The organism is Streptomyces sp. SD31 (assembly GCF_052068475.1).
Classification (GTDB): domain Bacteria; phylum Actinomycetota; class Actinomycetes; order Streptomycetales; family Streptomycetaceae; genus Streptomyces.
The window spans coordinates 57,672-238,808 of sequence record NZ_JBQHCX010000019.1 but is presented as its reverse complement, the minus strand read 5'-3'; the positions used below and the strand labels follow the sequence as shown (position 1 = coordinate 238,808).

144 protein-coding genes and 16 pseudogenes are annotated in these 181,137 nt (G+C 70.3%); 87 read left to right on the top strand and 73 right to left on the bottom strand.

The features are described 5' to 3' along the window. From ACTMVF_RS34840 to ACTMVF_RS34800, 9 genes are all read right to left on the bottom strand, one after another. On the bottom strand, positions 1-806 hold an 806-nt coding region (locus ACTMVF_RS34840), incomplete at its 3' end, for a lyase family protein (protein WP_441275039.1). A gap of 118 nt (positions 807-924) precedes the next feature. Further along, positions 925-1,941, bottom strand: coding sequence for an asparaginase (locus tag ACTMVF_RS34835; protein WP_441275052.1), 1,017 nt, complete (start codon positions 1,939-1,941; stop codon positions 925-927). Positions 1,942-1,991: 50 nt separating this feature from the next. Beyond that, positions 1,992-3,431 carry an amino acid permease gene (locus ACTMVF_RS34830; RefSeq protein ID WP_441275038.1) on the bottom strand — a complete coding sequence of 480 codons (1,440 nt, stop codon included), beginning with the start codon at positions 3,429-3,431 and terminating at the stop codon, positions 1,992-1,994. After that, positions 3,428-4,105 (bottom strand): FadR/GntR family transcriptional regulator, encoded by a 678-nt coding sequence (locus tag ACTMVF_RS34825; RefSeq protein WP_441275037.1) that lies wholly within the window; start codon positions 4,103-4,105, stop codon positions 3,428-3,430. The genes ACTMVF_RS34830 and ACTMVF_RS34825 overlap by 4 nt, the downstream gene beginning before the upstream one ends. A 156-nt stretch (positions 4,106-4,261) precedes the next feature. Then, positions 4,262-5,101 carry an undecaprenyl-diphosphate phosphatase gene (locus ACTMVF_RS34820; RefSeq protein ID WP_441275036.1) on the bottom strand — a complete coding sequence of 280 codons (840 nt, stop codon included), beginning with the start codon at positions 5,099-5,101 and terminating at the stop codon, positions 4,262-4,264. Between the two features lie 96 nt (positions 5,102-5,197). Continuing rightward, complete coding sequence (gene crcB, locus ACTMVF_RS34815; RefSeq protein WP_441275035.1) at positions 5,198-5,572, bottom strand: fluoride efflux transporter CrcB; 375 nt, start codon at positions 5,570-5,572, stop codon at positions 5,198-5,200. Continuing rightward, the gene (locus ACTMVF_RS34810) at positions 5,569-5,949 is read right to left on the bottom strand and encodes a DUF190 domain-containing protein (protein ID WP_441275034.1); all 381 of its coding nucleotides are present in this window, start codon (positions 5,947-5,949) and stop codon (positions 5,569-5,571) included. The genes crcB (ACTMVF_RS34815) and ACTMVF_RS34810 overlap by 4 nt, the downstream gene beginning before the upstream one ends. Then, positions 5,946-6,407 carry a fluoride efflux transporter CrcB gene (crcB, locus tag ACTMVF_RS34805; protein WP_441275033.1) on the bottom strand — a complete coding sequence of 154 codons (462 nt, stop codon included), beginning with the start codon at positions 6,405-6,407 and terminating at the stop codon, positions 5,946-5,948. The genes ACTMVF_RS34810 and crcB (ACTMVF_RS34805) overlap by 4 nt, the downstream gene beginning before the upstream one ends. A gap of 76 nt (positions 6,408-6,483) precedes the next feature. Further along, positions 6,484-7,446 carry an SMP-30/gluconolactonase/LRE family protein gene (locus ACTMVF_RS34800; RefSeq protein ID WP_441275032.1) on the bottom strand — a complete coding sequence of 321 codons (963 nt, stop codon included), beginning with the start codon at positions 7,444-7,446 and terminating at the stop codon, positions 6,484-6,486. A 400-nt stretch (positions 7,447-7,846) separates the two neighbouring features. Between ACTMVF_RS34800 and ACTMVF_RS34795 the strand changes: the two genes are divergently transcribed. After that, positions 7,847-8,623, top strand: coding sequence for a ribonuclease BN (locus ACTMVF_RS34795; protein ID WP_441275051.1), 777 nt, complete (start codon positions 7,847-7,849; stop codon positions 8,621-8,623). A gap of 175 nt (positions 8,624-8,798) precedes the next feature. Here the strand turns inward: ACTMVF_RS34795 and ACTMVF_RS34790 are convergent, their stop codons facing one another. Together ACTMVF_RS34790 and ACTMVF_RS34785 are read right to left on the bottom strand one after the other, a co-directional pair. Next, entirely contained in the window at positions 8,799-10,367 is a 1,569-nt protein-coding gene (locus ACTMVF_RS34790) for a glycoside hydrolase family 53 protein (protein WP_441275031.1), read from the bottom strand. A 112-nt stretch (positions 10,368-10,479) separates the two neighbouring features. Further along, positions 10,480-12,501, bottom strand: a complete 2,022-nt coding sequence (locus ACTMVF_RS34785; RefSeq protein ID WP_441275030.1) for a beta-galactosidase — start codon at positions 12,499-12,501, stop codon at positions 10,480-10,482. Between the two features lie 183 nt (positions 12,502-12,684). On the opposite strand from ACTMVF_RS34785, the gene ACTMVF_RS34780 reads away from it, so the two are divergent. From ACTMVF_RS34780 to ACTMVF_RS34755, 6 genes are all read left to right on the top strand, one after another. Beyond that, positions 12,685-14,016 carry an ABC transporter substrate-binding protein gene (locus ACTMVF_RS34780; protein WP_441275029.1) on the top strand — a complete coding sequence of 444 codons (1,332 nt, stop codon included), beginning with the start codon at positions 12,685-12,687 and terminating at the stop codon, positions 14,014-14,016. Next, positions 14,013-14,936 (top strand): carbohydrate ABC transporter permease, encoded by a 924-nt coding sequence (locus ACTMVF_RS34775; protein ID WP_441275028.1) that lies wholly within the window; start codon positions 14,013-14,015, stop codon positions 14,934-14,936. Before ACTMVF_RS34780 ends, ACTMVF_RS34775 begins: the two co-directional genes overlap by 4 nt. Beyond that, the gene (locus ACTMVF_RS34770; RefSeq protein WP_441275027.1) at positions 14,933-15,841 is read left to right on the top strand and encodes a carbohydrate ABC transporter permease; all 909 of its coding nucleotides are present in this window, start codon (positions 14,933-14,935) and stop codon (positions 15,839-15,841) included. Before ACTMVF_RS34775 ends, ACTMVF_RS34770 begins: the two co-directional genes overlap by 4 nt. After that, complete coding sequence (locus tag ACTMVF_RS34765; RefSeq protein ID WP_441275026.1) at positions 15,838-16,869, top strand: LacI family DNA-binding transcriptional regulator; 1,032 nt, start codon at positions 15,838-15,840, stop codon at positions 16,867-16,869. Before ACTMVF_RS34770 ends, ACTMVF_RS34765 begins: the two co-directional genes overlap by 4 nt. Positions 16,870-17,031: 162 nt before the next feature. Further along, a complete protein-coding gene (locus tag ACTMVF_RS34760; RefSeq protein ID WP_441275025.1) occupies positions 17,032-17,382 on the top strand; it encodes a VOC family protein in 351 nt (116 codons plus the stop codon). Between the two features lie 88 nt (positions 17,383-17,470). Further along, the gene (locus ACTMVF_RS34755; RefSeq protein ID WP_441275024.1) at positions 17,471-17,860 is read left to right on the top strand and encodes a MarR family winged helix-turn-helix transcriptional regulator; all 390 of its coding nucleotides are present in this window, start codon (positions 17,471-17,473) and stop codon (positions 17,858-17,860) included. A 113-nt stretch (positions 17,861-17,973) separates the two neighbouring features. Here ACTMVF_RS34755 and ACTMVF_RS34750 read toward each other — a convergent pair whose 3' ends face one another. After that, positions 17,974-18,372, bottom strand: coding sequence for an SseB family protein (locus ACTMVF_RS34750; protein WP_403326643.1), 399 nt, complete (start codon positions 18,370-18,372; stop codon positions 17,974-17,976). Between the two features lie 128 nt (positions 18,373-18,500). Then, complete coding sequence (locus tag ACTMVF_RS34745; RefSeq protein ID WP_441275023.1) at positions 18,501-19,742, bottom strand: acyl-CoA dehydrogenase family protein; 1,242 nt, start codon at positions 19,740-19,742, stop codon at positions 18,501-18,503. A 184-nt stretch (positions 19,743-19,926) separates the two neighbouring features. Between ACTMVF_RS34745 and ACTMVF_RS34740 the strand changes: the two genes are divergently transcribed. Then, positions 19,927-21,252: a phosphoribosyltransferase family protein gene (locus tag ACTMVF_RS34740; RefSeq protein ID WP_441275022.1), complete on the top strand. Its 1,326-nt coding sequence runs from the start codon at positions 19,927-19,929 to the stop codon at positions 21,250-21,252. Between the two features lie 127 nt (positions 21,253-21,379). Next, positions 21,380-22,300, top strand: coding sequence for a peptidoglycan-binding domain-containing protein (locus tag ACTMVF_RS34735; protein WP_441275021.1), 921 nt, complete (start codon positions 21,380-21,382; stop codon positions 22,298-22,300). Here the strand turns inward: ACTMVF_RS34735 and ACTMVF_RS34730 are convergent. The 4 genes from ACTMVF_RS34730 to ACTMVF_RS34715 form a co-directional block, all read right to left on the bottom strand. Beyond that, positions 22,271-23,014 carry a Type 1 glutamine amidotransferase-like domain-containing protein gene (locus ACTMVF_RS34730; RefSeq protein WP_441275020.1) on the bottom strand — a complete coding sequence of 248 codons (744 nt, stop codon included), beginning with the start codon at positions 23,012-23,014 and terminating at the stop codon, positions 22,271-22,273. The two genes, ACTMVF_RS34735 and ACTMVF_RS34730, sit on opposite strands and share 30 nt — an antisense overlap. Next, on the bottom strand, positions 23,011-23,559 hold the full coding sequence (locus ACTMVF_RS34725) for a cysteine hydrolase family protein (RefSeq protein ID WP_441275019.1): 549 nt from the start codon (positions 23,557-23,559) through the stop codon (positions 23,011-23,013). Before ACTMVF_RS34725 ends, ACTMVF_RS34730 begins: the two co-directional genes overlap by 4 nt. Beyond that, complete coding sequence (locus tag ACTMVF_RS34720) at positions 23,556-25,058, bottom strand: purine-cytosine permease family protein (protein WP_441275018.1); 1,503 nt, start codon at positions 25,056-25,058, stop codon at positions 23,556-23,558. Before ACTMVF_RS34720 ends, ACTMVF_RS34725 begins: the two co-directional genes overlap by 4 nt. A gap of 76 nt (positions 25,059-25,134) precedes the next feature. Beyond that, positions 25,135-25,827, bottom strand: coding sequence for a type 1 glutamine amidotransferase domain-containing protein (locus ACTMVF_RS34715; protein WP_441275017.1), 693 nt, complete (start codon positions 25,825-25,827; stop codon positions 25,135-25,137). Positions 25,828-25,912: 85 nt separating this feature from the next. Here ACTMVF_RS34715 and ACTMVF_RS34710 point away from each other — a divergent pair, with 85 nt between their 5' ends. After that, positions 25,913-26,869 carry a LysR family transcriptional regulator gene (locus ACTMVF_RS34710; RefSeq protein ID WP_441275016.1) on the top strand — a complete coding sequence of 319 codons (957 nt, stop codon included), beginning with the start codon at positions 25,913-25,915 and terminating at the stop codon, positions 26,867-26,869. Positions 26,870-26,979: 110 nt separating this feature from the next. Here ACTMVF_RS34710 and ACTMVF_RS34705 read toward each other — a convergent pair. Continuing rightward, positions 26,980-27,204, bottom strand: a pseudogene (locus ACTMVF_RS34705) (hypothetical protein); the annotation flags it as partial. 44 nt (positions 27,205-27,248) lie between these two features. On the opposite strand from ACTMVF_RS34705, the gene ACTMVF_RS34700 reads away from it, so the two are divergent. Next, complete coding sequence (locus ACTMVF_RS34700) at positions 27,249-27,581, top strand: hypothetical protein (protein ID WP_441275015.1); 333 nt, start codon at positions 27,249-27,251, stop codon at positions 27,579-27,581. Here ACTMVF_RS34700 and ACTMVF_RS34695 read toward each other — a convergent pair. Both ACTMVF_RS34695 and ACTMVF_RS34690 read right to left on the bottom strand, forming a co-directional pair. Then, complete coding sequence (locus tag ACTMVF_RS34695) at positions 27,547-29,517, bottom strand: collagenase (protein ID WP_441275014.1); 1,971 nt, start codon at positions 29,515-29,517, stop codon at positions 27,547-27,549. The genes ACTMVF_RS34700 and ACTMVF_RS34695 overlap by 35 nt on opposite strands. 136 nt (positions 29,518-29,653) lie before the next feature. Then, positions 29,654-30,610: a LysR family transcriptional regulator gene (locus ACTMVF_RS34690; RefSeq protein WP_441275013.1), complete on the bottom strand. Its 957-nt coding sequence runs from the start codon at positions 30,608-30,610 to the stop codon at positions 29,654-29,656. Between the two features lie 136 nt (positions 30,611-30,746). Between ACTMVF_RS34690 and ACTMVF_RS34685 the strand changes: the two genes are divergently transcribed. Next, on the top strand, positions 30,747-32,189 hold the full coding sequence (locus ACTMVF_RS34685) for a glyceraldehyde-3-phosphate dehydrogenase (protein WP_441275012.1): 1,443 nt from the start codon (positions 30,747-30,749) through the stop codon (positions 32,187-32,189). Between the two features lie 70 nt (positions 32,190-32,259). Here ACTMVF_RS34685 and ACTMVF_RS34680 read toward each other — a convergent pair whose 3' ends face one another. Both ACTMVF_RS34680 and ACTMVF_RS34675 read right to left on the bottom strand, forming a co-directional pair. After that, positions 32,260-33,903, bottom strand: a complete 1,644-nt coding sequence (locus ACTMVF_RS34680) for a thiamine pyrophosphate-binding protein (protein ID WP_441275011.1) — start codon at positions 33,901-33,903, stop codon at positions 32,260-32,262. Further along, entirely contained in the window at positions 33,900-34,685 is a 786-nt protein-coding gene (locus tag ACTMVF_RS34675; RefSeq protein ID WP_441275010.1) for a cyclase family protein, read from the bottom strand. Before ACTMVF_RS34675 ends, ACTMVF_RS34680 begins: the two co-directional genes overlap by 4 nt. Positions 34,686-34,816: 131 nt before the next feature. Between ACTMVF_RS34675 and ACTMVF_RS34670 the strand changes: the two genes are divergently transcribed. Together ACTMVF_RS34670 and ACTMVF_RS34665 are read left to right on the top strand one after the other, a co-directional pair. Further along, the gene (locus tag ACTMVF_RS34670; protein ID WP_441275009.1) at positions 34,817-35,923 is read left to right on the top strand and encodes a GDSL-type esterase/lipase family protein; all 1,107 of its coding nucleotides are present in this window, start codon (positions 34,817-34,819) and stop codon (positions 35,921-35,923) included. Between the two features lie 35 nt (positions 35,924-35,958). Beyond that, positions 35,959-37,587 (top strand): cellulase family glycosylhydrolase, encoded by a 1,629-nt coding sequence (locus tag ACTMVF_RS34665; protein ID WP_441275008.1) that lies wholly within the window; start codon positions 35,959-35,961, stop codon positions 37,585-37,587. A 64-nt stretch (positions 37,588-37,651) separates the two neighbouring features. Here the strand turns inward: ACTMVF_RS34665 and ACTMVF_RS34660 are convergent, their stop codons facing one another. Continuing rightward, positions 37,652-38,395: an SDR family oxidoreductase gene (locus ACTMVF_RS34660; RefSeq protein WP_441275007.1), complete on the bottom strand. Its 744-nt coding sequence runs from the start codon at positions 38,393-38,395 to the stop codon at positions 37,652-37,654. A gap of 146 nt (positions 38,396-38,541) precedes the next feature. On the opposite strand from ACTMVF_RS34660, the gene ACTMVF_RS34655 reads away from it, so the two are divergent. The 5 genes from ACTMVF_RS34655 to meaB all read left to right on the top strand — a co-directional run bounded on the left by ACTMVF_RS34655 (position 38,542) and on the right by meaB (position 44,882). Then, a complete protein-coding gene (locus tag ACTMVF_RS34655; RefSeq protein WP_441275006.1) occupies positions 38,542-39,294 on the top strand; it encodes a TetR/AcrR family transcriptional regulator in 753 nt (250 codons plus the stop codon). 157 nt (positions 39,295-39,451) lie between these two features. Further along, entirely contained in the window at positions 39,452-39,706 is a 255-nt protein-coding gene (locus ACTMVF_RS34650) for an EF-hand domain-containing protein (protein WP_441275005.1), read from the top strand. A 207-nt stretch (positions 39,707-39,913) separates the two neighbouring features. Next, positions 39,914-41,716 (top strand): methylmalonyl-CoA mutase family protein, encoded by a 1,803-nt coding sequence (locus tag ACTMVF_RS34645; protein ID WP_441275004.1) that lies wholly within the window; start codon positions 39,914-39,916, stop codon positions 41,714-41,716. Continuing rightward, positions 41,716-43,890 (top strand): methylmalonyl-CoA mutase, encoded by a 2,175-nt coding sequence (gene scpA / locus ACTMVF_RS34640; RefSeq protein WP_441275003.1) that lies wholly within the window; start codon positions 41,716-41,718, stop codon positions 43,888-43,890. The genes ACTMVF_RS34645 and scpA overlap by 1 nt, the downstream gene beginning before the upstream one ends. Further along, entirely contained in the window at positions 43,887-44,882 is a 996-nt protein-coding gene (meaB, locus tag ACTMVF_RS34635; protein WP_441275002.1) for a methylmalonyl Co-A mutase-associated GTPase MeaB, read from the top strand. The genes scpA and meaB overlap by 4 nt, the downstream gene beginning before the upstream one ends. A gap of 168 nt (positions 44,883-45,050) precedes the next feature. On the opposite strand, the gene ACTMVF_RS34630 is transcribed toward meaB, so the two are convergent. Both ACTMVF_RS34630 and ACTMVF_RS34625 read right to left on the bottom strand, forming a co-directional pair. Beyond that, entirely contained in the window at positions 45,051-46,694 is a 1,644-nt protein-coding gene (locus tag ACTMVF_RS34630; RefSeq protein WP_441275001.1) for a sigma-70 family RNA polymerase sigma factor, read from the bottom strand. A gap of 227 nt (positions 46,695-46,921) precedes the next feature. Continuing rightward, on the bottom strand, positions 46,922-47,452 hold the full coding sequence (locus tag ACTMVF_RS34625) for a hypothetical protein (RefSeq protein WP_441275000.1): 531 nt from the start codon (positions 47,450-47,452) through the stop codon (positions 46,922-46,924). A 221-nt stretch (positions 47,453-47,673) separates the two neighbouring features. Between ACTMVF_RS34625 and ACTMVF_RS34620 the strand changes: the two genes are divergently transcribed. From ACTMVF_RS34620 to ACTMVF_RS34605, 4 genes are all read left to right on the top strand, one after another. Further along, positions 47,674-48,924 (top strand): ATP-grasp domain-containing protein, encoded by a 1,251-nt coding sequence (locus tag ACTMVF_RS34620; protein ID WP_441274999.1) that lies wholly within the window; start codon positions 47,674-47,676, stop codon positions 48,922-48,924. 3 nt (positions 48,925-48,927) lie between these two features. Beyond that, positions 48,928-50,235 (top strand): ATP-grasp domain-containing protein, encoded by a 1,308-nt coding sequence (locus ACTMVF_RS34615; protein WP_441274998.1) that lies wholly within the window; start codon positions 48,928-48,930, stop codon positions 50,233-50,235. A gap of 64 nt (positions 50,236-50,299) precedes the next feature. Next, positions 50,300-50,536 (top strand): hypothetical protein, encoded by a 237-nt coding sequence (locus ACTMVF_RS34610; protein WP_441274997.1) that lies wholly within the window; start codon positions 50,300-50,302, stop codon positions 50,534-50,536. Then, on the top strand, positions 50,533-50,784 hold the full coding sequence (locus tag ACTMVF_RS34605; RefSeq protein ID WP_441274996.1) for a hypothetical protein: 252 nt from the start codon (positions 50,533-50,535) through the stop codon (positions 50,782-50,784). Before ACTMVF_RS34610 ends, ACTMVF_RS34605 begins: the two co-directional genes overlap by 4 nt. 15 nt (positions 50,785-50,799) lie before the next feature. Here ACTMVF_RS34605 and ACTMVF_RS34600 read toward each other — a convergent pair whose 3' ends face one another. Further along, positions 50,800-53,991, bottom strand: a complete 3,192-nt coding sequence (locus tag ACTMVF_RS34600) for a glycoside hydrolase (protein WP_441274995.1) — start codon at positions 53,989-53,991, stop codon at positions 50,800-50,802. Between the two features lie 271 nt (positions 53,992-54,262). Between ACTMVF_RS34600 and ACTMVF_RS34595 the strand changes: the two genes are divergently transcribed. Further along, positions 54,263-55,270, top strand: a complete 1,008-nt coding sequence (locus tag ACTMVF_RS34595) for a pectate lyase family protein (protein WP_441274994.1) — start codon at positions 54,263-54,265, stop codon at positions 55,268-55,270. Positions 55,271-55,368: 98 nt separating this feature from the next. Then, positions 55,369-56,028, top strand: coding sequence for a hypothetical protein (locus tag ACTMVF_RS34590; RefSeq protein WP_441274993.1), 660 nt, complete (start codon positions 55,369-55,371; stop codon positions 56,026-56,028). 112 nt (positions 56,029-56,140) lie between these two features. Here the strand turns inward: ACTMVF_RS34590 and ACTMVF_RS34585 are convergent, their stop codons facing one another. After that, positions 56,141-57,040 (bottom strand): PhzF family phenazine biosynthesis protein, encoded by a 900-nt coding sequence (locus tag ACTMVF_RS34585; protein ID WP_441275050.1) that lies wholly within the window; start codon positions 57,038-57,040, stop codon positions 56,141-56,143. A 151-nt stretch (positions 57,041-57,191) separates the two neighbouring features. Between ACTMVF_RS34585 and ACTMVF_RS34580 the strand changes: the two genes are divergently transcribed. After that, entirely contained in the window at positions 57,192-57,542 is a 351-nt protein-coding gene (locus ACTMVF_RS34580; protein ID WP_441274992.1) for a hypothetical protein, read from the top strand. 51 nt (positions 57,543-57,593) lie between these two features. Here the strand turns inward: ACTMVF_RS34580 and ACTMVF_RS34575 are convergent, their stop codons facing one another. The 3 genes from ACTMVF_RS34575 to ACTMVF_RS34565 form a co-directional block, all read right to left on the bottom strand. Then, on the bottom strand, positions 57,594-57,986 hold the full coding sequence (locus tag ACTMVF_RS34575) for a VOC family protein (protein ID WP_441274991.1): 393 nt from the start codon (positions 57,984-57,986) through the stop codon (positions 57,594-57,596). Positions 57,987-58,137: 151 nt separating this feature from the next. Continuing rightward, on the bottom strand, positions 58,138-58,902 hold the full coding sequence (locus ACTMVF_RS34570) for a hypothetical protein (protein WP_441274990.1): 765 nt from the start codon (positions 58,900-58,902) through the stop codon (positions 58,138-58,140). 553 nt (positions 58,903-59,455) lie between these two features. Further along, positions 59,456-60,571 (bottom strand): acyltransferase family protein, encoded by a 1,116-nt coding sequence (locus ACTMVF_RS34565; protein ID WP_441274989.1) that lies wholly within the window; start codon positions 60,569-60,571, stop codon positions 59,456-59,458. A gap of 173 nt (positions 60,572-60,744) precedes the next feature. Between ACTMVF_RS34565 and ACTMVF_RS34560 the strand changes: the two genes are divergently transcribed. Further along, complete coding sequence (locus ACTMVF_RS34560; RefSeq protein WP_441274988.1) at positions 60,745-61,200, top strand: tellurite resistance TerB family protein; 456 nt, start codon at positions 60,745-60,747, stop codon at positions 61,198-61,200. 57 nt (positions 61,201-61,257) lie between these two features. Here ACTMVF_RS34560 and ACTMVF_RS34555 read toward each other — a convergent pair whose 3' ends face one another. From ACTMVF_RS34555 to ACTMVF_RS34535, 5 genes are all read right to left on the bottom strand, one after another. Next, positions 61,258-62,643: an LCP family protein gene (locus ACTMVF_RS34555; protein WP_441274987.1), complete on the bottom strand. Its 1,386-nt coding sequence runs from the start codon at positions 62,641-62,643 to the stop codon at positions 61,258-61,260. 136 nt (positions 62,644-62,779) lie between these two features. Then, positions 62,780-63,712, bottom strand: coding sequence for a M56 family metallopeptidase (locus ACTMVF_RS34550; protein ID WP_441274986.1), 933 nt, complete (start codon positions 63,710-63,712; stop codon positions 62,780-62,782). A gap of 6 nt (positions 63,713-63,718) precedes the next feature. After that, positions 63,719-64,108: a BlaI/MecI/CopY family transcriptional regulator gene (locus ACTMVF_RS34545; protein ID WP_441274985.1), complete on the bottom strand. Its 390-nt coding sequence runs from the start codon at positions 64,106-64,108 to the stop codon at positions 63,719-63,721. Positions 64,109-64,240: 132 nt separating this feature from the next. Next, on the bottom strand, positions 64,241-65,047 hold the full coding sequence (locus ACTMVF_RS34540; RefSeq protein ID WP_441274984.1) for an aminoglycoside adenylyltransferase domain-containing protein: 807 nt from the start codon (positions 65,045-65,047) through the stop codon (positions 64,241-64,243). A 127-nt stretch (positions 65,048-65,174) separates the two neighbouring features. Beyond that, a complete protein-coding gene (locus ACTMVF_RS34535; RefSeq protein WP_441274983.1) occupies positions 65,175-68,549 on the bottom strand; it encodes a pyruvate carboxylase in 3,375 nt (1,124 codons plus the stop codon). A gap of 141 nt (positions 68,550-68,690) precedes the next feature. Between ACTMVF_RS34535 and ACTMVF_RS34530 the strand changes: the two genes are divergently transcribed. The 7 genes from ACTMVF_RS34530 to ACTMVF_RS34500 all read left to right on the top strand — a co-directional run bounded on the left by ACTMVF_RS34530 (position 68,691) and on the right by ACTMVF_RS34500 (position 84,789). Further along, complete coding sequence (locus ACTMVF_RS34530; protein WP_441274982.1) at positions 68,691-70,766, top strand: SpoIIE family protein phosphatase; 2,076 nt, start codon at positions 68,691-68,693, stop codon at positions 70,764-70,766. Positions 70,767-70,971: 205 nt separating this feature from the next. Then, entirely contained in the window at positions 70,972-73,431 is a 2,460-nt protein-coding gene (locus ACTMVF_RS34525) for a SpoIIE family protein phosphatase (RefSeq protein ID WP_441274981.1), read from the top strand. A gap of 157 nt (positions 73,432-73,588) precedes the next feature. After that, a complete protein-coding gene (locus ACTMVF_RS34520) occupies positions 73,589-79,114 on the top strand; it encodes a glutamate synthase-related protein (protein WP_441274980.1) in 5,526 nt (1,841 codons plus the stop codon). A 5-nt stretch (positions 79,115-79,119) separates the two neighbouring features. After that, positions 79,120-80,847, top strand: a complete 1,728-nt coding sequence (locus tag ACTMVF_RS34515) for a diflavin oxidoreductase (protein WP_441275049.1) — start codon at positions 79,120-79,122, stop codon at positions 80,845-80,847. Positions 80,848-80,915: 68 nt separating this feature from the next. After that, positions 80,916-81,758: a hypothetical protein gene (locus tag ACTMVF_RS34510; protein ID WP_441274979.1), complete on the top strand. Its 843-nt coding sequence runs from the start codon at positions 80,916-80,918 to the stop codon at positions 81,756-81,758. Positions 81,759-82,127: 369 nt separating this feature from the next. Further along, on the top strand, positions 82,128-83,519 hold the full coding sequence (locus ACTMVF_RS34505) for a family 2B encapsulin nanocompartment shell protein (protein ID WP_441274978.1): 1,392 nt from the start codon (positions 82,128-82,130) through the stop codon (positions 83,517-83,519). Next, positions 83,506-84,789, top strand: coding sequence for a SufS family cysteine desulfurase (locus ACTMVF_RS34500; protein ID WP_441274977.1), 1,284 nt, complete (start codon positions 83,506-83,508; stop codon positions 84,787-84,789). Before ACTMVF_RS34505 ends, ACTMVF_RS34500 begins: the two co-directional genes overlap by 14 nt. Positions 84,790-84,920: 131 nt before the next feature. On the opposite strand, the gene ACTMVF_RS34495 is transcribed toward ACTMVF_RS34500, so the two are convergent. Then, positions 84,921-85,526, bottom strand: coding sequence for a hypothetical protein (locus ACTMVF_RS34495; RefSeq protein ID WP_441275055.1), 606 nt, complete (start codon positions 85,524-85,526; stop codon positions 84,921-84,923). Here ACTMVF_RS34495 and ACTMVF_RS34490 point away from each other — a divergent pair. The 6 genes and pseudogenes from ACTMVF_RS34490 to ACTMVF_RS34465 all read left to right on the top strand — a co-directional run. Next, a pseudogene (locus ACTMVF_RS34490) lies at positions 85,515-85,638 on the top strand (transcriptional regulator); the annotation flags it as partial. The gene ACTMVF_RS34495 and the pseudogene ACTMVF_RS34490 sit on opposite strands and share 12 nt — an antisense overlap. A 222-nt stretch (positions 85,639-85,860) precedes the next feature. Continuing rightward, a complete protein-coding gene (locus tag ACTMVF_RS34485) occupies positions 85,861-86,154 on the top strand; it encodes a hypothetical protein (RefSeq protein ID WP_441275054.1) in 294 nt (97 codons plus the stop codon). 277 nt (positions 86,155-86,431) lie between these two features. Continuing rightward, positions 86,432-87,571, top strand: a complete 1,140-nt coding sequence (locus ACTMVF_RS34480) for an ABC transporter substrate-binding protein (protein WP_441274976.1) — start codon at positions 86,432-86,434, stop codon at positions 87,569-87,571. A 25-nt stretch (positions 87,572-87,596) separates the two neighbouring features. Then, positions 87,597-87,839: a hypothetical protein gene (locus tag ACTMVF_RS34475; protein WP_441274975.1), complete on the top strand. Its 243-nt coding sequence runs from the start codon at positions 87,597-87,599 to the stop codon at positions 87,837-87,839. Further along, positions 87,836-88,999, top strand: a complete 1,164-nt coding sequence (locus ACTMVF_RS34470) for a hypothetical protein (protein ID WP_441274974.1) — start codon at positions 87,836-87,838, stop codon at positions 88,997-88,999. Before ACTMVF_RS34475 ends, ACTMVF_RS34470 begins: the two co-directional genes overlap by 4 nt. 176 nt (positions 89,000-89,175) lie before the next feature. After that, a complete protein-coding gene (locus ACTMVF_RS34465) occupies positions 89,176-90,084 on the top strand; it encodes a class I SAM-dependent methyltransferase (protein WP_441274973.1) in 909 nt (302 codons plus the stop codon). Between the two features lie 150 nt (positions 90,085-90,234). Here the strand turns inward: ACTMVF_RS34465 and ACTMVF_RS34460 are convergent, their stop codons facing one another. After that, a complete protein-coding gene (locus tag ACTMVF_RS34460; RefSeq protein WP_441274972.1) occupies positions 90,235-91,140 on the bottom strand; it encodes a poly-gamma-glutamate hydrolase family protein in 906 nt (301 codons plus the stop codon). Between the two features lie 698 nt (positions 91,141-91,838). After that, a complete protein-coding gene (locus tag ACTMVF_RS34455; RefSeq protein ID WP_441274971.1) occupies positions 91,839-92,321 on the bottom strand; it encodes a MarR family winged helix-turn-helix transcriptional regulator in 483 nt (160 codons plus the stop codon). Between the two features lie 112 nt (positions 92,322-92,433). Between ACTMVF_RS34455 and ACTMVF_RS34450 the strand changes: the two genes are divergently transcribed. The 3 genes from ACTMVF_RS34450 to katG all read left to right on the top strand — a co-directional run bounded on the left by ACTMVF_RS34450 (position 92,434) and on the right by katG (position 97,053). After that, on the top strand, positions 92,434-93,183 hold the full coding sequence (locus ACTMVF_RS34450) for a dienelactone hydrolase family protein (protein ID WP_441275048.1): 750 nt from the start codon (positions 92,434-92,436) through the stop codon (positions 93,181-93,183). A gap of 387 nt (positions 93,184-93,570) precedes the next feature. Beyond that, on the top strand, positions 93,571-94,452 hold the full coding sequence (locus tag ACTMVF_RS34445; RefSeq protein ID WP_441275047.1) for an endonuclease/exonuclease/phosphatase family protein: 882 nt from the start codon (positions 93,571-93,573) through the stop codon (positions 94,450-94,452). Positions 94,453-94,863: 411 nt separating this feature from the next. Continuing rightward, on the top strand, positions 94,864-97,053 hold the full coding sequence (katG, locus tag ACTMVF_RS34440) for a catalase/peroxidase HPI (RefSeq protein WP_441275046.1): 2,190 nt from the start codon (positions 94,864-94,866) through the stop codon (positions 97,051-97,053). 261 nt (positions 97,054-97,314) lie between these two features. On the opposite strand, the gene ACTMVF_RS34435 is transcribed toward katG, so the two are convergent. Beyond that, positions 97,315-98,913: a hypothetical protein gene (locus ACTMVF_RS34435; RefSeq protein ID WP_441274970.1), complete on the bottom strand. Its 1,599-nt coding sequence runs from the start codon at positions 98,911-98,913 to the stop codon at positions 97,315-97,317. Between the two features lie 658 nt (positions 98,914-99,571). Between ACTMVF_RS34435 and ACTMVF_RS34430 the strand changes: the two are divergent. The 3 genes and pseudogenes from ACTMVF_RS34430 to ACTMVF_RS34420 all read left to right on the top strand — a co-directional run. Next, positions 99,572-99,756: pseudogene (locus ACTMVF_RS34430) on the top strand (YhjD/YihY/BrkB family envelope integrity protein); the annotation flags it as partial. A gap of 107 nt (positions 99,757-99,863) precedes the next feature. Continuing rightward, positions 99,864-100,265, top strand: a complete 402-nt coding sequence (locus ACTMVF_RS34425) for a DUF3662 domain-containing protein (RefSeq protein ID WP_441274969.1) — start codon at positions 99,864-99,866, stop codon at positions 100,263-100,265. Between the two features lie 39 nt (positions 100,266-100,304). Continuing rightward, the gene (locus ACTMVF_RS34420; protein ID WP_441274968.1) at positions 100,305-100,814 is read left to right on the top strand and encodes a phosphatase PAP2 family protein; all 510 of its coding nucleotides are present in this window, start codon (positions 100,305-100,307) and stop codon (positions 100,812-100,814) included. A 330-nt stretch (positions 100,815-101,144) separates the two neighbouring features. Here the strand turns inward: ACTMVF_RS34420 and ACTMVF_RS34415 are convergent, their stop codons facing one another. Beyond that, positions 101,145-101,321: a hypothetical protein gene (locus tag ACTMVF_RS34415; protein WP_441274967.1), complete on the bottom strand. Its 177-nt coding sequence runs from the start codon at positions 101,319-101,321 to the stop codon at positions 101,145-101,147. A gap of 386 nt (positions 101,322-101,707) precedes the next feature. On the opposite strand from ACTMVF_RS34415, the gene ACTMVF_RS34410 reads away from it, so the two are divergent. The 5 genes from ACTMVF_RS34410 (at position 101,708) to ACTMVF_RS34390 (ending at position 105,665) form a co-directional block, all read left to right on the top strand. Next, complete coding sequence (locus ACTMVF_RS34410; RefSeq protein WP_441274966.1) at positions 101,708-102,274, top strand: DM13 domain-containing protein; 567 nt, start codon at positions 101,708-101,710, stop codon at positions 102,272-102,274. 21 nt (positions 102,275-102,295) lie between these two features. Next, positions 102,296-102,790: a hypothetical protein gene (locus ACTMVF_RS34405; RefSeq protein WP_441274965.1), complete on the top strand. Its 495-nt coding sequence runs from the start codon at positions 102,296-102,298 to the stop codon at positions 102,788-102,790. Beyond that, entirely contained in the window at positions 102,753-103,316 is a 564-nt protein-coding gene (locus tag ACTMVF_RS34400; protein WP_441274964.1) for a dihydrofolate reductase family protein, read from the top strand. Before ACTMVF_RS34405 ends, ACTMVF_RS34400 begins: the two co-directional genes overlap by 38 nt. Before the next feature lie 296 nt (positions 103,317-103,612). Further along, positions 103,613-104,593, top strand: a complete 981-nt coding sequence (locus tag ACTMVF_RS34395) for an endonuclease/exonuclease/phosphatase family protein (protein WP_441274963.1) — start codon at positions 103,613-103,615, stop codon at positions 104,591-104,593. Between the two features lie 61 nt (positions 104,594-104,654). Next, positions 104,655-105,665: a DUF2278 family protein gene (locus ACTMVF_RS34390; RefSeq protein ID WP_441274962.1), complete on the top strand. Its 1,011-nt coding sequence runs from the start codon at positions 104,655-104,657 to the stop codon at positions 105,663-105,665. Positions 105,666-105,773: 108 nt separating this feature from the next. Here ACTMVF_RS34390 and ACTMVF_RS34385 read toward each other — a convergent pair. Continuing rightward, positions 105,774-106,010 (bottom strand): annotated as a pseudogene (locus ACTMVF_RS34385) (substrate-binding domain-containing protein); the annotation flags it as partial. Between the two features lie 22 nt (positions 106,011-106,032). Here ACTMVF_RS34385 and ACTMVF_RS34380 point away from each other — a divergent pair. After that, positions 106,033-106,182, top strand: coding sequence for a hypothetical protein (locus ACTMVF_RS34380; protein WP_441274961.1), 150 nt, complete (start codon positions 106,033-106,035; stop codon positions 106,180-106,182). Positions 106,183-106,284: 102 nt separating this feature from the next. Here ACTMVF_RS34380 and ACTMVF_RS34375 read toward each other — a convergent pair whose 3' ends face one another. The 3 genes from ACTMVF_RS34375 to ACTMVF_RS34365 are packed head-to-tail and all read right to left on the bottom strand — an operon-like array spanning position 106,285 to position 108,691. Next, on the bottom strand, positions 106,285-106,758 hold the full coding sequence (locus ACTMVF_RS34375; RefSeq protein ID WP_441274960.1) for a hypothetical protein: 474 nt from the start codon (positions 106,756-106,758) through the stop codon (positions 106,285-106,287). After that, positions 106,755-108,062: a hypothetical protein gene (locus ACTMVF_RS34370; protein ID WP_441274959.1), complete on the bottom strand. Its 1,308-nt coding sequence runs from the start codon at positions 108,060-108,062 to the stop codon at positions 106,755-106,757. The genes ACTMVF_RS34375 and ACTMVF_RS34370 overlap by 4 nt, the downstream gene beginning before the upstream one ends. Next, positions 108,062-108,691, bottom strand: coding sequence for a hypothetical protein (locus ACTMVF_RS34365; protein WP_441274958.1), 630 nt, complete (start codon positions 108,689-108,691; stop codon positions 108,062-108,064). Before ACTMVF_RS34365 ends, ACTMVF_RS34370 begins: the two co-directional genes overlap by 1 nt. Before the next feature lie 328 nt (positions 108,692-109,019). Between ACTMVF_RS34365 and ACTMVF_RS34360 the strand changes: the two genes are divergently transcribed. The 4 genes and pseudogenes from ACTMVF_RS34360 (at position 109,020) to ACTMVF_RS34345 (ending at position 112,933) form a co-directional block, all read left to right on the top strand. After that, on the top strand, positions 109,020-109,742 hold the full coding sequence (locus tag ACTMVF_RS34360) for a dienelactone hydrolase family protein (RefSeq protein WP_441274957.1): 723 nt from the start codon (positions 109,020-109,022) through the stop codon (positions 109,740-109,742). Between the two features lie 156 nt (positions 109,743-109,898). Continuing rightward, positions 109,899-110,161 (top strand): annotated as a pseudogene (locus ACTMVF_RS34355) (substrate-binding domain-containing protein); the annotation flags it as partial. Between the two features lie 136 nt (positions 110,162-110,297). After that, positions 110,298-110,831: an SUKH-4 family immunity protein gene (locus ACTMVF_RS34350; RefSeq protein ID WP_441274956.1), complete on the top strand. Its 534-nt coding sequence runs from the start codon at positions 110,298-110,300 to the stop codon at positions 110,829-110,831. A gap of 134 nt (positions 110,832-110,965) precedes the next feature. Continuing rightward, on the top strand, positions 110,966-112,933 hold the full coding sequence (locus ACTMVF_RS34345; RefSeq protein ID WP_441274955.1) for a nucleic acid/nucleotide deaminase domain-containing protein: 1,968 nt from the start codon (positions 110,966-110,968) through the stop codon (positions 112,931-112,933). Positions 112,934-112,995: 62 nt separating this feature from the next. On the opposite strand, the pseudogene ACTMVF_RS34340 reads toward ACTMVF_RS34345, so the two are convergent. Continuing rightward, positions 112,996-113,232, bottom strand: a pseudogene (locus ACTMVF_RS34340) (GNAT family N-acetyltransferase); the annotation flags it as partial. A 33-nt stretch (positions 113,233-113,265) separates the two neighbouring features. On the opposite strand from ACTMVF_RS34340, the pseudogene ACTMVF_RS34335 reads away from it, so the two are divergent. The 13 genes and pseudogenes from ACTMVF_RS34335 to ACTMVF_RS34275 all read left to right on the top strand — a co-directional run. Then, positions 113,266-113,565 (top strand): annotated as a pseudogene (locus ACTMVF_RS34335) (helix-turn-helix domain-containing protein); the annotation flags it as partial. 125 nt (positions 113,566-113,690) lie between these two features. Then, a complete protein-coding gene (locus ACTMVF_RS34330) occupies positions 113,691-114,068 on the top strand; it encodes a LysR substrate-binding domain-containing protein (protein WP_441274954.1) in 378 nt (125 codons plus the stop codon). Positions 114,069-114,629: 561 nt separating this feature from the next. Further along, positions 114,630-114,983: pseudogene (locus ACTMVF_RS34325) on the top strand (beta-L-arabinofuranosidase domain-containing protein); the annotation flags it as partial. Next, entirely contained in the window at positions 114,932-115,129 is a 198-nt protein-coding gene (locus ACTMVF_RS34320; protein ID WP_441275045.1) for an RICIN domain-containing protein, read from the top strand. The pseudogene ACTMVF_RS34325 and the gene ACTMVF_RS34320, both read left to right, overlap by 52 nt. A gap of 147 nt (positions 115,130-115,276) precedes the next feature. Next, entirely contained in the window at positions 115,277-116,692 is a 1,416-nt protein-coding gene (locus ACTMVF_RS34315) for a non-reducing end alpha-L-arabinofuranosidase family hydrolase (RefSeq protein ID WP_441274953.1), read from the top strand. A 90-nt stretch (positions 116,693-116,782) separates the two neighbouring features. Next, positions 116,783-118,429, top strand: coding sequence for a glycoside hydrolase family 27 protein (locus ACTMVF_RS34310; protein WP_441274952.1), 1,647 nt, complete (start codon positions 116,783-116,785; stop codon positions 118,427-118,429). 159 nt (positions 118,430-118,588) lie between these two features. Then, positions 118,589-119,142, top strand: a pseudogene (locus ACTMVF_RS34305) (beta-galactosidase trimerization domain-containing protein); the annotation flags it as partial. 176 nt (positions 119,143-119,318) lie between these two features. Further along, a complete protein-coding gene (locus ACTMVF_RS34300; protein ID WP_441274951.1) occupies positions 119,319-120,452 on the top strand; it encodes a LacI family DNA-binding transcriptional regulator in 1,134 nt (377 codons plus the stop codon). A 401-nt stretch (positions 120,453-120,853) separates the two neighbouring features. Continuing rightward, positions 120,854-122,242, top strand: a complete 1,389-nt coding sequence (locus tag ACTMVF_RS34295) for an ABC transporter substrate-binding protein (protein ID WP_441274950.1) — start codon at positions 120,854-120,856, stop codon at positions 122,240-122,242. Positions 122,243-122,334: 92 nt separating this feature from the next. Next, entirely contained in the window at positions 122,335-123,273 is a 939-nt protein-coding gene (locus ACTMVF_RS34290; RefSeq protein ID WP_441274949.1) for a carbohydrate ABC transporter permease, read from the top strand. Then, complete coding sequence (locus ACTMVF_RS34285) at positions 123,270-124,220, top strand: carbohydrate ABC transporter permease (RefSeq protein ID WP_441274948.1); 951 nt, start codon at positions 123,270-123,272, stop codon at positions 124,218-124,220. The genes ACTMVF_RS34290 and ACTMVF_RS34285 overlap by 4 nt, the downstream gene beginning before the upstream one ends. 55 nt (positions 124,221-124,275) lie before the next feature. Further along, on the top strand, positions 124,276-126,438 hold the full coding sequence (locus tag ACTMVF_RS34280) for a beta-galactosidase (protein ID WP_441274947.1): 2,163 nt from the start codon (positions 124,276-124,278) through the stop codon (positions 126,436-126,438). 16 nt (positions 126,439-126,454) lie between these two features. Beyond that, positions 126,455-128,260 carry an RICIN domain-containing protein gene (locus tag ACTMVF_RS34275; protein WP_441274946.1) on the top strand — a complete coding sequence of 602 codons (1,806 nt, stop codon included), beginning with the start codon at positions 126,455-126,457 and terminating at the stop codon, positions 128,258-128,260. Positions 128,261-128,587: 327 nt separating this feature from the next. On the opposite strand, the pseudogene ACTMVF_RS34270 reads toward ACTMVF_RS34275, so the two are convergent. After that, positions 128,588-129,030: pseudogene (locus ACTMVF_RS34270) on the bottom strand (S8 family serine peptidase); the annotation flags it as partial. A 359-nt stretch (positions 129,031-129,389) separates the two neighbouring features. Between ACTMVF_RS34270 and ACTMVF_RS34265 the strand changes: the two are divergent. The 4 genes and pseudogenes from ACTMVF_RS34265 to ACTMVF_RS34250 all read left to right on the top strand — a co-directional run bounded on the left by ACTMVF_RS34265 (position 129,390) and on the right by ACTMVF_RS34250 (position 135,442). Next, positions 129,390-133,100, top strand: a complete 3,711-nt coding sequence (locus ACTMVF_RS34265; RefSeq protein WP_441274945.1) for an nSTAND1 domain-containing NTPase — start codon at positions 129,390-129,392, stop codon at positions 133,098-133,100. 131 nt (positions 133,101-133,231) lie between these two features. Further along, positions 133,232-134,674 carry a polysaccharide deacetylase family protein gene (locus tag ACTMVF_RS34260; protein ID WP_441274944.1) on the top strand — a complete coding sequence of 481 codons (1,443 nt, stop codon included), beginning with the start codon at positions 133,232-133,234 and terminating at the stop codon, positions 134,672-134,674. A gap of 187 nt (positions 134,675-134,861) precedes the next feature. Then, a pseudogene (locus ACTMVF_RS34255) lies at positions 134,862-135,080 on the top strand (DUF6247 family protein); the annotation flags it as partial. 53 nt (positions 135,081-135,133) lie between these two features. Next, complete coding sequence (locus tag ACTMVF_RS34250; RefSeq protein ID WP_441274943.1) at positions 135,134-135,442, top strand: transposase; 309 nt, start codon at positions 135,134-135,136, stop codon at positions 135,440-135,442. 80 nt (positions 135,443-135,522) lie between these two features. Here ACTMVF_RS34250 and ACTMVF_RS34245 read toward each other — a convergent pair whose 3' ends face one another. Then, positions 135,523-136,764: an erythromycin esterase family protein gene (locus ACTMVF_RS34245; RefSeq protein WP_441274942.1), complete on the bottom strand. Its 1,242-nt coding sequence runs from the start codon at positions 136,762-136,764 to the stop codon at positions 135,523-135,525. A gap of 138 nt (positions 136,765-136,902) precedes the next feature. Between ACTMVF_RS34245 and ACTMVF_RS34240 the strand changes: the two are divergent. Further along, a pseudogene (locus tag ACTMVF_RS34240) lies at positions 136,903-138,451 on the top strand (ATP-binding SpoIIE family protein phosphatase); the annotation flags it as partial. Between the two features lie 69 nt (positions 138,452-138,520). Here the strand turns inward: ACTMVF_RS34240 and ACTMVF_RS34235 are convergent. Then, positions 138,521-138,850, bottom strand: coding sequence for an RICIN domain-containing protein (locus tag ACTMVF_RS34235; RefSeq protein ID WP_441274941.1), 330 nt, complete (start codon positions 138,848-138,850; stop codon positions 138,521-138,523). 92 nt (positions 138,851-138,942) lie between these two features. Further along, positions 138,943-139,530 carry a TetR/AcrR family transcriptional regulator gene (locus ACTMVF_RS34230; RefSeq protein ID WP_441274940.1) on the bottom strand — a complete coding sequence of 196 codons (588 nt, stop codon included), beginning with the start codon at positions 139,528-139,530 and terminating at the stop codon, positions 138,943-138,945. 192 nt (positions 139,531-139,722) lie between these two features. On the opposite strand from ACTMVF_RS34230, the gene ACTMVF_RS34225 reads away from it, so the two are divergent. From ACTMVF_RS34225 to ACTMVF_RS34205, 5 genes are all read left to right on the top strand, one after another. Next, positions 139,723-142,944: a bifunctional cytochrome P450/NADPH--P450 reductase gene (locus ACTMVF_RS34225; RefSeq protein ID WP_441274939.1), complete on the top strand. Its 3,222-nt coding sequence runs from the start codon at positions 139,723-139,725 to the stop codon at positions 142,942-142,944. A 214-nt stretch (positions 142,945-143,158) separates the two neighbouring features. After that, on the top strand, positions 143,159-144,355 hold the full coding sequence (locus ACTMVF_RS34220; protein ID WP_441274938.1) for an MFS transporter: 1,197 nt from the start codon (positions 143,159-143,161) through the stop codon (positions 144,353-144,355). A gap of 170 nt (positions 144,356-144,525) precedes the next feature. Then, positions 144,526-145,872, top strand: coding sequence for a flavin-containing monooxygenase (locus ACTMVF_RS34215; protein ID WP_441274937.1), 1,347 nt, complete (start codon positions 144,526-144,528; stop codon positions 145,870-145,872). Next, the gene (locus ACTMVF_RS34210; RefSeq protein ID WP_441274936.1) at positions 145,869-146,744 is read left to right on the top strand and encodes an SDR family NAD(P)-dependent oxidoreductase; all 876 of its coding nucleotides are present in this window, start codon (positions 145,869-145,871) and stop codon (positions 146,742-146,744) included. The genes ACTMVF_RS34215 and ACTMVF_RS34210 overlap by 4 nt, the downstream gene beginning before the upstream one ends. A gap of 14 nt (positions 146,745-146,758) precedes the next feature. Next, the gene (locus ACTMVF_RS34205; RefSeq protein ID WP_441275044.1) at positions 146,759-148,171 is read left to right on the top strand and encodes an aldehyde dehydrogenase family protein; all 1,413 of its coding nucleotides are present in this window, start codon (positions 146,759-146,761) and stop codon (positions 148,169-148,171) included. 79 nt (positions 148,172-148,250) lie between these two features. Here the strand turns inward: ACTMVF_RS34205 and ACTMVF_RS34200 are convergent, their stop codons facing one another. Next, positions 148,251-149,312 (bottom strand): AraC family transcriptional regulator, encoded by a 1,062-nt coding sequence (locus tag ACTMVF_RS34200; RefSeq protein ID WP_441274935.1) that lies wholly within the window; start codon positions 149,310-149,312, stop codon positions 148,251-148,253. A gap of 65 nt (positions 149,313-149,377) precedes the next feature. Then, positions 149,378-149,455, bottom strand: a pseudogene (locus ACTMVF_RS34195) (DNA-binding response regulator); the annotation flags it as partial. 195 nt (positions 149,456-149,650) lie between these two features. Between ACTMVF_RS34195 and ACTMVF_RS34190 the strand changes: the two are divergent. Then, positions 149,651-150,547, top strand: a complete 897-nt coding sequence (locus tag ACTMVF_RS34190) for a heparan-alpha-glucosaminide N-acetyltransferase domain-containing protein (RefSeq protein ID WP_441274934.1) — start codon at positions 149,651-149,653, stop codon at positions 150,545-150,547. Here the strand turns inward: ACTMVF_RS34190 and ACTMVF_RS34185 are convergent. Further along, the gene (locus ACTMVF_RS34185) at positions 150,447-152,075 is read right to left on the bottom strand and encodes a multicopper oxidase family protein (RefSeq protein WP_441274933.1); all 1,629 of its coding nucleotides are present in this window, start codon (positions 152,073-152,075) and stop codon (positions 150,447-150,449) included. The genes ACTMVF_RS34190 and ACTMVF_RS34185 overlap by 101 nt on opposite strands. A 264-nt stretch (positions 152,076-152,339) precedes the next feature. Here ACTMVF_RS34185 and ACTMVF_RS34180 point away from each other — a divergent pair, with 264 nt between their 5' ends. After that, the gene (locus ACTMVF_RS34180; protein ID WP_441274932.1) at positions 152,340-152,558 is read left to right on the top strand and encodes a hypothetical protein; all 219 of its coding nucleotides are present in this window, start codon (positions 152,340-152,342) and stop codon (positions 152,556-152,558) included. Between the two features lie 219 nt (positions 152,559-152,777). Here ACTMVF_RS34180 and ACTMVF_RS34175 read toward each other — a convergent pair whose 3' ends face one another. Further along, positions 152,778-153,326, bottom strand: coding sequence for a hypothetical protein (locus ACTMVF_RS34175; RefSeq protein ID WP_441274931.1), 549 nt, complete (start codon positions 153,324-153,326; stop codon positions 152,778-152,780). A 367-nt stretch (positions 153,327-153,693) separates the two neighbouring features. Between ACTMVF_RS34175 and ACTMVF_RS34170 the strand changes: the two genes are divergently transcribed. Beyond that, positions 153,694-154,281: a TetR/AcrR family transcriptional regulator gene (locus tag ACTMVF_RS34170; RefSeq protein WP_441274930.1), complete on the top strand. Its 588-nt coding sequence runs from the start codon at positions 153,694-153,696 to the stop codon at positions 154,279-154,281. 162 nt (positions 154,282-154,443) lie between these two features. Continuing rightward, on the top strand, positions 154,444-155,343 hold the full coding sequence (locus ACTMVF_RS34165) for a DUF5134 domain-containing protein (protein WP_441274929.1): 900 nt from the start codon (positions 154,444-154,446) through the stop codon (positions 155,341-155,343). A 75-nt stretch (positions 155,344-155,418) separates the two neighbouring features. Here ACTMVF_RS34165 and ACTMVF_RS34160 read toward each other — a convergent pair whose 3' ends face one another. The 14 genes and pseudogenes from ACTMVF_RS34160 to ACTMVF_RS34095 form a co-directional block, all read right to left on the bottom strand. After that, positions 155,419-156,282 (bottom strand): F510_1955 family glycosylhydrolase, encoded by an 864-nt coding sequence (locus ACTMVF_RS34160; protein ID WP_441274928.1) that lies wholly within the window; start codon positions 156,280-156,282, stop codon positions 155,419-155,421. Between the two features lie 132 nt (positions 156,283-156,414). After that, positions 156,415-157,095: a DUF305 domain-containing protein gene (locus ACTMVF_RS34155; RefSeq protein ID WP_441274927.1), complete on the bottom strand. Its 681-nt coding sequence runs from the start codon at positions 157,093-157,095 to the stop codon at positions 156,415-156,417. Positions 157,096-157,186: 91 nt separating this feature from the next. Continuing rightward, the gene (locus tag ACTMVF_RS34150) at positions 157,187-157,660 is read right to left on the bottom strand and encodes a DUF6153 family protein (RefSeq protein ID WP_441274926.1); all 474 of its coding nucleotides are present in this window, start codon (positions 157,658-157,660) and stop codon (positions 157,187-157,189) included. Positions 157,661-157,919: 259 nt separating this feature from the next. Next, positions 157,920-159,341: an NADH-quinone oxidoreductase subunit N gene (locus ACTMVF_RS34145; protein ID WP_441275043.1), complete on the bottom strand. Its 1,422-nt coding sequence runs from the start codon at positions 159,339-159,341 to the stop codon at positions 157,920-157,922. Between the two features lie 5 nt (positions 159,342-159,346). After that, positions 159,347-160,855 (bottom strand): complex I subunit 4 family protein, encoded by a 1,509-nt coding sequence (locus tag ACTMVF_RS34140; RefSeq protein WP_441274925.1) that lies wholly within the window; start codon positions 160,853-160,855, stop codon positions 159,347-159,349. Positions 160,856-160,860: 5 nt separating this feature from the next. Further along, entirely contained in the window at positions 160,861-162,711 is a 1,851-nt protein-coding gene (locus ACTMVF_RS34135) for an NADH-quinone oxidoreductase subunit 5 family protein (RefSeq protein WP_441274924.1), read from the bottom strand. Beyond that, positions 162,708-163,013, bottom strand: coding sequence for an NADH-quinone oxidoreductase subunit NuoK (nuoK, locus tag ACTMVF_RS34130; RefSeq protein WP_441274923.1), 306 nt, complete (start codon positions 163,011-163,013; stop codon positions 162,708-162,710). The genes ACTMVF_RS34135 and nuoK overlap by 4 nt, the downstream gene beginning before the upstream one ends. Next, positions 163,010-163,573: an NADH-quinone oxidoreductase subunit J gene (locus ACTMVF_RS34125; RefSeq protein ID WP_441274922.1), complete on the bottom strand. Its 564-nt coding sequence runs from the start codon at positions 163,571-163,573 to the stop codon at positions 163,010-163,012. Before ACTMVF_RS34125 ends, nuoK begins: the two co-directional genes overlap by 4 nt. Before the next feature lie 18 nt (positions 163,574-163,591). Next, the gene (locus ACTMVF_RS34120; RefSeq protein WP_441274921.1) at positions 163,592-164,536 is read right to left on the bottom strand and encodes an NADH-quinone oxidoreductase subunit H; all 945 of its coding nucleotides are present in this window, start codon (positions 164,534-164,536) and stop codon (positions 163,592-163,594) included. Beyond that, the gene (locus ACTMVF_RS34115; RefSeq protein ID WP_441274920.1) at positions 164,529-165,923 is read right to left on the bottom strand and encodes a hypothetical protein; all 1,395 of its coding nucleotides are present in this window, start codon (positions 165,921-165,923) and stop codon (positions 164,529-164,531) included. The genes ACTMVF_RS34120 and ACTMVF_RS34115 overlap by 8 nt, the downstream gene beginning before the upstream one ends. 23 nt (positions 165,924-165,946) lie before the next feature. After that, positions 165,947-166,297, bottom strand: a complete 351-nt coding sequence (locus ACTMVF_RS34110; RefSeq protein ID WP_441274919.1) for an NADH-quinone oxidoreductase subunit A — start codon at positions 166,295-166,297, stop codon at positions 165,947-165,949. A gap of 436 nt (positions 166,298-166,733) precedes the next feature. After that, positions 166,734-168,170 carry an MFS transporter gene (locus ACTMVF_RS34105; RefSeq protein ID WP_441275042.1) on the bottom strand — a complete coding sequence of 479 codons (1,437 nt, stop codon included), beginning with the start codon at positions 168,168-168,170 and terminating at the stop codon, positions 166,734-166,736. After that, positions 168,167-168,904 (bottom strand): MFS transporter, encoded by a 738-nt coding sequence (locus tag ACTMVF_RS34100; protein WP_441275041.1) that lies wholly within the window; start codon positions 168,902-168,904, stop codon positions 168,167-168,169. Before ACTMVF_RS34100 ends, ACTMVF_RS34105 begins: the two co-directional genes overlap by 4 nt. Before the next feature lie 181 nt (positions 168,905-169,085). Beyond that, positions 169,086-169,616, bottom strand: a pseudogene (locus ACTMVF_RS34095) (MFS transporter); the annotation flags it as partial. A 242-nt stretch (positions 169,617-169,858) separates the two neighbouring features. On the opposite strand from ACTMVF_RS34095, the gene ACTMVF_RS34090 reads away from it, so the two are divergent. Further along, positions 169,859-170,506, top strand: a complete 648-nt coding sequence (locus ACTMVF_RS34090) for a TetR/AcrR family transcriptional regulator (protein ID WP_441274918.1) — start codon at positions 169,859-169,861, stop codon at positions 170,504-170,506. A 33-nt stretch (positions 170,507-170,539) separates the two neighbouring features. Here the strand turns inward: ACTMVF_RS34090 and ACTMVF_RS34085 are convergent, their stop codons facing one another. The 5 genes and pseudogenes from ACTMVF_RS34085 to ACTMVF_RS34065 all read right to left on the bottom strand — a co-directional run. After that, on the bottom strand, positions 170,540-171,760 hold the full coding sequence (locus ACTMVF_RS34085) for a DUF1015 family protein (RefSeq protein ID WP_441274917.1): 1,221 nt from the start codon (positions 171,758-171,760) through the stop codon (positions 170,540-170,542). 81 nt (positions 171,761-171,841) lie between these two features. Then, the gene (locus ACTMVF_RS34080; RefSeq protein ID WP_441274916.1) at positions 171,842-173,140 is read right to left on the bottom strand and encodes an MFS transporter; all 1,299 of its coding nucleotides are present in this window, start codon (positions 173,138-173,140) and stop codon (positions 171,842-171,844) included. Continuing rightward, positions 173,140-174,264, bottom strand: a complete 1,125-nt coding sequence (locus ACTMVF_RS34075; RefSeq protein ID WP_441274915.1) for a PLP-dependent cysteine synthase family protein — start codon at positions 174,262-174,264, stop codon at positions 173,140-173,142. Before ACTMVF_RS34075 ends, ACTMVF_RS34080 begins: the two co-directional genes overlap by 1 nt. Before the next feature lie 748 nt (positions 174,265-175,012). Beyond that, complete coding sequence (locus tag ACTMVF_RS34070) at positions 175,013-175,471, bottom strand: hypothetical protein (RefSeq protein WP_441274914.1); 459 nt, start codon at positions 175,469-175,471, stop codon at positions 175,013-175,015. Positions 175,472-175,774: 303 nt separating this feature from the next. Then, positions 175,775-176,361: pseudogene (locus ACTMVF_RS34065) on the bottom strand (hypothetical protein); the annotation flags it as partial. Positions 176,362-176,538: 177 nt separating this feature from the next. On the opposite strand from ACTMVF_RS34065, the gene ACTMVF_RS34060 reads away from it, so the two are divergent. Both ACTMVF_RS34060 and ACTMVF_RS34055 read left to right on the top strand, forming a co-directional pair. Then, positions 176,539-176,811, top strand: coding sequence for a heavy-metal-associated domain-containing protein (locus ACTMVF_RS34060; RefSeq protein ID WP_441274913.1), 273 nt, complete (start codon positions 176,539-176,541; stop codon positions 176,809-176,811). A gap of 87 nt (positions 176,812-176,898) precedes the next feature. After that, positions 176,899-179,199 (top strand): heavy metal translocating P-type ATPase, encoded by a 2,301-nt coding sequence (locus ACTMVF_RS34055; RefSeq protein WP_441274912.1) that lies wholly within the window; start codon positions 176,899-176,901, stop codon positions 179,197-179,199. Positions 179,200-179,319: 120 nt separating this feature from the next. On the opposite strand, the pseudogene ACTMVF_RS34050 reads toward ACTMVF_RS34055, so the two are convergent. Further along, positions 179,320-179,475 (bottom strand): annotated as a pseudogene (locus ACTMVF_RS34050) (metal-sensing transcriptional repressor); the annotation flags it as partial. 348 nt (positions 179,476-179,823) lie between these two features. Between ACTMVF_RS34050 and ACTMVF_RS34045 the strand changes: the two are divergent. Further along, positions 179,824-181,125, top strand: a complete 1,302-nt coding sequence (locus ACTMVF_RS34045; protein WP_441274911.1) for an extracellular catalytic domain type 1 short-chain-length polyhydroxyalkanoate depolymerase — start codon at positions 179,824-179,826, stop codon at positions 181,123-181,125. The last annotated feature ends 12 nt before the right edge of the window (positions 181,126-181,137 follow it).

Sequence of the window (181,137 nt, the reverse complement as noted above, 5' to 3'; positions counted from 1 at the left end):
GCCTCCACCAGGTTGGCGGCGGTGACCAGCGGCAACCCGGTGATCTCGGCCAGGTGGCGGCGGGCGGCCTCGGCGTACCCGGCGGGGGCGTTGAGGCCGGTGCCGATCGCCGTGGCACCCAGGTTGATCTCATGGATCAACTCGACCGCCTCGGCAAGACGGGACCGGTCCTCGTCAATCATGACCGCGTACGCCGAGAACTCCTGCCCGAGCGTCATCGGCACCGCGTCCTGCAACTGCGTACGGCCCATCTTGAGCACATCGCGGAACTCGACGGCCTTGCGGGCGAAGGCGTCCTGCAGGACGAACATCGCCCTGAGCAGGCCCCGCACCGCGAACACCGTCGCGATCTTGACCGCCGTCGGATACACGTCGTTCGTCGACTGGCCGAGATTGACGTCCTCGTTGGGGTGCAGGTACTGGTACTCGCCCTTGGCGTGGCCCAGCAACTCCAATGCCCGGTTGGCGACGACCTCGTTGGCGTTCATGTTGGTCGAGGTGCCGGCGCCGCCCTGGATCACGTCGACGACGAACTGCTCGTGCAGCTTCCCGGACCGGATCTCACGACAGGCGGCAACGATCGCGGCCGCCTTCTCCGGCGCCAGCAGCCCGAGCTCCTCATTGGCCAGGGCGGCGGCCTCCTTGACGGCGGCGAGGGCGTCGATGAGGTGCGGGTAGGCGGAGATCGGCGTCCCGGTGATCGGGAAGTTCTCCGTGGCGCGCAGGGTGTGGACACCCCAGTACGCGTCGGCGGGAACATCACGGTCGCCGAGCAGATCGTGCTCGCTACGGGTGGCGGCGTTCATGAGAGTGAGGGTTCTCTTTCTGAGATGGTGAGGGTGAGCGCCCCTTCAGGGGCGCGGGGAACTGCGCGACCAGCCACATATGGCCCGCAGTCGCCGAACGACATGTCCGGGCACATGCTCAGGCGCAGGCCGGAACCACAACGGGCTCAAGCGAACGAACGGGCCGCACACACCCGACCTCCCGACCGCCCCCAAGAAGCGCCTCACCCTGAAACTCGGTGAGCAGCCCCGGATCCACCCCGGCCCTGGCCAGAGCCGCGGCAGCCACCGGCACCCGCGCCCGATTCGCCCCATCGGCGATCTTCACGGCAACGGCCCGCCCGTCCGGCAGAGCAGCAACCTGCACGCCCTCGAACCCGTCCTTGGCGAGCAGCCCCGGCACGGCCCGCATCAACGCCGCCACATCCCGCCCCGCACCGGAGGCCATCTCGGCATGCTCCCGCATCGCGTCGGCGACCCGAGCCTCGGGCGTACCCGGCGCCGCAGTGGTGATACGAGCCGCCGCCCGGGCAAGACCGTGCAGCGAGACGGAGAACAGCGGCGCCCCGCACCCGTCGACGGTCACCCGCGCGATCCGCTGCCCGGTCAGATCCTCGACGATCTCCGCGATGGCCTGCTGGAGCGGGTGCGCAGGGTCGAGATAGTCGTCCAGGGACCAGCCGTTCAGGGCACAGGTGTACAACATGGCGGCGTGCTTGCCGGAGCAGTTCTGGGCGAGCCGGGAGGGCGCGCGGCCCTCCCGTACCCAGGTGTCCCGGACGACCGGGTCGAACGGCATGTCCGGGACGTTGCGCAGATGGCCCTCGCTGAGCCCGGCGATGTCGAGGATGCGCCGGGTTCCGGCGAGGTGGCGTTCCTCGCCGGAGTGGCTGGCCGCGGTGAGGGAGAGCAGGTCGCCGTCGAGCGGGAGCCCGGCCCGCACCATGGCGACGGCCTGGACGGGCTTGAGCGCCGAGCGCGGGTAGAAGGCGGCCTCGATGTCACCGAGCTGGAACTGGACCTCGCCGTCGGCGCCGAGGACGACGACGGAGCCGTAGTGGATGCCTTCGGTCATTCCGCCGCGTATGAGGTGGGCGACGGGGGCGTGGAGGGGTTCGCGGACAAGGGGTGCGTCCGCTATGGAACTGCTGTACATCACTGCCTGATGGTGGTGGGTCGATGAGGGGTCGTCGGCCGACACGGGTGTCACGCGTCGGCCTTGGGCGCACTGCGCGCGGCCCGGCTTCGGATGCCGTACCAGCCCGCGACCAGCGCGGCGACGATCAGCGGCAGGCACAGCACGGTGGTGCGGCCGGCGCCTCCGTCGGCGTACATGAGGACCAGGACGGAGGCGAGGAAGGCCAGCGTCACGAGTTCGGTCCAGGGGGAGCCCGCCAGTCGGTAGCTCGGGCGGGTGAGCTCGCCCTTCTGGGTCTTCTGCCAGAAGAGCAGGTGACAGAGCATGATCATGCCCCAGGTGGCGAGGATGCCGATCGCCGCGAAGTTCAGCACGATCTCGAACGCCTCGGCGGGGACGACGAAGTTGAGGCCGACGCCGAGGACGCAGAAGCCGCTGGTGAGCAGGATGCCGCCGTAGGGGACCTTGCTGCGGCTCATCACGGAGGTGAACTTCGGGGCGGAGCCGGACATCGCCATGGAGCGCAGGATGCGGCCGGTGGAGTACAGGCCGGAGTTGAGCGAGGACATGGCCGCGGTCAGCACGACCAGGTTCATGATGCCGCCGGCCGCCGGGATGCCGATGTTGGAGAGCACGGTGACGAAGGGGCTCTCGCCCGCCTTGTACGAGGACCAGGGCAGCAGCATCGAGAGCAGGACGACGGAGCCGACGTAGAACAGGCCCACGCGCCACATGATCGAGTTGATCGCCTTCGGCATGATCTTCTCGGGGTTCTCGGTCTCACCGGCGGCGACGCCGACCAGCTCGACGGAGGCGTAGGCGAAGACGACGCCCTGGACGATCAGCAGCATGGGCAGCAGGCCGTTGGGGAAGATGCCGCCGTGGTCGGTGATCAGGGACGGGCCGGGGGTGGTGCCGTCGACCGGGTGCTGTGTGACCAGCAGGAAGATGCCGATGCACATGAAGACGACGAGCGCGCCGACCTTGACGATCGCGAACCAGAACTCCAGTTCGCCGAAGATCTTCACCGAGATCAGATTCACGGTGAGGACGACGGCCAGGGCTATCAGCGCGAGCACCCACTGCGGGATGTCGGAGAACATGCCCCAGTAGTGGGTGTAGGTGGCGACCGCGGTGATGTCGGCGATGCCGGTGGTGGCCCAGTTGAGGAAGTACATCCAACCCGCGGTGTACGCGCCCTTCTCCCCCATGAACTCCCGGGCGTACGACACGAAGGCGCCGGAGGACGGGCGGTACAGGACGAGTTCGCCGAGGGCGCGCACGACGAGGAAGGCGAAGATTCCGCAGACCGCGTAGGCGATGAACAGGGACGGGCCGGCGTCGGCGAGTCGGCCGCCGGCGCCGAGGAACAGGCCGGTGCCGATGGCTCCGCCGATGGCGATCATGTTGACGTGCCGGGACTTGAGGGACTTGCTGTAGCCCTCGTCTCCGGCGTCGACGTGACCGGACGATGGGCGCGTCTCTTCTTTGAGGTGCTGCTCGCTCACGCCTCTGGTCCGCCTTCCGTGGTGCTGTCCGCGCGCGCGGGGCGCACGATGTCGGTGAGGGTCGTCTCGACGCGGTCCAGGTGGTGCGCCATGGCGTCGGTCGCGTCGAGTTCGGAACCGTCGATCAGCGCCTCGACGATCGCCCGGTGCTCGCGGTTGGACTGCTCGCGGCGGCCGCCCAGCTCGTTGAGGAAGGCCGACTGACGCGCCAGTGCGTCGCGGATCTCCTCGATGACCCGGCGGAAGACCGGGTTCTGGGCGGCCTCGGCCACGGCCAGGTGGAAGAGGGTGTCCATCGCGACCCACGCGGTGGTGTCCGTCTCCCGTTCCATACGGTCGAGCAGGTGGGCGAGGTGGTCGAGGTTCTCCGGGGTACGGCGCAGGGCCGCGTACCCGGCGACCGGGATCTCGACGTGCCGGCGCACTTCCAGCAGGTCGCTGGCCGCGTAGTCGCCGAAGGTGGGGTCCTCGACGGCGTTGGCGACGACGAAGGTGCCCTTGCCGGTCTTGGAGACGGTCAGGCCCATGGTCTGCAGGGCCCGCAGGGCCTCGCGCAGGACGGGGCGGCTGATCTCCAGGGTGCGGCAGAGCTCCGCCTCGGAAGGGAGCTTGTCGCCGATGGCGTACTCGCCGCGCTCGATGGCGCTACGGAGGTGCGCCAGTACCGCTTCCATGGCGCTGACGCGCCGCGGAGGCTGTCCGGCTGTCCGGCTGTCTGACAGGTTCACGGGAGAGATACTCCGGGTGAGCCGAGGGTGGTGTCAAGGGAGCCGAAAGAAAAGATTCACCGGGTGTGGAGCCTGAAAGTCGGCTTCACACCCGGATCCGTGTCAACTGTTGAGCACACCCGCGCCCAGCAGCCCGAACAGCAGCACTCCGACGACGATCCGGTAGATGACGAACGCGTTGAACGAGTGCTTGGCGACGAACTTGAGCAGCCAGGCGATGGAGGCGTACGCCACGACGAAGGAGACGGCGGTACCGACGGCCAGCGGCAGCGCACCCGTGCCGGTCGCGCCGAGGGCGTCCTTCAGCTCGTAGATGCCGGCGCCGGTCAGGGCCGGGATGCCGAGGAAGAAGGACAGGCGGGTGGCGGCGACCCGGTCCAGGTCGAGCATCAGCGCCGTGGACATGGTGGCGCCGGAGCGCGAGAAGCCGGGGAAGAGCAGGGCGAGGATCTGGGAGCTGCCGACGAGCATCGCGTCCTTGAAGGAGGTGTCGTCCTCCCCGCGCTTGTGCCGTCCGATCCGGTCGGCCGCCCACATCACGCCGCTGCCGACGATCAGCGACCCCGCGACGACCCACAGCGAGGCCAGCGGCCCCTTGATGAGCGGCTTGGCGGCCAGGCCCACGGCGATGATCGGGATCGTGGCGTAGATCACCCACCAGGCGAACTTGTAGTCGTGGTGGTACCGCTCCTCCTTGTCCCGCAGCCCACGCAGCCACGCGGAGACGATCCGTACGATGTCCTTGAAGAAGTACACGAGCACGGCGGCGATCGCGCCGACCTGGATGACGGCCGAGAACCCGACGACCGCGTCGTCGTCGACGGGGATGCCCATGAGCCCCTCGGCGATCTTCAGATGGCCGGTCGAGGAGACGGGCAGAAACTCGGTCACCCCCTCGACGGCTCCGAGGACGACGGCCTGACCGACACTGATGGCGCTCATGGGATCCAGTTCCGGAGGTTCGGCGGGACAGTGGCGCGCACTGTCCTACCAGGCGCGGGTATGGATCCGTGGCATACGACGCCCCTGGGCCGGTCGCTACGACCACACCGCCTCGGCGATGGAGATCCCCAGGAACGCCGCGCCGAGGCCGGCGGTCACGCTGCCCACGATGTTGGCGAAGGCGTAGAGCCCCGCCCCCGTCTCGGTCAGCCGCAGCGTCTCGTACGAGAAGGTCGAATACGTGGTCAGGGCCCCGCACAGCCCAGTGCCGAGCAGCAGGTGGAGGTGGGAACCTGCGACGCCCGCGGCCGCCGCGCCGGTGAGCAGGCCCAGGATCAGACAGCCGGTGACGTTGACCGCGAAGGTGCCCCAGGGGAACACCGAGTCGTGCCGGGACTGGACCGCGCGGTCGGTGAGGTAGCGCAGGGGGGCACCGACCATGGCACCGCCGATCACCAGGAGCCAGTTCACGACGACTTCTTACCCTTCGTGTCCGATGTGCGCAGAGTGTCGTCCCGGCCGGCGTACCGGATGACCTCGCACTCGTCGAGGGTCAAGAGCCCTTCGGTGACGAGTTCGTCGAGCTGCGGCAGGAAGGCCCGTATGCGCTCCTCGGTGTCGACGATCACGATCGCGACCGGGAGGTCCTCGCTCAGGGACAGCAGCCGCGAGGTGTGGATCATGCTGGACGCGCCGAAGCCCTCGATGCCGCGGAAGACGCTGGCGCCCGCGAGTCCGGCCGCGTGGGCGCGGTGCACGATCTCCGAATAGAGGGGCTTGTGGTGCCAGGTGTCGTTCTCGCCGATGAAGACGGTCACGCGCAGGGCGCGCCCGGTCAGCCTCGTCATGGCTGCCTCCACTTCAGGACACGGCGGGTCGTCACCACCGCGAGCCACACCGCCGTCAATGCTGCGACGAGGGTCGCGGCGAGATAGGCCAGCCCGATACGCGGATGGCCGCTGTCCACCAGCTTCTGGATGTCGACGGCGTACGTCGAGAAGGTGGTGAAGCCGCCGAGCACGCCGGTCCCGAAGAAGGGGCGGACGAGGCGGTGGGCGGCCCACACGTCGGTGATGACCACCATGAAGACGCCGATCACCGCGCAGCCGACGACGTTGGTCCAGAAGGTCGCCCAGGGGAAGCCGCCGGGCTGGGCGGGCCACCACAGGGACCATGCGTAGCGTGCCGTGGCGCCGACGGCTCCGCCGAGCGCGACCACCGCGACGATCGGCGCCTGGGTCCGCCAGGCGTGCCGCCGTGGCGTGGGCGTGGGGGCACGGAGGGCCTCGGTCTCCGGGGCTGTCATGGTCGTACGTCTCCTGCCTGGCCCTCGTCACCGCACCTCGCGTGGTGATCGCGGCCGGTCACAGGGTACGCCCGGTTCATTTCGGGACGGGGGCCTCGCAGACCGCGATGCCCCGCTCCCACATGCTGCCCAGGACCAGGCGGCCGCCGGTTTCGCACACGCTGGTGACCATGCGGAACCGGGAGTTGCGGCGGGCCAGGTGGTGGACGACCCGGCCGGTGTCGTCGACCGCGAGCACGCCGGTCGTGGCCGTGGGGCGGAAGGGGGCGTGCACGGCGACGCGGGCGGCGGTACGGCGTACGGCCGGGGCGGCGCGGTGGAGCAGGTCCAGTGGAGGTACGCGCGGCCCGGCCAGCGCCACCCAGATCGGGCCGTCCGGTGTGCCCCGCCAGAGGTTGTCGGGCATGCCCGGCAGATTCTCGGCGAAGGGTTCGCTGCGGCCGGCGCGGGGTCCGGTGAGCCAGTAGCGGATGAGTCGGCGGGCCCCGGTCTCGGCGACGACCAGGAAGGAGTCGTCGGCGCTCGAAGCGAGCCCGTTGGCGAACCGCAGCCCCTCCAGCAGCACCTCGGGGGTCTTGCTGCCGGGGGCGAGTCGCAGCAGGCGGCCCGTTCCGGTGTGCTCGACCAAGTCGCCGATCCACTGGTGAAGGGGGTAGCGGCGGCTGGAGACGGTGAAGCAGACGCTTCCGTCGGAGAGGGCGACCACGTTGCTGCAGAACCGCAGCCGCTCCCCCGCCGCCGAGTCCGCCAGGACGCGCACGACGCCGTCGTCGAGGTCGACACGCAGCAGCCCGAGCTCGGCATCGCACACCAGCAGGTCTCCGCCCGGGAGGAGTTCGAGGCCGAGCGGGCGGCCGCCGGTCTCGGCGAGCACCTCGACGCGGGCCGCCGAGGGCTCCGTGAGGCCGTCGACGCGCAGGATGCGGCCGTCCTCGAGGCCGGTCAGCACCCGGCCCCGGTCATCGGCGACCACGTCCTCCGGGCCGCGGCCGCCGATCGCCACGTACCGGCACGGGACGAGCTCGGTGGGACGCTCCATGGAAGCCTTCCCCTCGGTGTCGGACGGTCCATCCTGGCAGGCACGCGCCCTGGCAGCCGGTTCTCCGCCCGGGACGGCGGCGAGGTGCGGGCGTCACGACGACGGGCGCCCGGGTACCCGGGCCACGCCGTGTCATCCACCCCGGTCTGCGTCCTGTATGCCACGGTTTACGAGGTACATCCCCTGGCCACTCGGTCAGGCGCGCACAACAGGCGAGAGAGGGTGGTCGCATGTCACGTCCGCCCCGGTGGCGCGTGGAACGCCGCCCCGGTAGAGGGGCCCGTGACCTGCGGCGGTCGCGTTGAACTTCCGGCACTCCTGGTTGCACACGACATGGCACCGGCTGGAGCTCACGGAGCTCTACCGGCGTGGCAAGGAGCTGGAGCTGTTGCACCGCGCCATGGGTTTCGCCGCGCTCGCCCTGGTCACGCTGGCTCCGCTGCTGATCGTGGTGGCGGCCGTGGATCCCCTGGCGCACGGTGGGTTCGCCCTGTGGCTGGTGGACGGCATGGACCTGTCCGGCCGGTCGGCCCGCGCCCTCTCGCAGGTCTTCACTCCGCCTCGCAAGGTGGTCAGCGCGACCAGCGCGCTGAGCGTGGCGCTGCTCGCCGTGTTCGGTGTGTCCTTCGCCGCCAGCGTCCAGAACGGCTACGAGCGGATCTGGCGGCTGCCCGCGGGGCCCTGGCACCGGGTGTGGCGGCAGACCGTCTGGCTGATCATGCTCATGGCATACGTGTACGCGCAGGTGCAGACCCGCACCGTGCTGGAGGGCACGCCCCGCATCCTTCTGAGCATGGCGGTCGGCGTGCTGTTCTTCTGGTGGGGACCGCACTTCCTGCTCAGCGGAGAGGTGCGCTGGCGTGACCTGCTGCCCGGTGCGATCGCCACCATGGCGGGGCTGGTGGGGTTGCGCTTGTTCTCGTACCTGGTGTTCACTCCGCTGCTCGTCACCAACGCGATCAGCTACGGCCCGGTCGGGACCGTCCTGGTGGTGGAGTCCTGGCTGGTCGGTGTGGGGTTCGTGGTCTACGGCGGTGCGCTGGTGGGCCGGTTGCTGTGCGAGCGGTTCGAGGACTTCGACCAGCCGGCCCGCACGGCCCCGAAGCGGCGGCGCCGCCGGCGAGGGTCGACAGCCGACCGTTCCGCGGACCATACGCAACCTGGTGTGCCCGAGTAGGCGTACGGCCCGGTCGGGCGGGACGGGAACCGGGCCCGTCCGGCGCCTGCGGCGCACGGCACGGGCGGCGCTACCAGCCCTTCGTCCAGCCGACGCGAAGGGCCCGGCCGCATGGGTGCGGCCGGGCCCCTTCGCCACGGAGTCGCGGAATCACGGAGTCACGGAGTCACGGAACTCAGCGGTGGCTGAACCACGCCATCGACGACAGCGCCTTGTCGTCGTAGCCGAACAGGGCCTGGTTCTCCCAGCCGTTGCCGGACGCGGCGTCGGTCGGGTCCCAGCCGTTGCCGGAGACGGCGGTCCAGGTCGCCTCCCAGTAGAAGACGCCGAGGCCACGGCCGTTCGGGACGGCCTCCACGATGCTGGCCACGTCGTTCATCCAGCGGCGCTGCCCGGCCGTGTTCGCCGGGTAGCCGGCGACCAGTTCGCCGGTGGTGTTGATGATCTCCTCGTGCGCGTCCTCACTGTCCAGCCGGAACGGGTAGGCCGTCTCGGCGACGAAGACGGGCTTGCCGTAGCGGGAGGCCGCGTCGTCCAGGGTCGTCTGGAAGTCGTACAGCGAGCCGTGCCAGTAGCCGTAGTACGACAGGCCGATGGCGTCGAACTTCACGCCGTTCGCGACGGCGCTGTCGAACCACCAGCGGGTGCCGGACAGGTCACCGCCCTTGGCGAGGTGCAGGGCGACCGTGGTGGACGAGTTGACCGCCTTGACCGCGTCGTAGCCCGAGTTGAGCAGACCGGCGAGCTGCGACCAGTTGCTCGTGGAGCCCTCGTTCCACAGCATGCCGCCGTTGATCTCATTGCCCACCTGGACCATGTCGGCGGTGGTGCCTTGAGCCTTCAACGCGTTCAACACGTCGTACGTGTGGTTGTACACGTCGGTCTTGAGTTGACTGTACGAGTGCCCTGCCCAGGCGGCCGGCTTGCTCTGAGCGCCCGGGTCGGCCCAGATGTCCGAGTAGTGGAAGTCGACGAGCAGCTTCATGCCGGACGCCTTGATCCGCTTGGCCATGGCCAGGACGCGCGTCTTGTTGTTGTAGCCGTCGGCCGGGTTGACCCAGACCTTCAGGCGCGCGTAGTTCATGCCGGCGTTCTTCAGGATGGTGATCGCGTCGCCTGTGGTGCCGGAACTGGTCTTGTAAACGCCGCCCTTGGCCTCGCTCTTGGCGAGCGAGGAGATGTCGGCACCATGGATCGACGTGCCGCCCGTGCCGGACGCGAAGGTCAGGTCGTCAACATTGATCCAGTTGCCCGCGTTCGCATCACTGTTGATGCTGATGGTGCACTGGTTGTTGGTCACATTGACGGGCACGACGATACGGATCCACCCGCTCGCCGAGACCGGCAGGTCGGTGCGCTGCTCCGTGCCGCCGCAGTTCTTCAGCGCTATGTACGCCGAGTTCTGGCCGCCGCCGGAGCGGACCCACGCGGTGAGCTTGTAGTTCCCGTTGGTCAGCCCGGACAGGTACTGGTACGTCTCCACCTTGTACGCCGATGACGACCAGTGGGTCAGGCGGTAACTCGCGCCGTGGCCGCCGGCCTCGGTGAAGGAGGCGGAGTTCTGGCCGGCCGCCGAGTACGTGGACCAGCCGGCCGGGGTGGCCGTGCCGGTGCCGTCGGACTCGAAGCCGCCGTTGGTGAGCGTGCTCGCCGCCGAGGCGGTCTGCGCGGGCAGGGCGGTGAGGGCGAGGCCGGCTGCGAGCGGCAGCAGCAGGCCCCGGAGGGTGCGTCTGGGATGGAACATCTTCGTCCGTCGTCCCTTCGACGTAAGTGGGGTCGGGGGTGTCCCTCACCTGGGTGGTGAGGTGCCCCTCCGCCCGCGGCTCGTGGCACGCGCGGGCGGAGGGGAGTTCGGCTCAGCCGTCGAGTCGTACGACCCGGACGGCTCCCGCGGGGACCGCGAGGCGTCCCGTGGCGCGTTCACCGGTCAGCAGCTCGGTACCGGGTGCCTCCAGCGGCACCTTGGCGTCCGACGTGGTGTGGTTGACGGCGAACAGGTAGCTGCCCGACTCGCCGGCACGGCGCACGACCTCGACATCGCGAGGCAGGTCGACACGCGGGGCGACCTGCGCGTCCTCGATCGCCCAGCCGAGCAGCGCGTCCAGGCCCTCGGCGCCCAGGCGCGTGGAGACATACCAGGCGGTGCCCTCGCCGAGGCGGTTCCGGGTGACGGCCGGGTGGCCGGCGGTCAGGCCGTCGGCGTACGTCCAGACGGTCTCGGCGCCGCGCGGGACGACGAACTCGGTCCACACGTCGCCGCTGAGCTCGGAGCCGTCCGGGCCGGTGATGCGCACCAACTGGTCCTGGAGCAGCGGCGAGAACTCCTCGATCGTCAGGCCGAGGACGTCCCGCAGCGGACCGGGATAGGCGCCCTCGTGCACGGCGTCGTGCTCGTCGACGATGCCGGAGAAGTACGACACGACGAGGGTGCCGCCGTTCTCGACGTAGCGGCGCAGATTGCGGCCGGCCGCCTCCGTCATCAGGTACAGCGCGGGTACGACGACAAGGGGATAGGCCGACAAGTCGGCTTCCGGGTGGGCGAAGTCGACCGTGAGGTGGCGGTCGTAGAGGACCTCGTAGAAGGCGTCGGCACGCTCGCGCGGGTCGTGGTCCTCGCTGGGGCGCCAGTCGAGGTTCTGCGCCCACCAGGAGTGCCAGTCCCACAGCATCGCCACGTCGGCCTGGGTGCGGGTGCCGCGCACGGTGTTCAGCGAGTCGAGGGCGGCGCCGAGTTCGACGACCTCGCGCCACACACGTGTGTCCGTGCCGCCGTGCGGGAGCATCGCCGAGTGGAACTTCTCGGCGCCCCGCCGGGACTGCCGCCACTGGAAGAACATGGCGCCTTCGGAGCCACGTGCCACGTGTGCGAGGGAGTTGCGGGCCATCTGGCCGGGGGCCTTGGCGGGGTTGCGGGGCTGCCAGTTGACGCCCGAGGTGGAGTGCTCCAGGAGGATCCAGGGCGCTCCCCCGGCCACCGACCGGGTGAGGTCGGCGGCCATCGCGAGGTTGACGTGGGTGCGGCGGCCGTCGGTGATCAGGTAGTGGTCGTTGGTGACGATGTCGACCTCACGGCCCCAGGCCCAGTAGTCGACGGAGTCGCACTGACTGAGGGCCGTCATGAAGTTGGTCGTGACCGGGAGGCCCGGCGCGAGGCGGTGCAGGATGTCCCGCTCCCTACGGAAGTTTTCGCGCATGGTGGCGTCGGCGAACCGCTTGTAGTCCAGCGCCTGGGCCGGGTTGACGGCCGTGGGCGTCGCGCGCGGCGGGTTGATCTGCTCGAAATCGGCGTAGCGCTGGCCCCAGAAGGCGGTGCCCCAAGCCTCGTTGACCCCGTCGACCGTCTCGTACGTCGCCGCCAGCCAGCGGCGGAAGTGTGCGGCGCAGGAGTCGCAGTAGCAGGCGGAGACGGGGACGCCGTATTCGTTGTGTACATGCCACATCGCGAGCGCCGGGTGGTCGCCGTAGCGCTCGGCGAGCCGGGTGGTGATGCTCGCTGCCGCCGCGCGATAGTCCGCGTTGCTGTGACAGATGGCCGCGCGGGAACCGAACTCGTAGCGCACGCCCTCCGCCGTCACGGGCAGGGCCTCGGGGTGGGCGCGGTAGAACCACACCGGCGGGCAGACGGTGGGCGTGCCCAGGTCGACGCGGATGCCGTTGTCGTGCAGCAGGTCGAGCAGGCGGTCCAGCCAGCCGAAGTCGTGCACCCCCGGGGCGGGCTCCAGCAGGGCCCAGGAGAAGATCCCGACACTCACCATCGTGACGCCGGCCTCCCGCATCAGCCGGACGTCCTCGTGCCAGACGCTTTCCGGCCACTGCTCGGGGTTGTAGTCCCCACCGAAGGCGAGCCTGGTGAGGCCCCTGGGGGTGGTCTCCGGCATGGATCTCTCCCGTTTTATTGATCATTTGGGAACGTGCACACACTGGATCAGCGATGCGAGCCCAACATAACCGCACAGCATCAACCATTGACAAGTGTCCGGGATGTTTCTCTACTGTGAACGCTCACAGAAGCATGGCAGGCCCCCGCAGCAGGCGGGGGCCCCAGGTCAGGGGAGAGATCCATGCCCATCACGAAGCGCAGGCGGCTCTTTTTCAGAGGTGCAGCCACCACCGTCGCCGTCGCCCTCGGTGCCACCGCACTCGCCGCTTGCGGCTCGTCCGACTCCGACAGCGAGGCCGAGTCGGGCCCCGTCTCGCTGACGTACTGGACCTGGACGCCCGGCATGGACAAGGTCGTCGACCTGTGGAACAAGGGCCCGGGCAAGAAGGACCGGATCACGGTCACGGTGAAGAAGCAGGCGTCCGGCGACACGCTGGTCACCAAGATCCTCACCGCGCACAAGGCGGGCAAGGCCCCGGACCTGGTCCAGGCCGAGTACCAGGCACTGCCGACGCTGGTCAGCAATGACGCGGTCGCGGACATCGCGAGCGAGGTCGGCGACGCGAAGGACAAGTTCGCCGAAGGCGTGTGGCAGCAGACCACGCTGGGCACGGACGCGGCCTACGCGGTGCCGCAGGACATCGGGCCGATGATGTTCTACTACCGCCAGGACCTCTTCAAGAAGTACGGCCTGACGGTCCCGACCACCTGGGAGCAGTTCGCCGAGACCGCCCGCGCGCTGAAGAAGAAGTCCCCCGACACGGACCTCACCACCTTCTCCGCCAACGACTCCGGCCTCTTCGCGGGCCTGGCCCAGCAGGCCGGCGCCAAGTGGTGGACGACCTCCGGCGACAAGTGGAACGTCGGTATCGACGACGCCGCCTCCCAGAAGGTCGCCAAGTTCTGGGGCGACCTCGTCAAGGAGGGCGCCATCGACAACCAGCCCATGTACACGCCGGCCTGGAACAAGGCGCTCAACACCGGCAAGCAGATCGCCTGGGTCAGCGCCGTGTGGGCGCCGGGCACCCTGACCACGGCCGCGCCCGACACCAAGGGCAAGTGGGCCATGGCCCCGCTCCCCCAGTGGTCGCAGTCGGATGACGTCACCGGCAGCTGGGGCGGCTCCTCCACCGCCGTCACCACCGACTCCCAGCACAAGGCGGCCGCCGCGAAGTTCGCCGCCTGGCTGAACACCGACGGCGACGCCCTCAACGCGCTGGCCAAGGAGAGCGGCATCTACCCGGCCTCCACCTCGGCCCAGCTCAGCGGCGCCTTCACCACGCCGCCGGACTACTTCTCCAACCAGCCCGACTTCTACACGAAGGCCGCCGAGATCGCCGAGACGACGGCGCCGTCGGCCTGGGGCCCGAACGTGAACGTCGCCTACACGACCTTCAAGGACGCCTTCGGCAAGGCCGCCAAGAACAAGTCGGACTTCGCCGCCGCCCTGAAGACCATGCAGGACGACACGGTCGCCGACCTCAAGAAGCAGGGCTTCGAGGTCTCCGAGTGACCAGCACAAACCGGAAGGCGTACGGGGTGAAGGGGGCCCCGTACGCCTTCCTCCTCCCCGCGACGATCCTCTTCCTGCTCTTCTTCGCGCTGCCCATCGGCTATGCGATCTGGCTCAGCTTCCGCAAGGTGAAGGTCTCCGGGCTCGGCCTCGGTGCCGGCGCCCGCAAGGAGGTCTGGGCCGGCCTGGAGAACTACACCGACGCCCTCACCGACAGCGAGCTGGCCGACGGCGCGCTGCGCGTGTTCGGCTACGGCTGCATCGTGGTGCCGGTGATGCTGGGCCTCGCCCTGCTGTTCGCGCTGATGCTCGACTCCGACAAGGTGCGGCTCGCACCCTTCACCCGGCTCGCGATCTTCCTGCCGTACGCCATCCCCGGCGTCGTGGCCGCGCTGCTGTGGGGCTTTCTGTACCTGCCGGACGTCAGCCCCTTCTACTACGTGCTCGAGAAGCTGGGGATGCCGCAGCCCGACCTGCTGGACGGCGGCCCGCTGTACCTCGCCCTCTCCAACATCGCGGTCTGGGGCGGCACCGGCTTCAACATGATCGTCATCTACACCTCGCTGCAGGCCATCCCGGCCGAGGTGTACGAGGCGGCCAAGCTGGACGGCGCCACCCCGCTGCAGATCGCGCTGAAGATCAAGATCCCGATGGTGGCGTCCTCGCTGGTGCTGACCTTCTTCTTCTCGATCATCGCCACGCTCCAGGTGTTCACCGAGCCGACCACCCTCAAGCCGCTCACCAACTCCGTGTCCACGACCTGGAGTCCGCTGATGAAGGTGTACCAGGACGCCTTCGGCAAGGGCGACATCCACGCGGCGGCCGCGCAGGCCACGATCATTGCCCTGGCCACGCTGCTGCTGTCCTTCAGCTTCCTGCGGGCCGCGAACCGTCGTCAGAAGCAGGAGGCAGCACGATGAGTTCTCTTGCCGTCAGCAAGACGGGACCGGCCGCCGGCACCACACCCGGCGCGGTCCAGGACCGTCCGCCACTGCGCCGCCGTATCGCGCTCGTCCCCACGATCACGCTGCTGCTCGGCGCGATCTACTGCTTGCTGCCCGTGGCCTGGGTGGTGATCGCGGCGACGAAGTCCGGCAGTGAGCTGTTCTCCACGTTCACCTTCCTGCCGGGCACGGGCTTCGCCGACAACTTCTCGGATCTGAGCGCCTACCGGGACGGCGTGTACTGGCAGTGGATGGGCAATTCCGCTCTGTACGCCGTTCTCGGCGCCCTGCTGTCGACGTGTGTGTCGGCGTTCAGCGGCTACGCGCTGGCGATCTACCGCTTCCGCGGCCGCGAGGCGATGTTCAACGTGCTGCTGGCAGGCGTGCTGATGCCGCCGGTCATCCTCGCCATCCCGCAGTACCTGCTGCTGGCGAAGGTCGACCTGACGGACTCCTACCTGTCGGTGCTGCTCCCGCAGATCCTCTCGCCGTACGGCGTCTACCTCGCGAGGATCTACGCAGCCGCGGCCGTCCCGGCCGACGTGGTCGAGGCCGGGCGCATGGACGGGGCGAGCGAGTGGCGGATCTTCACGCGGGTCGCGCTGCCGATGATGGTGCCCGGCATGGTGACGGTCTTCCTGTTCCAGTTCGTGGCGATCTGGAACAACTTCCTGCTGCCGTACATCATGCTCAGCGACGACGAGCGGTTCCCGATCACGGTCGGTCTGCAGACGCTCCTCGAACAGGGCGCCAACACGCCCGCGCTGTACACGCTGGTGATCACCGGCGCGTTCCTCGCGGTGATCCCGCTGATCGCGCTCTTCCTGGTCGTGCAGCGGTTCTGGAGCCTGGATCTGCTCTCCGGAGCCGTAAAGTCATGACCATGAGCAACACGGGGGGCCGACGCAAGCCGCCGACGATCCACGACGTGGCGCGTGAGGCCGGAGTCTCACGGGGCACGGTTTCGCGGGTGCTCAACGGCGGGCACTACGTCAGCCCGACCGCCCAGGAGGCGGTCAACGCGGCCATCCGCAAGACGGGTTACGTCGTCAACCGGCATGCGCGCTCGCTGATCACTGGGCGTTCGGACTCGATCGGCTTTCTGCTGACCGAGCCGCAGGAGAGGTTCTTCGAGGACCCCAACTTCAACGTCCTGCTCAGCGGCTGCACGCAGGCGCTCGCGGCGCACGACATCCCGCTGCTGCTGATGCTGGCGGGCACGCCGGACGAACGGCGGCGCATCACGCGGTACATCACAGCGGGTCATGTCGACGGGGTGCTGCTGGTGTCCAGCCACTCCGGGGACCCGGTGGCCGACGAACTGCGCGCGGCGGGGGTGCCCCTCGTCCAGTGCGGCAAGCCCATGGGGCTCGGCTCCAAGGTGAGTTACGTGGCGGCGGACGACCGGGACGGCGCCCGTGACATGGTGCGCCACCTGCTGTCGCTGGGCCGCCGCCGGATCGGCGTGGTGAGCGGTCCGCTGGACACCCCGGGCGGTGTCGACCGCCTCGCCGGCTACAAGGAGGTGCTCACCGAGGCGGGCGTCGAGGTCGACGAGCGGCTCATCGTCTCCGGCGACTACAGCCGGGCCAGTGGCGAGGCGGGCACCGAGCGGCTGCTCGCGCAGGCCCCGGACATGGACGCCTTGTTCGTGGCCTCCGACCTGATGGCGCAGGGCGCCCTGACGGCGCTGAACCGGGCGGGCCGCCGGGTGCCCGAGGACGTGTCCGTGGGCGGCTTCGACGACTCCGTCGCGGCGACAGAGGCCACCCCCACCCTCACCACGGTGCGCCAGCCCTACGACCGCATCAGCGCCGAGATGGTGCGGTTGCTGCTCGCGCAGATCGGCGGTGAGGACCCGGCGGCGGTGATCCTGCCGACGGAGCTGGTGAAACGGGAGTCGACGTAACGACATGAGCGGGCCGCGAGGGCGCGCCACACGGCGATCCGGCCGTGGGCGCCCCTCGCCGTGCGACCGGTCAGGAATCGAGAAGCCGCCCACCACTCCCCCGCCCTAGCGTGAAACCACCGCCGAAAACCGTCGGCGCACACGTCACGTCAGGAGGACGCCATGACCGCCGGAGTCAACACGATCATCTACCCCGTCAAGGACCTCGCCGGGACGAAGGCCCTGTTCAAGGCCCTGCTGGGCACGGAACCCTATGCGGACGAGCCCTACTACGTCGGTTTCAAGGACGCCGGACAGGACGTCGGCCTCGACCCCAACGGGCACGCGAAGGGCATGACCGGCCCGGTCCCCTACTGGCACGTCGACGACATCCGGACGACCCTCGCGGCCCTGCTGGAAGCGGGCGCCGAGACGCTCCAGGACGTCCACGACGTCGGCGGCGGCAGGCTGATCGCCTCCGTGAAGGACGCGGACGGCAATCTCGTCGGGCTGCTCCAGGACCCGACCGGCTGAGAGCCCGCCCTCGGCCGAGACCGCCCCCCCTTGCGCGTGCACTAATTGCACAGTCAACGAATGGCTGGTTCGGTGCTACCGTGCCGGTATGGCAGCGAAGACGGCCGACGCAGGGCTCGAGGAACGGTGGCGGGACATCCTGTCGGTGCATGCGCGCACCATGTGCGAGATCGACCGCGCGCTGCACCCGCACGGCCTGGGCGCGAGCGACTTCGAGGTGCTCGACATGCTCGCGTCGGCGACGCCCGAGGAGGGCGACCAGTGCCGGGTGCAGAACCTCGTCGGGCGGGTCCATCTCAGCCAGAGCGCGCTGTCCCGGCTCATCGGCCGACTGGAGAAGGACGGCCTCGTCGAACGTTCCGTCTGCGCGGAGGACCGGCGCGGCGTGTTCGTCGCGCTGACCAGCAAGGGCCGCGACCTGCACGCCCAGGTCCTGCCGGTGCAGCGTGACGTACTGGCCCGGATGCTGGGCGACTGACGCCGGGCGGCGGGATCTTCCCTGCGCCATGACGAACGGGATCTTCCCTGCGCCATGACGAAGGGGATGAGCGGCTTCTGTGCCGCTCATCCCCTTGGCGTCGTCGTCCGGCGCTACGGCCGCGCCAGCAGGGTCCGTACGCCCTCCGACGTCAGCGTCAGAGGGTGTGGGGAGCCGGCGTCTATCGTCAGGGCCAGGTCGTCGGCCGGCCACTGCGAGGCGAGTGCGCCCAGCGGTACCAGGCGGTAGCGGGAGACGAAGGGCAGCAGCTCGGCCATCGCGGGCTCGGAGGTGAACACGGGGACGACCGGTTCGCCGCCCGCCCTCTCGATGACCGGCAGCGCCACGGCGCTGGGGTCGGTGGCGTCCTGCTCGGCGTCGTCCGGGACGGGGACGAGGACGTCGCTGCTCGCGAGCGTGTCCATCGCCGCCCTGTCCTCGGTGTTGTCGGCCAGCGCGTCCAGCGCCCGCCGGGCCGGTGTGGCGGTGTTGTCGTTCGCGGGTGTTTCCATGGCAGATCCCCTGGTAGCGGCGGTCGGGCGGTCCTGCTCGCGTACCCGATCCGGACCGGAGCATTCCTATGGCTGACCAGGGAATCGGCCGGGGGGTCAGGACACCTGTCGCCCAGGGAGATCTCCTCTCAGGGGATCAACGGAATGTGGTCGGACGTGAGCCCCAGGCGATCGCAGCCGACCCGGCGGGCGAGCGGCTCGGCCATGCTGGGGCCGACGTGGGTCCAGTACGTGGCCGCGTCCCGGAAGTAGCGCTGCATCCGCTCTCCGTCGCGCGCGTACCGGGAACCGGCCGTGCGGAAGAGGGTGCCCTGCAGGACGTCCCAGGTCATGCGGCCGGCGTTCAGGAACATGAGCGCGAGGCGGTTGTCCTCGGCAGTGGTGAAGGGGGCGTCGCCGGTGGCGTTGCGTTGGCAGGTCTCCATCCATGCCTCGGCGGTGCGCTGCAGTGCCGCCTCGGCCGTGTGGATCACGCCGAGCGCTTCTCCGAGGTGCCGCTGATAGTCGTGGAGCTCGGCCCGGGTGCGCTCGGGTTCGAGGACGAGGGGGCGGTCGGCGACGGCACAGGCGTACTCGTCGGCGGCGGCGTACGCGGTGCCGATCATGATGGCGGCCAGTTCGCCGTGGAAGAAGCTGGGCGCCCGCCCGGCGTACATGGGGTTGCCGTGCAGCTCGGAGCCGACGCTGCCGCCCTCGACGGGCAGGTCGAGCAGGCTCGCCTCGCAGGTGAGGTACGCGGGGATGCGGGCCTGTTCCATGTGGATACTGTTGGAGCCGCTGCCGCGCAGGCCCAGGACACCGTGCCAGTCGTCGAGCACCGTCCACACCGAACGCGGGGCGACGAACAGCACCGGCGGTCCGGGCGGGGCGCCGGGGCGGTCGGGGGCGCGCAGGGTCTGGCCGACGTAGTGGGTGGAGTAGGGGGCGCCCGAGGAGTACGGCCAGGTGCCGTCGAGGACGACATGGCCGTCGCCGTCGGGCTCGGCGACACCGATGGGCGCGACGGTGGACGCGGCCCGGAAGTCGCCGTCGGCGCCGAAGATCTCGTCCTGGGCCCTCTCCTCGAAGACTGAGGCGACCTGGAGGACATGGGCGGCGGTGAGGGACAGGGCCCAGCCGGTGGAGGGGCAGCCGCGGGCGATCTCGGTGACCACGCGGTAGAAGGTCGGGAGTCCGAACTCGTAGCCGCCGTACCGGCGCGGCTGGAGGATCCGGTAGAAGCCGGCCCGCAGGAAGTCGTCGTGGGTGTCCTTGGGGTAGTGCGTCAGCCGTTCGGTCTCCGGCTGGCGTTCGAGCAGCACGGGCCGCAGGTTCACGGCGCGTTCGACGAGGTCGCGTTCGGTCAGACCGGGCTCGGGAGCGGCGATCACGATGCCTCCTGACGTGTGGGGCCGTCCGTTCGTGCCGTGATGCGTGACGCGATACGAGTGATTGAACACGGCAACCGCCGTGCCGGTACCGACCGGATATCGCCAAGTGCCGGGACCCGGGCGAACAGTCGTAGCCTGAAGAGGTAGGGACAGGCTCCCGCCCTCGTGGGCGCGGGAGGCGGCGATGCGATACGACGACCGCAGGGCGGCCGGCCGGCTGCTGGCCGAGGGGCTTCAGGAGCTGCGCGGCCAGGATGTGGTGGTGCTGGGGCTGCCGCGGGGCGGGGTGCCCGTGGCGGCCGAGGTGGCCCGGCGGCTGGGCGCCCCGCTGGATGTGCTGGTGGTGCGCAAGCTGGGCGTGCCCGGGCAGCCGGAGTGGGGTTTCGGGGCGATCGGTGAGCACGGGGTCCGTGTCCTCAACCGGGATGTGATCGGCGAGGCCGGGCTGGATGCCGCCGCGCAGGAGGCCGTCGAGGCGGCCGAGCGGGCCGAGCTGGAGCGGCGTGTGCGGAGTTACCGCCAGGGGCGGGATGCGCTGCCGGTCGACGGCCGTACGGCCGTCGTGGTGGACGACGGGCTCGCCACCGGGGCCACGGCCGAGGCGGCCTGTCGGGTCGTACGAGGTCAGGGCGCGGCCCGGGTCGTGCTCGCGGTGCCGGTCGGTCCCGACCACAGCGTCGCCCGGCTGCGGGAGGTGGCCGACGACGTCGTCTGCCCGCAGACGCACCGGGTGCTCGGCTCGGTGGGTGCCTGGTACCGGGACTTCGACCAGGTCTCGGACACCGAGGTCACGTCTCTGCTCGCCGAGGCCGCCCGGTCCGTGCCCCGCTCCGCCGCCGCGGCCGCCCCCTGGAATCGTGAGGTGCTGATCCCGGCCGCCGGAGCGCAGCTGGGTGCCCGTCTGGTCGTGCCGGAGGGGGCGCCGGCCGCCGTGGCGTTCGCGCACGGCAGTGGCAGTGGGCGGCACAGCCCGCGCAACCGGTACGTCGCCACCGCCCTCAACCGGGCGGGCCTGGCCACCCTGCTGCTCGACCTGCTCACCGACGACGAGGCGCACGACCGGCACAACGTCTTCGACATCCTCCTGCTCGCCCGGCGCCTGCACGCCGCGTCCGTGTGGCTGCGCCGTGAATCCGGCCTGCCCGTCGCCTACTTCGGGGCCAGCACCGGAGCCGCCGCCGCGCTGGAGGCGGCGGCGCTGTCCGGCTCCGAGATCCGCTCGGTCGTCTCCCGCGGCGGCCGCCCCGACCTGGCGACTCCGGCGGCGTTGGCCCGGCTTCGGGCACCGACCCTGCTCATCGTCGGCAGCCGCGACACCCAGGTGCTCAGCCTCAACCGCCTTGCCGCCGACCGGATGCACTGCGAGCACCGGATCGCCGTGGTCCCGGGCGCCACGCACCTCTTCGAGGAACCCGGCACCCTCACCACCGTCGCCGAACTGGCCCGCGACTGGTTCACGGCCCATCTCGACCGGCCGACCGCGGACACGCCACCGCGCCGGTCGGCGTGAGCGCCGGGCTCCCGCGGCTTGTTCCGGACGGTCCGGAGACCTCGGTTCCACCCAACTCCGGGGCCATGGAGATTATGTGCGGAACATATGCCTAAACTCTGGATCCTGCACGGAGAGGGACCCTTGCGTGAGTGAACCGAACGGCCCCGTCTGCCCGTTGTGCGGTGCGCCCCGGGCATCGGACGGAACTCCGGCCTGCTCCTGCGCCCGGCGTGCCTCCGAGGCCCGTCGCAACGCGCGCACGGCGGAGGCGGCGGCCGCGGAGGACTTCGATCCGGTACGGATACGACCGTTCGTCGAGCTCGGCGACGACACCGGGGCAGCAGGGCCCGTCGGGGCCGAACTCCCGCAGGAGCCAAGGGACTTGGCGGACAGGGACGGCATCCCCACGTCCCCCGCCGGGACAGCGGCGGCGCCCGGCGGAGCGCCACTCCCCGATCCGGCCGGCGCCCAGGAAGGCCCCCGGAGCAGGCGTCGCACGCTCCTCATCACCGGGGCGGGCGCCACCCTGGCCGTCCTGCTGACAGGCGCCTTCCTGGGCGGACTGTTCCTGTACGACAGTCCTTCGCGGGACAGATCCGTGTCCGACGACGTACGGGCGCCCGTCCCGGACGGCTCCGCCGAGCACGGCACCTCCCCCGAGGGGCCGTCCGCCGGCACGGCCTCCGCATCGCCGTCCCGGCGCCCTAGCTCATCGCCGAGCGCGACCCCGAGCAACGCCTCCGCCCCGGCGACCGGCTCCTCCCCCGTCCCGACCGCGGCCCCCTCCAGCGCGGGCGCCACCACCGGCGCCGCCCCCGAACCGAGTGACGCGAAAGGGCAGCCCCCGGTCCTCCGGCTCGGCGACCAGGGAGCGGAGGTCACCGAACTCCAGCTCCGCCTGCGCCGGACCGGCCACTACGGCGGAGACATCGACGGCGACTACGACCGCGAGGTCGAGAGCGCCGTGCGCGCCTACCAGCTCACCCGCGTCATCTTCGGCGACGAGTCCGGCGTCTACGGCACGGCGACCCGGAAGTCACTCGAATCCGAGACCTCTGAGCCGTGATTGCCGAGCCGTGAGGACCCGGCACGCAAGCGCTCGCTCGTCGGCTTCACCGCCCCCGCCCGTCACCCGGTACACGGACGTGCCCGGAGCCCGGGAGACTGCCTCCGTGAGCCGACCGTCCGTGAAGAGGGCGCCGGTGCCGTCATCAAGGGCCCATCCTGCGGGCAGGGCGCCCGTCGCCACGGCCGACCGGTAGAAGGGGCGGCGCCCGGGTTCGCTGTCGTAGTGCGGGCACACCGAACCCGGCAGCAGGCCCAGGCCGTCCGGCAGGACCGTGAGCGGGCCGAAGGAGTCGGTGAGCGAGCTCTCGGCCCAGCAGTTGGCGCCCGCACTGATACCGCAGAGCAGGGTTCCCTGGTCGTAGGCCTCGCGCAGCAGGCGGTCCACGCCGTGCGCGCGCCACACGGCGAGGAGGTTCGCGGTGTTGCCGCCGCCCACATGGACGACGTCCTGAGCGAGCAAGAACCCACGCAGCGCGTCGTCGTCGAGCTCCCTCTCGAACAGCCGCAGGACGGAGGGCTCGCAGTCCGGCCGGTCGCGGAAAGCGGCGAGGAACCTGTCGATGTACGCGGGCGCGTCACCGCTGGCCGTGGGCAGGAAGCAGACCTTGGGGCGAGGCGTCCGCGCATGTCCCAGCACCCAGTCGTCCAACAGGCCGTCCTCGTCGGTGGAGAAACCTCCGCCGAGGAGGGCCAGGCGACGCCGGTGGCTCATGGCGTCCCCTCCAGCAGCTCGGCGACCGTGGTCACCCGGATCAACGGCCGGTACAGGTCCAGCACCTGCAACGCCTTGGCGTGCGAGTCGTCGTCCGCGCCCGCGCAGGCGTCGGCGACGACCAGCACCTCGACGCCCGCGTCGGCGGCCGCCAGCGCCGTCGACAGGACGCAGCAGTCGGTACTGACACCGGCCAGGACCAGGCGGCCCGCCGGGGCGGCGCGGCGGGCCAGCTCCGGGGTCCATTTGCCGAAGGTGGTGGCGTCCAGCACGTGCTGTGCCTGCTCCACGAACTCGTCCGTCAGCTGCCACAGTCGGGCGTCCGGAGGTTGCAGGGCGAAGGGGTGCTGCTCGTAGTACGCCCGCCAGGCCCCTTCCGGTTCGCCGGGTGCCACGAAACGGGTGAACGTGACCCGGTCCCCGAAGGCCGGCAGCAGGCGCCGTACGCCTGCCGCCGCTTCTGCGAAGCGCGGGGAGGCCCAGGGGCTGTCGGCGTCGGCGAAGACGCGCTGCATGTCGATGACGGCGAGCCATCCGGTGGTCATACGGTCGCCTCCTCGTCCGACGCCGGGCTCGGTGTCCGCGCCTCCTGGTCGCGGACGTGTCCGCGTCGCAGCACCAGCGTGCCGAGGAAGCCGAGCGCGAGGGCCGCCAGGACGCCGAGGTTGGCGTACGCCCAGGCGCCGGACCTGCCGCCGAGGCCCAGCGGGCCGAGCAGATAGCCCTGCCAGTCCAGCCAGTTCGCCGTCGAGTTGGTGACCAGGCCCCAGCCGAGGCCGGTCGCCGTGAGCGTCAGGAGCAGGGGGGTCAGCGGTACGGCGCCGTAGCGGCCGGTCGGGCGGTAGAGGTCGGGCTCGTCGTAGTCGCGGCGGCGCAGGGTCAGGTCGGCGAGCATGATGCCGCACCAGGCGGCGATGGGGACGCCGAGGGTGGTGAGGAAGCCCATGAACGGACCGAGGAAGTCGTCGGCGACGAACACGATGTAGATCGAGCCCACGATCATCAGGACGCCGTCGACCAGCGCGGCCAGATAGCGGGGCACGCGCAGGCCCGCCGAGAGCAGGGCCAGGCCGGACGAGTAGATGTCGAGGACCGCGCCGCCGACGAGGCCGAGGACGGCGACGACGGCGAACGGGACCAGGAACCAGGTCGGCAGGATGGTCGTCAGCGCGCCGATGGGGTCCGCGGCGACGGCGGCGCTGAGTCCGCCGGAGGAGCCGGCCAGCAGGAGGCCGAAGACCAGCAGGACGAGGGGGGCCAGCGAAGCGCCGAAAGTGGTCCAGCCGATCACGCCCCGGCTCGACGCGGTGCGCGGCAGATAACGGGAGTAGTCGGCAGCCGCGTTGACCCAGCCGAGGCCGAAGCCGGTCATCATGAAGACGAGCGCGCCGATGAACTCCTGGGCGGAGCCCGCCGGCCGGGCGCTGACGGTGGACCAGTGGATGTGGTCGGCGACGAGGGCGACGTAGACGACGGTGAGCACGCCCGTGACCACGGTGATCACGGTCTGCAGCCGCATGATCAGGTCGAAGCCCATGACGCCGACGACGACGGTCAACGCCCCGACCAGGACGAGGGCGATCACCTTGGTCCCGGTGCCGCCGCCCCAGCCGAGCCGGCCGAACACGGTCGCGGTGGCCATGGTGGCCAGCGCACACAGCACGGTCTCCCAGCCGACGGTGAGGACCCAGGAGATCACCGACGGCAGCCGGTTGCCGCGCACACCGTACGCGGCGCGGCCGAGCACCATCGTCGGCGCGGAGCCGCGCTTTCCGGCGACGGCGACGAACCCGCACAGCAGGAACGAGAAGACGATGCCGACGACTCCGGCGAACAGCGCCTGCCAGAAGGAGATCCCGAAGCCGAGCGCGAAGGCACCGTAACTCAGGCTGAGGATGGACACGTTGGCGCCGAACCAGGGCCAGAACAGGGTCCGCGGCGTGCCCTTGCGTTCGGCGTCCGCGATCACGTCGAGGCCGTGGGTCTCCACCTGGAGCTTTCGGCCCGGAGTGCGGTCGTCACGTTGGTCCGGCGATGTGATCATCCCGGAATCGTCGCACCGCTCCCCCCGCCGGGGAAGACGGACGCCGATCAGCGGCCGAGCCGGTGGGTGCCCGCGCTCAGCCCAGCTTCTTCAGCAGTTCGGCGGCGAGCGGGGCGGAGGAGGCGGGGTTCTGGCCGGTGACCAGGTTGCGGTCGACGACCACGTTCGGGACCCACGGCTCGCCCACCTGGACCTGCACGCCGGCCTCGGTGAGCCGGTCCTGCAGCAGCCACTTGGCCTGGTCGGCGAGGCCGGCCTGGGTCTCCTCGGCGTTGGTGAACGCGGCCACCCGGTAGCCGGCGAAGGCGTTGGCGCCGTCGGCCTCGGCGGCGAGCAGTGCGGCCGGGGCGTGGCAGACGACGCCGAGCGGCTTGCCGGATTCCAGGGCGCGGGTCAGCAGCCTGCCGGAGTCGGCGTCGACCGCCAGGTCCTCCATCGGGCCGTGACCGCCGGGGTAGAACACGGCGGCGTAGTCGTCGAGGTTCACGTCCTCCAGCCGGATCGGCGACCGCAGCTCCGTCATCGCGGCGAGCACGGCGGCGATCCGGTCGGCGTTCTCCTGTCCGCCGTTGGCCTCGGCCGCGAGGCTGCCCTGGTCGACGGGCGGTACGACGCCGCCCGGCGTGGCCACGACGACCTCGTGGCCGGCGGCCTTGAACGCCTCGTACGGGGCTGCCGCCTCCTCGGCCCAGAAGCCGGTGGGGTGCTTGGTGCCGTCGGCCAGCGTCCAGTGGTCGGCGCCGGTCATCACGAAGAGGATCTTCGACATGGGGTGCTCTTTTCGAGAGGGTCCAGTAGGTCGTTGCCTCGACCGTACGTGTGTCCTGCCATTGGAATCCAATAGGCTCATGCATATGAGACATAAGGATTCCAATGGAGAGGGGGAGAGCGTCCAGCCCGGCGGTGCGGCGCAAGTGGACCTGAACCTGTTGCGCACGTTCCTGGCCGTGTACCGCACCGGCTCCTTCACCGCCGCCGCCCGTCTGCTGGGTCTGTCCCAGCCGACGGTCACCACGCAGATCCGTTCGCTGGAGCGGCAGCTGGACCGGGAGCTGTTCCAGCGTCTGGCGCGCGGCGTCAGTCCGGCGCCCTACGCGGACGAGCTCGCCGCCCGGGTCGTCGAGCCGCTGGACGCCCTCGCCGGCGTCACCGGGCAGGGCGGCTCCCCCGACGTCCACCAACCGGAGCCGGTGCATCTCGCCGGTCCGGCCGAACTGCTCACCCACCGCGTCATGCCGGCCCTCGCGCCGCTGGTCGACAGGGGCGTACGGCTGCGCATCACCCCCGGCCTGACCGACCCGCTCCTGGAGGAGCTGCGGTCGGGCCGCTACGACCTGGTGATCTCGACCTACCGGCCGCGCGGCCGCGCCCTGGCTTCGGTGGCTCTGCTGGACGAGGAGTTCGTGCTGGTCACGGCCCCCGCCTGGGCGGAGCGCATCGGCTCGGCGCGGATCGCGGCCGACGGGCCCGCCGCGCTGCACGGCGTGCCGCTGGTGGCGTACGCCGAGGACGTGCCTATCGTGCGCCGCTACTGGCGTCATGTCTTCGGCAAGCGCCTGGTGCGCCACCCGGCGGTCACCATGCCCGACCTGAACGCGGTGAAGGCCGCCGTCGCGGGCGGTACGGGGTTCAGCGTGCTCCCCCGTTACCTGTGCGCGGCCGAGCTGGCCTCGGGCGCGCTGATCCTGCTGCACGACCCGGACGACCCGCCCATCAACACCAGCTTCCTCGTCGAGCGGCCGGGCGCGTCCGGCAACCCGCATGTCGCCCTGGTCCGCGACCACCTGCTGGGGATCCTCCGCGACGGGTGACTCCTTCGGCCACGCGGCACTTCAAATACTCCGCAGCCGTACGTCGTCCTCGGTGTCCACGGTGACGGGCTCTCCGGTGAGGATGAAGGTGTGTTCGGGCACGCTGGCTCCTAGAAGGCGCGGCTGCGACCGTCGGTGGGGGACGCGGGGATCGGCGGGGTGGTGGGCAGCGGCTCGAAGCCGAACGGTTCGCCGTGGTTGAGGGGGAACGTCGTCGGCATGGCGCCCGCGCCGCCGGGGGTGTCCGGTGGTCGGCGGCATCACCACGATCAGCTGCCTTCCAGGAAGTACCCGTCCGCGAAGTGCAGCCCGGAGCTGAGCGTGATCGCGAGCCCGATGTCATCAGGCCCGCCGCGACGCGGGCGGCAATGGGCCGCGCGTGGTCCTCGTCGATGACGCCGACCTGCTGACCCTGCCGGACATCGACCAGGGCCTTCGGGCGCTGGTCGGGTCCGGCAGGGAGCGTGGCATCGGCGTGGCCGCCGCGGCCACGGGCGACACCATGGCGGGTGCGAGGGGCTGGCTGAGCGCCCTCAAACGGCAGCGCAAGGGTGTGTTGCTGGACCCCCAGAGCCTGATGGAGGGTGACGTCCTGGGCGTCCGGCTGACCCGCGCTCAGCTGCGCAACTGCCGCCCCGGGCGGGGCCTGGCCGTCGACCCGCGCTCCGGGGAGCTGATCAGCGTGCAGATACCTCGGACCGATCTCGGCTGACGGCTGCGGGGGTGTTGCAGGCGCCGGCGGCGCACTCCGTCAGCCACTGGTCGAAGTCGGCGTCGTAGCGGGTGCCGATGTCGGTGGCGTAGACGGCGTGACCGCCGGCGTAGTCCCCCACCCGGAAGCGGGCCAGCATGCGGTGGATGTCGCCCGGGTGACGCTCGAACATGTAGCGGACCGCGAGGTAGCCCCACGGGTAGGTGCGGGTCACGTCGCTGTTGGCGTAGGTGTTCTGGAACAGCGTGCTCAGCCGGTACGTGTGCTTGCCCGCCTCCGCGACCGCCTGCTCGTCGGTGATCCCGCGGTAGCCGTAGGAGACGTACTCGGCCAGGCCCTCGATCCACCACACGTCCGGCACCGACGTCTGCTCGGCGAAGTCGCCCTTCATGTTGTACCGGGCGTCCAGGTAGTGCGTGTACTCGTGGTTGAGGTTCCAGATCCTGGCCGCGTGCCCGTCGTCCCGGCTCTTCTGGTACATGACGGCGAAGGGTTCGTTGGCAGGGTCGGCCGGGTCTCCGATCAGGGTCATGCCGCCGTTGTCCGTACTGATCCCGAAGATCGCCCCGGCGTAGGTCCGGTAGTCGGCGCTGCTGGCGAAGACGACGAGGTCGAGGGTCGAAAGGTACTGCCCGGGTATGGGGCCGTCGTCCCGCACGAGAGCGTGGAAGTACCGGTCCTGCCCCAGCACACTGGCGCAGGCCGCGGCGAGATCGGCCGACGTGAGTGCCTGGGCCCGGATGGTGTGCGTGGCGTCGCAGGAGTGGGCGATCGGCAGGGCCGCTCTCGTCAGTTGGCCGGCGAGGTCACAGACGCCGTAGTAGGAGCAGTTGGGGCCGTCGTAGTACTCGGCCTGGGTGGCTACCGCCACCCACAGTCCGGCTGTGGGGCCGGTGATCCGCGAGGCGCCCAGCAGTTCCCTGGCCAGGGGGCGCACCGTGGGTCGCAGCACCGGGTGTTCGACGTAACGAGCCAGGTTCATCCCGGCGTTGGACGCCAGGTACGCCCGGTCGGTGTCGAGCAGGTCGAGGTGGTCGAGCGCGAACCTGCGGAGGGTCCGGACAATGGACGGGTCGGCGGCGACGGCGCTCACGTAGTCCGGGTTCCAATTGCCGCGCCAGAGCGGGGTGTAGACGGCGTTGACGGCGGCCAGCATGCTGCGGATGGCGTCGTAGGAGCTGTCGTATGCGTTCAGCATGCGCCGGTAGGTCTTCAGATAGCGGGCCTGCTGGTCGGCGCTGTCGGTGAGGATGACGACCTCGCCCAGGACGTCGCCGTTGGCCGCGGTGACGTCCCTGGAGTGGGGGCGCGCGAAGAAGGTGTCCAGGCCGCTGGTGGTGTTGCGGGCCAGGGATGTGCCGTACGGGCCGACGTCGTCCGGGTGGTTGAACTGCACGTAGTAGCCGGCACGCAGGAACAGGACGAGCTGCCACACGCGGGCCGAGTTGTCGCCGCGATAGGTCCGCGCCGTACGCGTGAACGCCTGCGCGACGGTGACCATCTGGGGCTCACGGAAGATGTCGCGGGCGTCCGAACCGGTCACCGCGAAGAGGCTGTTGACGCAGTCCGTGGTCGAGGCCTTGACGAAGGCGACGAGTTCGGCGCCGGTCCTGCGGCCGAAGTCGTCCGGGCTGCACGAGGCCGCCTTCGCAGCGGCGTCCGTACGCGGAGGGGTCGGTGCGGACGTCGGTGCCAGGGGCGGGAGTCGGTCCGGGGTGAGTGGCTTCCTGTGTACGGCGGGACGGACGGCCGTGTCGGCCCGCGCGCCGGTCGGCGGTGGGGGTTGCGTCGCCTTCCGGGGCGAGGTCACGGCGGCGGTGGGGCCGGTGTCGGCCGGCGGTGCCGCGAGCGCGGGCGTCGACAGCAGACCGGAGAGCGTGGCGCAGACGACGAGGGCGCCGGCCATGCGTCTGGGCAGCACGAAGCGGTAGCGCATCTGGGTTCCTCCAGGAATGTGATGCGCCTCGATACGGAGGCTGAGGCGTGTGAGGCACTGTCCCAGCGCGGGCCTGCCCCAACAATGGCGTGTGACATAGCACATGGCACCGTCGAGCCATAACCTCCGGCGTCGGCTACGCCTTGGTCACGCTCCATGTGCGCGCCGCCCATGTGCGCAAGTGGGGGGAGCGTGCGACGAGTTCGCGGTAGGCGCTGGTGGCGGACTGCAACAGGGCGTCGACCGCCGGCTCGGTGACGGCGTCACGCCGCCAGGCCAGCACATAGCGGCACCACAACGGCGTACCGATCAGCGGCTTTACGACGACCTGCGGGATCGGCCGTGTCGTCGCCTGGACCACGGCCACACCGAGCCCGTCACCGATCATCCCCTGCAACTGCAGCCGGTCGCCCAGGAATTCGTGCACCGCCTTCGGCGTGAAGCCGGCCGCCGCGCAGGCCGTGTGGAAGACGCCGGGCCAGCCGGCCCCGTCGTCCGGCGTCAGGAACCAGGCCTCCTCGGCCAGATCGGCGAGGGCGATCTGAGGGCGCCGGGCGAGCGGATGCCGGGAGGGCAGGGCCACGAAGTTCGGCTCGGTGACGATCCCGCGGTGGGCCACCGCGTCCGAGTGCTCCAGCTCCTTTCCCGGGTAGTCCGCGGCGATGGCCACGTCCGCCGCACTCTCCTCCAGAAGCTCGACGATGCGCGAGGAGGCGTACACACTGCTCACCGCGAGCGAGACCTCCGGAAGCCGGGCGCGGACCCCGGACACCATGCCCGCCAGCATCGGGGAGTTCGTCGCCGCCACGCGCAGGGTCCGACGGGCCGGCGCCCCGGGGCCGGGACGGCGCCCGATCGCGGCGGCGCGGGCCAGGACGTCACGGGCTTGGGCGACCACCTCGACGCCGTACGGAGTCGGCCGCACGCCCGTCGGGCCGCGCTCGAACAGCGGCTCACCGAAGTGCCCTTCGATGCGCCGGAGTTGGGTGCTCACGGCGGGCTGCGAGTACCCGAGGTCGGCCGCGGCCCGGCCCACGCTCCCCGCGTCGGCGATCGCGCACAGCACCCGCAGATGCCGCAGCTCCAGCTCCACCCGTCACTCCCCGGATCCGCATCCCATACAAACAGCCTCAATATCGATCATCTCGCCCCACGTGTGCCCCCCCTGTGAAGGCCCGTCGCACCGCATGGTTAGCATATGAGCGCCACCTAGCTCGAAAGATAGGCCCGTGACTGTCAACGACGACTCGTTCACCAACTGGAAGAACCGCGAGGAGATCGCGGAGTCGATGATCCCGATCATCGGGAAGCTGCACCGTGAGCGGGACGTCACCGTCCTGCTGCACAGCCGCTCCTTGGTGAACAAGTCGGTGGTCAGCATCCTGAAGACGCACCGGTTCGCCCGGCAGATCGCCGGTGAGGAGCTCTCGGTCACCGAGACGCTGCCCTTCCTCCAGGCTCTGACCACGCTCGACCTCGGTCCGTCCCAGATCGACATCGGCATGCTGGCCGCGACGTACAAGGCCGACGACCGCGGTCTGTCCGTGGCGGCGTTCACCGCCGAGGCCGTCGCCGGTGCCACCGGTGCCAACAAGATCGAACGCGGCGAGGGACGCGACGTCGTCCTCTACGGCTTCGGCCGCATCGGCCGCCTGGTCGCCCGCCTGCTCATCGAGAAGTCCGGCTCGGGCAACGGCCTGCGGCTGCGCGCCATCGTCGTGCGCGGCGGCGAGCAGGACATCGTCAAGCGCGCCTCGCTGCTGCGCCGTGACTCCATCCACGGCCAGTTCCAGGGCACGATCACCGTCGACGAGGCGAGCAGCACGATCTTCGCCAACGGCAACGCGATCAAGGTGATCTACGCCAACGACCCCAGCGAGGTCGACTACACGGCGTACGGCATCAAGAACGCCATCCTCATCGACAACACCGGCAAGTGGCGCGACCGCGAGGGCCTGTCCAACCACCTGCGCCCCGGCATCGACAAGGTCGTCCTGACGGCGCCGGGCAAGGGCGACGTCCCGAACATCGTCCACGGCGTCAACCACGACACCGTCAAGCCGGACGAGCAGATCCTGTCCTGCGCCTCCTGCACCACCAACGCCATAGTCCCGCCGCTGAAGGCGATGGACGACGAGTACGGCGTGCTGCGCGGCCACGTGGAGACCGTCCACTCGTTCACCAACGACCAGAACCTGCTGGACAACTACCACAAGTCCGAGCGCCGCGGCCGCAGTGCGCCGCTCAACATGGTCATCACCGAGACCGGCGCCGCCTCGGCCGTCGCCAAGGCGCTGCCCGACCTCAAGGCGAGGATCACCGGCAGCTCGATCCGCGTCCCGGTGCCGGACGTCTCGATCGCGATCCTCAACCTCCAGCTCGCGCGGGAGACCGACCGCCAGGAGGTCCTCGACTACCTGCGCGACGTGTCGCTGACCTCGCCGCTGCGGCGCCAGATCGACTTCATCACGGCGCCCGACGCGGTCTCCAGCGACTTCATCGGTTCGCGGCACGCCTCGATCGTGGACGCCGGAGCCCTGAAGGTCGAGGGTGACAACGCGATCCTCTACCTCTGGTACGACAACGAGTTCGGCTACTCCTGCCAGGTCATCCGTGTCGTCCAGCACGTCTCCGGGGTGGAGTACCCCACTTACCCGGCTCCGGCGGTCTGATCCCGCCCAGCCGTCACCGACCCGTCTGCCGGCAATGCGGTGCCGACAGGCGGGTCGGCGCTTTGCGCGCTCAGTGGCCGCGGAACGCCTCTTCCAGCCACCAGGACCCGCGCTCGGCGACCACCTTGGCGTCGACGAGCAGCGGCGCGGATCGCGGGCCGGCGACCCAGTCGGCCACGGCCTTCAGGTCGGCCCGTGTCCGGACGGTCACCGCCTCGAAGCCGTAGCCCCGCCCGATGGCGGCGATGTCCGTCGGCGGGAACCGGACGGTGTCGAGCGGGTGCCCGTGGGGACCGAAGTGGTGCACCTCGGCGCCGTAGGCCTCGTCGTCGTACACGACGACCACCATGGGCAGCCCGAGCCGGCGGACGGTGTCCAGCTCCACGGCACTCATCAACGCGCCGCCGTCCCCGAGCGCGGCCACGGGCAGCCGGTCCGGCTGTGCCAGCGCCGCTCCGATCGTGGTCGCCAGCCCCAGGCCTATCGACTGGAAGGCCTGTGTGAAGCAGAAACCCTTCTCGTCCGGCACCGACAGGTACGCGCTCGGGTAGCCCATGAAGTTGCCGGAGTCCACACCGACCACCCGCTCCGCGGGCAGGATGTCGTCGAGCGCGACGCTCAGCGTGCGCGGGTCGATCCGCTCACGTGTGCTCGTGTCCTCGTGCGGCATGTCACGCCGGCGCAGACGTGCCGCGAGGGCCGCACCGACCTCCGGGGTCCGGTAGCCCTCCCGCTGTCCGCCGACGCCCGCCTCGATCACCGCGTGCGCGGTGAGTCGGACGTCGCCGGTGATGCCGAGGTGCACCGGCCGGTGCGCGCCGAGTGCGGACGGCTCGTCGTCGACCTGTACGACGGTCGCGTCGGCGCCGATCAGATGGCCGTGCCGCATCGTCCACATGTTGAGGGCGCAGCCCCAGCCGACGAGCAGGTCCGCGCCTCGGATCAGCTCGGCGGCCAAGGGTGAGGCGAAACCGCCGGAGACGTCCAGCGACCAGGGGTTGCCGTGGAAGAGCCCGCGGGCGACGGCCGAGGTCGCCGGCAGTGCGCCGTAGTGCTCGGCGAGCTTCTCCAGGGCCTCCCGGCTGCCGGGTCCCCGCGCGCCCCGGCCGGCCACGAAGACCGGCCGTCGGGACCGGTCGAGCAGTTCGGCCAAGGCCGTCACGTCGGCCGCGTGCGGCTTCACCGGGACCCGTTGCGGCGGTGGCGCCGCCCGCGCCAGAGCGCCTTCGGGCACCTCCAGGCCCTGCACCGGCAGGGGGAGGTTGAGCAGGGCGGTACGCCGCTCCCGCACCGCCAGCCCGACCGCCGCGCACGCCTGCTCGACCGCTTCCTCCGCCGACGTGACCCGAACCGTGGCCGCGCCCACCGCGCGCGCCAACGCCTCTTGGTCGACATGGAAGTTGGACCTTGGCTCGGTCACCTCGGCCGCGAGCACGACGAGCGGCGTACGGCTCTTGGCCGCCTCCGCGATTCCGGTCATCGCGTTCGTCAGTCCCGGCCCCTGATGCACGCTCACCACCGCGACGGTGCCGCTGGTCCGGGCGTACGCGTCGGCCATCGTCGCCGCGCCGCCCTCATGGCGTGCGGCGACGAACCGCGCCCCCGCGGCGACCATCGCGTTCGTCACGTGGAAGTTGCCCGATCCGACCACCCCGAAGACCTGGTCGACCCCGGCCGCGCACAGCGCCCGGCCGACCGCTTCCGCGACGTTCATGAGCGCTCCACCAGGGCGAGGACCCGTGCGGGAGCCCCGGATCCCGTGACGATGGGCAGCGGTCCCGCGATCACGACGGAGCCCGTCGGCGGCAGCGAGGCGAGATTCCGCAGCTGGGTCAGGCCGTACTTGTCGCCGCCCATGAGGTAGGAGTGGCAGGGAAAGGCGGGGTCGAACGAGAAGGCGCGCCCCGCATCCGTACCCACCGTCTCCACGCCGAGGCCGATCACCGGCGCCTCCTCGGCGACCCAGCGGGCGCACTCCACCGACAGGCCGGGGGTGTGCGGGCCGTTCTCGTCGGCGTTGAGGAACGCCTCCTGCGTATGCGAGCGCGCGTCCCAGCCCGTGCGCAGCAACAGCCAACCGCCTTCGGGCAAGGGGCCGTTCTCGGCTTCCCACGCGTTGACGTGATCGATCTCGACCAGGAAGTCGGGATTCTTGGCGACCTCTTCGGTGAAGTCCAGTACGGCCGCGGGGGCGATGAGCCGGTGGGCCGGGACCGAGGCGACGTCGGCGAGGTCCTTGCCCGTGACCCAGTGGTTCGGGGCGTCGAAGTGAGTGCCGGTGTGCTCGCCGCTGCGGAAGTTGTTCCAGTACCAGGCGGGGCCCCGGTCGTCGTACCTGCTGATCTCCTCCAGTTCGAAGACGGCCGTTTGCCCGAACTCGGGCGGCAGTTGGATCACGGGTGTCGACGACGACAGCGGTGAGGTGAGGTCGACGACTTCGATCGATCCACCTCGCAGAGCGGACACCAGCGCGGCAAGGACGGAGGGCTCGGGCATGGGTGGCTCCTCGGTCGGGGCTCTGAACGAACAGCATCGCAGCCGTACTTCCCACCCCTTGACGCGTCAATGACAACAATGGCTTCATGTCAGGTGGGAGCGCTCCCACCTCATCCAGGGAAGGGAACAGCATGCGCGACACCCGCCGATCACGCTTACAACTCCTGCCGCTCTTCGGCCTGTTGGCCGCCCTGCTCCTGCCCCTCGGCGTGACCCTCGCACCCCCGGCCGCGGCCGCCCGGGCGGCGGAGCCCGTGCGCATCATGCCGCTGGGCGACTCCATCACCGGCTCGCCCGGCTGCTGGCGGGCGCGGTTGTGGAACCAGTTGCAGAGCGCCGGATACACGGACATCGACTTCGTCGGCACCCTCGGCCCGCAGGGCTGCGGACAGCCGCACGACGGCGACAACGAGGGCCACGGCGGCGAGTTGGTCACCAACGTGGCCGACCAGAACCTGCTGCCGGGCCGGCTGGCTGCCACCCTGCCGGACATCGTTGTCATGCACTTCGGCACGAACGACGTGTGGAGCGCCATCGCCCCCGACCGCATCCTCGCCGCCTACACCAGGCTGGTGGCGCAGATGCGGGCCTCCAACCCGGACATGAGGATCCTGGTCGCGCAGATCATTCCGATGAACCCGAGCAGTTGCACGGGCTGCGCGCAACGCGTCGTCGACTTCAACGCGCGGATCCCCGAGTGGGCCCGGACGACGACCACCAGCCGCTCCCCCGTCTCAGTGGTCGACCAGTGGACGGGGTTCGACACGGCCACCGACACCTATGACGGCGTGCACCCCAGCGCCACCGGCGACGAGAAGATCGCCGCCCGCTGGTATCCAGCCCTGGCGGCGCTCCTCGACGCGGGCGCCGACGATCCAGGAGACCCCGGTGACCCTGGCGATCCCGGCGACCCGCCCGCCTGCACCGGGGCCTTCCGCGCCGTCTCCTCCTGGCAGGGCGGCTACCAGGGCGAGGTGACGGTGACCAACGCGTCCGCCTCGGCCCTCACGGCCTGGACCGCGACGGTCGTACCGGCGGCCGGCGCCCGCCTCACCCAGGTCTGGCACGGCACCCTCGGCACGGCCGCCGACGGCACCGCGACCGTCACCAACGCCTCGTGGAACGGCACGTTGGCGCCCGGCGCGAGCGCGAGCTTCGGCTTCATCGCCAGTGCCCCGGCAACGGTCGGCACTCCGTCGGCGACTGTCACGTGCACGGCGCGCACCGCGTCATCCTGACGCACCGTCACTCCATCTCACCCTTCGGAGCCGCCATGAGACCCCGCACCAGCATCACCCCACGAGTGGCCGCCGTCCTGGCCGCCCTCCTGGGCCTGCTCGCCCCCCTGCTCTCCTTCGCCCCGCCTGCCCAGGCGGCGGCCACCGGCCTCCACATCCAGAACGGCCGGCTGCTGGAGGCGTCCGGCAACGACTTCGTGATGCGTGGCGTCAACCACGCCCACACCTGGTACCCGGGCGAGACGCAGTCGCTGGCCGACGTCAAGGCGCTGGGTGCCAACTCCGTCCGCGTCGTGCTCTCCGACGGTCACCGCTGGACCAAGAACAGCGCCGAGGACGTGGCGAGCGTCATCGCCCAGTGCAAGGCCAACCGGCTCATCTGTGTGCTGGAGGTGCACGACACCACCGGCTACGGCGAGGAGGCCGCGGCCGGGACCCTCGACCACGCGGCCGACTACTGGATCGGCCTGAAGGGCGTGCTCACCGGCGAAGAGAACTACGTCATCCTCAACATCGGCAACGAGCCCTGGGGCAACACCAATCCCGCCGGCTGGACCGATCCCACGATCGCGGCCGTCAAGAAGCTGCGCGACGCCGGCTTCGCCCACACGATCATGGTGGACGCGCCCAACTGGGGCCAGGACTGGCAAGGCGTCATGCGCGCCAATGCCCAGTCCGTCTACGACGCCGACCCCACCGGCAACCTGATCTTCTCGATCCACATGTACAGCGTCTACGACACCGCGCAGGAGATCACGGACTATCTGAACGCCTTCGTCAACGCCAAACTTCCCCTTCTCATCGGCGAGTTCGGAGGCCCGCCCGACCAGTACGGCGACCCGGACGAGGACACCATGATGGCCGTCGCCCAGCAGCTCCGGCTCGGTTACCTGGCCTGGTCCTGGAGTGGCAACACCGACCCGATCCTCGACCTGGCGATCGACTTCGACCCCACGCGGCTCAGCTCCTGGGGCCAGCGCATCTTCAACGGCGCGAACGGCATCGCCGCCACCTCCGAGGAGGCCGCGATCTACTCCGGCGGCGGTGACACCACTCCCCCGACCACCCCGGGGACGCCCACCGCCTCCGCCGTGACGTCCTCGTCCGTGGCCTTGAACTGGACCGCCGCCACCGACGCGAACGGTGTCACGGGCTACGACGTGGTCCGCGTCAACGGCACGACCGAGGCCACGGCCACCACCACGGCCGGCACCTCCGCCACCGTCACCGGCCTCGCCCCGGCGACCGCCTACACCTTCGCCGTCTACGCGCGAGACGCGGCCGGCAACCGTTCTCCGCGCTCCGGCACGGTGACGGTCACCACGTCCTCCGGCGGCTCGCCGGCGACATGCGGTGTCGCCTACCGGGTGACGAACGAGTGGCCCGGCGGCTTCCAGGGCGAGGTCGTCATCCGCAACACCGGCAGCTCGGCGATCAACGGCTGGACCCTGCGCTGGACCTTCCCCGGCAGCCAGCGCATCAGCAACCTGTGGGGCGGCACCGCCACGCAGAGCGGCGCCGAGGTGAGCGTCGCCTCCGCGTCGTACACGGCGACGATCGCCCCGGCGGGCTCGGTCACCCTTGGCTTCACGGCCGCCAAGGGAAGCACGAACCCCAACCCGACGGCCTACACGCTCAACAGCTCCGCCTGTTCGCTCGGCTGACCGGCCCAGCGCTGAACCTCCTTGGCGTCCTGTGTCGGCGCAGGGCGCCAAGGCGGTCGGCCGATCAGGCGACCATGCCGCCGTTGACGTAGACCGTCTGGCCGTTGATCCACCGGCCGCGGCCGGCGATGAGGGAGATGACCTCGGCTATGTCCTCGGGGGTGCCGAGCCGCTCAAGGGGGTTCATCCCGGCCAAGGTGTCGATGGTCTCCTCGTCCTTGCCGTCGAGGAACAGTGCCGTGGCGGTAGGGCCGGGGGCCACCGCGTTGACGGTGACGTCCCGCCCGCGCAGTTCCTTCGCCAGGATGAGGCTGACGGCGTCGACAGCGCCCTTGCTGGCCGCGTAGGCGGCGTAGGTCGGCAGTGCGAGCTTGGTGACGGACGTGGACAGGTTGACGATGGCGCCGCCGGGGCGGACATGGCGGGCTGCCTGCTGGTTGACGACGAAGGTGCCGCGGATGTTGGTGCGGTGCATGCGGTCCAGGACGTCGAGGTCGAAGGAGGCCAGCGGAGCCAGCGCCATCATGCCCGCGGAGTTGACGACGACGTCCACTCCGCCGAACTCGGCGATCACGGCGTCGAACACCGCGGCCACCGCCTGTTCGTCGGCGACGTCGGCCTGATGGGCCACGGCACGGCCACCGGACTCGCGGATGGCGGCGACCGTGTTGTCGGCCTCCGTCTTGTTGCCCGCGTAGACGACCGCCACGGTCTGACCGTCCGCCGCCAGCCGCTCGGCGACGGCACGGCCGATCCCGCGCGAGCCGCCGGTGACGATCGCGACGCGCTGCTCCGGTGTGGTGTTCATGGTGTGCTCCCTCATGTCCGCGGCCTCATGACTCGACTGCCGCCCTCACTGCCCATCACTGCTTCCCTCATTGTTTCCATCGATAACGATACACCGATTCCAATGATACGCAACCATCGATATCGAAAATTCGTTACCATCGATTCGTGGCAGATCGAGTGGCAGACCGAGCAGAGTCCCGAGCGGACCTCAAGAAGAGACTCGTCGCGGCCGCCGCGGACCTGTTGGTCGCGGAAGGCAGGGACGCCGTGACCACGCGCGCGGTCAGCACCGCGGCGGGCGTCCAGCCGCCGACCATCTACCGTCTCTTCGGCGACATGAACGGCCTGCTGGCGGCAACGGCCGCCGACGGCTTCGCCCGGTACCTGGCGCAGAAGAGTTCCCGGGCACCATCCGCGGACCCCGTCGACGACCTGCGCGCGGGCTGGGACATGCACCTCGATTTCGGCCTCGGCAACCCGGCGCACTACCTGCTCATGTACGGGCAACCGCAGCCGGGCGGTGAGTCCGACGCCGCCAAGGAAGCACATCGCCTGCTGCGCGAGATCCTGGAGCGCGTCGCCAGGGCGGGACGCCTGACGGTCCCCGTCGAGCGGGCGGCCCAGATGGTCCACGGGGCCGGCATGGGTGTCACCTTCGCCCTTCTGGCACTCGAGCCCGAGGAGCGAGACCTGGGTGTGTCGACCCAGACACGCGAGGCCGTCATCGCGGCCATCACGACGCCGGCGGACACGGACGACGACGTCCCCCGCGCTCCGGACAGCGCGCGTGAGGCGCGCCGGCGGGTGCTGGCGCTCCGATCGATTCTCGACGACATGCCGGCCACGTACACCCCCGGCGAGCGCATGCTCCTGGAGGAACTGCTCGACCGTGCGGGCCGTGATCCGGCCGAGAGCTGAGCGGCGGCGACGCGCGCGCCGAGGGCCGGAAACCTACCGAAAAGCGGCTGGCCGTGAGTTCCCCGGGCGAGGCAACCTGGACAGGAGCGGAAGCGTCTTTCGTGTGGGAAATCGAAGGGCCGGCCCGCGTGCCGACGACAGGAACGAGGGTGACGCGATGAGCGACAAGGCCCGCAAGCTGTTCGAGGCGCTCGACCTCGACGCGAACGGAACCCTGACCCGCGAAGAGGTGATCATCGCCCTGCGGACGAAGGGCCCGTCTCTGGCCGCCTCGGGAGATCTGCCCGTCTGGGCCGTGGGGGACGAGAACGCCTCCTCCGCCCTGTTCGACGCCGCCGACCAGAACGGGGACGAGGTACTCACCCTGGAGGAGTTCGCGGCAGTGGTGGACCGCCGTTTCGGCTGGGTCTGAGGCTTCCCGCGCCGGAGCCAACGTCCCGCAATGGCACGCAAGTTCGAGCCCCTGACGTCGGTCCTCACCGGCGCGCGCACCGCCCTAGCAGGTGGCCTGCATGGCTTCAAGAACGCCCTGGCGAGGCCGAGGTCACAGAGACGGCGAGGGCAAGGTCACAGCCGCTCCCCCTGCTGCTCCTTTGTCGATCTGACCTAGCATCCGAGCATGACGGTCCTGCCTGACGACGGGCTCTCCCTGGCCGCCGAGTTCCCGGAAGCGACACATGAGCAGTGGCAGCGCCTCGTCGAGGGCGTCCTGCGCAAGTCGGGCAAGGAAGTCTCGGGTGACGCCGCGGAGGACGCTCTGTCCACGCTGCTGGAGGACGGGCTCACCACCCGCCCTCTGTACACCGCGCGCGACGCCGCGCCCGACCCCGGCCTGCCCGGCTTCGCCCCGTTCGTACGCGGTGGCCGGCCCGAGGGCAACACCACGGGCGGCTGGGACGTACGCCAGCGACACGCGGCGGCCGACGGCAGCGCCGTCCTGACCGACCTGGAGAACGGCGTCACCTCGCTGTGGCTGGCCGTCGGCGACTTCGGCATCCCGGTCTCCTCGCTCGCCACGGTGCTCGACGGCGTGTACCTCGACCTGGCGCCGGTGGTCCTCGAAGCGGGCGCCGAAGTGGAGCCTGCCGCGCGGGAGTTGCTGCGCGTCGTCGAGGAGCGGGGCGTGGCACCGGAGGCGGTGCGCGGCAACCTGGGCGCCGATCCGCTGGGCCACGAGGCCCGCACCGGGCAGTCGTACGACCTGGCGCAAGTGACCGGGCTCGCCCGGCGGTGCGCGGACGCGTACCCGGGCCTGCGCGCGATGACCGTGGACGCGTTGCCGTACCACGAGGCGGGCGGTTCGGCCGCGCAGGAGCTGGGCTGCTCGCTGGCGACCGGCGTGGCGTATCTGCGGGAGCTGACCGGGGCCGGGCTGAGCGTCGCCCAGGCCTGCGCCCAGCTGGAGTTCCGGTACGCGGCGACCGCCGACCAGTTCCTGACCGTGGCCAAGCTGCGCGCGGCCCGCCGGCTGTGGGCGCGGGTCGCCGAGGTGTGCGGGGCGCCGGGGCAGCAGGTGCAGCACGCCGTCACCTCCACGGTGATGATGACGCCGCGCGACCCGTGGGTGAACATGCTGCGCGCGACGGTGGCCACGCTGGCCGCCGGGGTGGGCGGCGCCGACGCGGTGACCGTGCTGCCGTTCGATCACGCGCTGGGCCTGCCGGACGCGTTCGCGCGCCGGATCGCCCGCAACACCTCCACGATCCTCATCGAGGAGTCGCACCTGTCCCGGGTGATCGACCCGGCCGGTGGCTCCTGGTACGTGGAGCGGCTGACCGACGAACTCGCCCACGCGGGCTGGGAGTTCTTCCAGAGCATCGAGAAGTCCGGCGGTCACGCCGCGGCGCTGCGTTCGGGCATGGTCGGCGAGCGGCTGGCCGAGACCTGGGCAGTGCGCAGCGCGAAGCTCGCCAAGCGCCGCGAACCCGTCACCGGGGTCAGCGAGTTCCCGCATCTGGCCGAGAAGCCGGTGGTGCGCGAGCCCGCGCCCGAGCCGCCGTCCGGCGGGCTGCCGCGGGTGCGGCGCGACGAGGCGTTCGAGGCGCTGCGCGCCCGCTCCGACGCCCACCTCGCGGCGACCGGCTCCCGGCCCCGGGTGTATCTGGCCGCGCTGGGCCCGGCCGCCGCGCACACCGCCCGGCTCACCTTCGCCGCCAACCTCTTCCAGGCGGGCGGCATCGAGCCCGTGACCGAGGGCTCCTTCGCGGACAGCGGGGCGCGCGAGGTCTGTCTGTGCTCCAGCGACGCGCTGTACGAGGAGCAGGCGGACTCGGTCGCCGCCGAACTGCGGGCGGCGGGCGCCGAGCACGTGTTCCTCGCCGGCCGCCCCGGGCAGTACTCCGGTGTCGACGCCTACGTCTTCGCCGGCTGCGACGCCATTACCGTCCTCACCGCCACCCTCGACCGCATGGGAGTGTCGTGATGACCGTCCCCGACTTCTCCGGAATCGAACTCGGGGTGCCGACCGCCGACGGCGGCCCCGACGAGTGGCGTACTGCCCTGAAGAAGGCCGCCGACGGCGACGACCTGCTCTGGGAGACCCCGGAGGGCATCACGGTCAAGCCGCTCTACACCGGCCAGGACCTGGAGGGCCTGGACTTCCTGGGCACCTACCCGGGCGTGGCCCCGTATCTGCGCGGCCCGTACCCGACGATGTACGTCAACCAGCCCTGGACGATCCGCCAGTACGCGGGCTTCTCCACCGCCGAGGAGTCCAACGCCTTCTACCGGCGCAACCTGGCGGCCGGTCAGAAGGGCCTGTCGGTCGCCTTCGACCTGCCCACGCACCGCGGCTACGACAGCGACCACCCGCGCGTGACCGGTGACGTCGGCATGGCGGGCGTGGCGATCGACTCGATCTACGACATGCGACAGCTCTTCGACGGCATCCCGCTGGACAAGATGACCGTGTCGATGACGATGAACGGCGCCGTGCTGCCGGTGCTGGCGCTGTACATCGTCGCCGCCGAGGAACAGGGCGTACCGCCCGAGAAGTTGGCCGGGACCATCCAGAACGACATCCTCAAGGAGTTCATGGTCCGCAACACCTACATCTATCCGCCGAAGCCGTCGATGCGGATCATCTCCGACATCTTCGCCTTCACCTCGCAGCGGATGCCCCGCTACAACTCCATCTCCATCTCCGGCTACCACATCCAGGAGGCGGGCGCGACGGCCGACCTGGAGCTGGCGTACACCCTCGCCGACGGCGTGGAGTACATCCGGGCCGGGCGGGAAGCGGGCCTGGACGTAGACGCGTTCGCGCCCCGGCTGTCCTTCTTCTGGGCGATCGGCATGAACTTCTTCATGGAGATCGCCAAGCTGCGCGCGGCGCGCCTGCTGTGGGCCAAGCTGGTCAAGCAGTTCGACCCGAAGAACTCCAAGTCCCTGTCTTTGCGCACGCATTCGCAGACCTCCGGCTGGTCGCTGACCGCGCAGGACGTGTTCAACAACGTGACGCGTACGTGCGTCGAGGCGATGGCGGCGACCCAGGGCCACACCCAGTCGCTGCACACCAACGCCCTCGACGAGGCACTCGCGCTCCCCACCGACTTCTCCGCGCGGATCGCCCGCAACACGCAGCTGCTGATCCAGCAGGAGTCCGGCACGAACCGGGTGATCGACCCGTGGGGCGGCAGCGCGTACGTGGAGAAGCTGACCTACGACCTCGCGCGCCGCGCCTGGCAGCACATCCAGGAGGTCGAGGCGGCGGGCGGCATGGCCAAGGCGATCGACGCCGGCATCCCCAAGCTGCGCATCGAGGAGGCCGCGGCCCGCACCCAGGCCCGCATCGACTCCGGGCGGCAGCCGGTGATCGGCGTGAACAAGTACCGGGTGGACAACGACGAGGCGATCGACGTCCTCAAGGTCGACAACTCCTCCGTGCGCGCCCAGCAGATCGAGAAGCTGCGCCGACTGCGCGCGGAACGGGACGAACAGGCCTGCCAGGACTCGCTGGACGCGCTGACCCGGGCCGCCGGCGGCGAGGGCAACCTGCTGGAGCTGGCGGTGAACGCGGCCCGCGCGAAGGCGACGGTCGGGGAGATCTCCGACGCCCTGGAGAAGGTGTACGGCCGGCACGCGAGCCAGATCCGTACGATCTCCGGCGTGTACCGCAACGAAGCAGGAGAGTCCCCGAACGTGGACCGCACCCGCACCCTGGTGGACGCCTTCGCGGACGCGGAGGGCCGGCGCCCGCGCATCCTGGTCGCCAAGATGGGCCAGGACGGCCACGACCGCGGCCAGAAGGTGATCGCCACCGCCTTCGCCGACCTCGGCTTCGACGTGGACGTCGGCCCGCTGTTCCAGACGCCCGCGGAGGTGGCCCGCCAGGCGGTCGAGGCGGACGTGCACATCGTGGGCGTGTCCTCGCTGGCCGCCGGTCACCTCACGCTGGTGCCGGCGCTGCGGGAGGAACTCGCGGCGGAGGGCCGCGAGGACATCATGATCGTGGTCGGCGGCGTGATCCCGCCCCAGGACGTGCCCACGCTCCTTCAGATGGGCGCCGCGGCCGTGTTCCCGCCGGGGACGGTGATCCCGGATGCGGCGTACGACCTGGTCAAGCGGCTGTCGGCCGACCTCGGGCACGAGCTGTGATCGATCTTGACACCTATGTGAAGGGCGTGCTCGACGGCAAGCGCGCGATCGTGGCCCGCGCGATCACCCTCGTGGAGTCGACGCGTCCGCAACACCGCGCCCTGGCGCAGGAGTTGCTGACCGAGCTGCTGCCGCACAGCGGCAGGGCGCGGCGGATCGGCGTCAGTGGTGTGCCGGGGGTGGGCAAGTCGACGTTCATCGACGCGTTCGGCACGATGCTGACCGGGCTCGGGCATCGGGTGGCCGTGCTGGCCGTCGATCCGTCGTCGACCCGTACGGGCGGTTCGATCCTCGGCGACAAGACGCGGATGGAACGGCTGGCCGTCGACCCGGCGGCCTTCGTACGGCCCTCCCCCACCGCCGGGACGCTCGGCGGGGTCGCCAAGGCCACGCGTGAGTCGATCGTCGTGATGGAGGCCGCCGGTTACGACGTGGTGCTGGTCGAGACGGTCGGCGTGGGACAGTCGGAGACGGCCGTGGCGAACATGGTCGACACGTTTCTGCTGCTCACGCTGGCCCGCACCGGCGACCAGCTGCAGGGCATCAAGAAGGGGGTCCTGGAGCTGGCCGACGTGATCGCCGTGAACAAGGCGGACGGCCCGCACGAGCGCGACGCCCGCGCCGCCGCGCGCGAACTGGCGGGCGCGCTACGGCTGATGCACGGCAAGGACGCGTTCTGGACGCCACCCGTGCTCAGTTGCAGCGCGCGGGAGTCGGCCGGGCTCGACGTGCTGTGGGAGCGGCTGGAGCAGCACCGCACCCTGCTGGACTCCACCGGACGGCTCGCCGCCCGGCGCCGGGACCAGCAGGTCGACTGGACCTGGACCATGGTCCGCGACGAACTGCTGGGCCGACTGCACGCCGACCCCGCGGTACGGACGCTGGCCCCCGAGCTGGAACGGCGGGTCAGGGAGGGCGAGTTGACGGCGACGCTGGCGGCGGAACGGATCCTGGGGGCATTCACCGCGGAGAACACCGCGGGCCCGTCCTGACGGCCGGGCCCCTGTCGGCGGAGGCCTACCGGGTTACGCACTGCCCCCGACGCGACCGCCCACGGCCTCGGCGCCGCCGAAGGCGTCGGCGACCGGATCGACACCCACGCCACGACGGTCAAGCACGCCATGCGGTGCCGTCCGGTGCCCCGCCCACGGCACCCGGCCTCATTGCTTGGCGCCGAAGTTCTGGGTCCACCACGGGCCGCCCGCACCTTCGTGGATGCCCACGCCGATGTCCTTGAACGAGCAGTTGAGGATGTTGGCGCGGTGGCCGGGGCTGTTCATCCAGGAGTCCATCACCGCCTCCGGGGTCTGCTGGCCCTGCGCGATGTTCTCCCCGTACGTGGACCAGGTGTAGCCCGCGGCGGTGATGCGCTGCCCGGGGTCGGCGCCGTCCGGGTTGGTGTGGTCGAAGAAGTCGCGGGCGTCCATGTCCTCGGAGTGACCCAGTGCGGCCTGGTTCAGCTGCCGGTCCTCCGTGACGGGGCCGCAGCCGGCGGCCGACCGCTCCTTGTTCACCAGGGCGACCACCTGCGCGACGGCGCCCGTCGGGGCGGCCTGTGTCTGCGGGGTGCTGGACGCGCTCCGAGTCGGCCGAGTGGACGGCCGGGGAGTCGGCACGCTCTTCTTCGTCGGGCGTGGGGTCTTGGAAGGGCTCGCCTTCTTCGACGGCGACGCGGACGGTGAGGGGGACTTCGAGGCGGACGGGGAGGTCTCGACGGGGATGAGTTCCTCGAGGTCCACGGCGGGAGCGCCGGCGGTCCGCGCGGCGGTCGCCTCCTCGTTCCCCCTCCCGGTGCCGGGATCCGTGTCGAAGTACCACAGTCCGCCACCCGCCACGCAGGCCGCCACGACGGCACCTCCGACGGCCCGGCGGCGGTTGCGGCGGCGTCGACGTGCCTCAGTACGGGAGGCGGCCCGGCCGTGCCCGCCGCGGTGTCCGGACTCCGGGCCCGATCTGCCACGGCCCGCGGACGCGGACAGGCGGGATGCCGAGCCGGCCAGAGCCATCCCGCCGGAGGCCGAGAGCACGCTCTCCACCAGGGCGGGTGCCGCGGCGACCAGCGCCAGACCGGCCAGCAGCCCTTCCGCGGGCAACAACCCGCTCCACAATCCGGAGCAATGGACGCAATCACGGGCATGCCGGGCTATTCGCTTACGCCACAGCGCCGAGGGCCGGCCGTCCCAGGACGCCACCACACCCCGCAGTTCCTCGCAGCGCGGCCGGGCGTCGAGCGCCCGCACCACCACGCGGGCCGCCTCCAGCTGCGCCTTCATCCGTTGCACCCGGACAGCGGTGTGCTGCGGCGACAGCTCCAGGGCCGCGGCGACCTCGGACCGGGTCAGCTGGCCGGCGCACTCCAGCCACCAGAGCGACAACAGGCCTCGGTCGTCGGGCTCCAGCCAGCGTGTCGCGCGTGCGGTCTCTTGGCGTTGCCCGGACAGCTGGAGCTGGAGCATCGTCAGGTCCACGAAGTCGGCGCCCGGATCCGCGAGATCCTGGGCCTCCTCGACTGCGCCCGGGGCCGACTGCCGTTCGTGCCAGTGGGCCCGTACCTGGTTCATGGCGATGGCCACGAGCCAGGAGCGGAAGCTCTCGGGGTCACGCAGACCGCCCAGCGCGTCGAGGGCCCGGAGCATGGTCTCCTGCACCACGTCGTCGACGTCGACCGAGCCGTTCAGGGCCCGGCCCACGACGTTGTAGACCAGCGGGAGATACGCGCTGACGAGGGCGTCCTGAGCCTCCGAATCGCCGTTTCGGGCAGCGGCCACCAGCGCCGCCGATTCCCTCGTGCGCTCTGTACTCATCAAAAACTTCCCTGTCCTCGACGCCGGACGATGCTGTCCGATACTTGGGAGATCGATCGACGGGCCCGGGATAACGGTTCTTCGGACGCATGTTCCAAGAGAGACTCACGGGGCCGGTCGGGCGGCGCAATGGGGAAAGTCACATCGAGGGGCACGGAGAGCGTCGGAACGCCGGCACGGGACTGCGGACCCGCACCAGTACGTCCCCCCTCGTCATACTTCGCGGCTTATGCCGATGGCGCCACGTCGAGGCGGAGCAGCACAGCGGTGTTGCGACGGGGCAGGGAGACGGCGAGTCGGGCCTCGGCGGCGTCCCAGACCGCGGCGGCGTCGGAGGTGGCGGGGTAGAGCGGCGCGGGATGCAGGCGGGCGCCTCGCAGGTGAGGGATCGGGATGGTTCGGGCACTGTTGTCGGCTTTGTGCGAGTCTTCGGATCTGTACGCGTCTTCGGATCTGTACGCGTCTCCTGGACGCCGGGCCCCTTCGTGCTTGTAGACGGAGATGCCCGAGCGGACGAGGGTGAAGTGCGGCTGGGGGTAGGCCCAGACAGTGGCCTGCTCGGAGGTCACGGCGGTGCGGCCGCGGCCGCGATGGGCGGATGACGCAGGGGGTCCGGCTGGTCGCACGACCAACCACCGGCGGCCGCCATCTCGGTCTCCCTGGCCGTGATCACCTTCGTTCTCTCGGTACGAGTACTGGTACGGGGGGATGACGCCCTGGCGGATGTACTCGGCGAGCTGGTCGTGCGGGCTGTTCACGAGGGATGACTCCTTCGCACCATGCCGTTCGGTTGACCGTGCGCCTGCCCCGATCCGAACACGCAACATTTTGTTGAAGCCATCGGTGTTGTGCACCAACTCCCCCACGCCATAGGGGCGTCAGGGCTGTGGGTTCCGCCAACTCGGCTCTGTCAGCAGCGAGTTCTTTTCAGAGAACAGCCCGATGGACGGTGCGCCACCGCGACCGATCCACTGGGCGCGTGGACAGCAGCGACGAGCCGGGCGTGACCGGCGTGATGGTGATCGAGCCCATGGGCAACGCGGGCCCCTTCCTGGTGAAGGCCGCGGCCCGCTTGGGCATACGGCTGTACGCGGCCACCGACGAGCGGGTGCACGCCGGCTACGAGCCGTGGCTGACCAGCGCTCTCGCCGGTGTGTGCCTGACCGAACTCGCCGACGGCACACGGGCGTTGGACGACATGGAGGCGTTCTGCCGTACGCATCGCATCGTGGGTGTCGCGGCCTGCTGGGAGTTGCTGACCCCCCTGGCGGCCATGCTCGCCGCACGCCTCGGGCTGCCGGGCAACGATCCGCTGCGCGCCAAGGCCGCCCGCAACAAGATCGCCATGGCGCAGGCGTTCCGAGCGGCGGACGTGCCGGCCCCGGCGGACGCGGTGGTCGCCACCGCCGAACAGGCCCATCACGTCGCCGCGTCCGGACGGCTGGGGTGGCCGCTCGTCGTCAAACCGGCCGAGCAGGGCGGCTCCTGGGGGGTGAGTGTGGTGGCGGGCCCGGACGGCCTCGATGCGGCGGTGGCCGCCGCCGGGCGGTCCACCCGCGCCGAGCCGCACGGTCTGCCGCTGGACTCGCGGGTGCTGCTGCAGAGCTATGTGCCCGGTGAGGAGTTCTCCGCCGACACGGTCGTGCACGAGGGCGTGCCCTACCCGCTGCCCGTGGTCCGCAAGGACACCACGGCGGGCGCCTACCGGGTGGAGACCGGGCATTCCTGCCCTGCCGGGCTCGACCCGTGCACGGTACGGGCGATCCAGCACACCGCGGCGCGCGCCGCGCTCGCCGTCGGGGTGCGCAACGGCATCGCCCACACCGAGGTGAAGATCCCCCCGGGCGGCGAACCCGTGGTGATCGAGACCGGGGCCCGGCTGCCCGGGGACAATATCTGCGAGATCGTCGAGGCCGCGACCGGCGTCAGCGAGGCGAGCGCCTATCTGCAGGCCGTGACCGGGCAGGTGCCGCACACCGCACCGACCCGCGAAGCGGCGGCCGCGCTGCTCTTCCTGCTGCCCGACCGGGCGGGGGTGGTGGAGGAGGTCGTCATCCCCGACGTGCCCGGCACCCACAGCCGCATCCACATCCGGCCCGGACAGCGGGTGCCCGAACCGGCCGACAGCTCCGGGCGGGTGGGGCACGTCGTGGCACGCGCCGCGTCCGTCGAAGAGGCCCGCCGGCTTGCCGACCAGGTGATCGCCGACTCCCGAGTGAAAGTGAGCTGATCGGTGCGCAGTCCCCTACAGAATCCCGCCCAGAATCCCGCCCAGAACCCCGTACAGAACCCCGTACAGAAGATCGCGTTTCTGCGGTCCGTGGAGATCCGCCGCGCCGACCCGTACATCCAGCGATGCGTCCGCGACCTGGCTGAACTCGGCATCGAGAGCTGCCTGTTCCACACCCACGGCACGGCCGGCGACGGGGACTTCCCCGGCGAACGCCGCCGCCTCGACGCCGCCGCCACCCCCGCCGAATTCGCCCGGGAGGTCGCACGGTGGGGCGCGGACGCCGCCGTTTGCCTCTCGCTGCCGTGCGAGAACGCCCTGCGGGACGCCACCGTCAAGGAACTGCTCGACGCCCGAGGCATCCCCACGGTCATGACCCCGCTTCCGTCGACCCTGGCCCTGTGCGACAAGTGGGAGACCAAGCAACTGCTCCTGCACGCGGGCCTGGAGACCCCACGCGGCGTCAAGGTCGACTCCGATTTGCTCGCCGGGCGCGGAGTGGCGTTTCCCGCCTACGCGGACGCCCTGCGCGCATCCGCCGCCGGCATCGGCTACCCGCTCCTGTCCAAGCCGCTGTGGGACTCCACCAGCATGGGGATCAGGGCCCTGCCCGACGCGGCCGCCCTGGACGCGTATCTCGCCGACCCACCCGAGGCGTCGGCGGTGATCGAGGAATGCGTCGCCGGCGCGCTGTGCTCGGTGGACCTCGTGGGCGAGCCCGGCAAGTACCGGGTACTGCCGGTGTGCTGGACGGGCACGGCGGGCACCGAGCCCGTGTTCACCTTCGCCGACCTGCGCTGGTGCGGCCCCCGACCGCAGGCCGACGCCGACTTCGCACCGGTCGCGGCCAAGCTGATGGCCCTGTGCGAGGAACTCGGCGTCCACGGCTCCGTCAACGTCGACATGATCTACACCGGTTCGCGGTACGTGATACTGGAGATCAACCCGCGCATCGGCGGTGCCACCACGCTGTCCTGCGCCGCCTCCGGCACCAACACCTTCGTCGCCCTGGCCGACATGGCTCGCGGCGCGTACACCCCGGGCCCTGTGCGACGTACGGGATGGGCCATCGAGTTCCTTACTCCCGAGCGCCTGCCGGAGTCGGTGCGCACGGAGTTGACGAATCGTCTGCATCTCGTGACCGCCCACGAGTTGGTCATCGACGACACCAGTCACGGAGACATCGTCGTGTTCACCCTCGCCGAGGGCGAGGAGCGGCAGACCGTCAAGCACCTGGAGGAACTGCACCGGACAGCGGGCTGGCCGCGTCAGGAGATCCTGGGCAAGATCCGAGCCCTGCTCACCCCATGACCGGTACCGTCACGCCCCGAGCGCCGGTTGCGTCGCCTGGGCCGCACTGCCGTCCAAGCGCCGCGTGGCGATACGTCATGAACGCGCCGCATTCGCGGCGGCCGGTCTCGACGTCCGTCACCAACGCCTCGCCGACTGCTACCAGGACGCCGGGCGGCTCCTCGCGGCGCTGCAGAAGTCGCACGGTCACGGCGACGACACCGACGCCATGACAGCCCTGCTGAAACGACAGGCCGACGCCATGGCGACCACGCCCGAGTGGTCGCCGCCTACGACGGTCCCCTCGACGGCCCCCTCATGACCGGCTTCTGCCTCTACTACCACCAGGGCGACACCACATGGCTGCGCGCCGTCGGCATCGACCCCGAACGCCCGGCTCCCTTCGCGTACTTCGCCCTCACCAACTACGCGCCCATCGAGGACGCGTACCGCCATGGCAGCATCGCTCTGCACGCGGGGATGAAGGCCATCGAGGCCAAGCGCCTGCGCGGTGCGCGTGTCAGCGGGCTGTACGCGCTGCACGACCCGCACCCGGGCGGGGGCGCTTGACCTGGGCCGAAAACCTCAGCGTCGTACGAGATGGATCCGGTACGTCCGGGTCAGTGACCCGTCCTCACTGGTCACGGAGACGACCGCCACCGCCCCGCCGGGCTCGTCGAGACGGTCGACGGCGACCGTCGCGTAGGGGTCGCGTGCCGTCGCCGTGACCCGGCTCCGGCTCGGGGCGTCGGTGACGACCCGATAGGTGGTCGTGTCCGGGGCGAAGGCGGGGATCGCCTTCCCGGCCACCTCGATGGACGCGGCGGCGGCATCCGAGGAGGCCCCGGTGCTCTTGGCGTACACCTCGATCTCGCTCATGGTGAGGTAGCCGCCCTGACGCGCGGTCATGACGACGCGCACCCCGGACGCCGGTCCCGTCGCCAGCGGGACATCGACGACCGGGCTGCCCTCGGTCCCGACCGTGACGGGGCCGCCCGCGTCGGTCCACGTGCCGGTGTCGGCCGCCCTGACCTGCACCTTCAGGCTCTCGGGGAAGGAGGCGCTGCTCCCGTCCCGGTAGAAGTGCGCGACGAGGCGGTTCAGGTCGCGTGGTTTCGGCAGCGTGAAGGTGACGGTGTCGGAGGGGTTCTTGGTGTTCCCCGGTTTCCAGTTGGACCAGGCCTTCTCGGACAGGTCGCCGTTGCGCAGGCGCTCCGCGGAGTACCCGCTCTCGGTGAAGGAGGCGGCGACCGAGACGCCGTCGTCCGCGGCGATGTTGGCCTCCACCGGTTCCGTGACCTGCACGCGCACGGCCGCGTCGACCTCGTCGCCGCCGACGACCCGGGCGACACCACGCAGGGTCACCACCCCGGCCGTGTCGAACGCCCCCTCGGGGGCCGGGTCCCACGTCACCGGAAGGTCGGCCCGGCCGCCGTTGCGGCCGATGCCGACGACCGTGGCCGGGAGGTCCGGTGTGCCGCCCAAGTAGGTCTTGGCCCGCCCTGGAAGGGTCGAAGCGATCGTGTCGACGGTGACGACAGCGAGCGCGGGGATCTTCCGCCCGAGAGGGTCGGTCGCCTCGCCCCTGACCCGCACCGTGCCCGGATCGCGCCACGTCCGGTCCGGCGGAAGGTTCCACACGACGGGCAGCGCGCCCCGGGCGCCGTCCCGGAACACCGGCGTCACCGTCGTCGGTAGCTCGGGCCGCAGGCCGGGGACGGTGAACGCCTCAGCCGCGGCGGTGCGCAGCACGGTCTCGTCGGTCACGGTCCAGCGCTGGTTCGCCGCCGAGGTCGGGGTGTACGTGGACACCTTGGCGCCGTCCGCGGTCGACTGTCCGGTGACTTCGATCAGGCGGCCGGTGGCGGCGTTGACGAACGTCCATGTGCCGTCGCCGGTCGTCGACATGATCCACTGCGCCGCTTCGGGCACCTGGCCGCTCTCCGGCTCCTCCAGGACGGCTTGGTTGTCGCGTACGGCGAGCCGCTTGCCGGTCGGGGCGCTGGTGAGGGCGTAGCGCTCGCGGTTGTCGGTGCCCCGCGTCAACTTCCGGACGGACCACAGCTGTTCGGCGCTGTCGGCGTCGGTCGCCCGGATGACGACGCCGCTGCCGTCGTCCGACGGCGCCAACGACTTGCCGCTCTGCGTCCCTTGGAGCCGGTAGACATGCCCGGGTTGGACGAGAGCGGCATCCCGCGCCACCCCGCCGACTCCCCCGACCAGGAAGGTCGTGACCGACTTGGCGGGGACGGCGAGCGTGGCCGAGCGGTCCGTCACCGGCACCGGCGTGCCCCGTACGAGGGCGCCGTCGGTGCTCGTCACCACGGGCGTGACGGTGGCCCCCGGCGCGACCTTGCCGAAGCGCGAGAGGTCGAGGGTCACCGAGCGCGCGGAGGCGCCGCCGTTCACGTGCACCACGGTCGCCGTACGGCCGTTCTGCTGCACCGCGGCGACGCTCGAAGGGTCGTCGACCTTCACGAAGTGGTCGCCGGGCCGGATGTAGTGGGTGAAGTTGCGGATGGTGTGGAACTTGGAGTTGGCCCGGATCGGACAGGTCTCCAGGGTGTCCTCGGCCGTGCAGTTGAACGGCACGTGGATGCTGCCCCAGTTCTTGCCGGCCGCGGCCTGGGGGATCGCGTCTTCGATCGGCTGCCAGAACACCCAGGCTGCGGGCTCCAGTTCACGCATGTCGTCGACCATCCGGGTCGCGATGCCGAGCCCCGGGTCCATGCTGGTGAAGTCGGTGCCGGTACCCCAGTTGCCCTCGACCTCGCTCATCCACAGCTTCTTGTCCGCACCCTTGGCGATGTCGCGTGCGCTGGTGCGTTGGCCCGTGCCGTAGGTGTGCACGTTGAGCTGGTCGACGGCGGCTCGGGCGGGGGTGCCGTAGGCGTTCCAGTTCTGGGTGAAGATGCCGGGGTTGGTCTCGTCCATCGCGGAGATCTCGGCGTCGGTGCGTGCCCCTTCGAGGGCCTTGTCCAGTGCGAGGACCACCTTCTGCTGGAGCTCGGGGCCGGCGTGCGCGCCTTCCTGGCGGCCGCCCGTGGGCTGGCCGTCCGCTCCGAGCTGGGTGCCCCAGTAGGGCGTGTTGGGCTCGTTGAGCGGGTCGATGGTGTCGAACTCGATGCCGTGCGCCTGCTCCAGACGGTCCGTCACCCGCGTCAGGTAGGTCGCGAAGTCGTCGACGCGGTCCGCGCGGATCTGGTCGGCGCTCGCGTCGAAGCCGCCGGAGACATAACCGCTGACCGTCTGGAACCAGGGCGGCGAGTTGCTGAACGCCTCCCAGCGGTCGACCTTGTCCTTGATCTGGTCCACCCACCAGCGCTGGCCGGCGTCGGCGTCCCAGTTCCAGTGGTCCGGGTTGTTCGGGTCCCACCAGTCCATGTCCTTCTGGGTGGTTCCCTCGGGGGCCTTCCAGAAGCCTTCCATGGTGGCGCCGGTCTTCATGTAGTCCTTGCGGACATCGGGGGCGTTGCCACCGCCGATGTTGTAGCGGGCGACGTTGAGGCGCAGACCGTCCGCGCCGAACAGCATCTCCACGAGCCGTCTTCGGATGGGCTCCGGGTAGCCGCCCGTCGCGTTGGCGAACCAGACGAGGCTCGTGCCCCAGCCCTCGAACTCCTGCTGTTGGTAGGAGGGGTCGATCCGCACGTTGACCGCGCTCTGCGGCGCCGGGTCTGCCGCGCTCGCCACGGGGGCGGCAGCCACGAGACTCGCGCCGAGCACCAGAGGGACCGTCGACGCCAGGGCCCGGACGATGCGATGCCGTTGGGTCACGGCACTCCCTTCCACAACACAGAGCTGAACAGAACCGAACAGAAGGAATCGCGCTCAGGGCATGCTCCGGGACGGTAATGAACTCGTCAAGAGGGCGGGCGAGTTGGGGCCGGACGTGCAGGTCCGGCGATGTCGTTGACATGTCCAAGGCATCTGATTACTCTCCGGGACACTCGGGAAAGCGCTTTCCGCCCTCCCGATCCGGCTGCCGTGTCCATCCCCGTTTTCGCACGACCGAACAAGATCCGCCCCTCGCCCCGGGAGGAACCGCATGAGGTCGTCGTCACGCGCCGCACGCGCCGTCCCCGCTCTCGCACTCGCCCTGTTGCCAAGCGTGTTGACGGTGCCGTCCAGTACCGCCGCCGAGAGGACACCGGCACCGCTGGCGGAGACGTCCCCCACCGGCTTCGCCGCCGTCGACGCGCTCGGCCGGAACGGCACCACCGGCGGAGTCGGCGGCCCCACCGTGACCGCCACCACCACCGAGCAGTTCCTGGAGTACATCGACACGACCGGGCCGCTGGTCATCCGGGTCCAGGGCACCATCGACATCACCAGCAAGCAGGGCGTGCGCCCCGACAAGACGATCGTCGGAGTGGGTTCCTCGGCCGTCATCAACGGTGGCGGCCTGGACTTCTACCGCTCCTACAACGTCATCGTGCGCAACATCAGGTTCACGAACGCCGAGGACGACGCCGTCAACGTCGGCCAGGAGTCGCACCACATCTGGATCGACCACAACGAGTTCGTCGGCTCGGTCGACGGGGCGATCGACATCGTCCGCGGCTCCCAGTACGTCACCGTGTCGTGGAACTGGTTCAACAAGACCGACAAGTCCATGCTGCTCGGCCACTCCGACGCCAACAGCAGCCAGGACACGGGCAAGTTGAAGGTCTCCATCCACCACAACTTCTTCGACGGGTCGCGACAGCGGCATCCGCGGGTGCGGTTCGGTGAACCGGTGCACGTGTACAACAACTACTACAAGGGCAACGCGGTGTACGGCGTCGCGTCGACCATGAACGCGGGCGTGCTGGTCGAGGGCAACTACTTCGACGCCGTCCCCCACCCCTGCTACTCGGCCAGTGGCTACGACGAGTCGGGACCGGGCCGACTGGTCCAGCGCGACAACGTCTTCGCCGGCACGGGGACCGGTGGCTGCGAGACCAACGGGACCGTGACCGAACCGCGCACCTACTACGCGTACACGCTGGACCGCGCGACCGACGTGCCCTCCCTCGTCCAGGCCGGGGCGGGAGTCGGGAAGATCGGCACCTGACCGCCTCCGCCCGCATCCGTCCTCGGCGGACGCACTGATCAACCGTCGCCCCCCCCAACACACACGCGACGGCCAACCCCCCACAGGAGGACCCCCCGATGAGTTCACGACGAGCCCCGCTGCCCGCACGGCACACACCCATACCTTGGCGCACCAAGGCGGTCGTCGCCGCGTTGGCGGCCGCCGTACTGGCAGGCCCGGGCATCGCGCAGGCCACGGCACAGACCGCGCCGGCATCGGCGCCGACGTCTGCCTCGCAGGGGCAGGTATCGGCGGCGGCCACCATCACCTGGACCCTCGAACGGGCCGCCAACCCCACCGAGGACCAGCGCACGGCCTACGACCTCATCACCAAGGCCATGAACGCCGCGGTGGCCCGCTACAACAACCTCAGCGACCTCGGCAAGACCATCACCGTCCGCTATGACCCGGGCGTGCCTACCGCCGACGGCAACATCAACGGAACGATCCGCTTCGGCAACCGCAGCTATATGACCGAGCGGACCGCCCTGCACGAGATCGCCCACACCATCGGCGTGGGGACGAGCTCGGGCTGGTCCCGCCTCGGCGGCAGCGGTACCTGGACCGGTGCGCAGGCCACGGCGCTGGTCAGGCAGTTCGACGGTGCGAGCGCCAAAATCTCCACCGGCGGCGGCCACTTCTGGCCGTACGGCCTGAACTACGACAACGAGTTCTCGAACACGGCGGCCGACCGCCACGTCCGGATCGTCGCCGCGATGGTGCGCGACGGCCTGTGAGCCGAGGGGTTGGTGCCCGGAAGTGCCCGGAGTGGGCCGGGCAGGAGCCGCTCCCGGGCGCCGCCCCTCCCGGCAGATCCTTACGGCGTCGAGGAGTTCCGCCCTCCCTGCGTCACCGGGGCATCCGCGTGCCCGCGCCGCTCACCCGGACCTTCGGGTCGCCGGCGTGCAGGGTCACGGTGAGCACGCCCGGCCTGCCCATGTCCTCGCCTTGGTGCAGGGTGAGCACCGACTCCGCGGGTACCAGGGCGAGTTCACGCGCGTACGCCCCGAAGGCGGCGGCCGCGGCACCGGTGGCCGGGTCCTCCACGACACCGCCGACCGGGAAGGGGTCGCGGACGTGGAAGACGGTGTCCGCGGCACGCCACACCAGCTGCACGGTCGTCAGGTCCAGCTTCCGCATCAGGGCGGCGAGCCGCTCGAAGTCGTACGAGAGGTCCGCGAGCCGTTCCCGGCTGCCGGCCCCGAGTACCAGATGGCGGGCGCCGGCGAAGGCGATGCGGGGCGGCAGCAGCGGATCGAGGTCGGCAAAGGGCCAGCCCAGCGCCGCCAGGGCCTCGGCCAGTTCCTCCTCGGCGATCTTTTCGACGCGGGGCTCCACGCTCGTCAAGGTCGCCCGGAGCGTGCCGTCCGCCTCACCGCTGACGGTCACCGGCACCGTGCCCGCACGGGTGGCGAAGACCAGATCGCCCGGACCGATCCGCTCGGCCAGGGCGACGGAGGCGGCGACGGTGGCATGGCCGCAGAAGGGCACCTCCGCCTGAGGACTGAAGTAACGAATGGTGAAGGCACGCCCGGGTGCCCCGACCAGTTCCTTCAGTTCCTCGGGCGGACCGGTCAGGAACGCGGACTCGCTGTATCCCAACCGGGCGGCGATCGCCAGCATCTCGGCGTCGTCGAGGCCGGAGGCGTCCAGGACCACGCCGGCCGGGTTGCCGCCGTCCGGGTGGGTCGAGAACGCGGTGTAGTGCAGCACATCGGGGGCGCCGTCGGCCCGGTCGTTGATCTCCATGCCGTACGACAACCAGCGCGGCGGCGCACCGATTCCCACGCGTCCCGGCGCGATAGTCCGCGACGGCCCTTCCCCACAGCGCTGGTCAACCGTTCGAGACACCCCACTCCGGCGCAGCCGTGCGCCCGGAGCCGAGAATCCGGAGTTCTTCATGCGTCTTCGTCCCGCTCTCCGTCGTACCCGTGTCTCCGCCCTGGCCGCAGGGCTCGCGGCGGCAGGCGCGCTGACCCTCACGATGCCCGCGGCGGCGGCCACCGCCCAGGCCGACGTCACCGCCACGCTCCGCGTCACGATCACCGACGGGGACTCGGTCATGACCCAGAGCGCGGGCGTCTACACCTGCCACAGCGACTTCACCGTCGGCCAGGTGAAGGACATCCCCGTCACCGTGCCGGCCGGCCAGTGGGTCCAGGTCTTCAGCAGCCACGGCTGCTACGACTCCCTCAGCATCAGCGGCGCCACCATCGAGCGTGACGGACAGGTCATCAGCTTCACGCTGTGACCGTCGCTGTCCCTGGGCCTGCCGGGAGCCGGCGCGGCACCGTTCGGTCGGTCAGTTCTCCTGGAGTACGGAGAGAACGTTCCCTGCGGGGTCGGTGAACCACGCGATCGCCGCAGGGCCGCCGTTGCCGACCCGGACGATGCCCTTCTCGTCGTGGTCGAACCCGGCGTAGCGCTCCAGGGTCACGCCGCGCCGCTCCAGTTCGCCGACCGCGGCCTCGATGTCGTCCACGGGGAAGTTGAGAATCGTGAACGTCGCGGGGGTGTGCTGCTCCTTGGGGTAGACGAAGACCCGCGCGCCGCTGCCGAGCTTCACGAGCAGCATCCGCATGTCGCCCTCGCCGCTCTCCTCCACATCGAGGCCGAGTACCTCACCGTAGAACCGGCGGGCCTCGCCGAGGTCGTCGACCGAGAAGCCGCTGAAGGCCTGCGACTGTCCGAACATGGTGTGTTTCTCCTTCACGGGTGAGCCGTCCTGGCCTCTCAGGGCACACCACCCGGCGCCGAAGCCGCCCGCGCGCCGCGCGGGCGGCGTCCGGATGGCGTGCGTCCTTCACCCGCACGAAGCGATGGCCGCGTTCAGCGACGGCAGCGTCTCAAGGAGTCCGCGCGCCTTCGCGTCGCGGATGCTGACGCATCAAGCCCAGGTCCTCACCCCAGGCGTCCAGCACCGCGCCGTGCCCGGCCCGCCGGGCCGACGCCTCGACGTGGGCGAAGAGACGGCGCTGTGTGGCGACGTCGCCTGTGGCGGAGATGCGGTCCACAGCGGCGAGCAGCATGCCGGTGTCCCAGTCGGGCAGCGGGAAACGGGCCAGCTCCCACTCCAGGTACTTGTTGTAGGGGCGGGGACGACGGTCGAGAGCGAAGAGCAGCTCCAGGAGAAACCGGATGCTGTCGGCGGCGTCGAGGCGGGCCGCGAGCGCTTGTCCGTCACGGTCGTTCTTGAGCGAGCGGTACAGGGAGTTGGCGTAGGCGTCGAGCCACCCAGCCGCGTCCCGGAAGGCCTCGTCGGCGTCGAGCCGTGCCTTGCCGGCCAGGATCTCGGCGATTCCTCCGTCGAGCCGGTCGAGCACGATCCGGGCGCGGGCAAGGGCGTACCGCTCGAAGCCCGGCATTCCGGCGGCACGGAATCCGTCGAGGGAGACGATGACGAGGTCGAGTTCTGCTGTGCGGTGCCCTGTGAACCGGGTGAGCGTCGTTGCCGCGCCGTCGGCGAGGACGACATACAGGTCGTGGTCGGAGTGGTCGGTGGTCATGCCGTCGTGGGCCCGGGAACCCTTGAGGACCAATCCGACGACGGCTGGATCGGCGGCGGCGAGTTCGATGAACGCGTCGTAGGTGAGGGGCTGCTGAGCGGTCATTGCGTGATCTCCGGTGGAGTGATGACGGGTATGCCGGCCGGGCGGCCCCGTCCGAAGGGGTCGCCGGCACCGTCTGCGGCGGCGCTCGGCCACCGCCCGGGAGATCAACGCACGTGCGGACTCTATCGCCGGGCCGACGGAGACGTCTCGCCTTCGGTCGGCCTTGAGCTGAGGCAGCGGGTGCGCCTCGACTCCGGCGGGTCCAGGGTGCGGGGCTGTGGGCGAAGTGGCGGCCGGGTGGGACCGCGACCTGCGCCGCGAGGTCGCGCTCAAGCCGGTCGTCCTCGACTCCGGCATCGGTCCCGATCCGCCCGTGCGGTTCGGCCGGAGGGGGTCGCGGCAGCCCGTGTTGAGGTGTCGTCAGGTCGCCTGCGGCTGCGGGAAGCGCGCCAGCAGGTCGTCCAGGCTCACCATGTCGGTGAGTCGGCCCGTTGCGCCCCGGACCGCGGCGAGCGAGGCCCGGCGCCGACGCAGGCCGATCGCGTCGGCGACCGTGGTCTCCTCGGTCAGCTCGTGTACGGGGCGAACCGGCGGTCAGGACGATGACGGCCAGTCAGCGATCGTGGCCGAAACGCCGTTCCCGATCCTGTAGGGCGTACGCCCTACGTGGTTCCGTCACGCGGCGGAAGACCCGCTGGACGGCAGGGGCGCACAGCCCGGTCATGACCACCGCCGCGACCAGCGTGACGGTGATCTCGCCGACGGGCTGCCGGATCCAGGCGGGGTCGTACCAGCCCCAGTACTTGGCCCCCTGGGCGACGAAGCCGTGCAGCAGGAAGCCGCACAGCGTGCCCGCGCCCAGCGCGGTGAACCAGGTCCGGCGCCCGGGCACCCAGGCGAGGAAGCAGGCGACCAGGACGACCGAGCAGCCGAAGGCGGCCAGGGTCATCACGGGGCCGTACCAGGCGGGCGCGGCGAGTTCCTCGGCGCTCTTGCTGTGGAAGAACCAGGCGTAGTTCATCCGCGGGACCGTCCAGTACGCGACCGCGAGGGCACCGACGAGGACCGGCAGGGCCAGGATGCGCGCCGCGCGGCGGCGGACCAGCCGGACATGCTCCGCCGTCAGCAGCGTGCCCAGCACGAAGTACGGCAGGAACTGCAGGACCCGCTGCAGGCCGAGGTCGTCGCCGATGGAAGGCGAGAGGGTGGCGAGCATCGCGACGGCGAGAGCGAACGGCAGGGGCCACCGCACGAGCCGCCACAGCGGTGACGTCAGCCGCCAGATGAACAGCGCCGCGAGGAACCAGGTCAGGTACAGGGGGTCCAGCAGGCTGATCGGCCGGTCGGGATCCTGGCTGGTCCATCGGGTGAAGAGGGTGTACGCCACCTCGAAGACCGCGTAGGGAACCACCACACCGGTCAGCAGACGTGCGATCTTCCGGGGTTCCGCCGCGAAGCCGCGCGAGAAGTAGCCCGAGATCACGGCGAACGCCGGCATGTGGAAGGCGTACACGAGTACGTACAGCGCGGTGACGGCCCGGCTTCCCTCCCGCAACGGCTCCCACGCGTGGCCGACCGCCACCAGCACGATCGCCAGGTACTTGGCGTTGTCGAAGAAGGGGTCCCGCTGATCGACCCGTCTCGGCCCCGCTCCCGCGGACGGCAGCGGCCGCTGCTGTCGCTCCGGTGCGCGTGTGACGGTGGGTACGGGTGTGGCGTCGGCGGACATCGCAAGCACCCTAAGCACACCTCCGCACGTCGCTTCAACCGCGGCGTGTGCGAACGCACATGTATGAGCCACTCCGGCCGCGGGAACCGCACCGCCAATTTCTACATTACTGTAGAAGTTGCGGACGCCCGGTGCGGGCGGCCGCAAAGCCCCCTACCCCGTTTGGAGTTCTCATGGCCCTGTGGGACCGCATCAAGGAGTCCGCATCGACGATGCAGACCCAGCTGGCGGCGAAGAAGAACGACCTCAAGAGCGGCGCCTTCCGCGACGCGAGCATGGCCATGTGTGCGCTGGTCGCCGCCGCCGACGGCACCGTGGACCCTTCCGAGCGGCAGCGCGTGGCCCAACTGCTCGCCACCAACGAGGTGTTGCAGAACTTCCCCGCCGACGACCTGCGCCGGCGCTTCGAGGAGAACCTGAACCGGCTGACCACCGACTTCGACTTCGGCAAGGTCAGCGTGATGCAGGAGATCGCCAAGGCGAGGAAGAAGCCCGCCGAGGCGCGGGCCGTCGTCCAGATCGGCATCGTCATCGGCGGTGCCGACGGGAACTTCGACAAGGACGAGCGGGCCGTCGTGCGCGAGGCCTGTTACGCGCTCGACCTTCCGCCGCACGAGTTCGACCTCTGACCGGTCGGCATCCCCTGCGCCGGGCGGACGCGAGCGGCGTCGGCCCGGCGCGGCCGGTCAGCGGATGTCTTCGGGGTCGAGGTCCGTCCCGACGACCAGGGTGACCACGTCCGCCGCGGCATCCGGCGCCTGCTCGGCCCGGACTCCGGGCAGCCGGGCGGCCAGCGCCTCGGCCGACTTCCGCAGGCCCGCCGGGTGGGTGACGGTCGTGGTACCGGTGTCCTGCGGGGCGTTGCCCGTGCCGACGACGGTGACGCCGGCCTCGCGGAGCTTCTCGGCGACGGTGGCGGCCCGCCCTGAGACGCCGGTGCCGTTGAGGACCTGGACGCGCACGGAGGAGGCGTAGAAGGGATCCTTCGTCTCCGCCTGTAGTTGCTTCTTGTCGACCTCCTTGTCCTTGGCCAGGGAGGTGAACAGATCGGCGGCCTGCGGGTACTGCCAGACGACGTTGGCCTTGTCGGTGGCCACGTCGGCCTCCCGCGGGTAGTTGGGCACGGTGAGGAACGCCAGACGATCGCTCGGGATTCCCTTGAGCTGCGAGGCGAGTCCGTACAGCGGCTTGATGCCGGCCAGGTCGGGGTCCGTGGTCAGGGACTTGGTCGCGGATCCCAGGAAGCCGTACAGCGCCTTCGGGTTGGTCAGTTTGGCCTTCGCCTTCTCGGCCAGGGCGTTCATGAACTCCTGCTGGCGTCCGATGCGTCCGATGTCGGAGTTGTCGCCGACGCCGTAGCGGACCCGTACATAGCCGAGAGCCGTCTCGCCCTCGACGGTCTGGCAGCCGGCGTCCATGTCGAGGCGGGCCTTCTTGGAGTGGATGGCCTGCTCGGGGCAGACCTCGATGCCGTCCAGGGCGTCGACCATGCCCTTGAAGCCCTGGAAGTCGACGGACATGAAGTGGTCGATGCGCAGGCCCGTGTTGGCCTCGACCGTCTTGATGGAGCAGGCGGCGGCCCCGGCGACCTCGCCGCTGGTGCCGCCGAGCGCGAACGCCTCGTTGATCTTGGCGTGGTGCGGGGCGGAGTCGCTCCCGTCGCCCTTGTCGCAGGCCGGTATCTCCACCCAGGAGTCACGCGGGAACGACACGACCGCGGCCCACTTCCGGTTCGCGGGGACGTGCAGCACCATCAGCGTGTCCGACTGCATGGTGGTCAGGTCCTTGCCGTACTCGGCGTTGGCGCCGTCGCGGCTGTCGGAGCCGACGACCAGGATGTTCTTCGAACCGGGACTGAGGTTGACGGGACGGTCGCCGCCGATCTTGTCGTCGATGTCGGCGGAGTTGATGTTGCCGTTGAGGTCCTGGTAGACCCAGGCGCCCACCCCGGCGATGCCGAGGACGACCACCGAGGTCACCCCCGCACCCCACGCCAGGATCCGCCCCCGCCGCGTCGGCCGGGCCTTCCCCCCGCCGGTCGACGTACGCCGACGCTTCCCCGTTCCGCTCATCCGCGCCCCCTCTGTAGATGTACGGCCGCAAGGCCCGGTCCCCCACCATGACCAGACCACGATCTTGGCAACATCAGTTGCCTGAACCGAACGAAATCGCGAAAGTCCGCGCCTGATCGGGTGCCCCTCGTTCACATCAGAGGGGCGTCGCCGCGTGCAGGATGAGGACCATCGTCACCGCCGAGTTCGCGGACGACATGGCCGACGCGGCCGTCCCCGCGGCCGCGCACCATGCCGCCAGGCCCACCGGCGTGAACGGCGACGGCCGGCGGCGTACCGGCGGAGCGGTCCCCAGCAGCGCCGCCACCCGGCGCGGCACCGGCCCCGGCGCCGCGAAGCCGGCGAGCGTCGCGACCGGAGTGCCTCGGGACACGAGCGCCGCCTTGCCGATCGCCGACGCCACCGTGCGCCGGCTGCCGACCGCCCGGGCCGCCTCTTCGTCCGCCCAGCGTTCCGCGGTGTAGGACACCGCCGTACGCAGCGGGCGCAGGAACGGATTGGCCCGCGCCGCCAGTTGGACGGCAAGCAGGAAGCGGTGGTGCCGCGCGGCCAGATGGGCCCGCTCATGGGCGAACAGCGCACGGCGTTCGGCGGGTTCGAGGCAGTCCAGCAGGGCCGTGGTCACCACCACGCGGTCGCGGCGCCGGCCCGGCAGCGCGTATGCGTACGGCACCTCGTCGGGCAGCACGGCGACCGCCGTCCCCGGCAGTCCGGCCAGCGCCCGGTGGGCACGGCGGCGCACCCGTCCGTGCCGCCACAGGGTCCGGCCGCAGGCCACGATCACCGCGCACAGCGCCGGAATCGCGGCCTTGCCGACGACCTCGTCGTACGGCACCGCCGCGCGCACCTCGGGGTCGGACCAGCCGTCGGGCAGGGGGTTGCCGGGCAGTTGAGCCGTGCCCACCACCATCACCAGAGCCAGGCACACCGTGCTGCACGCCGCCATCACCGCGGCCACGCCGGTCAGCAGCCTCGTCGCGGTGCGGGGATGCAGGTGCTGCTCGGCCAGGCGGGCGATCGGCCATGCCGTGAGCGGCAGGAACAGCGGGAGAAAGACGAGAACCCCCATGCGGCGTCAGCCTTCCCCTTCGCTTCGGGACTGGCCCAGCAGTTCGCGCAGCAGCCGCTCGTCGTCCGGCGCCAGGCCGGTGACGAAGCTGGCCAGTACGGCTTCCCGGTCGCTCTCGGCGTCCAGCACCTTGCGCATCCGGTGCGCCGCGAGGCCCGCCTGGTCCGACGCCGGCCTCCACGCGAAGGACCGGCCCGCTCGCTCCCGGGTGACCGCGCCCTTGGCCAGCAACCGGGTCAGGATCGTGATCACCGTCGTGTAGGCGAGGTCCCCGCCGAGCCGCTCCTGCACCCAGCCGGCCGTCGCCGGGCCGCCCGCCTCACGCAGCGCCGACAGGACCAGCGCCTCCAGCTCACCCTGTCCGCGGCGCCGGGAACGCCGCCGGTCGTCCGCCATGCCCTGTCTCCCTTCCACTGACCCGCGCGTCACGTGCGATACGTGCGAGCGTGCGTACGTCGAGCGGTACATCGTAAGGAAAGCAGAGGCCGGCGATGACCGGCCCTTCCCCGCCCGCCGAACGGCACCGGCCTACCCTCCCCGCTCCGCGTCGGCGGCCGCGTCGGCGCGTTCGGCCACCCAGCCCAGGAAGGCTTGTACGTCGGTGGTGGGCAGTGCGGTCGCCGCGGTGCGCGAGGGGCGTTCGTAGCTGCGCAGTGCGGCGTTCAGGAGCGGCCGGAAGCGTTCCTCGGACGCCGCGACCGCATGAGCCGCCCGGCGCTTGGGCTGCCAACGGCCCGTACGGCAGAACTGCACGGAGCGGCAGCCGTTGAGGACTCGGTTGTCCGCGAGATGCCCTTCACCGGCGCTGTGCTCACGGACCGAGGCACGGATCGCGGTGAGCACGTCGGCGCGGGCGGGTTCGGCGATCACTTCCCGCGCCGGCCTGCCGTACAGCACACGCCCGGCTTGATGGGCGACGGAACGGTCGATGACGTACCAGAACGACAAGGACTCCGCCGGGTCGAGGCTGACACGTTCGGGCAGCAGGGGCCCGGTGTTGAGGTCCAGCAGGTACCCGGCCTCGCCGGACGGCCGGGCCGCGAAGTCCTCGTCGTAGACCACCAGCTCCAGGCCCGTCGCGGGGCAGGGAAGGGCGGGGTGCGCGAGCGCGGCGGCCAGGTCGGGCAGCGCACGCCCGGTCAGCGGCGCGTTCACGACCACGGTCACGTCGGTGTCGCTGCGCCCGTGCCGGTAGTCCCCGAGCGCGACGGAGCCCACGGCGATGACGCTCACCAGGCGGGACCCGCATACGGCGTGCGTGCGGTGGACGAGCTCCTGGAGGTAGGGGCGGAGTTCGGCGGGGACGGAGTGCGGGTCCACGAGAGTCCTGGTCATACGGTCAGTGTGGTCACCTGACACTCCAGGCCGCCGACGACTCGGGCTGCAAGGGTGACGTCCGGCCCGGCCGCGCCCCGCGCAGATGCCTCCCCTGCGCGGGGCGCGACAGCACTCGTGGCACCTCTCAGGCGAGTTCCACCAGAAGATCGCCGCCCTCGACCTGCTGGATGCGATTGATGGCCAGTCGGGCCACCCTGCCGGACTTCGCGGCGGTGATCGACGCTTCCATCTTCATCGCCTCGATGGTGGCCACCGTGGCACCGGCCTCCACCTCCTCACCCTCCGCGACCGTGAGGGTCACCACGCCGGCGAACGGCGCCGCGACATGGCCGGGGTTGGCCCGGTCGGCCTTCTCGGTCACCGGGACGTCCGAGGCCGCCGCCCGGTCGCGGACCTGGATCGGCCGCAACTGGCCGTTCAGGGACGACATCACGGTGCGCATGCCCCGCTCGTCCGCGTCGCCGATGGCCTGCAGCTCGATCAGCAGCCGTACCCCGCGCTCGAGGTCGACGGCGTACTCCTTGCCCGGGCGCAGCCCGTAGAAGAAGTCCTTGCTGTCCAGCACGCTGGTGTCGCCGTAGGTGTCGCGGTGCGTCTCGAACTCGCGCGTCGGCCCGGGGAACAGCAGCCGGTTGAGCGTCGCCCGCCGGTCCTTCGCCAGCCCCTCACGGTCGTCGGCGCTCAGTCCCTGCACCGGCTTGGCCTCGGCGCGGCCCTGCAACGCCTTGCTGCGGAACGGCTCGGGCCAGCCGCCGGGCGGGGTGCCCAGCTCGCCGCGCAGGAAGCCGATGACGGAGTCGGGGATGTCGAACCGGTCCGGCTCCGCCTCGAAGTCCCCCGGGGACACGCCGGCACCCACCAGGTGCAGTGCCAGGTCGCCGACCACCTTGGAGGAGGGGGTGACCTTCACCAGGCGGCCGAGCATCCGGTCGGCGGCGGCGTACATCGCCTCGATCTCCTCGAAGCGGTCGCCCAGTCCCAGCGCGACCGCCTGGGTGCGCAGGTTGGACAGCTGCCCGCCGGGGATCTCGTGGTGGTAGACGCGGCCGGTCGGCGAGGCAAGGCCGGCCTCGAAGGGGGCGTAGACCTTGCGGACGCTCTCCCAGTACGGCTCCAGGTCGCCGACGGCCTGGAGGTCGAGGCCGGTGGGCCGGTCGGAGTGATCGGTCGCGGCCACGAGCGCGGACAGCGACGGCTGCGAGGTCGTACCGGCCATGGAGGCCACCGCGCCGTCCACCGCGTCCGCGCCGGCCTGGATCGCGGCGAGGTAGGTGGCGAGCTGGCCGCCCGCGGTGTCGTGGGTGTGGATGTGGACCGGCAGGTCGAACTCCCGGCGCAGGGCGGATACGAGAGTCGCCGCGGCCGGTGCCCGCAGCAGACCGGCCATGTCCTTGACGGCCAGTACGTGGGCGCCCGCGTGGACGATCTGCTCGGCCAGGCGCAGGTAGTAGTCCAGGGTGTACAGGCGCTCGGACGGGTCGGACAGGTCGGAGGTGTAGCACAGGGCGACCTCCGCGACGGCGGTTCCGGTCTCCCGTACGGCCTCGATGGCGGGCCGCATCTGTTCGACGTCGTTCAGGGCGTCGAAGATGCGGAAGATGTCGATGCCGGTGGCGGCCGCCTCCTGCACGAAGGCGTCGGTCACTTCGGTGGGGTACGGCGTGTAGCCGACGGTGTTGCGGCCGCGCAGCAGCATCTGGAGGCAGATGTTCGGCGCGGCTTCCCGCAGGGCGGCCAGGCGCTCCCACGGGTCCTCGGCGAGGAAGCGCAGGGCGACGTCGTAGGTCGCGCCGCCCCAGCACTCCAGGGACAGCAGCTGGGGCAGGGTGCGGGCCACCACCGGGGCGACGGCGAGCATGTCCTTGGTGCGCACCCGGGTGGCGAGCAGCGACTGGTGGGCGTCGCGGAACGTGGTGTCGGTGACGCCGATGGTCGGGGAGGCGCGCAGCCAGCTCGCGAAGCCCTCCGGGCCGAGTTCGGCGAGCCGCTGCCGGGACCCGGCCGGTGGCTCACCGGCAGGCAGCGCGGGCAGCTTGGTCAACGGGTCGATCAGGTCGGGCCGTTCGCCGTGCGGCTTGTTGACCGTGACATCGGCGAGGTAGGTGAGCAGCTTGGTGCCGCGGTCGGCGGAGTGGCGGGCGGTGAGCAGGTGCGGGCGCTGCTCGATGAACGACGTGGTGACCTGGCCGGCCCGGAAGTCGGGGTCGTCCAGCACGGCTTGGAGGAAGGGGATGTTGGTGGCCACGCCGCGGATGCGGAACTCGGCCACGGCGCGCCGGGCGCGGCCCACCGCGGTGGTGAAGTCCCGGCCCCGGCAGGTGAGTTTGACCAGCATGGAGTCGAAGTGCGCGCTGATCTCCGTACCGGCGTGGGTGGTGCCGCCGTCCAGGCGGATGCCCGAGCCGCCCGGCGAGCGGTAGGCGCTGATCCGGCCGGTGTCCGGGCGGAAGCCGTTGGCCGGGTCCTCCGTGGTGATACGGCACTGGAGCGCGGCGCCGCGCAGGGTGACGGTCTCCTGGGCGAGGCCGAGGTCGGTGAGGGTCTCGCCGGCGGCGATGCGCAGCTGCGACTGCACCAGGTCGACGTCGGTGACCTCCTCGGTCACCGTGTGCTCGACCTGGATGCGCGGGTTCATCTCGATGAAGACGTGGTTGCCGTCGCGGTCGAGGAGGAACTCGACGGTGCCGGCGTTGCGGTAGCCGATCTGCCGGGCGAACCGCACGGCGTCGGCACAGATCCGCTCGCGCAGCGCCGGGTCGAGGTTGGGGGCGGGCGCCAGCTCGATCACCTTCTGGTGGCGGCGCTGCACCGAACAGTCCCGCTCGAACAGGTGGATGACGTTGCCCTGCCCGTCGGCGAGGATCTGTACCTCGATGTGGCGGGGCTCGACGACGGCCTTCTCCAGGAAGACGGTGGAGTCGCCGAACGCGGACGCCGCCTCACGGGACGCCGCCTCGATGGCCTCGCGCAGCTGGGCGGGCTCCTCGACGCGGCGCATGCCGCGCCCTCCGCCGCCCGCGACCGCCTTGACGAACACGGGAAAGCCGATGCCCTCGGCTGCGGCGACGAGCGCGTCCACGTCGGTGGACGGCTCCGAGGAACCCAGCACCGGCACGCCGGCCTCGCGGGCCGCCGCCACCGCGCGCGCCTTGTTGCCGGTCAGCTCCAGAATGTGCGCGCTCGGTCCGACGAACGTGATGCCCGCCTCCTCGCAGGCGCGGGCCAGATCGGGGTTCTCGGACAGGAACCCGTACCCCGGGTAGACGGCGTCGGCTCCCGCCCGGCGCGCCGCGCGGACGATCTCCTCCACCGAGAGATAGGCCCGCACCGGATGCCCGGGCCGGCCGATCTCGTAGGCTTCGTCGGCTTTCAGCCGGTGCAGGGAGTTGCGGTCCTCGTGCGGGAAGACGGCGACGGTGCGCGCGCCGAGCTCGTAGCCTGCGCGAAACGCACGAATCGCGATCTCGCCGCGGTTGGCGACCAGCACCTTGCGGAACATTCTTGATCCCTTCAGCCTGCCGGTGACGGAGAGCACCCATGGTGTCGGCGGCACCTCTTTCACGCCATGTGAGCCGGACCACTTGCGGCCTAGGCTGTCCTTGAGCCTCCCGGTCAAGGGTCAGGTGAGCGAGGTGCCCTCATGACCAGCGCGAGTCACCGCGGTGCACGTGCCCACGACGCGATCGGCGAAACGCCGGATCGGCGCACGTCCGCGGTGGGGCACGCGGGGGTGTTCCAGGACCTGCTCCCGCTCGCGCTGTGGGTGGCCGATGCCGACGGGCGCCTGGTGCAGTGGTCGCTCGCCGCGCAGGACCTGCTCGGTCACACGCCGGAGCAGGTGCTGGGCCAGGAGGCAGACCGCGTCCTCGTACCCGAGGAGAACCAGGAGCTGGCCGAGCGGCTCACCCGGACGGTCCGGGCGGGCGCGGCCGTCGTCGCACGACTGCCGGTCCGGCACCGCGACGGGACGCGTGTCGAGATGGAGATGTGGATCTGTCCGCTCGCGGATCAGCGGAGGGGTACCGGTGTGCTGGCCATCGCGGCGGAGACCTCCGCGGTGGAGCAGATGCGGGATGCGCTGGCCGCACTGGAGGGGCTGTTCACCCAGTCCCCGATCGGCCTGGCCATGCTCGGCCCCGACCTGCGTTTCCTCCGGGTCAACGAGGCTCTGGCCCGCATGGACGGCGTCCCGGTGACCGAGCACGTCGGCAGACGCGTGACCGACGTCGCCCCCGGCGCCCGCGCGCTGGAGTCGGCGATGCGGCGGGCCCTGGACCGGGGTGAGGCGGTGGTGGACTTCCGCCACACCTCCGGCGCGGCGGACCCGGAACGGCAGCGGACGTGGTCCTGCTCCTACGCCCCCTTGCTCGGCGGGGCCGGCCAACGCGTGGGAGTGATCGCTTCGCTGATCGACGTGACGGCGGGGCAGCGGGCCCACCTGGAGGCGGAGCGGGCGCGGCGGCGTCTCGCGCTGCTGGCGGAGGCGGGCACGCAGATGGGGTCCACCCTGGATCTGACGCAGACGGCGCAGGAGGTGGTCCGCGTCCTGGTGCCCCGGCTGGCCGACTCCGCCGACGTCCAGCTGCTGGAGGAGGCGATGGCCCCGGACGAGACCGCCGCGTCGGCGCACGGCGTGGTCCGCCGCGTAGCGGCGGTCTTCACCGATCCGGCCGCGCCTGCCGACCTCCTCGCGGTCGGCATGACCCTTCAGGTCCCACGCGGCTCGGTGTACGAGCAGATCATCACCGCCGGGCGTCCCATGAACCTGTACCTGAGCGACATCGGTCCACTGATCACCATCCCCGGCGTCGACCGGCTGCGCGAGTACCTGCGAGCCCGCGTGGGCGCGGCGCGCCTGATCCCGCTGGTGGCCCGGGGCACCGTGCTCGGCGCGGTGGTGGTGACCCGCACGCGTGGGCGGGAGCCGTTCGACGACCAGGACACCCTGTTGATCGACGAGTTGGTCGCCCGAGCCGCGCTGAACATCGACAACGCGCGCATGTACGGCCGCGAACGCGACGCGGCCCTCACCCTCCAGCGCAGCCTGATGAACACCGCCCTGCCCACCGTCAGCGGACTGGAACTCACCGGGCGCTATCTGCCGGCCGGCGACCACGAGGTCGGCGGCGACTGGTTCGATGCCATCGCCCTGTCGGACGACCGGACCGCCCTGGTGATCGGCGATGTGATGGGGCACGGCATCCACGCCGCGGCGGTCATGGGCCAGCTGCGCACGGCGGTACGGACCCTGGCACGCCAGGACACCGCGCCCGACCAGGTGCTGCGCTCGTTGGACGCCGCCGTGGCCGACCTGGGCGACAACGAGATGGCCACCTGCCTGTACGCCGTTCACGATGCGGCCACCGGCCACTGTCTGATCGCCAGGGCGGGCCACCCGCCCCCCGTGATCGCCGACGAGCGGGGAACGGTCTCCTTCCTGGACGGACCCACGGGCCCGCCGCTCGGCGTGGGCCGACAGGACCGCGAGGTCCAGCGGGTGCCCCTGCCGCCGCACAGCCTCCTGGTGACGTACACCGACGGTCTGATCGAGACCCGCGGCACGGACCTCGACCAGGGCATGCACCGCCTGGCCCGGGCACTGCGGCGGCCCGGCCGTCCGCTGGCGGAGGTCTGCGACGACCTCCTGGCCCACGTCATGCCCGAAGTGGCGGACGACGACGTGGCGGTACTCCTCGCCCGCGCCCTGCCCCGCTGACCCCGGGCGCCGCACCGCCCCGGTGCCCCGGGCATCGCACCAGCCCGGGCAGCACCCGACCGACCGTCCCGGCCGCGACGACGAAGCACTCGGTGCCCGCACGGCCGATACTGGAGTGAGCCACTGCAGGACAGGCATGCGCAACGGCAGAGGCGCCCGGGAGCGCCGCACCAAGGCGCCGCGAACGGCGCGAGATGGGTGGGCGATGCACAACACATCCCCTACGTCGCTCAGCGAGAGCCCGGACGATCCGTTCTCGGTCCACCGATCCGCGTCGGCCGTGCTGGACGACCGCGGCCGGGTCGTCGCCTGGAGCGAACAGGCCACCGCGCTCCTCGGATACCGGGCCGAAGAGGTGCTGGGCCGGCGAGTGCGCGAGGTCCTCGTCGACCCCGCGGACGAGGCCGTGATCGGCGAGGCGACCGCCGCGTGTCTGCGGGAGCACGGCTGGTTCGGGCTGCTGCCGGTCCGCAATCGCGCGGGCCACCGCGTGTACGTGGGGTTCAGAGCCCGGCGGGTCCAGCGACTGGACGCCACCGTCGAGTGGCTCCTCATCGGTTCGCTCGCCGAGGACATCGCCCAGTGGGAGATCGACCGGGCGGTGCTGGACGGCTTCTTCAGCCGGTCCCCGGTGGGTGTCGCGGTACTCGGCCCGGACCTGCGCGTGCTGCGGGTGAACCGGGCGGTCGCGCGGTTCGGCGGACTGCCCCGCGAGGCGTACCGCGGGCGTCGTACCGCCGACTTCCTGCTCGGCCCGGACTCGGAACTGATCGAGCAGCGGCTCCGGCGGGTTCTGGAGACGGGCGAGCCCCTGATCTTCGCCGAGCAGCCCTGCCGGTTGCTGCGGGACCCCCGCAAGGAACTGATCGTCTCCGTGTCCGCCTTCCGGATGCAGGACCCCTCCGGCAGGGTGCTGGGCGTCACCGAGATCGTCGAGGACGTCACCGACCGCCATCGCGCCCGTCGGCGGCTCGCGCTGCTCAACGAGGCCGGTGCCAGGATCGGGAGCACCCTGGACGTGGCCAGGACGGCGCGCGAGCTGGCCGAGGCGGCGGTTCCCGCGCTCGCCGACGCCCTCTCGGTGGATCTGCTCGAGCCCGTGACGGGTGGGGAGGAGCCGGCCCCCGACGCCACCGGCCCGCTGCGCAGGATGGCGGTGCGCAGCGTCCGGCCCGAGGCGCTGCGGGTGATGTATCCCGAGGGCCATCTGTTCTCCTTCCCCGAGGACACCGCGCCGGCCCGCTGCCTGGCCGAGCGGCGTCCGGTCCTGGAGCCGCTCCTGGAGGCCGACCGCGGATGGTTGTCGGCCGACGCGACACGGGCCGAGAAGGCGCTCGCGCTGGGTGTCCACTCGCTGATGGTGGTGCCGCTGGCCGCGCGCGGTGTGGTCCTCGGCCTGGTCTGCCTGTGGCGCTCGCAGCGGGCGGAGCCGTTCGAGGAGGACGACCTCACCCTGGCGGAGGAGTTCGCCGCCCGGGCCGCGGTCTGCATCGACAACGCCCGTCGCTACACCCAGCAGCACAACGCCGCCGAGGCCCTGCAGCGCAGCCTGCTGCCGGGTGAGGTGCCCGAGCACCCGGCGGTCGACACGGCGCACCGCTATCTGCCCGCGCATGCCTCCACCGGTGTCGGCGGCGACTGGTTCGACGTCATCCCCCTGTCGGGGCTGCGTGTCGCCCTGGTCGTCGGCGATGTCGTCGGCCACGGCATGCACGCCTCGGCGACCATGGGCCGGCTGCGTGCCGCCGTGCACACGCTGGCCCACCTCGACCTGGCCCCGGACGAGGTCCTCGCCCGGCTCGACGACCTGGTGGACCAGTTGGCCGGCGAGCAGCGGCAGGCCGACGGGAACACGCCCCAGATCGTGGGCGCGACCTGCCTGTACGCGATCTACGATCCGGTCTCCCGGCACTGCGCGATGGCCCGCGCGGGGCACCCGCCGCCGACCGTGCTGGGCCCGGACGGCCGGGTGCGCCCGATCGACCTCCCCGCCGGACCACCGCTCGGCCTGGGCGGGCTGCCGTTCGAGACGGCCGAGCTCGAACTCGACGAGGGCAGCCTGATCGCCCTGTACAGCGACGGTCTCCTGCTGGCCGACGACCGCGACATCGACCAGGGGCTGGCCCTGCTGCTCTCCGCGCTGGGCGGTCCGTTCCACTCACTGGAGCAGACCTGCAAGGCGGTGGAGGACGCGATGCTGCCCGACCGGCCCGCCGATGACGTCACGCTGCTGCTGGGCCGGACCCGGGTGCTGGCGGCGGAGAACGTGGCGACCTGGCAGCTGTCGGCGGAGCCCACCGCGGCCGGCCGGGCCCGGACGCTGGTACGGGAGCGGCTGACCGAGTGGGGGCTGGAGGAGTTCGCGTTCACCACCGAACTGGTCGTGAGCGAACTGGTCACGAACGCCTACCGGTACGCCGGCGGCCCGGTGCTGCTGCGCCTGATCCGGAACGGCCACCTCATCTGCGAGGTCTCCGACACCAGCAGCACCTCTCCACATCTGCGCCAGGCCAGCGGCACCGACGAGGGCGGACGCGGCCTGTTCCTGGTGGCCCAGCTGTCCGAGCGGTGGGGCACGCGCTACGGCCGCAACCGGAAGACCATCTGGGCCGAGCAACCGCTGCCTGCGCATCTGCGCAGGGCACACACTTGCGGTGGAAGTTAGGCAAGGCTTACCGTACTCAATCGCACCACTCAGGGCCCGGCCGTCACACCGGTCGCCCGCGGCGAGCGCTTCACCGACGCAGCCTGGCCGTTCCTCCCCCAGTGCCTCAAGGGCCTGGGAGGTACCCCCAGCTGGAACCCGCTCACAGGACCCGCACTTGAATCACGCACCCTCCTCGGCCTTCGGTCTGTACGACCCTGCCCGCGACCACAGCGACTGCGGCGTCGGCTTCATCACGCGCCTCGACGGAACACCGAGTCATGACGTCATCCGCAAGGGCGACGAAGCGCTCCGCGCCATCCCGCACCGTGGCGGCGCATCCGCCGAGGGTGTCGGCGACGGCGCGGGCGTGAGCGTCGACCTGTCGGTGGAGTTCTTCTCCGCGATCACCGGCGAGCGCCTGCGGGCCGGGCACTTCGGTGTCGCGAACTGCTTCGTGCCGACCGACGCCGGGCGCCGCGACGGCGCCGTGGACCTGGTCGGCCGCAGCATCGCCGAGCAGGGCTTCGACGTCCTGCTCGTCCGCGACGTACCCGTGGATCACACGGTCGCCCGGCCCGCGGCCGAGCAGTACCAACTGCCCATCGTGCAGTGGGTGTTCCGCGCGCCCGAGGGGTGGGAGCGCGCCGACGTCGACGCCGCCGCCCACCGCGCCCTGCTCGCCGTCGAAGCGGTCGCCTACGCCGACGACACGTCGTACGCCGGGCTGTACCCGCTGTCGTTGAGCGCGCGCACGCAGGTGCTCAAGGGGCGCCTCAACTCCGGTGAAGTCGTCGGGTACTTCCGCGACCTCTGCGATCCGCGGCACTCCGTCAGGTCCCTGTACTTCCACACGCGGTTCTCCACGAACACCGAGCCGCACCCGACCATGGCGCAGCCGTTCCGCCTCATGGCGCACAACGGCGAGCTCAACACGGACCGCAAGAACCGCCTGTCCGACGAGGCTCTCGCGCGGGCCCGCACCCGGAGCATCGTGCGCCCGCCCGGGCAGTCCGACTCCTCTCGGCTCGACCAGACCCTGCAGAGCCGGGTGTTCGACGACGGCCTGGACCTCGTCGAGGCGGTCGTCTCGCTCATGCCGCCCGCGTGGGAGAACGACCGCACCCTGCCCGCCGCCGTCCGGGACATGCTCGAGTACTTCTCGCTGTACGAGGAGAAGAACGACGGTCCGGCCGCCGTGATCTTCAGCGACGGGGATGTCGTCGGCGCCCGGCTCGACCGGCTCGGCCTGCGTCCGCTGCGCACCGTCGAGACCACCGAGTACCTGATGGTGGCGTCGGAGGCCGGCCAGGTCGCGTTCCCCGGCGACGAGGTCGTGCACCGGGGCCGTATCGAGGCCGGCGGCATGCTCGTCGTCGACCACCGCACCGGCCGCCGGATGCGCACGCGCGACGTGCTCGACGCCCTCGCCGCGCGGCGGCCGTACAGCGAACTGCTCGCCTCGGCCCGGGTGAACCTCGACGACCTGCCGGCTCCCGACTACTACCGCGGCACGACGACGCTCGGGTACGACGGTGACCTCAGCCTCGCCGGGCGGTATGTGGCGTACTCGCTGAACCAGGAGAGCTTCCGGTTCATGCTCGACCCGATGCTCGCCGACGGGTCGGAACGCATCTCGGCGATGGGATACGGCAACGCCATCAACGCGCTCAGCGACACCGAGGGCGGCATGGCGAAGTACTTCTCGCAGCGCTTCGCCCAGGTGACGAACCCGCCGCTGGACAGCATCCGCGAGGCCGACGGCATGAGCATGCGGGTCGCGCTCGGGCCGAAGCCCGACGGCAGCCACGACACCAACGGGCGGCAGCTCGTCGTGTCGTCGCCCGTGCTCGGGCACCTCGACATGGTCCGGCTGCGGGATCAGCGGATCGTGCCGCTGGAGCGGTTCGGCATGCTCTACGAGCCGGTGGCCGGGGACGAGTCCGCCAACGCCGACGCGCTGCGGGCGGCGCTGGAGCAACTGTGCGACGACGTCGAGCGGTTCGCCGCCGAGCGGGGCGGCATCGCGCTCCTCAGCGACCGGGCCGTCTCGTCCACTCGCGCGCCGCTGCCCGTGATCCTCGCCGTCGCCGCCGTGAACCAGCGGCTCATCGAGACCGGGCTTCGGCTGCGTGTCTCGATCGTCGCCGAGAGCGGTCAGCTGGCCTCGTCCCATCACGTCGCCACCGCGCTCGGCTTCGGTGCCTCCGCCGTCTACAGCCTCAGCGCACGGCTGCGCGCCGAGGAGAAGTACCCGAGTGCCCCCGCGCCCGCGGGCGAGATCACCGAGACCGACCGGGCGCTGGCCAAGTTCCGCAAGGCCGCCGAGAAGTCGCTCGCGAAGACCATGGGCCGGGTCGGGCTGTGCACCGCCGAGAGCTACATCGGCGGCGAGTTCTTCGAACCGAACTACCTCGACACCCGCGACGACATTTTCGCGCGGATCTTCCCGCACATGGATGCCCCGGTCGGTGGTGTCGGGTTCGCCCGTATCGCGCAGGCCGCCACCCAGTGGCACGAGCGGGCCCGTACGGTGCGCACCGACCAGCAGATCCCGCTGCTCGGGCTGTTCAAGGAGCGGTCGGACGGGGCCGGGCACTCGTTCGGCGTCACGGCGGTGCGCGGCTTCGGCGACATGACCGAGGAGCGGCCGGAGTTCGCGCGCGAGGGAGATCCGGACGCGCTGCGCCTGCTCACGCTCGGCCAGCTCGACGACGCGTTCGGCATCACCGACGCCGCGTACCGGAACACGGGGTACGACGCCCTCAGCGACGCCGAGATCGACGCGTTCCGGATCACGCCCGGGTACCGCGCCTTCCTGCGGACCACGCACGAGGAACGGTCGCGCCGCCCGTCCGCGCTGCGTGATGTGCTCGCGCTGCCCGCGGATGTGACCGGGCTGCGCACGCCGGGGGACTTCGCGCGCGAACTGGGCCGGTTCTCGACGACCGGCAACGCGAGCGTGACGGTCCGCGGAGTCACCGTGTCCGTCACGGACGGCTCCACCGTCCGGCTGGGCCTCAACGGAGGTGGCGCCGACCGCCACGCCGCCTTCGCCGACGGCCTCGCCCTCGCGTACCCCGGTGAGGTCGAGACGGTGGAGGTGACCGAGGACGGCGTCACCGTCACGGCCACCGGCACCGCCGCCCGCCTCCTCACCCTCCTCGACAGCGCCCCCGACAGCGTCCCCCTCGACGACGTCCAGCCCGCCCACGAGATCACCCGCGCCCTCGCCTCCGGCGCGATGAGCCACGGCGCCCTGGTGGCGACCGCGCACGAAGCCGTCGCGCACGGCACGAACATGGTCGGCGCCATGTCGAACAGCGGTGAGGGCGGCGAGCACCACTCCCGCTACGGCACCATCCGCGGCTCCCGGATCAAGCAGTTCGCGTCCGGCCGGTTCGGCATCTGGGCGGGCTATCTCGCCGATCCGATGCTGGAGGAGCTGGAGATCAAGATCGGGCAGGGCGCGAAGCCGGGCGAGGGCGGTCAGCTGCCCGCGCCCAAGGTCACCGTCGACATCGCGGCGGCGCGCGGCGGCACCCCGGGCATCGAGCTCATCTCCCCTCCCCCGCACCACGACACGTACTCGATCGAGGACCTCGCGCAGCTCATCCACGACTGCAAGGCCGCGCGGGTACGGGTGATCGTGAAGCTGGTGTCCTCGGAGGGCATCGGCACCATCGCGGTCGGTGTCGCCAAGGCCGGCGCGGACGTCATCAACGTCGCCGGGAACACCGGTGGCACGGGCGCCGCGGCTGTCACCAGCCTCAAGTACGCGGGGCGTTCGGCGGAGATCGGTGTCGCCGAGGTGCACCAGGCGCTCGTCGCGAACGGTCTCCGCCAGAAGGTCGTCCTGCGCTGCTCGGGGGCGCACCAGACCGGCGGCGACGTCGTCACCTCCGCCCTGCTCGGGGCCGACAGCTTCGAGTTCGGTACGACCGCGCTGATGATGCTCGGCTGCGTCATGGCGAAGAACTGCAACGTGAAGTGCCCGGCCGGGCTCACCACGAACCCCGAGGTCTTCGAGGGCGATCCGCGCGCGCTGGCGCAGTACCTGCTCAACATCGCGCACGACGTCCGGCAGATCCTCGCCCGCCTCGGTCTGCGGTCCCTGCGCGAGGCACGGGGGCGCACGGATCTGCTGCAACTCCTCGACCACCCGGCGAGCGTGGGGCGTCTCGACGTCCGTCGTCTGCTCGCGGGCGTGCCCGAGAAGGTCGTCGCGGACCCGGAGTACCTGGAGAAGGACTTCACCACCGACGACGCCCTGATCGAGCGCGTCAGGCAAGCACTCCTCGACCGGCGCGAACCGTCCGTGCTCATCGCGGGCATCCGGCTCGGCAACAGCGACAAGTCGGTCGGCGGGCAGCTCTCCATCGACGTCGAGCGGCTCCTCAATCACGAGATCGACCCCGCGGGCGCACCCGCCGTCACCACCGACGACCGCGGCCGCCACCGCCTCGTCGACGACGCCGTACGCATCCGCACCACCGGCTCAGCCGGACAGTCGTACGGCGTGTTCTGCAACGACGGCATCACCCTCGAACACACCGGCACCGCCAACGACGGCGTCGGCAAGAGCCAGAGCGGCGGCCGGATCGTCGTCCGCGCGCCGGGTGGCGGCAGCGCCGAGCGCGGCGGCAATGTGCTCGTCGGGAACTTCGCGCTGTTCGGCGCGACCGGCGGGCGGACGTTCGTGCAGGGCGAGGCCGGTGACCGGTTCGCCGTGCGCAACTCCGGCGCGACCGCGGTCGTCGAGGGCCTCGGCGACTTCGGCTGCGAGTACATGACCGGCGGCACCGTGCTCAACCTCGGTGGCTTCGGCAAGGGCCTCGGCAACGGCATGAGCGGCGGCTTCCTCTACCAGTACGACCCCTCGGGCGAGCTTCCCGGCCGGGTGAGCGCCGACTCGCTGCTGGTGTTCCCGGTGACCGACACCGAGCACGGCGCCTTCCACGAGGCGGCCGTACGGCTGCTGCTGGTATGGCACTTGGAGGCGACCGGCTCCCCGCTCGCGGCGCGGCTGCTGGAGGACTGGGAGGGCGAACGGCGGCACGTGTACTGCGGGATGCCACGCGCGCTGCTGCTGTACCAGGACGCGACCGAAATCCTCGCCGCGGCGACCCGCAACGAACTCCTCGACGAGCTGGCGACCTCGATCGCTTCCGACAAGCTCCGCGCGTTCAAGGTCGACTACCGCGACCGGCGCACCGTGCTGGGCGGTCGTGCCCCGGCGTTCGGCGATCAGGGAAGCGACGACATGTTCTCGCTGCTGTCGTCGTACACGGTGCTCGGCGTCGCACAGGACCTCGCGCTCAAGCGGGTGTCCGGGGCGAGTGGCCCGGACGATCCGCGCGTGACGGAGGCCGTCCGCAACCTCGTCCTCACCGAGGACTTCTTCGTCAAGCAGCGGGTCGTGAAGTATCTGCGCGGCACGCTGGAGCGGTTCGACGACGGCGAGCTGGCCACGCTCATCGCGATCAAGCGCCTCGACGACTACAAGCGCGCGCTCCGGCAACGGAACAACCTCAGCGTGGACGCGCCCGGAACCTACGGCTGGATCATGCACCAGAACACCAAGAACGCCGGCCGTGTCCGCGCCGCCCGGTTCGACGAGCTGCTCGCGACGGCGGCGCTCGACGACATCGCCGGACGCCTCAGCCACCTCCCGCAGGCCCCGACCGAGACGGTGACCGCGTGACCCTCATGCCCCCGACCGGGTCCCTCATCCCGGCCGACGCACCGTTCTCCGCCCAACAGGAGGCCTGGCTCGCCGGGTTCATCGCCGGAATCGCCGCCGCCGGACGCCGGGACGGCGCGGCGGCGGACGCACCCGCCGCGACGATCGACGTCCTGTTCGGCACCCAGACCGGGAACGCCGAGTTCCTCGCCGGTGAGCTCGTCGCCGGGGCCCGCGCCCGCGGCCTCGGCGGCGCCGCCACCGCGCTCGACGACGTCACGCCCGAGCGGCTCGCCGCGATGTCCCACGTGATCGTGGTGACCTCGACGTACGGCGAGGGCGAGATGCCCGACAACGCCGGGCTGTTCTGGGAGGCGCTCCAGGCCGAGACGGCGCCGAGGCTGGAGGGTCTGGGGTACGCGGTCCTCGGCCTCGGCGACCAGGGGTACGACGACTTCTGCCAGGCCGCGAAGCTCATCGACACCCGCCTTGAGCAGCTGGGGGCGACCCGGTTGCACGAACGCGTCGACTGCGACGTCGACTTCGAGGAGCCCGCGGCGCAGTGGACGACGGCGGTCCTGGAGCGTCTGGTCGCGGAGACCGGCGCGTCGGCAGGGACCACGGAGCCGACCCCGGCCGCCGCGCCACAACGCTCCCGGTGGAACAAGCGCAGCCCGTACCGTTCCCGGCTCGCGGTGAACCGCCTGCTGTCCTCACCCCACAGCGCGAAGGAGATCCGCCACTACGAGTTCGACCTCGGCGACAGCGGCATCACGTACGAGGCCGGCGACGCGCTGGCCGTCGTACCGGTGAACGACCCGGCTCTCGTCGGGGAGTTGCTCAAGCACCTCGGTGCGGGCGGTGACGAGGAGGCCGCCGAGCTGCTGCGGACCGAGCGCGAGATCCGCACCCCGTCGAAGGAGCTGATCGCCGACCTCGTGGAGCGGGCGCCGTCGAGCGAGCTCGCCTCGGTGGTGGCGCACGGCGACCGGTCCGACCTCGACTCCTGGCTGTGGGGCCGGGACGTGCTCGACCTGCTCCGGGACGCCGGTTCCGCCGCACCGGGCCTGGACGAGCTGCTGCCTTTCCTGCGCCCCCTGCAAGCACGGCAGTACTCGATCTCGTCGAGCCCGCTCGCCCACCCGGACCGCATCCACCTCACCGTCGCGTCCGTCCGGTACGGCACGCCCCGGCGCCGGTACGAGGGTGTCACGTCGACATACCTCGCGGACAGGACCGGCGGCGAGGGGGCGACCGTGGGCATCTATCCGCAACCGAACGCCTCCTTCGGCGTCCCGGCGGACGACGACGCCCCGATGGTCATGATCGGCCCCGGCACGGGCATCGCCCCCTTCCGCGGCTTCCTGCACGAGCGGGCGGCGCGGGGCGCCGCCGGACGCAACTGGCTGTTCTTCGGCGACCAGCACCGCGAGACCGACTTCGTCTACGAGGAGGAGCTGACCGAGCTGCGCAAGCGCGGCGTGCTCACCGAACTCGACCTCGCGTTCTCGCGCGACCAGGCCGAGAAGGTGTACGTGCAGACGCGGATGCGGGAGCGGTCGCGCGAGCTGTACGCGTGGCTGGAGGAGGGCGCGCACCTCTACGTCTGCGGCGACGCCTCCCGGATGGCGAAGGACGTCGAGGCGGCGCTGCTGTCCGTCATCGCCGAGCAGCGCGGGCGCGGGGACGACGACGCGGCGGAGTACCTGGCGGGCCTGCGGCGGGCGAAGCGCTACGTACGGGACGTGTACTGAGCATGACGGACCACGACGCCCATGGTCACTGCGCGTTCGAGGGGTGCTGCGGTAGGCGGAGGAGCAGCGTGCGGCTGATCGACGCGCGGATGCCGGAACTGGCGCGGTGCCTGACGCTCTTTCAGTACGTCCAGGCGGTCACCGGAGGTCCGGTCGCCCGGATCGACCAGGCCGGCAGTTACGCGGTCCCGAGCCTGCGCGGCGAGGCGTTCGCCGTGCATCCCGCCTCGATCGCGCTCCGTCTCGACGGCGACGGTGTCGCCTCGGCCGTGGTCGCGCGGGACGAGGACACCGGCGCCGTCGCCCTGCGTCTGCTGGACGCGGACGGTCGGACCGTGCACCAGGGGCGGCTGCTCTCCGAGGGGGACCGGCTGCTGACCGGACTCGTGGGCACGCTCGACGCCGGGGTGCCTGCCTCGGGGCCGTCCGCGACGCCCGAGGTGCCGGCGTGGGAGAACGGCGACCAACTCGCCCAACTCGACGCGATCCTCACGGACGGCGGGGTCGCCCGGCGTTCGGCGTTCGGCGGATACCGCGGCGAGCACCGGCCGATCGAGGCCGGCGTGCTGCCCGCCGTACTCGACCACGTCTGCTCCGTCGGGCTGCCGATCGGGGTCGCGGTGTTTGCCCCGGCGGCCATGCAGGCGTGCGGCGGCCGGGTGCACGTCACCGACCGGACCGTCGGCGGGCGGGTGTTCGCGGCGATCGCCCGGAGCTCGGTGGAGATCGATCTCGCGGGCGTCCGCTCCTGCCACCTGGTCCGCTCCACGGCGGCACACGGCCCGACCTCGGCACTCGAACTCGACGACGAGGACGGGCGCTGCGTCGCGGTCATCACGCAGTTCGGGATCGTCGGGGAGGACGTCCACGCGGCCTGGGAGCACCTCACGGCGTCGCTGCCTGCCGCATAGCCGACCCACCCCAGGCAACAATTGCGGATTCAGGTAAATACGGCCCGCAGAGGGGTCACATAAGCACTCCTTTAAGCTGCCAAAAGCCGTGATACGGGGCCAAATCAAGCCGTCCGTGGGCCATGCACGGAGCGTCGGGCCGTTCTTCGCCGCCGCGTCGGAAACGTCGTCCGCCGGCCCTCGCCCTTGTGGCGCCCGCTGCCGACGCACGCGGTGCGGCGGGCCTGCCCTGCCCCGAGCAGAGCGTTTTCGGCCCGGGCTCCGCCGAGCGGTGTCCTGTGCATCTTGTGAGGCCCGGTCGTCCCCTGCACGATCGGCCTCGCTCGCACAGAAGTCCGCTCCCGGAGCAGTCCACTTGAGGAGGCCACTGTGCCGACCGACCGCATCAGCCTCAGCCCCGATTCCGCTCGGCAACTCGCGACAACCACGAAGACGGCACCGCAGATGCGCGGTATCACCCCGCGCTACCTCCTGCGCGCCCTGCCATGGGTCGATGTCGAATCGGGTGTGTACCGCGTCAACCGGCGCCGCACCTACGTCCTGGGCGACGACCGCATCAGCACGCACACCGACGGGGGAAGTCCCCGCGTCGTGCAGGGTGACTTACGCGAGATCCCGTACCTGCACGAGACCGATGACGCCCTCCTCGGTCAACTGGCCGACGCGTTCACCGAGACGAGCTTCGAGGCGGGGCAGGTGCTCGTCCAGGAGGGCGACACCGCCGAGCACCTGTGGGTGATCGTCCGGGGCCGCGCCGAGAAGCGGGCCGCCGGGCGGTACGGCGACGAGGCGCTGATCCAGGTCATCGGCGACGGGCAGTACTTCGACCTTCAGGCGTGGACCAAGGGCGAGCCGATGCCGTACGCCGTCAGGGCCGTCACCCCCGGCGTCGCCCTGCGCGTCGAGCGTTCCGCCCTCGCCGGGCTCATCGAGCGCGACGAGTCGCTGCGCGGGGCGGTGGAGTCGTACACGGCGGGCGGCATGCCCGCACCGGGCACCGAGGCGCCCATCGACCTGAGCGGCGGTCATGTGGGTGAGGTCGACCTGCCGAGCACCTACGTCGACTACGAGGACGTGCCGCGCGAGTACCACATGACGCTGGCCCAGACACGGATGATGGTGCACTCCCGCGTCGCCGACCTCTACAACGGGCCGATGGACCAGACGCGGACTCAGGCCAACCTGACCGTCCAGGCCCTGCGCGAGCGGCAGGAGAACCTGATGCTCAACCACCCCGACTTCGGGCTCTTCCACAGTGTCCCGGCCGGTCAGCGCGTCCAGGCGCGCACCGGCGCGCCCACCCCCGACGACCTGGACGAGCTGCTCGCGAGGGTGTGGAAGCAGCCCGCCTACTTCGTGGCGCACCCGAGGGCGATCGCCGCGTTCGGCCGCGAGTGCACGCGGCGGGGCGTGCCGCCGGTGACGGACAGCCGGTTCGGCAGTCCGCTGCTGACCTGGCGGGGCGTGCCGCTGCTGCCCTCCGACAAGGTGCCGTGTCCGGGCGGCTCGGGCGAGGCCGCCGGTACCACCGAGATCCTGCTGATGCGGGTCGGCGAGGCCGAGCAGGGCGTGGTGGGCTTGCGCCCCGCGGCGGTGCCGGACGAGGTCGAACCCGGCCTGTCCATGCGGAACATGGGCATGGACCGGAAGGGCATCACGTCCTACCTGATGACGGCCTACTTCAACACCGCCGTGCTGGTGGACGACGCCATCGCCGTACTCCAGAACGTCGAGGTGTCCAAATACCATGACTACGCCTGACATCACGGCGTGGCCGACGCCGACCGATCCCTCCGCGCTTCGGCGCCGACCGGGCGGTTTCACCGCCGAGTCGGTGCGTCACGACTTCCCGATCCTGCACCGGCCGGTCAACGGCCGCCCCCTCGTCTGGCTCGACAACGCCGCCACCACCCAGAAACCGCGCCAGGTCATCGAGGCGCTCACCGCCTACTACGGCACCGCCAACTCCAACATCCACCGCGGGGCCCACACCATGGCGCGGGAGGCCACCGAGGCGTACGAGGCGGGCCGGGTGGCCGTCGCCGACTTCCTCGGTGCCCCGAGCCCGGACGGTGTCGTCTTCGTGCGCGGCACCACGGAGGCCGTCAACCTCGTCGCACAGAGCTGGGGCCGGGCCAACCTCGGCCCCGGGGACGACATTCTGGTGCCGGTCCTCGAACACCACTCGGACATCGTGCCGTGGCAGATGATCGCCAAGGAGACCCGGGCCCGGCTCGTGCCGGTCCCGCTCACCGCGGACGGAGAGATCGACCAGGACGCGTACGCGGATCTCCTGTCCTCGCGCACCCAGCTCGTCGCGATCAGCCACGCCTCGAACGTCCTCGGCACCGTCCCGCCCATCAAGGAGATGACGGCGCTCGCCCACCGCTACGGCGCCAAGGTCCTGGTGGACGGCGCCCAGGCCGTCGCTCATTTCCCCGTCGACGTACAGGACTTGAACGCCGACTTCTACGCGTTCTCCGGTCACAAGCTGTTCGCGCCGACCGGCATCGGTGTCCTGTACACGAAGCCGGACCTCCTCGCCGGCATGGCACCGTGGCAGGGCGGCGGCAACATGATCGAGTCCGTGGACTTCGGCAAGACCACGTTCGCGGCCGCCCCGCACAAGATGGAGGCCGGCACCGGACACATCTCCGGCGTCATCGGACTGCTCGCCGCCGTGAACTGGCTGACGTCCCTGGACCGCGAGGCCGTCGCGGCATACGAGGAGCGTCTCCTGTCGTATGCGCGCGAGGCCCTTGCCACGGTGCCCGGGCTCCAGTTGATCGGTTCGGCGCCCGATCGGATCGCGGTGCTCACCTTCACGCTCGCGGGGCAGGACCCGGCCTCCGTCGCCGACTGGCTCGACCGCGACGGAATCGCCATCCGCGCCGGTCACCACTGCGCCCAACCGGCCCTCGCGCACTACGGGTTGGAGTCGGCGGCGCGCGCCTCTCTCGCGCTCTACAACACGGCCGAGGAGGTGGACCAGCTCGTCGCGTCGCTGCGCCGACTGCAACAGAGCGCCTGACGAAGGGAGTAGGGACCTGACCGGGGTCCGTGCGCCGGAAGGTGGCCGCACGGATCCCGGTTCCGCTGCGCAGCGGTGTCGATCGTGGCACACCGGACCGGATCGGTTCGCCGAGGCGCGGGCCGCCGAGCTCACCGGGAGGCCGCGGCGTACTCGGGGACGTCGCGCAGAGCCGGGGCAGGGGCACGGGTGGGTGTGGTGCGCTGGTGGCGGCGGGTGAGGTGCCGGTCCAGCAGCGTGCTCGGGACAGCCGCCACGGCGAAGGGCGCGCCGACCCGGCCGATGCCCGCCCGGCCGGGGCCCGCGTCGATCACCAGCACGGACACCCAGGGGGCCACGGCGATGCCGACGTCGAAGGCGGCGATGTTCACCGCGCCGCCCAGCGTCCTGCTCGCGCCCCGGAGGCCGAACACCCGGGCGTTCACCGCCGGGTTGGTCATGAAGCCACCGGCGGCGAGGAGGACGGCGAGCGGGATCACCACCGCGGGAATGTCCGCGGTCGGCGTGAGGGTGGCCGCTACGGCCGCGACCGCACCCATGCCGGTCAGCAGGCCCCCGAAGGGGACGCGGTCGGCGATACGGTCACCCACCGTGAGGCCGACCGGCGCGCCCACGCCGTACAGACAGAGCACCGCCGGCACGAGCCCCTCGGAGATGCCGGTGACGTCTTCCAGAAGGGCACCCAGGCAGAGCCCGGAGACTTTCTCCGCACCCGCCGGGCCCGGCTGAGCCCGCACGACGCGGGCCCCGGGCGGCGGTGTCCGCCGGGTACCGGGCCTGCGCCGCAAGGAGGTCGCCCGTCCGGCCGGGGTGAGCACGGACTACTACACCCGTCTCGAACGGGGAGAGCCACGCCAAGGCGCCACCAACTTCACTGCCGTCAGGCGCCGTTGGTTTCGTCGAGCGGATCGGTTTCCTGGCCCGCCCGCCTCGATCTCTCCGGCGAGGACCCCCATTACGGGTACCGCCATGTGCACCGCCTATTCGGGTGCCTGTGGGCCCATCGACGCATCCCGCGTGCGGGCCGGCGGCATACCTCTGGCGAGCACACACCGACCGAAGGAGACGCTCGTGCGTGCACCTACCCTGCTGGCCGCTACCGTTCTGGCCGGGACCGTTCTGCTCGGAGGCGCGGGCCAGGCCCTCGCCTATGACAGCGACGACATGAGTAACGCCGGAGCTGGTTTCGGAAACAGCTCTCCGGCCACACCTGGTCTCGACCAGGACGACTCGGGCTTCGGCCAGGGCGCGTCCGGTGCCGGCGAGGGCGCGTCTGGTTCCGACCAGGACGCGTCCGGCTTCGACCAGGATGCAACCGGCTTCGACATGGACGAGTCCGGCTTCGACCGGACCATCGGTCACTGACGGCTGCTGGGCCGCGCTTCCATCCCCTGCCCCGTACCGCGAGCATCGCGGTACGGGGCAGGGGGTTTCGCGGGGTGCGGGCCCCGTTTCTTGCGGCTCGGCAGCTCGGCGAACAAATAATCGGTTGCCGGTCGGCGATGGGCGTGGATGCAATGGTCGGCATGATCACCCAAGTGCGCCCGCCACGGCGAGATGAGACGAACGCGTACTGCCGGGTCTTGCCACTCTGCGGTCCGGGCGAACGGCGGCCGAGTCGTCGGGCCGGAGACGCCGCCGCATGAATACGCCACCATCGCCCGCTGGGGCACAGCGGTCTGACGGCTCGTCCGTCCGGATCGGCGCTCTCGTGCCGCTGACTCGGCCTGGCTGGGTCGAGGCGGGCCACCACTTGCTGGCCGGACTCGAGCTGGCCGTTCGCGACGTCAATGACGCCGGCGGGATCGGCGGAAGGCCACTTGAGCTGGTGGTCCGGGACACCGCGGCTGATCCGCAGCGGGCCGCGGCTGCCGTGGACGAATTGGCTCGCCTGGGCGTCGCCGCCTTGGCGGGCGAGTATCACAGCGTCGTCGCTCGCACCGCCGCCACCAGGGCCGACGCCCTCGGCCTGCCGTTCCTCTGCTCGTCAGCGGTGCTCGACGCGCTCACCGAACAGCCGACGGAATGGGTCGCGCGCCTCTCCCCACCGCAGTCCCGCGGCTGGCAGATCTACGCGGACTTCCTCCTCGGCGCGGGCCACCGCCGCATCGCCGTAGCAGCCCAGCCGAGTGTCTACTGGGCCTCTGGGACCCGCATTCTGCGGGACCACCTCGCGACACGCGGCGGCACTGTCACCGAACTCGACATGAGCGCGCTCACGCCTGCGGCCGTGTGCGACGAACTCGTCGACCAGCGCGCGACAGCCCTCCTCCTCCTGGTCGGTCACCCGGAGCCGGCAGTGTCGATCGTCAGGTCCGTGCGCCGCGACCAGCGCCTCGCCGACATCATGATCGGTGCTCCGGCCGGGCAACCGGAGTTCACCGAATGGGCGACGTCGCTGGGCGACGCCGGCGCCGCGATCCCGTTCCTCCGCTACCTGCCCGAGCGCCTCAGCCCACTCGGTGCACGAGTCGAGACGGCCCTGCGCGAGCGGCTGACCGAAGCGCCCTCCTTCGTCGCCTTCGAGGGCTACGACACGATCGCCGTCCTTGCCGAGATGCTGCGTGCGCACGGCGCGGACCGGGCGCGCACGGCCGAATCCTGGCCGGGCGTCGCAGTCGAAGGCACCCGCGGGCAGATCCTGTTCTCCCGCGTGCCGGGCATCAGTGTGTGGCAATGGGCGCGGACGCCCATCCAAGTCGTTGATCGGGATCCCGCGGCACCCGATCACTTTCGGATCCTTTTCTCCAGTCCGCCAAAGGTGCGGAACAGAACATCCTGATGCCGGTCTCATCGTTGAGCCACGCATGAAGATCATCGCTGCCGCCGCACTTGCCGGTGCGGCTCTCCTCGCTGCCGCCATCCCCGCCTCAGCAGACGACGGGCCCATTGACTTCGGCATCTTCCAGGGCGTCAACGACACCACAGGCTCAGAATCCACCGACTCAAGCCCGAACTGGAGGCAGCCAGACAGCGGGTCGAACGGCACCGTTCCGAAGTCGGCCCTGGAAATGCTGGTAGCCGACCTGGCGGCACCCGGCCAACAGTGAAACCCGGAAGGCGCACGGTCCGGCTTACGGCCGCGGCGAGTACGGTGCTGGCACTGGCGCTGACCGCCTGCGGCCCGGGCCGCTCCTACGACGGGAACTCCGGGGACTCCGGGGACTCCGGGGACTCCGGGGACTCCGGGGACCGTGAGGCGAAGTACAAGCGGGTCGTCGAAGACCCTCACCCGCGCCCCGCCGACGTCATCGAGGCGGCCGGCGCCCCGGTCGGCGTGGTCCGCGCGGACGACGGCTCGTTGCTCCTGACGTACGAGGCCGGCAACGTCGAGGACGACGAGGGGCCCGCCGCCTCCGCCTGGCGCATCGTGGGCCCCGACGGCCGTACGGTCGCCGAGCACGCGGAACACGCGGACGCGGAGGCGGTGCCCGCCACGTTCAAGGGGGTGCCCGGCGGCTTCGTGCGGGTGCCGTCGGGAGAGGGGGCCGAGGGGGCGTACGCCCTCGACGTACACGGCAAGCGGCACAAGGTCACCCTCACCGAGACCCCGTTGCGCACCCGCCCCGGCGACATCCTGCTCGCCGAACCGGAGCCGACCCTCGTCTACCGCCCCACCACGCGCACCGTGGCGCCCCCGGCCGGCGTGCCGGAGGGCGCCGTCCGCCTCGCCGTCGACGAGCGTGGCACGGCCTGGAGCCTGGACCAGTCCCTGACCGAAGACCCCGACCGCGTCGTACGGCAGCGCGACGGTCGCACTCTTGGCTCTACGGCCGTCCCCAAGCCGTACGCGGGCGGCATCCTCGCGGCGCGGGGTGGCAGCGCGGCGTTGGCCCTCATCCGGGGCGAAGACGTGCGCGGCGTGTTGCTGACGACGGACGGCGGCGGGCACTGGCGGACGGTCCTCGGTGGCGGCATTCCCTGGACGGACCTGAAGCGTGGCGCGGAGTCGCTGGTCCTGGAGCTGCTCGCGGACGGGCGGCTGCTCGTCGGTGAGGAGGGCGGCCACTACTGGCTCGCCGACGACCGCACCAACAGCGCCTTCCACGAGCTGAAGACGCCGACGACATTCACGTCGTTCACCGTCGCCGGCACGACGCTCTACGGCATCGCGGACGCGACGACAGCGACGTACGCGCTGGTGAAGGACGAAGGGCTGTGGATCTCTCGCGACGGCGGCCGCGAGTGGCGGCGTAGCCGTACGCGCTGATGAGCGCCGTGCGCATGTCCCATCTGGCGGTGGCACGGTACGTGCACGTCGCGGGGGCGAGGTCGTGCGAGTGGTGCGTACGGGCCACGCGGCAGCGGTCGTTACTTTGGCCGGGCCGCGACGTTTGTCCGATCACCAGGAAGTGATCACGTTCGCCCCTCGACGAGAGCCCCCCCATGAACACGCCTCTCAAACTCGCTCACGCCTACGAGACCGACAACAACCCGCTCCTCTCCGTACTGCAGTCCCTCGGCTGGGGAAGCCTCCTCAACCTCGGCTACTTCACTCCCCTCACCCTGCCCCGCCTCACCCGCTCGCGGTCCCTGTCGTCCTTCCAGGAGGACCTCGTCAGCCGTTCGCTAGCCCTGCTGCGCATCCAGCCGGGCGAACAGGTTCTCGACGTCGCCTGCGGCACCGGACACACCACCCGCCGCATCGCCGAGCAGGGCGCCTTCGCCACCGGCATCGACCTCTATCCGCCCCATGTGGCGCAGGCCGTCCAGCGGCACGGTGACCATGGCCGCATCCGTTTCCTCCAAGCCGACGCCACCGACCTTCGCGCGAAGTCGTCTTTCGGCGACGCCGAGTTCGACAAGGTGCACTGCCTGGAGGCCGCGTTCCACTTCGGTCCCGAGGGCCGCCGCGCCTTCCTGGAGCAGGCCTACCGTCTCCTCAAGCCCGGCGGCCGGCTCGTCCTCGTCGACTTCGCCTGGGCCACCGGTGACCCCACCGAGATCAACGCGGCCGATCCCGGCCGTGTCGTTCGCGACACATGGGCGTTCGAGGAGTTCGAACCGCTCGTCCGCTACATCCGTCACGCGATCGACATCGGGTACCGCCCGTGCCGTGTCCATGACTGGACCCGCCCCGTCGCCCGACGCTTCATGACCCTCGGCATCCTTGGCGCCAGGCTGGCCCTCACCCCCGCCGGGCGTTGGCTTCTGGGCCGGCTGCTGCCCCCTCTGAAGGATCTGACCCACCCTCAGTGGCTCTCCCTCTCCAGCGTCGTTCTGGCCCACGTGCCCGTTCAGCGCACCAGCCGGTACGTCGCGCTCGTCCTGGACAAGCCGGTCCGCGAGACGTGACGGGTGCCCGCGTCGTAGCGCGGCCATGGCGGACAGCCCCGTCTCCGTCCCCGCCCAGCGACTTCAGGCGCGGGACGCCGGTACCCGCCGTGCGGGTGGACACCAGGCTCCGCTGGGTCCCCGCTGTGATCGACGATGCCGAGGCCGAGCTCAGAGGGAGGCGAGGCCGAGCTCGTGTTTCTTGATCGCTTCGCGGACGGCGCTCACGAAACCGTTCCAGAAGCGGTCGGCGTAGGGGCTGTCGGCGCTCGGCGCACCGGCCGTCGTCCTGCGCTTGGCCGCGCCGGAGAAGTCACCGAACATCGCCTTGCGCAGCGCTGTGGACAGCTCCAGCTGGGCGCCGGCGGCCGTGCGGGTTCGGTTGACGATGTTGGCCGGGTCGTCGCCGTTGATGGGGTCGGTGGGGCCCGCCAGGACCACGGTCACGTCCCAATCGGCGTTGCTCGTGGGAGAGGTCAGACCGTACTTCGTGAAGGCGGCCAGCAGGTTGCGCTTGAGCCGCTCGTCCCGACCGCCGATGACGACCTTCTTCGCGGCCGTGTCTTCGAAGCCGTGCAGGGCGACGGCGTACAGGTTGCCGGCGCAGACGGCGAGGGCGGCCGGGTCGTCGCAGTGGGTCGAGGTGACGTGCTGCGCGGAGGAGTTGGCCAGGGCCTCGAACATCCAGTAGTCCCGCTGCGGTTCTCCCTGCACCGCCGCGCTCGCCGGGTCGGTGTTGGCGTCGAAGGGCGTGTAACCGGCGATGGCCATACACAGCTCGCTCGTACCCGCCTCGATCCCACCCCCGTGCGGCGCGATCACCGCCGTACTGCTGACGGCGCTGCTCGTGCTGCGGGCATTGTCCGTGACCTGCACCGGCGCGCCTATGCGAAACCGGCGCATCCAGTCGGTGCCCTCCTTGTCCGCGGTAAGGGTGTACAGCTCGGTGTTGGACCCGTACCGGTCGGCTGCCGCGGCCGGCGTGGCCCCGCTGCCCATCACGGCATTGAGGGTGGGCAGGCCCGCGGCGACGGCGGCGACGGAAGCGAGGACGGTGCGTCTGCTGGTGTTGTTCACGGGACGATCCTGCATCATGACCCGGCGTGCTCGTGCGGCGGATCTCTGGACATGACAACGCGGCGCCGTCGTGGACCTGTCCGGCGGGCCATCGTGGCCCCGGCCGTGATCGGAATCCGCCTACGGCGCCGGGGCCAGTCAGTCCGCACTCAGGCCGCTCTGATTCCCGACCTTCCCCGGTGCCAACGCGCCAACGCGCCGACGTGCTGCCCCGAGAAGCGGACGACGGTGGCTGCGCGTCGCCGGGCGCATCGTCCTCGCCCACCGGCCTGCTCGTGATGCCGGGCAACGCTTGGGGCCCGCCTGCGCAGTGCGCGGACGGGCCCCGTGATCGAGCGCTGGGCAGGCCTTGCACCTGCATCTCCCCGCAGGAAGCGGGGCGTCTTTCCTTGGACCACCAACGCAGCACCAGCCACCCTGAGTTGCGGCGACCAGCTCGTGATCAAGTTTACCGCATGCCGACGGCGCCTCACCCGACGGGATGGGCATGCGGCAGCCTGGCCATGCCGGGCTGCGGTGGCAGCCGGTGGCTACGGCGGTGAAGCGCACGGACTCCAGCCACGCCGGGGGGACCAACCTCCTCGCCGATCGACCCCGATGGCCGGCCGCTTCGACTCGGTGCGAGCCTCCCAGTGCGGCCACCTCCACCTCTGAAACAACGCCCCGGGCAGCGTGGGCAGCGGATGCCGCTACCCGGGTCAGGAGATCCGGTCGTGGTGGTCCAGCAAGCGGGTGAGCAACTGCACGAACTGGTCGCGTTCGGCCGGACTCAGCGGCGCGAGCAGTTCGTCGTGGAGATCGTCCAGGACCTTGTCGAGGCGGCGTAGGTGACGGCGGCCTCGGGCGGAGATCGTGATGATGTTGCGGCGCTGGTCGTCCGGGTCCGGCGCCCGCTCGACGAGGTGACGCTCGGCCAGTTCGTTGAGCACGCCGACCATGTCGCTGCGGTAGATGCCGGTGCGCCTGCTCAGCGTCGCCTGGCTGCCGGGCCCGTGATCCTGAAGTGAGGCGAGCACCGCGTAGTGCCACTTGCGGGCGTCGACATCGGCCAACCCTTCGTTGATCAGCCGGTCCGACCGCGTGGACAGCTGCGACAGCAACCGACTCGCCCGGCGACGCAGTCTGTCGGGCGGCTTGGGCGCGCTGTCGTCATGCACGTCCGCGGCGTCAGCTCTGGTCATGGCGCCAATCCTACTCATTGTGTTAGTCCAACTAACGATATACGTTGACTCATGCCGACACCGTTAGTGCGACTAACGCTGATTGAGCGAACTACAGGAAGGAAGATCCGCCATTCCCACCAGGACACTGCAGATTCCCACCCCTGACGGTCAGGCCGACGCATTCGCCGCCTTCCCCGACGGCGGCGAGCGGCACCCTGGGGTGCTGCTGTACACCGATGCCTTCGGCGTGCGGCCCGAGTTGGAGGAGAGGGCGCGCGAACTGGCCGGGCACGGCTACTACGTGCTCGTCCCCAACCTCTACTACCGGCACGGCCCGGCACCGGTGGCCGAACTTCCCGAGCACATCGGAGAAGAGATCAGGCCCGCGGTCATCGCCCAACTGATGCCCCTGCTCCAGGAGCACACCACCGAACGGATCCTGCGCGACGCCGACGCCTACCTCACGTTCCTCACCACTCGGCCCGAGGTCGGCACCGGACCGGTCGCCGTGATGGGCTACTGCATAGGCGGCGCCCTGGCGATGCGCACCGCAACAGCCCACCCCGACCAGGTGGCCGCCGTCGCAGGATTCCACCCCGGCTTTCTGGTCACCGACGCGCCCGACAGCCCGCACCGCCTCCTCTCCGAGCTCACCGCCGAAGTCCACCTCGGCCTCTCCGAAAACGACATGCCGCCCGAGGCCCTCAGCGAACTCAACCAGGCCCTGGATGCCGCAGATGTCCGCTATGCCTGCGAGATCTACCCAGGCACCGTCCACGGCTTCACCATGTCCGACACCGACGCTTTCAGCGCTTCCGGGCTGAAGCGCCACTGGGATCGCCTGCTCTCCCTCCTGGACCGCACTCTGGCCAACAGCTGAGGCTCCGGCCCGGAAACCAAGGCTGACGCACACGGCTCCGGGGTGCGTAGGCCTCAGCGACACACCTGCGCCCACCATCAACCCGGGACAACGGGGCCAGACGCCGGCATGAGCACGAGCACGGGCACGGAACATCCCGCATGCGGCGCAGCAGGAAGAAGAACACGAACCAGTCGGCCCGTACGCCTTGAGCGGCACCGAAGCGCCGGAACCGTGGTCTCGGCTCCGGCGCTTCGGGTCACCGACTCAGCTCAGGCCGGTCGACGTCGGAGCACCGGTCGCCGACTGGTAGACCACTGAGGCAGCCCTGTCCCACCGACCGGCTTGGGGGGGGGTGGAGTGGTGGATGTCCATTCCCTGGGCCAAGCCGCTCCCATAACCTCGTGCATGAAGACGTCAGATGCCATAGGTATCCACCTTGAGGAGGCGATGGTGCTCGGACGGGGCACGTGGTTACTCGTGGGCGCCATGACCGTGGCCTTGATGGTGCTCGTCGGGCCCAGTGCCCCAAGCGGTGCCCTCTCCGCCAGGCCACTGCCCGTCGACGCCGTCCGGGATGTCGTACCGAATCGAGTCATGACGTGGAACATCTGCAACCCCTGCGAGGCCGGCAACGTACACCGGGCAGCGGAGATCGCCACGTTTGCGCCCCAGGTCATCGGCCTGCAAGAAGCGTGCGTGGGTGACGTCGAAAGGATCCGGGACTATCTGGAGGGCCTTTACGGGCTCGTTTACCACGTCGAGTACGGGACGGTCCTTCAGAGTTGGGGCCGCTGCGGAGGAGCTCCGTGGAGTCCGGGGGCCTTCGGCCAGGCGATCCTCTCGGCGGCACCGATGACGGACCACGTCCATGTGGAATACCCCGACGGCGGATCCGAGGACCGCGGCTACATGGCAGTCACCACCACTGTGGGCGGCAGATCCGTCCGGGTCTTCAACACCCACCTCGCCCAACGACGTCAAGAGGCAATCCGAGCAGAGCAGACCGCCGTACTCGCCGCGGACGTCGCCCGGCACGACCGCGCAATCGTCCTCGGCGACTTCAACGCCGTACCCTACGCCCCCGAACTCGCCGGGATGTGGGCACTGGCCGCGGACACAGACCCCCAGTGCCACCCCTCCTCCGCCGGCGCCTGCACGCCGACCACCGACTGGCACAGCAAGTTCGACTACGTCTTCCTGCGAGGCATCGCACCCCTCAGGCACCACGTGCGTCCGACCCCGTACTCCGATCACCACATGCTGTACACCGACCTCGCCCCAGCATGAAGTGGGCCCTCCCTGGCCGACTGGACGACCACTCAGTGACGCGGTGAATCGGCACGGCAAGACCGTGCCGACGCCACCGACGAGCCGTTCAGCGAGCCGCAAGCCAACCTGTACGCCGCCTCCTGGCTGTCACGGAACCAGGTTCGCCGGCCGGCCACGGCCGCCTCGATGTCGTCGACCGCCCGCGCCTTCCCTGAGGGTTTGTTGTCCTGTGATCCCGGGAGGCGGATTCCGCTCGTGACGGAAGTCGACAAGGGAGCGGAAAGCACCCTCTTCTCTCACGTTTGTTATGCGGGGGTGCTCTGCGTGTTTCGTAGCGGTGCCGTCTGTGGTGCGCGACCATACGGACGCCGACACATCACCATCATCGGCATTGCGCTTGGAAACACCGAGACAGAAAGAAGGACGGACGTGTCCGGCAGCGAAAGCGAAAACCCAGCAATCGCCTCCCCCACCCCCACGCCGACTCGGCCCAGGACGAACCGGGACTGGTGGCCGAATCAGCTGGACCTCCAGATTCTCCACCAGCACTCGTCCCGCTCCAACCCGATGGACGAGGACTTCGACTACGCGAGAGAGTTCGCGACCCTCGACCTCGATGCGCTGAAGCGGGACGTATTCGAGTTGATGACGGCGTCGCAGGACTGGTGGCCTGCCGATTACGGCCACTACGGGCCGCTCTTCATCCGGATGAGTTGGCACGCCGCGGGCACGTACCGTGTCGCCGACGGCCGGGGCGGTGGCGGCAGCGGCGCTCAGCGCTTTGCGCCGCTCAACAGTTGGCCGGACAACGCGAGCCTCGACAAGGCGCGCCGTTTGCTCTGGCCGGTCAAGCAGAAGTATGGCCAGAAAATCTCCTGGGCCGACCTTCTGGTCTTCGCCGGCAACTGTGCCATGGAATCCATGGGGTTCAAGACCTTCGGATTCGGCTTCGGGCGAGAGGATATCTGGGAACCCGAGGAAATCTTCTGGGGGCCCGAGGACATCTGGCTCGGCGATGAGCGCTACAGCGGCGAAAGGGAACTCGCCACTCCCTTCGGTGCCGTGCAGATGGGACTGATCTACGTCAATCCGGAGGGGCCCAACGGCAACCCGGATCCGATGGCCGCCGCCCGGGACATCCGCGAGACGTTCGGGCGCATGGCGATGAACGACGAGGAGACGGTCGCGCTCATCGTGGGCGGCCACACGTTCGGCAAGTGTCATGGCGCCGTCGATCCCGCGTACATCGGCCCGGAACCCGAGGCCGCCCCCATCGAGCAGCAAGGCCTCGGCTGGCGGAACACGTACGGCAGCGGCAAGGGCGCCGACACACTCACCAGTGGGCTCGAAGGCGCATGGACCCCCGAGCCGACCAGGTGGGACAACGGATACCTGGACACACTGTTCCGGTACGACTGGGAGCTGACGACGAGCCCCGCCGGTGCCAAGCAGTGGACTCCCACGGATCCTTCGGCCAAGGACACGGTGCCCGATGCCCATGATCCGTCGAAGAGGCACGCTCCCATGATGCTGACGACGGACCTCGCGCTGAAACTGGACCCGGTCTACGGCCCGATCGCGAAGAGGTTCCACGAGAACCCGGACATGCTGGCGGAAGCGTTCGCCAAGGCGTGGTACAAGCTGTTGCACCGCGACATGGGACCCGTCACGCGCTACCTCGGCCCATGGGTTCCCGAGCCACAGCTGTGGCAGGACCCCGTCCCTCAGGTCGAACACGAACTCGTTGGGGACGAGGACATCGCCGCGCTCAAGAGCCGGATCGTCGCCTCGGGACTGTCCGTCTCCCAGCTGGTCACCACCGCTTGGGCGGCGGCGGCGAGTTTCCGCGGCACCGACAAGCGTGGCGGGGCCAACGGGGCACGGATTCGCCTCGCGCCTCAAAGGGACTGGGAGGTCAACAAACTGCCCGAGGTGGCCGAGGTGGTGCAGAAGCTGGAGCAGATCCAGCAGGACTTCAACGCCTCACATGCCGGCGGAACGAAGGTCTCGCTCGCCGACCTGATCGTCCTGGGCGGGTGCGCGGCCGTCGAGCAAGCCGCGAAGAACGCCGGGTACGACATCACTGTCCCGTTCGCGCCGGGGCGTACGGACGCCTCGCAGGAACAGACCGACGTGGAGTCGTTCGCCGTGCTCGAACCCAGGGCCGACGGGTTCCGCAACTACCTCCGGGCGGGAGAGAAGCTGTCGCCGGAGACCCTCCTGCTGGACCGCGCCAACCTGTTGACGCTGACCGCTCCCGAGATGACGGTGCTGATCGGCGGCATGCGGGCCCTGAACACCGGCTTCAAGCGATCCCGGCACGGCGTGTTCACGCACCGGCCCGAGACACTGACCAACGACTTCTTCATCAACCTGCTCGACATGGGCACGGAGTGGAAGGCGTCGGCTTCGGACGAGAACGTATTCGAAGGCCGGGATCCCGCCACGGGTGAAGTCAAGTGGACCGCCACCGCGGTCGACCTCCTCTTCGGTTCGCACTCCCAGCTTCGAGCCGTCTCGGAGGTCTACGCGTCCCAGGACGCGGGAGACAAGTTCGTGCGTGACTTCGTGGCCGCGTGGGACAAGGTGATGAACCTCGACCGGTTCGACCTCACCTGAACGAACCCAGGTCCCGGCAGGGGAAGTGACGCGGATCGCTCAGAGCTCCGCAGCGCTCCGCAGCGCTCCTGTGGTGGGCACGCGTACTCCACCCACAGCACGCCTGCCCACCGTCCAGGGCGCCACACACGAAGGGCCGGACGCGCGTACCGCGTCCGGCCCTCGCGATTCTCCCGGCAGGCGTACCAGTTGGGACGGGCGCGGGAGAGAACGCTGAGCTGTTGGGGCCGATCAGGATGGTGCTGCGGCAGCCCCAGTGAGTCAGACGATCGGCTCGAGGGGCTCGATCTCCGGGAGCTCCGGCAGGGTGGGAAGGCTGGGGTACCCCGGGTAACTGCTCTCGCTCACGACGTAGGTGCAGTTGGTGTACGTGTATCCGGGATCGATGGTCATTCCGTCGGCCTTGTTCGTCACGTCCTCCGCGTCTTCGTCGGCGTACTTGATGAGGGTGTGGTAGTTGCCCGCGGGCAGGTTCAGGTAGCTGGTCGGGTAGTCAATGCCGCTGTTCGAGCAGGCGGTGCTCTCGGCCTCCGACTCGCTGGAGTACTCGGTGCAGTCGGCGCACGCCGGAAGGTAGACGCTGCCGGTGACCGGGCCGGTGTAGAGGAACTCGACCGCGGTCGGGGCGTCGTTGCTGATCTCCATGGGCATCTTGGAGCCGCCCGGGCCGCGGGACGGCGGCAGCTTCCGGCCCGCCTCGGGCCGTTCCTCGGCGATCTCCGCGGCGATGGCGATCTGCCGGGCGCGCTTCGCGTTCTTGTTGTCCTCGTACTTGTCGGCGAAGTCGTTGAGTGTCTCGGCCGCCGCGCCGAACTTGGCGTCCTCGAACTCGTCCACCCCGCAGGCATAGGCGCCGGACTCCACCGCGTTGACGGCGTCCGTGCGCAGCCCGTCACCGGGGCTGCCCGCGGGCAGGTCGACCATGGTCCGGCTGATGGCCTGCAATTCCTCGCCGGCAGGGCAGGGGTTATTGCCCTTCAGTGCCTTGGACCGCTTCGCGATCTCCGCGCTGACGGCCGGTTCGACCTTGGCGGCCTGCGCAGAGTCGGGGAACGTACGCAGCAGTTCGGCCAGCGCGCCGCCGTTCGCGTCCGCTTCGGTCACGGCGTTGGAGCCGAGGTTCGTGATACCGCACTCGTAGAGCGAGGTGGCCAGGGGCTTCTCGGGCCACTCGGCGAGGGAGCCGAGCCGCATGGCGCCCGTGGTGTTGGGCACGTTCCGCAGATACCGCAGCGGTTGAAGGGCCTCGCAGTACTTCTTCTCGCGGTACGGCGCGGCAACACTGGCGTAGAACCGGTCGAGGCGGTCGGGAATGCGCTGGGCCGCCCGGCTGCCGGGGTGGTCGTCGCTGAGTTCACGGTAGGCCTTCAGTGCCCGCTCGTAATCCTGCTTGGCCTCGGCGAAGCCGTCCCGCTGCGAGGCGGCGGTGACCAGCCGGTCCGTCTCGGCGAGCCGGTCTAGCAGCATCTGCTGGTACGCCTCTTCCCGCGCCGCCTCGTACCCCACCGCCCCACCGGCCGGCACGGCGAGCAGCACGAGCCCGACTCCGGCGGCGACCGTCGACCGCCACGGCAACATCAGCCGCGTACGGCGTGCCAGCCACGCCCCGTGGACCGCGGCCGACACCAGAACGAGGACGTACGCCCATACCGCGCCGTCCGGCAGGCCGTCGGGGTCTGCGGGCAGCGCGGCCACCAGCAGGCAGCCGGTCGCGACCCAGCACAGGGCGGCCTGCGGCCAGCGCCGCAGGAGGACGTAACCCATCCCGAGCCCGCCGAGGTTGAACAGCCCGGCCGCCGCGGCCCGCCACGAGTCCACCGGCGCGGCGTCGTCGGGCTCCTCCGGCAGCGTGTAGGTCAACCACTCGGAGCTCGGCGGCTCTACGGCCGGCGCACCATCGGGCCGCGGGGGCGGAGGCGGAAGCGACGACGGGGGCTCAGGCGGCGTGGACTCCGGTCGACCCGGCGGCTCTCCCGTGCCACCGACCCCGTACGGCTCTTCGGACCGATGCATACCGACTCACTCCCCCAACTGCCGTACAGACAGGACAACTTGCTCCCTCACAGTTCCCCTATGTTCCGGCGGGCGGCTGGGGAGGGGTCCCGAACGCACGGAAGGAGATCAGCGACGCAACCGGGGGGCGATCACCAGTCGGCTCCACCGCGCCGCCCGGGCCCGGCCCTCTTGAGTGACCGGCACCGGCGCCGTTCGCTGGTCCTGCCAGAGCGCCCCATGGGCGAGGGCGTCTTCACCCCGGGTCCTCAGCCTCCGGCGAAGTGGCGCACGCCCTTCCGGTGCGCGCGGGCCGGGTGACTGCGCGTCTTGTGGTTACTCGCCCGGTATGGCGAAGCTCATGAAGCTGGGACACAGGCGCGAGGACGCCCGCCATGACCGGGGCCGCCTACACGGCCCGGTGGCCGACGAGCAAGACCGCCGGGCCGATTCCCACGGCCACGCGGGCGAGCCCGAGCGGTTCGGGCCGGGTCCGAACGTGGAACGCAGGGGCGCCGGATGCTCGATCGCGATCCTGTACTGGGCCGGCCCCCACGCGAAGATCCGCGGCTTCAAGTGGATCACCCGGGGCAGCTTCCTGGCCCTGGCGAGCTGGATGGTCACCTCCGCCGGGTTCGCTTCTACGTGGGGAACTTCGCCTCGTACAACAAGACTTACGGCACCTTCGCTGGGTTGATCGTCTTCCTGGTGTAGCTGTGGATCGCCAACCTCGCGATCCTACTGGGCCTGATACCCGCGAATGGGACGGGATGTGCCGTGGAACCAGTGATGACGAGCGAGAAGGAGTGGCGACGTAGATGAGCACGCTCACCGCATGGGAACGGGCTCTCGAGCGCGTAGAAGGAGCTCTGGTGGCCCAGATTTTCCCCAGGGAACCGGTCGAACTGGTGGGGGCGCTGCGGCGTGAATGTGACAGCAACGCCGTGGTGTGCAGTCAGAGGCGGGTGGTGGTCCCGAACGCGTACGACGTGGAACTCGCCGAACACGTCCACGACGAACTCAATCCCAACGATGGCCAGGTTGCCCAGGTCCTCACCGACAAGCTGGCACGACACGGCGAGTACAAGGGGTACGAATGGGCCGGACCGCTGACCGTGCACGTCACCAAGTCCCGCGACGTCCCCAACGGCCGTTACCGCGTGACGAGCACCGTGATGTCCCACATCAGCGCCGGCGGTTTCCGGACCCCGGACCACTGAGCCGTCCTGATGGCGGGGTTGCACGAAGCCGATCGAGCCGTGACACAGCAGACGGGCTCCCGCATTCCGGCCCGCCTCGGCCAGGTGCTCTCGCTGGTGGAGGAGACCGCGGAGAGCGCGAAGCTGTGGTGTGGCGCGGCCGCGCTGATGGCAACGCTCGGCGGGTGGCGGGGCCGTAAGGCGGCGACCGCGGGCATGGCGGCGCTCACGCTGGGGCAGCTGGTCTCCAACGGCCTGGGCAAGCGGTTAGCCGACCGGCCCAGGCCACCGAAGGAGTGGTTTCCGCACGACGAGGTCGAGGACCGCCCCGACTCCTCATCCTTTCCCTCGGGCCACACCGCGGCCGCGGTGGCCTTCACCGCGGCCGTCGCGCCCACCTGGCCGGCCGCCGGGATCGCGTGTGCGGTGCCGGCGAGCCTGGTGGCCGTCGAACGGATACAGTCGGGCGCCCACTACGCCGGCGACGTTGCCGCCGGCACCGTCACCGGCCTGCTCAGCGCCTGGCTCACCGGTGTCGATGGTGTCCGGGGTGAGGCGGTGCCATCGTGAGGCACCTTCGATGTACGTCTCCTCCAGGAGTCCGGCGCGGAACGTTGCGACTGCCGAGCGCAGCTCGGCCCAGAAGTCGTCGTCGCCCGGTCGCTGGACATCCTCCCCGTCGGTCTCCATGTCGTACGGGGAGGCGTCCATTCGTTCCGGGAACAGCCCTAGCGCATGGGTCCGGGCCAGTGCCGCCTCGCAGAGCCGGCTGCTGCCGATGTAGAGGTACTGGTCCCACCCCACGTGAACTGCGAAGGTTCCCTCTACCTCCAGGCGGCACCAGGCGCCGCTGTCGCGGAGCATGAGCCGCACCAACTCCAGCCCGACGTCGAGGGGCACCTATGCTCCGTCGTGGAAGCCGGTCAAGCCGGCCGGGAAGAGCTCACCCAGCCCGAAGTCGTCCAACGGCCGCTCGACACCGAAGTGCACGAGAGACGAGACCTGGGGCTCGCGTACGGACGCCTCAAGGTCGATCAGGACCGTGCCATAAGTGCGCCCCTTGCGGAACGCGAACACGTCGATGCCGCGCGCCCGCCCCGCGGCGCTCGTGAGGGCACCGGAGGAGCCGTGAGCTGTCCCAAGAGCGCAGCCAGTCGGGCGTCGAGCCGCAGCTTCGTGCACAGACACTGGCCCGCGAGCGGATCCATTCGCGAGGTGTTGTGCCCATCCGGTTCGCGAGTCGCGGTTGCCGTCGGCGTGGCCATGGCGACGGCGGCGGTCTCGCCGAGCAAGGCGTCGGCCCCGCGTGCCGCAGCCGCGCGGCTGATGCCCGGTCGGCGAAATCGGCTGCGTGAAGGCCAGGAGCATGACGTCAGTGTTCTGTAATCAGCTCCCGGCGTCGGCAGGGCCGTTCATTCCGTTCAATGAAGTGACGACGGGCGACTCTCAGGAGGAGGGACGGGATGGGGCGAGTGCGAACGGTGCTGGTCAGGCCTTGGGTGATCGGAGGGCTGGTGGTGGCTGTCGCGGGGGCCGGCTTCGGGCTGTACTGGTTCCAGCCCTGGAAGCTGTGGCAGGACGTGACGGTCCAGGAGGTGCTGCCCGAAACCGTGACACCCTCGAAGGCGCCTGCTCCAGCGCCGTCCGGAGAGTCCACCTCGCCGACCCCGACCGGACCCATGACGCTGGCGAGCGGTGAACTCATCAGCCACGAGCACGCGACATCGGGCACGGTCAGGCTCGTCCGACTGGCCGACGGCTCCCATGTCGTACGACTGGAGAACCTCGACACCAGCAATGGGCCGGACCTGCGTGTGTGGCTGACGGACGCGCCGGTGAAGGAAGGCCGCGCCGGCTGGGGCGTTTTCGACGACGGCCAGTACGTCAGCCTCGGCAAGCTGAAGGGCAACAAGGGCAGCCAGAACTACGTCGTGCCCGAAGACATCGATCCGGCCCGGTTCAGCAGCCTCAGCATCTGGTGCGACCGGTTCGATGTCTCCTTCGGCGCTGCCGAACTCGCTCGTGCCTGACATGCAGTCGGGGTCGCCCACATGCGCCAGGTGGCCTGCACGGTGGGGATGGCCTCGCCGGAGGGCGACCTCCAGCTGATGGGCGTTCAGCTTGTCGGGGTCGAGGCTGCGCCGCTCGCGCAGACCGAGCCAGTAGGAGACGGCGATGACGGCCAGGCTGGTGGGGACCATGGGGCCGGCCATGTGGACGAAGTACTCGCCGGCATCCAGGCGCAGGACGCTGATACCGCGCGTCTGGTGAGCGAAGGGGAGCGCGAGACGCTGGTCGTTGCTTCGGAAGATGCATGGCGCCGGCACGAGAACCACCGCTGTCGAGCCATGAGGCTGTTACAGCCGCTCTTCGGGCGGCCGACCATCCACGGAGCTGCCTATGGGGTACGCATCCGGGCCGACCCGACCCAGGGGCTCCCGCGAGCCGCGATGAGTCCTGCGGCGTCCGGGGTCGTACTGTCGAACCCGTTACCGAGGAGGACTTTCGATGCGCAGCGTGACCTATTCGATGAGCGTCTCGCTTGACGGCTACATCGTCGGACCGGACGGCGGCTTCGACTGGACGGCGCCCGACGAGGAGGTCTTTCGCTTCTGGATCGACGAGATCCGAGAGGTCGGCGTCCACCTGTTGGGACGACGGCTGTACGAGACGATGCTGTACTGGGAGACCGCCGACCAGGATCCATCGCTCGACGACGCAGAGCTCGAGTGGGCCGCGCTCTGGAAGCCGCTCCCAAAGGTGGTGTTCTCCACCACGCTGTCGACGGTGCAGGGCAATGCCCGCCTGGCCTCCGGCGGCCTGGCGGAGGAGATCGAGCGGTTGCGAGCCGAGCCGGGCGAGGGCGACATCGCGATCGGCGGCGCGACTCTCGCCGCCGAGGCGGCCGCGTCGGGTCTGATCGACGAGTACCGGGCCATGGTCTACCCGGTGCTGGTCGGCGGTGGCATTCCGTTCTTTCCCAGGCGCGAGCGCCGGGTGGATCTCGAACTCGTCGAGACCCGCACCTTCAGCTCGAGAGTCGTCTACCTCCGCCACCGCGTGGCGCGCTAGCCGGCTCGTCCGCCGAGCCCCAGGGAGAATCGGGCAGCATGCCCAGAAAAATTGCCGCAGGCATGGGGTCCTTGGTCCTGGTCCGCCAACAAAGGTGACGTCACGTCACATACGAACCGGACCAATAGCAATCACGCAGAGCCCTTGCCCTCAACCCCGGCGGCTCCAGTTTGGACTCCCACACCAGTTCTGAATTCAACAGCCGCCATCGGGTCCGTTTTCGTCAGTCGGCCGATCGGGTTACGCTGGACAGGTTCGAGGCAATAGGGGACAGATGGTCGATCTCGGAGGTCACCATGGATGTCGCCGTGGGAACATTCAACCTCAACAATCTCTTTTCACGGTTCAACTTCCAGGCAGAGATATCGGCCGTCCATCCGGTTGACGCCGAGGGACAGCTGACCTCCAGCTATGTCTTCGACGACCCCGAGAGCGTGCGGATCCGTAGGTACAAAGGCAGGCTGGTCAAGGGAATCGCCCCCGAGGAACAGCAGGTCCTCGCCCGACGGATCAGCGAAATGGATCTGGACATACTGGCCGTGCAGGAAGTCGAGGATATCGACACCCTGCGCTTTTTCGTTGCTCAGCACCTCGGCGGCGCCTACCCGCATCTCTCGCTGATCGAGGGCAATGATCCCCGCCTGATCGATGTTGCCGTCCTGTCGAAATTCCCGGTCGGGGCGGTGACTTCCTGGCAGCACGCGGTCCATCCGGACGTGCCCGGTGAACGCGTCTTCAGCCGCGACCTGCTGGAAGTGCACATTCTGGATCCCCGTGACCCCGACGAGCATCTGCTGACCGTCTTCAACAACCATCTCAAGAGCCAGTTCGTCGACCGGGACACCGACCCCGAGGAGGGCAAGCGCCTCGCCGACGAGCGACGCACCCGCCAGGCTGACACCATCGTCCGGATCATCGGCGAGCGGACCCGCCCCGATGGGCGCTACATCGTGCTGGGCGACATGAACGACACTCCTGACGCACCGACGCTCGCCAAACTGACCGAGCCGACAGGCCAGTTGAGACTGACGGAGGCGCTCGCGCATCCGGAGGAGACCCGGGAACCCAAGCCGGACAATCCTCCGCCGCCTGCCTCGGGGTCGTGGACCCATCGGTTCAAGGAAGCCGGACAGCCCGCCAAGTACGAGTTGTTCGACCAGATCTGGCTCAGCGAGAGTCTCACTACGCGGCACAAGAGCTCTCACATCGACCGACGGACCAGGCACGGCGGTGACGGATCGGACCACGATCCCGCCTGGGTGGTCCTCGATCTCTAGCCTCTTTCCTCTTTTCCATTCCGGCTTCGTTCCGGATTGAGCACCGGCGGAGGGAATACCCATGCCTTTGAAGAACTACGGCGTGCTGGCATGCAAGGTCGTCGACCGACGCCGTGAAGGGGCGCCCGACGACACCCCGCATTACCAGTTGCACCTCACCGACGGCAGAGGCACGCACTACCGCGGTGCGGTCAACGTCCTGTCCCAGGAGGCTCCCTCCGAGCTGCTGTTCCTGGCCATCGACGATTTCCGGCACCCCGTGACCGCACAGCTTCCCCCAGCAGGGAGTGGATGGACCGAGCTGCAGTCCCGGCCGGGCACGGCGAGCCTGGACTTCATCCGCGGCAATCTCTTCGCCCCGGAATCGATGCGCGAGCTGCCTCCTGATGTGGCCGGCCCCGACAACGACCTTTCCGACAGGCTGGACCACTACATCGAGCGTGCCCTCGGCGATCCCACGGCCGCCCTGTACATCTTCGGCGAGCGATGGGGGCCGGAACGCAACAAGCGCGACAAGGTGTTCGGCTTCGAGCCCGGCAATGGTGTGCACGACATCCATATGAACCAGGGCAGCGTGGGGCGTTTCAGTTCGACCAACGGGGTCTGGCAGGACGGCGCACTGATACTCCACTTTCCCGCCGAATCGCGCTGGGTGGCCCTGTTCCTGGCCTTCCAGTCCCAGGCCTGGCACACCGACGAGCGGACCGGCCACGGCATCGAGACAGCACCTGCCCGGCCCGTCCAGCGGGAGGCCGAAGTACGCATCCTGGCCGCCATGGTCAACCCCAAGGGCCCGGCACCCGAGCGGGAGACGGTGACCCTCATCAACGCCTCGCCCGAATCCGTCGACCTCAACGGCTGGCAACTGGCCGACGAGAACGATCACATGCTCCCGCTGCCCGCAGAGCACGTCCCCGCAGGCGCGACCGTGGTCGTCCAGGGCGGGAACGGCTTCGCACTCGGCAACGGGGGTGGGGCGATCACCCTGCTCGACCCTTCCGGGCTCAAGGTCCACGGTGTGTCGTACACGGAAGCTGAGGCGCGTCGCGAGGGGTGGACGGTGTCCTTCTGACCGAGTCCTTCTGAGGTTACCGCGGCCGAGGAGATGCCACGCGGGGCTCGGTACGGTCCCGGTCCAGCGTTCCACGGCCGCGGTCCCCGCGTGCCGGGCCTGTTCCCGGGCGCTCTGGCTGACGGTGGTCAGGTTGAAGCAGCTCAGCCGGGAGTGGCTCGGGACGGAGACACCGACGCGAGTGAGGGCGGCGAGGACGCCGATGGCGCACTGATCGTTGAACGCGACGATCGCGCTGGGGAGTTGGGCGCCCTCGGCAAGGTGTTGGACCGCACGTTCACCGGCTGCCTCCGTGTTGTCCCCGGCGAGGGTCCGAGTGGGGCCGTCCAGGCCGTGCCGACGCATGGCCGTGCACTCCTTACCCCGCGTGCCGGCCGACGCCGACGGCAAGGTCCCCACCGGCTACGGCTTCTGGTACAACGCCTGGCCCGAGAACCCTGCCTGGAAGTTCGTCGCCGTCGGCCGAAGGCCTCGCCCCGGCTGCCAAGAACCCCACAGCGCCGCCGCAGCCCCGTAACCCGTGCATTCCTCGTGGCCCCGTTTCCATGACCTTCGGGAACGGGACCACGCCTTCTCCTCATGGGAAAGCCAGATCTGCTGGCGGCCTGTTTCCGGCCCTTCAGCTCGCGTCGGTGCCCCCGGCTCTGACGGTGATCCGCGCGTAGTCGTACCCACCAGGCTCAGGCGACGGGTTGTAGGTGATCGTGAACGTTCGCCGTACGTCGCCGAAGCGGTCGGAGTACGTCACCTTGGACGGGCTGATGCGCTTCGGTTCGGCGGTGATGTCGTACGTACGAAGGAAGTCCTTGACGCTCGAGTCCTGGCTGTTGCCCACCTCGTACCGGAGCACCGCGGTGCCGTCCTTCTCCACCTTGGCGTACGTCGGTATGTAGTAGCGCCCCGCGGGTTGATGCTGATCGTGGTGCATCCCCGCCTTGCGCTCCACTGCCTCCTCCGGACCGTCACCGGCCGGCGTGAGCAGCGCGACGCCCGCCCAAGCGATAACGCCGAGCGTCCACACCACGCACAAGGCCAGGAACCACACCAGCCACCGGCGCCGACGCGGGCTCGTGGGGCCCGTCCGCGTACTCACCCGTTCCATGTGCGTACTTCGCCCTGTCCGCCCATGTCGTACTCCTTGGCCTGACCCGACTGGTGGAGCCTGGCCATCTGGGCGTCCGACACGTTGCCCATCGCGGGTACCGGAGTCGCCTTGTTCGCATCCCAGTTGTAGCGGTCGTACACGTGGGTCTGGTAGCGGATCGTGGTCTTGGGCTCGCCGTCCGGGCCCGGGACGACCTCGACCTGGGCGACCGTGTTGTAGTGGAAGGAGCCGACCGCGTGATACCAGTCGGGGTCCTTCTCGGCGGTCCAGCCCTGCCAGCCGGTCTGCTGGACGTACTTCACGGGCTTCCCGGTGCGCTCGTACTCGGCGAGGGCCTGCGCCTCCCAGTTGGGGGCGTTCTCCGCGAGCTGGGCTTCCACGTTGCGGTTCATGTCCGGGAGGTCGCCCATCAATGCGTCCACGTCGATGTCCAGCGGTTCCCCGGTGTTGGAGAGGTAGTGCAGCATGTGCTTGGCCGACTGAGGGCCGCCGAGCACCGCGGGGGAACCCATGGCGAAGAAGCCCATCTTGTTCTTGATGGCACGATCCTCGTCGGTGGCCTCGCGGGTGTTGTAATCGCCCGAACCCTTGTCGGGCGCGGGCGGCGGGAGCAGCACTCCGCCCCCACCGGAGAAGACGCGGTTCAGATTCCTGGCGCCCTCGGTGTCGGCCTTGACGGCGGCCTCGGTCTGTTCGTCCAGGACGGTGTACTCCACCGCCTTCTTGATGCGTTCGAGTTCGTAGCCGGTGTGCTCGTTGACGTCGGCGGCGTAGCTGAGGGCGGCGGTCGCGCGCGTGAGGAGGCTGTCCGCGTTCTCCTGATCCTGCCGGGCCGCCCCCGCGCTGTCCGGGTCGTTGGGCGGGTAGTCCCGCTCGGGGATGGTGACGCCTCCGCTGTCGTGCAGGGTCAGGTCCTTCGACCGGGCCATCTCCTGAGCCTCGGCGAGCCAGGTGCGGGCGAGCTCGAACCCGCTCTTCGCCGCATCGAGGGTGGCTGCGGCAGCCTTTGACTCGCGGTGGGCGATGGTCAATTCGTCGTGCAGTACGGACAGTTGGACGCGGGCCATCATGGCGGCCGGGCCCGCCCAGACGAAGGGCAGCTTGAGCAGGACGTTCTGGACGTGGTCCCGGGCCTCGGTGGCCGCCGCGGCCAGGTCGGCCCACTCGCCGGCCGCCCGCGACCATGCCTGCGGGCGTACGTCTTCCAGTTCCCCGACCGTGATGTTCTGCCGCTCGACCGCATCGGCATGCTCGTGGTCCTGGCCCTCCGGCCGGTCAGTGAGCGTTGCCATTACGCATCCCCCTCGAGCGAAGCGAGGATCGCCTGGAAATCCTGCGCCGTACGCTGTTCTTGAGTCGTGTAATTCGTGTGCGTCCGGCGCATCTTGTCGGCCAGTGCGCGGCATTGCTTGGCGAGGCGGGTGATTTCGTCGTCCCAGTCGCCCGTTGTCGATTTGAGCATGCGTCCGCTGGTGAGCATGCTGTGGATACGCGCTGTGGTGTCGGATTCCGCCAGGCCCTTGTCCGCCTTCTCGAGGATCTGTGCGGCCAGGTCCAACTCGTCCGCCATCTTGCCGAGTTCGGCGTTGCTCACGCCGTAACCGTTGTCGTCGGCGCCACGGGCCTGGGTGTCGGGGGCGCTGCTCGGGCCGGTGGCTCCTCCCGAGCCGGTGCCGGCCGACATGGCCTGGATGCCGTTGTAGTTGAAGCCGGGGTCCGGGTTCGTCCCGGGTGCGGGATTCCTTTCGCGGACGTCGGTGGGGCCGTCCGGGGCGGGCATCTGGTATGTCTGGTCCGCCGGTTGGGAGTTGCGGGGCTCAGGGCCGGTGCCGGCGTCCGGGCCGACGTCGGGCGCGGGTGTGTCCAGGCGGTAGCTGGTCCGGGGATCCGGGCCGGTGAGCGGCGCGGATATGGGTGCCACCGAATCGGGCTCTGTATTCACAACTTCCCCCTGTGTCGACGCGGACCCGCTGTGGGGCAGCACGCTTCGACGACTATGCGATCACTCGTGGTTGGACCCTAGCCGCTCGGGTTCACGCCCGGGCAATGAGGCTCCGCGGCCGCGGAGCCTCCGCAAAAACCCGTTGGCGCACCACGGTGACCACGGCTACCGTTTCGGGGCCGTGCGAGAGAACGAGGAGGTGGTAGCCGTGAACGCAGTATCGACATGGGTGCTCCCCTCCGGGGTCACGGTCGGGCGATAGGTCGTCCGGGAGCGCCGTTCAAGAGCACTCCCGAAAGGCACGACCATGCAATTCACTTCCGAGCAGCGCCTCGACGACGGCGTCCTCGAGCGCGAATTCACCCTCGGCGAGATCCCGGGCACCCTGTGGACGCCCGGATCCGCACCGGCCCCGCTGATCCTGATGGCCCACAACAACGGCCTGCCCAAGGCGGAACCCCGGCTGGTGGCCCGGGCCCGGTACACCGCGGCCCGTGGCTACGCGGTGGCCACCATCGACGCCGCCGGGTGCGGTGACCGGCCCCGTTCCGTCGCCGACGAGCAGGCCCGTGCCGAACTCCGGCGGGCGATGCAGGCCGGCGAGCCGGTCGACGAGATCTTCGAGTCCTTCATCGGCCCGCTGGTCGAAAACGCGGTCCCGGAATGGCAGACCACTCTGGACGCCCTCCTTGAGCTGCCCGAGATCGGCGGCCCGGTCGGGTACTCCGGGGGGTGGACCGCTCTCGGCATTCGGCTGGCGGTGGTCGAGCCGCGCATCGCGGCCGCCGGCTTCTTCGCCGGGGGTTACGTGCCCCGCGCCCAGCGCGAGGAGGCCCGGCAGGTGACCATTCCGCTGCTGTTCTTGCTGCAGTGGGACGACGAAGGGAACCCCCGGCAACGGGCCCTGGACCTGTTCGACGCCTTCGGCAGCAAGGAGAAGACGCTGCACGCCAATATGGGCGGGCACACCGGCGCCCCGTGGTTCGAGCTGGAGGACGGGTGCCGGTTCTTGGACCGACACCTGAAGTGAGGCCGGCCCGTCAGGCCGGCAACAGACGGTAGGCGGTGTCGGCCAGGATGCCGTCATCGAGGACAGGTCCCGGCCCTCATCGATGGCGGTGACCGGCAGATGCACAACCGCCCCGATCTCGGCGGTACCGGCAATCGGCGGTACCGGCCGGTCGGGGCGGCGCTCGCCTCGGCCGGCGTGCGGCACCGCCCCGAGTACGTCCGGATCGCGGGGCTTCGACGAGGCCGTCGCCCGCCGCCGGATGCTGGAACTCCTCCATCTGCCCGAAGCGCCGACAGCCGTCTTCGTCTGCTCGGACCGAATGCCCCTCGGCATCTACGAGACGCTGGCGGAGCGGGAGTTGAGGGTGCCAGGGCGACATGAGCGTGGTGGGCTTCGACGATCTACCGGAGGCCCGCTGGATCTCCCCGGCCCTCACGGCGAGTACGACGGGACCGTCATGTGTGTGAATCGGTGACATTCGGTGGAGCTTTCGCGTCTGTCAGCGGGAGCGCACTGCCTGCACGGGGCACAGCACGGTTGTGTGAGCAGCAACTGCTGAGCCACCAGCGTGTGTTGGAGCCCAACACGATGAATGACATTCGGCACGAGCAGATCCGCCAACTGTGGGCCGACGGCCTCGCGCAGACGTCCCTCGCCGGTACGTCGCCGCAGGCCCTTGTCCCTGAGCCGACGCGGCGCTTGCTGACGGACATCGGTCTGCCGGCCGAATGCCCGCTGGAGGTGACGCTGTACCGGGACGAGCGGCTCCTGCTGCCTGTGTCGTCCGGAGCCGGGACCTCGTTCCTGATGGCAGGAGACGACTTCGGCACCACGCTGGGACTCACGCCGGGGTCGGGCGAGTTGTGGTCGTTCCAGACTGACGACGACTCACCTCCTCGCTTCGTCAATTCGAGTCTCGACGCGTTCGTCCTCTTCTTGGGGCTCTACGACAGCACCGGGGATCTCGCACCACTGAGCGACAGGAAACGTGCAGCGGCGGTGGCGGAACTCGGCCGCGAGCTGACCTCCTACGACGCCGCCGCCCTGAAAGACACCGAATCCTGGTGGAGCGTCATCCTCGAGCAGCGCGCGCAGGGGCTGTTGTGACCAGCCCCGCGTAGTCCACGCGACAAGGTCAATCGATACGGGGGTATCACGTCGTGCGTCGGCACAGATCGCAGAAGTCACCACGCGTACGCAGCACCGCGTTACGAACCCTGTTCCGGCGCACCGTCGCGCTCGTGGCCGGAACCGTCCTGCTGGCCGGAGGCGTGGCCGTCGCGCCTGGGGCGGGCGCCGTCGGCGGACACGTGCAGCAGCAGGTGCGGTCCGATACGGCACCGGTCGACCCCACCGAGATCCGCTGGCTCGGCAACGACCTGGCCCGCTTCGCATGGCTGTACCGGAAGTCACACAAAATCTCCGCCGGTCGCAACGTCGCGGTCTTCGAGTACGTCGACAATGACGGCAACCTGCAGATGAAGGCCATGGCAAGCGGGGAGTCGGAAAACAACGGCGGCCACTCCGAACGCAATCTCATCGCGTGGTTGAAGAAACAGGGCATCCCCCTGGAGAACGTCCGACGCGTCTACAGCGACCTGGAACCGTGTGAAATACCCGGAGGCTACTGCAAGAAGGCAATCGCGACCCAGCTCAAGAACGTCCGGGAAGTTACCTACGCCATTGGCTACTCCGGAGACAAAGCGTCGCGGGCGGCAGCCATCAGAAAAATGAAGCGGCTGATTCGACAGACGATGAGCTTCGAACGCAAACTGCGGCAAGCGTTCAAGGGAGCCAAGAAGGGCTGCGTCGATCCGGCTCTCTTCACCCGACGAGACGCCGGCTCACCGGGTGCCGGTAGGCGCATCGCCCTGGCCGCCCAGGCAGCGGCACAGAATCCGTGCGAAGACGGTGACGACAGCCAGGTGCCGCCGAGCGGCCTCGCTCAGGAACTGTCCGATCCCGGCGGAATCGACTTCTCCAGGCTGGAATTGCGCTACCTGTCCGACGTCGGCTCAGGTGGAGGACTCAAGTATGCCTTACAGGCCCCTGCCACCGCCGACGGAGATCAGAAGTCCGCCACGGGACTCGCCAACACCCAAGAAGCCTCCGACGCGTTCTTCACGTGGCTGGAGCTGAGCCCGTCGACCTTCTGGGTCAACCTCAACCCCAACGAGCCCAACCGCATCATCGACCCTGACCTCGGTCGCACGGATGCGGGGCGTGTGATGCTGCAGGCCGACCTGACACTGAAGAAGACGACTGGCCGGCTGATCCACCCCGACTCCGAGCTTGGGGCGCGCTTCTGGCAGCAACTGTCCGGCACATGCCTGTCGTTCCGCACCTGGATCGTGCCGTCGCCGGCCACGGTCTACACCAAAGGGAATGAGCTGTACATCCTGAAGGCGCCGCTGAACGTCCAGATGGAAACGCAGTACTTGAAGCTCCAGGGAGCCAAGTCCGCCGTGTCCTGTGCCAAGCAGTCGGAGTCCGTACAGGCCCACAATGAGGCGCTGTTCCGGAGCCTGATCCTGCCGAAGGTGATCAAAGCGGTCAACACCGCTCCTGAATACGCCGAACTGCGACGGATCTATCTGAGCCGAGTCGCAGCGGAGTGGTACCGCAAACTGAGTGAGCGTGAGACCACCACCTACGGGGAGATGATCGACAAGGGCGACATCAGCGCCTACACCACGCAACACGACTGGAAGCCCATCGACACCTTCAACCAGTACGTCGACTCCTACAAGAAAGGCGAATTCAAGGTCACCCACAAGACACGCAAGGGTGATTACCTCTACACCAACACCTATATCTACGGCGGAGTGGACCTCACCAACATCCCCTTCACCTCACTGACGGCGGCTCAGCTGAACGCAACGGCTCCTGAGCTGACTCGGAACATCAGCGGCTCGCTGTCCAGCCCCATCACGGATGCCGAACATGATCAGGTATGGCTGGGTGGGGAAGCGGTGACAAAGCCCGGCGGCAACGCATCCGGTTCCGGCGGCGCGGCGGACACCCACGCCACGCCGATCAAATCGGGAACCGGAAACGGCGGCATACAGTGGTGGTTCTTCCTCCTAGTGACCGCTGTGGCTGTGATGACGGGTTTTGCGTTCCTGAGACAAAGGCGCCGTCGCGTAACAGGCAGCCGAGGACAGGTCGGTCAGGCAAGCCGAGGAGATGACGTTCAGGATTACCTGTAGGACGTCACCACTCCCTCAGCCACACCAACCAGGTGATCCCGCCCAGCAGCCAAGCACCACCGTCACGGCCTGCACGTCCTCGCCCTGACCGACGGCAAAGGTTGCCCGACCTGGATCTCCTCCGGCCGCGCCTCGAACCCGGCCGCCTTGTACGTGGCGACGCCGCCGACGTTGGAACTCGGCGTGCAAACGCGCACGCTCGACGAGCCCATCTCGCGCAGCGCGGACGCCCCGGCCACGGTGATCGCCCGGCCGTAGCCGCGGCCACGGTGGTCCTCGTGCACGCCCATCGGCAGCACTTGCTTGTGCCGCCACGCACCAGGGTCGCGGGAATGTGCACGTCTGAGGCTCTTCCTGGATCAACGGAGGTCAGGGAAAAGGCCGAGGCAGCGGTTACGGGCGCAGTGCGGGCCGGTGAACCGCTCGGCGATTGCGGAGACCTTCGCAGAGGCGTGCCTTCGGAACAATCGCAGTTCGCTTCACCTGGGTTTAGCTCAGCTGAAGTCGGCGGCATGCTCAAGGTGCGCCGTCTGTTGTTGCTCACCGAGGCCACCGAACGCGGTTCACTGACTGCCGCGGCGGAAGCCCTCGGCATGACCACCTCCGCAGCCTCCCAGCAGATGTCCCTGCTGGAACAGGAGGCAGGGCAGCCCCTGATCGAGCGGCTGCCGCGCGGTATCCGCCCCACCCGGCGGGTGCCGCGCTGGCCGATCGCGGTCAGGCCATCCGCCGGGAACTCCGTGCCGCGCAGGCCGATTTGGACTCCTTCACCGCCCTCGACCAGGGCACCTTGCGGCTCGGTTCCTTCCCCACGGCGAGCGCGTCCCTGCTGCCGCTGGCGCTCACGCGTTTCCGACGTCGCCACGCCGGCATCCGCATCGAGGTACGCGCCGGAGTCCTCGCGGAGCTGAGGGAGATGCTGCACACCGGCGAGGTGGAACAGGGGCTGCTCTGGGACTACGAATGGAACCGCCTCGACGATCCGGCGCTCGCCCTCACCCACCTGCTGGACGACCCCACGGTGCTGGTCGTCCCTGCCGACTCACCCCTGCAGACACATCCCTCCGTGCGACTCGGCGACCTCGCCGACCAGGAGTGGATCATCCGCGCCGAGGCGGGGAGTTCCTCTGTTTGACTCACGTGCCTGGACGCATGGTCCGTGCGGGCACGGGCAAATGTCGGCATCTGTCCGTTAGTTGGAGCGGCGCCGGCGGGGGTGGGCGCACCGCCAACCACTTCGAGCTGACCTTATCCCGCACTCGCACTCCTCACACCCTTTCTCAACACATCCAATGTCTGACTTGCCGCCAGCACGCCGGTCGGACGCCTATCTGGAAGGGAAAGGATTCTGTGCCGTAAGGCTAGACAACAGCATCGTTCATATCCGTTAATCCATCCCATGTATCAGTGGAGAGGGCCGATGGGTCCGCAACCCCTAGGGACCCCGGGCCCCTTGCCGAGCCGCGCTGCCGCCTTGCCACAGTCGCCGACTCCGGGCGGAGTTCCGGCGATCGAACAGGACGAATCACGGTCCGGATCAGTCTCACGTGGCTCACCTCTCGTGTCGTCGGCCTGTCACGTATGACGCCGCATCGGCAGCAGACAAGCCCGTGACGTGCTGCATCCGACCGCCGGACACGTGAGCCAACACACCAACGACGAAGCAATCGCTCTCTCGTCATCGAAAGGGTGCAAGATGTCTTCCTCCGTCAGCAGACGGCGCCTGCTGCAAGTAGCCGGGGTCACCGCCCCCGCCTCTGCCACCGGATCCTTCATCGGCGCATCTCTTGCCCATGCGGCCATACCCCCCGCAAGGGCCGACATCGGGATCTCCGCGCACCCCTTCGAACTCGGCCAGGTCCGGCTCACCGCGAGCCGGTGGCCGGACAACCAGGACCGTACGCGCAACCACCTGCGGTTCGTCGATGTCGACCGGCTGCTGTACAACTTCCGCGCCAACCACCGGCCGTCCACCAACGGCGCGGCCGCCACCGGCGGCTGGGACGCGCCGGACTTCCCCTTCCGCACCCACGTCCAAGGACACTCCCCCAGGGAGACGGCACCTACAAGATCCGCAACGAGAACAGCGGCAAGCTGCTCGCCATCGCGAACAACTCCACCGCTGTCGGCGCGTTCGCAGTCCAGGACTCGGACGATGGCACTGCCGACAACCGGGGGCGCATCTTGAGGGACTGAGACCTGGTCGCTCTCCGCCCTTCAGTTTGCTCGACGCTTCGACCATAGTTCGATATATCGAACGTCAGGGTCGGGGTCGCAGCACATCAGTCCGGACAGCCTCTGACGGGGCCGCCCGGAACCGCTCACCCAAGAAATGAGGTCCCCATGCTCAGACGCACTTTCAGCCGCAGGCATCTGCCTGTGGTGCTCGCGGCCCTGGTCGCCTCGGCGGCGACGCTCGTCGCCAACCCGGCTCAGGCGGCCACCAGCGGCGCCTTGCGCGGCACTGGTTCCGGCCGGTGTCTCGATGTGCCGGGCGCCAGCCAGGCCGACGGTACGAACGTGCAGATCTGGGACTGCCACGGCGGGACCAACCAGCAGTGGACGCTGACGGACAACAACCAGCTGACCGTGTACGGCAACAAGTGCCTCGATGTTCCGGGCCACGCCAACACGGCAGGGACGCGGCCGGTGCTCTGGTCCTGTAACGGCGGTACCAACCAGCAGTGGCGGGTCAACTCCGACGGCACGATCGTCGCCGTGGAGTCCGGGCTGTGCCTGGACGTCAGCGGCGGCGCCACGGCCAACGGCACGGCGGTGCAGCTCTGGAACTGCAACGGCGGCAGCAACCAGAAGTGGACCGGCCTGTCCACGCCGCCGGGCGGCACGTGTGCTCTTCCGTCGACGTACCGGTGGAGCTCGACCGGCCCGCTGGCGCAGCCGGCGAACGGGTGGGCCTCGCTGAAGGACTTCACCACCGTGACGTACAACGGCAAGCGCCTCGTCTACGGGACCTACTCTGACGGATCGAATTGGGGATCGATGGGGTTCGCTCCCTTCACGAACTGGTCGGACATGGCCTCGGCCGGCCAGACCCGGATGAGCCAGTCCGCCGTGGCGCCCAAACTGTTCTACTTCGCGCCCAAGAACATCTGGGTGCTGGCCTCAAATGGGTGGGGTACCCAATGGCCCTTCGTCTACCGCACGTCGAGCGACCCCACCAACCCCAACGGCTGGTCCGCGGCGCAGCCACTGTTCACCGGCAGCCTCCCCGTCGGCGGCCCGATCGACCCGACCCTGATCGCCGACGACCAGAACATGTACATGTTCTTCGCCAATGACAAGGGCGGCATCTTCAAGTCGACCATGCCGATCGGGAACTTCCCCAGCAGCTTCGGCTCGTCGTACGAGACGGTCATGACCGACACGGAGAAGAACCTCTTCGAGGCGCCGGAGGTCTACAAGGTCCAGGGCCAGAACCAGTACCTCATGATCGTCGAGGCTCGCGGTGTGAATGAGAACCGCTTCTTCCGCTCGTTCACGGCCTCCAGCCTGAACGGTCCGTGGACCCCGCAGGCCGCCACCGAGTCCAATCCCTTCGCCGGCAAGGCCAACAGCGGTGCCACCTGGACCAACGACATCAGCCACGGTGACCTGGTCCGCAGCAACCCCGACCAGACCATGACCATCGACCCCTGCAACCTGCAGTTCCTCTACCAGGGCCTGTCCCCCAACGTCCCGCCGGGCACCGACTACGTGGACCTGCCGTACCGGCCGGGCCTGCTCACCCTGCAGCGCTGACCCGCGAGCACACAACCAGAAGCTTGTGACGGTGCCCATCAGGCACGGTCACAAACTGCTTCCGCCTTGTCTCCCAGGAAGGAACCCCCCATGGTCCCCATACACAGACGACTGCTGCGTCTCCTCACGGCCACCGCGCTGACGCTCAGCGCCTGCGTCACCGCCTCCGCCGGCACGACCGCCCAGGCCGCACCGGGCAGCCCCGCGCTCACCCCGCCGCTCGGCTGGAACAGCTGGAACAGCTTCGGATGCGGGATCACCGAGGCACAGGTCCGCGAGGCCGCCGACGCGATGGTGTCCTCGGGCATGCGCGACGCCGGCTACCAGTACGTCGTCGTCGACGACTGCTGGTTCGACCCGCAGCGCGACAGCGCGGGCAACCTCCGGGCCAACCCGACCAAGTTCCCCAGTGGCATGAAGGCGCTCGGGGACTACATCCACAGCAAGGGCCTGAAGTTCGGCATCTACCAGGCGCCCAACGAGAAGACCTGCGCGCAGGGCGTGGGCACCTACCCCGGCTCCACCGGCAGCAAGGGTCACGAGGCCCAGGACGCCAACACGTTCGCCTCATGGGGCGTGGACTACCTCAAGTACGACTGGTGCTCCGGCAGCGGCACCCTGAGCGAGCAGATCGCACAGTTCACCATCATGCGCGACGCCCTGCGCGCCACCGGGCGGCCGATCGTCTACAGCATCAACCCCAACAGCTTCCACGCCCCCACCGGCGACAAGTACAACTGGGGCCAGGTCGCCGACCTGTGGCGGACGACCGAGGACCTGCTCGACATCTGGCAGAACAACAACACCAACAGCTACCCGATGGGCGTCGGCAACGTCCTGGACGTCACCGCGCCGCTGGCCGCTCAGTCGGGCCCGGGACACTGGAACGATCCCGACATGCTGGTCGTCGGCCGCCCCGGTCTGTCCCTGACCGAGTCCCGCTCCCACTTCGCCCTGTGGGCGCTGCTCTCGGCACCCCTCATGGCCGGCAACGACATCCGCACCATGTCCGCCGACGTGAGCGCGATCCTGCGCAACCCACGGCTGCTGGCGGTGAACCAGGACCGGCTGGGCGCGGGCGGGCGCAGGGTGCGCGACGACGGCGACACCGAGGTGTTCGCCAAGCCCCTGTCCGACGGCTCGGTCGCCGTGGGCCTGTTCAACCGGGGTGGCAACACCGCGACGGTCACCACCACGGCCGCCCAAGTCGGCCTCACCGGAGGGCCGTTCACCCTCACCGACCTGTGGACCGGCGCCACGTCCAGCACCTCCGGTCAGATCTCCGCGAGCGTCCCCGCGCACGGCGTGGCCGTGTTCCGGGTGAGCGGCGGCAGCCCCGTGGCCTCCACCACCGCACGCCTGCGCGGTACCGGGTCCGGCCGCTGCCTGGACGTGGACCGTGCCTCCACCGCGGCCGGGACGAAGACGCTGATCTGGGACTGCCACACCGCCGCCAACCAGCTCTGGACCACATGGGCCGGAGGCGAGATCCGCGTCTACGGCGACAAGTGCCTGGACGCCTCCAACCAGGGCACCACCAACGGCACGCCGGTCATCATCTGGTCCTGCAACGGCCAGAACAACCAGAAGTGGACCACGCAAGCCGACGGTTCGATCCGCAACGTCCACGCCGGGCTGTGCCTCGACGTCAACGGGGCCGGCACCGCGAACGGGACCGCGCTGGTCCTGTGGACCTGCAACGGCCAGACCAACCAGAAGTGGACCACGCTCCCGTAAGCCGCCACCCCTGCACGCGCAGGCAGATGCCTGACCGGAAAAGGGCAGTCCCACGACAGCATGCCAAGCTCGGGGGACTGCCCTGCTCCGCTCCACCGAGCCGGGACTTCGAACCGATCGCCGCGGTCACCGGCCGGGCACTCCAATTGGCACGGCACTGACCCGGGCGACGCCGCGAATCTCACCGGCTTCACGGAGCGCGGCGGCACCCTTGCCGTCGGTTTTCACAGCGGCGCGGTCGACGAGAGCTGCCACGCCCGGCTCGGCGGTTACCCCGGCGCTTTCCGGGACGCCCTCGGTGTGCGGACGGACGAACTGTTCCCGCTGCTCCCCGACGAGACCCGCCGGCTCACTGGCCGGGTCCCCAAGAACGCCACCGCCACCCTGTGGTCCGAACGCGTCCGTCTCACCGAAGCCGAGGCCATCGCCTCCTACGCCGACGGGCCACTGGCCGGCGTACCGGCCGTGACGAGGAACGCCCCGGCACCGGCACCGCCTGGTACCTGGCCACTCGTCCCGATCCGGTCACCCTGGCGGCGCTGTTGGACCGTATCCGGGACGAGGCCGACGTCCGGCCCGTCCTCACCACGGCACCGGTCGGCATCGAGGCCGTTCGCCGCAGCGGGACCGACGCGGACTACCTGTTCCAGCCCGTCCACGGGTCGGTCACCGTTCCCGCCGGCGGCGTTGCCGTAGTGCGGGAAACGCGCTGATGGCGGTTGCCCCGGGCGGGGACCGTATCGGCAGGCTGCTCCAGGAACCGGTGTTCACATGAGGTTACGAAGTTGTTCCAGACACTTGACGGCCGTCCTATGACTGCGTAGACATGTCAGCGCAGTCAGGCGCACATCAGACAGCGATGATTCGGTCACGATCGTCGGGAGACACCATGGCGCGAGAGGCAAGGCGGGGCGGAAGTTCCGGCGCACCGCGCAGTGTGGATGTGGCCCGCCTGGCGGGCGTATCGCAGAAGACCGTGTCCCGTGTCTTCAACGACGAGCCGTATGTCTCCGCCGACGTGCGCCGACGCGTTCTCGAAGCTGCCGAGGAACTCGGTTACCGGCCGAACAACGCCGCCCGAGCGCTGGCTTCCGGACGTACGCGGTCCATCGGGGTCGTGACGCTGGGAACCGCCCTGTACGGGCCCGCCTCACTGATCATGGGGGTCGAGCGCGCCGCGCGGAACACGGGGTACGCCCTCCGCGTGGTCAACACGATGGAAGGCGACCCCGCGGGAGTCGTCGGCGCGGTGGAGTCGCTCCTCGATCAGGGCGTGGACGGCATCGTCATCTCCGAGCCGATCGACGAGGGGCACGACGGCGACCTGTCGGCCCGACTCGACATGCCCGTCCTCGTCCTCGGCGCGCCGCCGATGCTCACACCCAGGGCATTGGCCGCCGGCACCGGTGCGGATCTGATGGCGCGAACGGCCACCGAGCACCTGCTGGAGCTGGGGCACGAAACTGTTCACCACCTCGCCGGTCCGCAGCGGTGGTACGCCGCCCGGGACCGCGCGGAGGGCTGGCGGGCGGCGCTCACCGCGCACGGCAGGACAGTGCCGCCCGTCGTCGAGGGTGACTGGTCGGCCGCGTCCGGCTACGCGGCGGGCCGCGAACTGGCCTCCGACGGCGAGGTGACCGCGGTGTTCGCCGCCAACGACGACATGGCGATCGGCCTCGTCCGGGCCCTGGCAGAAGCAGGCCGACGTGTCCCGGAGGATGTCAGCGTCGTCGGCTTCGACGACATCCCGGTGGCCCCCTATGTGACCCCACCTCTCACTACGATGCGTCAGCCGTTCGACGCCGTGGCGCAGGAGGGACTCAAGCGCCTCGTGCATGCCATCGAGAACCCGCAGGCGGACCCCTTGCCGGCGAGTGATCCCCCGGTCGACCTCGTGATCCGCAGTTCGACCGCGCCCCCTTCGACCCGGACGACGCCAGATAAGGGTCGGCATGCGAGCTCCCCTTCGAGCGGAACCCGGCACAGTCCAGACCTGAACGGAGGTGCCTCCACCCACGGCTGAACAGCGCAGACCTTGCCCGCGCCGCCTTCCTCAGTTCCGGGCGCGTGGCACTGAGGCGAGCCGCCGCACCGGTCTCCGCTCGCTTCCCCTTCCTCAGAGCGCGCCCGCACCTGTGCGGACACCCCGTTGCGCGAGCGACGCCTCTCCCCGCCTTCGCGCGGCAGCCACAGACCAGGTTCGCCGCAACGAACGGTTCACAGCTCTACCCGTTGTTTCCCCGAGCCGCAGCTTCCACCCCACCGGTAGGTGGACCGTCCGCCGGGCGAAGTCTGTCTGACAGGTGTGTCCGTGTCATGGCGACGTCAGGCCCTGGCCGGCCACGCCCAAAGCCTTCTTGTCTCCCTCTTCGCGCACGTCCTCACCCGGCGTGCCAATTCCTCAGCCATTGGCGGGAGTTCACCATGCACACAGCCAGCTTCACCCCCAGCACCTCCCGGATGAGCCGTCGGCTCTTCCTCACCGCCACGGGAGCGGTCTCGCTCGGAGCCGCACTGACCGCCTGCGGCGGCAGCGACGGCGGCTCCGCCTCCCCCGCCGGACCGGTCAGCCAGACCGACATCGACAAGGCGATGAAGACTCCGACCGAGCTGACGTTCTGGACGTGGGTCCCGGACATCGAGCAGGAGGTCGCGCTCTTCGAGAAGAAGTACCCGGCCATGAAGGTCAAGGTCGTCAACGCCGGCCAGGGCGTTGAGCATTACACGAAACTGCGCACGGCGATCAAGGCCGGCAAGGGCGCGCCTGATGTGGCCCAGATGGAGTACCAGGCCATACCCACGTTCACGATCACGGACAGCCTGTTGGACCTGAGCCCGTACGGCGCGTCCAAGCTGAAGGACACGTTCGTCGACTGGACGTGGGGGCAGGTCAGCGGCCCCAAGGGCGAGATCTGGGCGATCCCGCAGGACACCGGTCCGATGGGCATGCTGTACCGGGCGGACATCTTCGACAAGCACGGCATCGAGCCGCCGAAGACCTGGGACGACTTCGCCGCCGCGGCACGCAAGCTGCACAAGGCCGACCCGGACGTCTATCTGACCAACCTGGCCGCGAACGAGGCCGCCGCCTGGCACGGTCTGCTGTGGCAGGCGGGAGCGAAGCCGTACGCGACCTCCGGCAAGGGCGACGTCTCGATCAGCGTCAACGACGAGATCTCCAAGAAACTGGCGGCCTACTGGGGCGGGCTGGCCCAGGAGGGAGTCATCGGCCTCGAGCCGGACTTCACCGACGCCTGGTTCTCCGCTCTCAACAAGGGCAAGTACGCCACCTGGATCACCGCCGCCTGGGGGCCGGTCTTCCTCTCCGGCTCGGCCAAGTCCACCGCGGGCAAGTGGCGGGCGGCGCCCCTGCCGCAGTGGGACGCGGCAAAGCCGAGCTCGGGCAACTGGGGCGGCTCCACCAGCGCGGTGATCAAGGCGACCAAGAACCCGATCGCCGCGGCCGTGTTCGCGCAGTTCCTCAACAGCGACCCGGAGAGCGCGAAGCTCTTCAGCACCAAGCAGTCGTTCTTCCCGGCGACGAAGCCACTGCTCGCGGACCCGTCCTTCGCCGGGAACGCGTCCGCCTTCTACGGCGGGCAGAAGGTCAACCAGTTGTTCGCCGAGATCGGCGAGACGGTCAGCCCCGACTTCCAGTGGCCGCCGTTCCTCGACCAGGCCGTCACCGACTGGACCGAGACCGTCGGCACGTCTCTGGCCAGGAAGAAGGACACCGTCGCCGCTCTCGACGCGTGGCAGACGCGGCTCACCACTTACGCCAAGAAGCAGGGCTTCTCCGTCCAAACCCCGTGAGGTCCGGCGGGTCCCGTACTCCGACGCCCCACCGCGAGAGCACCGGACCCCGCACCCGGCCGGCCCAACTCTCCCCTCAGAAAGGTCCGATGATGACCGCCACGACCGCGGCCTCCACCGAGGACCCGCGCCGAGCGGGGCCGAAGCGACGCCGGCTCGGTGGCCTGCGCCATGGTTCGGCAGGTCCGCTGTTCGTCGCACCGTTCATGGTGCTGTTCCTGCTGATGTTCCTCACTCCGCTCGGCTACGCCGCCTACCTCAGCCTTTTCCAGGAACGGCTCATAGGCGGCACCACGTTCGTCGGGCTGGACAACTACGTGACCGCGCTGACGGACCCGCTCCTCAGAGAAGGAGTCCTGCGGGTCGCGGCGTTCTTCGTGATCCAGGTCCCGCTGATGCTGCTGCTGGCCCTGCTGTTCGCGCTCGCGCTCGACAGCGGCCTGTTGCGGCTCGCGCGGGTGATCCGCCTGGGCATCTTCGTCCCCTACGCCGTCCCCAGCGTGGTCGCCACCCTCATGTGGGGCTACCTCTACGGCCCGGACTTCGGGCCGTTCGCCCAGCTGGGCGAGAAGTTCGACCTGCCGGTCCCCCGCTTCCTCAGCGACGGATGGATGCTCAGCAGCCTGGCGAACGTCGTGACCTGGGAGTTCGTCGGCTACAACATGATCATCCTGTACGCGGCCCTGCGCACCGTTCCCCAGGAGCTGTACGAGGCCGCCGCGATGGACGGCGCCGGCCCTTGGCGGATCGCCTGGTCCATCAAACTCCCCGCCCTGCGCCCGGCGCTCCTGCTCACCCTGCTGTTCTCGGTGATCGGCAGCTTCCAGCTGTTCAACGAGCCGAAGCTGCTGCAGGACCTCGCGCCCGACGTCATCGACAGTTCGTACACCGCGAACCTCTACGCCTACTCCCTCGCCTTCACCGGACAGCAGGTCAACTACGCGGCCGCGGTGTCCTTCCTCCTCGGTCTGGTCATCGTGATCTTCTCCTACGTCGTCCTGTTCACCGCGAACCGCAGGAGGACCTCATGACGACGACAAGTCCCCCGGCCGCGTCCTCCCCGGCGGCGCTGAACAGCACCGCGACCGACACGCCCGCTGCCGCACACCGGCGGCGCCGGAGGTCAGGCCGGCGTCACAGCACACCGCTGACCATCGTCATGCTGGCCGTCCTCGCCTACTTCCTCCTGCCGCTGTTCTGGCTGGCCGTGGCGTCGACCAAGAGCACCCAGGACCTGTTCACCTCGTTCGGGCTGTGGTTCTCGCGCTCTCCGCAGCTGCTGGAGAACATCCGGGAGACCGTGACGCACGACGACGGCGTCTTCCTGCACTGGCTGCTCAACACGGTCCTGTACTCCGTGGGCAGTGCGCTCGGTGCCGCGCTCCTGGCGGCGGCCGCCGGATACGGGTTCGCCAAGTACCGGTTCCGCGGCAACAACGCCGCCTTCTCCCTGGTGCTCGGCGCCATCATGATCCCGACCACCGCCCTGGCCATCCCGACCTATCTGCTCTTCGCGAAGGTGGACCTGGTCAACACCCCCTGGGCGATCGTCCTGCCCTCACTCGTCAGCCCGTTCGGCCTCTACCTCATGCGCATCTACGCCGAGGACGCCGTACCGGACAGCATCCTGGAGGCCGCGCGCATCGACGGAGCGGGCGAGCTGCGGATCTTCCTCACGATCGCCCTGCGGCTGCTGGCCCCGGGCCTGGTGACCGTCGTCCTCTTCACGCTCGTCGCGACCTGGAACAACTACTTCCTGCCGCTGATCATGCTCAACGACCCGCGCCTGTACCCGGTGACGGTCGGCCTGTCCTCCTGGGCGTCCCAGGCAGTCGGCGGCGGCTCCGGCGCCAACAGCAACATGCTCGCCCTGGTCACGACCGGTTCGCTGCTCTCCATCATCCCGCTCGTCATCGCCTTCCTGCTCCTGCAGCGGTACTGGCAGAGCGGTCTGGCCACCGGCGGCGTCAAGCAGTGACGCCTCGCCGGCGCACAGACCACCACGCCCCATTCGACTCTTCGGAGGTTCCCTCATGGCGGTTCTGCCCGCCCGCGTGCTGTTCGGCGCCGCTTACTACCACGAGTACACGCCTGCCTACGACCCCGAACTGCGACCTGACGAACGGCTGAAGACCGACCTCGATCTGATGGCCGAGGCCAACTTCACCGTCATCCGCGTCGGTGAGTCCGTCTGGTCCACCTGGGAGCCGGAGAACGGGAAGTTCGACCTCGACTGGCTCCAGGCGGTCCTCGACGGCGCCCACGAGCGCGGCATCTCCGTCATCCTCGGCACACCGACGTACGCGGTGCCGCCGTGGCTGGCCCGCCAGTACCCGGAGATCACCGGCGAGCGGCGCACCGGCGACCGCATCGGCTGGGGCGCCCGCCAGGAGGCCGACTTCACCCACCCCGCCTTCCGCTTCCACGCGGAGCGCGTCATCCGCAGGATCGTCGCCCGGTACGCCGACCACCCGGCGGTCATCGGCTGGCAGGTCGACAACGAGCCCGGCCTGCACCTCTTCCACAACCACGGTGTCTTCCAGCGCTTCGTCGACCACCTGCGCGAGAAGTACGGCGACGTCGAGACCCTCAACCGCGAGTGGGGCCTGGTCTACTGGTCGCACCGCCTGTCCACCTGGGCCGACCTGTGGACCCCGGACGGCAACGAGCAGCCTCAGTACGACGTCGCCTGGCGGGAGTTCCAGGCCCGGCAGGTCACCGAGTTCATCGGCTGGCAGGCCGACATCGTCCGCGAGTACGCCGGCCCGGAGCAGTTCGTCACCACGTGCATCTCCTACACCCGCAACGGGGTGGAGGACGACGAGATGTCGGCCCGCCTCGACATCGCCTCCGGCAACCCGTATTACGACATGCAGGACGGCCTGCTCCTCCCCGATCCGACGCCCGACGACCACGAGCAGGTATGGAAGACCACCGGCGTCTGGTCCATGTACCAGACCGCCGACTGGATGTTCTCCTCCCGCCAGGAGCCGTTCCTGGTCACCGAGACCAACGCGAACTCCATCGGCTTCTGCTGGGACAACCGCCCCGGATACGACGGCCAGTGGCGGCAGGCAGCCTGGGCGCACGTGGCGCGCGGCGCCCGGATGATCGAGTACTGGCAGTGGCAGACCCTGCGCTTCGGCGCGGAGACCTACTGGGGCGGCGTACTCCCGCACAGCGGACAGCCGGGCCGTACGTACGCCGAAATCGCCCGCCTCGGAGCCGAGTTCGACAAGGCGGGGCCACTCGTCGCCGGGATCGAGCCGGACGCCGACATCGCGATGGTCTACTCGATGCCGAGCAAGTGGCTGATGCAGAAGTACCCGCCACTGTCCAAGCCGGACGGCGCCCCCGACCCGGCCTCCTACCACCGCATCTTCGACCCCTTCTACCGGGGGGCCTTCGATACGGGCCGCCAGGTGCGGATCGTCCACGCCCGGCAGTTGCACGATCCGAGCGGCCGACGGGAGGGGATGACCCCCGAGGAAGCCGTGCGGCGCCACCCGGTCCTCGTTGCCCCCGCCCTGTACGTCGTCGACGACGCCACGGTCGACTGGCTCGCGGCCTACGCCCATGCGGGCGGCCACCTCGTCCTCGGTCCGCGCACCGCGTACGCCGACCACGAGGCCCGCGCCCGGCACGAACCGGCCCCCGGGCGTCTCACCGAGGCCGCGGGCGTCCGGTACGACGAGTTCAGCAACCTCAAGCGGGACGTTCCGGTCCGCACCGTCCCCGGCGGTCCGCTCGACGTGGCCGCGGACGCGACGGCGACGCACTGGATCGAGGGACTGACGGTCACCGACGCCGAGGTGCTGGCCTCGTACGACCACCCGCACTTCGGCCGCTGGCCGGCGGTCACCACCCGCCGCCACGGCGAGGGGCGCGTCACCTGCGTGGGCACCGTGCCCGGCCGCGACCTCGCCCGGGCGCTGGCCGCCTGGATGGCTCCGGCCTCGCGCGCCGGTTGGCAAGGTCTGCCCGCGTCCGTGACCGCGACGACCGGTACGTCACCCGACGGCCGCCGTGTGCACATCGTGCACAACTGGAGCTGGGAGCCCGCACGCGTCCAGGCCCCGGTCGACCTGTCCGACGTCCTGACCGACGACCCCGTACCGGTCGACGCCCTGCTGGACCTGGGCCCGTGGGACGTACGCGTCCTCGTGTCCGCCGACACCACCACCCCGACCCCGTAAGCAAGTTGGAGGAACCATGCAGAGACGAAGAGTGGCGAAGGCGCTGGGCACCTTCACCGCCGCGACTGCGCTGCTGGCCGTACCCGCGTCCGGTGCGCAGGCGTACAACCCGACGGGAGGGACTCTGTACCAGCTCGGCAACGAACCGTGCCTGAAGGGACGGGGCAACTGCGCGGTCTACCCCAAGGCGGCGCAGCTGCCGAGCGGACGCCTGGTGGCATCGTTCGAGAAGTCCACCGTCGTGGCGTCGACGGGAAGCGCCGACCAGCAGACCCTCCCGGTCTACAAGAGTGACGACGATGGCACGACCTGGCAGCCCCTGTCCGAGGTCAAGGCCCCCGCGTACATCTCCAACGACCCCAAGTACGCCAAGTACACGAGCAACTGGACCAACCCGTACCTCTACGCGCTTCCGCAGGACGTCGGCGACCTGAAGCAGGGCACGCTGCTCCTGGCGAGTGTCGTGTCGGGCGACGACGAGTACTTCAAGGAGCGCAAGGCGGCCGACCCGAACTGGATACCGTCGAACGACGGAGACCGCAAGGACATGGCGATCGCCCTGTACTCCAGCACGGACGACGGGGCGACCTGGAAGATCCTCAACATCGTCGCGACAGGCGGCTGGCAGGGCGGCAGCGCGGGCGCGACCGGGCAGAACATCGCGACCGCCAACACCAACAAGCAGGTGGATCCGCTCTGGGAGCCGTACCTGATGGTCCACAAGGGCAAGCTCGTCTGCTATTACTCCGACGAGAACGACTACACCGGCTTCGACCCCGCCACCGGCGTCCCCACGCTCGACCCGGCGAATGACACCGCCAAGGACTCGCTGGGCCAGATCCTCGTGCACAAGACCTGGGACGGCCGCAGCTCGCAGTGGAGCAACCCCGTCGTCGACCTCGCGGGACTGACCCAGGACATGGGCGGCGGCAAGACGGAGATCGGCGGGGGCCGGCCGGGCATGACGAACGTCGTCCGCACGACGGACGGCAAGTGGATGCTCACCTACGAGTATTGGGGCGGCGGGGCCAACACCCGCTACCGGCTCTCCGACGACCCCCTGAAGTTCTACACCGGCTCGCAGACCGGCACGGGGGTCAACTCACTGCCGGTCGACACCGGTTCACGCACACTCTCGATGAACGGCAGCCCGGTCGTCATCAGGCTCCCCGGCGGACGTCTGGTCTACAACGCCGCGGGCAGCGGCAGTGTCTGGGTCAACGAGAGCGGACGCAGCGACGGTGAATGGAAGGAGTACCAGACGACGTCTCAGGCCGGCTACAGCCGCAACCTGACGTACGTCGAAGGCACCGGACGCGTCTCGATCCTCAACAACCAGGGCACATCCACCCTCAAGTTCGCCGAGGTCGACCTCGGCGACTCCGACGGCGCCTACTACCAGCTGGTCAACCGCAAGACCGACCAGGTGATCGGCACCGGGAACAACAGCAACGACGCGAACCTCGGCAACGGCGACGTTCCCGACGTCCGCCTGGAGGCCCCCGGCTCCGCGGGCGACCCGGACACGCAGTACTGGCACATCGTGACCGAACCGCAGGGCGGCAAGACGCTGCTGAACAAGTCGGGCGGACGCGCGGCGGCCATCTGGACCGGGAACGCGATTGCCGGACAGAAGATCGGCCAATGGGTGGATGACAGCGCCACGGGCAGTTGGAACCTCGTCAAGACCGACGACGGGTTCTACAAGCTGCAGTCCCTCAAGAACCCGAACCTGTACCTGACCGGCGCGTCTGCCGGGGCGCAGCTGACCTTGCAGAACGCGCTCACGGACGGGTCCCAGGACTGGGAGCTCGTGCAGTAGCACGGTTTCCAGGGGCCTGACAGGCCCAGCGGCCGGGGCCCGGTGACGTGGCTGTCGGCGGTGAGGTCGAGAAGGGGCACGTCGTCCTGCCGGGCGACGTCGCGCATGACGGCGGGCAGGTCGATGCCCTGGTGGTTGACGACGCGTCCGAAGTCGCTGAGCCTGCCGTCGTCGTCGAAGATGTGCCGCACCGGCGGGGTGACCAGCAGGCTTGCCACCGCCGGAGCGCACCCCCTGGATGAGGGGGCGCTGGTTCGGCCGGCTGATCGTGCTCGATCGTCTTGCCGCCCGATCCACCACGCCGCCGAGGCCCGGTCGTTCGCGCTAGGCGCCGGGCGCGACACCCTTGTACCGACCATCGCCACGGGCCCCGGTCCCGGCGATGGTGGCGGCGACGTGCGTGCCGTGCCCGTGATGGTCGGCAGTAGTCGATCCCGTGAAGTCCTTGGCCGCCACCACGGCACCCCGTAGGTCGGGGTGGGTGGCGTCGATGCCGCTGTCCAGGACGGCGACCTTGACGCCCTTGCCGTCCGTGGCCGGCGGGGCGGGTCAAGGCGCCCCACACCTTGGCCGTGTCCGTCTTCTCGGCGGTCAGCGCCTGACCGTCCACGGCGGGCAGCGCGCGCTCGACGTCCGCCTCGACGGCGGTCCAGCCGCCCGCTCGCCACCAGGCGCGCCGCGTCCAGCGGGACGGCGTACGTGTGACCAGCGAAGCGCCGCACGGAGACCGGGATGTTCTCCCGGCACTTGGCCCGATCCACGCCGACGACGAGTGGCCCGAACGGCTGGGTGTGGCGGCCGTCGCTTCTGGCGGTGTCGCCAGGACCGGCAGGGCGGTGGCGGTCGCCCCGCCACCACCAGCAGTGCGGCCGTACCGTACGCCGTCGGTCGGCCGCGCCCGCGCAAGCTGTGTTTGTTCCGCAGCTCGTTCCGCAAGGGAGATCCCTCTTCCCCGGTTCTCTCGGTGGTGAGGTCGGGGTCGAGTTTTGGTGACGCAGAGTTGTCCGGCAGCTGCCCTCCATCACTCTTGGACAATTACGTCACAGCAGGTCAGCGGGGGTTGCCGGTCATTCGGACGGAAAAGTAGCGTGAGTGGCCGATTTGCTTGGATCTTGAAAGGTGCGCAGGCGTGGGACGACGCGAGAAGCCCCTGGACCCCGAGGCAGGTCCGGTCCAGCGGCTTGCGCACGAGCTGCGGGTCCTACGGGAGGCGGCCGGGAAGCCGACGTACCGGGACATGGCCCGGCGGGCGAACTACTCGACGAGTGCGCTGTCCGCCGCAGCCAGTGGTGAACAACTGCCGTCCCTGCCCGTGGTCCTGGCCTACGTGCAGGCGCTGGACGCGGATCTTGAGGAGTGGGAGGAGCGTTGGCGGGCGACCAAGGACGCGGCCGAGGAACAGGCGATGGGAGAAGCCGCGGAGGGTGGCGGGGACGCTGCTCCGCCCTACCGCGGACTCGTGCGCTTCGAGCCGTACGACCGTGACCTGTACTTCGGCCGGGACGCGCTCGTCGGAGAGCTGCTCGCGCTGGTGCACGCGCATCGGTTCGCGGCAGTGTTCGGCCCGTCCGGAAGCGGCAAGTCCTCACTGCTGCGGGCCGGGCTGATACCGGCACTGCAGGATGCGCCCGGCGCCGACCGTCCTGAGGTGATCCGGGTGCTGACGCCCGGGGAACGTCCCGCCCACACCCACGAGAAGGCGCTGTTGCCCCAGGAGGGGGAGCAGGACACCTGGGTGGTCGTCGACCAGTTCGAGGAACTGTTCACGCTGTGCCGGGACCGGGAGGAACGGGACCGCTTCCTGCGCCTACTGCTCGCGGCCCGTGACGCCGAAAGCCGGCTCCGGGTGGTCATCGCGGTGCGCGGCGACTTCTACGGCCACTGCGCCGAAGACCGGGAGCTGGCCGAGGCGGTCAGCCGGGCCAACCTGCTGGTCGGGCCGATGGGCCGGGAAGAGCTGCGCGAGGTGGTCACGAAACCGGCTGCCGCCGTCGGACTTCTCGTCGAACGGGCCCTGACCGCTCGGATCATCGACGAGGTCACGGACCAGCCCGGCGCGCTGCCGATGCTCTCGCACGCCCTGCTGGAGACCTGGCGCCGCCGCCGCGGCCGGACCCTGACCATGGCGGCGTACGAGGCGGCGGGCGGTGTGCGCGGGGCGATCGCCGCCACCGCCGAGGAGACGTACGCCGAGCTGTCCGCAGACCGGGCCCGCACCGCCCGCCGCATCCTGCTGCGGCTGATCGCCCCTGGCCAAGGCACCGCCGACACCCGCCGCCCGGCCGAGCGCACCGAGTTCACGCCCGACGCCCAGGACGTCCTCGAACAGCTCGCCGTCGCCCGTCTGGTCACCCTGAACGACGGCGTCGTCGAACTCGCCCACGAGGCGCTGATCACCGGCTGGCCAAGACTCGCCGGATGGATCGAGGAGGACCGGGAGCGGCTGCACGAGCAGCGTCGGCTCACCGAGGCGGCCCGCGTCTGGGAGGAGCTGGGACGTGACGGCGGGGCCCTGTACCGGGGCTCGCGGCTGTCCCGGGCCGAGGAGTTGTTCACCGGGAAGCCTGGTCAGCCCGGGAAGCCCGGGGACGAGGACGACCTCACCCGCCCCGAGCGTGCCTTCCTCACCGCCTCGCTCGCCGCCCGCGACACGGCGAAGCGCAAGCGGCGGACCCTCACGGCCGCCCTCTGCACCCTCCTCGTCCTCGCCCTGACCGCCGGACTGGTCGCCTGGCAGCAGAACCAGGCGAGCGTGGCGGAGGGCGCCAAGGCCGCCGCCCGCCGGATCGCCGCGTCGGCCGCCGGTCTGCGCTCCTCCGACCCCCGTACCGCCACGCTGCTCGGCGTCGCCGCCTGGAGAACCGCGCCGCTCACCGAGTCCCGCTCCGCGTTGCTCGGCGCCCTGTTCCAGCCGGAGCGGGAAGACTTCACCGATCCGCAGACCGGCAAGGACACGCGACGGTTCCTCACCGACCGCGGCCGAAGGCTGGTCAGCGTGGCGGGCCGCCGGGTGAGCGCCTGGGACGTCGCCCACGGGCAGCGGATCACCTCGTACCGCCTGCCGGCGGACACGGAGACGAGTGCTGTCAGCCCCGACGGCCGGTACCTCGACCTCATCGGCCCGGATGGGGGTGAGCGGCTGTGGGACCTGACGGCCGGAAAGCCGGTCGCCGACGTGGGAGACAGCACCGTGCCGGCCTTCACCTCCGACGGCACCGGCCACCTCACCGCCCCGCCGGACGGCGCGGGCCGGGTCCAGCTGCGCCGCACCACCGACGGCAAGGTCCTCTTCACCACGACCGCCGATCCCACCGCCGCCGGCCTGGACAGCGACGGCCGACTCCTCGCGCTCTGCCCCGCCGGGGGATCACCCGAGGTGTGGGACACCGTCCGCGACGAGCGTCTGCCCGGGGGCTGGGACAAGGTGAAGGGCTTCTGCGGCACCGGGACCGGCGCCGACAGCGGCGACCATGTGCTCCGTTTCAGCCAGGACGGCAAGCGGCTGGCCGCCGCCTCGGGCGTCACGGCCCGGGTCTGGGACGTCTCCGGGGGTGGTCTCGTCGCCGACATCAGCAGCCTCGGAGCCACCGGGTTCACGCAGCTCGACTTCACGCCCGACGGCCAGTTCCTGGCCACGGTGGACGACCGCGAGCTCGCGGTGTGGCGCCTGCACGAGTCCGGGCTCCAAGTGTTCCGCAGTCCGCTGACGCAGGGCCAGGAAGTGCGGGGCCTGGCCTGGGATCCGGGCCGGGACCGGGTGCTTCGCTTCCTCGACGGCGCGACCGTCCGCTCGTACGACCTCACGGCGAACCTCGCGCCCCGCTGGCACGACACACCGGCCGACGCGACCGTCCTCAGCCCGGACGGCACCACCCTCGCGACTGCGACCCGCTCCGGACCCAAGGGGCCGTATCGCCTCGAACTCCGCTCCACGCGAACCAGCGCCGTCCTCGCCCACGACACCATCGGCGCCCTTCCGACCGGTGTCGACGACGCCCCGCTCCCGACCTTCAGCCCGGACGGCACAGCCCTCGCGGTCAGCGGGATCGGGCCTTCCGGACGGCAGCGGGTCGCGGTATGGGACTTGGCCGCGCACAAGGCACGCACGTCGTTCGACATACCCGGTACGCCCGAGAACCCGGCGTTTCCCCTCACCCTCGGTCCCGGCGGCCGGATCCTGCTGGTCGGTGGTCAGACCGGCACGGACGTCTGGGACGCGGGCACAGGCCGCCGTACGGGGACCGTACCGGGCCTCTCCACGCAGGCCCTGGCCGTCCGCCCCGACGGACGGGTGCTTGTCGGCTCCTACGACCAGTACGCGAAGCTGCCAGGCGGCACGACCGTGGGCCGGGCCCTCGCCGACGGCAGGGAGGTCACCGCGCTGGCGTTCAGTCCCGACGGCGATCGGCTCGCGGTCGGCGACGCCTCAGGGCGGGTGACCCTGTGGGACGGGGACGTCGAGCACAGGACGGGCGTCCTGGCCGGCACATCGGGCGCGGCGGGCGAGAGCGCCCCGGAGGCGGTGGCGGCGCTGGCGTTCTCGGCCGACGGCCGCACGCTGGCCGTGGGCGGCACCGAAAGCACCCTCCAGCTGTGGGACACCGCGTCCCAGCAGCGCCTCGGCACCGACCTGCCCACGCCGGGCGACGAAATCCGCTCGGTCGCCTTCAGCCAGGACGACGGCACCCTGTACGCCGCCGGCCCGCACACCCCGCTCCAGCGCTACGCCGTCGACGCCGACCGGGCCACGGCCGCGATCTGCGAGCGCGCGGGAGGCGGACTGACCGAGGCCCAGTGGCGGACCTACGTCCCCGACGCGCCGTACCGGGAGATCTGCTGAGGTCAGCGGATTGTCCATGTGATTGTCCAGAGGTGATGACGAGGGTCGCTGGACAACGTCCGGGCCCGTGAGGATCGGGCCGTGGCCGTCCGGCCCGCCCGCAATTCCCCTCTCCTTAGGGCTCTCTCGTCATGCGCAAAAGCTCCCTGCTCACGTCCCTTCTCCTGCTCGGTTCCCTCACCTTGACCGCGGCCTGCTCGTCCGGGACACCCGGATCCCCCGGCGCGGAGCCCGGCCACCGGCCCTCCGGTTCCTCGCCCGCCATATCCGACCGCGGCGTCGACCCGGCGCGGATCAAGGGCCTGGAGATCGTCACCGACAGCAGCGAGCACGGCTTCTGCCGATACGCCGCGAGCTATCCGGCGGTCCCGGGCGCGGAGGCGATGACGGCCACGATGAAGCGGTTCGTCGAGCAGCGCGTGGACAGCTTCCGGGCGGGATCGTGCCAGAGCGGTTCCGCTGCCGATGCCGGCGGGGAACTGAACGTCAGCTATGAGTTCCTGGTCGCCTCGGGTGACGTACTGGGCGTCCGCCTGACCACACGGGACGGCTCGGCGGCCGGGAGTGGGCTGTCGCACAGGACGTACTGGTACGACGGCAAGGACCGGACGGCCCGCACCGGCCCCGACCTCATCACGGACGCCACCCAGGGCAGCCTTGTCTCCGCCCTGAAGAAGAAGCTCAAGGGCCGGCATGGCGTGGACGCCACCTCCCTCGACACAGCCTTCGGCGATCCCGCGAACCGCGCTACGGCCCTGGACGACATGGTCTTCACCGCCGACGGCGGCCTCAGGGCGACCTTCGACCCGGGCGAGGTGGGCGTCCCGGCGGCAGGCCAGTACGTCGTGGCCCTCTCGAAGACGACGGTCACCCCGTGGCTGTCCGACTTCGGCAAGCGCGTCCAGCAGCAGACCGTACGTCCCAGCAGCCGGCTCGACCTCGGTGCAACCCACACGCCCGAGCCGTCCGTCCCGACGGAGGCCGTCTCGGGAGACGACACCACGGACTGCAAGAAGGTGAAGTGCATCGCGCTGACCTTCGACGACGGCCCGGCGGCCCCGGAGACAGCGACACTGCTGAAGCACCTCGCCCAGCACAAGGCGCGCGCCACCTTCTTCACCACCGGCCAGAACGTCGCCGCCCATCCCGAGCTGGTGCGCGCGGAGGCGCAGGCCGGTCACGAAGTCGGCAACCACTCCTGGAACCACCCCGACCTCACCGGCCTCACCCCCGCCCAGGTTCGCTCCCAGCTGGACCGCACCAGCACGGCCATCAAGACCGCCACCGGCAAGGCACCGACGCTGTTCCGGCCGCCGTACGGCGCCATGAACGCCACGGTGAAGGCGGCGACCACCCTCTCCCCCGTGCTGTGGGACGTGGACACCGAGGACTGGAAGTACCGCGACGCGGCCAAGGTCGCCCGCACCGTCATCGACAAGGCCGAAGGCAACGATGTCGTCCTCCTGCACGACATCCACCCCACCTCCGTGGCCGCGGTCCCCGAGATCCTGCGGACCCTGGCCGCCCGCGGCTACCACTTCGTGACGGTCAGCCACCTGCGCGCGAGTCTCTGACGCCGCGGTGTGACCCGGCACCGCGCTCAATGCGCCGGCAGTTGTTGGGCCCAGATCGCCATGCCGGCGCTGGACCAGCGCCTTCCCCGGCGCTGGGTCAACTCGGCGACCATGAACAGGCCGCGCCCGCCCTCGTCCACCGGCCGGGCCCGGCGCAGGTGAGGACTGGTGCTGCTGCGAGGTGCCGATGAGCGCGCAGCCCGAGGAAGCCCCCGCACCGCCGGCCCCGGCCGCCGCCGCCCAGCTGCTCGCCCAGTTGCGCGAGGACCGTCGCGCCGACTCCTGGGTGCCGGCCTTCGAGCGGGACTGGGCCAAGGCCTTGGAGGACTCCCGCCACAGCTACAGGCTCACGCCCCTGCACGACGTCGTGCGTACCTGGCAGGTCCGTCTTGCCCGACGGCTGTCTGCCGTCCCTGCAAGGCCCGAGAGCAGTGCACCCGCTCCAACAACAAGTCGGACATGGGCCGTCGGATCACGCTCCGCCCGCAAGCGGAGTATGAGGCGATCCAGCACGCACGAGCCCAGGAAGACACCCAGGAGTGGAAGGAACAGTACGCACACCGGGCCGGTGTCGAAGGCACGATCTCCCAGGGCGTGCGAGCCTTCGGCCTGCGGCGATGCCGCTATCACGGTCTCGCCAAGGCCCAGCTACAGCACCAGCTCACCGCCACCGCGATGAACTTTCATCGCCTCAATGCCTGGTGGGCAAAAACCCCACGAGCCCGCACGCGTATGTCTCACCTGGCAGCTCTCCGGCCTACTGAGTAGCCGTTGTGACAGCGGATCAGCGGTCCGCGTTGCCTCCGCAGACTGCTCTTGAGCTTGCTCCGGCCGGGAATGGGGAGCGTCTAGGAGGTCGGGAGAGGCTGGGAACCGGTCGACACCGCGACGTAGGCCAGTCCGTCGTACTCCTCGGCCAGGAAGGCAGGGATCAGGTTGAAGCGATAAAACCAGCGCGGCACCACGGCGCCGAAGCTTCGCATGCGATGCCGACCGTTCAGCCACTCTCGTACTGCTGTCGGCGCGTTGGCTGCGCTGCGCAGGTCCACGAGGTGGTTGCCCGGACTGGCGGTGGCGAGCTGGGCTTCCACGGTGTCCGGGCGGGCGGGGCCGATCCGGTTGGTGACGAGGGCGCCGGCTCGGGGACGAGACCACGGGCCGGGCCACATCCGACGGGCGCGGAAGGAGCCGCTGCCGAACAGCAGGCCGAGTGCGTAATAGGCGTCGCCGTACCGTGTATGCAGGTGCTGCCCCATCGCCGGTACCGCACCACCGTGACGGCTCTTGGTGATGTGCCCGTTGTGAGCCCAGAGGGCGACCTTGGTGGATGGATCATTGAGGAGTTCCCCGACGGCCTCGGCCATATACCGGTCGCGTGCGGCGAAGACGGTCTGCTGCGGGTCCGTGTGCTGCCTGGCTCGCGTCACCAGGTCGGCGGCCCGCACCAGAATTCGGGCATGCCGGAGAGCGTCGGCCGCTCCGGGGCCGCGTTCACGGAGAAACCCCAGCAGTTCTTCTGCATCCTGCACCAGGCGCCGCTGAGGATCAGGTTGCGATCCCGGATATGCCTTGGCGAGCACGCGGAGCGGGGAGAGAAGTCCGGCCTCACGATCCGGTGCCACCTTGCGCAGGAAGGATTCGAGCACGGCCAGGGAGCCGCCGCACTGTTGCGGGTCGATACCCGCAAAGCGCACCTGTTGGTCTTCTGGGCGCCCCCGGTTGTACTCGCGCATCCATTCGATCACCCCGAGCACCTCATGAGTCCGCCAGGTCCAGAACCCCAGCCCGGCCAGCACCCCCGCGGCGTCACCGACGCCTTGGCGGACGTAGGCGTCCACTGCTGGGCCAGCCGATGCGCTGGCCTCCATGGCCAGGACCGAAAATCCCATCTCTTCGACAAGGAACTCCAGCAGGCGGTGCTTGAGCTGGAAGAACTCGCTCGTCCCATGGGTGGCCTCCCCCAAGCCCACGATCCGCACGCCATCGAGGAAACTCTTCAGCGGCTGGAGGTCAGCAGTGGACACGCCCGCGGTCAGGCCGCTCAGAGGTAAAGCGGTCCGGGCCAACCAACTCGTCACCTCATCAGACACGACCTTCCCCCTCCGTCGCCGCCACGCCCGATGACACTACCCATGCCGTCCTGCTCAGTGAGTAAGGCCGTCTCAGGCCCGCCCCCGTGCACAGACCGAGCTGGGCAAGAAGCTCCGCAGGATCCTCAAGAAGGAGTCCAGGGGCACGAGCCGCAACCGATTCCGCCCGACACGCCGGTGCAGTGCCGCCGTACCGCGCAACGGTCGGTGCTCTCAGGGTGCCCGGAATCCGTGGTCCGGGCGGGCGACGTCGACGTCTACCCTCCCGGCTCACCACCGGCACAGGCGCTGATCACGGGCCAGGGTGCCTACTACCGTGCGGGCGACCCGCGCCTGCGTGAGTGGTCGACGGCCTCCCCGGCCCGTGCCGAGAGCATGAGGCGGTTCAGGATCCATTCGGTGATGATGGTGCCGCTGCGCGCCCGGGGCGTCACCATGGGCGTGATGCACCTGCTGCGGCACCGTACGGCGGACACATTCGGCGAGGACGATCTGGTGCTCGCCGAGGAGATCGCCGCCAGAGCCGCGGTCAGCATCGACAACGCCCGCCGTTACACCCGCGAGCGCCGGACCGCGCTCACCCTCCAGCGCAGCCTGCTGCCCGAGCGACTGCCACGAGCGCAGGCGGTGGACCTCGCCCACCGGTACTTTCCCGCCGGTCCGAGACGAGATCGGCGGAGGCTGGTTCGACGTCATCGCGCTGTCCGGCGGACGGGTCGCGCTGGTGGTGGGCGACGTGGTGGGCCACGGCGTGCACGCCTCGGCCACGATGGGCCGCCTGCGCACCGCGGTACGGACCCTCGCCGACGCCGACTTCACGCCCGACGAACTGCTCACCCGGCTGGACGACCTGGTCATCCGCCTCGACCGGGAGGAAGGCCCGGGCACCCGGGGCCAGGCGGAGGGGGCCTCGGGAGAGGTCGGGGCCACCTGCCTCTACGCCGTCTACGACCCCGTCGCCGGCCGATGCGACATGGCCCGGGCAGGCCACCCGCCGCCCGTCCTGGTGAGCCCGGACGGCTCCGTACACGTCCTGGACCTGCCCGCCGGGCCACCACTCGGCCTGGGCGGACTGCCGTTCGAGGCCGCCCGGATCGACGTGGGCGAGGGCAGCCTGCTCGCCCTCTACACCGACGGCCTGATCGAGGCACCCGGCCGGGACATCGACGTCGGACTGGACCTGCTGACCGAGGCGCTGCGCCGCCCGGCCGCCGGCTTGGAGGAAACCTGCGACGAGGTCATGCGCAATGTACGGCCCGACCCAGCGGCCGACGACATCGTCCTGCTGCTGGCCCGCACCTCCGGTCTCGGCGCGGACCAAGTGCGCACCTGGCAGCTGCCCGTGGACCCCGCAGCCGTCGCCGGGGCCCACCGGACAGCGAGCGAACAGCTGGCCGCCTGGGGGCTGGCCGAGCTGGAGTTCCCCACCGAGCTGATCGTCAGCGAGCTGGTCACCAATGCCATCCGCTACGGCAACGCCCCGATCGAGCTGCGGCTCATCCGCGCCGACGTGCTCATCTGCGAGGTCTCCGACGGCAGCAGCACCGCCCCGCATCTGCGGCGGGCCCGTGTCTTCGACGAGGGCGGACGCGGACTGCTGCTCGTCGCCCAGGTCGCCGAACGCTGGGGCAGCCGCCACACCGCCGCCGGCAAGACGATCTGGGCCGAACAGCCTCTGCCTCACTGAGCGTCCCGGTGGCTCACACCGCGAGGATCCGCCAGTCCTGGTTCGAGCCGCCGGTGGAGGGCCACTGGATCACCATGGCACCGTCGGGCAGGAGGCGCCCTTGACGTCGGCGCACCAGCCGGTGCGGACGTTGACGAGCTGGTGGTAGCCGCTGGTCGGGGAGGGCACCAGCTTCCACGACTGATGGTCGCCGCCGTCGGCGGTGAACTGGTTGAGTCCATCGCCTTGGGCGGAGCCGCCCGGGCTCTGAAGGACCTTGCCGCTGCGGACGTTGGACAGCCGGTAGGAACCGTCGGTGTCGGGCAGCAGCTTCCACTGCTGGTTGGAGCCCCCGCTCCACGGCCACTGGATGACGGCGCCCCCGTCGGCGGTCGAGGCGTCGCGGACGTCCGGCCCCATTCCCCCTGCTGACCGCACCGGCCATCACCGAGCTTCCACGCACCCCGCCGGGCAACTCGCCCGGCAGGGTCTCGGCGTTGTGCGCGGCGACCTCAGGCCATGGCCAGGACGGCGGAGATCAGCGCCCGTAGGCAGACGCCTTCGGCCTCCTCGTCCGGCAGTGAGAGGTGTTGCAGCGTCAGCCCGTCGAAGCCCGCGAGGAAGAACCTCGCGATCGTCTCGGCGGGCTGGGCGAGTTGGTGACCGGTGCGGTCCGCGGCCTCGGTGATCAGCTTCGCCGTAACCGCCGAGATGCCCCGGTAGTGGCTGTGCAAAGCCTCCTGGAGATGGGGCGTACGCAGGGCGAACATGGAAAGCTCCGTGAGGAGCTGGTACGACGCGGGCTGTTCGAGCACGGTGCGCCACAGGGCCTCGGCGAGCGTGACGATCGCGTCCTCGAAGCCCGCGTCCGTGGGCGCGGCCTGCTCCACCTGGGCGACCAGGTCCTGGGTGAGCTGCTCCATGACGGCCCGGTAGAGCTCTTCCTTCGTGCCGAAGGTGTAGTGCACGGTCGCCTGGGCCACTCCGAGCTCGGCGGCGATGGCGCGGGTGCTGCCGGCGGCGACGCCCTCCCTGCTCATCAGGTCGATGGCCGCCTTGATCAGTTGTGGGCGGCGCTCCGCCGCGGATACATGAGCCATACCGGCATCTTACGCGACTCAGTCTGTCGAACAGGTCGCTCGACAAAAAGTGCTTCATGTCATGCACCCCTCAATGACGCGGTTTCATCAAATGACTGTGTCACTCAACACAATCGAACGACATTGTCACTCGACAATGTCGCTTATATGGTTCTGGCCAGCGACAGCCTGCGCCGAACGAAAGGCAAGCTCATGACGCACGAGACCCTGCGCGGAACCGAACCGATCCCCCAGCGCCCCGCCCTGCCCCTGGTCGGCCACGCGTTCGACATCCCCAGCGGCGCCGACGGCCTGCTCTACGTGATGAAGGAGGCCAAGGAACTCGGGCCGCTGTTCAAGCTCCGCATCTTCGGCAACGAGATCAACTTCGCCTCCGGCCTCGACCTGGTCACCGAGCTGGCGGACGAGAGCCGGTTCCGCAAGAACGTGCACCCCGACCTCGTGATCCTCCGGGGGATCGGGGGCGACGGGCTCTTCACCGCGTTCAACGACGAGCCCAACTGGCGCAAGGCGCACGACATCCTGATGCCGGCGTTCTCCCTCGGCGCGATGCGCGGCTACCACGCGACGATGCTCAAGGTGGCCCGGGAACTGATCGGGAAGTGGGACCAGGCGGCCGGCACGGAGCCCGTGGACGTGGCCGGCGACATGACGCGGCTGACCTTCGACACGATCGGTTTGTGCGGCTTCGGCTACGACTTCGAGTCCTTCAGCCGCGAGGAGCCGCACCCCTTCGTCACCGCCCTGTCGCGCGCGCTCGGCTTCGCCCAGGCCAAGGGGGAGTCCATCCCCGGCACCGAGCTGTTCAAGTGGAAGCAGGCGGAGCAGTTCCGCGAGGACGTGGCCATGATGGAGGGCCTGGTCGACGACGTGATCCGGCAGCGCCGGGCGTCCGGCGACCAGAGCACCGACGACCTGCTCGGGCGCATGCTGCACACCCGCGACGCGGTCACGGGCGAGCCCCTGGACGACGTCAACATCCGCTACCAGGCGATCACATTCCTCATCGCCGGGCACGAGACCACCAGCGGGGCCCTGTCCTTCGCCCTCTACTACCTGACCAAGCACCCCGAGGTCCTCGCCCGCGCCCAGGCCGAGGTCGACGCGCTGTGGGGCGACTCGGACGCCCCCGAGCCGGACTACGGGGACATCGGCAAGCTGACGTACATCCGCCAGGTACTCAACGAAGGCCTGCGGCTGTGGCCGACGGCCCCCGCGTACGCCGTGGAGCCGCTGGAGGACACCGTCATCGGCGGGAAGTACGCCGTTCGCAAGGGCGAGTCGATCCAGATCCTCATCCCGCAGCTGCACCGGGACCCCGCCTGGGGCGAGAACGTCGAGCTGTTCGACCCCGACCGGTTCCTGCCCGAGCGGGAGGAGGAGCGCCCGGTCCACCTGTTCAAGCCGTTCGGCAACGGCGAACGCGCCTGCATCGGCCGCCAGTTCGCGCTGCACGAGGCGACGCTGGTCCTCGCTCTGCTGGTGCACCGCTACCGGCTGATCGACCACACCAACTACCAGCTGAAGATCAAGCAGTCCCTCACCCTCAAGCCGGACGAGTTCACCCTGAACCTGGCCCGGCGCACCAGCGGGGAGCGCCGCCTGCCCACCGCCACGGGTGTCACCGCGGGCAACGCCCCCGCCGTCGAGGACCGGCCCGTGGTCCGACGCGCCACGGGAACCGCGCTGACCCTGCTGCACGGCTCCAACCTGGGCACCTGCGCGGGCATCGCACGCGATCTGGCCGAGGACGGCGACGAGCGCGGGTTCACCCCGTCCGTCGCTCCCCTCAACGACGCCGTGGGCAAACTCTCCGCAGGTGACGGACCGGTGGTGATCGTGGCCGCCTCCTACAACGGCAGGCCCACCGACGACGCCGCGGAATTCGTGGCATGGCTGGAGGGCCTGGAGCCCGGCGCGCTCGACGGCCTGAAGTACGCCGTACTCGGCGTCGGCGACCGCAACTGGGCCGCCACCTACCAGCGCATCCCCACGCTCATCGACGAGCGGCTCGCCGCGGCGGGCGCCACCTCACTGCTGGAGCGCGGCGCCGCGGACGCCGCCGGTGACTTCGCCGGCACGGTGGACCGGTGGACCGGCGACCTGTGGACCGCGCTGCTGGAGCGGTACGGAGCCGCCGCAGAAGCGGGGGAGGCGGAGCCGGAGGCCGACCAGGCGACGGGGCTGTACGAGCTTCAGGACGCGACCGACTCGGTCATCGGCGGGCTCGCGGCACGGCACGGCGTACAGCCGATGGAGGTGCTCGACGCGTACGAACTCGTCGATACGGAGCATGAGTTGGGCCGCTCCAAGCGTTTCCTCAAGCTGCGGCTGCCCGAGGGCGTCACCTACCGCACCGGCGACCACCTGGCCGTCCTGCCTAGCAACCCGGACGCCCTCGTCCAGCGTGTGGCCGACCGCTTCGGCCTCGATCTGGACCGCACCGTGCGACTGCGCGCCCGTCGCCGCAGCCGTAACACCCTGCCTGTCGACCGGCCGCTGACCGTGCGCCGCTTGCTGACCGACTTCGTGGAACTGCAGGATGCCGCCACCCAGGAGCAGGTCGCCGTGCTCGCCGAGCACACCGCCTGCCCGCCCGAGAAGCGGCCCCTGGCCGAACTCGCGGCGGCGGACCCGGAGGCCTTCCGTGAGCAGGTGGCCGTCACCGGACACAGTGTCCTGGACCTGCTGGAGCGCTACCGCGCCTGCGAGCTGCCGTTCGAGGTCTTCCTGGAGCTGCTGCCCGTGCTGCGCCCGCGCCACTACTCGATCTCCTCGTCCGCCGAGGCCTCTCCCGGCGAGGTGGACCTGATGGTGTCGCTGCTCGCCGCGCCCCACCGCTCCGGCGAGGGCACGTTCCACGGCATCGGCTCGCACTACCTCCAGACCGTGCACGCCGGCGACACCGTCCAGGCCAGGGTGCTTCCCTGCAGCGAGGCGTTCCGCCTGCCGCAGGACGAGTCGGTGCCGGTGATCCTGGTCAGCGCGGGCACCGGTCTGGCGCCCTTCCGCGGCGCGGTCCTCGACCGCCACCACACCAAGTCGACCGGCACCCTGCTGTGCTACTTCGGCTGCGACCACCCCGACGTCGACTACCTCCACCGCGCGGAGTTCGAGGCGGCCGAGGCAGCCGGAGCCGTCAGCATGCGGCCCACCTTCTCCTGCGCCCCCGAGGACGGCGCCCGCTTCGTCCAGGACCGCGTCGCGAAGGAGAGCGACGAGGTCTGGGCGGTCCTGGAGGCCGGCGGACGCGTCTACATCTGCGGCGACGGCCGCCGTATGGCCCCGGCGGTGCGGGAGGCGTTCATGAAGATCTACCGCGACCGCACGGGCAGCGGTGATGACGAGGCGAGCGCCTGGCTGAGCGCCATGATCGAGTCCGGCCGCTACGTGGAAGACGTCTGGGCCGGCTGACCACACAGGGTGCGGTCGCCGACGCCTCCGCAGACCCCGCCGAGCCCGCCCACCGACAGGGCCCCGGACGCCCCCTCCCCCCTCGTCCGTGGCCCTGTCTCCTTCGAAACGTGTCCCGTCCCTCCTGAACTCGTGAGGCCCTCATGCTTGTTGCACACTCGGCGCACCGCCGAGGAACGGTGCCAGTCCCCAACTCCTCGCAGAGGAGCGACCGGTGAACGCGCGCAGCGGCTCCGCCCTGACCTTCGGCGTGGCGGTCGCGCTCATCGCCGGAATCACCCTCGGCAACGGCGGAGCGAACGTGATGCCCGTCTTCGTCGACGACTTCGCGTCACGCTTCGCGCTGTCGGACTCCGCCGCCGGACTCGTGGCCGCGACCCAGCTGATGGCGACGGCGGTGGTGACGCTGCTGCTGGCCAAGCGGGCCGCGCGGCCGGGGCGGGTGCTGATGACCCGCTTCGGCCTGGCCGTCTCGGGAGCCGGCTTCCTGGGAGCGACGGCGGCCACCGGCCCGGTGACCCTGGTCCTGGCCAACCTGGTCCTCGGCGCGGGGCTCGGCGCGGTCTACGCCGCGGCCACGGCGGCGCTCGCCGCAACCGACGACGCCGACAAGGCGTCCGCGGTCACCATTTCCGGCGTGGTCGGCGTGACGGCACTGCTGATCATGGGGGTCCCCGCGGCCAACCACGACTTGGGGGAGGGCACCGGCTTCCTGCTCATGGCGCTGTGCTGTCTCGTCGCCTGGCCACTGATACGCCGGCTCCCCGACGGCCCGGCGATTCCGGCCTCCCGAACCGCCGGTACGGGAGAGGCGGCCTCGGCGGGACCGTCGGTCGTGCTGCTCGTCGGCACCGGGCTCCTGTGGGCCGTCACCCAAGGCGCGTGGTCGTACGCCTCGGTCCTGGGCCGCCAGCACACCGGCATGTCCCACTCCGCCGTGTCGGCCGTCCTCGCGGTCTCCAGCGTTGTGGCGCTCGTCGGCGCGGGGGTGGGGCCTGTGGCGGCGCGGCGCTTCGGACGTATGCGGTCCATGGCCGTCTTCGTCGCGGCGCAGGCCCTCGCGATGGCGGTCCTGGTCCTCACCCACGACCCCGTGCTCTTCACCGTCGCGGCCGTCCTCTGGCAGACCTGCCAACTGGCCGTCCTCGTGCAGATGCTCGCCGCCGCGGCGCTCATCGACCCGACCGGACGTCTGGTCGCCTCCCTCAGCGGCGCCGGCGCCCTGGGCACCGGCCTCGGACCCCTGGCCGTCGGGGCCGTCCTCGACGGCGCCGGGGCCGACGTGCTCGGCCTGGTCCTGGCGATCGGCACCTTCGTCGCCTCGCTGCCCCTGCTCCGGATGACGGTGGCCGGCACGAAGGCATCGGCCGAGCGCGATCTCGCGCCCCCGTCCGCCGCCGAGAGCGGGTGAGTACTTCAGCCGCGTCGGTCAGGTGGCGTCCCCGAGGGCGTGGCGGGCAGCAGCGGCCTGCCTCTGGCCGCTGCGGTCCTCTCCGTGGCCGCAGGGGTCAGTTCCCGCCGGCCGCGCGGTGCATAGGTTCCCCGAACAACGTGAGACATCCGAGGAAAGGAGACGGACTGATGAGTGAGAACCAGTACGACACCTGTGTGATCGGTGCGGGCCCCGCAGGGCTGGCGGTCGCGAGGGCGCTGGCCGAGCGGGACCTGCCGTACACGCACATCGAGCGCCACACGGGACCGGGCGGGCTGTGGGACATCGACAACCCGGGCAGCCCGATGTACGAGTCGGCCCACTTCATCTCCAGCAAGACCCTCTCCGGCTTCGGCGGCTGTCCGATGCCGGACCACTTCGCCGACTACCCGCCGCACCGGCAGATCCTGTCCTACCTGACGTCGTTCGCCGAGGCATACGGGCTCAGGGACCGGATCGAGTTCGGCACCGAGGTCCGCAGCGTGGACAAGAACCCCGACGGCACCTGGACGGTCACCCGGGGCGACGGCCGGGCCAGTACACACCGGCAGGTCGTCGTGTGCACGGGCGCGCAGTGGCACCCCAACGTCCCCGACCTGCCCGGCGACTTCACCGGCGAGGTCCGCCACACGGTCACCTACCGCAGCAGCGCCGAACTGCGGGGCAAGCGGGTGCTGGTGGTGGGTGCGGGGAACTCAGGGCTGGACATCGCCTGCGACGCGGCGCGCTCCGCCGACTACGCGGCGATCAGCATGCGCCGTGGTTACTGGTTCATCCCCAAGCACCTGTTCGGCTGGCCGGTGGACACCATCGCCGCGGGCGGCCCCCACCTGCCGATGTGGCTGCAGCAGAAGCTGTTCGGCGGGCTGCTGCGACTGATCAACGGCGACCCGCGCAGGCTCGGTCTGCAAAAGCCCGACCACAAGCTGTTCGAGACCCACCCGGCCATCAACTCGCTGCTGATCCACCATCTCCAGCACGGGGACATCACCGCCAGGCCCGGCATCGCGCGCACCGAGGGCCGGACGGTGCACTTCACCGACGGCACCAGCGACGACTTCGACCTGATCCTGCTGGCCACGGGATACGTCCACAAAGTCCCCGTCGCGCAGAAGTACTTCGGCGACGAGCAGCACCCCGACCTCTATCTGTGCTCCTTCTCCCGCGAGCACGAGGGCCTGTTCGGCGTCGGCTTCGTCGAGACCAACTCCGGTGCCTACCAGCTCTTCGACAGCCAGGCCCAGTTGATCGCGTCCTTCATCCGGGACGCGAGGGCCGGGCTGCCGACCGCCGAGCGGTTCGCCCGCATGATCCGCAGCGACCGGCCGGACCTGTCCGGCGGGCTGAGGTTCGTCGACTCGCCGCGCCACACCGGCTACGTCCACAGCGAAGCCTTCGTGAAGTACCTCGGCACGGTCGCCGAGGGGATGGGCTGGCGTACCTCCGGCCTGCCGCCTCGGGCAACGTCCCTGCGACAGGAGGCGGTGGCGTCATGACGTACGACTTCCGAGACAAGGTCATCCTGGTGACAGGCGGCGCCGGAGGCATCGGCAGCGCCCTGTGCCACCGCTTCGCCGCAGGCGGCGCCCGCCTCCTCGTGGTCGACATCGACGAGGTGCGGGCCAAGCGGACGGCCGCCGAGCTGCCCGGGAGCGGGCATGCCGGGCTGGGCTGCGACCTGCTGGACGGCACCGCTGTGCAGCGGATGCTCGACGGCGTCGCGGTCACCCACGGCCGTATCGACGTCCTGGTGAACAACGTGGGCATGACCAGTGCGGAACGCTTCGACGAGCGCAGCGTGGAGAGCATCGAGCGGGAGATCGACGTCAATCTGGTCGCCCCGCTGGTCACGACCCGGATCGCCGTCCCGCTGCTGCGAGCCTCCGGCGACCCCCGGGTGGTCACGACCGTGTCCCTCGGCGGGATCTTCCCGCTGGGCGAGACCCCGATCTACACCGCCTCGAAGTTCGGGCTGCGCGGCGCGATGCTCGCCATCGGGCTGGACCTGCGGGGCAAGGGCATCAAGGCGGGTTCGGTGCTGCCGTCGGCGACCGACACGCGGATGCTCCGTCAGGAGGCCGTCGACGGTGGGAACTCCATGCAGTTCCAGGACGCGCCGCAGCAGCCGTCCGATGTCGTCAGTGCGGTCATGAGCCTGCTGGACAAGCCCCGCCTGGAGGCCTACGTCCGGCCCGGGGAGTCCCGACTGGTGCGGTTCGCGATGCTGGTGCCGAACCTGCTGCCCAGGCTCTTCCCGCTGTTCCGCAAGCGAGGCGAGCGGGGCATGGCCCGTTATCTGGAGGACCTGCGCCGCCGAGGGCTGGCCCGCCAGGTCGGCGGCCGGTGGGAACTGGTGGAGGAAGCGTGAACGGGACGGACATCATGGGCATCGAGGAGACGCTCGACGTCGTCAATCCCACGACAGGTCAGCTGATCACGACCGTACCGGCGGCGAGCGAGCGGGACGTCGTGCTGGCGACCGAGCGGGCGTACAAGGTCTTCGAGAGCGGCGTCTGGGCCGGCCGGTCCCCGCGGGAGCGAGCCGCTGTCCTGCTGCGCCTGGCCGACCTCATGGAGCGCCACGCCGGGTTCCTGGCCCGACTGGACTGCGAGGACGCGGGCAAGCCGATCACGGAGTGCCGTACGGGGGACGTGCCCGCGGCGATCGAGTCGATCCGGTGGTTCGCGGAGGCGGCCGACAAGGTCTTCGGCCGCGTCGCCCCGACCGGCCACGAGAGCCTGGGCCTGGTGAGCCGGGAACCGGTCGGGGTGGCCGCCGCGATCCTCCCCTGGAACTACCCGCTGGCCATGGCCGCCTGGAAAGTCGGCCCCGCGCTCGCCGCGGGTAACTCCCTGCTGCTCAAGCCCGCCGAGGCCACCCCGCGCTCCACCCTGCACCTGGCCGCCCTGGCGACCGAGGCAGGCCTGCCGGACGGCGTGCTCACCGTGCTGCCCGGCCACGGCACCGTCACCGGCAGGGCGCTCTCCCGCAACCCGCTTGTGCGCGCACTGTCGTTCACCGGATCCACCGCCACCGGACGCCGCATCCTGGCCGACGCGGCGGAGTCGAACTTCAAGCGGGTGTCCTTGGAGATGGGTGGCAAGAGCCCCCAGGTCCTCATGCCGGACGCACTCGAGTACGGCGACGAACTGATCGACAACATGGTCGAGGCCGCGTTCCTGACCATGGGGCAGAACTGCACCGCCGGCTCCCGCGTCCTGGTCCACCACAGCATCGCCGAGGAGGTGCTGGACCGGTTCACCGCCGCCGCCAGAAGCCTCACCATCGGCGACCCCGCCGACGTGGGCACCCAGGTGGGGCCGCTCATCAACCGTGCCGCCTTCGACCGGGTCGCGGCGGCGGTGGACACGGCCCGCTTCGCCGGAGCCCACGTCCACACCGGCGGGCTGCCGCACGGTCTGCCGCCGCGCGGCGCCTACTACCCGCCCACCGTGATCAGCCGGGCCCCGGAGGGCAGCGACGTGCTCACCAAGGAACTGTTCGGCCCTGTCGTCACCGTCCAGACCTTCACCTCGGAGGACGAGGCCGTGCGGTTGGCGAACGCCACCGAATTCGGGCTCGCCGCCTCTGTGTGGACCCGCGACCTCGACACCGCGCTCCGGCTCGCGCGGGGCATCGAAGCCGGGGTGGTCTCCGTCAACGCGTACAGCGAAGGCGACATCACCACTCCCTTCGGCGGGTGGAAGCAGTCGGGGTTCGGTGGCGCGGAGAAGTCCACCGACGCCTTCGCGCAGTGGACCAGGGAGAAGACCGTCTGGATCCGCACGCGTTGACCGGGTGGCCCGGTCGTCTGGTGGCCCGGTGACCTGGTGACTGGTGACCGGGCGGCCCGGTGACGCCTGGGCACTCCCGTTACTGTTCCGCGCCCTCCTCGCGCAGTCGCGCCGGGGTCACCCCGTGCCAGCGGTGCACCGCCCGCCGCAGTGCTCGCACGTCGGAGAAACCCGCCTGCCGGGCGATGTCGCGCAGGGTCGGTTCGGGTCGGCGCAGCAGTTGCTCGACCCGCTCGCGGCGCACTCCGTCGACGACCGCCTCGTACGTCGTGCCGCACTCGGCCAGACGACGGCGCAGGGTGCGCTCGCTGGACGCGTGCCGTCGGGCCTGCTCGACGAAGGACGGCACGTCGGGCAGGCTCTGCGCGATCGAGATCTCCAGCACCTCCAGCAGATCTTGCTGATCGCGCCTCGACGCCGCCTGCTCCTCCAGGAGTTCCACGACGGCGGTGTAGGTGACCCGGTCGCGGCCCGGCATCGGCCGCCCGACCCATGCCGTGGGGAACACCAAGCGGTTCGCCACGGCGTCGAACCGTACCGGGCAGCGGAACAGCTCGGTGAACGGCCCGGTGTCCAGTGGGGCGGGGAAGGCGAACTCGACGCTCTGCGGGGCGAATTCCTCCCCGGAACTCAGCCGCGTGAGGGTGACGACGCTGGCGAACGCCTCCTCGGCCAGGAAGACCGCGACCGCCGGATCGAGGGCGGGATCGGGCAGTTCGGCCCGTAGCGCGTAGCCGGCTTCCTCCGGCCCGGCCGACCAGACCACCATCGCCCCGGACAGGTTCTGGAAGCGCACGCCCGTCTCGATGGCCTCCCGCAGGGTGTCGGCGGCCATCTGAGCGAAGCCGAGGAGCCCCCACGCGGTCAGGTGCTGCGCCGCCCCCACCCGCAGGCCCAGGTGAGCGTCACCGGTGAGCTCCAGCGCACGCCGGATGACGGCACTGCCCTGGCGGTAGGAGACCCGCAGCGCCGCCGAGCACATCATCGCCTCGTCCAGCCCGACCCGGCTCAGCTCGGGCCGGAGGTCGACGCCGTACCCGTCGGCGACGGGGGTGAGGCAGCGCAGGATGTTCGGCGGGATGGTCGCCGAGGTACTGCGGCTGGTTCCCGGCGACTGTGCCGGGGCGGGGCTGTCGGGCATGGCGTTCCTTGTGACCGGGCGTTGCTCGCTGCACACACAGTAGAAGGGTTCTCTCTCGGTCCCGCGTCCTCGGACGCGCCCAGAATGAGCCCGAACCCCGACCGGACCAGTGCCTCGTCGTCCACCACCACTACCCGGATCACGCGTGCTCCGCCTCACCTTTGTCCATACCACCCGGCTCCTACCGTCTCGCCTCGACATTGAGGCCCCGGAGAGTTCCCGGGGCCCGGCGGGTCGCAGGTCCAGCCACACGGCGGGGTATCCCCCTCCGGTCGGCAGGGGGACCGCAGCCTTCCACCGGATACTCCGCGGCACGCCCCGTTTTGAGGCTTGGAACCATGACACAGCGCATGGACACCGCGATGCCTCCGGTCGACGAGAAATCCCCGACGGACGCACCAGCCGACTCTTCGACCGGCACGCCCCGTATGCCCGGCGTGAGCCGGCTGATCGGCCTGGACCTGGCCCGCGGCCTCGCCGTCTTCGGCATGTACGCGGCCCACGTCGGCCCCAACCCGAGCGAGGGCGGAGTGACCGGCTTCCTGATGGAGCCGGCCCACGGCCGCTCGTCCGCGCCCTTCGCCTTCCTGGCGGGCTTCGCCGTCGTGCTCATCACCGGGCGCAGCGCGCCGAAGACCGGCCGGGCCGGACGCCAGGCCGTCGCCGAGGTGATCATCTGGGCCGTGATCCTGCTGGCCGTGGGCTCGGCGCTGACCATGACCGGCACCCCGGTCGAGGTGATCCTCGCCTTCTACGGCGTGTACTTCCTGCTCGTCCTGCCGCTGTACCGGCTCGGCGCCGGGACCCTGGCGGTGATCGCGGCGGGCACGGCCCTCGTCCTGCCGCAGGTGCTGTACGTGGTACAGCAGACACTCATCGATCAGGAGCGCCCCTCGCAAGGTGAGCCCGACGGACCCATCTCCCTGTTCCTCACGGGAAGTTACCCGGCCCTGACATCGAGGCCAGGACCTGCGGTTCTCCATGATCCCGGCTCTCGAAGTCAGCGCGGAACCAGCCCGGGGTTGGCGGCGTGCCGACTCGCTGCGGGCCGCCCTGCGTCGCAGGGCGCTCTCGTACTTGCCAGTGCCGGGGCCGGCCGGACGAACCGGCCCCGGAGCAAGCACAGCGGTGGCGTCAGCTCTGGTACGCGACCAGCGCCATCATGCCCACCTCCCCGTGGTACGCGTTGTGGCAGTGCAACATCCACTGGCCGGGGTTGTCGGCGTCGAAGATGACGGACAGCTGCTTCTTCGGCAGCACGATGGCGGTGTCCTTGCGCGGGCCGTCGTCCCCGAGTTGGTAGGTGTGGCCGTGCAGGTGCATCGGGTGCCACATCTCCGTGGAGTTGACGAAGTCGAACCGAACCCGCTGCCCTTCCTCGATCGTCAGCGGATTCGCGGCCGGGTCGGCCATGTCGTAGGCCTTGCCGTTGATGGCCCAGTTGTACTTGTCCATGCCGCCGGTCAGCTCGACACGGTGCACCCGGTCGACCTTCTTGGACGGCAGCCGGACGTCGTCCGCCGCGCGCAGCTGGGACGCCGTCATGATCCTTCCATTCAGTTCCTTCGGGCGGACGGTCGCCTTCGGCGCGCTGCCGGATCCCGTACGCATCAGCGCCATGCCGGTGGCGTCCTTGCCCTCGGCCAGCGCGACGAGCGGGTAGACGCCGTCGCCGAGGGTGACCAGGACGTCGTACCGCTCCCCCATGCCGATCAGCAGGGCGTCGACCTGCTGGTGCTCGACGGGGAAGCCGTCGGTGTGGGTGATGGTCAGCTTGTGGCCGCCGAGCGCCACCCGGTACGCCGTGTCGCCGCCGGCGTTGATGATGCGCAGCCGAACCCGCTTGCCGGGCTTGCCCTGATAGACGGCGGGGTCGTCGGGGACGCGGCCGTTGACCAGGTGGTACGGGTATTTCACGTCGCCGGCGTCGCCGCCGAGCAGCTCGCTCTCGGCCCCCATCAGCATGAACTTCATCGACATGCCGCCGGAGGAGGGTGAGGCGGACGGGGACGGCGAGTCGTCTCCCATGTCCATGCCTTCCATGTCCATGCCTCCCATGTCACCCATGTCGTGGCCCTCGTGGCCGCCGGAGCCGGAGTCGCCGCCCATGTCCATGCCGCCCATGCCCTGCCGCAGCTCGGCGAGGACCTCGTCGGGGGTGCCGGTGACCCCGTCGACCCAGTCGTCCAGGACGACGACCCATTCGTCGTCGTACGACAGCGGCTCCTTGGGGTCCTCGACGATCAGCGGCGCATACAGGCCCCGGTCGAGCTGGACGCCGACGTGGGGGTGGAAGAAGTACGTGCCGGGGGCGTCGGTGATGAAGCGGTAGGTGAAGTTGGCGCCCGCTCGGACGGCTTGCTGGGTCACCGGCGGGACGCCGTCCATGTCGTTGCGCATGGCGACGCCGTGCCAGTGGATGGACGTGGTGGTCCTGTTCGGCAGCTGGTTGGAGAGTTCTGCGGCCAGGGTGTCGCCGGCGGACACGCGGATCTCCTGGCCGGGGGCCCGGCCGCTGAAGGCCCAGCTCTTGGCCATGACTCCGCCGCCGAGGTCGAGCATGGCGGGCGCTGCGGTCAGGGTCACGTTCTGCGTCCTGCCGGTGCCCTTCCGCTTCTTCTCGGCTGCGGCGACCGCCGAGCCGGAGGGGTTGACCAGGGCGGGTGTCGCGGTGGAGCCGCTGGTGCAGGCGGCGGCGAGTGCGCCGACGCCCGCGACGCCGAGTCCGGCGAGCAGGACGGAGCGGCGGTTGATGCTGTTCATGGATGGCCTCGATCTCAGTGTGCGCATGAGGGAGTTGGCGTGCTGGGCGGCTCCTCGGCAGGACAAGGGCACGAGGAAGCCGTTGGCACGGCCTAAATGCGCAACTGGGAGAGGACAGAGAGGTCTGGGGGCGCTCGGCCCACCGTCGCGGCGGCCTTCGCCCCGGAGGAGACCGCTTCGTGTGCGGCAAGGTCCTGCGGCGCCGGGGATTGGGCCGGTGGTGCGAGCTTTACGACCTCGAGGCTCGCGGTCGAGCAGTGCTGCATGGCCATGCCGGCGCAGGCCGGGCCATCAGCACTGATCATCGTAGGCACGGCGTCCGCAGTCGGCTTTGCGGTGTGCGCTGCGGCGTTTGCGTGCCCGTGTCCGGACGTGGCCGTCGCCCGTGCGGCATGGCTGCCCGACATCACCATGCCCGGCGTCATCACGTGTGCGGCGGGCGAAGAATTCGGGCCGATCGCCACGGCGGCCGACTCGTGGTGAATCAGTACGGCGAGTGCCGCGAGGAGAGCGATGACGGCAGCACGCGCCCAGCGGACAACGCCGTGCGAGGCACGGGCCCGCGGGGCCCAGGCTCCCGGTGCTGTCATCACTTGCCTCTGAGTATCCGGTGAGACGACTGGCCGCCAATATACCCGTAGGGGGTAAGCAGCGCTCGTGAAACAGCCTTCTTCGAACCTCTCAGTGGTGGCGCCTTGTGCCTCACGCCTGAGGCACGGACACCGCCCCCGGCGCGCTACGACCCTCGCGCTGCGGCCGCTCCTTTCGCCGCCCCAGCCCAGTGACGCCCCGCGGCTTGTACACCGCGAGCACCATGGCGAGCAGCAGCACGACCAGAGCAAGCACGGAGTGCAGCACCGGAGAGAAATTGCGCACCGAGGACAACTCGGCGTCCGGGTCCGCGGCCATGTGCGCCATGGACCTGAAGGTCCCCATGTAGATGAGCAGTACGCCGGTGGCCACGACGTTGATCAGGAGTTTGAACAGGACCCAGTAGTGCCGGACGAGACCCCAAGGCGTCCCCAGCGACTGGACGATGCCGGTGAGCAGTGCAGCGAAGGAGAGCGGGACGAGGGTGTACCAGGCGGCCGGCTCCATCACGAGGTAGACCCCGCGTACCGTCGCCGGGTCCTGGCTGGTCAGGCCGATCACCGCCAGGGCGAGGAAGGCGACGACCGCGCCGAGCCAGCCGACCGAGGACGTGACGTGCACGATGAGAGCCGGCTTGCGCAGGCGAGGTGGCATCGTCATCCGGTGCCACCTGTGGCCGGTCCGGTGACTGCAACGCCACCGACGAGCGGAGCCTGTCCCCCGAGGTGACGGCCCGGACCGTGGTTGCCCGGGATCAGCAGCATGACCACCACGAGAAGGACTACGACGAGTGCGACAAGCCCGGACACCCTCACCCAGCGCGGCACTCCCGCACTCCGGGCGCTGACAGCAGCCTCAGCGGCCTTGTCGCGAGCGTCCGACTCCTGGGACGAATCCACCATGAGGAGTTCTCCTTGTCCCGCCCAGGCCTGGGCGGCGTACCGTGCGAGCGACCCCAGATTTATCGATACACACTGTCGCTGTCAAACCATAGTGACGCATGCCCGGCATCGCGTACGCTTTCCGCGTGCCGAAGCTGTGGAACGAGACGATCGAGGCGCACCGACGGGACGTGCGCGACGCCATCCTGGACAGCACCGCCGCCCTCGCGGCCGAGAAGGGCCCGCTGTCGGTGACGATGTCGCAGATCGCGGAGAAGGTCGGTATCGGGCGGGCCACGCTGTACAAGTACTTCCCGGACGTCGAAGCGATCCTGCACGCCTGGCACGCGCGCGAGATCGTCGGTCACCTCGCCCAGCTGACAGAGGTCCTGGACCGCACCGACGGGCCCGGCGCCCGCCTCGAAGCGGTGCTGGAGGCCTACGCCCTCATCACCCACGAATCCCACGGCCACCACGACACGGACTTCGGCGTCTTCCTGCACCAGGACAGCGGCAACCATCTCGCCCACGCGCACCAGCACCTTCACCACATGGTTCAGGAACTGCTGACCGAGGCGGCACAGGCCGGCGACGTCAGGGACGACATCCCGCCCGCCGAACTCACGCGCTACTGCCTCAGCGCCCTGGCAGCAGCACGAACACTGCCGTCCGAGGCCGCCGCACGGCGCCTGGTCAAGGTCACCCTGGCCGGCGTACGCCCTCCACAACACTGACGGCCTCAGGGGAAACTCCCGCCTCCTGAACGCCTCTTGGCTCCACTACGTACTAAGGGCATCCGTAGACAGCAGCCAGAGGACGACGGACGTCGACGTGCTCGCGAATACGGCGCGGGCGACGGCCGGTCGACGCGGAGGGCAGTAATGGGAAGTCCCGCTATGACGTGGACGCTGGCGGCCGTGGCCGCACTCGTGGCCGTCGTGAGCGCAGCCCGACTGGCCGCTGCCGACAGTAGGGAGGCCCGGTTCGCGGCCGGAGGCGATGTCGTCATGGCCGGCGGCATGGCCGCGATGTTCCTGCCCGCGACAGCGGCAAGTTTCGGGGACCACAGCCTGTGGTGGGTGACGGTGTTCACCGCCGTCGGCCTCGGCAGCGTGGCCCTGTCCCTACACCGCGCCCGGCTGCACGGCTGGCGACACGGTCGCCGCTGGACGCATCACATCCTCGGCAGTGCCGCCATGGTCATCATGACGCTCGCCATGCCGGGCACCGACTCCGGGCCGGTCCTGGCTCTCGGCGGACACTCGATGGCCGGCATGGGGCACGGGCACGGATCCGCCGGGACGGCCCATGCCCACGAGATGACGGGTACGGCCGGACACGCGGACAGCATGGACCACTCCTCGGGGACGACCGCCCACGACATGACGGCCGGCGCCACCGAGAGCGCCGCGGCGGGCGGCTCAACTTCTGTGTGGCGCGTCGTCCTTATCGCCCTGGCCGTGTACTTCCTGCTCTCGATCGTCGCCTCGGTATGGGCACGGGTCCGCGGCACCGACCGGACCGACCGGCGGGTGGGTGCGGGCCGCGGTGCAGGCAGGAGCCGTTGGGCGCGGCGGCTCCTCGCCCTGCCCGACGCGATCGTGGTGTTCGTCGCCTCCCTGGCCCTCTCCGTCTGGGACAAGGCCCGGTCCGGAGCGACCAAGCGCCGGGCCCATGCGGCCGGGGGCAACCGAAGCCGCCGTCGCCCGCCGGGCACGTCGCCGGGCGCGGCTCTGACGGCCCATATCGGCATGGGTGGCACGATGTGCGCCATGCTCGTCATGATGGCCGCCTGACCGCCCGTCGCCGACTCTCCGGTGTCACGCCCCTCTGAGATTCCGCCGGGCCTTTCAGTCGCGGTACTCGACCGATCAGTGGCCGCCGCGTGACGTCACGGCCATGCGCTCCTTGAACGTTCTTCCTCCGTCCTTCGACTCGAACACTCCGGTCTGCGTGGCGGCGAGGACGTGCTCGGCGGCGACAGAGGTGAGTGCCTGCGGCTGGCCGCCCGGCACGGTGGAGACCCTCTTCCACGTGGTGCCGCCATCCGTACTGCGGTTCAGGCCACCGGACATGTCGATGCCGTAGAGAGCGTCCTTCGTGCTCCAGGAGAGGAAGGCCATCACGGGCTTCTGCCCTTGGGCGAAGGTCTTCCCGCCGTCGCTGCTTCGGACCACTCCCTCAGCGGTGGTGGCCAGGATGACAGCGGGGTCGGCGGGGCTGACTGCTATGTCGAGGGCTTCGAGCTGTGCCCCGTCCTTCCAGGCGGTGCCGTCCTTGGTCGTGCGGACCAGGCCGTTGGTGGAGTCGTAGCCGTAGACCGTGCCGTGGGCGAAGTCCAGAGCGTGGAAGTCGGACTCTCCGGACAAGGACAGGGACTTCCAGGTCTTGCCCGCGTCGGTGCTCTTGATGAGCCCCTTGTTGCCGCCGGAGGCCGGGTGGCCGCTGGCATAGAAGGTCCTGTCACCGGCCACGGTGAACCCCATGAAGTCGTCCTTGCTGTCGCCCACCACCTCGGGCTCCCCCTTGGCGTCGGGGGTGTAGACGCCTTCGTGGGTGGCGACGTAGAGGCGCTGGTCGGCGGGGTCCAGACCGAGACCGTGGATATGGCTCACCGTCGTCCCGGCTGCGGACTTGCCGGTCGAGTCCTCGCTGTCTCCGCTGTCGGAGCAGGCGGCCAGGGTGAGAGCGAGAGCCACGGCGGTGGCTGCCACGGCGGCGGGGCGCTTGTTCATGATTCCTCAGGGGCGTATGGGTGCACCGGAGCGGCGACGGCCGATCGCGGTCATGGCGGCATGGGGAGATGACAGTCCAGGGCTCCTCGGGTGCACGCCTCGGAGCCCTGGACTGTCAGTGGGTGATGCGGATCAGAGCCGGTCGAGGATCTTCTGGAACTTCTCGACCTCGGCGGACTGGGTCTTCACAACGGCGGCGGCGAGCCGCTTGGCCGTGGCGTTACGGCCGTTCTTCTGCTCGTCCTTCGCCATGGTGATCGCGCCCTCGTGGTGCTCGATCATCATCTCCGCGAACATCCGGTCGAACTCGGTGCCCTTGGCGGCCTCGAGCTTCTGCATGTCCTCCTCGGACATCATTCCGGACATCCCGGACCCGTGGCCCATACCGCCGGACCCGTGATCCATGCCGGGCATGCTCTCCTCGGCGGACTCCGGCTTGCCCCAGGCCTTCAGCCAGGACTTCATGGTCTGGATCTCGGGATCCTGGGCCTTCTCGATGTCCGCGGCCAGGGTCTTGATCTCCGCGTCGGAGGCACGGCCGTCCGCGAGCTTGGACATGTCCAGGGCCTGCTCGTGATGCGGGATCATCATCTGCGCGAACATGACGTCCGCGTCGTTGAAGGCGCCGGGCGCCGGGTTGTCACCCGCCGTCGGGTCGGACGTGGCGGAGGCGGAGCTGCCGCTCCCGTGGTCCATGCCCTCCATGTCGTCCCCGCCGCAGGCGGCGAGCAGCAGCCCGCCTGCCGCAACGGTGCTCACGATTGCCATACGGCGACGAAGGCGGCGGCGCAGGGCAGGGTTGTGGGCGGTCATGTGCGTGATACCTCACTCGATCAGTTCTGTCAGTGGATGTGGCGGTACGCGGTGTGCGCGGGCATGACGAAGCCCGCGCTGCGGGGCCGGCCTAAATCCGCAGGACTGACAGCTGAGCGAGGAGAGGTCTGGGGGGTGGCGGGAGGGGAGGCAGCACGGCCATCGCTCGGGCGAGCAGCGCCGTCAGCCGCTCCTTGCGACGAGCCGCCGCACAGATGAACAACCAGAGCAGCCATCCGGTGAGCACCGCCACGCATACGGACAGCACGTCCATGCCCGTCACGGGCCCGTCCGCCGTCGGTGCGGTCGGTGCAACCGTCCCGTGGTCGGGCATTGCCACGTGCTCGCTGGGGGTGCGGGTCTCGGCGGCTTCCTGGGCCAGGTCGCCCTGGTGCGTCCCGGCGACGGCATGGGATGCGCCGCCCGCTCCTGGGCCGGACGAGTGCTCCGGATGACCCATCGTGTGCATGGCGAAAACGCCGAAGGTGAGCGCGGCAACCAGCAGGAGGTACCCGAAGGCCCCGCCCACACGCAGCCGACTACTCACACACAACATGCCAGACATGCTAAGCCGGTTCCTGGACCGGCGACTGCCGACCGGGTCCCGGCAGGCTCACCCACTCCGGCCCGCCGCCCCCGCAGCCTCGCCAACGGAGGAAACCGCGATTCCTCAGGCGTCACCAGCCGTGCCGTGTCATAGAGCACGGCCAAGAGGATCAGCGCGCCGATCAGTGTCGTCACCACCGCAGCCATGTCGCCTCACCGACCAGGATCAACGCCATGCGCGTACCCCTGATCAGCAGCGATGACGCGCCACCCGCCCGTCAGCGCGTAAGCGGTCCGCCCAGCACATCCAGGACGGTCCCGCCGAGCAGCCCGAGTACGACGGATCCGGTGGCCGCCCCGTAGGCCACGACGGCAGCTGATCCAGACATCGCGCCCGAATCACCCACGGGTCCGCGTGCGAGAAACGCTGGGGCGATCCACCGCAGGTAGTAGAAGAGGGAGGCCACCGTGTTGACGGCCGCGACGACCGCGAGCCATGCGTAGCCGCCGTCGAAGGCCGCGCTGAAGGCTTCCAGCTTGCCCAAGAACACGGCGGTCGGGGGCGTGCCCACCAAGCCCAGCAGGCAGACGACGAGCGAGGCCAGCAGGGCCGGGTGCACCCGTGCCAGGCCCCGGTAGTCATCGATGGTGTGGGCGCCGGGGAGTGCGCAGACGACGGCGAAGGCCCCGAGGTTCGTCAGCGCGTACCCGGCCAGGTAGTACAGCAGCGCCTGCTGGTCGAGGTCGGTGCGTCCGGCGACGGCCACCGGGAGCAAGAGATAACCGACCTGGCTGATCGTGGAGTACGCCAGCAGCCGCTTGACGTCCTGCTGGAAGAAGGCCGCCAGGTTGCCCAACGTCATAGAGGCGACCGACAGCACCGCCACCAGGTCGGCCCACGGCAGGTCGGCGTCCGCGAGCGGCACGGCGGCGAGCCGATGGAACGCGGCCAAGGCGGCGATCTTGGGGATCGTGGTGAGGAAGGCGGCGACTGGTGCCGAGCTGCCCTGGACCGCGTCCGGCACCCAGAAGTGCCCGGGCACGCCTCCGGCCTTGAACAGGACACCGGCAAGCAGCGCGAGCGTGCCGGCCGCCACCAGCCCCGGCGGCGCCTCGGCGAGTTCGGTGCGCAGCATCGGGTACGACGTGACTCGCCCGGCGGCGAGGAGAACCGTGATGCCGGCGAGCATCACGACGCCGAGAAGAGCCCCCACGACGTAGAACTTCAGCGCCGCCTCGGTGCCGGGGCCGTCCTTGCGGAACCCGGCGAGCGCGTAGGCGGGCACGCTGGCCAGCAGGTAACCGGCGGCGAGAAGGAGCAGGTCCTGGGCTCCGGCCATCATCAGGGCGCCCGCGGAGGAGAGTTGAAGCAGTACGTAGAACTCCGTCTCGCGCGGGTCGGCGTACAGGCGCGGCATGGCGAGCGCGAGGACCAGCAGCGTGGCGCCGAGGATGACGATCCGGCTGGTGGCGGTCAGCGTGTCCAGGGCGAAGGACTCGCCGAAAGCCGTCTCCACGGGACCGGCTGCGGCGATCGCGGCGGCCACGATCCCCACGGTGCAGGCCGCTCCCGCGAGGGCTCCGGTCAGCCACTGGCGGCGGCGCGGCAGCCAGGCTCCAAGCAGCAGACCGAGCACGGCGGAGGCGGCGAGCAGGACCTCGGGAAGGAGGTCGAGGGGGTTCTCGTTCATCCCGGTCATCTCGTTCATCGCGCGAGCAGCTCCAGCAAGGTGCGCGAGGCGGGTTCGATGACGTCGAGTACGAACCGGGGAGCGAGGCCGAGGACGACGCCCAGGGCCAGGAGCGGGACGATCGCGAGCCCTTCGTGGACGCGGATGTCGGGGAACGGCCAGTCAGCGCCGGGCGCGGCGACCGGCAGTCGCAGCGGTCCGAGGAAGACCTGTTGCAGGGCGCGCAGGAACAGGCCGGCGGTGAGCAGGATCCCGAGCACGGCCAGCCCGGTGGCCACCGGCTCCGGCCCCAAACTCCCGGTGAGGATCTGGAATTCGGCGATGAAGCCGGAGAACCCCGGCAGCCCCAGTGAGGCGAAGGCGGCGACGCCGGTCAGCGCGGCGAAGACGGGCGCCCGCCCGGCCACGCCGGAGTACGCGGACATTTCGTGAGTACGCCCCCGCTCGTACAGCACTCCGGACAGCAGGAACAGCGCGCCGGTCAGCAGCCCGTGGCTGACCATCTGGAAGACCGAGCCGGTGACGGCCAGACGCCGGGCCTCCTCCTGGTCCGCGCCGACGGCCCCGGCCGCGCCGATCGCCAGGATGATGTAGCCCATGTGGTTGACGGAGGTGTACGCGACCATCCGCTTGAAGTCGGTCTGGGCGAGAGCGACCAGCGCGCCGTAGAGCACGGAGACCACACCGACGACCACGAAGACGAGGGCGTGGTCGCGCCAGGCGTCGGGCAGCACGGGCATGGCGATGCGCAGGAAGCCGTAGGTCCCCACCTTCAGCAGCACCCCGGCGAGGATCGCCGACCCGGCGGCCGGGGCGTCGGTGTGGGCGGGTGGCAGCCAGGTGTGGAAGGGCACGGTCGGGGTTTTCACCGCCAGTCCGACGGCGATGGCGAGGAGGACGAGAGCGCCGTACGTCGCGCGCCCGGCCAGTGGGTTGGCGTTCGTCAGCTCGACGATGTCGAAGGTGTGCGGGTCGGCTGCCAGGTACAGGCCGATGAAGCCGAGGAGCAGGGCGAGGGAGCCGATGAAGGTGTAGAGGAAGAACTTCAGGGCGGCGCGGGCGGCGCCCTTGTGTCCCCACCCGGCGATGATGAAGTACATCGCCACGATGGACAGATCGAAGAAGACGAAGAACAGGATCAGGTCCAGGGCGACGAACAGGCCGAGGCACATGGTCTGCAGGAACAGGAACAGGGCCGCGAACTCCCGGGGCCGTCGGGTCTCGCGCCACGCGTACGCAGCGCAGGCGAGGAACAGCACGCACGTGACGGCCACCAGCGGCAGGGACAGGCCGTCGACTCCGACGTGGTAGCTGATGCCGGCGCTGGGGATCCACCGGGCCTGCGTCTCGTACTGCATGCCGCCGTCGGCCCGGTATCCCGCCCAGACGATCACCGTCAGGATCAGCTCGGCTGCGGCGGTCGCCGCCCAGGCCGTCAGGAACAGGACGCGGGGCGAGCTGCGCGGCACGCACAGCAGGAGGGCCGCCATGGCGGCCGGGAGCAGGACGATGGCCGTGAGCACGGCGGTCACCTCACGAGGACGAGGACGACGGCGAGGACGGTGAAGGCGGCGACCGCCTGAGCGAGGTACTGGTGCAACTGCCCGGTCTGTGGCCGTCGGGCCAGGTGGCCGAGCGCACGGGCACCGCCCGCCACGCCCTCCACGGCGCCGTCGACGAGCCGCTCCACCTGAGCGTGGGTCCACTGCGCCAGCCGGACCGAGCCGCGCGCGGTGCCCTCGACGGCGCGATCCAGCACCCGGTCGTCGAAGGCGGCCAGCGCGTCGGCGAGGCGCAGCACTGGACGTCCGAGGAGCGTGCCCGCGGCGGTCTCCAGACGAAGCCATTCCGACGCCGGCTCGGTGATCCGGCTGGGGAGCGTGAGGAGTTCAGGACCACGGATCCAGATCACGGCCGAGACGGCGACCGCGAGCGCGCCGGACAGAGCGAACTCCCATACGTACGGGCTCAGTTGCGCGTCGTCGCTGAGGACGCGCTCGACCGCGTCGCGTACGGGCGGGAAGGACGTGACCGTCAGGGCCGCGCAGGCGACGGCCAGGCTCACCAGCGGCAGACGGGTCGCGTACGGCAGCGGCTCCTCAAGGTCGTCCGGTACGGGAGCGGGCTGCCAGACGAACCAGAGGGCCTTGGCGCTGTAGATGGCGGAGATCGCCGTGCCGGCCAGCCCGACGACGTACAGCGCCGCGTTGTCCTCGAGGGCACCGGCCAGGAGTACGTCCTTCGCTGCCCACAACGCCAGAGGCGGAACTCCGGCCAGAGCCAGGGCCGCGACGCTGAAGGTGATCCCGGCCGTACGGTGCCGCCGGGCCGCACCGCGCAGCGCGGGCAGCGCCTTGGTGCCGAGGGCCGTCAGCCACGCGCCCGCGACGAGGAAGGCGAGGCTCTTCGCGGCGGCATGGGCGATTAGTTGCAGAGTTCCGCCGGTGACCGCACCGGCCCCGGCGGCGAGCACCATGAAGCCGATCTGCGCGCAGGTCGAGGCGGCGAGCAGCTGCTTGAGGTCGGTCTGCGCGACGGCGACCAGCCCGAGCACCACCGCTGTCACCGCGCCCGTCCACGCCACCACGGGCCCGCCCCATCCGGACTGCGCGAGCAGCGGTTCCAGCCGCAGCAGCAGATACGCCCCGGCCACGACCATGGTCGCCGAGTGCAGCAGGGCAGAGACCGGGCTCGGGCCCTGCATGGCCCTGGACAGCCAGAAGCTGAACGGCAGTTGGGCCGATTTGCCGAACGCGGCCGCGATGACGCCGGCGGTGATGACCGCCGACCATGCGCCGGTCGCGTCCGGGAGTTCGGCGAGGGCGAGGGAGCCGACCTGCCCGCTCGCCAGCGCCGCCCCGGCGGCGAGATAGAGGCCGAGGTCGGCGGCGCGGGTGGTGAGGAAGGCGGTGTTGGCGGCGTCCCCGCGCTCGGGGTCGCGCCACCAGTAGCCGATCAGCGCCCAGGAGGTGGCGCCCATCACCTCCCACGCCATCAGCAGCACCGTCAGCGTGGTCGCGGTGACCGTCGTCAGCATCGCGCCGCCGAACAGCAGCATCAGCCCGAAGAAGCGGGCGCGCGCCTCGCCCGGCCCGATGTCCGCGACGCCGAACAGGAGGACGGCCGCGGTCACCGCCGTGACGGTCACGACCATGAGGCCCGACAGCCCGTCGACCGCGAGCCCGGCGGGAAGCCCTTCGAGCAGCGGCGCCTCGACCCGCGGGTGCCCGAACGCCACCGCGATGGCGAGGCCGAGCGCGGCGACGGCCGTACCAACCGCAACCGTCGGGGCGTACCGGTCCGCCGGGCGGCCGACAACCGCGAGCAGCGTCCCCGCGGTCAGCGGCAGCGCGACGAGCGCCCACAGCAGCGCGCTCACTCCTTCAACTCCGCCGCCATGTCGGTCATGTCGACCTCACGGGACCGGAACAGCGCGGTGACCACGGCGAACCCGATGGCCATCTCCACCGCCATGACCGTGACCGCCAGGACGACCAGCACCTGCCCGTCGGCGGCGGCCGGGGCGATGTAGTGCCACACGGCCGCCGCGCCGACGATGATGCCGCCCAGCATCAGTTCGAGCCCCATCATCAGCATCACGATCGACTGCTGGGTGAGCGCCCCGAACAGGCCGATGCTGAACAGCGCGGCAGCGAGCAACAGGAATGGCTCAAGGCTCATCGGCCCATCCCTCCCCGTACCGCGTCGTCGGCGGTTCGCGCCTTCAGGTCGTCCCCGAACCGGTCGTAGCGACCCCGGCGGGTGGCCAGGACGACGGTCGCGACGATGGTGGCGAACAGGGCGAGGCCCAGGGTCATCATGGTGAGCATCTGAGGGCCCATCAGCGACAGGCCCAGGTCCATGGTCGGATCGGCCGACGGCTTGCCGCGCCGGGACGGCCACGGGGCGAGCAGGATCCCGGTGGCGAGTACGGCGAAGGCCGCCGCGCAGATCACGGCCGCGCCCTTCTTGTTGTGGACCATGGTCATCGGCATGAGCCCGGCCGGGTTCATCATGTACATCACCATGAACACGGCCATGATGGCCATCTCGATGGTCATCATCAGCACGATCACAACGCCGAGGTAGTCGAGCCCGAGCAACAGCACCTCGCCACCTGCGCAGAGCAGCGAGGTCAGCAGCGCGTAAGTCGCCCGGGCCATGGAGTCGAACCGGAACACCATGACTCCGGCGGCCACCGCAAGGACGGCCAGCGCCCAGAAGATCGCGTCATCGAGCATCGGCGGCGCACCTCCCTCTCATCGGTTCAGGACGACGACGGCCACGAACAGTGCCTGCAGCAGCGTCAGCGGTACCAGCACCATCCAGGCCACCTCCATGTACCGCTCCATCCGCAGCACGGGCAGTGCCCGGCGCCCGGCGACCAGCAGCGCCAGGACGGCGGCGGTCTTGATCAGCGTCCACGCCCAGCCCGGCAGCAACGGGCCGTGTCCCCCGCCGAGGAACAGCGGCACGCTGAACCCGGCGGTCACCACCAGCAGCAGCCACCGCCCGCCCAGGAACACCAGCCGGTCCACGCCCGCCAGCTCTGCCGCCGCACCACCGGCCACGTCCCGCGACACCGGGTACTCGAACGGGCCCCAGAAGGCCATCGCGAGCGCACTCAGCAGGTAGACGACGAACGCGGCCGGCATCCACACCACGAACCACAAGCCGTCCTGCGCCGCGACCACGTCGCCCACCCGCAGGGACTCAGCCCCGAGAGCCGCCGTGGTGATCGCGAACATGTGCGGAAGTTCGTAGGCCAGGCCCTGGGCCAGGAATCGGTACCCACCGATCAGCGACAGCGCCGAGTTCGGTCCCCAGCCCGCCAGCCACACCGCCGCCCAGGCCAGCGCCTCCATCGCGTTGAACCACACGATGCCGACGGATGGATCGCTCACTGCGCGGAAGCCCCACGGCAGTACGGCCCCCGCGAGCACCGCGGCCACCGGGACCAGCACTACGCCCAGCCTTCCGAGCAACCGGTCCGCGGCCCTCGTGCGGCGAGGCTGCTGGACGAGCAGCCGCAGGGCCTCGCGTAAGGGGGCCAGCGCCCGCAGCCCGGCCTCCCGGACGCTCCCGGCGGGACCGCGCTCGGCCGCCCCGGACAGCACGGCATCGAACCCGGCCGCGACCACGGCTGCCACCCCCAAGGCGACAGGCAGGACGACGGTCGCCCATAGGGGCGCTGCATCAGGCATGGGCCGCTCCGGACATGGACGCAAGGGCGAGTTCGTCGAGGTCGGGGTCCAGGCTGGCCACGATGATCCGTGCGCAGGCGAGCTCGGCGCCGGTCAGCAGTTCGGGGAGGACGTCGAGCAGCGCCCGCGACGGCGGCTGCGGTCCGCCCAGCCGGCCACGCGGGCCGGACGGCATCCGGTCGTCCGGCGCCAACGGCCGTCCGTCGTCGAGCTCTTCGAGGCCGCGCTCGATCTCGCTCAGCCACATCAGCAGCCGGTCGTACGCGTCTCCGTCCGCAGCCAGCGCGGGTCCGGTCACTCCGGCCGCCTGCGCCCTGTCCGCCGACAACTCCCCCAGTCCGGCGATCGACCAGCGCAGCGGCCGGGACCGCCCGACTCTGCGAACCGTACGGCGCAGATCGACACCGATCCCCTCACGCGACGCCCCCGACAGCACCTCGTCCCGCAGCCGACGGCACCGCGCTGCGACGTCGTCCCAGCCGACGACGGCAAGAAGCCGTCCCGCACTGTCCAGATGCGCGGCACAGCGCCGCCGCGCCGCACTTCCCTTGCTGACCTCCTCGCCCCGCGCGGCCCGCAGCCACGGCTCGTCCCAGAAGGGCAGTCGATGGCCGTGCGGTACGGGGAGGTGGTCCACCTCGACGTCCTGTACGACGTCTCCTTGCAGGGTGAGACGTAGAACGAGCCCCGCCGGCCAGTCGCTCAGCGCGGGACCGATCGGCACGTGCAGCTGGTCGAGCCTCAGCTCATCCCGGTCGTCGCCCCTCTCGGCCATCGGAAGACCTGCCACCTCACCCATGGCGTGCATGTCGTGACCCATGTGATCCATATGGCCGCTATGGCCTTCGTGATCCATATGGTCCATGTGCGCCACATGGTCAGCGAGTTGGTGGTGACCATGCCCCTCATGGTCGGAGTGTGCGGCATGGTCACCGTGGCCGTGGTCCATGCGGTGGCGGTCAGGACCTTGATCATTTCGGTCGTCGGATGTCTCGGGCGGCGAGCTGTCGTGGTGGGCGGCGTGGCCGTGCCTGTCGCCGTGCTCCTCGTGACCGCCGTGCTCATGGGCGCCAGGCTCGTACGCCACGTCGACCCCGTGCCGAGTCACCGCCCTGTCGATCAGGTCCGCGCGAGCCATGTCGAGCGCGCCGGCGACCTGCCCGCTCTCCCCCGTCACGATGCGCAGGGCGGGCTCCGGCATCGACCGCTCGATGCCGTCCAGCCACTCCGCGTCATCCAGCGCCGGGGCGCCGCAGACGACCAGCAGATCCGCGGCGGCCGGAGCACCTACGACGGACCACCCCCGCCGACGTACCTCCGCCTCGGCCTCCAGCCGGAGTGCCGTCGCTCCGGGCAGCGTGATCGCCAGCACCGCCGGGCGAGTCATCGCCGTACGCCGAAGAGCGCCTCTCAGGTCCACCGCAGGGCCCCCTCACGCCAGGCGTAGGCCACGGCCGCGAAAAGGATGCCGAGGAAGAGGAACATCTCCACAACCGCCGGAGTGCCCACCTCCGAGACGACTTTCGCCCACGGGTACATGAAGAGCATCTCCATGTCGAAGGCCAGGAAAATCATGGTGACCGGGTACCAGCGCACATGGAACCGGGACACGGCGTGCTCGCCCGGCTTGAGACCGCCGGCGAAGGGACCGGTTTCGAGGGGCGTCCGCGCTGCTGCCAGCCAGAGGCCCAGCCCATACAGAGCAGCCAGACCGGCGCCGACCACACCGAGAAGGACCAGCATCGGCTGCCATGCGTCCATCCCGCCCGACCTCCGTTCTCGGCGTCATGCCGCTCATGGTGCGCGACCGGCTGCTCCAGGTCCTGGAGGCAGGGCCCAAGCCACCAGGACAGTGCCACCCCGGCCGACGCGTACCCCCAGGGGGTACCCTCACTCCTCTCTCTTGGGAAGGAGCAGCACATGGTCCAAAAGGTGTACGACGTCCAGGGCATGACGTGCGCTCACTGCGTTCAGGCCGCCAGCTCCGAACTCAACGGCCTCCCCGGGGCGGCCCGACCGGGCTGCACCAGGAGCACGGGAAGTGGCGCAGCCGAAGGAGCAGCCGGCCACGCGGAGGACGGACAAGCCCACTGAGTCGGAGGTAGGCGTCGGCAGTTGTCAGGCGGGTGGACTCTGACGGCTCCCGACGCACGGAGGAAGAACCGGGCTGGTTGCTCTTGGCCGACGACCAGCCCTGTCAGTGCACGTGCGGTCCGCCGGTCGGCTGCGGTTTGCCTCGCGGTACGAGGCCCAGGGCGATGACGGCGCCGGCAGCGGCCGCTGTCGCACACAGGGTGAACGCGTCGGCGAAGCCGGCTACCGAGCCTCGCTCGAAGCCGGAGGCCGCGACGGTGGAGACGACGGCGACGCCGATCGAGCCACCCACCTCGTGGAAGGTGTTGACGACTCCGGAGGCGAGCCCCGCCTCCCGGTGCTCCACCATGGCCAGGGCGGTCGTCGTGGCGGTGACGAAGACCGCGCCGAGGCCGAAGGAGGCGATCACGAACCCCGGCAGGAGCCCGGCGTACACGCTGCCGGTCTCCGAGATTCGGGTCAGCGGGATGGTTCCGGCGGCAGCGACGGCCATGCCTGCGACGGCGGTCGGGCGGCTGCCGATCCGGCCGACGAGCCGCGACCCGAGGTGGGCGCCGAAACCGGTGGCCACGGCGACGGGCAGGAACACCAGCCCGGTCCGCAGCGGGCTGAAGCCGCCAAGGTGCTGGAGATAGACGGACCCGAGGAAGAAGTACGCGATCAGCAGGGCCGTGGCGATCAGCATCAGGAAGGCACCTGCGAGCACCGGCCGCCGGGTGAACATCCGCAGGTCCATCAGCGGGGCCCGGGCTGCTCGTTCCACGGCCGCGAAGGCCGCGTACGCCGCCGCCGCACCGAACAGCGGCAGCAGGGTCGAGGCGTCCGCCCAGCCGGCGTCGCCCGCGTTGACCAGGCCGTAGATCAGGGCTGCGGTGCCCGTCGTGACGAGCAGCGCGCCGGGGACGTCGAGCCGTGCGGGCTGCGGCGCGCGGGCCGGGACGAGGGTGGGCAGGGCGATCAGCAGAAGCAGGCCGACCGGCACGTTGACGTAGAACACCCACTGCCAGCCAGGTCCGTCGGTCAGAGCGCCTCCAAGGAGCACGCCCGCTGCGGAGCCGGTGCCGCCGATGGCCGCCCAGACGCCGAGCGCCTTGGTGCGTTCGGCGCCGTGGAAGGCGGTGGTGACGAGGGACAGCGCGGCCGGGGACAGCAGGGCCGCGCCGACGCCCTGGCCGATCCGGCCGCCGAGCAGCATGGGCGCGCTCTCGGCCAGGCCGGTGAGCAGTGACGCGGCGGTGAAGAGCGCGAGTCCGGCGAGCAGGGTGCGGCGGGCGCCGAGGGCGTCGGCGAGCCGGCCGCCGAGCAGCATCAGTCCGCCGAAGCAGAGGGTGTAGGCGGTGACCACCCAGGTCAGCGTCTGTCGGCCGAGGTCGAGGTCGGCCGCCATGTCGGGCAGGGCGACGTTCACGACGGTGACGTCGAGGATCAGCATGAACTGGGCGAGGCAGATCAGTGCGAGGGCTGTCCAGCGGCGCGGGTCGGCGGGCGGGTGAGGGGCGTGTTCGGCCGTGTGCGGGGCATCGGCTGCGGAGTGGGTCATGGCGAATCCTTCTGGTGCGTCGGTGCGGTCGTGTCCGCGCCACGGGACGGTGCGAGGAGGAGGGCGAGGAGCACGCCCGCCGCGGTGACGCCGGCCCCGGCGAACATCGCCGGTCCCATGCCGTCGACGAACGCGCGGCGGGCGGCTTCGGCGAACGCGGTTCCGGCCTCGCCGGGCAGTCGCTCGGCGAGAGCGAGTGCGGTGCCCAGGGACTCCTTCGCGGAGTCGAGGAGTCCGTCGGGAACAGGAGGAGCGGAGATGGCGTCGAGTCCGCTGCGGTAGCGGTCGGACAGCAGGCTGCCCATGACGGCGACTCCGGTTGCCGCACCCAGTTGGATGGCGGCGCTGTTGGTGGCCGAGCCCACGCCGAGGTCGGCTTCGGGCAGCGAGCCGACGATGGCGTCGCTGGTGGCGGTGATGACGAACCCGGCGCCGACCCCGAGCAGCAGCATCGCCACCAGGGCCCGGTCGTAGCCGTCCGCCGCCTCGGTGGTGGCGAGCACCACGGCGGACGCGGACAACAGAGCGAGGCCGAGGGCATCCACCGTGCGCATGCCGAGGCGTGGCGCGAGCACGCCCGCCAGTGGCCCGGCGACCAGCAGTGCGAGCGCGGCGGGGCCGAGCCGCACGCCGGTCTGACCGGCGCTGTATCCGAGCACGAACTGGAAGTGCTGCACCGCCACGAACAGCGTGCCGATCAGCGCGAACGCGCCCAGCAGGGACCAGCAGGTCACCGGCCGCCAGCGCGCGGTGCCGGAAGATCCGCAGCGGCAGCATCGGGGAGGCGGCCCGGCGCTGCCAGACCAGGAAGGCGACCAGCAGCAACGCACCCGCCGCGAAGGCGGCCAGCACGGCGGAACTCGTCCATCCGCGGTCGGGCCCTTCGATGACCGCCCACAGCATGCTCGCCACGGCCGCGACGGACAGCAGCGCCCCGGCCGGGTCCAGCCGCCCGCTCTCGGGAGCTCGGGAGTTGGGCACCAGCAGTGCGGCGGCGATCAGGGCCGCGATGCCTATCGGGAGGTTGATCAGGAACACCGATCCCCACCAGTAGTGGCTCAGCAGCCGGCCGCCGACCATCGGCCCGATCACCGTCCCGACGCCGACGGCCGCCGACCAGACGCCGATCGCCTTGGTGCGTTCGGCGCCGCGCGGGAAGACGTTCCCGATGACGGCGAGCGTGGCCGGCATGATGAGCGCCTCGCCGACGCCCATGGCTCCGCGCGCGAGCACCAAGGCGGTGACGGATCCGGCGTACGCGGCGGCTACGGACGCCGCCGTGAACAGCGCCAGCCCTGACATGAAGATCCACTTGCGGCCGAGCCGGTCCGCGAGGCTGCCGCAGAACAGGACCAGGCTGCCGGACATCAGCGCATAGCTGTCGACGATCCACTGCAACTCGCTGGTGGAGGCGCCGAGTTCACCGACGAGGGTCGGCAGTGCCACGTTCAGCACGGTGGTGTCGAGCCCGACGACCAGCAGGCTCACGCTCACGACGGCGAGAGTGAGCCATCTCCGGACCGGCGGGTCGCCAGTCTGCGGCGAAGCGGTCACCTGATGAGTCACAGAAGGCACGAGGTCCCCTTTCTCGCGCACGGCCTTGCTCGACCGACGCTCCGACCTGAACCGTACCGTTCAGTTCACATGAACTCAACCGTACAGTTCAGATGAGTGCTAGGGTCGAGGTCATGAGCGTGGACAGCGTCAAGCAGCCCCCCAGCGGACCCCGCGCGGAGCTCAAGCGGCAGGCCATCGTGCGGGCCGCCCGCGAGCTGTTCCTGCGCGAGGGCTTCGGCGTCGGAATGGACACGATCGCCGCCGAGGCGGGGGTGTCGAAGGTGACCGTCTACAACCACTTCGGCAGCAAGGAAGCCCTGTTCACGGCGGTCATCACGAGCGCACTGGACGAGCCGCTCGCCGGCGAGTCGGCGGCCGCCCTGGAAGGCCTGACCGAAGCCGAGGACCTGCGGGCCGCCCTCGTCGAAGCGGCCCGCACCTGGGTCCACGCCGTCCGCACCAACCACGAGGTCACCGCCCTGCGCAACCTCGTCGCCGCCGAACTCCACCGCTTCCCCGAACTGGGCGAGGCCTGGCGACACCGCGGCACGGAAAGCCACCACCCGGCGGTCGCCGGCGCTCTGCGCACCCTCGCCGAGCAAGGTCGACTGGCGATCCCCGACCTACAGGTGGCGATCATCCAGTTCTACGGGCTGCTGGTCTTCCCCCACATGGTCTTCAGCTCCTACGGCACACACATCGACGAGGACCTGACCGACCGTCTCATCACCAGCGGCGTCGACATGTTCCTGAACCACTACGGCCCACAGGGCACATAGCGGCACATCCGCGTCGAGAGCACCGGACCGGCGCTACGACAGGCCCAGCACGCGCATCACCAGACCGGCTGTCGGCTTGGGACCGAACGAGGTGGACTTCCGGGGCAACAGCACTCCGGCACCGGCCAGTCCCCACACCGTGTCCTGGCTGATCGGGGGCAGCAGGAGCGCGCTGCCGCTGCCCGGAGCGGACACGGCAGCCGTGGTCTGACGTATGTCATGGAGATACGTCACGGCACCGGGCAGGTCGGGTACGGACCAGGCGTGGCGGAGCAGCAGGTGGTCGCTGACGCCGGCGGGGAGTTGCGCCCACTGGCTGGGATGATCCGCCAGTGCTTCTCGCAGGGCCCGGGGGTCGGGTTCGGTGATGCTCCAGGCCTCTCCCCCGCCGGTCAGTATGAGTTCGCCGGGTTCGGGCGGACGCGGCCCTCCGGGGAGCCGGAGGACTCGGGCCACTTCCGCCGCGTTGCGTGCGGCTTTGTCCGGTTCCAGTGCTGGCAACACTCGGTGGATCGCGGAGAGCCGCAGAGGATACGTCGCGGTATCGACCAGCAGGGCGAGGCTGCTGGCCCACGGGCCTGCCGCGCCTCCGCTCAGCTGGAGACAGGCGGCGTGGCGGTGGTGGCCGTCGGCGATGAGTGCCTGCCTGACGGACAGGCCACGGGCGAGGGGTGCGAGTTCCGCCGGGTCATCGCAGGCCCACAAGGTGTGGGTGATCCGTCCGATCCGGGCGACGGCGACCGGCGTACGGCGGGTGACGTGGTCCACGAGCTGCGCAGTCGTCGATTCCGTGCCTCGGTGGGCCAGCAGCAGTGGTTCCAGTTGGGCGCGCAGCCCTGACATATGGGCGGCGCGCTGCCGGACGACGTGGGCCGACACGTCTTCGTGCGGCAGCAGTTGCCCCGCCTGGCGTGGCAGCAACAGGTCGCCGATCAGGCCACGTTGGAGGATCCGGGCGCCACGCTGTTGCTGGTAGACGTACAGGGCGGGCTGCTCGTCCCGACGAAGTACGCCGCGTCGCAGCCAGCGCCCCAGTTCGCGGGCGGCGCCCTGCGGCACGTCCGCGTACAGCAGGCGGGTCACGTGGTGCGGGTGGCGTCGGCGCGCGCGGACCCGGGCTGGGTCCGGGTCGTCGTAGGGCCGGGCGAGGAGTTCGGACGGGTCGCCGACACGGTCCGCGTCGTAGCGCACTGCCCGGAAGGGCCGGAGTTGCAACGGGGTCGGCTTGGGATGGGGAACGACAGGGGCGGGCATCGAAAGCTCCTGGAAATAGGCAAGCCCAGCAGGGGCGGGGCACCGTGCGGTGCCCCGCCCCTGGGCCGGAGGGCCGGTGGGTCAGGCGGTCGCGGCGAGCGGCTCGGCAGCGGGCTGCGCCGCCAGTCGGCCGGTGCGGTGCAGGCCGTACAGAGCGGCCGCGCACGACAGGCCCAGCGCGCACAGCGTGATCCACGGCAGCGCGGGCATCCCGGCCGCGCGGGCGGCGTCGAGCGCGGCGCCCGTGCCGAGGTTCCCGACGGTGATGCCGATGCCGCAGATCGTGTTGTACAGCCCGTAATGGGTGGCGACGAGGCGGCCACCGCAGAGCCGGACGATGGTGTCCATCTCGAACGGGTAGGCGATCATCGTGCCGACAGCCAGCAGCAACGCGGCGAGCGTCGGCGCCACCGCCGCGAGCAGCCACAACCCGATCCGGGACTCCGGTACGGGTATGGCGGTGGCCAGCAGCAGGGGCACGAAGGCCAGGCCCATGGCCGCCAGCCCGCGCACGAGCGCCTGCCCGGGCTCGTACCGCGCCTTGCACCATGCCGTCACCCGCGTCTGGCCGAGGATCGTACTCAGCCCGGACACGGCGAAGAGCACCGCGACCGCCGCCGTGCCGAACTCCCCGTCGCCGCCTAGTCGGCGCACCTCCAGCGGCAGCGCCAGATAGACCTGGAAGGACAGGACGTACGAGCCGATCATGGCGACGGAGAACAGTACGAACGGCCGATTGGCGAGGATGCCGCGCCACTGGGCGAGTACGCCCTGACCACTGTGGCTCTCCTGCCGCTTGTCGTCCTCGGCCCGCCGGGCGGGCAGCGCGCGGATCTGTACGGCGCTCAGCAGCGCGAAGATCCCGGCCGCCACCAGACAGGTGACGCGGAAGTCGACCCCGGTCAGGACCATTCCGACGAGGGGGCCCAGCAGGATGCCGGCTTGGTAGAACACGTTGAAGAGGGCGAACGCCTCAACCCTGCGTTCCCCCGCGTCGGCCGCGAGGTACGCGCGTACGGCCGGGTTGAACAGCGCCCCGGCCAGCCCGGTGGCGGCGGAGGCGGCGAGCAGTGCGGGAAGTGAGTCGACGAGCCCGAGCGTCGCGAAGCCGAGGGTGCGCAGCACACATCCGGCGACGATCATCGGCTTGTAGCCGAGCCGGTCGGCGAGCGTGCCGCCTACCAGGAACATGCCCTGCTGGCTGAAGTTGCGTACGCCGAGGACGAGTCCGACGATCCAGCCGGCCAGCCCGAGCGTGCCGGACAGGTGGGCGGCCAGATAGGGCATCAGCATGTAGAAGCCGAGGTTGATGGTGAACTGGTTCACCATCAACAGCTGGACGCTGCGTTCGTACGACCGGACCTGGGTAAGCAGCCCCATCACTGGCTCTCCTCCGAGGATCCGGACTCGACAGCTGCGTCCTCAGCGCCTTGCAGGGTGAGGGGATCGACCACGGTGGTGCACCGGGTCCAGCGGGTGACCTCCTTCTCGTCCAGGCGGCCGATCAGCTCCGGTTCGGGCGCCGGTGGGGAGTCCAGCAGGCCGTGGGCGGCGCAGTAGTCGTCGTCGTAGACCGTCCCCAGGTAACGCTGCGGACCGTCGGGGAAGATCGCGACGATCCGTGCGTCCGCCGACATGGTCCGGGCCAGCCAGCCGGCCACCATCGCGACCGCGCCGACACTCCACCCGCCGGTGGCGTAGTGGGAGGCGGCCAGTTGGCGGCAAGTCCACACCGCCTCTTGCGGGGCGACCCAGTGCACCTCGGAGAAGTTCTCGTAGGCGACGTTGCGGGGGTAGATGCTGGAACCGAGGCCGCGCATGAGGCGGGGCCGGGCAGGCTGGCCGAAGATCGTCGAACCCGTCGTGTCCACGCCGACGACGGTCAGCTCCGGGTAGAGCTGGCGCAGGACCCGGGAGACGCCGGCGGAGTGGCCGCCGGTGCCGACGCTGCACACCAGCACGTCGATGTGGCCCAACTCGGAAGCGAGTTCGAGGGCCAGCGGCGTGTAGGCGGCGACGTTGTCGGGATTGTTGTACTGGTCCGGGCACCAGGAGTCCGGGTGCTGCTCCAGCAGCCGCTGCACGCGTTCGCGTCGGGCCTGCTGCCAGCCGCCCGTGGGATGCGGCTCGGAGACGACGTTGACCTGAGCGCCGTACGCCGTCAGCAGCCGGGTCATGGACAACTCCAGGCCCGGATCGGTGACCAGGGTGACCGGGTGGCCGTACACCATCCCGGCCAGGGCCAGCCCCAGACCCAGGGTGCCGCTGGTGGACTCGATGATCCGTCCGCCGGGCCGCAGGTCGCCACGAGCCCGGGCCCGCTCCACCATGTGCAGCGCCGGACGGTCCTTGATGCCACCGGGGTTGAACCCTTCGAGCTTCGCCCAGAAGCCACGTCCGGCCGGGGCCAGTGGCTCCGAGACCCGCAGCAGCGGGGTGTTGCCCACCAGGCCGGACAGGGCGGACCGGCCCGGGTCGACCCCGGCCTTGGTCAATGACTGCATGTCTATGTGTTCACTCTCGCTCGATGAATACCGGATGCGGGTTCATCTCGCGCGCCATGGCCATGAGGCAGACCAAGAGTCCTCTCAGGCCAATGGGCACGCGGCAGCCGCGAAGTCGGTCGGCTGCGGGCGAGTGGTCTAGATCCGCCACCGCGACGTGACGACGAGCGCCGCGCGGCCAGGGCGCGTGCTGCGACCTCTACGGCGTTCATGCCGTACGAGGGGTCGTCCCAGCGACAGGGACACGGCAAGGAGTACGACGACGGCCAGCGCGCCGAGGGGAAGATCCTCACTCGACTGAGCCGCGGTACGCACGATCACGTCCGCCGCACAGTCCTCGGCCCCGTGGGGAGCGTGGGGGCCATGAGGGTCCTCGCCCCCAGCCGTCGCCGAGAATCCGGCCGTGACGGACACCGACGCGTGCGTCTCCTCAGACGTGCCATGCAGGACGGCGCACAGAATGAGCGCCATCACGAAGGCGCCGCGGATCGCCGAGACCAGTCGGCGCCATGAGGGTGCGCCGCATGGGGCCCATGGGGCGTGCGCATGCGTACGGGAATGTGTCGGCACAGGTCCTCCGTGCTGCTGCCACGTCTCCGGCAAGGACGGAGTCAGGCGCAGACATGGGTGGGGGCAGGACGGCTTCGACGAACGTGAGGACCCATCATGAGCACGGGCCAGGAAGCTCGTCGCGCGATACCAGCCGAACCGGTGACAGTCGGCAGGCCAGTTGGAGGAGTCCGTACTCCTAGACCTGCTGCACTACGGAGGCTGCTCTCAGAGCCACGGGAGACACGCCGTCCATGGGCCTACCGGCGGTCGGCCCGCGCACGGTCGAGGCGTCGTAGGAACCGCTCGATTCGCGAACCGACGCCGCAAAGCAGGGCGACACCAGGGCAGAACCCTGCTGAGGCTGTCCGGATGCGCAGTGCTCGCCAGGGTGTGGCGTCTCGTGGCCGCCATGATGATCGTCGGCGTCGGCGGCCAACAGCCGCGCGGGCTCGTCGGCTGCGTGGTGAACGCCATCGACCTGCAGGGCGGCGGGGGTGGTTGCGCTGGTGGAGAGGTGTCCCTGGACACTCTCCACGTGGATGCCGTGCGTCACGAGGAAGCCGGACAGGAGCACGGCCAAGGCCAGCACGCGCAGCAGCGGACCCGCACCGGAGCGGGTCCTGACGATGCGCCAGGGCGACCAAGCCGTAACCATGCCGTGATCCTAGCGGCTCGCCGGCAGTGATCGACCACCAGTCCCGAAACACTGGGTCAACTCGTCAGATCAATGGCTTGTTTGCTGCGGCGAGTGTGCCACGCGGCCCTCAGAAGGAGCGTCTTCGCGCACGGTCACCGTCACAACGACGGCGACGGCAGCCTGTCGGCCGCCGCCCGCCCACCGCCTCCATCGACGTGATCTGTCCGCCGATTCGGGCGCGGCCCGCACCGGATCCCGGTGTGGGCCGCGCGCCTCAGTGTGCGTGCCCGGCCTCTCTTTCGGCGGGCTTGGCCCGCGAGGGTCGTATCCGTCGGCCCTGGCCGTCGTGTTGCGCCCGGGCAGTTCAGCGGGCTCGTACGCTCCGGACGCCGCAAGGTCCGCACCGAGGGTGAGCGCCTCGCCGCCCTGGGCTTGAAGTCCGCGAAGACGCGGTAGCCGCCTGCCTTGGGAAGTTCCACGGGGGTGGACCAGGTGCCGTCGGCTGCCCGGGCGGGATGGAGATGGCGGTAGACGGTGAGATCGCTCGAGGCAAGGATCAGGTGGAGTTCCTTGCCGTGTTCGCGCCGATACGCGGTGATGTTGCGGCCGGTCCCGTCCTGTACGACGGCGAAGCGCAGGTCGGTCTGCTTCCCGGCTTCGAGGCGCGGGGTTTTCAGGTCGAGCGTGTAGCCGCCCTGTGAGATCTGGAGGCCTCCCGGGGCCACGGCCTCATGACCGCCGCTCTCCCCCTCTCCATGCCCGGCCCCCGCATGTCCCTCGGGCCCGCTGTGAGCGCCGTTCTTCGGCTCGGGTGAGACCGCGTCGACCGCGCCGCCCACGCCGTAAGCGGTGCCGAAGATCGCGGCGAGAGCCGCGGCGAAGACGGTGATCCGCAGTCCAGTGTTCATGGCCGGCTCCTTGTCTCCCGGCCGCTTCCAGATGCGGCCGATGCACTTCAACATACCCCTGGGGGGTATAAAGCAAATTGCGGTCGCCGCTTGCGACAGATACGGGTGGGGGGTATACATGGAGCCGCTGTCCGATACCCCCACCCGGTATCTGCCTAACTAGCTGTGGAGAATCCCATGTCGAACTGCTGCACCCCTGACGGAAGCTGCAACACCACCGCGCAGATCAAGACCACTTACAAGGTCGACGGCGTCGGCAGCGCCCACTGCCAGGGCGTCGTCACCGAGGCCGTGGGAAGCCTGGACGAGATCACCGCGGTCGACGTCGAGATCGGCACCGGCCTGGTCACCGTGACGACCGCCGCCGAGCCCGATGAGGCGCTCGACGCCCTGATCGCCAAGACCGTCGACGAGGCCGGATACGACTTCGCCGGCCGCGTGGCCGCCTGACCCACGCGCCGGGAGGGGGCCGCACCTTCTTCGCGGCCCCCTGTCCCAGCCGTCGCACATCGTGCCCGTGAGTTCCGAGGAGCAGACATGACCACCACCACACCCGGTGCCGCCGAGGTCGAACTCGCCATCGGCGGCATGACCTGCGCCTCGTGCGCCGCTCGCATCGAGAAGAAGCTCAACCGCATGGACGGGGTCGAGGCCACCGTCAACTACGCCACCGAGAAGGCCAAGGTCACCTACCGCGAGGACGTCAACGTCTCCGACCTGATAGCCACGGTTGAGGCCACCGGGTACACGGCGCGCGAGCCCGAGCCCGTACGCGCCGAGCCGGAAGCAGGCGGCGGCACCGCGCAAGAGGAGGGCGATGAACTACGGCCGCTGCGTCAGCGCCTGACGGCCGCCGTGGTCCTGGCAGTGCCCGTGATCGCGATGGCCATGATCCCGGCGTTGCAGTTCGAGTACTGGCAGTGGCTCTCGCTCACGCTGGCGGCGCCCGTGGTGACGTACGCCGCCTGGCCGTTCCACAAGGCCGCCTGGACCAACGCCAAGCACGGCGCAGCCACCATGGACACGCTGATCTCCGTCGGTACATCGGCGGCGTTCCTGTGGTCCCTGTGGGCGCTGTTCTTCGGCACGGCCGGTACGCCCGGCATGACACACCCCTTCGAGCTGACCATCGCCCGCACCGACGGCGCCGGAAACATCTACCTGGAGGCCGCAGCGGGTGTCACTGCCTTCATCCTCGCCGGGCGGTACTTCGAGGCGCGGTCGAAGCGGAAGGCGGGCGCGGCGCTGAAGGCCCTGCTGGAGCTGGGCGCCAAGGACGTCACGGTGCTGCGCGACGGCCGCGAGGAACTCATCCCCGTCAGTGACCTGAAGGTCGGCGACCGGTTCCTCGTACGCCCCGGCGAGAAGATCGCCACCGACGGGGTGGTCGTCGACGGGGCCTCCGCCGTGGACGCCTCCATGCTCACCGGCGAATCGGTGCCGGTCGAGGTCAGCACCGGGGACGCCGTCACCGGCGCCACGCTGAACGCCGGCGGCCGCCTGGTGGTCGAGGCCACCCGCGTCGGCGCCGACACCCAGCTCGCCCGCATGGCCAAGCTGGTGGAGGACGCGCAGAACGGCAAGGCCGCCGCCCAGCGGCTCGCCGACAAGATCTCCGCCGTCTTCGTCCCGGTCGTGATCGCCCTGGCGCTCGGCACCCTGGGCTTCTGGCTCGGCAACGGAGCGGGCCTGACCGCCGCCTTCACCGCAGCGGTCGCCGTCCTGATCATCGCCTGCCCCTGCGCCCTGGGCCTGGCCACGCCGACCGCGCTGATGGTCGGCACGGGCCGCGGCGCCCAGCTCGGCATCCTCATCAAGGGACCCGAGGTCCTGGAGTCGACGCGCAAGGTCGACACCATCGTCCTGGACAAGACCGGCACCGTGACCACCGGCAAGATGACGCTGCTCGCCGTGCACACCGCTGACCACACGGACGAGGACGAGGTCCTGCGCCTCGCGGGCGCCCTGGAGCACGCCTCCGAGCACCCCATCGCCCAGGCCGTCGCCTCCGGCGCCACCGCCCGGATCGGCACGCTGCCGGCCCCGGAGGACTTCGCGAACATCGCCGGTCTCGGCGTCCAGGGCATCGTGGAGGGCCACGCGGTCCTCGTCGGCCGGGGAAAACTGCTGGACATGGGGGTCCCCCCGCTCGAGCGAAGCCGAGAGTGGGGGCGGGTCATCTCCCTGCCGGAGGAGCTGCGGCGCGCCAAGGCCGAAGCCGAGGCGGCAGGACGTACCGCCATCGCGGTCGCCTGGGACGGCGAGGCCCGCGCCGTCCTCGAGGTCGCCGACGCGATCAAGGAGACCAGCCCGGAGGCCATCCGGCGGCTGCGCGCCCTCGGCCTGACGCCCATGCTGCTGACCGGTGACAACAAGGCGGTCGCCGAGGCAGTCGCCGCCGAGGTGGGCATCGCACCCGAGCACGTGATCGCCGAGGTCCTGCCGCAGGACAAGGTCGACGTGGTCAAGCGCCTGCAGAGCGAGGGCCGTTCGGTCGCCATGGTCGGCGACGGCGTCAACGACGCCGCCGCACTGGCCCAGGCCGACCTGGGACTGGCGATGGGCACGGGTACGGACGCCGCGATCGAGGCGGGCGACCTGACGCTCGTACGGGGCGATTTGAGGGTCGCGGCGGACGCCATCCGCCTGGCCCGCAAGACGCTGGGCACCATCAGGTCCAACCTCTTCTGGGCCTTCGCCTACAACGTCGCCGCCCTGCCGCTCGCCGCGGCCGGACTGCTCAACCCGATGATCGCCGGAGCGGCCATGGCCTTCTCCTCCGTCTTCGTCGTCGGCAACAGCCTGCGCCTGCGCGGCTTCCAGCCCGCCGCCCGCTGAAGCGCCGACGAAGGCCATCGCACGGCTCGTACGGGCCTGATACCGAGCTTCCGGGCCCGGGCGGTTGAACCGCCCGGGCCCGGATCTCTGTTTTGCCTGCAGGGTGCGGCTCAGGGCGTCGGTGAGTTCGGCGAACTTCTCCTCGGCATGGGCGGTGTCGGTGCGGGCGGTGTCGGTGACGCACCGGCGTACATGGTCGTCGAGCAGGCCCACGGCGAGTTGCTGCAGAGCCCGCGTGGCGGCGCTGATCTGGGTGAGGACGTCGATGCAGTAGCGGTCGACGGTGACCCGCGTAAGTTGTCGAAGCGCTTCACTTGACGACTCAAGTTAATGAGAACTCCCTGGCAAAACAAGAGGGATGAAGGCAACGCAGCCTTGCTTCCCGCTAGGCATTGACACCACATTCAGGGCGATGGGAGCGTCGAAGCGCTTCACCTCCTGGTGTCGCTTCCTCCTCTTGAGGATTTTCGTACGTCCTTGACCACAGCAACCACCGTGCCGGCCACTCCGGTTCGGCAGGCCGACTCGGAGCATCGCCCCGGCGCGCCGGATTCCAGAAAGGACAGCGTCGTGTCCCGGAAGTCCAAGAAGAGAAGCGTCAGAGATCTACTGGTAACCCTGCTGATGGGGATTGCGCCGCTGCTCGCGGCGCTCGGACTGACCGGCGCCTCGGCCACCACCGCGTCGGCCGCGTCACTGACCGAGGTGACCAACTTCGGCAGCAACCCCGGAAACCTGCGGATGTACGTCTACAAGCCTGACAACGCTCCGGCACGCCCGGCGGTGTTGGTGGCAGTGCACTACTGCACCGGCACGGGGCCCGCCTTTTACTCCAACACGGAGTTCGCCCGCCTGGCCGACCAGTACGGGTTCATCGTCGTCTACCCGGACGCGAACGTCAGCGGGCAGTGCTTCGACGTCTCCTCGCCCCAGGCGCTCAAGCACGACGGGGGCAGTGACCCCACGAGCATCGCCTCGATGGTCCGGTACACCCTGCAGAACATGAGCGCCGACCCCGGCCGGGTCTACGTCACCGGCGCCTCGTCCGGCGCGATGACGACCAATGTCCTGCTCGGCGACTACCCCGACCTGTTCAAGGCCGGTGCGGCGTTCATGGGCGTGCCGTTCGGCTGCTTCGCCACCACCGACGGCTCCGGCTGGAACAGCGCCTGCGCCACCGGCCAGATCACCAAGACCCCGCAGGAGTGGGGCGACCTCGTCCGGAACGCCTACCCGGGATACACCGGCCCCCGGCCGCGGATGCAGCTGTGGCACGGTACCGAGGACGAAGCGCTGTACTACGCGAACTTCGGTGAAGAGATCAAACAGTGGACCAATGTGCTCGGGGTGAGCCAGACCCCGGCCTTCACCGACTCCCCGCAGTCCGGCTGGACCCGCACCCGCTACGGCTCCACCGGCGCGCAGGCACCGGTCGAGGCGATCGGCATCCAGGGCGTCGGACACGCCCTGCCCGCCAGCGGCATGGCAGCCCGGGCCATCGCCTTCTTCGGACTCGACGGCTCCGGCGGGACCGGCGGGACCACTACAGGTCCGATCCACGCCATCGGTTCGGGCAAGTGCCTAGACGTGCCCGGCTTTTCGCAGACCAACGGCACCCAGACGCAGATCTGGGACTGCAACGGCCAGACGAACCAGACCTGGACCAGTACGTCGACCAAGCAGCTCACCGTCTACGGCGGTGTGAAGTGCCTCGACGCGACCGGCACCACGGCCGGCACCGAAGTCGCGATATGGGACTGTAACGGCGGCACCAACCAGCAATGGAACCTCAACTCCAACGGCACCATCACCGGCGTCCAGTCGGGCCTGTGCCTGGATGTGACCGGTGCCTCCACCGCCAACGGCGCACTGGTCGGACTGTGGGACTGCAACGGCGGCAGCAACCAGCAGTGGCGCCTCGGCTGACACCACCGCCCA

Coding starts and splice junctions, on each gene's coding strand:
- ACTMVF_RS34835 (WP_441275052.1), bottom strand. CDS start 1,941: ATGTACAGCAGTTCCATAGCGGACGCACCCCTTGTCCGCGAACCCCTC.
- ACTMVF_RS34825 (WP_441275037.1), bottom strand. CDS start 4,105: ATGGAAGCGGTACTGGCGCACCTCCGTAGCGCCATCGAGCGCGGCGAG.
- ACTMVF_RS34820 (WP_441275036.1), bottom strand. CDS start 5,101: ATGAGCGCCATCAGTGTCGGTCAGGCCGTCGTCCTCGGAGCCGTCGAG.
- ACTMVF_RS34810 (WP_441275034.1), bottom strand. CDS start 5,949: ATGACGAGGCTGACCGGGCGCGCCCTGCGCGTGACCGTCTTCATCGGC.
- crcB (WP_441275033.1), bottom strand. CDS start 6,407: ATGACAGCCCCGGAGACCGAGGCCCTCCGTGCCCCCACGCCCACGCCA.
- ACTMVF_RS34800 (WP_441275032.1), bottom strand. CDS start 7,446: ATGGAGCGTCCCACCGAGCTCGTCCCGTGCCGGTACGTGGCGATCGGC.
- ACTMVF_RS34795 (WP_441275051.1), top strand. CDS start 7,847: ATGGGTTTCGCCGCGCTCGCCCTGGTCACGCTGGCTCCGCTGCTGATC.
- ACTMVF_RS34790 (WP_441275031.1), bottom strand. CDS start 10,367: ATGTTCCATCCCAGACGCACCCTCCGGGGCCTGCTGCTGCCGCTCGCA.
- ACTMVF_RS34785 (WP_441275030.1), bottom strand. CDS start 12,501: ATGCCGGAGACCACCCCCAGGGGCCTCACCAGGCTCGCCTTCGGTGGG.
- ACTMVF_RS34780 (WP_441275029.1), top strand. CDS start 12,685: ATGCCCATCACGAAGCGCAGGCGGCTCTTTTTCAGAGGTGCAGCCACC.
- ACTMVF_RS34770 (WP_441275027.1), top strand. CDS start 14,933: ATGAGTTCTCTTGCCGTCAGCAAGACGGGACCGGCCGCCGGCACCACA.
- ACTMVF_RS34765 (WP_441275026.1), top strand. CDS start 15,838: ATGACCATGAGCAACACGGGGGGCCGACGCAAGCCGCCGACGATCCAC.
- ACTMVF_RS34760 (WP_441275025.1), top strand. CDS start 17,032: ATGACCGCCGGAGTCAACACGATCATCTACCCCGTCAAGGACCTCGCC.
- ACTMVF_RS34755 (WP_441275024.1), top strand. CDS start 17,471: ATGGCAGCGAAGACGGCCGACGCAGGGCTCGAGGAACGGTGGCGGGAC.
- ACTMVF_RS34750 (WP_403326643.1), bottom strand. CDS start 18,372: ATGGAAACACCCGCGAACGACAACACCGCCACACCGGCCCGGCGGGCG.
- ACTMVF_RS34740 (WP_441275022.1), top strand. CDS start 19,927: ATGCGATACGACGACCGCAGGGCGGCCGGCCGGCTGCTGGCCGAGGGG.
- ACTMVF_RS34730 (WP_441275020.1), bottom strand. CDS start 23,014: ATGAGCCACCGGCGTCGCCTGGCCCTCCTCGGCGGAGGTTTCTCCACC.
- ACTMVF_RS34725 (WP_441275019.1), bottom strand. CDS start 23,559: ATGACCACCGGATGGCTCGCCGTCATCGACATGCAGCGCGTCTTCGCC.
- ACTMVF_RS34720 (WP_441275018.1), bottom strand. CDS start 25,058: ATGATCACATCGCCGGACCAACGTGACGACCGCACTCCGGGCCGAAAG.
- ACTMVF_RS34715 (WP_441275017.1), bottom strand. CDS start 25,827: ATGTCGAAGATCCTCTTCGTGATGACCGGCGCCGACCACTGGACGCTG.
- ACTMVF_RS34710 (WP_441275016.1), top strand. CDS start 25,913: ATGAGACATAAGGATTCCAATGGAGAGGGGGAGAGCGTCCAGCCCGGC.
- ACTMVF_RS34695 (WP_441275014.1), bottom strand. CDS start 29,517: ATGCGCTACCGCTTCGTGCTGCCCAGACGCATGGCCGGCGCCCTCGTC.
- ACTMVF_RS34680 (WP_441275011.1), bottom strand. CDS start 33,903: ATGAACGTCGCGGAAGCGGTCGGCCGGGCGCTGTGCGCGGCCGGGGTC.
- ACTMVF_RS34675 (WP_441275010.1), bottom strand. CDS start 34,685: ATGCCCGAGCCCTCCGTCCTTGCCGCGCTGGTGTCCGCTCTGCGAGGT.
- ACTMVF_RS34670 (WP_441275009.1), top strand. CDS start 34,817: ATGCGCGACACCCGCCGATCACGCTTACAACTCCTGCCGCTCTTCGGC.
- ACTMVF_RS34665 (WP_441275008.1), top strand. CDS start 35,959: ATGAGACCCCGCACCAGCATCACCCCACGAGTGGCCGCCGTCCTGGCC.
- ACTMVF_RS34660 (WP_441275007.1), bottom strand. CDS start 38,395: ATGAACACCACACCGGAGCAGCGCGTCGCGATCGTCACCGGCGGCTCG.
- ACTMVF_RS34650 (WP_441275005.1), top strand. CDS start 39,452: ATGAGCGACAAGGCCCGCAAGCTGTTCGAGGCGCTCGACCTCGACGCG.
- ACTMVF_RS34645 (WP_441275004.1), top strand. CDS start 39,914: ATGACGGTCCTGCCTGACGACGGGCTCTCCCTGGCCGCCGAGTTCCCG.
- scpA (WP_441275003.1), top strand. CDS start 41,716: ATGACCGTCCCCGACTTCTCCGGAATCGAACTCGGGGTGCCGACCGCC.
- ACTMVF_RS34630 (WP_441275001.1), bottom strand. CDS start 46,694: ATGAGTACAGAGCGCACGAGGGAATCGGCGGCGCTGGTGGCCGCTGCC.
- ACTMVF_RS34605 (WP_441274996.1), top strand. CDS start 50,533: ATGACCGGCTTCTGCCTCTACTACCACCAGGGCGACACCACATGGCTG.
- ACTMVF_RS34595 (WP_441274994.1), top strand. CDS start 54,263: ATGAGGTCGTCGTCACGCGCCGCACGCGCCGTCCCCGCTCTCGCACTC.
- ACTMVF_RS34590 (WP_441274993.1), top strand. CDS start 55,369: ATGAGTTCACGACGAGCCCCGCTGCCCGCACGGCACACACCCATACCT.
- ACTMVF_RS34585 (WP_441275050.1), bottom strand. CDS start 57,040: ATGGAGATCAACGACCGGGCCGACGGCGCCCCCGATGTGCTGCACTAC.
- ACTMVF_RS34580 (WP_441274992.1), top strand. CDS start 57,192: ATGCGTCTTCGTCCCGCTCTCCGTCGTACCCGTGTCTCCGCCCTGGCC.
- ACTMVF_RS34575 (WP_441274991.1), bottom strand. CDS start 57,986: ATGTTCGGACAGTCGCAGGCCTTCAGCGGCTTCTCGGTCGACGACCTC.
- ACTMVF_RS34570 (WP_441274990.1), bottom strand. CDS start 58,902: ATGACCGCTCAGCAGCCCCTCACCTACGACGCGTTCATCGAACTCGCC.
- ACTMVF_RS34565 (WP_441274989.1), bottom strand. CDS start 60,571: ATGTCCGCCGACGCCACACCCGTACCCACCGTCACACGCGCACCGGAG.
- ACTMVF_RS34560 (WP_441274988.1), top strand. CDS start 60,745: ATGGCCCTGTGGGACCGCATCAAGGAGTCCGCATCGACGATGCAGACC.
- ACTMVF_RS34555 (WP_441274987.1), bottom strand. CDS start 62,643: ATGAGCGGAACGGGGAAGCGTCGGCGTACGTCGACCGGCGGGGGGAAG.
- ACTMVF_RS34550 (WP_441274986.1), bottom strand. CDS start 63,712: ATGGGGGTTCTCGTCTTTCTCCCGCTGTTCCTGCCGCTCACGGCATGG.
- ACTMVF_RS34545 (WP_441274985.1), bottom strand. CDS start 64,108: ATGGCGGACGACCGGCGGCGTTCCCGGCGCCGCGGACAGGGTGAGCTG.
- ACTMVF_RS34540 (WP_441274984.1), bottom strand. CDS start 65,047: ATGACCAGGACTCTCGTGGACCCGCACTCCGTCCCCGCCGAACTCCGC.
- ACTMVF_RS34535 (WP_441274983.1), bottom strand. CDS start 68,549: ATGTTCCGCAAGGTGCTGGTCGCCAACCGCGGCGAGATCGCGATTCGT.
- ACTMVF_RS34530 (WP_441274982.1), top strand. CDS start 68,691: ATGACCAGCGCGAGTCACCGCGGTGCACGTGCCCACGACGCGATCGGC.
- ACTMVF_RS34525 (WP_441274981.1), top strand. CDS start 70,972: ATGCACAACACATCCCCTACGTCGCTCAGCGAGAGCCCGGACGATCCG.
- ACTMVF_RS34515 (WP_441275049.1), top strand. CDS start 79,120: ATGCCCCCGACCGGGTCCCTCATCCCGGCCGACGCACCGTTCTCCGCC.
- ACTMVF_RS34500 (WP_441274977.1), top strand. CDS start 83,506: ATGACTACGCCTGACATCACGGCGTGGCCGACGCCGACCGATCCCTCC.
- ACTMVF_RS34480 (WP_441274976.1), top strand. CDS start 86,432: ATGAATACGCCACCATCGCCCGCTGGGGCACAGCGGTCTGACGGCTCG.
- ACTMVF_RS34475 (WP_441274975.1), top strand. CDS start 87,597: ATGAAGATCATCGCTGCCGCCGCACTTGCCGGTGCGGCTCTCCTCGCT.
- ACTMVF_RS34465 (WP_441274973.1), top strand. CDS start 89,176: ATGAACACGCCTCTCAAACTCGCTCACGCCTACGAGACCGACAACAAC.
- ACTMVF_RS34455 (WP_441274971.1), bottom strand. CDS start 92,321: ATGACCAGAGCTGACGCCGCGGACGTGCATGACGACAGCGCGCCCAAG.
- ACTMVF_RS34445 (WP_441275047.1), top strand. CDS start 93,571: ATGAAGACGTCAGATGCCATAGGTATCCACCTTGAGGAGGCGATGGTG.
- ACTMVF_RS34425 (WP_441274969.1), top strand. CDS start 99,864: ATGAGCACGCTCACCGCATGGGAACGGGCTCTCGAGCGCGTAGAAGGA.
- ACTMVF_RS34410 (WP_441274966.1), top strand. CDS start 101,708: ATGGGGCGAGTGCGAACGGTGCTGGTCAGGCCTTGGGTGATCGGAGGG.
- ACTMVF_RS34405 (WP_441274965.1), top strand. CDS start 102,296: ATGCGCCAGGTGGCCTGCACGGTGGGGATGGCCTCGCCGGAGGGCGAC.
- ACTMVF_RS34400 (WP_441274964.1), top strand. CDS start 102,753: ATGCGCAGCGTGACCTATTCGATGAGCGTCTCGCTTGACGGCTACATC.
- ACTMVF_RS34395 (WP_441274963.1), top strand. CDS start 103,613: ATGGATGTCGCCGTGGGAACATTCAACCTCAACAATCTCTTTTCACGG.
- ACTMVF_RS34390 (WP_441274962.1), top strand. CDS start 104,655: ATGCCTTTGAAGAACTACGGCGTGCTGGCATGCAAGGTCGTCGACCGA.
- ACTMVF_RS34370 (WP_441274959.1), bottom strand. CDS start 108,062: ATGGCAACGCTCACTGACCGGCCGGAGGGCCAGGACCACGAGCATGCC.
- ACTMVF_RS34360 (WP_441274957.1), top strand. CDS start 109,020: ATGCAATTCACTTCCGAGCAGCGCCTCGACGACGGCGTCCTCGAGCGC.
- ACTMVF_RS34315 (WP_441274953.1), top strand. CDS start 115,277: ATGCTCAGACGCACTTTCAGCCGCAGGCATCTGCCTGTGGTGCTCGCG.
- ACTMVF_RS34310 (WP_441274952.1), top strand. CDS start 116,783: ATGGTCCCCATACACAGACGACTGCTGCGTCTCCTCACGGCCACCGCG.
- ACTMVF_RS34300 (WP_441274951.1), top strand. CDS start 119,319: ATGGCGCGAGAGGCAAGGCGGGGCGGAAGTTCCGGCGCACCGCGCAGT.
- ACTMVF_RS34295 (WP_441274950.1), top strand. CDS start 120,854: ATGCACACAGCCAGCTTCACCCCCAGCACCTCCCGGATGAGCCGTCGG.
- ACTMVF_RS34290 (WP_441274949.1), top strand. CDS start 122,335: ATGACCGCCACGACCGCGGCCTCCACCGAGGACCCGCGCCGAGCGGGG.
- ACTMVF_RS34285 (WP_441274948.1), top strand. CDS start 123,270: ATGACGACGACAAGTCCCCCGGCCGCGTCCTCCCCGGCGGCGCTGAAC.
- ACTMVF_RS34280 (WP_441274947.1), top strand. CDS start 124,276: ATGGCGGTTCTGCCCGCCCGCGTGCTGTTCGGCGCCGCTTACTACCAC.
- ACTMVF_RS34275 (WP_441274946.1), top strand. CDS start 126,455: ATGCAGAGACGAAGAGTGGCGAAGGCGCTGGGCACCTTCACCGCCGCG.
- ACTMVF_RS34260 (WP_441274944.1), top strand. CDS start 133,232: ATGCGCAAAAGCTCCCTGCTCACGTCCCTTCTCCTGCTCGGTTCCCTC.
- ACTMVF_RS34250 (WP_441274943.1), top strand. CDS start 135,134: ATGGGCCGTCGGATCACGCTCCGCCCGCAAGCGGAGTATGAGGCGATC.
- ACTMVF_RS34235 (WP_441274941.1), bottom strand. CDS start 138,850: ATGGGGCCGGACGTCCGCGACGCCTCGACCGCCGACGGGGGCGCCGTC.
- ACTMVF_RS34230 (WP_441274940.1), bottom strand. CDS start 139,530: ATGGCTCATGTATCCGCGGCGGAGCGCCGCCCACAACTGATCAAGGCG.
- ACTMVF_RS34225 (WP_441274939.1), top strand. CDS start 139,723: ATGACGCACGAGACCCTGCGCGGAACCGAACCGATCCCCCAGCGCCCC.
- ACTMVF_RS34215 (WP_441274937.1), top strand. CDS start 144,526: ATGAGTGAGAACCAGTACGACACCTGTGTGATCGGTGCGGGCCCCGCA.
- ACTMVF_RS34210 (WP_441274936.1), top strand. CDS start 145,869: ATGACGTACGACTTCCGAGACAAGGTCATCCTGGTGACAGGCGGCGCC.
- ACTMVF_RS34205 (WP_441275044.1), top strand. CDS start 146,759: ATGGGCATCGAGGAGACGCTCGACGTCGTCAATCCCACGACAGGTCAG.
- ACTMVF_RS34200 (WP_441274935.1), bottom strand. CDS start 149,312: ATGCCCGACAGCCCCGCCCCGGCACAGTCGCCGGGAACCAGCCGCAGT.
- ACTMVF_RS34190 (WP_441274934.1), top strand. CDS start 149,651: ATGACACAGCGCATGGACACCGCGATGCCTCCGGTCGACGAGAAATCC.
- ACTMVF_RS34185 (WP_441274933.1), bottom strand. CDS start 152,075: ATGAACAGCATCAACCGCCGCTCCGTCCTGCTCGCCGGACTCGGCGTC.
- ACTMVF_RS34180 (WP_441274932.1), top strand. CDS start 152,340: ATGGCCATGCCGGCGCAGGCCGGGCCATCAGCACTGATCATCGTAGGC.
- ACTMVF_RS34175 (WP_441274931.1), bottom strand. CDS start 153,326: ATGACGATGCCACCTCGCCTGCGCAAGCCGGCTCTCATCGTGCACGTC.
- ACTMVF_RS34165 (WP_441274929.1), top strand. CDS start 154,444: ATGACGTGGACGCTGGCGGCCGTGGCCGCACTCGTGGCCGTCGTGAGC.
- ACTMVF_RS34160 (WP_441274928.1), bottom strand. CDS start 156,282: ATGAACAAGCGCCCCGCCGCCGTGGCAGCCACCGCCGTGGCTCTCGCT.
- ACTMVF_RS34155 (WP_441274927.1), bottom strand. CDS start 157,095: ATGACCGCCCACAACCCTGCCCTGCGCCGCCGCCTTCGTCGCCGTATG.
- ACTMVF_RS34150 (WP_441274926.1), bottom strand. CDS start 157,660: ATGTCTGGCATGTTGTGTGTGAGTAGTCGGCTGCGTGTGGGCGGGGCC.
- ACTMVF_RS34145 (WP_441275043.1), bottom strand. CDS start 159,341: ATGACCGGGATGAACGAGAACCCCCTCGACCTCCTTCCCGAGGTCCTG.
- nuoK (WP_441274923.1), bottom strand. CDS start 163,013: ATGAGCCTTGAGCCATTCCTGTTGCTCGCTGCCGCGCTGTTCAGCATC.
- ACTMVF_RS34125 (WP_441274922.1), bottom strand. CDS start 163,573: ATGCTCGATGACGCGATCTTCTGGGCGCTGGCCGTCCTTGCGGTGGCC.
- ACTMVF_RS34120 (WP_441274921.1), bottom strand. CDS start 164,536: ATGCCTGATGCAGCGCCCCTATGGGCGACCGTCGTCCTGCCTGTCGCC.
- ACTMVF_RS34115 (WP_441274920.1), bottom strand. CDS start 165,923: ATGACTCGCCCGGCGGTGCTGGCGATCACGCTGCCCGGAGCGACGGCA.
- ACTMVF_RS34110 (WP_441274919.1), bottom strand. CDS start 166,297: ATGGACGCATGGCAGCCGATGCTGGTCCTTCTCGGTGTGGTCGGCGCC.
- ACTMVF_RS34105 (WP_441275042.1), bottom strand. CDS start 168,170: ATGACCCACTCCGCAGCCGATGCCCCGCACACGGCCGAACACGCCCCT.
- ACTMVF_RS34090 (WP_441274918.1), top strand. CDS start 169,859: ATGAGCGTGGACAGCGTCAAGCAGCCCCCCAGCGGACCCCGCGCGGAG.
- ACTMVF_RS34085 (WP_441274917.1), bottom strand. CDS start 171,760: ATGCCCGCCCCTGTCGTTCCCCATCCCAAGCCGACCCCGTTGCAACTC.
- ACTMVF_RS34080 (WP_441274916.1), bottom strand. CDS start 173,140: ATGGGGCTGCTTACCCAGGTCCGGTCGTACGAACGCAGCGTCCAGCTG.
- ACTMVF_RS34075 (WP_441274915.1), bottom strand. CDS start 174,264: ATGCAGTCATTGACCAAGGCCGGGGTCGACCCGGGCCGGTCCGCCCTG.
- ACTMVF_RS34070 (WP_441274914.1), bottom strand. CDS start 175,471: ATGGTTACGGCTTGGTCGCCCTGGCGCATCGTCAGGACCCGCTCCGGT.
- ACTMVF_RS34060 (WP_441274913.1), top strand. CDS start 176,539: ATGTCGAACTGCTGCACCCCTGACGGAAGCTGCAACACCACCGCGCAG.
- ACTMVF_RS34055 (WP_441274912.1), top strand. CDS start 176,899: ATGACCACCACCACACCCGGTGCCGCCGAGGTCGAACTCGCCATCGGC.
- ACTMVF_RS34045 (WP_441274911.1), top strand. CDS start 179,824: ATGGGGATTGCGCCGCTGCTCGCGGCGCTCGGACTGACCGGCGCCTCG.